At 45.8% G+C, this 230686-nt stretch carries 200 protein-coding genes and 1 pseudogene (2 of these 201 cut by a window edge); 109 read left to right on the plus strand and 92 right to left on the minus strand.

The features are described from left to right. The 4 genes from DTQ70_RS19390 to DTQ70_RS19405 form a co-directional block, all read left to right on the plus strand. Nucleotides 1-896, plus strand: partial view of a metallophosphoesterase gene (locus DTQ70_RS19390; RefSeq protein WP_122932340.1) — the 3' portion only. It extends 376 nt beyond the left edge of the window; 896 of the gene's 1272 nt are visible here — the last part of the coding sequence; its start codon lies beyond the left edge, outside the window; its stop codon occupies nucleotides 894-896. A 13-nt stretch (nucleotides 897-909) separates the two neighbouring features. Further along, nucleotides 910-1731 (plus strand): AraC family transcriptional regulator, encoded by an 822-nt coding sequence (locus tag DTQ70_RS19395; protein WP_122932341.1) that lies wholly within the window; start codon nucleotides 910-912, stop codon nucleotides 1729-1731. A 136-nt stretch (nucleotides 1732-1867) separates the two neighbouring features. Continuing rightward, a complete protein-coding gene (locus DTQ70_RS19400; protein ID WP_164490118.1) occupies nucleotides 1868-3184 on the plus strand; it encodes a S41 family peptidase in 1317 nt (438 codons plus the stop codon). Nucleotides 3185-3220: 36 nt separating this feature from the next. Continuing rightward, nucleotides 3221-4822: a sensor histidine kinase gene (locus DTQ70_RS19405; RefSeq protein ID WP_229599969.1), complete on the plus strand. Its 1602-nt coding sequence runs from the start codon at nucleotides 3221-3223 to the stop codon at nucleotides 4820-4822. A 15-nt stretch (nucleotides 4823-4837) separates the two neighbouring features. On the opposite strand, the gene DTQ70_RS19410 is transcribed toward DTQ70_RS19405, so the two are convergent. The 4 genes from DTQ70_RS19410 to corA form a co-directional block, all read right to left on the minus strand. Continuing rightward, a complete protein-coding gene (locus tag DTQ70_RS19410; protein WP_409050417.1) occupies nucleotides 4838-7297 on the minus strand; it encodes a TonB-dependent receptor domain-containing protein in 2460 nt (819 codons plus the stop codon). A 201-nt stretch (nucleotides 7298-7498) separates the two neighbouring features. Continuing rightward, nucleotides 7499-7999 (minus strand): heme-binding domain-containing protein, encoded by a 501-nt coding sequence (locus DTQ70_RS19415; RefSeq protein ID WP_122932344.1) that lies wholly within the window; start codon nucleotides 7997-7999, stop codon nucleotides 7499-7501. Beyond that, nucleotides 7996-9282, minus strand: coding sequence for a sialidase family protein (locus DTQ70_RS19420; protein WP_229599970.1), 1287 nt, complete (start codon nucleotides 9280-9282; stop codon nucleotides 7996-7998). Before DTQ70_RS19420 ends, DTQ70_RS19415 begins: the two co-directional genes overlap by 4 nt. A gap of 152 nt (nucleotides 9283-9434) precedes the next feature. Next, on the minus strand, nucleotides 9435-10379 hold the full coding sequence (gene corA / locus DTQ70_RS19425) for a magnesium/cobalt transporter CorA (RefSeq protein WP_122932346.1): 945 nt from the start codon (nucleotides 10377-10379) through the stop codon (nucleotides 9435-9437). Nucleotides 10380-10548: 169 nt separating this feature from the next. On the opposite strand from corA, the gene DTQ70_RS19430 reads away from it, so the two are divergent. Genes DTQ70_RS19430 through DTQ70_RS19440 form a run of 3 tightly spaced genes read left to right on the plus strand, consistent with a single transcriptional unit; the run spans nucleotide 10549 to nucleotide 12865 of the window. After that, nucleotides 10549-11106 (plus strand): RNA polymerase sigma factor, encoded by a 558-nt coding sequence (locus DTQ70_RS19430; RefSeq protein ID WP_122932347.1) that lies wholly within the window; start codon nucleotides 10549-10551, stop codon nucleotides 11104-11106. 60 nt (nucleotides 11107-11166) lie between these two features. Further along, nucleotides 11167-11763, plus strand: coding sequence for a hypothetical protein (locus DTQ70_RS19435; RefSeq protein WP_122932348.1), 597 nt, complete (start codon nucleotides 11167-11169; stop codon nucleotides 11761-11763). After that, the gene (locus DTQ70_RS19440) at nucleotides 11741-12865 is read left to right on the plus strand and encodes a hypothetical protein (RefSeq protein WP_229599971.1); all 1125 of its coding nucleotides are present in this window, start codon (nucleotides 11741-11743) and stop codon (nucleotides 12863-12865) included. Before DTQ70_RS19435 ends, DTQ70_RS19440 begins: the two co-directional genes overlap by 23 nt. A gap of 63 nt (nucleotides 12866-12928) precedes the next feature. On the opposite strand, the gene DTQ70_RS19445 is transcribed toward DTQ70_RS19440, so the two are convergent. The 12 genes from DTQ70_RS19445 to DTQ70_RS19505 form a co-directional block, all read right to left on the minus strand. Further along, nucleotides 12929-13198: a Txe/YoeB family addiction module toxin gene (locus DTQ70_RS19445; protein ID WP_122932350.1), complete on the minus strand. Its 270-nt coding sequence runs from the start codon at nucleotides 13196-13198 to the stop codon at nucleotides 12929-12931. After that, nucleotides 13195-13413 carry a DUF2683 family protein gene (locus DTQ70_RS19450; RefSeq protein WP_229599972.1) on the minus strand — a complete coding sequence of 73 codons (219 nt, stop codon included), beginning with the start codon at nucleotides 13411-13413 and terminating at the stop codon, nucleotides 13195-13197. The genes DTQ70_RS19445 and DTQ70_RS19450 overlap by 4 nt, the downstream gene beginning before the upstream one ends. A 51-nt stretch (nucleotides 13414-13464) precedes the next feature. Continuing rightward, nucleotides 13465-14679, minus strand: a complete 1215-nt coding sequence (locus DTQ70_RS19455; RefSeq protein WP_122932352.1) for an MFS transporter — start codon at nucleotides 14677-14679, stop codon at nucleotides 13465-13467. Between the two features lie 4 nt (nucleotides 14680-14683). Beyond that, nucleotides 14684-15976: an MFS transporter gene (locus DTQ70_RS19460; RefSeq protein ID WP_122932353.1), complete on the minus strand. Its 1293-nt coding sequence runs from the start codon at nucleotides 15974-15976 to the stop codon at nucleotides 14684-14686. Nucleotides 15977-16036: 60 nt separating this feature from the next. Continuing rightward, on the minus strand, nucleotides 16037-16738 hold the full coding sequence (locus tag DTQ70_RS19465) for a LytTR family DNA-binding domain-containing protein (RefSeq protein ID WP_122932354.1): 702 nt from the start codon (nucleotides 16736-16738) through the stop codon (nucleotides 16037-16039). A gap of 247 nt (nucleotides 16739-16985) precedes the next feature. After that, nucleotides 16986-17675, minus strand: a complete 690-nt coding sequence (locus tag DTQ70_RS19475; RefSeq protein WP_122932356.1) for a LytTR family DNA-binding domain-containing protein — start codon at nucleotides 17673-17675, stop codon at nucleotides 16986-16988. Next, entirely contained in the window at nucleotides 17665-18726 is a 1062-nt protein-coding gene (locus tag DTQ70_RS19480) for a sensor histidine kinase (RefSeq protein ID WP_122932357.1), read from the minus strand. Before DTQ70_RS19480 ends, DTQ70_RS19475 begins: the two co-directional genes overlap by 11 nt. Before the next feature lie 30 nt (nucleotides 18727-18756). Beyond that, entirely contained in the window at nucleotides 18757-19536 is a 780-nt protein-coding gene (locus DTQ70_RS19485) for an ABC transporter permease (RefSeq protein WP_122932358.1), read from the minus strand. Nucleotides 19537-19549: 13 nt separating this feature from the next. Continuing rightward, nucleotides 19550-20455: an ATP-binding cassette domain-containing protein gene (locus DTQ70_RS19490; RefSeq protein WP_122932359.1), complete on the minus strand. Its 906-nt coding sequence runs from the start codon at nucleotides 20453-20455 to the stop codon at nucleotides 19550-19552. 128 nt (nucleotides 20456-20583) lie between these two features. After that, nucleotides 20584-21099: a GtrA family protein gene (locus DTQ70_RS19495; RefSeq protein WP_122932360.1), complete on the minus strand. Its 516-nt coding sequence runs from the start codon at nucleotides 21097-21099 to the stop codon at nucleotides 20584-20586. A gap of 140 nt (nucleotides 21100-21239) precedes the next feature. Beyond that, the gene (locus DTQ70_RS19500; protein WP_122932361.1) at nucleotides 21240-23318 is read right to left on the minus strand and encodes a M56 family metallopeptidase; all 2079 of its coding nucleotides are present in this window, start codon (nucleotides 23316-23318) and stop codon (nucleotides 21240-21242) included. After that, a complete protein-coding gene (locus tag DTQ70_RS19505) occupies nucleotides 23315-23683 on the minus strand; it encodes a BlaI/MecI/CopY family transcriptional regulator (RefSeq protein WP_122932362.1) in 369 nt (122 codons plus the stop codon). Before DTQ70_RS19505 ends, DTQ70_RS19500 begins: the two co-directional genes overlap by 4 nt. Nucleotides 23684-23788: 105 nt before the next feature. On the opposite strand from DTQ70_RS19505, the gene DTQ70_RS19510 reads away from it, so the two are divergent. The 4 genes and pseudogenes from DTQ70_RS19510 to DTQ70_RS19525 all read left to right on the plus strand — a co-directional run bounded on the left by DTQ70_RS19510 (nucleotide 23789) and on the right by DTQ70_RS19525 (nucleotide 28320). Next, on the plus strand, nucleotides 23789-26257 hold the full coding sequence (locus DTQ70_RS19510) for a DUF5686 and carboxypeptidase-like regulatory domain-containing protein (RefSeq protein WP_164490119.1): 2469 nt from the start codon (nucleotides 23789-23791) through the stop codon (nucleotides 26255-26257). Nucleotides 26258-26297: 40 nt separating this feature from the next. Beyond that, the gene (locus DTQ70_RS19515) at nucleotides 26298-27551 is read left to right on the plus strand and encodes a glutamate-5-semialdehyde dehydrogenase (RefSeq protein WP_122932364.1); all 1254 of its coding nucleotides are present in this window, start codon (nucleotides 26298-26300) and stop codon (nucleotides 27549-27551) included. A gap of 11 nt (nucleotides 27552-27562) precedes the next feature. After that, nucleotides 27563-27982: pseudogene (locus DTQ70_RS31125) on the plus strand (element excision factor XisH family protein). Beyond that, on the plus strand, nucleotides 27970-28320 hold the full coding sequence (locus tag DTQ70_RS19525) for a XisI protein (protein WP_122932365.1): 351 nt from the start codon (nucleotides 27970-27972) through the stop codon (nucleotides 28318-28320). The pseudogene DTQ70_RS31125 and the gene DTQ70_RS19525 overlap by 13 nt, the downstream one beginning before the upstream one ends. A 43-nt stretch (nucleotides 28321-28363) precedes the next feature. Here DTQ70_RS19525 and DTQ70_RS19530 read toward each other — a convergent pair whose 3' ends face one another. Together DTQ70_RS19530 and DTQ70_RS19535 are read right to left on the minus strand one after the other, a co-directional pair. After that, a complete protein-coding gene (locus DTQ70_RS19530) occupies nucleotides 28364-28795 on the minus strand; it encodes a hypothetical protein (RefSeq protein WP_122932366.1) in 432 nt (143 codons plus the stop codon). Nucleotides 28796-28881: 86 nt separating this feature from the next. After that, nucleotides 28882-30270, minus strand: coding sequence for a hypothetical protein (locus DTQ70_RS19535; protein WP_164490120.1), 1389 nt, complete (start codon nucleotides 30268-30270; stop codon nucleotides 28882-28884). Between the two features lie 96 nt (nucleotides 30271-30366). Between DTQ70_RS19535 and DTQ70_RS19540 the strand changes: the two genes are divergently transcribed. The 7 genes from DTQ70_RS19540 (at nucleotide 30367) to DTQ70_RS19570 (ending at nucleotide 35953) form a co-directional block, all read left to right on the plus strand. Beyond that, on the plus strand, nucleotides 30367-31638 hold the full coding sequence (locus DTQ70_RS19540) for a M14 family zinc carboxypeptidase (protein WP_122934483.1): 1272 nt from the start codon (nucleotides 30367-30369) through the stop codon (nucleotides 31636-31638). Between the two features lie 306 nt (nucleotides 31639-31944). Then, nucleotides 31945-32304, plus strand: a complete 360-nt coding sequence (locus DTQ70_RS19545; RefSeq protein ID WP_122932368.1) for a MauE/DoxX family redox-associated membrane protein — start codon at nucleotides 31945-31947, stop codon at nucleotides 32302-32304. 9 nt (nucleotides 32305-32313) lie between these two features. Further along, on the plus strand, nucleotides 32314-33156 hold the full coding sequence (gene panC, locus DTQ70_RS19550) for a pantoate--beta-alanine ligase (protein WP_122932369.1): 843 nt from the start codon (nucleotides 32314-32316) through the stop codon (nucleotides 33154-33156). Nucleotides 33157-33190: 34 nt separating this feature from the next. Further along, a complete protein-coding gene (gene panD, locus DTQ70_RS19555) occupies nucleotides 33191-33538 on the plus strand; it encodes an aspartate 1-decarboxylase (RefSeq protein WP_122932370.1) in 348 nt (115 codons plus the stop codon). 88 nt (nucleotides 33539-33626) lie between these two features. Further along, a complete protein-coding gene (locus DTQ70_RS19560) occupies nucleotides 33627-34634 on the plus strand; it encodes a lysylphosphatidylglycerol synthase transmembrane domain-containing protein (protein WP_122932371.1) in 1008 nt (335 codons plus the stop codon). Nucleotides 34635-34735: 101 nt separating this feature from the next. After that, complete coding sequence (gene rfaE2, locus DTQ70_RS19565; RefSeq protein ID WP_028524072.1) at nucleotides 34736-35221, plus strand: D-glycero-beta-D-manno-heptose 1-phosphate adenylyltransferase; 486 nt, start codon at nucleotides 34736-34738, stop codon at nucleotides 35219-35221. Nucleotides 35222-35242: 21 nt separating this feature from the next. Next, nucleotides 35243-35953 (plus strand): zinc metallopeptidase, encoded by a 711-nt coding sequence (locus tag DTQ70_RS19570; protein ID WP_122932372.1) that lies wholly within the window; start codon nucleotides 35243-35245, stop codon nucleotides 35951-35953. A gap of 138 nt (nucleotides 35954-36091) precedes the next feature. Here DTQ70_RS19570 and DTQ70_RS19575 read toward each other — a convergent pair whose 3' ends face one another. Beyond that, nucleotides 36092-39763, minus strand: coding sequence for a gliding motility-associated C-terminal domain-containing protein (locus DTQ70_RS19575; protein WP_122932373.1), 3672 nt, complete (start codon nucleotides 39761-39763; stop codon nucleotides 36092-36094). A gap of 122 nt (nucleotides 39764-39885) precedes the next feature. Further along, nucleotides 39886-40689, minus strand: coding sequence for a pyrroline-5-carboxylate reductase (gene proC, locus DTQ70_RS19580; RefSeq protein ID WP_122932374.1), 804 nt, complete (start codon nucleotides 40687-40689; stop codon nucleotides 39886-39888). Nucleotides 40690-40788: 99 nt separating this feature from the next. On the opposite strand from proC, the gene DTQ70_RS19585 reads away from it, so the two are divergent. The 4 genes from DTQ70_RS19585 (at nucleotide 40789) to DTQ70_RS19600 (ending at nucleotide 46777) form a co-directional block, all read left to right on the plus strand. Then, on the plus strand, nucleotides 40789-42093 hold the full coding sequence (locus DTQ70_RS19585; protein WP_122932375.1) for an AAA family ATPase: 1305 nt from the start codon (nucleotides 40789-40791) through the stop codon (nucleotides 42091-42093). Next, nucleotides 42090-42842, plus strand: a complete 753-nt coding sequence (locus DTQ70_RS19590; protein WP_122932376.1) for a hypothetical protein — start codon at nucleotides 42090-42092, stop codon at nucleotides 42840-42842. Before DTQ70_RS19585 ends, DTQ70_RS19590 begins: the two co-directional genes overlap by 4 nt. A gap of 111 nt (nucleotides 42843-42953) precedes the next feature. Then, nucleotides 42954-45815, plus strand: coding sequence for a S9 family peptidase (locus DTQ70_RS19595; RefSeq protein ID WP_122932377.1), 2862 nt, complete (start codon nucleotides 42954-42956; stop codon nucleotides 45813-45815). 62 nt (nucleotides 45816-45877) lie between these two features. Beyond that, complete coding sequence (locus DTQ70_RS19600; protein WP_122932378.1) at nucleotides 45878-46777, plus strand: lysophospholipid acyltransferase family protein; 900 nt, start codon at nucleotides 45878-45880, stop codon at nucleotides 46775-46777. On the opposite strand, the gene DTQ70_RS19605 is transcribed toward DTQ70_RS19600, so the two are convergent. After that, nucleotides 46746-47702, minus strand: a complete 957-nt coding sequence (locus DTQ70_RS19605) for a MoxR family ATPase (protein WP_028524066.1) — start codon at nucleotides 47700-47702, stop codon at nucleotides 46746-46748. The genes DTQ70_RS19600 and DTQ70_RS19605 overlap by 32 nt on opposite strands. Before the next feature lie 107 nt (nucleotides 47703-47809). Between DTQ70_RS19605 and DTQ70_RS19610 the strand changes: the two genes are divergently transcribed. From DTQ70_RS19610 to DTQ70_RS19620, 3 genes are read left to right on the plus strand one after another with little or no spacing between them, the layout of a single operon-like run. Further along, nucleotides 47810-48706: a LysR family transcriptional regulator gene (locus DTQ70_RS19610; protein WP_122932379.1), complete on the plus strand. Its 897-nt coding sequence runs from the start codon at nucleotides 47810-47812 to the stop codon at nucleotides 48704-48706. 33 nt (nucleotides 48707-48739) lie between these two features. Continuing rightward, a complete protein-coding gene (locus tag DTQ70_RS19615; RefSeq protein ID WP_122932380.1) occupies nucleotides 48740-49972 on the plus strand; it encodes a sulfite oxidase in 1233 nt (410 codons plus the stop codon). 12 nt (nucleotides 49973-49984) lie between these two features. Then, nucleotides 49985-50383: a hypothetical protein gene (locus DTQ70_RS19620; protein ID WP_122932381.1), complete on the plus strand. Its 399-nt coding sequence runs from the start codon at nucleotides 49985-49987 to the stop codon at nucleotides 50381-50383. Here DTQ70_RS19620 and DTQ70_RS19625 read toward each other — a convergent pair. The 3 genes from DTQ70_RS19625 to DTQ70_RS19635 all read right to left on the minus strand — a co-directional run bounded on the left by DTQ70_RS19625 (nucleotide 50372) and on the right by DTQ70_RS19635 (nucleotide 52687). Next, nucleotides 50372-50911, minus strand: a complete 540-nt coding sequence (locus tag DTQ70_RS19625) for a hypothetical protein (protein WP_164490121.1) — start codon at nucleotides 50909-50911, stop codon at nucleotides 50372-50374. The two genes, DTQ70_RS19620 and DTQ70_RS19625, sit on opposite strands and share 12 nt — an antisense overlap. An 87-nt stretch (nucleotides 50912-50998) precedes the next feature. Beyond that, nucleotides 50999-51238 carry a hypothetical protein gene (locus DTQ70_RS19630; RefSeq protein ID WP_122932383.1) on the minus strand — a complete coding sequence of 80 codons (240 nt, stop codon included), beginning with the start codon at nucleotides 51236-51238 and terminating at the stop codon, nucleotides 50999-51001. A gap of 12 nt (nucleotides 51239-51250) precedes the next feature. Then, nucleotides 51251-52687: an NADP-dependent isocitrate dehydrogenase gene (locus DTQ70_RS19635; RefSeq protein WP_122932384.1), complete on the minus strand. Its 1437-nt coding sequence runs from the start codon at nucleotides 52685-52687 to the stop codon at nucleotides 51251-51253. A 93-nt stretch (nucleotides 52688-52780) separates the two neighbouring features. Here DTQ70_RS19635 and DTQ70_RS19640 point away from each other — a divergent pair, with 93 nt between their 5' ends. The 4 genes from DTQ70_RS19640 (at nucleotide 52781) to murB (ending at nucleotide 57467) form a co-directional block, all read left to right on the plus strand. Next, nucleotides 52781-53704: a LysR family transcriptional regulator gene (locus DTQ70_RS19640; RefSeq protein ID WP_122932385.1), complete on the plus strand. Its 924-nt coding sequence runs from the start codon at nucleotides 52781-52783 to the stop codon at nucleotides 53702-53704. Nucleotides 53705-53758: 54 nt separating this feature from the next. Then, nucleotides 53759-55096, plus strand: a complete 1338-nt coding sequence (locus DTQ70_RS19645) for a GntP family permease (protein ID WP_122932386.1) — start codon at nucleotides 53759-53761, stop codon at nucleotides 55094-55096. Nucleotides 55097-55207: 111 nt separating this feature from the next. After that, nucleotides 55208-56401 carry an RsmB/NOP family class I SAM-dependent RNA methyltransferase gene (locus tag DTQ70_RS19650; protein WP_122932387.1) on the plus strand — a complete coding sequence of 398 codons (1194 nt, stop codon included), beginning with the start codon at nucleotides 55208-55210 and terminating at the stop codon, nucleotides 56399-56401. Nucleotides 56402-56447: 46 nt separating this feature from the next. Beyond that, nucleotides 56448-57467, plus strand: a complete 1020-nt coding sequence (gene murB / locus DTQ70_RS19655; protein ID WP_122932388.1) for a UDP-N-acetylmuramate dehydrogenase — start codon at nucleotides 56448-56450, stop codon at nucleotides 57465-57467. 282 nt (nucleotides 57468-57749) lie between these two features. Here murB and DTQ70_RS19660 read toward each other — a convergent pair whose 3' ends face one another. From DTQ70_RS19660 to prmA, 3 genes are all read right to left on the minus strand, one after another. Continuing rightward, entirely contained in the window at nucleotides 57750-58262 is a 513-nt protein-coding gene (locus DTQ70_RS19660; protein ID WP_122932389.1) for an RNA polymerase sigma factor, read from the minus strand. A gap of 386 nt (nucleotides 58263-58648) precedes the next feature. Next, entirely contained in the window at nucleotides 58649-59470 is an 822-nt protein-coding gene (locus DTQ70_RS19665; RefSeq protein ID WP_122932390.1) for an NAD(P)H-binding protein, read from the minus strand. After that, the gene (prmA, locus tag DTQ70_RS19670) at nucleotides 59467-60300 is read right to left on the minus strand and encodes a 50S ribosomal protein L11 methyltransferase (protein ID WP_122934484.1); all 834 of its coding nucleotides are present in this window, start codon (nucleotides 60298-60300) and stop codon (nucleotides 59467-59469) included. Before prmA ends, DTQ70_RS19665 begins: the two co-directional genes overlap by 4 nt. An 80-nt stretch (nucleotides 60301-60380) precedes the next feature. Between prmA and DTQ70_RS19675 the strand changes: the two genes are divergently transcribed. Both DTQ70_RS19675 and DTQ70_RS19680 read left to right on the plus strand, forming a co-directional pair. Next, the gene (locus DTQ70_RS19675) at nucleotides 60381-63320 is read left to right on the plus strand and encodes an FAD-binding and (Fe-S)-binding domain-containing protein (RefSeq protein WP_122932391.1); all 2940 of its coding nucleotides are present in this window, start codon (nucleotides 60381-60383) and stop codon (nucleotides 63318-63320) included. Between the two features lie 33 nt (nucleotides 63321-63353). Continuing rightward, a complete protein-coding gene (locus DTQ70_RS19680) occupies nucleotides 63354-64346 on the plus strand; it encodes a hypothetical protein (RefSeq protein ID WP_164490122.1) in 993 nt (330 codons plus the stop codon). A 97-nt stretch (nucleotides 64347-64443) separates the two neighbouring features. Here DTQ70_RS19680 and DTQ70_RS19685 read toward each other — a convergent pair whose 3' ends face one another. Beyond that, nucleotides 64444-66864 carry an ABC transporter permease gene (locus tag DTQ70_RS19685; RefSeq protein ID WP_122932393.1) on the minus strand — a complete coding sequence of 807 codons (2421 nt, stop codon included), beginning with the start codon at nucleotides 66862-66864 and terminating at the stop codon, nucleotides 64444-64446. Between the two features lie 203 nt (nucleotides 66865-67067). After that, nucleotides 67068-68789 carry a M3 family oligoendopeptidase gene (locus DTQ70_RS19690; RefSeq protein WP_122932394.1) on the minus strand — a complete coding sequence of 574 codons (1722 nt, stop codon included), beginning with the start codon at nucleotides 68787-68789 and terminating at the stop codon, nucleotides 67068-67070. 88 nt (nucleotides 68790-68877) lie between these two features. Between DTQ70_RS19690 and DTQ70_RS19695 the strand changes: the two genes are divergently transcribed. The 3 genes from DTQ70_RS19695 to DTQ70_RS19705 all read left to right on the plus strand — a co-directional run bounded on the left by DTQ70_RS19695 (nucleotide 68878) and on the right by DTQ70_RS19705 (nucleotide 71122). Continuing rightward, nucleotides 68878-69336, plus strand: a complete 459-nt coding sequence (locus tag DTQ70_RS19695) for a sterol desaturase family protein (RefSeq protein WP_122932395.1) — start codon at nucleotides 68878-68880, stop codon at nucleotides 69334-69336. Between the two features lie 79 nt (nucleotides 69337-69415). Beyond that, nucleotides 69416-70177 (plus strand): ThuA domain-containing protein, encoded by a 762-nt coding sequence (locus DTQ70_RS19700; RefSeq protein ID WP_122932396.1) that lies wholly within the window; start codon nucleotides 69416-69418, stop codon nucleotides 70175-70177. A 210-nt stretch (nucleotides 70178-70387) separates the two neighbouring features. Beyond that, nucleotides 70388-71122: a transglutaminase family protein gene (locus tag DTQ70_RS19705; RefSeq protein ID WP_229599973.1), complete on the plus strand. Its 735-nt coding sequence runs from the start codon at nucleotides 70388-70390 to the stop codon at nucleotides 71120-71122. A gap of 52 nt (nucleotides 71123-71174) precedes the next feature. Here the strand turns inward: DTQ70_RS19705 and DTQ70_RS19710 are convergent, their stop codons facing one another. Continuing rightward, nucleotides 71175-72209 (minus strand): TlpA disulfide reductase family protein, encoded by a 1035-nt coding sequence (locus tag DTQ70_RS19710; RefSeq protein WP_122932398.1) that lies wholly within the window; start codon nucleotides 72207-72209, stop codon nucleotides 71175-71177. Nucleotides 72210-72468: 259 nt separating this feature from the next. Here DTQ70_RS19710 and DTQ70_RS19715 point away from each other — a divergent pair, with 259 nt between their 5' ends. After that, nucleotides 72469-74874 carry an ABC transporter permease gene (locus tag DTQ70_RS19715; protein ID WP_229599974.1) on the plus strand — a complete coding sequence of 802 codons (2406 nt, stop codon included), beginning with the start codon at nucleotides 72469-72471 and terminating at the stop codon, nucleotides 74872-74874. An 87-nt stretch (nucleotides 74875-74961) separates the two neighbouring features. Here the strand turns inward: DTQ70_RS19715 and msrA are convergent, their stop codons facing one another. Next, nucleotides 74962-75615 carry a peptide-methionine (S)-S-oxide reductase MsrA gene (gene msrA / locus DTQ70_RS19720; protein WP_206019551.1) on the minus strand — a complete coding sequence of 218 codons (654 nt, stop codon included), beginning with the start codon at nucleotides 75613-75615 and terminating at the stop codon, nucleotides 74962-74964. Nucleotides 75616-75780: 165 nt separating this feature from the next. Between msrA and thiL the strand changes: the two genes are divergently transcribed. Then, nucleotides 75781-76812: a thiamine-phosphate kinase gene (gene thiL / locus DTQ70_RS19725; RefSeq protein ID WP_122932399.1), complete on the plus strand. Its 1032-nt coding sequence runs from the start codon at nucleotides 75781-75783 to the stop codon at nucleotides 76810-76812. A 114-nt stretch (nucleotides 76813-76926) separates the two neighbouring features. On the opposite strand, the gene DTQ70_RS19730 is transcribed toward thiL, so the two are convergent. Together DTQ70_RS19730 and gcvT are read right to left on the minus strand one after the other, a co-directional pair. Beyond that, nucleotides 76927-77634 carry a 2-phosphosulfolactate phosphatase gene (locus tag DTQ70_RS19730; protein WP_122932400.1) on the minus strand — a complete coding sequence of 236 codons (708 nt, stop codon included), beginning with the start codon at nucleotides 77632-77634 and terminating at the stop codon, nucleotides 76927-76929. A gap of 10 nt (nucleotides 77635-77644) precedes the next feature. After that, nucleotides 77645-78745: a glycine cleavage system aminomethyltransferase GcvT gene (gcvT, locus tag DTQ70_RS19735; RefSeq protein WP_122934487.1), complete on the minus strand. Its 1101-nt coding sequence runs from the start codon at nucleotides 78743-78745 to the stop codon at nucleotides 77645-77647. A 167-nt stretch (nucleotides 78746-78912) separates the two neighbouring features. Here gcvT and DTQ70_RS19740 point away from each other — a divergent pair, with 167 nt between their 5' ends. The 11 genes from DTQ70_RS19740 (at nucleotide 78913) to DTQ70_RS19790 (ending at nucleotide 91333) form a co-directional block, all read left to right on the plus strand. Continuing rightward, on the plus strand, nucleotides 78913-79617 hold the full coding sequence (locus tag DTQ70_RS19740; protein WP_122932401.1) for a hypothetical protein: 705 nt from the start codon (nucleotides 78913-78915) through the stop codon (nucleotides 79615-79617). A 556-nt stretch (nucleotides 79618-80173) separates the two neighbouring features. Next, nucleotides 80174-81259, plus strand: a complete 1086-nt coding sequence (locus tag DTQ70_RS19745) for an HBL/NHE enterotoxin family protein (protein WP_122932402.1) — start codon at nucleotides 80174-80176, stop codon at nucleotides 81257-81259. 77 nt (nucleotides 81260-81336) lie between these two features. Next, entirely contained in the window at nucleotides 81337-82404 is a 1068-nt protein-coding gene (locus DTQ70_RS19750) for an HBL/NHE enterotoxin family protein (protein ID WP_122932403.1), read from the plus strand. Between the two features lie 38 nt (nucleotides 82405-82442). Next, nucleotides 82443-83333 (plus strand): HBL/NHE enterotoxin family protein, encoded by an 891-nt coding sequence (locus DTQ70_RS19755; protein ID WP_122932404.1) that lies wholly within the window; start codon nucleotides 82443-82445, stop codon nucleotides 83331-83333. A gap of 59 nt (nucleotides 83334-83392) precedes the next feature. Beyond that, nucleotides 83393-84160, plus strand: a complete 768-nt coding sequence (locus tag DTQ70_RS19760; RefSeq protein ID WP_164490123.1) for a hypothetical protein — start codon at nucleotides 83393-83395, stop codon at nucleotides 84158-84160. A 2-nt stretch (nucleotides 84161-84162) separates the two neighbouring features. Beyond that, nucleotides 84163-85068, plus strand: a complete 906-nt coding sequence (locus tag DTQ70_RS19765; RefSeq protein ID WP_122932406.1) for a patatin-like phospholipase family protein — start codon at nucleotides 84163-84165, stop codon at nucleotides 85066-85068. A gap of 155 nt (nucleotides 85069-85223) precedes the next feature. Continuing rightward, entirely contained in the window at nucleotides 85224-85922 is a 699-nt protein-coding gene (locus DTQ70_RS19770) for an NrtR DNA-binding winged helix domain-containing protein (RefSeq protein ID WP_122932407.1), read from the plus strand. A 36-nt stretch (nucleotides 85923-85958) separates the two neighbouring features. Next, complete coding sequence (locus DTQ70_RS19775; RefSeq protein WP_122932408.1) at nucleotides 85959-87605, plus strand: ribulokinase; 1647 nt, start codon at nucleotides 85959-85961, stop codon at nucleotides 87603-87605. 106 nt (nucleotides 87606-87711) lie between these two features. Further along, entirely contained in the window at nucleotides 87712-89196 is a 1485-nt protein-coding gene (araA, locus tag DTQ70_RS19780) for an L-arabinose isomerase (RefSeq protein ID WP_122932409.1), read from the plus strand. 32 nt (nucleotides 89197-89228) lie between these two features. Next, nucleotides 89229-89933, plus strand: a complete 705-nt coding sequence (locus DTQ70_RS19785; RefSeq protein WP_206019553.1) for an L-ribulose-5-phosphate 4-epimerase — start codon at nucleotides 89229-89231, stop codon at nucleotides 89931-89933. 236 nt (nucleotides 89934-90169) lie between these two features. Continuing rightward, nucleotides 90170-91333 (plus strand): aldose epimerase family protein, encoded by a 1164-nt coding sequence (locus tag DTQ70_RS19790; protein WP_122932410.1) that lies wholly within the window; start codon nucleotides 90170-90172, stop codon nucleotides 91331-91333. 90 nt (nucleotides 91334-91423) lie between these two features. Here DTQ70_RS19790 and DTQ70_RS19795 read toward each other — a convergent pair whose 3' ends face one another. Together DTQ70_RS19795 and DTQ70_RS19800 are read right to left on the minus strand one after the other, a co-directional pair. Beyond that, nucleotides 91424-92185 carry a geranylgeranylglyceryl/heptaprenylglyceryl phosphate synthase gene (locus tag DTQ70_RS19795; RefSeq protein ID WP_122932411.1) on the minus strand — a complete coding sequence of 254 codons (762 nt, stop codon included), beginning with the start codon at nucleotides 92183-92185 and terminating at the stop codon, nucleotides 91424-91426. Continuing rightward, nucleotides 92151-92576: a hypothetical protein gene (locus DTQ70_RS19800; protein ID WP_122932412.1), complete on the minus strand. Its 426-nt coding sequence runs from the start codon at nucleotides 92574-92576 to the stop codon at nucleotides 92151-92153. Before DTQ70_RS19800 ends, DTQ70_RS19795 begins: the two co-directional genes overlap by 35 nt. A 191-nt stretch (nucleotides 92577-92767) precedes the next feature. Between DTQ70_RS19800 and tatC the strand changes: the two genes are divergently transcribed. Together tatC and DTQ70_RS19810 are read left to right on the plus strand one after the other, a co-directional pair. Then, on the plus strand, nucleotides 92768-93670 hold the full coding sequence (gene tatC, locus DTQ70_RS19805; protein ID WP_122932413.1) for a twin-arginine translocase subunit TatC: 903 nt from the start codon (nucleotides 92768-92770) through the stop codon (nucleotides 93668-93670). 17 nt (nucleotides 93671-93687) lie between these two features. Continuing rightward, nucleotides 93688-94434 carry an ABC transporter ATP-binding protein gene (locus DTQ70_RS19810; RefSeq protein WP_122932414.1) on the plus strand — a complete coding sequence of 249 codons (747 nt, stop codon included), beginning with the start codon at nucleotides 93688-93690 and terminating at the stop codon, nucleotides 94432-94434. On the opposite strand, the gene DTQ70_RS19815 is transcribed toward DTQ70_RS19810, so the two are convergent. Next, nucleotides 94414-94869 (minus strand): hypothetical protein, encoded by a 456-nt coding sequence (locus DTQ70_RS19815; RefSeq protein ID WP_122932415.1) that lies wholly within the window; start codon nucleotides 94867-94869, stop codon nucleotides 94414-94416. The two genes, DTQ70_RS19810 and DTQ70_RS19815, sit on opposite strands and share 21 nt — an antisense overlap. A 66-nt stretch (nucleotides 94870-94935) precedes the next feature. Here DTQ70_RS19815 and DTQ70_RS19820 point away from each other — a divergent pair, with 66 nt between their 5' ends. Both DTQ70_RS19820 and wecB read left to right on the plus strand, forming a co-directional pair. After that, complete coding sequence (locus tag DTQ70_RS19820; RefSeq protein ID WP_122932416.1) at nucleotides 94936-95271, plus strand: arsenate reductase; 336 nt, start codon at nucleotides 94936-94938, stop codon at nucleotides 95269-95271. Next, nucleotides 95268-96386 carry a non-hydrolyzing UDP-N-acetylglucosamine 2-epimerase gene (gene wecB, locus DTQ70_RS19825; protein ID WP_122932417.1) on the plus strand — a complete coding sequence of 373 codons (1119 nt, stop codon included), beginning with the start codon at nucleotides 95268-95270 and terminating at the stop codon, nucleotides 96384-96386. Before DTQ70_RS19820 ends, wecB begins: the two co-directional genes overlap by 4 nt. A gap of 37 nt (nucleotides 96387-96423) precedes the next feature. Here wecB and DTQ70_RS19830 read toward each other — a convergent pair whose 3' ends face one another. Continuing rightward, on the minus strand, nucleotides 96424-97008 hold the full coding sequence (locus DTQ70_RS19830) for a 1-acyl-sn-glycerol-3-phosphate acyltransferase (RefSeq protein WP_122932418.1): 585 nt from the start codon (nucleotides 97006-97008) through the stop codon (nucleotides 96424-96426). A 145-nt stretch (nucleotides 97009-97153) separates the two neighbouring features. Between DTQ70_RS19830 and DTQ70_RS19835 the strand changes: the two genes are divergently transcribed. Next, complete coding sequence (locus DTQ70_RS19835; protein WP_122932419.1) at nucleotides 97154-98023, plus strand: YitT family protein; 870 nt, start codon at nucleotides 97154-97156, stop codon at nucleotides 98021-98023. Nucleotides 98024-98065: 42 nt separating this feature from the next. Here DTQ70_RS19835 and rfbB read toward each other — a convergent pair whose 3' ends face one another. Then, on the minus strand, nucleotides 98066-99121 hold the full coding sequence (gene rfbB / locus DTQ70_RS19840) for a dTDP-glucose 4,6-dehydratase (protein WP_122932420.1): 1056 nt from the start codon (nucleotides 99119-99121) through the stop codon (nucleotides 98066-98068). Between the two features lie 15 nt (nucleotides 99122-99136). Next, a complete protein-coding gene (gene galE, locus DTQ70_RS19845) occupies nucleotides 99137-100165 on the minus strand; it encodes a UDP-glucose 4-epimerase GalE (protein WP_122934489.1) in 1029 nt (342 codons plus the stop codon). A gap of 93 nt (nucleotides 100166-100258) precedes the next feature. On the opposite strand from galE, the gene DTQ70_RS19850 reads away from it, so the two are divergent. Then, complete coding sequence (locus tag DTQ70_RS19850) at nucleotides 100259-101107, plus strand: transglutaminase-like domain-containing protein (protein WP_122932421.1); 849 nt, start codon at nucleotides 100259-100261, stop codon at nucleotides 101105-101107. Nucleotides 101108-101119: 12 nt separating this feature from the next. Here the strand turns inward: DTQ70_RS19850 and DTQ70_RS19855 are convergent, their stop codons facing one another. Continuing rightward, on the minus strand, nucleotides 101120-101761 hold the full coding sequence (locus DTQ70_RS19855) for a 4'-phosphopantetheinyl transferase superfamily protein (RefSeq protein ID WP_122932422.1): 642 nt from the start codon (nucleotides 101759-101761) through the stop codon (nucleotides 101120-101122). 2 nt (nucleotides 101762-101763) lie between these two features. Between DTQ70_RS19855 and DTQ70_RS19860 the strand changes: the two genes are divergently transcribed. From DTQ70_RS19860 to DTQ70_RS19885, 6 genes are all read left to right on the plus strand, one after another. Next, nucleotides 101764-102723, plus strand: coding sequence for a WD40 repeat domain-containing protein (locus DTQ70_RS19860; RefSeq protein ID WP_229599975.1), 960 nt, complete (start codon nucleotides 101764-101766; stop codon nucleotides 102721-102723). Between the two features lie 6 nt (nucleotides 102724-102729). Continuing rightward, nucleotides 102730-104115: an MATE family efflux transporter gene (locus DTQ70_RS19865; protein ID WP_122932423.1), complete on the plus strand. Its 1386-nt coding sequence runs from the start codon at nucleotides 102730-102732 to the stop codon at nucleotides 104113-104115. A gap of 67 nt (nucleotides 104116-104182) precedes the next feature. After that, entirely contained in the window at nucleotides 104183-104932 is a 750-nt protein-coding gene (locus DTQ70_RS19870; RefSeq protein WP_122932424.1) for an isoprenyl transferase, read from the plus strand. 47 nt (nucleotides 104933-104979) lie between these two features. Continuing rightward, a complete protein-coding gene (gene bamA, locus DTQ70_RS19875; RefSeq protein WP_122932425.1) occupies nucleotides 104980-107622 on the plus strand; it encodes an outer membrane protein assembly factor BamA in 2643 nt (880 codons plus the stop codon). 68 nt (nucleotides 107623-107690) lie between these two features. After that, nucleotides 107691-108317 (plus strand): OmpH family outer membrane protein, encoded by a 627-nt coding sequence (locus DTQ70_RS19880; protein WP_122932426.1) that lies wholly within the window; start codon nucleotides 107691-107693, stop codon nucleotides 108315-108317. A gap of 6 nt (nucleotides 108318-108323) precedes the next feature. Further along, nucleotides 108324-109007 carry an OmpH family outer membrane protein gene (locus DTQ70_RS19885; protein WP_122932427.1) on the plus strand — a complete coding sequence of 228 codons (684 nt, stop codon included), beginning with the start codon at nucleotides 108324-108326 and terminating at the stop codon, nucleotides 109005-109007. A 230-nt stretch (nucleotides 109008-109237) separates the two neighbouring features. On the opposite strand, the gene DTQ70_RS19890 is transcribed toward DTQ70_RS19885, so the two are convergent. From DTQ70_RS19890 to DTQ70_RS19900, 3 genes are all read right to left on the minus strand, one after another. After that, nucleotides 109238-109990, minus strand: coding sequence for a GLPGLI family protein (locus DTQ70_RS19890; RefSeq protein ID WP_122932428.1), 753 nt, complete (start codon nucleotides 109988-109990; stop codon nucleotides 109238-109240). A gap of 40 nt (nucleotides 109991-110030) precedes the next feature. After that, the gene (locus DTQ70_RS19895; RefSeq protein ID WP_122932429.1) at nucleotides 110031-112895 is read right to left on the minus strand and encodes an outer membrane beta-barrel protein; all 2865 of its coding nucleotides are present in this window, start codon (nucleotides 112893-112895) and stop codon (nucleotides 110031-110033) included. A gap of 226 nt (nucleotides 112896-113121) precedes the next feature. Continuing rightward, nucleotides 113122-113571, minus strand: a complete 450-nt coding sequence (locus DTQ70_RS19900) for a hypothetical protein (protein WP_122932430.1) — start codon at nucleotides 113569-113571, stop codon at nucleotides 113122-113124. Nucleotides 113572-113738: 167 nt separating this feature from the next. On the opposite strand from DTQ70_RS19900, the gene DTQ70_RS19905 reads away from it, so the two are divergent. Next, complete coding sequence (locus DTQ70_RS19905; protein WP_122932431.1) at nucleotides 113739-115904, plus strand: M28 family peptidase; 2166 nt, start codon at nucleotides 113739-113741, stop codon at nucleotides 115902-115904. A 76-nt stretch (nucleotides 115905-115980) separates the two neighbouring features. Here the strand turns inward: DTQ70_RS19905 and DTQ70_RS19910 are convergent, their stop codons facing one another. Together DTQ70_RS19910 and DTQ70_RS19915 are read right to left on the minus strand one after the other, a co-directional pair. Further along, nucleotides 115981-116760 carry a TIGR00266 family protein gene (locus DTQ70_RS19910; RefSeq protein WP_122932432.1) on the minus strand — a complete coding sequence of 260 codons (780 nt, stop codon included), beginning with the start codon at nucleotides 116758-116760 and terminating at the stop codon, nucleotides 115981-115983. Nucleotides 116761-116804: 44 nt separating this feature from the next. Next, nucleotides 116805-117014, minus strand: a complete 210-nt coding sequence (locus DTQ70_RS19915; RefSeq protein ID WP_037300299.1) for a hypothetical protein — start codon at nucleotides 117012-117014, stop codon at nucleotides 116805-116807. Nucleotides 117015-117123: 109 nt separating this feature from the next. On the opposite strand from DTQ70_RS19915, the gene DTQ70_RS19920 reads away from it, so the two are divergent. From DTQ70_RS19920 to DTQ70_RS19935, 4 genes are read left to right on the plus strand one after another with little or no spacing between them, the layout of a single operon-like run. Continuing rightward, nucleotides 117124-118518: a hypothetical protein gene (locus DTQ70_RS19920; protein ID WP_164490124.1), complete on the plus strand. Its 1395-nt coding sequence runs from the start codon at nucleotides 117124-117126 to the stop codon at nucleotides 118516-118518. 56 nt (nucleotides 118519-118574) lie between these two features. Next, on the plus strand, nucleotides 118575-119792 hold the full coding sequence (locus DTQ70_RS19925; protein WP_122932434.1) for an NADP-dependent isocitrate dehydrogenase: 1218 nt from the start codon (nucleotides 118575-118577) through the stop codon (nucleotides 119790-119792). 55 nt (nucleotides 119793-119847) lie between these two features. Beyond that, nucleotides 119848-120759 (plus strand): hypothetical protein, encoded by a 912-nt coding sequence (locus DTQ70_RS19930; protein WP_122932435.1) that lies wholly within the window; start codon nucleotides 119848-119850, stop codon nucleotides 120757-120759. Nucleotides 120760-120761: 2 nt separating this feature from the next. Next, nucleotides 120762-121184, plus strand: a complete 423-nt coding sequence (locus DTQ70_RS19935) for a barstar family protein (protein ID WP_122932436.1) — start codon at nucleotides 120762-120764, stop codon at nucleotides 121182-121184. On the opposite strand, the gene DTQ70_RS19940 is transcribed toward DTQ70_RS19935, so the two are convergent. The 3 genes from DTQ70_RS19940 to DTQ70_RS19950 form a co-directional block, all read right to left on the minus strand. Then, the gene (locus DTQ70_RS19940; RefSeq protein WP_122932437.1) at nucleotides 121178-121531 is read right to left on the minus strand and encodes a YraN family protein; all 354 of its coding nucleotides are present in this window, start codon (nucleotides 121529-121531) and stop codon (nucleotides 121178-121180) included. The two genes, DTQ70_RS19935 and DTQ70_RS19940, sit on opposite strands and share 7 nt — an antisense overlap. Nucleotides 121532-121542: 11 nt before the next feature. Next, entirely contained in the window at nucleotides 121543-122418 is an 876-nt protein-coding gene (locus tag DTQ70_RS19945) for an AraC family transcriptional regulator (RefSeq protein ID WP_122932438.1), read from the minus strand. A gap of 86 nt (nucleotides 122419-122504) precedes the next feature. Then, nucleotides 122505-124415, minus strand: a complete 1911-nt coding sequence (locus DTQ70_RS19950; RefSeq protein WP_122932439.1) for an AAA domain-containing protein — start codon at nucleotides 124413-124415, stop codon at nucleotides 122505-122507. Between the two features lie 187 nt (nucleotides 124416-124602). On the opposite strand from DTQ70_RS19950, the gene DTQ70_RS19955 reads away from it, so the two are divergent. The 3 genes from DTQ70_RS19955 (at nucleotide 124603) to DTQ70_RS19965 (ending at nucleotide 130693) form a co-directional block, all read left to right on the plus strand. Continuing rightward, the gene (locus tag DTQ70_RS19955; protein ID WP_122932440.1) at nucleotides 124603-125433 is read left to right on the plus strand and encodes a sugar phosphate isomerase/epimerase; all 831 of its coding nucleotides are present in this window, start codon (nucleotides 124603-124605) and stop codon (nucleotides 125431-125433) included. A 58-nt stretch (nucleotides 125434-125491) separates the two neighbouring features. Next, nucleotides 125492-126613: a Gfo/Idh/MocA family protein gene (locus DTQ70_RS19960; protein WP_122932441.1), complete on the plus strand. Its 1122-nt coding sequence runs from the start codon at nucleotides 125492-125494 to the stop codon at nucleotides 126611-126613. 324 nt (nucleotides 126614-126937) lie between these two features. Continuing rightward, nucleotides 126938-130693: a PVC-type heme-binding CxxCH protein gene (locus tag DTQ70_RS19965; protein ID WP_122932442.1), complete on the plus strand. Its 3756-nt coding sequence runs from the start codon at nucleotides 126938-126940 to the stop codon at nucleotides 130691-130693. A gap of 65 nt (nucleotides 130694-130758) precedes the next feature. On the opposite strand, the gene DTQ70_RS19970 is transcribed toward DTQ70_RS19965, so the two are convergent. From DTQ70_RS19970 to DTQ70_RS19980, 3 genes are all read right to left on the minus strand, one after another. Beyond that, a complete protein-coding gene (locus DTQ70_RS19970) occupies nucleotides 130759-131850 on the minus strand; it encodes an acyltransferase family protein (RefSeq protein ID WP_122932443.1) in 1092 nt (363 codons plus the stop codon). An 82-nt stretch (nucleotides 131851-131932) separates the two neighbouring features. Further along, the gene (locus DTQ70_RS19975) at nucleotides 131933-132457 is read right to left on the minus strand and encodes a dihydrofolate reductase family protein (RefSeq protein ID WP_122932444.1); all 525 of its coding nucleotides are present in this window, start codon (nucleotides 132455-132457) and stop codon (nucleotides 131933-131935) included. A gap of 20 nt (nucleotides 132458-132477) precedes the next feature. Continuing rightward, on the minus strand, nucleotides 132478-132819 hold the full coding sequence (locus tag DTQ70_RS19980; protein ID WP_122932445.1) for an MmcQ/YjbR family DNA-binding protein: 342 nt from the start codon (nucleotides 132817-132819) through the stop codon (nucleotides 132478-132480). A gap of 293 nt (nucleotides 132820-133112) precedes the next feature. Here DTQ70_RS19980 and DTQ70_RS30805 point away from each other — a divergent pair, with 293 nt between their 5' ends. Further along, the gene (locus DTQ70_RS30805) at nucleotides 133113-133406 is read left to right on the plus strand and encodes a hypothetical protein (protein WP_164490125.1); all 294 of its coding nucleotides are present in this window, start codon (nucleotides 133113-133115) and stop codon (nucleotides 133404-133406) included. Here the strand turns inward: DTQ70_RS30805 and DTQ70_RS19985 are convergent. After that, nucleotides 133403-133906 (minus strand): YdeI/OmpD-associated family protein, encoded by a 504-nt coding sequence (locus DTQ70_RS19985; RefSeq protein ID WP_122932446.1) that lies wholly within the window; start codon nucleotides 133904-133906, stop codon nucleotides 133403-133405. The two genes, DTQ70_RS30805 and DTQ70_RS19985, sit on opposite strands and share 4 nt — an antisense overlap. A 213-nt stretch (nucleotides 133907-134119) precedes the next feature. On the opposite strand from DTQ70_RS19985, the gene DTQ70_RS19990 reads away from it, so the two are divergent. Together DTQ70_RS19990 and DTQ70_RS19995 are read left to right on the plus strand one after the other, a co-directional pair. Next, complete coding sequence (locus DTQ70_RS19990; RefSeq protein WP_122932447.1) at nucleotides 134120-134473, plus strand: YciI family protein; 354 nt, start codon at nucleotides 134120-134122, stop codon at nucleotides 134471-134473. Nucleotides 134474-134480: 7 nt separating this feature from the next. Further along, nucleotides 134481-135728: an RNA polymerase sigma factor gene (locus DTQ70_RS19995; protein WP_122932448.1), complete on the plus strand. Its 1248-nt coding sequence runs from the start codon at nucleotides 134481-134483 to the stop codon at nucleotides 135726-135728. A 40-nt stretch (nucleotides 135729-135768) separates the two neighbouring features. Here DTQ70_RS19995 and DTQ70_RS20000 read toward each other — a convergent pair whose 3' ends face one another. The 3 genes from DTQ70_RS20000 to DTQ70_RS20010 form a co-directional block, all read right to left on the minus strand. Further along, on the minus strand, nucleotides 135769-136647 hold the full coding sequence (locus tag DTQ70_RS20000) for a pirin family protein (RefSeq protein ID WP_122932449.1): 879 nt from the start codon (nucleotides 136645-136647) through the stop codon (nucleotides 135769-135771). Beyond that, nucleotides 136647-137270, minus strand: coding sequence for an alpha/beta hydrolase (locus tag DTQ70_RS20005; protein WP_122932450.1), 624 nt, complete (start codon nucleotides 137268-137270; stop codon nucleotides 136647-136649). The genes DTQ70_RS20000 and DTQ70_RS20005 overlap by 1 nt, the downstream gene beginning before the upstream one ends. A 79-nt stretch (nucleotides 137271-137349) precedes the next feature. Beyond that, nucleotides 137350-138327: a ring-cleaving dioxygenase gene (locus DTQ70_RS20010; protein WP_122932451.1), complete on the minus strand. Its 978-nt coding sequence runs from the start codon at nucleotides 138325-138327 to the stop codon at nucleotides 137350-137352. A gap of 210 nt (nucleotides 138328-138537) precedes the next feature. Here DTQ70_RS20010 and DTQ70_RS20020 point away from each other — a divergent pair, with 210 nt between their 5' ends. Then, on the plus strand, nucleotides 138538-139494 hold the full coding sequence (locus DTQ70_RS20020; RefSeq protein WP_122932453.1) for a bifunctional helix-turn-helix transcriptional regulator/GNAT family N-acetyltransferase: 957 nt from the start codon (nucleotides 138538-138540) through the stop codon (nucleotides 139492-139494). A gap of 56 nt (nucleotides 139495-139550) precedes the next feature. Then, entirely contained in the window at nucleotides 139551-141299 is a 1749-nt protein-coding gene (locus tag DTQ70_RS20025) for a hypothetical protein (protein ID WP_122932454.1), read from the plus strand. Nucleotides 141300-141346: 47 nt separating this feature from the next. On the opposite strand, the gene DTQ70_RS20030 is transcribed toward DTQ70_RS20025, so the two are convergent. From DTQ70_RS20030 to DTQ70_RS20055, 6 genes are all read right to left on the minus strand, one after another. Further along, the gene (locus DTQ70_RS20030; RefSeq protein ID WP_122932455.1) at nucleotides 141347-142207 is read right to left on the minus strand and encodes an inositol oxygenase family protein; all 861 of its coding nucleotides are present in this window, start codon (nucleotides 142205-142207) and stop codon (nucleotides 141347-141349) included. 162 nt (nucleotides 142208-142369) lie between these two features. Next, on the minus strand, nucleotides 142370-143329 hold the full coding sequence (locus tag DTQ70_RS20035) for a VOC family protein (RefSeq protein WP_122932456.1): 960 nt from the start codon (nucleotides 143327-143329) through the stop codon (nucleotides 142370-142372). A gap of 57 nt (nucleotides 143330-143386) precedes the next feature. Then, nucleotides 143387-144277, minus strand: a complete 891-nt coding sequence (locus DTQ70_RS20040; protein WP_122932457.1) for a helix-turn-helix domain-containing protein — start codon at nucleotides 144275-144277, stop codon at nucleotides 143387-143389. After that, on the minus strand, nucleotides 144258-144560 hold the full coding sequence (locus DTQ70_RS20045) for a Dabb family protein (protein ID WP_122932458.1): 303 nt from the start codon (nucleotides 144558-144560) through the stop codon (nucleotides 144258-144260). The genes DTQ70_RS20040 and DTQ70_RS20045 overlap by 20 nt, the downstream gene beginning before the upstream one ends. A gap of 76 nt (nucleotides 144561-144636) precedes the next feature. Beyond that, nucleotides 144637-146064, minus strand: a complete 1428-nt coding sequence (rpoN, locus tag DTQ70_RS20050; RefSeq protein ID WP_122932459.1) for an RNA polymerase factor sigma-54 — start codon at nucleotides 146062-146064, stop codon at nucleotides 144637-144639. Between the two features lie 34 nt (nucleotides 146065-146098). Further along, the gene (locus DTQ70_RS20055) at nucleotides 146099-148201 is read right to left on the minus strand and encodes a PQQ-binding-like beta-propeller repeat protein (RefSeq protein ID WP_122932460.1); all 2103 of its coding nucleotides are present in this window, start codon (nucleotides 148199-148201) and stop codon (nucleotides 146099-146101) included. A gap of 233 nt (nucleotides 148202-148434) precedes the next feature. On the opposite strand from DTQ70_RS20055, the gene DTQ70_RS20060 reads away from it, so the two are divergent. Beyond that, a complete protein-coding gene (locus DTQ70_RS20060; RefSeq protein WP_164490126.1) occupies nucleotides 148435-149472 on the plus strand; it encodes a type IX secretion system membrane protein PorP/SprF in 1038 nt (345 codons plus the stop codon). Between the two features lie 15 nt (nucleotides 149473-149487). Here DTQ70_RS20060 and DTQ70_RS20065 read toward each other — a convergent pair whose 3' ends face one another. Then, nucleotides 149488-150114 carry an ABC transporter ATP-binding protein gene (locus tag DTQ70_RS20065; RefSeq protein WP_122932462.1) on the minus strand — a complete coding sequence of 209 codons (627 nt, stop codon included), beginning with the start codon at nucleotides 150112-150114 and terminating at the stop codon, nucleotides 149488-149490. Between the two features lie 64 nt (nucleotides 150115-150178). After that, a complete protein-coding gene (locus DTQ70_RS20070) occupies nucleotides 150179-151369 on the minus strand; it encodes a hypothetical protein (RefSeq protein WP_122932463.1) in 1191 nt (396 codons plus the stop codon). 93 nt (nucleotides 151370-151462) lie between these two features. Here DTQ70_RS20070 and DTQ70_RS20075 point away from each other — a divergent pair, with 93 nt between their 5' ends. From DTQ70_RS20075 to DTQ70_RS20090, 4 genes are all read left to right on the plus strand, one after another. Continuing rightward, nucleotides 151463-152050, plus strand: coding sequence for a thymidine kinase (locus DTQ70_RS20075; protein WP_122932464.1), 588 nt, complete (start codon nucleotides 151463-151465; stop codon nucleotides 152048-152050). Between the two features lie 39 nt (nucleotides 152051-152089). Then, nucleotides 152090-153319, plus strand: coding sequence for a carboxypeptidase-like regulatory domain-containing protein (locus DTQ70_RS20080; protein ID WP_122932465.1), 1230 nt, complete (start codon nucleotides 152090-152092; stop codon nucleotides 153317-153319). 104 nt (nucleotides 153320-153423) lie between these two features. Beyond that, a complete protein-coding gene (locus tag DTQ70_RS20085; protein ID WP_122932466.1) occupies nucleotides 153424-155397 on the plus strand; it encodes a S9 family peptidase in 1974 nt (657 codons plus the stop codon). A gap of 39 nt (nucleotides 155398-155436) precedes the next feature. After that, nucleotides 155437-156963: a M20/M25/M40 family metallo-hydrolase gene (locus DTQ70_RS20090; protein ID WP_122932467.1), complete on the plus strand. Its 1527-nt coding sequence runs from the start codon at nucleotides 155437-155439 to the stop codon at nucleotides 156961-156963. A gap of 307 nt (nucleotides 156964-157270) precedes the next feature. On the opposite strand, the gene DTQ70_RS20095 is transcribed toward DTQ70_RS20090, so the two are convergent. Next, nucleotides 157271-159613 (minus strand): glycosyl hydrolase family 28 protein, encoded by a 2343-nt coding sequence (locus DTQ70_RS20095; RefSeq protein WP_122934491.1) that lies wholly within the window; start codon nucleotides 159611-159613, stop codon nucleotides 157271-157273. A 123-nt stretch (nucleotides 159614-159736) separates the two neighbouring features. After that, nucleotides 159737-160291: an acyltransferase gene (locus tag DTQ70_RS31240; protein WP_122932468.1), complete on the minus strand. Its 555-nt coding sequence runs from the start codon at nucleotides 160289-160291 to the stop codon at nucleotides 159737-159739. A 55-nt stretch (nucleotides 160292-160346) separates the two neighbouring features. Here DTQ70_RS31240 and lhgO point away from each other — a divergent pair, with 55 nt between their 5' ends. Then, nucleotides 160347-161552, plus strand: a complete 1206-nt coding sequence (gene lhgO / locus DTQ70_RS20105) for an L-2-hydroxyglutarate oxidase (protein WP_122932469.1) — start codon at nucleotides 160347-160349, stop codon at nucleotides 161550-161552. Between the two features lie 45 nt (nucleotides 161553-161597). Here the strand turns inward: lhgO and DTQ70_RS20110 are convergent, their stop codons facing one another. Both DTQ70_RS20110 and DTQ70_RS20115 read right to left on the minus strand, forming a co-directional pair. Beyond that, a complete protein-coding gene (locus DTQ70_RS20110) occupies nucleotides 161598-162452 on the minus strand; it encodes an FKBP-type peptidyl-prolyl cis-trans isomerase (RefSeq protein ID WP_164490127.1) in 855 nt (284 codons plus the stop codon). Between the two features lie 35 nt (nucleotides 162453-162487). Continuing rightward, complete coding sequence (locus DTQ70_RS20115; protein ID WP_122932471.1) at nucleotides 162488-163759, minus strand: pitrilysin family protein; 1272 nt, start codon at nucleotides 163757-163759, stop codon at nucleotides 162488-162490. A gap of 116 nt (nucleotides 163760-163875) precedes the next feature. On the opposite strand from DTQ70_RS20115, the gene DTQ70_RS20120 reads away from it, so the two are divergent. The 7 genes from DTQ70_RS20120 (at nucleotide 163876) to DTQ70_RS20150 (ending at nucleotide 170728) form a co-directional block, all read left to right on the plus strand. Then, entirely contained in the window at nucleotides 163876-164778 is a 903-nt protein-coding gene (locus DTQ70_RS20120; protein WP_122932472.1) for a hypothetical protein, read from the plus strand. A gap of 86 nt (nucleotides 164779-164864) precedes the next feature. Continuing rightward, complete coding sequence (locus DTQ70_RS20125) at nucleotides 164865-165446, plus strand: glutathione peroxidase (RefSeq protein ID WP_122932473.1); 582 nt, start codon at nucleotides 164865-164867, stop codon at nucleotides 165444-165446. 352 nt (nucleotides 165447-165798) lie between these two features. Beyond that, nucleotides 165799-166746: an N-acetylornithine carbamoyltransferase gene (locus DTQ70_RS20130; RefSeq protein WP_122932474.1), complete on the plus strand. Its 948-nt coding sequence runs from the start codon at nucleotides 165799-165801 to the stop codon at nucleotides 166744-166746. Between the two features lie 158 nt (nucleotides 166747-166904). After that, nucleotides 166905-167423: an RNA polymerase sigma factor gene (locus tag DTQ70_RS20135; protein WP_028523966.1), complete on the plus strand. Its 519-nt coding sequence runs from the start codon at nucleotides 166905-166907 to the stop codon at nucleotides 167421-167423. A 45-nt stretch (nucleotides 167424-167468) separates the two neighbouring features. Next, nucleotides 167469-168371, plus strand: a complete 903-nt coding sequence (locus DTQ70_RS20140; protein ID WP_122932475.1) for a HEAT repeat domain-containing protein — start codon at nucleotides 167469-167471, stop codon at nucleotides 168369-168371. A 55-nt stretch (nucleotides 168372-168426) separates the two neighbouring features. Further along, entirely contained in the window at nucleotides 168427-169446 is a 1020-nt protein-coding gene (locus DTQ70_RS20145) for a hypothetical protein (protein WP_164490128.1), read from the plus strand. An 82-nt stretch (nucleotides 169447-169528) separates the two neighbouring features. After that, nucleotides 169529-170728 (plus strand): redoxin domain-containing protein, encoded by a 1200-nt coding sequence (locus DTQ70_RS20150; RefSeq protein WP_122932477.1) that lies wholly within the window; start codon nucleotides 169529-169531, stop codon nucleotides 170726-170728. Between the two features lie 45 nt (nucleotides 170729-170773). Here DTQ70_RS20150 and DTQ70_RS20155 read toward each other — a convergent pair whose 3' ends face one another. Genes DTQ70_RS20155 through moaC form a run of 3 tightly spaced genes read right to left on the minus strand, consistent with a single transcriptional unit; the run spans nucleotide 170774 to nucleotide 171859 of the window. Then, nucleotides 170774-171142 carry a DUF5615 family PIN-like protein gene (locus tag DTQ70_RS20155; protein WP_164490129.1) on the minus strand — a complete coding sequence of 123 codons (369 nt, stop codon included), beginning with the start codon at nucleotides 171140-171142 and terminating at the stop codon, nucleotides 170774-170776. Next, nucleotides 171111-171347 carry a DUF433 domain-containing protein gene (locus tag DTQ70_RS20160; protein WP_122932479.1) on the minus strand — a complete coding sequence of 79 codons (237 nt, stop codon included), beginning with the start codon at nucleotides 171345-171347 and terminating at the stop codon, nucleotides 171111-171113. The genes DTQ70_RS20155 and DTQ70_RS20160 overlap by 32 nt, the downstream gene beginning before the upstream one ends. A gap of 41 nt (nucleotides 171348-171388) precedes the next feature. Further along, nucleotides 171389-171859 (minus strand): cyclic pyranopterin monophosphate synthase MoaC, encoded by a 471-nt coding sequence (gene moaC, locus DTQ70_RS20165; protein WP_122932480.1) that lies wholly within the window; start codon nucleotides 171857-171859, stop codon nucleotides 171389-171391. 229 nt (nucleotides 171860-172088) lie between these two features. Here moaC and DTQ70_RS20170 point away from each other — a divergent pair, with 229 nt between their 5' ends. From DTQ70_RS20170 to DTQ70_RS20195, 6 genes are read left to right on the plus strand one after another with little or no spacing between them, the layout of a single operon-like run. After that, on the plus strand, nucleotides 172089-172967 hold the full coding sequence (locus tag DTQ70_RS20170; protein ID WP_122932481.1) for an EboA domain-containing protein: 879 nt from the start codon (nucleotides 172089-172091) through the stop codon (nucleotides 172965-172967). Further along, nucleotides 172951-173973, plus strand: a complete 1023-nt coding sequence (locus DTQ70_RS20175) for a TatD family hydrolase (RefSeq protein WP_122932482.1) — start codon at nucleotides 172951-172953, stop codon at nucleotides 173971-173973. Before DTQ70_RS20170 ends, DTQ70_RS20175 begins: the two co-directional genes overlap by 17 nt. A gap of 1 nt (nucleotide 173974) precedes the next feature. Continuing rightward, nucleotides 173975-174850, plus strand: coding sequence for a UbiA-like protein EboC (gene eboC, locus DTQ70_RS20180; RefSeq protein ID WP_122932483.1), 876 nt, complete (start codon nucleotides 173975-173977; stop codon nucleotides 174848-174850). Nucleotides 174851-174863: 13 nt separating this feature from the next. Beyond that, the gene (locus DTQ70_RS20185) at nucleotides 174864-176030 is read left to right on the plus strand and encodes a 3-dehydroquinate synthase (protein ID WP_122932484.1); all 1167 of its coding nucleotides are present in this window, start codon (nucleotides 174864-174866) and stop codon (nucleotides 176028-176030) included. 15 nt (nucleotides 176031-176045) lie between these two features. Then, nucleotides 176046-177242: a metabolite traffic protein EboE gene (eboE, locus tag DTQ70_RS20190; protein ID WP_122932485.1), complete on the plus strand. Its 1197-nt coding sequence runs from the start codon at nucleotides 176046-176048 to the stop codon at nucleotides 177240-177242. Then, entirely contained in the window at nucleotides 177239-178612 is a 1374-nt protein-coding gene (locus tag DTQ70_RS20195; RefSeq protein ID WP_122932486.1) for an alkaline phosphatase family protein, read from the plus strand. The genes eboE and DTQ70_RS20195 overlap by 4 nt, the downstream gene beginning before the upstream one ends. Before the next feature lie 30 nt (nucleotides 178613-178642). Here the strand turns inward: DTQ70_RS20195 and DTQ70_RS20200 are convergent, their stop codons facing one another. Further along, on the minus strand, nucleotides 178643-179065 hold the full coding sequence (locus DTQ70_RS20200) for a hypothetical protein (protein ID WP_122932487.1): 423 nt from the start codon (nucleotides 179063-179065) through the stop codon (nucleotides 178643-178645). A 109-nt stretch (nucleotides 179066-179174) separates the two neighbouring features. Between DTQ70_RS20200 and DTQ70_RS20205 the strand changes: the two genes are divergently transcribed. The 3 genes from DTQ70_RS20205 to DTQ70_RS20215 all read left to right on the plus strand — a co-directional run bounded on the left by DTQ70_RS20205 (nucleotide 179175) and on the right by DTQ70_RS20215 (nucleotide 181703). Further along, a complete protein-coding gene (locus tag DTQ70_RS20205) occupies nucleotides 179175-179663 on the plus strand; it encodes a DUF6252 family protein (protein ID WP_122932488.1) in 489 nt (162 codons plus the stop codon). 146 nt (nucleotides 179664-179809) lie between these two features. After that, nucleotides 179810-180946 (plus strand): aspartate aminotransferase family protein, encoded by a 1137-nt coding sequence (locus tag DTQ70_RS20210; protein WP_122934492.1) that lies wholly within the window; start codon nucleotides 179810-179812, stop codon nucleotides 180944-180946. A 145-nt stretch (nucleotides 180947-181091) separates the two neighbouring features. Then, nucleotides 181092-181703, plus strand: coding sequence for a Uma2 family endonuclease (locus DTQ70_RS20215; RefSeq protein ID WP_122932489.1), 612 nt, complete (start codon nucleotides 181092-181094; stop codon nucleotides 181701-181703). Nucleotides 181704-181757: 54 nt separating this feature from the next. Here DTQ70_RS20215 and argS read toward each other — a convergent pair whose 3' ends face one another. Next, nucleotides 181758-183536, minus strand: a complete 1779-nt coding sequence (gene argS, locus DTQ70_RS20220; protein ID WP_122934493.1) for an arginine--tRNA ligase — start codon at nucleotides 183534-183536, stop codon at nucleotides 181758-181760. A gap of 147 nt (nucleotides 183537-183683) precedes the next feature. On the opposite strand from argS, the gene DTQ70_RS20225 reads away from it, so the two are divergent. Next, nucleotides 183684-185213, plus strand: a complete 1530-nt coding sequence (locus DTQ70_RS20225) for a hypothetical protein (RefSeq protein ID WP_122932490.1) — start codon at nucleotides 183684-183686, stop codon at nucleotides 185211-185213. Here the strand turns inward: DTQ70_RS20225 and DTQ70_RS20230 are convergent. From DTQ70_RS20230 to DTQ70_RS20240, 3 genes are all read right to left on the minus strand, one after another. Beyond that, nucleotides 185210-186217, minus strand: a complete 1008-nt coding sequence (locus DTQ70_RS20230; RefSeq protein WP_122932491.1) for a DNA cytosine methyltransferase — start codon at nucleotides 186215-186217, stop codon at nucleotides 185210-185212. The two genes, DTQ70_RS20225 and DTQ70_RS20230, sit on opposite strands and share 4 nt — an antisense overlap. 7 nt (nucleotides 186218-186224) lie before the next feature. Continuing rightward, on the minus strand, nucleotides 186225-186671 hold the full coding sequence (locus DTQ70_RS20235; RefSeq protein ID WP_122932492.1) for a DMT family transporter: 447 nt from the start codon (nucleotides 186669-186671) through the stop codon (nucleotides 186225-186227). Nucleotides 186672-186734: 63 nt separating this feature from the next. Continuing rightward, a complete protein-coding gene (locus DTQ70_RS20240; protein WP_122932493.1) occupies nucleotides 186735-187982 on the minus strand; it encodes an ABC transporter permease in 1248 nt (415 codons plus the stop codon). A gap of 199 nt (nucleotides 187983-188181) precedes the next feature. Here DTQ70_RS20240 and DTQ70_RS20245 point away from each other — a divergent pair, with 199 nt between their 5' ends. The 3 genes from DTQ70_RS20245 to DTQ70_RS20255 all read left to right on the plus strand — a co-directional run bounded on the left by DTQ70_RS20245 (nucleotide 188182) and on the right by DTQ70_RS20255 (nucleotide 191186). Further along, nucleotides 188182-188976: a PASTA domain-containing protein gene (locus tag DTQ70_RS20245; protein WP_122932494.1), complete on the plus strand. Its 795-nt coding sequence runs from the start codon at nucleotides 188182-188184 to the stop codon at nucleotides 188974-188976. Between the two features lie 70 nt (nucleotides 188977-189046). Continuing rightward, nucleotides 189047-190876 carry a T9SS type A sorting domain-containing protein gene (locus DTQ70_RS20250; RefSeq protein WP_164490130.1) on the plus strand — a complete coding sequence of 610 codons (1830 nt, stop codon included), beginning with the start codon at nucleotides 189047-189049 and terminating at the stop codon, nucleotides 190874-190876. Nucleotides 190877-190889: 13 nt separating this feature from the next. Further along, a complete protein-coding gene (locus DTQ70_RS20255; protein ID WP_122932496.1) occupies nucleotides 190890-191186 on the plus strand; it encodes a rhodanese-like domain-containing protein in 297 nt (98 codons plus the stop codon). 54 nt (nucleotides 191187-191240) lie between these two features. Here DTQ70_RS20255 and frr read toward each other — a convergent pair whose 3' ends face one another. Genes frr through DTQ70_RS20280 form a run of 5 tightly spaced genes read right to left on the minus strand, consistent with a single transcriptional unit; the run spans nucleotide 191241 to nucleotide 195353 of the window. Next, nucleotides 191241-191801: a ribosome recycling factor gene (frr, locus tag DTQ70_RS20260; protein ID WP_122932497.1), complete on the minus strand. Its 561-nt coding sequence runs from the start codon at nucleotides 191799-191801 to the stop codon at nucleotides 191241-191243. 41 nt (nucleotides 191802-191842) lie between these two features. Next, nucleotides 191843-192562: a UMP kinase gene (pyrH, locus tag DTQ70_RS20265; protein WP_122932498.1), complete on the minus strand. Its 720-nt coding sequence runs from the start codon at nucleotides 192560-192562 to the stop codon at nucleotides 191843-191845. Nucleotides 192563-192578: 16 nt separating this feature from the next. Beyond that, on the minus strand, nucleotides 192579-193079 hold the full coding sequence (locus DTQ70_RS20270) for an acetyl-CoA carboxylase biotin carboxyl carrier protein subunit (protein ID WP_122932499.1): 501 nt from the start codon (nucleotides 193077-193079) through the stop codon (nucleotides 192579-192581). A 36-nt stretch (nucleotides 193080-193115) separates the two neighbouring features. Continuing rightward, on the minus strand, nucleotides 193116-194018 hold the full coding sequence (locus DTQ70_RS20275; RefSeq protein WP_122932500.1) for a DMT family transporter: 903 nt from the start codon (nucleotides 194016-194018) through the stop codon (nucleotides 193116-193118). Between the two features lie 48 nt (nucleotides 194019-194066). Beyond that, nucleotides 194067-195353 (minus strand): S9 family peptidase, encoded by a 1287-nt coding sequence (locus DTQ70_RS20280; RefSeq protein ID WP_122932501.1) that lies wholly within the window; start codon nucleotides 195351-195353, stop codon nucleotides 194067-194069. 222 nt (nucleotides 195354-195575) lie between these two features. Between DTQ70_RS20280 and DTQ70_RS20285 the strand changes: the two genes are divergently transcribed. From DTQ70_RS20285 to DTQ70_RS20300, 4 genes are all read left to right on the plus strand, one after another. Further along, the gene (locus DTQ70_RS20285) at nucleotides 195576-198797 is read left to right on the plus strand and encodes a S41 family peptidase (RefSeq protein WP_229599976.1); all 3222 of its coding nucleotides are present in this window, start codon (nucleotides 195576-195578) and stop codon (nucleotides 198795-198797) included. Nucleotides 198798-199118: 321 nt separating this feature from the next. Next, nucleotides 199119-201971, plus strand: a complete 2853-nt coding sequence (uvrA, locus tag DTQ70_RS20290; protein WP_122932503.1) for an excinuclease ABC subunit UvrA — start codon at nucleotides 199119-199121, stop codon at nucleotides 201969-201971. Nucleotides 201972-202001: 30 nt separating this feature from the next. Continuing rightward, on the plus strand, nucleotides 202002-202262 hold the full coding sequence (locus tag DTQ70_RS20295) for a hypothetical protein (RefSeq protein ID WP_122932504.1): 261 nt from the start codon (nucleotides 202002-202004) through the stop codon (nucleotides 202260-202262). A 73-nt stretch (nucleotides 202263-202335) separates the two neighbouring features. Further along, a complete protein-coding gene (locus DTQ70_RS20300; RefSeq protein ID WP_122932505.1) occupies nucleotides 202336-202857 on the plus strand; it encodes a YcxB family protein in 522 nt (173 codons plus the stop codon). A gap of 481 nt (nucleotides 202858-203338) precedes the next feature. Here the strand turns inward: DTQ70_RS20300 and DTQ70_RS20305 are convergent, their stop codons facing one another. From DTQ70_RS20305 to DTQ70_RS20325, 5 genes are all read right to left on the minus strand, one after another. Next, nucleotides 203339-204436 carry an SO2930 family diheme c-type cytochrome gene (locus tag DTQ70_RS20305; RefSeq protein WP_122932506.1) on the minus strand — a complete coding sequence of 366 codons (1098 nt, stop codon included), beginning with the start codon at nucleotides 204434-204436 and terminating at the stop codon, nucleotides 203339-203341. A gap of 80 nt (nucleotides 204437-204516) precedes the next feature. Further along, complete coding sequence (locus DTQ70_RS20310; RefSeq protein WP_122932507.1) at nucleotides 204517-205803, minus strand: parallel beta-helix domain-containing protein; 1287 nt, start codon at nucleotides 205801-205803, stop codon at nucleotides 204517-204519. A gap of 78 nt (nucleotides 205804-205881) precedes the next feature. Beyond that, the gene (locus DTQ70_RS20315) at nucleotides 205882-206466 is read right to left on the minus strand and encodes a Crp/Fnr family transcriptional regulator (protein ID WP_122932508.1); all 585 of its coding nucleotides are present in this window, start codon (nucleotides 206464-206466) and stop codon (nucleotides 205882-205884) included. A 313-nt stretch (nucleotides 206467-206779) separates the two neighbouring features. Beyond that, nucleotides 206780-207580: a hypothetical protein gene (locus DTQ70_RS20320; RefSeq protein WP_122932509.1), complete on the minus strand. Its 801-nt coding sequence runs from the start codon at nucleotides 207578-207580 to the stop codon at nucleotides 206780-206782. Between the two features lie 201 nt (nucleotides 207581-207781). Continuing rightward, complete coding sequence (locus DTQ70_RS20325) at nucleotides 207782-211624, minus strand: PVC-type heme-binding CxxCH protein (protein ID WP_122932510.1); 3843 nt, start codon at nucleotides 211622-211624, stop codon at nucleotides 207782-207784. 212 nt (nucleotides 211625-211836) lie between these two features. Here DTQ70_RS20325 and DTQ70_RS20330 point away from each other — a divergent pair, with 212 nt between their 5' ends. Continuing rightward, the gene (locus DTQ70_RS20330; protein WP_122932511.1) at nucleotides 211837-214425 is read left to right on the plus strand and encodes a TonB-dependent receptor; all 2589 of its coding nucleotides are present in this window, start codon (nucleotides 211837-211839) and stop codon (nucleotides 214423-214425) included. A 46-nt stretch (nucleotides 214426-214471) separates the two neighbouring features. Here the strand turns inward: DTQ70_RS20330 and DTQ70_RS20335 are convergent, their stop codons facing one another. Continuing rightward, nucleotides 214472-215569 carry a hypothetical protein gene (locus tag DTQ70_RS20335; protein WP_122934494.1) on the minus strand — a complete coding sequence of 366 codons (1098 nt, stop codon included), beginning with the start codon at nucleotides 215567-215569 and terminating at the stop codon, nucleotides 214472-214474. Nucleotides 215570-215697: 128 nt separating this feature from the next. Between DTQ70_RS20335 and DTQ70_RS20340 the strand changes: the two genes are divergently transcribed. Then, the gene (locus tag DTQ70_RS20340; RefSeq protein ID WP_122932512.1) at nucleotides 215698-216429 is read left to right on the plus strand and encodes a hypothetical protein; all 732 of its coding nucleotides are present in this window, start codon (nucleotides 215698-215700) and stop codon (nucleotides 216427-216429) included. A gap of 78 nt (nucleotides 216430-216507) precedes the next feature. Here DTQ70_RS20340 and glgB read toward each other — a convergent pair whose 3' ends face one another. Beyond that, complete coding sequence (glgB, locus tag DTQ70_RS20345; protein WP_122932513.1) at nucleotides 216508-218541, minus strand: 1,4-alpha-glucan branching protein GlgB; 2034 nt, start codon at nucleotides 218539-218541, stop codon at nucleotides 216508-216510. Nucleotides 218542-218638: 97 nt separating this feature from the next. On the opposite strand from glgB, the gene pnuC reads away from it, so the two are divergent. Further along, nucleotides 218639-219295 (plus strand): nicotinamide riboside transporter PnuC, encoded by a 657-nt coding sequence (pnuC, locus tag DTQ70_RS20350; RefSeq protein ID WP_122932514.1) that lies wholly within the window; start codon nucleotides 218639-218641, stop codon nucleotides 219293-219295. Here the strand turns inward: pnuC and DTQ70_RS20355 are convergent, their stop codons facing one another. The 5 genes from DTQ70_RS20355 to nspC all read right to left on the minus strand — a co-directional run bounded on the left by DTQ70_RS20355 (nucleotide 219296) and on the right by nspC (nucleotide 223776). Continuing rightward, nucleotides 219296-220441 carry a M28 family metallopeptidase gene (locus DTQ70_RS20355; RefSeq protein ID WP_122932515.1) on the minus strand — a complete coding sequence of 382 codons (1146 nt, stop codon included), beginning with the start codon at nucleotides 220439-220441 and terminating at the stop codon, nucleotides 219296-219298. Between the two features lie 12 nt (nucleotides 220442-220453). Then, a complete protein-coding gene (locus DTQ70_RS20360; protein WP_122932516.1) occupies nucleotides 220454-221203 on the minus strand; it encodes a hypothetical protein in 750 nt (249 codons plus the stop codon). A gap of 374 nt (nucleotides 221204-221577) precedes the next feature. Beyond that, on the minus strand, nucleotides 221578-221991 hold the full coding sequence (locus DTQ70_RS20365) for a cytochrome B (RefSeq protein ID WP_122932517.1): 414 nt from the start codon (nucleotides 221989-221991) through the stop codon (nucleotides 221578-221580). A 71-nt stretch (nucleotides 221992-222062) separates the two neighbouring features. Continuing rightward, nucleotides 222063-222473 (minus strand): Rrf2 family transcriptional regulator, encoded by a 411-nt coding sequence (locus tag DTQ70_RS20370; protein ID WP_122932518.1) that lies wholly within the window; start codon nucleotides 222471-222473, stop codon nucleotides 222063-222065. Nucleotides 222474-222618: 145 nt separating this feature from the next. Next, entirely contained in the window at nucleotides 222619-223776 is a 1158-nt protein-coding gene (gene nspC, locus DTQ70_RS20375; RefSeq protein ID WP_122932519.1) for a carboxynorspermidine decarboxylase, read from the minus strand. An 87-nt stretch (nucleotides 223777-223863) separates the two neighbouring features. Between nspC and DTQ70_RS20380 the strand changes: the two genes are divergently transcribed. From DTQ70_RS20380 to DTQ70_RS20395, 4 genes are all read left to right on the plus strand, one after another. Continuing rightward, nucleotides 223864-224628 carry a patatin-like phospholipase family protein gene (locus DTQ70_RS20380; protein WP_122932520.1) on the plus strand — a complete coding sequence of 255 codons (765 nt, stop codon included), beginning with the start codon at nucleotides 223864-223866 and terminating at the stop codon, nucleotides 224626-224628. Nucleotides 224629-225275: 647 nt separating this feature from the next. Continuing rightward, on the plus strand, nucleotides 225276-228566 hold the full coding sequence (locus DTQ70_RS20385) for a SusC/RagA family TonB-linked outer membrane protein (protein ID WP_122932521.1): 3291 nt from the start codon (nucleotides 225276-225278) through the stop codon (nucleotides 228564-228566). Between the two features lie 40 nt (nucleotides 228567-228606). Then, nucleotides 228607-230331, plus strand: a complete 1725-nt coding sequence (locus tag DTQ70_RS20390) for a SusD/RagB family nutrient-binding outer membrane lipoprotein (protein ID WP_122932522.1) — start codon at nucleotides 228607-228609, stop codon at nucleotides 230329-230331. A 79-nt stretch (nucleotides 230332-230410) separates the two neighbouring features. Beyond that, nucleotides 230411-230686, plus strand: partial view of a hypothetical protein gene (locus DTQ70_RS20395; protein ID WP_122934495.1) — the start only. Its footprint extends 402 nt past the window's final position; only the first 276 of its 678 coding nucleotides appear in the window; its start codon is at nucleotides 230411-230413; its stop codon lies beyond the right edge, outside the window.

Raw genomic sequence — 230686 nt, forward strand, 5'->3', positions numbered from 1 at the left:
CGATTACTCGTTCGGAATTTTTGATGAAAACGGCCTTAGTTGCCGCCTCCGTTCCTGCCGCAGCCCTGACGTGGGGTATTTTGTCAGGGGCGCACGACTACCGTGTTCGTCGGGTAAAATTAGCCATCAAAAACCTGCCTCGATCGTTTGAAGGCATGGCGATAGGGCAAATCTCAGACATTCATTCAGGGTCTTTTTTTAACAAAATCGCTGTAAAAGGAGGCATAGAGCTACTGCTCAAAGAAAAGCCCGATATGGTGTTTTTTACGGGGGATTTGGTAAACGACCGCGCCACGGAAGTAAACGATTATGTACATCTCTTTGATAAAATAAAAGCCCCGCTGGGTGTTTACAGCACACTTGGCAACCACGACTACGGAGCTTATGCTGGCTGGCCAAACCCTCAAGCCAAAAAACAAAACCTAGACGACGTCAAGAAAGCCCATAAAGTACTTGGCTACGACTTGCTAACAGACGACCGTCGAATCATCAAGCTAGGGAGTGAAAGATTAGCCATCATTGGGGTAGAAAACATTTCAGCCAACGAGTCAATTTTCCCAAATAATGGTAACTTACAACGCGCAATTGTAGGCACAGAAGAGGCTTCGATCAAACTCTTACTGAGCCACGACCCTACCCACTGGGATATGGAAGTAAACACCCAATACCCCGATATTGATGTCATGTTTAGCGGCCATACGCACGGACTGCAATTGGGTGTAACGATTGGCGATAAGACCTATTCGCCCGCCCAATGGCAGTACAAACAGTGGGGCGGTTTATACAAAAAGGGCAATCAGCAGTTGTATGTCAATCGTGGATTTGGGTATTTAGGCTTTCCTGGGCGAGTAGGGATGCCTCCCGAAATCACAATCTTTGAATTAGCCAGCGCATAAAAACAGTTGAGCAATGGAACACGTATCGAAACATTTAACTCCCGAAATAAAACTCTCGTGTTACGAGGACAAGTTTTTTAAGTCTGAAATTGTCTTTGACCAACACATGCTGGTGTGGTTTATTTCGGGAGAAACCAAGATTGTGCAAGCAGAAGCCACGCATCGCTTTCAAACGGGAGATATTTTTCTCATTCCGAGAAATAAACCCGCCACCATTATCAATTACCCCAAAGACGGCTTGCCCCACAAAACGGTTGTGATGCTTTTGACTACCCAAATTCTGAGGGATTTTTACAAACACATTGACGTAAAGACCAAAATAACGGCCGTACCCAAAATTCGCAGTTTTACGCATCATCCTTTGTTGGAGAGCTGCCTAGCGTCATTGATTCCTTACTTTGAGATGAAAGAGCCCTTTCCCGACTATCTGGCGTCGTTGAAACTGACCGAAGCCATCAGTATTTTAAGAACCCTTGACCCAGAAGTAGATAGCATACTCGCCAATTTTGACGACCCGTATAAAGTCGATTTGATTGGTTTTATGGAAAAAAACTACATGTTCAACATGCCCATTGAGAAATTTGGCTACCTCACAGGCAGAAGTTTAACGACTTTCAAACGCGATTTTAAGCGAGCGTTCAACACTACTCCCCAAAAATGGCTCACGCAAAAACGGCTCGAATTGGCCCATTTTCAAATTGCTGAACGAAAATTAAAGCCGCTTGAAGCCTGTTACGAAACGGGGTTTGAAAACCTCTCGCATTTTTCGTTTGCCTTTAAAAAACACTTTGGCTACACGCCGACTGACGTATTCTCAAAATCTTTTCACGTATAAATAACAATCTAATCTGCCCTTTCTGCCCCAAATTTGACTGGATTCGTCACAGATTTTACATAGGCGTGGCTACTGATTCTACTTTTGATTAGCTTTTTTATGGCGTATCAAGCAAAGTAAACCAATGCCCCGTCAAATGAATCACCCAATCTTGACTTTATTAATTCTACCGCTACTTGGGAAAACCTTATTTGCCCAAGAAAAAGGGAAGCAACTCGACGGCTTAGTCATTCAGAAATCCCTTCAAAGTATCAGTACGGCTATCCAAGAAAAGTACGTTTACCCTGATAAGGCGTTACTAATTACCAATTTTCTAACCAGCCAATATAAGTTAGGGAAATATAGTCAACTGACGTCTCTTAAAGATTTGGCGGATAACCTTACCGAAGACATCCATTCTATCCACCATGACAAGCATTTACGCATTGAGTACGACATAAAATTGGAACAAGATATTATCCGTTTTAACAATTCACAAGAGGGCAAAAAAGAAATAACTGAACTAGACATTTCTAACGAAAAATCACAAAATTTTTTCTTTAGAAAACTTGAAATTTTACCATCAAACATCGGCTATATCGAGTTTACAAACTTCGCTTTACCAAGCGAAGAAGCCCAAAAGACCATTCGGAGTGCGATGCAGTTTCTTTCGCATACCGATGCTTTAATTATTGATTTGCGCAACAACCGTGGAGGAAGTGGCAAATCGAACAATTTGCTGGGGTATTTTTTTAAAGAAAAAACAAAAACAGGCAGAAATTTCAATCGCCTAACAAACACTTGGACAGAAAACTTTATTGCGCCTGCGGATTTTTTCCTTGATATACCTGTTTACGTCCTAACAAGTAAAAGAACGTTTTCTGCGGCAGAAGGCTTCGCTTACATCTTACAAAACCAGCACAATGCCGTTGTGGTAGGAGAATCTACAAGTGGTGGTGCCCATCTAACCCGAAGTTTTAGTTTAGGAAATGGATTGGTAGGGTTTATCCCTTATTTACGAAGTGAGAATGAAAAAACGCATACCGATTGGGAAGGCACAGGGGTTATTCCTGAGGTACGTACAGAGGCTAAAAATGCGTTACTTTTTGCTCACAACAAACTGTTGGAGAACAAACTAAAAAATGCCAACGCAAATGAGAAAAGCAAGATACAATGGCTTATCAACTACAATCAATCCAAAACTGCTACAATTGTTCTGGACAGTGCCAAACTTGCTAGGTTTACGGGGCGTTTTGCCGAATTTGAAATTACGAAACAAGGTACTAATCTCTACTTTAGGGATGTAAATCAAAGCAATAAAACACCCTTTCAAATGACTCCCATTTCGCTAACATTATTTCAGGTAGGCGAAGATTATCAGGTAGAATTTATGAATGAGTCGGGAGGGCAATTCCAATCCATTAATCTAAGTTGGAGTGATGGGTGGGCCGAAAAAATAGACAAAAAACAGTAACCAATTAACAGCCATTTTTCTTAACCAATCATCGCTATGACCATCGAACGTTTTCGCACTTTTGAGCTTTGGGGAATCAGCCTTTTAACGGCTATTTATTTGCTCATTGCTGTTTCTACCGATTACAGCCAGTATATCAACGTCTTGCGTATTATTAATGCCGACGAAGAAAACCGCATTTTTTTGAGTTATAACTGGTGGACTAACGGCTTCTTGCCCTTTCTGAATATTGGTTTAGGAGTCTGGAGTTGTTGGTTTATCCAATCTCAGTACGTCGTCAGGCTATGGCAACGAGACGAACAACTTAAAGCGCTCTTGGCATTGACTGCCGCAGGCTTTTTATTGCTGGCTGGGGTTTGGAGTTACTTGTTTTTGCACGACGAATTGGTGTTTCGTCACGATAAAAACTACAACATCATCGGGGCTAAACTCTACAACTTGTTTCGCCTGCGCAACGTGGCCATGATTTCGAGTGGTCTTTTCCTTTCTACGTCTATTTACACCGTCCTTTCGCAGCTATACCAGTGGGTGTTGCAACATCAACCCGAGGAAGAAAATGCGCTCACTTATCAAATCATAAAAGAAGGAAGCATTCTGGCATTGGTTGGATTTGTGGCTTTTGCCAGCTTTCAAATTTTGACCAACGATATGTTTATTATTCCAGGTTTTATGTGGGTGCTTGGGTCGTACTTGCACGTCTATTTGTACCACCATCATTTTATCCGTTGGAGAGGTTTTCGTTTTTACCGCTACCCCGAGAGTCGGGCGGCAATCCAAAAAGTATTACTTCTGTTTGGAGCCAGTTTGGTCGTAAGTTTTATTGGAAATCTTGTTCATATTTTATTCAAAATCTATCACCCTTACGTGGTGTTTCCTGTACAAGTAGAAGGCGTTTTTATGTTAAGTCTTGTTGCTTGGATTGGGGCGATTGTGGTCACCATTATGCGGCAGTTGATGGTAAAACCGTTGGAAACCAGCCTCAACCGCAACCAAGCGGAGTTGTCGGCGTTACGGGCGCAAATCAACCCACACTTTTTATTTAACGCCATGAATACCCTTTACGCCACGTCTATTGAAGAAAATGCCGAACGCACCTCGCAAGGAATCCAGCAACTGTCGGACATGATGCGGTTTATGATGCACGAAAACAACCAAGACCAAATCGACATTCGACAAGAGGTGCAATATTTGCGCAACTACGTTGATTTACAGCGCCTTCGCATCAGCGAATCCGACAAATTTGAGTTAAAAATTGAGCTTGACGACTCGCTTTGTTTGCGCTCAGTAGCACCCATGATGCTCATTCCTTTTGTGGAAAATGCCTTCAAACACGGCGTAAGTTTGCGCAATCATTCGTGGATTTTTGTAAAACTCCACTGTGATACCGAAAAGCTCCACTTTACGGTCAACAACAGCCTACATCCGCGCAGCGACCAAGACCCCGAGAAATACTCATCGGGCATCGGGCTCGTCAATGTTCGCAAACGCTTGGAGCTTCTTTACCCCAATCGCCATCATTTACTGATTCATCAGACGGAAAAGGAATTTTCGGTCAGCCTAGAAATTGCCATTAATTCCAAAAAAATACGTACCAAAAAGCCATCACGCATCGCAGGTCTTTTTTCTTTTTTGGCGTAGTTTCCCTCGCCTCTTCTACCCTTCCTCGCCGCTAATTAAGCTCTTTTGCTTTTTGGTGCCAGCGGCTTGGTTGAGGCGATACATAACGGTCAGGTTGATTTGGCGAGCACGCATCCCAAAAGTTCCTTCTGAGTAGAAGTTTAAGCCTTCGGTAATGGTACGCATATAGCGCGAGTTAAACACGTCGATGACGTTGCAAGTAAGCGTGCCTTTGCCTTTGAGAATTTCTTTGCTAAACGCCAAGTCAACAAATGTACGGGACTTACGGCTTCCTTGCGGAAGTTGCTGAGGTGCTTCATAATTGGCACGGACTTGCAAATCAGTGCCTTTAGCAAGCGTAAAACGTGACGTTTGGCGGGCAAACCAGCTGTAAGTATCGGCTTTGAAGGTCGCGTCGAGGTTTTGGCCGTTGGTAATGGCGCGGAAAAAGTTAAAGTTGAGGTCTAATTTCCACCACTTAAACGGCGTGTAATTGCTCGTAAATTCAGCCCCGTACGCATCTTCTGTGGCCAAGTTTTCGGGACGGGTATTTGAAACTCCCTGCGCGTCCACCCGACGAATACGGAGTACTTTTCCGTTGGTATGACGATAATACACCGACGACGTAAACGACCCTTTTTCAAAATAATAGATGTGTCCTAAATCAAACGAGTTGGTAAATTCAGGATTCAAATCGGGGTTTCCTGAGAAAAAGTTACGTTGATCCGACAAGGTCACGTACGGGCTCAAGTCGTTGTAAGTTGGCCGCCGCACCCGACGGCTATAGCTCACCTGAAAGGCGTTGTCAGGATTGAGGTTGTAAGTAAAGTGTGCACTTGGAAATAAGTTGCTGTACTTACGAGGATTGGTTTGGTTGGTTTCCCGCAAAATCGTCGTTACGTCCGTAATCTCAGCCCGCAAACCCGCTTGGTAGCTAAATTTCTTGGTTTTATTTCCCAAAATCCCGTAAACTCCGTGGATATTTTCTTTGTAAATGAAATAGTTATCCAAGCCTGGTAAGGCGTCAAAACCGCCTTGGGCGTTTTGTTGGGTTACGATATAGTCATTGACCATATCACGAAAACTAGAACGAATCCCTGTTTCAAATTTGCCATCTTTCCCAATGGGCTGCACGTAGTCTAAGGTCGCAATGAGTTGATTTTCGTACTCATCGTTTAGTGATTTTTGAAGCAACGAGCCTTGTTTATTCGGCGTTCCGTCGGCAAATCGGCTGTTTTGGGTATAAGTTTGGTCAGAACGCTCCCAATAGGTCAAATAACGCACATCTGCAATCAACTCCTGATTTTTGCGATTATACGTTTTTTTATACGTCACCGAATACTCCGAATACGGCTCGGCTTCGGTTTCGCGCTGTTGGCGGTCGGTGATGGTTCGCAGGTTCGACAAAGAATTGATATAATCTTTATACGTATTGTCGGTAATCCGCAGCACGTCCGTCCGACGGAATTGGTACGAAGCCGTCAGGATATTTTTTTCGTTGAAAAAATAATCCAAGCCACCGCGAATGGTATTGGCAATGGTTTTGACGTTTCCGCTGGTATTTTGTTGCAAAATCGCCGTGGTATCCTTGCCATACACCTCTTGGTACAACCGTCCTGCCGAAATCGGCACACGGTACGCAATGCCGTAGTTGAGGAAGAAATTAAGCTTGTTTTTGCGATAATTGATATTGGCCGCCACTCCGTAGTTGGGTCGGAAACCCGTCACTACTTCAAACGAGCCATTGATGCCCTGTTTACGCTCTTTTTTGAGGACAATATTGATAATTCCCGACAGACCTTCGGCCTCGTACCGCGCCGATGGATTGGTGATGATTTCGACACGCTCAATCTGATTACCTTGCAATTGCTGCAAACCTGCCCCGCCCTTAAAACTCACTAATCCTGACGGTTTTCCGTCAATCAAAATCCGTACGCCATCGCTTCCGCGTAGTTTCACATTTCCTTCCGTATCGACCGACACCGAGGGTACGTTGCTCAAAATATCAATCGCCGTTCCACCCGCGTTGGCAAGGTCTTTACCTACGTTGAATATTTTTTTGTCCAACGCCAATTCCATCGAGCTCTTTTCGGCTTGTACCACCACTTCGTCCAACGTTCGGGCAGAGGCGGCTATTTTCAGCGTTCCTAGGTCATGCGAAGGTTGTTCTTTGGAAAGCGTAAATGTGCTGGTTTTAAAGGACTTGTAGCCAATAAACTCGACCACCGCATAGAATTGCCCATAGGGAACATCCACGGTCAGTTGGCCTTTATCGTCGGTAATAGCCCCCGAAATGAGCGTACTGTCGGTACTTTTTAGGATTCTAATGGTCGCATACGACAACGGTGCGTTGGTTTGTGCGTCGGTGACAATGCCCTTGACTTTCGCCAATTTTTGGGCATTTTGGGCTTGTAATGAAGTAAAGCCCAACAACGAAAGGCTCACTAAAACAACAAATTTTGTAAAAAAGGGGGTGGAGATAATCGTTTTCATCATACTGTACTAAAGAAAAAGCCAAAGGTTTTGTACTCATACAAAAGCCCCGAAAAGTCATATTTTCGAGGCTTTGTAAGCTTTTTAGCTGTCGTCGGGTTGTGAGCAACCCTCTGCACGTCAGCGTCGGGGTGTGAGCACCCCTCCACACAATAGTCGGGTTGTGAGCACCCTCCACACGTAAGCAACCCTCTGCACTGCGCGTTACTTCCCTTGTGGGCGGCGCAACACAAGACTATCGGCAGGGTACTGCGCTTTGAGCGAGTCCATGTTGGTTTGTGCCCAGTTGATAAGGGTTTGTTTTTGCGCTTCGGTCAATTTAGCTCCTGAATGTAGCCCAAAATAAGTGTAAGACTCCAGCGGCATTTCTCCTTCTTTAATCATCTCGATGGTTTCTTCAAACTTATGGTTTTGGTACGCCACCGAGCGCGACGTAAAGTTTGAAAAATTGAGATGCCGCTTTCCGTCGGTGACGTGGTGATCCAAAAACCAAGCCACAGGCTGAATGTTTGAATACCACGGATATTCGGTTTTATTGCTGTGGCAATCGTCACACGCTACTTTCAAAAGGCTTTTTACGTCCGCAGGAACGGCATATTTGGTCGAAACGTCGTACGTACGGTCGTCAGAAATATTTTTCTCAGGTCGGATAAATTGGATGAGAATCAAAACCGCTCCCAAACCAATCAAAATTTTGTTTTTCATAGTGATACGTAGCTAAATTTTAAACTGTTTTTGCCGTCAGCTTGCTTTGCTTCGTAAGCTACAACCAACTGATTACCAAGAACAATCCCAGTTGAATTGGTCGCATTGGTGGCGTCTGCTATCCACGTTGTTTCTGACACTTGCCCTTCCGCAATTTTACGATACGCAATCTGAGTTGGCGTACCTTCACCTTTACTTTGTTCCCAGAGCATCACTGCCGAATTTCCATTGCTGGTCAAGGCGGGATTTTTGGCAGAAGCCTCGGTCAAGACAAAGAATTTCTTCCCCTCTCTCGTCGTTAGGCGAATCCCTTTTTCTTGGTCAGAACCCGAAAACCACGCCAAAAGCTCACTTTTGCCGTACTGCGTCGAAATCGCTCCGCTGTGAGGGCAACCCATGATTTTCCAGTTGTCATTATAAACAATCGCTGACTTTGAAAACGTAGCTGCGTTATCCGTCGAAATCAAACGTGCCATGTCGCGAATATCGTCGTTGTTGTCGCGATAAACCACCGTAAACGCTCCGTTCGCATCCACCGACAAATTGATAGGGCAACAATCGCACACCACCGCATCCAATAAACGTTCAGGCTGCATTACGCCTCCTTTTGAGACGACCAAACGCAAATCCCGTTCTTCGTGTTTGGTGCTATTGGCCACGTCTTTCAAGTACGCCACGGCGATTTCATCGTTTGGCAAAACCACTGCATCAAAGAAACCACGCACAATTCCTTGTTTAGGATCAGAATCCACCGACTGCGGCGCTGTCCACGTAGTCCCTCCGTCTTTGGAAACACAATACACAATGTTAGAAGAACGACCTCCTCCGCGTCCTGAAGCGGGTGCGGCCCCAGCTTCTCCACGGTTGGAAAACACCGCTACAAAGCTGCCATCCTTTTTAGAAAGCACTTTGGCACGCATCATACGGCTATTACCAATGCCGTTACCACTAAAAATGGTCTTCTTTTCCGCAAATGTTTTGCCTTTATCTTTTGAAAACGCTACGCAGAAAGAGGTCATTCCTGAAACATCTTTTTCAGTCCACGAAAGCATCAATTCCCCTCTGGGAGTTTCGGCCAACAAAGGCATGGAGTAGGTTTTCGTTGGGTCAAGGTCGATGGGGGAAACAGCAAAGTTGGTATTGGTAGAAACCCAAGTTGTAAATTCGGGCGTACTTTCACCGTGACAAATAACAATTTCGGAGGGCGTCGGCGTGGCTGTTGGGAAAAAACTCCCCAATACGCCTACCAACACGAGCGGAAGAAATGCGCTTACATTCATCATTTTACTAAAAGGTTTGATTAAAAAAAGAGTAAGTAGCTAACAATCACTGAAACGAAAGTATTCCTTTTCTGAGTGATTCAAAGAAGAACTATACCGATTATTGATTTTGATAGATGGCTTACCGATTTTGCTAGATAACTTCTCCTTTTTTTCTATATCCAATGTTTCCGTTTGAAGAAAAACCACATGGCGGCCATTGAAAAAATCATGAGCAATAACGAGAACCAAAATCCAAAGGGATGCGTGCTGCTTGGCAAAATGGTATAGTTCATTCCAAAAATACCCGCAATCAGCGTAGGAGGCATAAAAATGATGGTAAAGACCGTAAAAATCTTGATAATCTGGTTTTGTTCAAGATTGATAAGACCCATAAAGGTATTTTGCAAATACTCCAATCGCTCAAAATTGAAGGTACTGTATTCCAAAAGCGAGCTAATGTCTTTCAACACAATGCGTAAGCGTTCTTTTCTATCATCGGGAAAAAATTGGCTTCGTAGAATGCCCGACAAAACCCGTTGTTTATCAATAATAGTTTCGCGCAAGAGCATGGTATTTTCTTGCATCATATTGATTTTCAGCAGAATTTCTTGCTTTGCTTTTTGTTCCCGATTGAGGTCTTTGCTAATGGTACTAATGTCCCGTGAGAGTCCTTCGAGCACGTCGGCGTCGCTTTCGATGCGGGTTTCGAGCAAAAGAAGAAGAATATCAACCCCGTTTTGAAAAGTCTCTTGACTCACTTTCATTTTCCGAACCGTATCGGCAAAGGTCTTTGAGTCGCCATCACGATAGGTAAACAGCACGCCTTCCCGAATCAGGAGCGAAACGGGGTAAATCGCGTAGCCGTCCGCGTTGATTTTCAAAAAATTAGAGTTAGCATTGATGGTATCGTTTTGTTCAAAATACCGCGAACTGCTCTCAATTTCCACAATTTCTTGGGGTGTCTGGAAACTAATATCGCACTTGGTTTCGACCCATTCTTCTTCTTCTTGCGTGGGTGACTGCAAGTCTATCCACAAAATTTGCTTGATGTGTCCAATTTCGCGAACGTCGTTTTCGCGTTTGATGTGCTTTCCTTCACGATAAAAAATACGTACCATACCTCACTGCATTTGCGCCAAAGTTAGTGATTTGGTTGATGAAACCTATAAGGTTTACACTTGCAAACCTCATAGGTTTTGATGAAATTGCTTAAATACAAGATTTTTTTTTCAGCGATATGCAACATCTTTTAAATCAGATTTGTCATTACTACGAAAATACAGCCAATTGGAATCTAAACTATACATAGACAAACACGTCGAACTCGTAGAAAGATGCAGACAGGGCGAGCGCAAGGCGCAGTACGAACTCTATAAGTTGTATTCAAAGTCCATGTTCAACGTCTGTATGCGGGTGGTCAATCACATCGGAGAGGCCGAAGACGTTTTGCAGGAAGCATTTTTGGATGCTTTTTGCCACTTACATACGTTCAAAGGGCAGTCCACGTTTGGGGCGTGGCTGAAGCAGATTGTGGTCAACAAAGCCATCAATCACCTCCGACAACGTAAAATGCAACTGGTTGATATTGAGGGCTACGGCAGCGACGACCAAGACATAGCCGACGATGTTCCGTTCGACGAAGAAGGAATTCAGATGGATGTGGAAAGGGTTCGTAAGTGCATTGAGCAGCTCCCCGAAGGCTACCGTGTTGTTTTGTCGCTCTATTTGTTTGAGGGATACGACCACGAAGAAATCGGAGAAATCCTCAATATCAGCGAAACCACCTCGCGTACGCAGTACATGCGAGGAAAGAAAAAATTGTTAGAAATGTTACGCCCTCTTTGAGTTTCTTAAAAAAAGCACACCGTTTTAGAGAAAAGAGAGCCGCGATAAATACCAAAGAAGATGAAAGACAAATTGCAACGATTCGTAAGAGACAACCGAGAGGCGTTTGATACCTATGAACCTTCCGACGACCTTTGGAATCGGTTGAACCAACAACTTCCCGCCGAAGAAGCACCCAAAGTTGTGCCAGAAGTTACCCCTGCCGTGAGTACGCCTAGTCCGTTTAAACAGGCTTGGCGAAACCTCAACTGGCGCATTGCGGCCTCCATTGCTTTGGTGATGGGTCTGGGGTGGTTTGGCTACCGCATCAATCAAAATTACGGTATTACCGAAACCCCCGAAGTAGCCCTAAGCAATCCAACGTTTGCCAAACAAGTCAGTCAATACACCCAATTGATTGATACCAAACGGGATGAGCTTCGCCAAATGACCGAAAGTAACCCTAATTTGTATAAAGAATTTGCCGTAGAACTGGATCAGCTAGAGCGCTCCTACCAAAACCTGAAATCCGACCTTCCGAAGAACCCCAACCAAGAAGTGGTGATTCAGGCCATGATTCAGAACCTACAGTGGCAGATTGATTTATTAAACCAACAGCTGGACATCATCCAGCGCATTAAAAACAAGAACAACCATGCAAACGATAAAATCATGTAGTCAAGAGCTGTCGGCAATCAGCAGTTGGCAGTTAGTCATCAGCAGTCAGCGGTTAGTAAGTACCTTTTTCGCAGCTTTCTGTTTGTTTTTCGCCTTTGGAGCAACGGCCCACGAATGGGGCACCATCGAAAAGAAAAAATCGGTGATTAAGATTTACGATGCTTCGTCTAAAGACAACTTATTGCTCGACAATCAGTTTGGGCAGGTAAAAGTGAACCTTTGGGACAAAAACGAAATACGGATTGACATTCACATTGTGGCTAACTCAAGCAGCGACGACCGCGCCCAAGAATACCTCGACGGCGTGGTGATTGAGGACAAGCGCGACGGCAACCAAATCAGTGTCCGCACCATTATCAACAAATCGAACAACTCAAACAGTTGGAGTTGGAAAAATAACAACAACGAAAAGAATTTTGTGCAAATCGACTACAACGTATCAATGCCCAAAAACACGCCTTTGACGGTTAAAAATCGTTTTGGAAATACCAACATTCCTACGTTCAAAGCGCCGTTGGTAGTTGTTTCTAAATACGGCACTTTTATCGCTAACGATTTGGTAGGTAGCAAAAATGACATTGACGTGTCGTACGGTAAAGCGGAAATTCAGCAAATCGCCAACGGTAACCTCGATATTTCGTATTCGACCCTCGAACTTGAAAAAGCCGAAAATATCACGCTCAATAACAAGTTTGGCAAAATGAAAATTGGCGAAGTGGAAACCCTCGATGGCCAAATTAGCTACTCGGGTGGACGTATCGGTACGCTCAAAGGTTCGAGCAAAATTAAGCTCAGCTTCTCAGGCGGCTTCCGCATCGACCAACTGACGCAATCGGCCGACAACGTTGATATTTTGGCTAATTATTCGTCGGTGGTGATTCCGATGGAAAACAACGAATGTAATTTCGACGTCACAGTAAGCTACGGCGGCTTTAAATACCCCAACGACCGCAAAGTATCGTTCACTCAAAACGACGACGAGCGCAAAGACAACGAACACCGCGGCCCAAAAATGACCAAACAATACGTAGGCAAAATTGGCAGCGGTAAAGGCACTAGAGTCAAAATCGTCTCAAAATACGGCGAAGTAAGCCTCCGATAATTGTAAACTGTCTCAAAACAACAAACCCCCGTGCTTGGTAAGTGCGGGGGTTTGTTGTTATAATTACTCATAGTGCCCTTTGGCAGCGAGGATAATTACTACAACCTCACCGACAACTTCGTAAATGAGTCGATGTTCATGATTAATACGTCGAGACCACAATCCTGTCAAATTATGCTTTAATGGTTCAGGCTTCCCAGTTCCTGTGAATGGATGTTCTGCAATTTCTTCCAAAAGGGTTAGTAACTTTCTAAGCAATACTTTATTGCCAGACTTTTTGTGAAAGTCAATGTCAATTTGAGCTTGCTTTGTAAAATCAATACGAAAGCTCATTCGATTCCTAAAAACCCTTTAAGATTCTCTTTTTCTATGCTTACAAAGTTTCCTTCGTGATACTCCTGTCGGCTTTTCTGAATCTTCTCCACCAAGGCTGGGCTATAACTACTTTCGGATTCCTTATCAACCACTTGAACAAAACTCAAAGACTTTACCAACTGCATAAAGAAGGAATACTTACTGTCTGGGATATTGAGTGTAATCTGTTTCATAGCCATAGTTGTTACTTAATCAAAATTAGTAAAAAAGTCATTTCCCCACCCTTACTCTTCCACAAAATCCAAATTGCGGCCAAAGGTTTCATCGGTTTTATAGATGGCTAATAGGGCTAAACCATAGCACAATACTCCCAATAACGCCGCGCCGCCTAGTGCTCCAAACGAAGGTTTTAACCCTTGAAAAGCCAACGTCATCGGAATAGCCATTCCTCGCACTACGCTCGGTACCGAAGTGGTGGCCGTGGCACGGAGATTGGTGCCGTAGAGTTCGGCCACCATCATTAGGTACAGGCCAATGTAGCCCGTGCAAACTCCCGTCAAAAAGCACACTACGTAGAGCATATTGGCCGACCTAACACCTCCGAACAGGTAGATTCCGACAAAAATAACTCCAATGAAAAGCAAAAATAGAATGGCCTTCCGTCGGGATTGTAGCCAATGACTCAGCGGCCCGCTAAAAAAGTCTCCTGCGGTTAGGCCAAAATAGATAAACATTACACACTTGCCAGGCGAAATCCCTTCGTCGATGCCCAACGCTTTACCAAACTCGTTGCCGAATGTTCCCAGAATTCCCACCACAAACCAAGTCGGGACGCCAATGAGCACACAACGAAAATACTTGACCAGCCTCGGCCAACTGCTAAAAAAGTACAAATAATTACCTCGGGAAACCTTCGTTTCTTTCAGTTGCAAAAACAACCCCGACTCAAACACACTAATTCGCAAGAGCAGCAGCAACAGGCCCATGCCTCCGCCCACCATGTAGGCCGTTCGCCACGTAAACCATTCTTGGGTCAGGTACGCCGCACCCGCCCCCAAATACCCGATTCCCGCCACCAACGTCGGCCCAAGACTGCGAATCTCTTTGGGAACGATTTCGGTTACGAGGGTCATGGCCGCCCCAATTTCTCCCGACAACCCCACCCCCGCCACAAAGCGCAGCAAAGCGTACAGGTTGGGGTCTTCGACAAAACCACAGGCAATGTTGGCCAACGAATAGGTAATGATAGACCCAAACAACACCGACAAGCGGCCGCGTTTATCGCCCCAAATTCCCCATACCATTCCGCCTACCAACAAACCCGCTTGCTGACAGTTGAAGATAAACGTTCCAATTTTGGAGACTTCGGCTTCCGAATAGCCCAGTGATTGAAGGCTTGGAACGCGTACAATGCTGAAAATGAGCAAGTCATAGACATCCACAAAAAAACCAAGCGCCGACACAATGACGGGCAAGGTAAAAAGAGCACGATATTTCATCCTCTTAGATTTCTACAAAGTCAAGGTCTTTGCCGTGGGTTTCGGGAACGGTGAGCGTCGAGTAAAATCCTAAAGCATAACTCAAAATCCCTACCAACGTACCCGCTCCGATAACGCCCAATTGAGGAACGGTGAGCGAAAACCAACCAAAGACATCTAACGAGCCCGTTTTGAAACCCGCAAACAACGTGGTCATCAAAATCACCATTCCGCGTACCATGTTGGGTACGGTTGTCGCAGCCGTAGCCCGAAGGTTTGTCCCGAATTGTTCAGCACCGATGGTCACAAACATGGCCCAGTAGCCAATACCGAAGCCCATCAACAAACAAAGGGTATAAAGCATGGTCGAAGATTGTACGCCCGCAAACAAATACACAATGCTAAATACGCCCGAAAACGCCATCAGCACTGCCACAGCTTTTTTGCGCGAGTGGAAATAATGGCTAATAAATCCGCTGGCTAAGTCGCCTCCTGCCAAGCCTACGTAGCACCACATAATGGCCAACCCTGGTTTGATGGGTTCGGCAATGCCCAAGGCTTTACCAAATTCATTGCTGAAAGTTGCCAAAATACCAATCACAAACCACGTTGGAAGACCGATTCCGATACATTTCATGTAGCGTACAAAGCGTTCCCAGTTGGTAAAAAACGAAAGAAAATCGCCTTTAGCGACGTGTTTTTGGCTGGAGACTTCCGTAAACATCCCTGATTCAATGACCCCCACGCGAAGTAAGAGAAGCCCAAATCCAAGCCCACCGCCCACGAAATAAGCAATGCGCCAATCGCCAAATATCTCGACTGTAAAATAGGCCACTACCGCGCCTAAAAGGCCAATGCCCGCCACCAACGATGTTCCGATGGCACGAAGTTCTTTGGGTAAAATTTCGGACACTAGGGTGATGCCTGCGCCCAATTCTCCCGCCAATCCAATCCCCGCAATAAAGCGCAAGTATTTGTACAACTCAGTTGCTGGCAAAAACGAGGTGTCTTGGATAAATCCACAAAGTACGTTGGCAATGGAGTAAGTAATGATGGAACCAAATAACACCGAAAGGCGGCCGCGTTTGTCGCCCAATACCCCCCAAATGATTCCGCCAAGCAACAAACCTCCCATTTGCCAATTGATGATGGAAGCCCCCACCGCCGACACGTCTTGCTCACTTAAACCCAAATCTTTGAGGCTAGGTACGCGTACAATTCCAAATAATAGTAAATCATAAATATCAACGAAGTAGCCTAGTGCGGCCACAATAACAGGAAGCCCAAAAAGGGTATTTTGGTTAGAAGATTTAGGCATTGAGTGGATGTAGGTTATGGTTTTTCTGCAATAATAGCAAAAATATGCTCCTAAAACTTCTTATGCCAATTTTGCGGTGTTATAATTAGCCCCAATGGGCAATAATTGTCCTGCCACACTCACTTCATAACGGTCAAAACGCTCGACCTTACTTTTGGCCACAATGTATGACCGATGAATCCGCACAAACTGCTCGCCTGGAAGTAAGCCTTCTGCCTCGCTCATCGTCATGCGAGAAGCAATTTTTTGGGTTTTAGTAACAAAAACAACATAGTTGCCTCCCGCTTCCAAATACAAAATATCATCGAGCATCACCCGCACTTGCTCGTAGCCATTTTTTACAAAAATGCTCTCGGTGGGCGCGACCGTCACTGGGCGGACTTTGGCTTCTTCCGAGGCCAATTCGCGCATTTTTAGCGTTTCGTGGGCTTTGTTGCACGCCTTCAAAAAACGGCTCAACGCAAAGGGTTTCAACAGATAATCAACTGCATCAAAGTCGTAGCTCTGGACAGCATGTTCGGCGTAAGCAGTAGTAAAAATCACGAGCGGTGGGCTCGGAAGAGCTCGCAAAAACTCCAACCCCGAAATATCGGGCATTTTTATGTCCAAGAAAATCAAGTCCACCGATTGTTTTTGCAGAAAATCCAACGCCTCAAACGCATCCTGAAAAGTAGCTTGTAGCTCCAAATAGGGCACTTTTTGGGCAAAAACGCGCACTATGTCTAGCGCTTTGGGCTCGTCGTCGATGGCAATGGCAATCATGGGTTTTGAATTTGAGTGACTCGGTCTTCGGTCAGGTTGTGAGCAACCTGACTCACAGTGGTTGGGGTTGCTCACAACCAACAAGCATACGCACAACTTTTGTATTTCTCAGGCGTCGGTCAGGTTGTGAGCAACCTGACCGACGGTGGTTGGGGTTGCTCACAACCCCAACTTTTGACGCAAAAATCAGCTTTTTACGCGGATGTTCTAAAAATATGGGACGAACCTCCTTACAAATGGGATAAACTCAGCTTTGCCCGATGAGCGAAAAAAACGTTTGTCGGTAACTATCCGAAATCGGAATGATGGTTTCTCCCATCCGAATACGGTCTTTTTCAATCGAATCAATCTTCGCAATCGCTACCATGTACGACTTATGCACCCGACACAAAAAGCTCGGTGGCAGCTCTTGTTCAAACTCAGCGAAGGTCTGCAACGTCATGATTTTCTGGGTGGCCGTATGAATCCTTCGGTAATTGCCCATGCCTTCGATAAACAGGATTTCATCGAGCATGAGCTTTTCGAGGCGGTATTCGGTTTTGACAAAAATAAACGGTCTCGAATTTTGAGGCTCAGATTTAGGCAATAAACTTTGCGCTCGGTCAACGGCCTGAACAAAACGCTCAAAGGTGTAAGGTTTGAGTAAATAATCGGCGATTTTGAGATCAAATCCTTTGAGGGCATACTCATGGTAGGCAGTCGTCAGAATAACTTGCCCTTTCAACGACACACTTTCTAGGAGCTGAATGCCCGAAAAATCGCCCAAATGAATATCCAAAAAGACAATATCAATCGGGTTGTTTTTCAAGTAACTCAATGCCTCCAACGCGCTCTCAAACGTTGTTTTTAGGCTCAGGAAAGGGAGTTTTTGTACGTAACCTTGGGCACGTTCGAGCGCCAAAGGCTCGTCTTCGACAATAATACAGCTATGCTTCATGACGACTGATTCGTAACCTTACCCGATAATCTTCTTCAGAACTGACAATGTCTAATTGGTGGCGGTTGGGGTACAGCAAAGATAACCGTCTTTTGATAAGTTCGTTGCCCAAACCGCCGTATTCGGTCGTACTAGGCTGTAATCGACGTTTGTTAACACATTCAAATACAATGGCTTCGGGTGATACCTCCACCGAAACGTCGATGACATTGCCTTGCTTTCGCGCATCGGCGTGTTTAAAGGCATTTTCCACAAAAGGAATCAACACCATCGGCGCAATGGTGGCCTCGCCTACCGCTCCATCTACTCGAAAACGAGCAAAATCAGGATTAGATGTTCTGATTTTTTGCAGGGCTATGTATTTTTCCAAATAGCTCAACTCGCGGCTCAATTGTATTTCTTCCGATTTGGTTTCGTACAACATAAACCGCATGATGTCAGACAGTTGATTGAGGTAAGCCGATGCCTGCGAGGCATTTTTGACAATAAGTACGTCAATATTGTTGAGGGTATTGAACAAAAAATGTGGGCTAATTTGTGATTTGACCAAAGCCAGTTCCATCTCAAAATTCTTCTGCATCAATTCTTCTTTCAGTTTAATTTCGGCGTACCAGCGCATAAACCCCCGCATAATCAGCGCCACCGCTCCGTTTAGCACGGCAATAATGGTAATGACCAACAACAACGCCAACGTAGTTCTCGCCCCTTCATGAAACACCCCTGGCCCCACTTTAAACGTGTACATCACTGACATAACTACCTCACTGATAAGCCCACAGCCCGTAGCCGTGAGCAATCCTACCACAAACAACAACACGATTTTGCGACGCATCAAAAAGAGGTCGAACAGCAGAAAATAAAAACTATAAAACCCCAATAGCGCGGGCAAAATGGCAAAAGTGCTGAAGAAAACGTGAAACCGCCACTGGTAAAAAAAAGGCTGCCCTTTGATGGGCGAGCCCAATTGAAGACACACCAATATCAACGACAGCAACAAGAAGTACAGCACCCAGTACCCAAAATGCAATGAAATCACTACGCCTCGCTTCATGTGTTGTACGTCGGTTTTGAAAATATACCTTTAACTCTTGTCTTTCTTTAGGACATAAAAGAAGTAACTCAAAAGCGTAAATCCAACGAAATACCCCAATGCCCATTTGGAAAAGTCATCGACGGTCAGCGTTCCCATTTTTGCCCCGCGAAGACTGAAAAAATAATACGGACAATAACTATACGGCAGCCAATGCCCATGCTCCCACTCCAGTCCTATCAACGACGCCAGCAACAATCCGATACCCGCTCCGAGCGGCACCAAAAAATTGCGAAACTGAAGACTAACTAAGTATTGGAACCCTATAATAGGCAAACAATTTACCAAAAAATGTCCGCTTGTTTTTAGATACACTTCCCACGGAAACGCTTGTTTGGGCAGCGAAATCCCCCGCACTAAGGGCGGAAGTATGCCCGACAAATACATGCCAAGGTTAAACAACACAAAAAATTGAAAAAGCATGGTGAGCAAAACCCCTAACTTTGCCACAAAAATGGTCGTGTAGCCTTGCGGAGTTGTGTGGAGTTGCTTCCACGTATTGTTGCGGAACTCCATTTGGGTAAGTAAGCTCGTGGCCAGTACGAGTCCCATTGGCAGCATAAAAATAGCCATAAACTGCCAACTTTGCCCCAAAATCCCTTCCCAATAAGTCGGGGAAACAACCTCTTTGCGGAGTTTGTCGGGGTATAATACCCGCGCCCAAAAAAGAATAAACGGAATAAAAAAACCACCGAGAACCACTAGCCAAGCCGCCAAACTTCGCTTGGTTTTGAGCCATTCGCTCTGATAACTAGCTACAAACGTTGTCATGTTTTGAGGAAGATTAGAGGTGAGTTAAAGTCATAAAAATGCTTTCCAAATCGCTTTCGACGGTGCTGATTTCATATACATCGAGCTCATGCTGTACCAGTTCGCGGTTCAGTTGGGCAATTTCCGAACGCGCCAACAACGGCAGCACAATTTTGCCCTGCTCGTGCCTTGCGTCCAGTCCTTGGGCTATCAGCCGCTCAATGGCAGCTGCATTATTGTTGGTATCGAGCCGAATTCCTCCCGCACTCCGTTGCCGCTGCATCAATTCACCCAGCGACCCCTCAAACAGCATTTTGCCTTGGTTGATGATGCCTACCTCCGTCACCAACTTTTCAATTTCGGACAGCAAGTGACTCGAAATCAAAATCGTAATTCCGTGTTCTTTGTTGAGGCGTTTGAGCAACTCCCGCATTTCGACAATTCCGCTTGGGTCCAAACCATTGGTAGGTTCGTCAAGAATCAGCAGCGACGGGCTGTGCAGCAAAGCGGTGGCAATACCTAGTCGCTGTTTCATCCCGAGCGAAAATTGTCCTGCTTTTTTGGCACCAGTTTGCCCCAATCCCACCAACTCCAATACTTCCTGAATACGTGTTTTTGGACAAGAATAGAGTTTTTGCCAAACGCTGAGGTTTTCCGTAGCCGAGAGTTGGCTGTAAAGCGAAGGCGACTCAATCAACGAGCCAATTTTGGACAAAACAGACAGTCGGTGAGGGTCAAAATCCTCTCCGAAGACCTTAATCTGACCTTGTTGTTTTTTTAATAAGCCCAAAATGAGCTTGAGTGTAGTGGTTTTTCCCGCGCCGTTGGGGCCTAAAAACCCGTAGATGCTCCCTTCTTTCACCCGAAGGTTGACCCGATTAAGCTCTTGCCCCTGCTTGGAGTACTGGTACGACAATTCGCTGGTTTCGATACAATACATGGCTGTTGATAGATAAACGTTTTGAATTTCGATGTCAAAAATCGAAGTTCAAGTGCTTTCCATCAATTCTATTACGTGAATCAGCCCAATTTGTACGTGAATGGGGGAAACAGTTGGGTCAGTGCGGCTTAGTTTCTGCCTAAATTCAATGCAGCCTTGGCGCGGTCGTAGAAACCTGTACTGCGAAAAGTAAAGGTTTTGTGCAAAATGAAGTTGCTCACAAAGCTAAAGCCCATTCCTACCAAGGTAGAAGTAGCTTCGGTCACGTTGATTTCTCTTGACTTAGCAGGTATAAAATCAAACGGGATTTGGTAAATAAAATCTGTGGGACTTGATGCGTGGAAAAGCTCCAACGATAAAGCTGACAAACCAACGGTTATTCCAAAGGACAAACATGCTACGATGCCAAATTTGACCATTTCACGGCGGGTTTGGTTGGTGTTTCGGGCGTCAAAAGCAAAAAGTTTTGTTAATACAAACCCGACAAAAAACGATACGATATAACCCAACGAAACCGAAGTGTAAAAATCGACGTAATTACGGAAAAAACTCCCAGAAGCAAGCTGAACAACGGCCCCAGTACCTGCAATCAAAAAATATACGACGAGGTCTTTTATGTTAAATAGAGTAGTTTTCTTCTTCACAAGTGTGCGTAGTAAGTGAGCAAAATAAACGCATTTTTAACAGCCTCCCAAAAATAAACTAGGGTTTTTATCAAATATCCTCTTACAAAGAAAGCGCTCGGCAACAAACCGAGCGCTTTCAAGGGTGTTTTTAAGGCCAATTACTTCTTCTTTTTGGCGGGTGGTGGTGGCGGAGGTGGCGTTCCTACCGCTTTGGGAGCTGCCACAGCTTTCACCGCAGATGCTGGCGTACGAACTGCCCGTGGAGCGCGAGGAGTGCGGGCCGCTTTCGCTCGAAACTCAACTGGCGGTGGAGGCGGAGGTGGGAATAAATTATTCAACTCATCTGAGTACCGTTCCATTTCCTGCGAAAACTTCTCGTTTACGGCCTCCAGCTTACGTTGTTGTTCTTCCAATTCCTCGATGGGCTTGCGGGCGGCCTTTTCTTGCTCCGACAATTCGGCCATCTGCTTGTTGAACTGTTGCATCTGGCTTTCAAATTGTTTCACCTGCTCTTCGTACTGCGCCAATGCCTTTTCAATCTGGTCGTCTGACAGCTTTTTGGCCGCATTTTCTTGGTGAAGCAACTGACTACGTTTGTCCAAAATTTGGCTACGTTCGTTGGAAGCTTTGTTCTTTTTCCATTCGAGCACTTCTCGCTTACGCTCCACCTCATTCACCTGAAACTCGTACTGCTCCATCTTTAGGCGCAATTCGTTCATTTTCTGCATCTGAGGCTCCATCAATCGGTGAAGGCTGTCGATTTGGCGGTGGTAATACGCCATTTTTGCCTCGTCTATTTTGGCTTCAAATGCACTACCTACCTCTACCCATTTTCCATTGACTAGAATGGAATCTGCTATTTCAACTTCTGCCAATGCTTCAATAGGCTCAATCACATCTTCTACTGCTTCCATAATCTCTATGTTGTCCAGCGCAATGTTGCCCAAAGCAGATAAACCCGTTGACAATCCATCTTCAACCTCCGTAATGCGAGATAATATAGCCTTAAAATCAGCCTGTTTAATATCGCTGAGCGCTACCGTTCCCTCTGCCAATTGTTCTTTTAGGCGTTGTAGCTCTGCCACTTGCTTTGACGACAAAAACCGATTTTTCCATTTTACTTTGGTCAGTTTTCCTTGCTCATCCATTACAAATTGCATGTCTTTTAAGGTGTGGCTGGTATTCCTAAGTTTAGCGTCTTTTTTGGGTTTATCCTGTGGCTGAAAAGCATACACAGAAACGCCTACTACCAAGAGTAAAACCAACAATAAACCGCTCGCGTTTAACCGTTGCTGCGGCTTTTCAGTCACGCCCAATACTCTTTTGACGCGGTGCAGCATCGCTCCTTTTTTGTTGGCAAACGCCATTGCTAACGCGGGGGTGGAACGGTAAGCGGCGACTTCGGCCAAGGCTTTGGCCATAGCCATCTTGTCGCCACAAACGGCTACGGCAATATCGTCGCAGCAGTGTTCTCGCTCTTGACGTACGCGCCCCGACAACCACCACAAGGCTGGATGAAAGAAATACACCACTTCTACCAACGATTGGAGTAAGTTCACCAAATAATCGTAACGCTTCACGTGGGCTAGTTCGTGGGCCAAAACTGCCTCAATTTGTTTGGGGCTCAAACCCGTAACCAAACCAACGGGCAAAAGCACGACGGGTTTTACAAATCCAATCACCATAGGCGTAGTTACGCGCACCGACTCAAACAAATGTACGTTTTGACGAATACGCAGCGTACCCAACACCCGACGAAACAACGACTGTACGCTAGGTTCGGTCAGTTGAATGCCTTCGGCTTTGAGTTGTTGCACATATACCCAACTGCCCACCAAACGCACCAATAGTACCGAAGCACCAATGCCCCAAAATAGCACGATGGTGTCCAAATGAAGTTGGAGAAACAAAAGCACTTCTTTGTACCAGGGCAAGGCCACTTTGGCATAGGTCATACCCGAGGCCCAGTAACGTTGCGTTTGAAGCGTTGTCAATGAAGACGTAGCAACGGCGCTTACTGGCTGATAATAAAGCACAAAGGTCACTACCGAAGCAAGCACTTGGGCGACCAAGCCGCTGATACCTACCCAGTACCGCGCAACGCTTGAGCGTTTACGCAACGCAAACAGTGCAACTGCGGCAAAGAGTACTACCACTCCCCCTTGCCAAAGAGAGTGAAGCAATGTCCATCCCAAAGCCGAGGTGATGGGTTCGGAGAAAAAAGTCGTCGTTTTCATGGCTGTTGTTCGATTTGGTCTAAGAGTTTACGAATTTCATCCAGTTCAGCAGGGGTGGTTTTGTGCGAACCAAGGGCTTGCATGACCAGCTTGCTGGCCGACCCCCGAAAGGCCGTACCCACAAATCGCTCAAGCAGCGTGGCTTGGGTTTCTTCTTCGCTCACGTTGGCTTCATATACGTGCGAACGGGCATCTTCCATCCGCGTCAGTAGCCCTTTTTCGTACATGATTTGCATTAGTTTTAGGGTGGTGGTGTAACCCACGTCGCGGTTTTCGGTCAAACGCTCATTGACCTGCCGCACAGTACAAGGGCCTTCTTGCCAAAGCACTTGTAAGATTTCAAGTTCGGAGTCTGTTGGTTTCATGGTCTAAGTACGAATAATTTCGTAGCAAACATATACGAAGCGTTTCGTATTACCAAATTTTTTATACGAAATATTTCGTAGGACGTGATTAAAATCTATTTCCCCTTGAAACGTTTAGTAGAAAATCTTCTTTTGGCCATGATAAAACAGCTGTTACTTTTTTTCTTTGTATGCCAAATTGTAATTGCTCAAGAAATCCGAATCAAAGGCATTGTCATTGACGCCAAAGACAATACTCCCCTCCCTCTGGCCAGTGTACGCCTCAAAGGCCAAACCTCAGGTGCCCTCACCGACATGGAAGGTCGGTTTTTGCTACGACTCAAATCGCCTTCCGATACCTTGCTAGTGAGCATGATTGGCTATGAAACGCTTCAAATTGCTCCCAAAGGCACAAATCTTACCATCAAACTCCGTCAAAAAGTCAATGAGTTGGCCGAAGTTCGTGTGCGTCCTGGGGAAAATCCTGCGTGGGCCATTATCCGAAAAGCATTAGCCAATCGCCCCCAAAACGACCCCAATCAACTTGATACCTACAAAGCAAGTGCTTACACCAAAATCTTGGTCGTGGTCGATAGCGTCAATCGAGTATTGAAAGATTCGACCAAGAAGGTTATTGGTTCTAAAAAAATAACGGCGCCCATCTACATCGTAGAAAATATCAGCGAACTGATTCACAAAAAACCTAATAAAAACAAGGAGACGGTCGTGGCATCGGTCAATAACATCGCGCAGGTGTACAGTCAGATGCTCAACTACCTTCCGCTCGATTTGCACAAAATTGATTTCTATTCCGAACTCTACAACTTTCCCCTCCTCAAGCGGTTTTATGTCAATCCGCTCAATTCCAAAACATTCTCCCAATACGATTTTACACTTGAAGACACCCTCTCTCACGAACGGGACAGTACGTTCATCATTAGTTTTCGCCCCTACCCCAAAACCAATTTTGATGCTTTAAAAGGCGTGATGCACATCAACACCGACGGCTATGCCCTTGAATACATCAACGTCGCGCCCGTTGATACCTTGCAAAATTTTGGCTTTCGAATCCAACAACGCTACCAACGGATTTCGGGACGTTGGTTTCCACAAACCGCTACCACGCGGCTTTTGGCAGGGTATTCGTCCAGCGGGTACACAGGGGCTTTTCAGGTGAAGTTTACGACGCAACTCCACGACGTAGCACTGAACATTCCGCTTGATGACCAACTGTTTGACGAAGTCCAACGCGCCATGCGTCCTTCCGCTACGCGCCATACGTACGAGACGTTTAAAGCCCTCCGCCCCGATACGCTGGCCGATTGGGAACGGAAAATGTACTTTAATTTCAAAAAACCCAATGGACTAGCAAGCCGCCTCGACTCTACGTATGGGCATATTTTAGGCAGCCTTCTGTCCAATGTCTTCGAAATAGGCCCTATTGAGTTTCAGCCCAGTGATTTATTGATGGGTAATTCGGCGGAGTTTTTACGACTTGGGGTAGGCCTTCAAAATAACCAAGGCAACCGCCCGAGGTTTCGGCTATACGGATATGCTGGCTACGGATTGAAAGACCACCGTTGGAAATACAAAGCATTAGCTAGTTGGCACATCACCCGCGACCGTTACAACCGACTTAGCGTGTATCACCAACGCGACCTTGTCCAACCAGGTACCACCGAGTTTTTAGGGCCCAATTACCTCATCGACCCCAAACCGTCGCTCCCTTTTTTCTCCCAAAAAGACTCCATTCCTTTTCAGGCCGACTACTACCAGCGGTACGGTGTATCGCTGCATTTTAAGCCTTTCCCGTGGAATTGGTTTCGGTTAGACCTCCATCACGAACAGCGGACACCCAGTTATCGGTATTTTTATCAGGACAACAACACTTTTGAAATCACCGAACTTACCCTCGACTGGCGTTTTGCTTTTCGGGAAGCCGTCTATCGCACGGGTCGCATGGAGTCGGTGGTGAATCGTTATTTTCCCATTATCAACGTTCAGGTTTCTAAAGGGCTGCCCGCCTTGGGAAGTCAGTTTGACTATTGGCGATTGGCGATGCAGCTTTATTTTCAATTCAGAACTAAACGCCTTGGGTTTAGTAACGTAAAACTGGCGGGTGGCTACACCAGTGGTAATTTACCTTATCCTTACTTGTTTGGGTCGCTGGGAAGTACGGGACTGGTCAATATTTCGGGACTCAATGCGTCGAGTTTTCCACTGGCTACTTTCCGTACCTTGCCTTCGTATGCGTTTATTGCTGACCGATACGCGGCCTTGTATTACAGCCACGATTTTAGCCGCACTTTGCTTCGCCTCAAAAATAAATACAGCCAACCTCGGTTATTGGTCTATAACAATGTATTGGTCGGGGGCTTACGAACGCCCGAAAAACATTCGTTTTCGTGGAACTACCAATCCAATCCTTTCCACGCCGAAGCAGGCTTAGAAGTGCGAGACCTTTTGCGAATTCCGATTCGAAGCATTTTTCTGGGTACGGGCATGGGAGTTGCTTATCAATACGCACCTGCGCCCACAGGACTTTGGCAAAACAACGCAAAAGCGTACTGGTTGGGCATAAATTTGAGCCGATAACCCCTCAAAGTTGCTATCTTTGCGGCTCAATTTATTCATTATGACAACTACCATCGTACCCCAACTTCAAGCCACGCAACAAGCCGCTGCGCAAGTGCGTCGCTTGACTAGCGAGCAAAAAACGGCCTTGCTCAATCGCCTCGCCGATTTGCTGCTAGCGCACCAAGCGCTGATTATGGCCGAAAACCAGAAAGACATGGAGCGAATGCCCGATGGCGACCCTAAAAAAGACCGTTTGTTTTTGAACGAAAAGCGGATTCAGGGATTAGCCGACAGCCTTCGCGACGTAGCGCTGTTGCCCGACCCGTCGGGGCAGGTGTTGTTGGAACGAGAGATTGAACAAGGGCTTAAATTGAAAAAAATTGCGGTTCCCCTTGGCGTCGTTGGCGCCATCTACGAATCACGCCCCAACGTGACGGTGGACGTGGCCTCGTTGTGTTTGCGTTCGGGCAATGCCTGTGTATTGAAGGGCGGCAAAGAAGCCGATTTTTCTAACCGCTGTTTGGTAGGGTTGATTCACCAAGCGCTGCAAGAAGCAGGAGTGGACACCAACGCCGTGATGCTGCTTCCTACCGACCGTCAGTTTGTGACCGAATTGCTCACCGCCACTCGCTATGTCGATATTATCATTCCACGCGGTTCGGAGTCGTTGATTCAGTTTGTACGGAAAAATTCACTCATCCCAACCATTGAAACAGGAGCAGGAGTTTGTCATGGCTACATTGAGGCTACCGCCGATTTGGCCAAAGCCCGTGACATTGTGGTGAATGCGCGCGTTTCGCGGCCGTCGGTCTGCAACTCCATGGACTGCGTGATTGTTGACCGTGCCATTGCGGCCGAGTTTTTACCCATGCTCAATGACGATTTTATCAAGTGGAACGTAGAAGTATATGCCGATGAAGCATCGTATCCAATTTTTGAAGGCATCTCTTACCCAAAACTTCAACACGCTCAACCCCAAGATTTTGGGCGTGAGTTTTTGGATTATAAACTAGCCGTAAAAGTAGTTGACGGCCTCGACGAAGCACTTTCGCACATTCAAAATTATTCGTCGCGCCACTCCGAAGCTATTGTTTCCCAAAACCAATCCCTCATTGACCGTTTCTTGGCCGAAGTAGATGCGGCGGCGGTGTATGCCAATACTTCCACGCGTTTTACCGACGGAGGGGTGTTTGGACTTGGCGCTGAAATCGGCATTTCTACCCAAAAACTCCACGCCCGTGGCCCCTTTGCCCTCGAAAAACTCGTGACGGAGAAGTGGGTAGTGGTGGGTGATGGGCAAGTTCGTTGGTAAATTTAGTACTTATGGCAGCAAAAGATATTTTTCATGACTTAGTCAAACAAGCGCTACAAAATGAGGGTTGGAGTGTGACGCATGACCCATTCAAAATTATGCTTGGAAGAAGACGTGGTTACATTGATCTGGGGGCAGAAAGAGAAATTATCGCTGCTCAGAAAGGAAATGAAAAAATTGCCGTTGAGATTAAAAGTTTTATTGGCCACTCTGACTTAAACGATTTCGAAGACGCACTGGGGTAATTTTTGCTTTATTGGAAAGCATTGAAAAACACAGATTTGGAACGAACACTCTATTTAGCCGTCCCCTATGGTTTTTATCAACGTTTTTTCGATGACCCTTTTTTTCTAGATGTGGCTGCTACTTTTGATGTTAAAATGCTGATTTTTGATGAAACAAAACCTCATATCAAGCAATGGATAAACTAGTTTTTCACAAACAAGTCGCTCGTCGAATCATAGAAGAAGTGGCCCATTTATCCCCACGCATTGAGGGTGGTATAGAAAATCAAATTATCACAGATGATGAACATGGTCACTACCTTTATTTTGGCGTAGGCTGGGAAAAAGAAAATAGCGGATGGATATACGCCTCGTTTGTTCACATTGATGTCAAAGCCGATGGCAAAGTTTGGCTTCAACACGATGGAACCGATCTAAGTATTGCAGAAAAACTTCAAACCTATGGTATCTCCAAAAGCGACATCGTCATTGGTTTCCAAGCTCCTGCGGTCCGAAAATACATGGATGGCTACGCTGCCGCGTAATTAACCTTCCCGAAAGTTCTAGAACTTTCGGGAAGGTATAAATTTACAAAAACTGGGTATTTTTCCCATTTCCCTTAAGGTACTCAGAAAACGAAATCCGTACTTTTAAATACCCTTTTTTTGCCGTGCAAGGTAAATAATAGAGATAGGGCTTTTCACCAGATTTATAAGAACCACTACGATTGAAAATAACATCAACCTTACCCTTTTTCATTTTTGTCTCATCATAGGGCGTACAACTTCTTAGTTTGTGAATATCGGCATTGGGTGACAACACATAGATTTCGGCATCACCGTCTAAAGTACCCTCAACATGAATGGAGTAGCTGTCAGTTCTGTCAGTTAAAAATAGCTCCCTAATCTCTGGTCTAAAAATTTGTTTCTTTGATACATCGTGTATTTCGTAAGTGTCAATTCCCAAGTCACAACCACTCACTATCACAAAAAGAATGAAAGCATATATTGTTTTTTTCATTTTATTGTCAATTTATAAAGCTACCATTCCTCAACTACCTTCCCGAAAGTTTGGAACTTTCGGGAAGGTGTAAACGAGTCTTAGATTTACCGTTTCAGCCACCTATCCAGTCGCTCTTTCTCAAACGGCGAAAAATGCTCTATGTAGTTGGCTTGGGCGTCCATCACTACTACCAGCGGGCGTTTTGCGCCAAACATTGCTTCCAGTATTTCGGTCTCCGCATGACGGGCATACCAATGAGTTCCTGTTTTTGAAGTAGCCCAGTTTTTTTTCAGCGCTTCTTTCCAACTATCAAAATGATTCCGAACTCCTACAGTAGCGAAGCTGAGGTGCGGAGAGGTATATTTTTGTGCCAAAGTCGCCCAAGTAGTCAGCGCAAGTTCGCAGCTATCTTCCCACGTATTCCAAATCAGCAGCAGCGAATGGGTGGTTTTGGCAAGGGTTGGTAAAAAAACTTGGTTGCTGTCCACCGTCAAAAGGGGTAACGAAGGCACGGAGATTCCAGAAACAGGCTTCTGATTTTTCCAAAACTCGTACTTCAACTCTTTGAGACGCTTCGAATTTGGGAAATCCCGTTCAAAGCGGGTGATAATCTCGTATTTGCGGGGATAATCTCTTTTCCACAGCAACAACGACGTTAAGAGCGTTTCGCGCGTAACTGGCAAATGAGACAATTGGCGGTCGAGTACGTTGTAAAACTCCGTCATTACCTCGTACAAATCTGGTAGAGGTGTAATATCTTTTTGAATATGCTCTAACAAACACTGTTGGTATTCCAACGACAGCACCGCGTCCTCAAAGGGTAAAATACGCAACGGCGGATGATATACCTCCGACGACGTAAAAGAGGGTTCATGCCCTCTACGGTACTCCTCAAACATGGCCTCCGTCCAATTTTTGGTGGCGACAAAAAACTTAGTACGCTCGTAATACTGCGCTTCTAAGGCTGCTCTTACAAAAGCATTTTGACCCGTGTCGGAGGTATCTTGCGTTGCCTTGTAGCGCTCCCAACCTTCCTCGGCCAAATCTTGCATTAATTTGGTATAAATGTCGGTAGAAACTTTTTGCATCAACGGCCGCTGCATCAAAGAATCCCCACCAAATACCCCCTGCTGGTACAAAAAGCGGTTGATGGTCGCTGCTTTGTTTTGGCCTTCAAATACAAACTTTCCTTTAACTTCCTGTCCTTTGAGTGTATCGCCTTTGGGCAAGAAAAAACGGTAGATGTAGGTGCGGTTGGTGGTATCCATGTAATGAACATACACCACTTGCGAGCGCTCGATGGGTACGACCACGCGCAAAAAATGCTGGCTATCAATGGGGACATCGCGGGCCGTAAATTGGTAATTTTCCCAGTCTATCAGAGGAGTGTACTTGAGGTTGGGCGTTTCAAATTTAAGTTCAAGAAAGCTGGTGGGGCGTTGGCTTCGGAGTTCAAGCCCTATCAACAGCAGTGCGATGATTAACAATTTCATTTTCATGGGCTGATGGCTGATTTAGCGTTCATACTTGCGAACCTGCGCGAAAGTTCTGAACTTTCGCGGAGTTTTCACAATATCTCCTTTAAGATCATGAAACACCTGTTATTGGTGGTTTCTTTTTTTTGTATGTCTGAAACCATTATTGCCCAAAGTAACCTCGCTCAGCGCCTTTTCGACGCGCACGATTTATTTCGAGAAAAAAGCGTAAACGTACGTCGCGAATTTAAGCATCGCCACTTGGTGCCGCTTATCGAACGCCTCAAAACGAGCCCTAATTTTGCGGTAAGCGAAGCAGGAAAATCGTTTGAAGGACGTGGCATTTATCAAATCAAATACGGGAAAGGCGCGCCTCCTGTGCTTCTTTGGTCGCAAATGCACGGCGATGAAGCTACCGCGACGATGGCTTTGCTTGACATCTTTAACTTCTTGAATGCCAGCGGCGATGGTTTTGACGACCTTCGTAAAAAGCTTTTGGAAAAAAGTACGTTGTATTTTGTGCCCATGCTCAACCCCGACGGCGTCGAACGTTGGCAGCGCCGCACAGCCCAAGAAATCGACATGAACCGCGATGCTGTGCGTCTTCAATGCCCTGAGTCGAAGCTACTTAAAAACCTTCAACAAACTCTTAAACCACTCGTTGGCTTCAATCTCCACGACCAAAGTCCTCGATACAGCGTAGGAAATAGCAAAGAAGTAGCCGCGATTTCGTTTTTGGCAACGGCTTACAACGAAGAACGTACCATCAACTCCGTCCGCGAGCGAGCCATGCAGCTCATTGTGGGCATGAACCGCGATTTACAGAAATATATTCCCAATCAGGTCGCTCGGTATTCGGACGAGTTTGAGCCCCGAGCCTTCGGCGATAACATTGCCAAATGGGGAACTAGCCTCGTACTCATCGAGTCGGGGGGCTACAAAAACGACCCCGAAAAGCAGTATTTACGCAAGATGAATTTCATCGCTATTTTGACCGCACTTGAAGCCATCGCCGACGGAACCTACACGCGTCAGAATCGGAACGACTACGAAAAAATCCCGCAAAACGAGAAAAATCACTTCGACCTTATCATCCGCAACGCCCGTACGGAACTCAACGGGGTGAGCTATACCGTTGACGTGGCCATTAACCGCAACGAGTCCAATAATGCCGACGCAACGGGCTTTAGCTACCGCAGTAGTGTCGAAGATTTTGGTGATTTGTCGGTGTTTTATGGCATCGAAGAAATCGACGCCCAAGGAGCGCAACTGCTTGACCCTAAGAGCGGCAAACCTGTGGTACTAAAACTTGGCGACCGTGCCAATTTCGAGTTGCGTTCGGACAAGAAAAACTGGAAAGTTGACAACGGATTTTTAAAAAATTAACTTTCTATGTGCTAGTCCAGATTATTTGTAGAAAAAGTGAAATATGTCACCCCGATGGGGCTTTTGGAGAATCCGACATTTCGTTCTACGAAGATTTGGCTCCTCTGGAGCAATAAATAGGCAAAACAATACAGCGTTAGTTAGATTTGTTCAACGTTTTTACCCACAGATTAGCACAGATTGAGAACCGCAGATGAATAGCCTCATTAAGTCCTTTTTCAGCGAAAATCTGCGTTTGTATTATTCAGCGGGCTTCTGCGGGCGAAATAACTGAAAGTACTTAGTTAACAATAAACTTACAAGTCAATGAAAAAAGCAAAGCTGGTTTTAACATTTCTCTTCGGAGCTGTAATGATTTTTGCAGGCGTTAGTCATTTTTTAAAGCCAGCGATGTTTTTTCCGTTCATTCCTAATTTTCTCCCCCAAGCTACGATTAATTACTTGGCAGGACTGTTAGAAATTGCGGTAGGAATCGGCACGTTTATACCCCGTTTTCGCCCACTTGCCGTACTTGGCATCTTCGTCATGATGCTGGTATTTTTGCCTTTGCACGTTATTGATGTTTTCAAAGAAAACCCTGCCATCGGTAGCCACCAAGTCGCCTTGGTACGTTTACCCATTCAATTTGTTTTGATTGCTTGGGCTTGGTTTATTTATAAGAAATAGAAACCTAAAATGCTCATTTTCCCCACCATAGCCGATTTGCGGGCCTACTTACGTACGCAACGCGCACAAGGCAAATCTGTCGGATTTGTCCCTACCATGGGGGCGCTTCACGAAGGACATTTGTCGCTCATTGAGGCATCCAACGCCCAAAACGACCTGACGGTTTGCAGTATTTTTGTCAACCCGATTCAGTTTAACAACCCCGACGACCTTGCTCGGTATCCTCGTACCTTGGAAGCTGACTGTGAACTGCTCCAAACCGTTGGTTGCGACGCCGTTTTTGCGCCGTCCGTTCAAGAAATGTATCCCGAAAAGTCCCTTTTAACCTTCGATTTTGGCGATTTAGAACGTGTTATGGAGGGCAAATTTCGCCCTGGGCACTTCAACGGCGTGGGCGTTGTTGTCTCGAAATTATTCAACATCGTTCAGCCCGACCGTACCTATTTTGGCCAAAAAGACTTGCAGCAAGTGGGGGTTGTGCGACGCATGATGATTGATTTAGGATTTCAAATAGAACTCCACCCCCGCCCCACCCTTCGCGAAGCGGACGGACTAGCAATGTCGTCGCGCAATCGAAACCTTACGCCTGACGAACGCTCCCTTGCGCCTCACATTTACGCGGGGCTAAGTGCCGCCAAAGCTTCCCTTTTAGAGGGTCGTTTCCCCGCCGAAGTAAAAGGTTGGATGAAAACACACTTTGCCCAACAACCCGCTTTTCGTTTAGAATATTTTGAGATTGTGAATGCTTTCAGTCTGCAAGATGTTACTGAGCTACAACCTCAAGGACAAACTGCGCTGTGTATTGCAGCCCACCTTGGAAAAGTACGGTTGATTGATAATATAGTTTTTTAGACTGAAATTTGCCGCGAAAACAATCCAAACAACAATGTTTGTTACCCTTTTTAAGTCAAAAATCCACCGCGTTAAAGTAACGCAAGCCGAGCTCAATTACGTAGGAAGCATCACCATCGACGAAGCCCTCATGGAAGCGGCGGGTATCTTGGAAAATGAACAAGTACACGTAGTTAACAACAACAACGGCGAACGGCTCATTACGTATGTCATTAAAGGAGAGCGCAATACGGGCATTATTTGCCTCAATGGTGCCGCTGCCCGCAAAGCCCAAGTGGGCGACGTGGTCATTATCATTTCGTACGGCATGATGACCGAAGAAGAAGCCAAAACCTTCAAACCAAAAATCGTTTTCCCCGACGAAAATAACAGAGTTTTATAGGTAATAGTCCATAGTTAATGGTCCATAGAAAATAACGAATCTACTATGGACTATCGACCGTGGACTATGGACTAAAAAAAACATACAGATGAAAAATATTCTCAAATACTGCCTTTCGCTTGCCGTAGCGGGTGGGTTGATGTGGTACGTTTTTAAAGACATGGACTTGGCTTCCATGTGGGCAAAATTCCAACACGCCAACCATAGCTGGCTCATTTTGGTTACCATTTTTACCATCGTTGCCGCTTGGAGCCGTGCCTACCGTTGGAATATGCTCCTCGAACCACTTGGGTACCGTCCATCTGCCTTCGACTCGACCGTAGCCGTTTTTACGGGATATTTTGCCAACCAGCTCATTCCACGCGCAGGTGAAGTGACCCGCTGCGGTACGCTCAATCGCCTCGACAAAGTACCCGTCAACGTAGGCTTTGGTACCGTGGTAGCCGAGCGTGTGTTTGACGTTGTGACGCTTCTGTTCTTGATTGGCCTTGCGTTTGTGCTCGAATTTGGGCGTTTGAGCAATTTTTTCATGGAGTTATTTGGCGAAAAATTGGGGATTGGCCAAGGGAGTGGTAGCAATCGAATAGCCCTTTTGGGAGGTTTGGCGGTACTAGGAATAGGCTTTTTAGGAGCTGCGTGGTGGTTTTACCGAAAAAATGCCGAGCGTTTGCGTCAAAATTCGCTTTTTGCCAAAATCGAAGGATTTGTATTAGGGCTAATTGATGGTTTGTTGAGCGTCCGAAAACTACGGAATCCGTGGCTGTTTTTGTTCCATACCATTCTCATCTGGACCATGTACTTGCTCAGTTCGTACGTATGTTTTTTTGTACTGCCTGAGTCATCACACCTTACTCTTTTGGCAGGACTAACCATTCTTATCATGAGTGGTTTGGGAATGTCGGCACCCGTGCAAGGAGGTATTGGCCCTTATCATATTTTGGTAAGTAGCGCATTGGTACTTTACGGATTATCAAAAGAAGATGGCCTTGCCCTCGCGACGTACATCCACGGTACCCAAATGATTCTGATGCTGATTCTAGGCGGAATTTCGTTTATCATCACCCTCGTAAAAAGCCCAAAAACCGCAGTGGGATAACGTTATGTGTATAACTGTTAACTGTTAATCGTGATTGATAACGGATAACTTATTCTTCGGTTACAATTTCAACTTTTGTGTCATTTTTACGTAACAATCTCATGTTTAACTCCGCCGCTAAAATTTTATCTTGGGAAGAAGGTGCGCAAGCCGCCCGCGCTTGGCAAGCAGAAGGTCAAAAAATTGTATTTACCAACGGATGTTTCGACATCGTTCATTTGGGGCACATCGACTATCTCGAAAAAGCCCGTAACTTAGGCGACAGAATGGTGCTTGGTCTCAATACCGACGCCTCAGTGAGCAGCATCAAAGGCCCGCTTCGCCCTGTCGTCAACGAATACGCCCGCGCCCGTTTGATGGCCTCGTTGGGGTTTGTGGATGCTGTCATTTTGTTCGGAGAACCTACGCCGTTGGAGCTAATTCAGACAATTTGTCCTGATATTTTGGTCAAAGGCGACGATTATTCAGTAGATAACATCGTTGGTGCGGATTTTGTCGTTAATAGAGGAGGAGCCGTGAAAACCATTCCGTTAGTGAAAGGTTATTCGACGACTTCGCTTATCGAGAAGATTAAAAATAGTTATTGACAGCGCAAAATTTAAACAAACATGGGTGGTTTAATTCTCATTGGAATTGTCTTTATGGTCATTGGTATGATTGTCCAATGGCGGTTAAAAAGCAAATTTACCGAGTATTCACAGGTAGGATTAATGAACGGCATGAGTGGTGCAGAAATTGCCTCACAAATGCTTCGCGATAATGGCATCTACGACGTGCGCATCACGCAAGTAGAAGGAATGCTTACGGACCACTATAATCCCGCGGATAAAACCGTTAACCTAAGCGCCGATGTGTATCACGGACGCAGTGTGTCGGCGGCGGCCGTGGCTGCGCACGAATGCGGGCACGCCGTACAACATAAAGTAGCTTATGGCCCCCTGAAGATGCGTTCGGCATTGGTGCCTGTGGTGCAGGTGTGTAGCAACATCCTGAACTTTTTCAACATGGCGATGATGTTCATTGGTGGGTTTATTTTCTACAACCAAGGTCTGGTTAGTACCACCATTCTAACCGTTTTGGTAGCTGCCAACTTAGGGGTAACCTTGTTTGCCATGATTACCCTTCCTGTCGAATTTGACGCAAGCCGCCGCGCCTTAGCGTGGGTTGAACAACGTGGCGTTGTCAATCGTAACGAATACGGAATGGCCAAAGATGCACTCCAATGGGCTGCCCTCACCTACGTAGTAGCTGCGTTGGGAGCGTTAGCTAACTTACTATATTACGCAAGCTTATTGCTCGGTCGTCGTAGCGATGACTAAAGATGCGTGTTGAGGTTGCTCACAACCTCTAAAGTACCGTTGAGGTTGTGAGCAACCTCAACCACACAAATAAACAAAAAAGCGGCCGAAAGCCGCTTTTTTGTTGCAATATCGTTATTCAAAATTCGTCATTCGTTCCTATTCAATTACTTGAATCCAGCCTTTACAGATTGAATTCCCTGGCAGTGTGAGTTGGTAGTAATACGTGCCGTTTAGCACTTCTTTTCCCCAATCATCAGCGTAGTTGTCACTGGCGAAAACGCGTTTTCCCCAACGGTTAAAAATCTCAATACGCGTACTTGGAGCGCCTACCACAAAGGTGTCATTTTTACCGTCGCCATTGGGGGTGATGACGTTCGGAATTTTGTCTAAGTTCAGCACCGACACCGACTGCGTCACGGTACTTGCACACCCGCGCGGCGAATACGCTTTGAGTGTTACTTGGTACGTTCCGTTTTGGGTATAATCCAAGGCCGCAGGTGCCGCTACGCCCGACTTCGTTCCATTACCAAAATCCCACTCATAACGCGATGCTCCCGTTGTTTTATTCACGTATTGCACCATCGTCGGTTTTCCGCAAGCGTAGGTCGGTGCTACATCAAAACTGGTGTTTTGTGGGCCACTTTCCACGTTTACCGTTACCGTTTTACTTGGTTTGCAGCCATCAGGATAGGTGGCCGTCACGGTGTAGGTAGTAGTTTGCAAAGGGTTCGCAACGGGGTTTTTGGTTGTTGTATCCGACAAAGTTGGTGAAGCTTTCCAGCGAATTGTCCCTGCGCCTTGCGCCAACAACATGGCCGTTTGTCCCGCACACACCGTCGTATCGGGCGTTACTCTAAAATCAGGTTTGTTGTTATCAATGCGAACAGTAATGGTTTTTTGTGGCAAACAACCATCGGCATATTGCCCTGTCACGGTATAGACGGTTGTCACCAATGGTTTGGCCGTTACCCGCGTTCCGACCGAATCACTCAACGTCAAGGAAGGAGTCCAGCGATAACGAGTGGCGCTACCTTGGGCGCTCAAAACGGCACTTTGTCCTACGCAAATCGTGGTATCTCTAAAAGCCGCAAAGTCAGGCTTATCGTTGTTGATTTTGACCGTTACGGTACGCGTCACAACACAAGCCGAATCCGTAATGGTGCAGATAAAATTGGTCGTGGCATTTACTTTGGCGATGGGATTAGCAATATTCGGATTGCTCAAACCCGCCGCAGGCGTCCACGAATATTTCAATCCACCTGTTGCTTGGAGTGGCACACCTACGTTGCTACAAACCGTGGTATCTCCACTGGCAGCCGCTTTGCTTACGCCTACTTTGATAATTTTTGTCACGACATCTTGTCCACGACAAACCAATGGATTAAATGCCCGCAACGTCACGCGGTATTCACCTGGTTGATTAAAAGTATAAGTCGCTTTCAGCGGGTCACGCGAGATGTTGTTTCCTTGCACGTCCCACGTATAAGTCTTTCCACCTTCACTGGTGTTTAAGAAATCCAACGTCATAGGCGCACAACCCGACAGCACATTTTTGGTTGTACCTTGATAAACATCAAAATCGGCCTTGAGGCGGTCAATGTCAAACTTAAAAGCTGCGTTATTACAATCTCCACTGTTACGGTTTACCGCCCACACGTTGGGCGTAGAAGGAAAATTGGCTTGGCGACACACACACGTGGCCTGGTAAATCACGCCATTTTTGGCAAAACGGCTCGTCCCACCATCCACGTGATCACCGTCAGTACTTGGCGATGATGTACTTCCAATAAATGTACCGTAGAGCAGCGATTTTGCCCCTTTTTCTAAAATAGCAATGTAAAAATTGCTTCCTGTGGTCGTCGTCCGAAACGCATCGGGCGTTGTTGGCAAGCCAATGGTACTACTGGTGGGGTTATAGCCATTTCGTGAATTAACGACTCCTCCCCAACCCGACAAATAAATATTCCCACATTCATTGACCAAAAAAGCGGTCGGTGCAATATCTGGCCTTGCTCTGGATGAACCAATGGTAGTAGAAAATATCGTTCGAGAAAGTGTTTTATCTAAAGCATGAATAAACTGCCCAGCATTGGTATTGCTATAAACTCCTGTGGTAGTGGGATAACGGCCACGCGTTAGTCCGAAAACGTGGACATTTTCTTCGGCATCCACATCCAGCAAATACGCCACGTCTGAGCTATCAGTCCCAAGGTAAGTCAATTGTTCCAATTTATCGTTGACAAATTTGGCCACAAAACCATCTTCTTCCCCGCTTTTGGTGCTCTTAAATGCGGTTGTTTTGGCGGGCAAATTTGAGCTTCGGGTCAACCCTGCGACGTACAAAGCACCCGACGGGGCCCATTTTACGCCGTATGCTCCATCCGCAGCTGTTCCTCCCAAGTACGTACTCATGAGCATTGTTCTGAGGTCCGAACTCAACTTAAACACCACCGCATCTTGACGACCACCGCCGTACTGCGCCGTGGTGGGATTGACCGTCGGAAAATTGGTCGAGTTGGTCGAAGTAGCCACATAGATGTTGTCTTTGTCGTCCACAACTACTTCTCCCCTAAATTCGTCGCTATAATTAATCAAGTTAAAATCAAAGGTGCGGCAGATTCCGTCATTTCCGTTTCCACCCACCAGCGTACTTGCTGCCAACGTTGACCCATCGGCACTCAGCTTCATCACAAAAATGTCGCTACCATAGGTATATCCAAATCCTCCGACAGGTTCAACGGCCGTTCCGCCGCCAAAACGCGTTTGATAGGCACCAGCTGACAGCGGAAAATTTTGCGATGATGTTGTTCCAAAAATAACCAGTTCTCCTTTGTTGTTCACAATCATACTGTGAGGTACGTCAGTATCTGTGCCCCCGATGTAAGTTCCATAGAGAAGACGAGTACCATCAGGGCTAAATTTTAACAAACCCATATCCACACTCTGCGTTGCTTGGCGCTGAAAAGCTCCAGCAGTGGCTGGGAAAGGCCCTGTTGAGTGCAATGTACCAATCGAATACAAGTTTCCTTGTTCGTCGTAAGTCGCAGCGTGTCCAAAGTTGTTGGCAAACGAACCCGAAAAAGTCGAAAACACCAGCTCTGGGTCAATCGTCAGTGCTTGGCTGCGGTCGTATCCTTTGGGAAAATTAAACGATAACTGATTTCCATCTAACTGATAATGAGCCGCTACTTCGCGGGTACGGTTGTTGATTTCTTGGTAGGTATAAGGTTTTAATTCCCGAAATGTATTGATGGAAGTTTCAACCGCTAGTTGATTATCCTCCAATTTCAACGACTTACTACCCTCGTAACGAAGTTTAATTTTAGAGGCATCAGCCTGAGGATCCACCAAAAACTCATACTTGAGGGTTTGACGGAAGGCATACATTTTAAAGTCGATGCCAGGATAGACATCTTCATAGACAATCTCGCCAAACGAAGGCACATCTTTCGCCCACTTGCTGGGGTCATTACCCAAAAAGTAGTTAAACTTGGCGGCGTTTGAATGGTCTTCTTTTACTTTGATGGCCGACGACGCCCCGTCAAACATCACTTCCACCGCATGCCCGTTTACCAGCGGACTTATGCGGGCGTTGGATAAACGCTCTCCCGTAGCATGAGCACTACGAAGAGGATTTCCCTCAAAAAAAACGTACATCAACGATTTTTCTTTCAGGAGCAAATAGCCTCCTGGAATATCGGCGCGATAACGTACGTCGGCGTCCCATTGACCTTGGTTACGCACAAAACGAACCGCCGAGGGGGTTTGCGCACGCCCCTCTCCCCACACCAAAAACAATACAACTAAAATGCGTACAAAATGCTTCATACTAAAACAAACGAAAACAATTCGTTGAAATTATGCAACCTATAAAAGCAAGACTTTCCAAACCGCTGGAACGTTGGAAAGCCTCGTTATTTTCTTTAAAAATCAGCGTTCAGCCTCTCCTATTACCCTTTTGAGAGTTCTTTGGCACGGCGTTCGGCGGCCAAAATCCCCGTTTGGAGCGTCTGAGCCAAGCCCCCACCTTCAAACTCGCGAAGAGCGGCTTCGGTCGTTCCTCCTTTGGAAGCAACGGCCTTAATCAAATCATCGAGGCTTTTATCGGCGTTATTAATCAAGTGAAAAGACCCCAACATGGTTTGTTTTACCAACAAGGTTGCCATCGACTCCTCAAAACCCATTTGCTTACCTGCTTCCACCATCGCTTTGACCAAATAATAGAAATAGGCAGGGCCGCTACCGCTCAAGGCCGTTACGGCGTCGAGCATCGATTCGTCTTCCAAAAACACCGAACGACCCGTGGCATTGATGAGATTATCAACTTTTAGCAATTGGGCAAAACTCAACTCTTTCGCGGCCGAAAAGCCCGTAATACCCATTCCCAACATGGCGGGGGTATTGGGCATGGCCCTGATGACCAAACGGTGATTTAGGGTTTCTTGAATGGTAGAAATCGGAATCCCCGCCATGATTGACAAGACCACTTGCTGCGGTTGAAGTACCTCCCGCAAGGCGTCCTGCACCATCCCGAAATCTTGCGGCTTCACCGACAAAATCACGACGTCGTACTCGCCCACGTGCGCGCTGATGGTTTCGACCACCACGCCCGTGTTTTCAGTTCGCAGGTTTTCGGCGCGATTGGCGCTTTTTTCAATCAAAAGAAGGTTTTCTTTTTTTACTAAATCATATTGCAAAAACGACTTGGCAAAGGCCATTCCCATGTTTCCGCAACCTACAATGGCAATTTTCATCAGTTTCGACTAAGAAGTTGGTGGTTAAAATGCAAAATTGCTGATATTTTGGTAATAAATCTTGTTTTTGAGTAAGTTTACAAAAAACAAGTAGGCAAGATGAACCAAGAAATCGCAGGCGTTTATTTAAGTAAAGTGACCATTTCAGACTTTCACTGTTTCAAAGGAGAGAATGAAATCAACTTCACTCGCCCTAACGGACGTTATCAGCAGTGGAATGTAATTTTAGGAAATAATAATACGGGAAAGACAACGATTTTGAGATTGTTGAGTGGGTTGAGTGCTACAAGGATAGTTGGCAACCGTAATACACTAAATCTAGTCCCTGGTTTTCTTAAACACTTCAGGGCAATGTGGGATTTATCTTTAGTCTCTCCAATATTTGGGGTAAAGTCAGCGCTTCAACAAACTAAGGATAATTCGTTTACGGCATTTTCCTCTCCTTGGTTATATCGTAAAAATGATACAGGAAATATTATTACTGATCGCATAGAGTTAAATCATGATGACTATAAATTACTTGAAAAATTAAAATTTTACGGATATGGCACTTTTAGGAAGATGTCAGAAACTTATAGGGGTGAAATAGATAACATTTATGAAGATGAAGTTACGGGTCTTTTTTATGATAATTATGAACTTGATAACGCAGAAATATGGCTCTTACAGCTAGATTATGCGGCAAAAAGTGGAGTAGCAAACGCAGCTGCTATTTTAGAAAAACTGAAAACAGTGCTCACCAGTGGGCTTTTACCCGATGTCAAATCCATCGAATTAAAATCAGAACTTGACGAAAAAACCAATAGCGTTAAAAACTACGCCCTCTTTGACACCGATTATGGTAAAGTTCGGTTAGCAGGACTAGGGTACGGTTATCAATCAACCATGGCGTGGGTCGTGGATTTGGCCAAAAAGTTATTTGAACGCTATCCTCAGCTTGATAATCCCCTCACTGGCCCTGCCATCGTTTTGGTCGATGAAATAGACTTGCACCTACACCCCGACTGGCAGCGTAAAATCATTAAGCATTTAAGCGGCATTTTCCCAAATACCCAATTTATCGTCACCGCGCATAGTCCGTTAGTGGTACAATCGGCGGAAGATATTAACCTGATTATTTTAGAAAAAGGGGAAAACGGTCAGACCCATATTCGTCAGGAGTTTGGCACGTACCAAGGCTGGACCATCGAAGAGATTTTACAGGATTTAATGGGCTTAGGAGAAAAAACACTGTCCGACAAATACTTACACTTCTTGAATGAGTTTGATGCAGGTCTCGACTCGGATGATTATCCTAGAGCTAAAGCAGCCTATGAAGAGCTCATCCGACTTTTACATCCTACCAGTAGCCAACGAAAACTTCTCAAATTGCAGTTAGGAGCCATTGCCCCCGCCACCGTATGATTGGATTAAACGATGTACCTCGTCCCGACGAATTGACGGACGAGTTGGTGATTCAATTAACCCAAAAATTCAAAACCACAGGTGAGGCGGTTTGGAAAAAGGCATTTATCATGGATAAATTGTTAGAAGTGACGCACAAGAAATGTGCATTTTCTGAATGTCTATTGCTAGAAGAGGGCAAATATCCCGAAGTCGAACATTTTCACCCAAAATCATTGTACCCCGACGAGGTTGTCGATTGGAGTAATTTACTGCCCATCAGCAGTGCTTGCAACAAAGCCAAAGGTGACCACGACACCAAAAATGAGCCTATCATTAACCCTCGTTACGACACCCCAAAAGAGCATTTGTATTTTCAAGGCTACCGATTTAAGGCCAAAAGCGAGCAAGGGCAACGTACCATTGATGTTTTTGATTTAAATAATCGCAAACAATGGGCTGAAAAACGGAGCGACATTGGAATGAAAGCGGTAGAAATACTGGAAGAAATTAGAAATAGGCTCAAAGAATACGATACAAGCTTCTCCAAAACAACCCTAGCCCGTAATACCATCGTGAGACAGTTACGTAATCTTTTTCATGCAGGTATCCCAAACGCGGAGTACAGCGCGGTAGTGGCATCTTACCTTCTTCATGATGATGATTTTATCGTTGTTAAACATCTTATGCAAAAAAATGCGCTTTGGGACAGCGCATTTGAGTTACTCGAAACCCAAATGCGCTTTTGCGCTTTGGACGTAAAAGAGTAAAAGTCATAGTCAAACTTTTGCCGTTCGTCGCAAAGTCCGTTCTAAGTTCGTTTGACTTCCATCAATCTTGCCAAATTTGGAGTAACAAACTAAAAAACAGCTTTTTTACGTATGAGAAAGTATTTACTTCTTCTCTTTTGCGGAATAATCAGTTCGTCATTATTCGCCCAAAAGAAACCCAAAAAAACAACGCCGCCCCCCGCGCCGATTGAAAAAAAAGCCCTTACTCACGATGTGTACGACTTTTGGAAAGACATCCCTGAGCGCGTCGTCAGCAACAATGGGCAATGGTTTGGCTATGCCCTCAACCCGCAAGAAGGCGACGGGAAAGTCATTTTTCAAAATTTTGTCACCAACCAAATCGACTCGGTGGCACGAGGCGGCGAATTGCGTTTTTCCAACGATTCGGAAATTGCCGTTTTTAAAATCAAGCCCCAATTGAGCGCGACCAAAGCGGCCAAACGGGCAAAAAAGAAAAAGGACGAAATGCCAAAGGATTCGCTGGGAATCTATGCACTTTCGACCAAAAAACTCAGCAAATTTCCTGCCATTCAGTCGTTTAAATTACCCGAAAAAGGCAGCGAGTGGGTTGCGTACCTAGGCGAAAGCCCCAAAGTAAAGCCTGACACCACCAAAAAAGCCCCCACAAGACGCGCCAAACGCGAATCGGACGAAAATGGTTACCGCTTGGTGATGCGTATGCTTAAAACCAATACCGAACGAGCTTTCGGGTTCGTGACCGATTATGAAGTAAGCAAAAACGGCAAACGTTTGGCATTTGCAACCTCAGGCAGTGATTCTACCAAAGCGGGGGTTTATGTCTTTGAAACTGCTTCTAACCAACTCCAACAGGTCTATGAAGGGCATTCAAAACACAAGTTTAAAAAGCTTTCTTTTGACGAAAATGGCGAACAATTGGCTTTCATTGCTGATTTGGATACCAACAGCAAAGCCCAAATTCGTTTGCCCAAATTATTCTACTGGAAAGCGGGTCAAGCTACTGCCGCTCGCCTCGCCGATGAGGCAAACCAACCTGCGGCGCAAGGATGGCTCGTGAGTGGCGAATACACCCCTCGTTTTGCCAAAGATGGTTCTAAGTTGTTTTTTGGTACCAACCCCAAGCCCATCGTACAAGACACCACCTTGCTTACCGAAGAAATTGTCAACGTAGAAGTATGGCATTGGCAAGACGAACGCCTTCAAACCCAACAAAAAGTGAGCCTCGAACGCGACAAAAAACAGTCGTATTTAGCAGTTGCTCACCTCAACGACCTAAAATTGACGCAGTTGGGTACGTTAGAAGTTCCTGATGTTACACTTGTCAACGAAGGTAATGCTGATTTTGCCGTTGGTAAATCCGACCGTCGCTACTCGCACCAGCACTGGGATTGGAATCCCGTAGAGGATGCCTATATCATTAGCTTGCGCGATGGTTCTAAAAAAATGGCTAAAGAAAAGATAGAAGGGAGTACTCGTACCTCGCCAGAAGGTAAGTATTTGTACTGGTTTTCTAACCCTGACACCGCTTGGTTTGCGCACGACATTGCGGCCAATCAAACCATTCAGTTGACCAATAATAAAACCGTTAAATACGCCGACGAAGAAGATGATCACCCCGATTTCCCCAATCCGTACGGCATAGCGGGCTGGACTAAAAACGACCAGTATTTGTTGATATATGACCGTTTTGATATTTGGCAAATTGACCCTAAAAAGCCTACGTCGCTCGTAAAATTAACCGATGGACGCGCGGCCAAAAACCAGTATCGCTACGTACGGTTGGATGCCGAAGAGCGCAACATCGACCTTGGCAAGCCGCTTTTGTTGCGTACGGTCAACGAAACTACTCGCCAAGAAGGTTTCAGTCAGCTAACAGGCAGTACTATCCAACGTTTGTACGAAGGCGATTTTAAAGTGGGAATGGCCGTGTTGAAGGCCAAAGACGCCGACCGCGTTCTTTTCACCAAAGAAACGTTCAAAGAATATCCCGATTGGTACGCAACAGATTTGAGTTTCAAAAACGTAAAACGCGTTACCGAAGCCAATGCCCAACAAGCCAACTACTGGTGGGGAAGCGTCGAAATCGTCAATTGGCGCGCGGGTGATGGTACGCCATTGCAAGGATTACTTTACAAACCTGAGAATTTTGACCCAACCAAGAAATACCCAATGATGACGTATTTCTACGAGAAAAATTCCGAAAATATCCATACCCACTACGCCCCTCGCCCGATTCGTTCGTACATCAACTTCTCGTACTTTACCAGCAATGGGTACGTGGTTTTTGTACCTGATATTGTCTATAAAGACGGTTACCCTGGCCAAAGTGCGTACAATTGCATCGTGCCTGGCGTGTTGAGTATGATTGACAAAGGGTTTGTGGATAAAGACAAAATTGGTATCTCAGGCCACAGCTGGGGCGGCTACCAAACGGCTTACCTTGTGACCCAAACCAATTTGTTCAGAGCGGCCGAAGCAGGCGCTCCCGTCTCAAACATGACGAGTGCCTATGGCGGAATTCGCTGGGATTCAGGGATGTCGCGCCAAGCGCAGTACGAGCGTACCCAAAGCCGCATTGGTGGCACACTTTGGGAAAAGCCCATGCAATACCTCGAAAACTCGCCGCTTTTCCACGCCCCCAAAATCGCAACACCTGTGTTGATGATGCACAACGACGATGACGGCGCCGTGCCTTGGTACCAAGGGATCGAGTTTTACATGGCACTCAAGCGCCTCAACAAGCCCGTTTGGATGCTTAATTACAACGGAGAAAAACACGGATTGACAAAACGACAAAATATGAAAGATTTTGCCGTACGTTTGTACCAATATTTTGATCACTACCTCAAAGATGCACCTGCTCCCGAGTGGATGTCGGAGGGCCTTCCGATGGTCGAAAAGGGAATCCGTCAAGGACTTAGCCCTATTTCTTCTCAGAAGGCTTCGCAGCTTGGTAGTGGCTCGCAAAAATAGACATTATTAGCTCTGGAAGGTTTTTGAAACCTTCCAGAGCTGTCTTTAACGGTGCCAATCGAATGTATTATTTATCAGCTTTCTTCTACTACTTTCTACTCATTCCCATCTCTCGCCTTCCGTTTGGCGTTTTATATTCCATTGCTGATGGCCTAAGCTGGCTTTTTTTCAACGTCGTGGGTTACCGCAAACAAGTAGTTGTGGAAAATATTCGCAACTCTTTCCCCGAAAAATCAGAAGCAGAAGTACAGCAAATTGCCCGCGACTTTTACACTCATTTGTGTACACTTATCATAGAGACGGTTAAGGCATTTAGCATGACCCGTGCGGAGTTTATGCAGCGCGTTTCGTTTACGGGCTTAGACCTGCTCGACCATTATGCAAAACAAGGCAAAAGTATTATCATAGCCGCAGGGCACTGCCACAATTACGAATGGCTCGTGACGGGCATCGACCCACTCGTAAAACACAAAGTAATGGCACTGTATCGGCCATTGAACAATCGTTTTTTTGACGAAAAAATCAAGCAGAGCCGTAGCAAATTGGGATTAAACTTAGCATCGATTTACGAAATCAAATCGCAGTTTGGGGAGCAAGTGGTCGGACAGCCCGTGGCGGCGGCCTTTGCCATGGATCAATCGCCGTCCAACCCAGAGAGCGCCTACTGGATGCAGTTTTTAAACCAAGATACCCCCATTCTATTTGGCACCGAAAAATACGCCAAAGAATACGACCTTCCCGTTATTTTTGGGCACATTCACGCCCAGAAGCGCGGTTATTACTTCGCCAATTTTGAATTACTCACCGATACTCCACGCGAAACGGCCTACGGAGAAATCACCGAGAAAATGATGAAGTGGCTCGAAGCCGACATCCGCCAAGAACCTGCGAGTTGGCTCTGGAGCCACAAACGATGGAAACACAAACGCACTACCGCCCAATCGCCACTTTCCGAAGGATAGAATCAATCACAAAACGGGTCGTGATGCCGTCGGCTTCGGCTTCGTAGTTGAGCATGATACGGTGGTTGAACACGTCGGGAGCTACTTCTTTGATGTCTTCGGGCAGTACGTAGTCGCGCCCGTCCATGTAAGCCAAGGCTTTGGCAGCGAGATTGAGTTTGATAGTTCCACGCGGCGACACCCCAAACTGAATATAACGTGCTTCTTCGCGAAGGGCATAATCCAACGGGCGGCGCGTGGCAAACACCAACTCTACAATGTAATTTTCGAGGGTTTCGGACAACGTAATTTGGTTGATTTCCTGACGGATTTGAGCAATGTCTTTTTTCGACAAAATAGGCTTAGGCTCGTAATTATAATCCAAGTTCGACATCCGACGCATGACCTCCAATTCTTGCGGCTTGGTAGGATAATCCACAAACACCTTCATCATAAAACGGTCTAATTGCGCCTCGGGAAGCGGATACGTACCTTCTTGTTCTACGGGGTTTTGGGTCGCCAACACAAAAAACGGCTGATCCAATTGGAACGTTTCTTCTCCAATGGTTACTTGTTTTTCTTGCATGGCTTCGAGCAACGCTGACTGCACTTTAGCAGGCGAACGGTTGACCTCATCGGCCAAAATCAAGTTGGCAAAAATCGGCCCTTTTTTTACTTCGTAATCACCCAATTTGGGTCTGTAAATCATTGTCCCGACGATGTCCGCAGGCAACAAGTCGGGCGTAAATTGGATGCGTTGAAAATCGAGGCTTAGCACACGAGCTAAGGTATTCACTGTCAGCGTTTTGGCCAACCCAGGCACTCCTTCCAACAAAATATGGCCTCCCGTAAAAAGCCCCACTAAAAGGCGGTTGATGAGGGTTTCTTGCCCTACCACTACCTTACCCATTTCTTCAAAAACCGCTTTTATTTTTTTTTGTGACATCTTGGTTTGTCGCTTTTTTTCAAAATCTCAAAGCGTAAAGTTAGACATTTAGGACATTATTTTCACAATTCTATTTACTTTGTATATCAACCGAATTTATAAGCACTGTGTCCGATTTTCGATTACGAGTTTTCTGTAGTGTAGCCCAACACCTTAGCTTTACCAAGGCCGCAAGCGAATTGTTTGTTTCTCAACCCGCCGTCACCAAGCACATTCGAGAACTCGAACAGCAGTACGGCACACGCCTTTTTGAGCGCAAAGGCAATTCGGTCGTATTGACCGAAGCGGGCGAAATTTTGAAACGCTATTCGTCGCAGATTTTGCATTTGTACCAAGAAGCCGCGTTCGAACTAGGGACACTGCAAGACAAGCACAACGGCGTTCTTCGGCTTGGGGCGAGTACGACCATAGGTCAGTATTTGATTGCGCCCCTTTTGGCCAAGTATTACGAAAAATTCCCGCAAGTGGAGCTTTCTTTGCTCAACGGCAACACCGAAATGATTGAAAATGCCGTACTTTCTCACCACATTGACTTGGGGGTAGTGGAAGGTAAAAAGCACCAATCGGGTATTAAATACGTTGATTTTATGGACGATGAGCTCGTAGCGGTGGTGCATGTTAAAAGTAAGTTAGCGACCCTCAACGAGATTTCAGTACAAGAGTTGGTAAAAATTCCACTGGTACTGCGTGAACGAGGTTCAGGGACATTGGAAGTGATTGAAAGCGCCCTCAAAGAGCACAACCTCAAACTGTCATCGCTTCAAATTGTGATGCACTTGGGGGGTACTGAAAGCATTAAATCATTTTTGGAACATTCAAACTGCATGGCTTTTTTGTCCATTCGTTCTATCCAAAAAGAACTAACAACAGGCCAGTTGAAAACAATCAAAATCAACGAATTACAATTATTACGAAAGTTTTGGCTCATTCACCTCCAAGGTCAACCTGAACCGATGTCAGAGTCATTTATGCGGTTTGCCTTTCGTGAATACCCTAAAAAATAACAACGTATCCATCTAACCTATTTCGATTTCTCTATGAACTCACACATTCACAATCGCCGAGGTTTTCTCAAGAAAAGTGCCCTCACTACCCTTGCGGGCATGGTGGGAACGGAGATTGTTTTTGCCAAAAACATGCCTCCCCACCACGTTCCATTGGTTTTCGACGAAGGATTGGCGGGGAAACATCCCGACATGGTTGTCTTGAGTGACAAACCGTGGAATGTCGAAACCCCGCCTCATTTGTTGGACGATGCCATTACGCCCGTCGAACGGATGTTTATTCGTAACAACGGCCTTGTTCCCGAGGACAAAATAGACCCTTCGACTTGGACACTCACCATCAAAGGCGAATCGGTCAAGCAAACCAAAACCTACAAAATCAGCGATTTAAAGGCCAAGTTTAAAACTTACACCTACCAGCTGGTGTTGGAATGTGGTGGTAATGGTCGTTCGGGTTATGTTCCTCAAACTTCTGGAAATCAGTGGGACCAAGGTGCGGTGAGCTGTGCCGAGTGGACGGGGGTTCGCCTCAAAGATATTTTGAACGACGTGGGTCTCAAAGACGATGCCGTTTACATTGGGTATTATGGCAAAGACCTCCACCCAAGCCGCGACCCGAGCAAAGTAGTGATTTCGCGCGGGGTTCCTATCAAGAAAGCCTTGGAAGACGAAACCCTCATTGCGTGGAATCTCAACGGTAAAGAGTTACCGCTCATGCACGGTTTTCCGCTGCGCCTTGTAGTAGGAGGCTGGCCTGCGTCGGTGTCGGGCAAATGGCTCCATACCATTGCAGTACGCAACAAAGAACACGACGGTGCCAAAATGGACGGACACAGCTACCGAGTACCGCGCCAAGCCGTAATGCCAGGAGAAAAACTAGCCGAAACGCCCGAGAATTTCCGCATCATTGAGTCAATGCCCGTCAAATCGCTGATTACTTACCCCAAAACGGGCGCAATGATTGACGTTGGGAAGTCGCTATCTCTTCGCGGCCATGCTTGGGCGGGAGATTTAGCCGTCAAAGAAGTGTTTACGTCCATTGACTACGGAGCCACTTGGCAAAAAACCACGCTTCAAGCCCCCAAAAATCGTTTGGCGTGGCAGCAGTGGGGCGCTCAAATTCAGTTTCCTCAAAAAGGGTACTACGAAGTGTGGGTACGCGCTGTAGATTCGCAGGGGGTATCGCAGCCGATGGTGATTCCTGCGTGGAACCCTGGCGGTTACCTCAACAACGCTTGTCACCGTATTGCTGTCAAAGTCGTTTAACCCGATATACCAATGAAAACGAACATCATATTTCTCTGTGCGGCTGCGGTGGCATTTTGTTTGGCGGCCATTCGCCGCGAACCGTCCGCCCATCCGTCAGCGACGCTGACCGCCGCCGTTGCCGACAGTGTCGATAAAGAAACAGGATTGGCCCTCGACCCTAACTTCATGATTGTGAAGGCGCAATGTACGAGTTGTCATTCCCCAAAACTCATTCTTCAACACCGTTTTACCCGCGACGAGTGGTTGAGCAAGATTCGCTGGATGCAGCGCAATCATAAATTGTGGGATTTGGGGGAATCAGAAAAGACCGTCCTCGATTACCTAGCCAAACACTACGCACCTAGCCAAAGCGCCTACTCGCGACGCGAAGCATTGCGTAATGTAAAATGGTATAAATTAGAGAATTAACTCCAAAGACGGCACGTGTTCAAGGCGCGTGCCGTTAGCTTTTTTTTCAATACCTAGCTGCATTCGTTGTAAGAACTCACAATACACGGGAGAAATCAAATTCTCCGCCTTGGAAGTCATCAATGCGTGTAATTGTAGTTCTCCTTTTTCTAGTTCGCTACCGAATATACGTTCAGCACTTAGTTCATACAGCTGTTTCTTCAGCAATTTCTCGGTCAAAGACACTGGAGTATCAGTTTCTGAACGTAGTTCACCAATAAATTGCTCACAAGCGCAAAAACCTAACTCTCTAGAAATCAAGGCATTTCTCACAAACTGACAAGAAACGTCTCCTACCAAGTAAATGTCCTGAATATTTTCGTTGTAAATCGTTTTTTTTACCTCTTTCAAATACGCATCATCCTCAAAATCAAACACCGAAGCGGGTGAGGTTAGAAAAAATACGTTGCCAAAATGCTTACGAATGAACCCTTCCATTTGGCAGAAAGGACATACCAAAAATAACTGATTTGAAAAAATGGAATTCATAGCATTTAGTTGTTGATGAAGGTGGGTTGTCCCAATCGCTGGAACAACCCTTTGGGTAATGGTACTTCTCTCAAAGTACAGTGTAGGTTAGTTGATTTTTATCTCTGCATTCAGCCCAGTAGTTGGTTGCTTCAAGAGCTGTTGTTTGGCTTCAAAAAAATCCTGCTGAAGTTGTTTGATGCGCTTTTCGCGCATTTTTATATCTTCTTCATTTTGGCTTTTTTCAATTTTATTTTCGTGAAACCGCACTTTCACCTGTACAAACTGCGCCAAGAGGTCGATTGCCTCCGAGGACGAAAAATGACCATTCAAAAGTTGTATATTCATCTTTTCAGAAAGTTATTGTCCTTGTCCCAATGAAAAAGCAGGTATGCCATCAAAAGCGTACAAATTTTCGGTCTTGATGATGTCGATGTTGTGCTCACTTGCGGCCTCCAACAACCCTACGATTTGTTGCTTATCTAACTCGGTTGTTCCGACAGGTTTAAAGCGGCAACGCCAGTGGTCCGTGCAGAATGTTTCGGGAAAACCTTCTGGCCATACTTTGATACCACGGTTGGTAATCATGCTCAATGCAGCATCTGAGGTATTGATTTTCTGCACCATCGCTGCCAACTCATCGGCACTTTCTCCGTCCCAATGCACAAACAAATCGACCCCTAGCAGTTCTTTTTTCTTGGGCGCTTTGCGTTGGTATTTTGGCAAGTTAAACGAAGTGTCTGCCGAGTAACTTACCGCGTTCAGTTGACTCGGTTTTTCACCCAGATTTTTGATAACTGCCTCAGCAAACTCCTTCGTCCCTACTTTCTGCTTGCTAACCCCTTCCTTGTAAATATCGTAGGTATGGATGCCTTCTTCGATGGTTTTGAGCCAAGCATTTTGTACTTTTTCGGCTACGTCGGTTTGGCCAAGGTGGTTAAGCATCAGCACCGCTCCTTGCAATAAACCCGACGGGTTGGCCATATTTTGGCCTGCTCTACGAGGAGCTGAACCGTGAATCGCCTCAAACATAGCACACTCTTCGCCGATATTGGCCGAACCCGCCAAACCTACCGACCCCGCAATCTGAGCTGCTACGTCGCTAAGCACGTCACCGTACAAATTTGGCATCACAATGACGTCAAAGGCTTCGGGTGTATCCGCCATTTTAGCGGCTCCAATGTCAATAATCCAGTGCTCGTTTTCGATGGTAGGATATTCTTTGGCAATTTCATCAAAGACTTGGTGAAACAGTCCGTCGGTTTGTTTCATGATGTTGTCTTTGGTAAAACACGTCACTTTTTTACGGCCGTAATTTTTGGCGTACTCAAACGCATAGCGAACGATTTTTTCGCAGCCTGGGCGGCTAATCAGTTTCAAACATTGCACCACCTCGTCGGTTTGTTGGTGTTCGATACCTGCGTACAAATCTTCTTCGTTTTCGCGCACAATCACGATGTCCATTTGCGGGTGTTTTGTCTTCACAAAAGGGTGTAAACTAATGCACGGACGGATGTTGGCATACAAACCCAAAAACTTACGCGTGGTTACGTTCAAACTTTTGTAACCACCACCTTGGGGAGTCGTGATGGGGGCTTTCAAGAACACTTTGTTGCGGCGGATAATATCCCACGATTCTTTGGCAATCCCTGAGGTATTACCTGCTAAATACACTTTTTCACCCACCTCGATTTCATCTACTTCAATTTGCGCCCCTGCGGCTTTGATAATGGAAAGAGTGGCATCCATGATTTCGGGACCGATGCCGTCGCCCTTTGCTACCGTAATTCTTTTCATTAATGGATTTGTTTTTGATTGACGGTGCAAAGGTCTGTAGTTGTATTTATAAATTTTTATTTAACTTTACAATAGTTATCATAAATATTTTTTATGAATTATACGCTTAACCAATTACGAATATTCCTCAAAGTGGCACAAACACGCAGCATTACCAAAGCTGCTGAAGAGCTGCATTTGACGCAGCCTGCGGTTTCGATTCAGCTCAAAAACTTCCAAGAGCAGTTTGATATTCCATTAATTGAAGTGCTCAACAAAAAAATTTATGTCACTGATTTTGGCCAAGAAATCGCCGAAGCTGCCGACAAGATTTTGGCCGAAGTGTATGCCATCAATTATAAAATGCACGCCCATAAAGGCCAACTTACGGGTAAACTCAAGTTTTCGGTGGTCTCGACGGGCAAGTACATCGCCCCTTACTTCATTGCCGATTTTATCAGGCAACACCCTGGTATTGAACTTCAAATGGACGTAACAAATAAAGTCCAAGTAGTAACGAGTCTTGAAAAAAACGAAGTTGATTTTTCGTGGGTAAGTGTCTTGCCAGAGACCCTGAAAATTGAAAAAATTGAGCTCATGCAAAACAAGCTGTTTCTGGTAGGAAATACTGAAACTCAGTACAAAGACACACTATATGACAAATCTATTTTTGAAAATATTCCGCTTATTTACCGAGAACAAGGGTCAGGGACGCGGCACGTAATGGAAAGATTTATTCTTCAAAATAACCTTCCCGTCCGCAAAAAAATGGAATTGACCTCCAACGAAGCCGTCAAACAGGCCGTCATTGCGGGGCTTGGGTATTCAATCATGCCACTGATTGGCATCAAAAACGAACTGGTCAATCATCAACTGCACATTATTCCTGTCGAAGGTTTTCCCATTACTTCTACTTGGACGTTGATTTGGTTGAAAGACAAAAAACTTTCGCCCGTTGCTCAAGCGTACTTAGACTACGTGACCCAAGAGAAACAAAACCTAATTCATGAAAAATTTGCTTGGTTTGAAAGTTATTAAGTAAAAAAAGGGTCTAGCTGAGTTTCAATGATAATGTACTAACCTCTGTTCACAATGCTTAGTCCTTTCTTCGTCAGCGTTCTACTGTTTATCAGTATTTTAGCCATCATCATTTTAAGCTCACGGTACAAGTTCAACACCTTTTTTGTGCTGGTACTCGTAGCAATGGGTGTAGGATTTGCCGCAGGCATGGACGGAGAAAATGTGCTCAAAGCCCTCAAAACTGGCTTTGGAGGTACACTTGAAAAAATAGGTTTACTCATTATTTTGGGTGCTACGCTGGGCGTTATTTTAGATAAAACCAACGCGACCCTCAGTCTTGCTCATTTTGTTTTGGCTAAAACAGGCGAACGTTACGCACCGTTGGCCGTGAGTATCATTGGATTTTTGATTGGACTACCGATTTTTTGCGACTCAGGCTTTGTCGTCTTGAGCGGGCTTGTCGTTTCGTTGGGGCTTCAATTGCCCCAAAAGCGCATATCGCTGATAGGCTGTTTGGCAACTTCGCTTTATGCGGTGCATTGCTTGGTACCGCCTCACCCTGGCATTACTGCCGCTGCTGGTGTGTTAAATGTCGATTTGGGAAAAGCCATGTTATTAGGCGTAGTGGTCGCATTACCCGCTGCCACTGTAGGATATCTGTACAGCCTTTCCCAACCAACTCCCATCCTTGAAACCAACGATAAAGATACCTTACCTACAGCCGCAATCCCAACCGAAAATCTACCGTCGCCATTGCTTTCTTTCCTACCGATTATCGTCCCCATTGCCCTTATTTCGCTCAAATCGGTCGTGTTGCTTAGCCCCGAAGCTTTACCTCCCGTTTTGCTTACAATGGTCAAATTTTTGGGTGAGCCTATTCCTGCCCTTATTGTTGGATTAATACTGACCCTTCCTTTGTTTCGTCCTTTACGAAATGACCAACTCAACGCCCTTTTCGACGATGCCATTACCAAAGCAGGACCAATTTTGATTGTAACGGCGGCGGGAGGAGCTTTTGGAGAAATCATCAAAGGGCTTGAACTTGGAAAAGTCTATGGTTCAGCCATTGCTTCGGGTGGCTGGGGTCTGCTTATACCGTTTGGATTAGCCGCTATTTTCAAAACTGCCCAAGGGTCTTCGACGGTTGCCGTTGTTTCTACAGCTTCATTAATTGCGCCTTTGTTAGATTCATTAGGTTTTGCTTCCGAAACAGGCACTTTATTAGCCCTACTTGCTACGGGGGCGGGCTCAATGGTGACTTCACACGCCAACGATTCTTACTTCTGGGTCATTTCTCGCTTTGGGAATCTGAGTGTTTCACAAACCTTGCGCCTCTTCTCGCCAGCCTCTACCCTGATGGGACTGGTCGCACTGGGCATGGTGTATCTCCTGAAATTCTTACTTCTGTAAATACTCTGGTGATGAGCACCCCTAGGCAGAATTATTCGACACTCTGCACTCTACCTTCGACATTCGCGGAATTCCTTGTACTTTTGAGGAATATTTGTCCATCTTCCCCGAATGAGATACCACCGTGTGTTGGTCGAAGCGATTGTTTTTTCGCTCGGCGAAATTTTTGAAAAAGGCCGTCAAGCCGATAAAGTCATTGAACAAGTTCTCAAGTCAAACCGCAAGTGGGGTGCCCGCGACCGCGGTTTTATTGCCGAAAATACCTACGAAATCGTCCGCTGGTGGCGGTTGTTATTATTTGTAAGTCAAGAAGAACGACCCGCTTACAGCGATATTTTTGCCATTTGGCAGACACTCAAAGGCAACGAACTTCCCGCCTGGACCGAATTTGACCACATTCAGCCGCAGCGTATTCGTCAAGCCTACGAAGAAGCCAAGAAAATCCGAAAAGTACGCGAATCCATTCCTGATTGGCTCGACGAAGTAGGAGCTTCGGAATTAGGAGAGAAGTGGGATGATGAGCTGCACGCGCTCAATCAAACGGCCCCCGTTGTTTTACGCGTCAATACCCTCAAAACCAACCGTGAAGCACTTCAAAAGGAGTTGGCTAAAGATGGCATCCAAACGAATCCACTTCCTTCGTTACCATCTGCATTGGCATTGACAGAGAAGAAAAATGTTTTCCAAACCGAAGCATTTAAAAACGGTTTTTTTGAGGTTCAAGACGCGGGTTCGCAGGTAATTGCCCCCACGCTCGACGTACAACCTGGAATGCGCGTCATTGATGCTTGCGCAGGCGCGGGCGGAAAAACCCTGCATTTGGCAGCCTTGATGCAAAACCAAGGGCGATTGATTGCCATGGACGTAGAGAACTGGAAACTAGACGAACTTCGCCGCCGCGCACGTCGCAATGGGGTAAGCAACGTAGAAACGCGCCTCATAGAAGCCAAAACCATCAAGCGTCTCCGCGAAACTGCCGATCGCGTTTTGTTAGATGTGCCTTGTTCGGGTTTGGGAGTGCTTCGACGAAATCCAGATTCTAAATGGAAGATTATGCCCGAATTTTTGGCGCAAATTCGCCAAACTCAGTACGACATTCTGAGTCATTACTCCCAAATGGTCAAACCTGGCGGCAAATTAGTTTATGCTACTTGCAGCATTTTACCCTCCGAAAGCGAAAATCAGGTACAGCGCTTTTTGAAAGAGCAAGGCCAACAATGGACGCTTGAAACCGAAACGCGCACCTCTCCCGCCCGCGACGGATTCGACGGGTTTTATATGGCATCGTTGGTAAAACCTTGTTAAAAACCACCTTTTTTACGTTATTTGTCCAAGGAACCACTCACCCATAATGCTTACCATTCAAAGCAACGTTTCACTCAAGTCGTATAATACCTTCGGTATCGATGCCACCGCACGCTACTTGGTAGAAGTAGAAAACGAAGAAGACATTCAGACACTCCTTCAACTTCCCGATGCACACACGTCCCCAATGCTTATTTTGGGCGGGGGCAGTAACCTTCTCCTCACGCAAGACTTCAATGGGTTGGCGGTCAAAATCAATCTCAAAGGCATTCAAGTTGTGAAAGAAGACCAAGAACACGTCTGGGTACGGGCGGGTGCTGGTGAAAGCTGGCACGGTTTTGTCATGCACTGCGTCGAAAAAGGCTGGGCTGGCCTCGAAAATTTATCTTTGATACCTGGTACCGTCGGAGCTGCTCCCATGCAAAATATTGGCGCGTACGGTGTCGAAATCAAAGACACCTTCGACCGCCTCGAAGCAGTACAATTATCTACGGGCGAGAAGCACATTTTTACCAATGCTGATTGCCGTTTTGGCTACCGCGATAGTGTGTTTAAAAACGAAGCCAAAGGCCAATATATCATCAGCAGTGTTCAGTTTAAGCTGGCCAAACAGCCCACTTTTCAGGTGTCGTACGGCGACATCCAAACGACCCTTACACAAATGGGCGTGAAAGAATTGAGCATTCGGGCAATAAGTGAGGCCGTCATCAAAATTAGACGTAGCAAACTCCCCGACCCCGCCGAAATCGGAAACGCGGGTAGTTTTTTCAAAAACCCCGAAATCCCTGCTTCGCAGTACGAAGCACTTAAAATCCAATACCCAGCCATTCCAGGCTATATCATCAACGACACTACCGTGAAAGTGCCCGCGGGATGGTTAATTGAACAAAACGGTTGGAAAGGAAAGCGTTTTGGCAGCATTGGAGTCCATACCCGACAAGCGCTCGTACTGGTCAACTATGGTGGAGGAAAAGGCGCTGATATACAGCAACTTGCCTACAAAATTCAGAACTCAGTCGAAGAGCAATTTGGTATTCGGTTACATACAGAGGTGAACTTCGTATAAAAAAAAGTTGGCCAGAAACTAGCCAACTTTTCGGAACCTTCCTCTTTTTTAACCAAAAATTAAAATTTTTGATGTTTCCTTAAAAAACAAACCTCTATATCTTTTTACTCTCCTTTTTTCGTCTTTTTGGTTTATATTTATTGGAGAGTTGTCAAAATCTATTTATTGCAGCTTAATTCACTCACTGCGCTTTTTATAACATAAAATCTTCGCCAAATCGTTCTAAAGACAAGCGAAAAGCTGTCTTTAAACGGCCAACTGCCCAAATCTGTCTATTCTCCCCTAAAATGCGTGTTCGTACACGTACAATTTGTCTTTCAATTCTTTTCGGGCAATGTGAATCCTGTTTTTGACTGTTCCAATCGGAATATGAAGGCGCTCCGCAATTTCGTGGTATTTGAACCCTCGGTAGTGCATCATAAACGGCGTACGGAACGACTCTTCTAATGAATCGACAGCACGATTGATGTCATTCATTATAAACGTTGAAGGTGCATCGTTATTGGTACTATTTTCAAGCGAATTAATGTAATGCAAATTTTCCGATTCGTCGATGAAAGTGTTTTTTCTCACCATGCGCTGATAATTGGTGATGAAGGTATTTTTCATAATCGTATAGAGCCACGCTTTGAGGTTAGTTCCATCGGCATATTTTTCTCGGTTGGTAAACGCCTTCAGCAAGGTATCTTGAAGCAAATCATTGGCATCATCATGGTCTTTGGTGAGGCGCATTGCAAATGGTTTCAGTGATTTTGAAACCTTTGAGATGTTGTAGGTGAATTCTATGGCGGTCATGGTCTTTGGATTGTTGAATATTTGTTTAATCTTTATGAAGCAAAGTTAAACAATAACATTTTACAATACCAAACCTATTTTAGAAATTATAGAACAAAATCCTACTAATTTTATTCTAAGCATCAAATTTTAATGTCTTTTATAATACCTTTTTTCCAAAAAAATAGCTTTCAAAATACCTAATAAAAGGGTTTTAGCACAAAAAAGTACAATTTTTGATTCTGTTTAATTTATAGAAAAAAAAGTTAAACAAAATCAAAAATTCTAATGTCTGTTTAATATTAGAAGCAATATATTAAACAAAATCACCCCTGTTTACCAAAAAAAGCGCCACTTTCGATGGCGCTTTTTTTGGTATATCTACCTACCTAAAAGTAAGAGTCCTTCTAGAGTGCGTAATAAAAATCTAAAGGGTTGGGGTACAAAAACGAATAGGAAAGGGTCGTTTGCAGACGCTCCGACGAAATCAATTTGTAAGGCGCTGAAATATCATCCTCAAACGTTGGAGGAATATACCCAAACGGTTCACAACTCCCTAAATAAACCTCGCGACGAGTGGGATGTTGGGGCGCGACCACATTATAGGTTTGATTCCATGCTTCGTTAGGTAAAGATAAAAACGTTTCAATGATTCCAATGGCGTCGTCGCGATGAAGGTAATTGACGGGTAAATGCCCAGTTGTCAGATTTTTTTTACCCGATACGTATTTTGCAGGAATACGCTCGTAGCCCATCAAGCCACCGCAACGAAGCACTAGCCACGTTTTTCCTACCTCCTGAATGATACGCTCGGCTTCGACCAAGGCAGGTGCTGCCGATTGCTCGGGCGTTGTTACGTCGTCTTCTACCGCCGTCCGATTGTCATCGGCATAGACCGACGTTGAACTTACGTAAATCACGCGCTGCACCGAGCTATTTTTCAGCAAATTAGCCAGGTGCTCGATTTGGGCAGGATGAAAGGCCGCCCCCGTATGCGCCAATCGCGGCGGAATATTGACGACCAATACTTCGGTATCCAACAAATAATCCCAGCCTATTCCTTTCGGTTCGGGCGACAATTGCAGCCAAAGCGGTTCAATCCCTGCCTGACGCAGTTCGCTCAGTTTTTCGGCACGGGTTGTTGAGCCTCTTACTACCTGTCCTTGTTCTATGAGTTTTTTGGCCAAAGGCAAGCCCAGCCAGCCACAGCCTAAAATGCTTACTTTCATGGTTTTTCAAAACGTAAAGTGGCCCATTGGTTGAGCGTTTTTTGAGCTACCAACTTTAGTCCAACCTCCTCAGCTTTTTGCGTAATATCTTCAATATCAAACTCGTAAAAACCGCTCACCATCATCGTACCACCCGCTTTCAAAAACGTTTCATAGATAGGTATTTCACGAAGCAAAATATTGCGGTTGATATTAGCCAATACAATGTCATAGGTATCGTGTGGACAGTCTTCGATGGTTCCTTGAAAAACGGTCATGTGTTTACAGCCGTTCATCTCAGCGTTTTCGACGGCGTTGAGGTACGCCCATTCTTCGATGTCGAATGCGGTGAGTTTAGTCGCGCCCAGCATTTCCCCCAAAATCGCCAAAATACCCGTGCCACTTCCTACGTCGAGCAACGATTTTCCTTGGTGGTCTAGCGAAAGTTGTTGTTCCATGACCAACGTGGTAGTTTCGTGGTGCCCCGTTCCAAAAGACATTTTGGGGTCAATTACAATTTCGTACTGAAACGCAGGATTCGGTTCGTGATACGACGCACGCACGCGAATTTTCCCTGCCACTTCAATCGGCTGGTAGTTTTTCTCCCATTCTTCGTTCCAGTTTTTGGGTTCGAGTTGTTGATATTCTACTGCAATCGGCGTCATCGACTGGTAGTCATCAACCAATTGCTGAAGTTGGGCAGCGTCAAATTGTTCTTCTACAATATAGGCCAAAAGCCCTTCGTCGGTTTCGACAAACGACTCGTAGCCAATTTGGCCTAATTCGGCCATGACGATTTCGTTAAAATCAGGATTGAGCGTCAAGCGCGCTTCATAATACGTAGCAGGCATAGTTTCATAAATTACCGTTTCGCTGCAAAGGTACGCCCAATCTGATTTTAAACTACATTTGCACAAACCATTCATGTCTGATGTTTTACGTTTCCACTACCCAACTTCCTTTTGAACAACTCACCTCTGATTTTGAGGGAGAATTGTATTTTGATACCACCACACCCCACCAAGCGATTCGTAAACTGTACGCCACCGACGCTTCGGTTTACCAAGAAATGCCCTTGGCCGTGGCCTTGCCACGCAGTAGTAAGGACATTCAACAATTGATTGCGTTTGCTACCCGCCACCAACTGACGCTGATTCCAAGGGCCGCGGGTACATCGCTCGCGGGGCAAGTGGTGGGCAATGGCATTGTCGTCGATATTTCTAAATATTTTGATAAAATTCTGGAAGTCAACCCACAAGAACGTTGGGTTCGGGTTCAGCCTGGCGTTATTCGCGACGACCTCAACGCCTTTTTGAGACCTTACGGTTTGATGTTTGGCCCCGAAACGTCCACGGCGAGCCGCGCGATGGTGGGCGGAATGATTGGCAACAATTCCTGCGGGCTTCATTCCATCAGTTGGGGCACCACCCGCGACCATTTGTTGGAAGTAAAAGCCCTGCTTTCCGACGGTAGCGAAGTTCACTTTGGCCCCGAAGTTTCAAAAGCTAATTCACCAAAAAATACCGAAGGTGATTTGAGGCAAAAAATCGACAACGAGATTTTTGCGCTACTTTCAACGCCTTCGTACCAAGAAGAAATTCATAAAAATTTTCCCAAGAAAACCGTCACTCGACGCAACACAGGCTACGCCCTCGACGCCCTGCTGGATACCGCGCCTTTTGGAGGAACGGAAGCCTTTAACCTGTGCCGACTCATTGCAGGCTCGGAAGGAACGCTCTGTTTTGTGACCGAAGCCAAATTGAATTTATTGCCGCTGCCGCCTGCTGAGTTGGGTTTGTTGTGCATTCATTGCACGTCGCTGCACGAGTCGTTGCTGGCCAACGGCCTCGCCATGCGTCATCAGCCATTGGCGTCGGAGCTGGTCGATAAATACATCATGGATTTTACCAAAGGCCACAACGAATACCGCCACAACCGCTTTTTCATCGAAGGCGACCCCGCGGCCATGCTCATGGTGGAATTTGGCGCTGCGACCCGCCCCGAAGTAGAAGCCATGGCGAGCCGCTTGGTGGCTGAGCTAAAAGCCGCCAATTTGGGCTATGCTTACCCGCTTTTGTTTGGCGACGAATCAAAAAAAGCGTGGGATGTTCGTAAAGCAGGTTTGGGTCTTATCCGAAACCTCCCTGGCGACACCCAGCCCGTGAACCTCATTGAAGACTGTGCGGTGGCGGTAGAAGACCTCCCCGATTACATTCAGGACCTTGGTGAAGTGCTTCAAAAACACGGGGTTCATGCCTCATACTATGCGCACGCGGGTGCGGGTGAGTTGCACGTAGAGCCAATGGTAAACTTAAAAACTTCCGAAGGAAAAGCTACGTTTCGGGCGATTTTGGCCGATACGGCCGTATTGCTCAAAAAATACAACGGCTCGCTCTCGGGTGAGCACGGCGACGGACGTCTACGCGGCGAGTTTATTCCTTTTATGATGGGCGAGCAGGTGTATGAGCTGTTTAGAAAAGTGAAAGCCATTTTTGACCCGAACGGCGTATTTAACCGTGGTAAAATCGTGGATACGCCGCCCATGAACGAATTTCTGCGCTACCAACCCGACCAAGTTGCGCCCAAAACCGAAACCGTTTTTGATTTTAGTCACCAAGAAAGCATTCTTCGGTTGGCCGAAAAATGCAGCGGTTCGGGCGATTGCCGCAAAACCCAAATCACGGGCGGTACGATGTGCCCTAGCTATATGGCCAGTCGCCGCGAACGCGACACTACCCGCGCCCGCGCCAATATGCTTCGTCACTTTTATACCGAGGCCGTGCCTACGCCTACCAGCGCCGAAGAAACCAAAGAAATTCTTGATTTGTGCTTGTCGTGCAAAGGCTGTAAGTCAGAATGCCCGTCGAGCGTGGACATTGCCAAAATGAAGGCCGAGTTCTTGCAAAGCTATTATGACAAAAATGGCGTTCCGTTTCGTGCGCGTTTGATTGCCAACTTTACGCAACAGATGAAGCTCGCGAGCCTCGTCCCATGGGCGTACAACGCCGTTTTTGGTACCGAAAGTTTACGCAAAATAGCCAACCGCATCGTCGGTTTTCACCCCGACCGCACCATGCCGATGCTGAGTAGCACGACGTTGAAGCAGTGGGCAAAGAGCAAAGGGCAAGAGGCAAAGAGCAAGGGGCAGGTTTATCTTTTTTGCGATGAGTTTACGAATTTTAATGACGTTGAAATTGGGCAAAAAGCCATTCAGCTTTTGGAGAAATTAGGATACGAAGTAACCATTCCTAATCACCTCGAAAGCGGACGAACGTACCTCTCTAAGGGATTGGTCAAAGAAGCCAAAAAGATAGCCATTCAAAACGTAACGTTGCTGAAAGACTTGATTTCGAGCGAGACGCCGTTGGTGGGTATCGAACCTTCGGCTTTGTTGACCTTCCGCGACGAATACCTCGACTTGGTACCTGCCTCGCTTCGCGAAGAGGCACAAAAACTAGCCCAAAATGCCCTGTTGTTTGATGAATTTATCGCTCGCGAAATCGACGCCAAAAACATCCGTAGTAACCAATTTACGGAAGACCGTCAGCTCATAAAACTACACGGACACTGTCACCAAAAAGCCCTTGGTTCGCTGACTCCTACGAAGAAAATGTTGTCATTGCCGCAAAACTATCAGGTACAGCTGATTCCGTCGGGGTGCTGCGGAATGGCGGGGTCATTTGGATATGAAACAGAACATTACGAACTTTCGATGCAAGTAGGCGAATTGGTGCTTTTCCCTACGGTTCGACAACAGCCCGACGATGTGCTTATCGCCGCACCAGGCACCAGTTGCCGTCACCAAATCAAAGACGGTACGGGCAAAAAAGCCCTTCATCCGATTGAAATTTTGTGGAATGCGTTGCGTTAAAATTGACCCTTAATCACTATTTATTTACACCAAATGAAGATGCGATTTTTGTGTACGTTGTTATTGGGAGCAATGCAGTGCCTTGCGCAACCCAATGTTCACATTCGGGGACATTTTGAGGGGTTTCCGTCCTCAAGCTACCAAATTTCGATAAAGCTCTCGAACTCCTTCTATTCGTCGAGTTCGATTGCGAAAGGGTACACTGATAGTCATGGCAACTTTGAAACCGATATTCGCTTAGAGACGCCCCAAAAAGTTTCCATTGATTGCCTCGGCTATCGGGTTGATTTTATTTTATCTCCCAACGACACCCTCGTTTTCTGTAATCCAAGCCGTACGCAGTCGCCACAAGTGCAGGGGCGTACGGCCGCACTGCATCAGTTTTTGTACGAAAGTATGCTTCTTGGGAAAGATTCTTTGGCCGAAAAACCGCTGGTGAGGCACATGTCTTTGGATAACTACAGTACGATTATTAATGACCTCGCCGATCAGTATTGGGACCGCTTTCAACGAACTTGTGACACTACCCATTCGTTTATGAAAACCTACGTAATGGCGTCCATCGAAGGACAAAAATTTATTCGTAAACAAGCCCACCTTCGGTCGCAGGGAGAATTGTACATCAACGAAAAGCTCCCTTTTAAACTACTTTCGGACGATGCCCGAATCTCTGACTCATATATCTCGTCTGTTCAGCAGCATTTTTTGGGAACGAGTTTAGATATGGGTATAGTACGAGGAGCATTTGTCATTCCAGACAGTACTCAATGGGAAAAGGCTTACAATACGCTTTCGGAAGGGCTACAACACCTCCCGCAAACGCGCGAGTTGACCCTAGCCCAACTCACACATCGGTCGCTTTTTACCCGAGGTCGTATAGGTTCCAACGGAAGGATAAAAAATTTCCAAGGGCTTTTCGAGCGCTTTCAACGTGATTTTCCAAACTCCCCGTATTTGGGAGCCATCAACGAAGCCATTATTTCGACCGACATACGCCTCAAACCCATTGAAAAACCTAAAAATTAATTAAAGTGTCGAATGCAGAGTGCGGAGTGTCGAGTAAGTGGATTTCATTCGACATTCTGCACTCTGCATTCGACATTATTTATTATCGACCTTCGTCTTATTCGTTTTTCAACACTTCTGCGGGGTTACTTCTTGCTGCTTTGAGCGTTTGCGAGCCAATCATCAGAAAGGCAATCAACAATACTACCAATAAACCCGCCAACAACTCAACCACCTGCACAGGTGTATGATAAGGAAAATTGGTGAGTACAAAGCGTTCAAAGAAAAGATACGTCACGGGCAAAGCAATACCCGCTGAGAGCAGTAACTGAAAGAGAAACCCACGGCTAAGCACATAAATAAGATGGCTCGACGTAGCCCCCATCACTTTTCGGATACTTACCTCTTTCAATCTTGTTTCGGTGGTGTAGGCCACCATGCCAAACAATCCCATGGAGGCGATTGAAATAGCCAAAAATGCAAGGAAGCCAATGATTTTGAGCAGTGTAGAAAATTCGCTGTAAGCCTCTTCGATTTCTTCGTCATAAAATTTTGCGTTTAGAGGGTGTACTCGGTCAATTCCCTTCCAAGCTGCCTCTATTTTGGCCCTTGTTGCCAGCAAATCGGTGCTTTTTATTTTTACATTCACCACGGCCCTATCGTTGGGCGTCCAGTGCATAAAAGCAACGGGTTCAATCAGATTATCGACTTTGCCATAGTGAAAGTCTTTCATTACCCCCACAATTTCTACTTGGCGAGTCCCTTGAAAATTGGTAAATGTCACTACCTCACCAATTGCTTTTTCGGGGGTATTGGCGGCAAGATTAAACCGTTTTAAGAATTGCTGGTTTACAATCATTTCGGTGGCAGCCATTGAGGTAGTGGGGTGCGTCTTAAAACTCCCCCCCGCAATAAGTTGGTACTCATGCAAGGTAAGGTAGTTTTCATCCACGTTATTGGTCATTACCAAGGCCGAGTCGAGGGAGTTTTTATATTTAACAAAACCTCCCCAGGCATTCCCTACGCTCGTCACAATAACCGACCGCGACAAGGCCGTCACTTCAGGCATTTCGCTCAGTTGTTTTACAAAGGCATCGGGTCGGTTTCCCTGCATGTCAATGTTGAGAATGTTTTCGGTGCTAAACCCCAAATCAAAGGAGAGGATGTTTTTGTACTGCACATACCCAACCGCCGTAGTCGTAATAAAAATGAGGGTAAGAGTGTACTGAACCACCACCAAGGCTCGCCTTAGGGTAAGGTGCTTGAATACCTTCACAGTTGATACGTTCCGAAGTGCACTCATCGCACTGACTTTTGAAAAGAACAACGCAGGCATAAAACCTGCCAAAGCGCCCACCGTTACCGAAAAAACGACAAAAGCTAGTATCATCCACGGCGTGAGTTCAAGTTGTACCGTTTGCTGCATTTCGGGAGCTAAGCTTATCAGTATCGGTCGCAAAATGAGAAACAGCACAAAAGACAACACCAGTGCAGCCAGTGAAATCATAATGGCTTCTACCAAAAACTGTTGCCGTACTTCACTTTTTCCTGCCCCAATCGCTTTGCGAAGCCCTACCTCTTTGAAGCGGCGCATGGCACGAGCAATCGAAAGGTTGGTATAATTGAAACAGGCCGACAAAATCACCACCAAAGCAAGCCCCACAAGTATCCACAAGACCATTGGTGGCATATGAGGGCCCGCCGCACCAGGCCCACCTTCGGTTCGGCGGAGCGTTTCACCCACCACAATATTGTACAAAGGCAGAAGCTCAAGCTTTATCTTTGTACTGTGATTGGTGAGATTTTCTTCTCTTGCTACTGTTTCTAACTGCGATTCAACCGTCGCAACATCGCCGTTTTCGGGAAGTAACAGGTAAACGGAATTAGCCCATTTGCTGAGCCATTGATCCCAATTTTTGCCCTTGTTGAGTTGTTCAGCCGTTGATAAAGACACCAACGCCTCAAAATGAATGTGTGAAAAAAACGGAACATCCTTCATGACTCCCGTCACTCGGTAATTGAGCGTATCAAACTGAACCGCTTTCCCAAGCACATCTTCTCGGCCAAAAAGCTTTCGGGCAGCGGTTTCGGTCAACACAATCGAGTAAGGTTCTTTCAGGGCAGTGGTGACACTTCCTTCCCGCATCGAGAAGCTAAATACGTTGAAAAACGAAGGAGTTGCCCAAACACCCTTGATTGGAAGTACATTATCTCCTACTTTGGCATCTTGTGAAAAATCATTACCAACAATCGCCACCTCTTCAGCCCCCGCCACTTTTTCCTTAATGAGTTTGCCCACCTTTATTGAGGTAGCAGCGTATTTACCACTTTGTTCTCCATTGACGGTCGCCATGTTGGTGAGGCGGTAGATTCTGTCACCCTTATCGTGAAACTTGTCGTAGGAATAAAGATCCAGCACAAAAGCAATCAACAGTAACCCCACTGACATGCTGATGGCAAGGCCAACAATGTTGATGAAGGAGAATAATTTATTGCGCAGCAAATTGCGTCGTGATGTTTTAATGTAGCTTCCAATCATGGCCCAAGGTTTAGTTAGTTCTGTACTAATTTCTTATCGCAAGAGTACTGAACGATTGAAAGTTAAATACAAAAATGGGGTAAATTGGGCTAAAAATGGGATGAATCTCCGTGACACAATGTCAAATGCAGAGTGCAGAGTGTCGAGTAAGTGGCTTTCATTCGACATTCTGCACTCTGCATTCGACACTCTAAATATCAGTTTTATTTCAACTTCGTCAATTCTTCTTTTACAAAATTCATCAGCTCAGTGATGTAGCCTTTTGAAAAATCGAAAGGAATGTTGGCTGCTGCATAAATTTGGCTAATCGGCACGGTGTAACCCAATTTTAGGGCGTTCAAATACCCTTCGAGTCCCTTTTGTGGGTTTTGTTTGTAATTGCGCCACACACCTACGGCTCCTAGCTGCGCCATGCCGTATTCGATGTAGTAAAACGGCACTTCGTAAATATGGAGCTGTTTTTGCCAAATGTATTTTTTTGCGTCTTCGAGCCCGTTCCAGTCGGTTATGGAGTCGCTAAATTGTTCATAAACTGCCACCCACGCTGCTTGCCGCTGCTCAATGGTATGCGTAGGATTTTCGTACAACCAATGTTGAAACTTGTCGATGGTAGCTACCCAAGGCAGAGTTTCGATAATCGACTCCAAATGCTGGATTTTGGCGCGGCGTAGGTCATCTTCATTGTCGAAGAACACATCCCAGTAGTCCATCGTCAACAACTCCATGCTCATCGAGGCCAATTCCGCCACTTCGGCAGGAGGGTTTTTGAAGGCATTGAGCATCAAATCGCGCGTTACAAAATTGTGTACGGCGTGGCCTCCTTCGTGTAGCAGCGTCACCAAATCGCGCAGGTTGGAGGTTGCATTCATAAAAATGAACGGTACTCCAATTTCTTCCAACGGATAATTATACCCCCCTGGCGCTTTCCCCTTTCTCGATTCGAGGTCGAGGTGACCCATTTCTTTCATAATCCGTAGATAATCACCCAATTGAGGGTCAAGGTTAGTAAAGCAAGTGATTGTTTTTTCCAACAATTCTTCTCCCGTACTAAACGGTTTTAGCGGCGGGCGGTTTTGGGGATCTACTTTAAAATCCCACGGGCGAAGCGCTTCCAACGCCAACGCTTCTTTACGCTCTTTAGCCATGTCACTGAGCATCGGCACGACTGCTTCCGCCACCGATTCGTGAAAATTGAAACAATCTTGTGGCGTGTAATCAAAGCGCCCCAACGCGGCAAACATATAATCGCGGAAGTTGGCAAAACCTGCATTGGTGGCTACTTCGTGACGCAAATCACGAAGGGAATTGAGTAATTGGTCTAGCGTATCTTTATCGGCCAAGCGGCGTGATTGAATTTTTTTCCACGCTTCTTCACGCACCGTACGGTCGGTTGATTGTAATATATCCGACGCTTTTTGAAGCGTCATTTCTTCCCCGTTTATCGTCACCGTCATCGCCCCGATAATCGCGCCGTATTTGGCTTGTTCGGTTTGGATTTGGGTTTGTAACGGAATATTTTCTTCCCTAAAAATCTCAATCGCTTTCTTCATTCCGCGCAGTGCCACTTCAAAACCTTGGTCTTTGAGTTCGCTCAAAAAAGGGCTGGCCAAGGCTTTCTTATCCAACTCATTTCCGTAGGTACTGAGCTGTGGCTGAAAGTTTTCCACAAAATCGTTGAACTCCTGTTGATATTGTTCGCTGCTGGTATCGCAGGTCATGCGGATGTATCGCCAAGCAAAGTTTTCGGATAAATACGACTCCAATTCGCTCTTATCCAAAAACCACTGACGAAGTTCGTCTGCTGATTCAATAGCGCGATTTTTTAGGTTTTCGTAAAAAGGTTGAAGTTGCTCCCAAGTCGTTAAAGAAAACTCCTCGCCCAAAAACGGACGGGGCGGGCGCTGCGGTATGGTAAGTGCTGACATAAAGCTAAATTTGCAATGTTTTGGTTTTGTTGTCTAACAAAAGAACCTAAAAATTGGTTTTTCTGAAAACATCGGACATTTATTTCCCATGCTACTCAATTTTCTCCTTGTGCTCGGCACGTTTGTTTTTATGGAAGGCTTTGCCTGGTTCACGCACAAATACATCATGCACGGCATTATGTGGAACTGGCACGAATCGCACCACGTACACCACAAAGGCTGGTGGGAAACCAATGACCTCTTTGGAATTATTTTTGGCGCGTCGGCCACGGGTCTCATCGTAGTGGGCTCAGAAGTAGAATCGCTTCGTTGGTTGATGTACGTTGGGTTTGGCATTACCCTGTACGGCGTCGGGTATTTTCTTTTTCACGACGTGATTGTTCACCGTCGGGTAAAAATCAAATTTAAAACCAGCAATCGCTACCTCAACCGCATCATTCGGGCGCATTATATTCACCACAAAGTCCACGAGCGCGACGGTGCCGAGGCGTTTGGTTTTTTGTACGCCCCAAAAAAATATGAGAAGGCATCCGTGAAAGGCGAATAATAACTCTCAACTACTTCTCAGTTTTTATAGTAGTTTTCATTTGGGTGCGTCTTTTTTCCCAAAATACCAGATTAAGATTATGACAAGATTGTTTTACTGCTGCGCTTTCTTGTTGGCGCTCACGGTAAGTTCGTTTGCCCAGAAAAAGAAAAAAGCCGCATCAACGACCAAAGATGCCATCTTAGTTTTTTCTAAAACCAAGGGATTCCGCCACGCTTCTATTCCCAAAGGGAAGGCTGCGTTGATGTTGCTTGGTGAACAAAACAAATTCGCCGTAGATACGACCGAAGATGCCAGCGCATTTACGTCCGAAAACTTAAAAAAATACAAAGCAGTGGTATTTTTGAGTACCACGGGTGACGTCCTCAACGATGCCCAACAAACTGCTTTTGAACAATACATCCGCGGAGGCGGCGGTTACGTAGGAATCCATGCGGCGGCCGATACTGAATACGATTGGCCTTGGTACAATCAGTTGGTAGGGGCGTATTTTCTAAGCCATCCCAAGCAGCAAAGCGTGGACGTAGTGGTACACAGCCAAAATCACCCTTCTACCTCAATGCTTCCCGACCGCTGGAAGCGTTTTGACGAATTGTATAACTATAAAAAAATTGTGTTGGGGATTAAAGTCCTCGCCACGCTCGATGAAAGCACCTACAAAGGGGGCGCAAACGGGGTAAATCACCCGTTTATATGGTATCGTGAATTTGACGGAGGGCGCTCGTTTTACACAGGTGGCGGCCACACCGACGAATCGTTTGTAGAACCATTGTTTGTCCAACACCTTTTAGGCGGCATCGAATACGCCATGGGACGCAAGTCCGTAAAGAAACCAATGTAAGGGGTTACGTTGGCACCTGAGTACAATCACGAAAAAGGCAGGCCCGAAAGGAACCTGCCTTTTTTATACACCAAAAATCAGCGAAAATGATGCTAAAACTGCGTTTTTTTTGGTACTTTACACAAAATTCTATTTCGCCGTTCCTTACCCATGAAGATAAGAGGTAAAAGTGTATTTAAGTACCAAATACACACCCCTACAACCGTTCAAATGCTTCTTAGTCCCCGACGCCAAGAGGGACAAATTGTCCTCAAAGAAGAATTTAGCACCGACCCTTTTGTTCCTTTTAGCAACTACAACGACTCTTACGAAAACCATTGTGTACGCGCCGTTCTCCCCGTCGGGCAGCTCACCATTACTACCGAAATAGAAGTGCTGGTCGAAGAAGAAGAGGCGCCAAGCGCTCCTTTTCCCCCCTATATTTTGGTGGAAAATTTGCCTACGGAAACGTTGGTATATCTTTCGCCCAGTCGTTATTGCCAGTCGGATTTGTACGAACTTCAAAACTTAGCAAGCCAAATAGTTGGCGATGCCTCTTGGGGTTACGAACAAGTAGAAGCTATCAGGCGTTGGATTTACCACCATGTTCGCTACGAATACAACACCACTTATTCGACCACCACGGCCTTAGACGTAGTTTATCAGCGAGTAGGTGTTTGTCGCGATTTTACGCATTTGGGCATTGCCTTGTGCCGCACGCTGTCTATCCCCGCCCGCATGACCGTTGGCTACCTCGACAAGCTCAATTTCATGGATTTACATGCTTGGTTTGAAGCCTACGTAGGCGACCGATGGTACACTTTCGACGCCGTTCAGTCAGAAACCCACGGCTACCGCGTTGTGCTTGGCTATGGCCGCGACGCCGCCGACGTAGCCATGGTAACGCAATTTGGCAATGCAACCCTCGATTCGCTGGAAGTAGAGACGGAGCTGTTGGAGGAATGAGAGTTAGAATTCACTCTTCAGAATTAAAAGCTACATAAAATTGAACTAGGAGCTAGTTCTTTACTATTGACAAAATATCTTGAAAGTTCGTAGAGATAATTTTCAAATTCTCATCCACTAATAACGTGTATGGGATGCCTGTAATTTTAAGCTTTTGCGCAAGTTCACTATTAAAGCCCCCCTTTAATTCAGAAAGTTGAGGCCAGTTCAGCTTATCTTTTTGAATCGCTTTCAACCAATCTCCTTTATCTTCATCTAAGGATACACTTATTATCGCTATCGATTTTTTTTCCAGCAATTTTTGATGCTCTATAAGTATCTTATTCTCATGCCTGCAAGGAGCACACCATGAAGCCCAAAAATTCAGTATTGTTTTTCCTTTAATCATTGTACTTAATTGCTTCATTTGCCCTTGCGTGTCTGGAACAGTAAAGTCTTCCACTTTTTTTCCAATGTCATTTTGCTCTGTTTTTTCGATTTCTTTTTGAAAATCGCGTCCTTCCTCACTATATTGTAACTCCTTCGAAAGCGAAAAAAACTGCTTTTTAGTCCTTTGTACTCCGCAGTAATACATTGCTTGATTTACTAAAAAGAGAGATAAATAGGAATTATTATGAGCATTAATATACTTTTCGATTTCGTCACCAATCAATGTATTCCTCTTTAGTATATTTTTTTCCGATTGCACAATTTTATTTTGCAAGTTCATTTGTAAAATAAAATCCTTTGATTCTTGCTCTCCCTCAATGGATAATGTTTGTAATCTATGCTCCGTTTGTCCTTCATATTTATATGGAGCTAAGTTTACTTTAATTATTCCATTTGTCAACCATACCCCCAATCCTCCCTTTACCTTATCTGAATTTATTATCGCAAGACAGGGGTGTTCTACATAGCCTTCAAAAACAAACTTACCACCTCTCACTTTTGAGACTGGTTCGCTTATTTCATTATTACCTATAACCATAATGGTGATTGTAGAAATACTATCTGCATTACTAACTTCCCCCTCTAATCGAAACGATTGCTTTTGGGCGTATAATTCTAAATTAATACCTATAAAAAACAAAAAAATAAAGTTTCTCATAACAGTCCACAGTTTTAATTGAAAAGAATAAAATTTACTTATTAATTCTTTTAACGTATTAATTAAAATTATATTATTTCAACACGTGAACGTATTAAAAACCCCTTCATAGAAGCGCCACACCCTTTTTCATAAATGAGACATCGCTTCCCTGTTAGCCTTTTTCAAATCTTGCAAAATAAATTTTGTTTTTATATAAAGTATATTTATATATAAATAATACTTTTAATACAGTAACATTTGTTCATCCAGAAAATCTATGCTTATGTACTGGCACTACCTCACCTTTGCTTGGCGCCGCATTCGGCGTGAGAAAAAAATCAACCTAATCCGCATTGCCAATTTAAGTATCGGACTGGCAAGTGGCTTGGTCATTTTTCTTGTCGTCAACTACATGTTGACCTTCGACCGTTATCACCCTGAGGTAGAACGCTCGTATTGGGTAGTAACTGACCTAAAAAAAGAAACAACGCTCCAAACCGATGCGGCTCCTCGCCCTCTGGCCGAAGTACTCCGCCGCGATTATGCGTTTGTAGAAAGCGCGGTTAAATTAGAGACCTTTTTTGGGCGCACCATCAGCATTCCCAATGGCCAAGGAGGCTGGGAAAAGAAGTTCAATGAGTCGCGAAATATGTGCTTCACCGAATCTCAGTATTTTGATTTGTTTGGGGTGGAATGGCTCAGTGGCGACCCTCACAAAGCCTTGGCAACGCCCAATGCCATCGTCATCAGCGAGCGATACGCCGAGAAATATTTTCAAACCACACTCGCCCTTGGAAAAACTGTGCGTCTGGACAATCGGGTCAATCTGACCGTTACGGGTATCATTAAAAATCCGCCGTCAAACACCCAACTTCGTTACGACGGGCTGGTTTCTTACGCAACCCTCGCAAACTTAGAACCGCCCACCGCCCTCAACGATTGGTTAGGGCTTCAAAGCATGTGTTTTGTTCGGCTACGCAAGGGAATTTCACCCAACCAACTAACCACTGCCTTGGCAGCCGTTCAGAAGAAGCATTTGCCAGCGGCTCAACTTCGCAACTTTTCTTACCACGTCCTTCCGCTGACGGAGCTCAATCACGCTCGGAGCGGCATGGCACCTCGCCCTATATTGTTTGCTTTGATGGCCGTTGGGTTGTTGCTTGTGATGGCTGCTTGTATCAATTACGTCAACTTGGCTACAGCCCAAGCCTTGCAACGCGCCCACGAAACGGGCGTTCGTAAAGTGGTGGGTAGCAATCGCTGGCAATTGATAAAGCAGTTTATGACCGAAACCGCCCTGCTGACTTTCGCCGCCGTGCTTTTGGCCTTAATTTTGACCCAACTGGCCCTTCCCGTGGTCAATGACACCCTCACTCAGCAAGATGAGACGCTTCATCCCAACATTTCTGTTTTGGATGTATTTACTCCCAATGCCCTCCTTTGGTTTGTTCCACTGGTACTTGGCGTAGTTTTTTTGGCAGGTTTTTACCCTTCTTGGGTGTTATCGGGTTTTAATCCTATCAAAGCCCTCGCGGGGCGATTGACCCGAGCCAAAGGTGGACTGACCATTCGGAGAACGCTCATAACGGGACAATTTTTGCTCACTCAGCTCTTTTTGATTGTTGTATTGGTCATTACTAGCCAACTTCGACACATGCAAAAAGCCGATTGGGGTTTTAGAACCGACAACAAGTTGGTGGTTTGGCTACCCAAACAAGGCGCTATTCCTTACGAACGGTTGCGCAAAAGCTGGTTGGATACGCCTGGGGTACAATCAGTCACTTTTGCCAACGAACCACCCGTTTCTCCCTATAACCGTCCCAGTCCGTTCAGTTACCATACCTCTACAGAACCCGAATCGTTTGAAATCCTCGTCCGCACCGCCGACGAACACTACCTGTCGGCTTTTGGGCTTTCTCTCCTCAAAGGGCGGAATTTTAGCAAAAAGGATACCTCTCGCCACGAAGTACTGGTGAATGAAACTTTTGTAAAACAGCTCGGCATCGCTTCCTCCAAAGAAGTGATTGGAAAACCCATTCGTATCAAAGGTACGGAGCACGTTATTGCGGGTGTTGTCAAAGATTTTCGCACGGGAAATTTGCACGAGCCCATCCGCCCAATCGCGCTGGTACATGACTTATCTCACAGCTCGATGGCGGTTCTTACCTTTGCGCCCTCGGCAGTGTCCTCGGCCAGTAACGCGGTTGAGGCAATTTGGAACAACACTTTTCCAGAAGATATTTATAGAAGGAGCTATTTGAATGAACTGCTCGACTCTTTCACAAAAATGGAGCAACTTTTGGCTGGTTTTGTTCAGATTTTCGCCTTTATTGCCATCGCCATGAACTGCCTCGGACTATACGGCCTGGTGACGTTTATGGCCGAAAAACGGGCGAAGGAAATAGGCGTTCGGCGGATGCTTGGCGCGCGAACCGAACAACTGCTGTGGGTTTTTGGGCGAGAATTTAGTCGCTTATTGTTGGTTGGGTTTGCCGTTGCCGCCCCTCTAGGTTGGTGGCTTACGTCGGGCTGGTTACAGCAATACGCCTATCGCATCCAAATGAGCGGCTGGTTTTTGGTGGCTACGCTTGGGCTCATGGTTGCCATTACCGCCGCCACCATCATAGGCCACGCCATGAAAGCCGTCGCAACCAATCCAGTGAAGCACTTGCGCGCAGAGTAGATAGTACGATTTAAAACCAACAAAGTACCGCTTAAAACAAAGCCCCACGCTCAATGATGAACGTGGGGCTTTTAACTTGATGCTTCACTAATTCTTCTTCAATTTCTCCTTAAACACCTTGCGGAATTTATCCACTTTGGGTGCTACTACGAAGGCACAATAGCCTTGGTTTGGGTTGTTGGCAAAATAATTTTGGTGGTATGCTTCAGCCACGTAAAACTTTTCCGCTTTCGCCACTTCCGTTACGATGGCCTTACTGTAAGCACCTGAAGCATTGAGTTCTTTGATGGCTTTTTCGGCTAATTGTTTTTGCTCATCGTTGTGGTAAAAAATCACCGAGCGGTACTGCGGCCCCACGTCGTTGCCTTGGCGGTCTTTGGTCGTTGGGTCATGGACGCGGAAAAATACTTCCAACAATTCTACGTAGCTCACTTTCTTAGGGTCATACTTGATTTCTACGCATTCGGCATGACCCGTTACTTTGCTACATACTTGTTCGTAAGTGGGATTTTCGATAAATCCACCCGAGTACCCCGACACCACCGACTCTACGCCCTCCATTTCTTGATAGACGGCTTCGGTGCACCAAAAACAGCCAGTACCAAAAGTCGCTGTTTGCAATCCTGTCAGCGTTTTTGCTTTGTCTTCCATTTGTTCGATTTTTTTTGCCGACTGTCCACACGACGAAAGTGCCGTCAACGTCAGCGTTCCGAGAATCAATTTTTTGAGGAATGTTTTCATAATTAATCAACAAAAAAGGGGTTGTGAAAGTGCCTTGGCGTGTTTCCCGCAAATACATACGAGAAAAGACATAATTTTAACGAACTTTGCATCGAAAAGTTTTGTGATACAATTATCTGACTTTTAATTCAAAGCGAATGTCAGCCATCTGACACTTTTTCCAAAATGACGAGAACCGAGCTTTCCACTTTAGGCGAATTTGGGCTAATTGAGCGCATCAATCAGCAATTTACTCCTACTTTGCCCCAAACCATCAAGGGAATTGGTGACGACGCTGCCGTCATCGACACGGGCAGTGATGAATATACTTTAGTTTCGACCGATATGCTCATCGAGGGTGTTCATTTCGATTTGAGCTACGCCCCACTCAAACATTTAGGCTATAAGGCCGTGGCCGTCAACGTTTCGGACATTGCCGCCATGAACGGCACCCCTCGCCAAATTACGGTAAGCATTGGGTTAAGCAATCGTTTTTCGGTGGAGGCCATTGACGAACTCTATGCGGGTATTCAAACGGCTTGCGAAGCCTACAAAGTTGACTTGGTAGGTGGCGACACGAGTGCGTCGCGTTCAGGGCTAGTGCTTTCGGTGACAGCCATCGGAACGGTCAAAAAAGATAAAATCGCGTACCGAAGCGGTGCCCAACCCAACGACGTTATCTGCGTGACGGGCGATTTAGGCGCGGCGTATTTGGGCCTTCAATTGCTAGAACGCGAAAAAAGGGAGTTTTTGGAAAACCCCAACATGCAACCCCAACTTGAAGATAAGGCTTACTTGGTAGGCCGTCAGCTCAAGCCCGAAGCGCGCACCAACATCATTTATGAGTTGAACGATGCTGGTTTGGTCCCTACTTCAATGATTGACGTATCCGACGGATTGGCGTCCGAAATTTTGCATTTGTGCAAGCAATCGGGAACGGGTGCCCAGATTTTTGAAGAACATATACCTGTCGCCGACGAGACATTCCTCACCGCCGATGAGTTTAAATTGAGCCCTTTAACGGCGGCGTTGAACGGTGGTGAAGATTACGAGTTGTTGTTTACGATTAAACAAACCGACTACGAAAAAATCAAAAACTCACCGCACATTAGTTTCATTGGCTTTATGACCAATGACCCCTCTGCCGTAGAAATTGTGACCAAAGGAGGCGGCCGCTTCCCCGTGCAGGCGCAAGGTTGGCAGCATTTGACGCGGTAGTGAGTGTGGATTGAGTGTTGGGGTTGTGAGCTGCGTGTTCGGGTTGCTCACAACCCGAGTTATGGCGTGTGGGTTGTGAGCAACCCACACCACGACATAACCCACACCACGATATTACATATTCACTAATGTGCTTCCGCGAAGTACGGGCACAACGTCGTACAAGTCGCGCTGCAAGCAATACGCAATGTCTTTATGAATACCCAATCGCTGCAAACGTCGCACGTGCGACGAGTTGGCGACGTATCCTAACAAGTCATTTTGAGCCTGCTGGTACGCTCTCATTGCGAGCAACGCACTGTCTTCGCCAATGATATATTCGTCTTTGAGGGCATCGACCAACGCTCCCGCAAACAAGGTATCTTCCAAATTGACCCGTCCTTTCCAGCCCGCACACAACACAAGCACGTCGTAAGGCTGCGATTTAAGGTGATTGACAATCGCGCCTAAATTCAAAAATGCGCCCACCAATACTTTCACCGCCGAGGTTTTGGCTTTAGTAATGGATAACGTACCGTTGGTGGTCGTCATCGCAATGTTTGCCCCCACTAGGTCTTCGTCCATGTAGCTAAAGGGCGAATTATCGAGGTCAAACCCTTCGACTTTCATGGCATTCCGTTCGGCGGCGGCGATGTAGCCTTTTTGTTGAAGTTCAAAACATTCTTCCACCGTGGCTACGGGCGTGATACTTCCTACGCCATAAGCCAGGCCCGTCACCATGCAGGAAGTAGCCCGAAAAATATCCGTCACGACAACAATCGTATTATCAATATTATGAAGGTGAAGCAAATCGGGGGTTAAACAAACATCAATTGATTTCATACAAAAAATATTAGACCGTTGGTTTTACAAAAGGCAATTTCACCACTTGGGCTTTGAGCAAACGCTCACGTACTTTCACAAAAATTTCGCTTCCTACTTTACTGTTTGCCAACGGAACATAGCCAAGTCCAATTCCTTTTGACAACGTCGGCGACTGCGTTCCTGAGGTTACGTGTCCAATCACGTTTCCTTCGGCATCGCACAATTCGTAGTGCCCACGTGGGATTCCACGGTCAATCATTTCAAAACCCACCAATTTGTTGGCAAGACCCGCTTGTTTTTGGGCAAGAAGCACGTCTGAGTCAATGAAGTTTTTGGTAAACTTAGTAACCCAACCCAGTCCCGCCTCCAACGGCGAAGTGGTATCGTCAATATCGTTTCCGTACAAACAGTAACCCATTTCTAAACGAAGGGTATCGCGTGCACCAAGGCCAATTGGCTTAATGCCCAACTCTTTGCCTGCCTCAAAAATCGCATTCCAGACTTCAACTGCTGATTCTTTTGGAATATACAACTCAAAACCACCCGCACCTGTATAACCAGTGGCAGAGATGATGATGTCAGGCAAACCCGCAAACGTACCTTTCACAAAGGTGTAATAGTCCATTTCTGCCAAGTTTACTTCCGTCAATGACTGAAGTGCTTCGGCAGCTTTGGGGCCTTGAACGGCAAACAAGCAAAGGTCGTCCGAGATGTTGTGCATTTCAACACCTTCGGTATTTTGGCCCTGAATCCAGTTCCAATCTTTTTCGATGTTAGAAGCATTGACGACCAAAAAGTATTCATCCGCACTCACTCGATACACCAACAAATCGTCAACTACTCCGCCTTTTCCGTTGGGAAGGTAACTGTATTGAATTTTCCCGTCAAAGAGAACCGAAGCGTCGTTGGCCGACACACGCTGAATCAAGTCCAAAGCTTTAGGGCCTTTGACAATAAACTCACCCATGTGCGACACATCAAACACACCCACGCCGTTGCGAACGCAGTGATGTTCTTCGAGGTCAGACGAATAACGAACAGGCATTACGTAGCCCGCAAATGGTACCATTTTTGCCCCCAACTGTTGGTGTAGGTCGTTAAGAGGAACTGTTTTTAGTTGCTCAGTCATGTTCTTGGCTTGTTGAAATTTTGGGTGCAAAGCTACCTTTCTAAATTGACAATCAGAAAAGTGCAGGTTTTGAAAAACGAGTTATTTCAAAAAAATGAACAAGACGCTTTAGGGGCATTTATAAATTCCGCGTACTTTTGTCTAGGAATCAAGCTTTTAAGAAAGCCATGGGAAAGAAAAAGCCACCTATCAACCAAGTAGCCATTGATTTTCATTTGCCCAACCGCACGGTGCTGCACTTGGGACAAATCGCGGCACAACGGGAAGGAGAGCGCCTTTTCCAAACTCTTTTGGCGGAAGAGTGGCTACTAGAACCCGCTGGAGAAGCCGCTGATGTGTCGTCGGGACAAGAGATTATTCGGCAAATTGGGCGGCGATTAGCCTATCCCGAAGAAGTAAAAGTAGCCCAACTCCACCACGTCGAAAACGATTTTGTAGGCTTCTCGGCCTTGTATCAAAACAAAGGATGGGTTTTTATCAATGCCAAAGCCTCTGATTACGAACGCCACTACTACACCTGCTTTTTGGTCACTTCGTTGGGGTTATACATGAACTACCCCGCCGCTGAGCTTAGCGCCCGCGCCGAGCAGTTGGTGTTTGAAACTTTCTTACCCGAGGCAGACGTGCGTAGTTTTTTTCACCGAGGTATTTCCAAACTTTCGCCGTCGTTGGCGATGGATATTGCTGATTTTTTTCAGATGCCTTTTACGGTGATTCTCAAACGTGCTCTTTTACTTGAAATCATTTCGGACGAGCAGTACCGCAACTTCCGAACTGTCAAGCCCGAACGCCCCGTTAAATCACGGCCTTTGTTTGTTTCCAAATCAAGCGAAAGCGACCAGAGTGAGTACGCCGATGAACAATGGGGCTAAAGCTTTACATCTTTCAGTTAATTTGCTGAAAAATATATTTTTCTATACCAAAAATAATAATGTTAGTAATTGACATTTTTAACTGATTTGCGTAAATTTGCTTCGTGACTGTTTAAAGGCTTCCTAGGTGCCAACTACGCTCACATTTTTTTTGTATTACTCAACGTCAATGTTAATCATGAAAAATCAACAACTCTTCTCGCTAGTACCATCTACAGCTTAGTTTGCCCAAGCCTTATCGGCTATCAACTTTTCATGGCGCTTTTAGCAACGTGATTCTATGTACTGTTTTGCTTCTGTTTTCTTTTGAAAACAAACGAGAGTTACCAATCTATTCTGGTAAATAGCTTTCTATTGTCGGTCATTTTACTTTCCTCTAGGAGGTAGGTGCGTTTTTTTGGCCAAAATATGCGCGTTTTTTCGTCCTTTAGTTGGGGTTCACTCCCCAAATGGCTACTGCTATGCGCTTACAGGTGGTAGTTATTGAAAAACTGTAAGCAAACAATTTCAACGTTATTTCATTTTACTCAACCTTTTTTTAAAACAACAAACAATCATGGCACTTGCATCAGATGTAAACATCGGCAGTTCAGACGTACAAACAGGAATGAGCAATAGTATGTCAGCTTCTATTATGCTCCAAACGTACACCAACACGGTATTACAAACTCCTGACATAAAACTTCCGTCCCAAGTTGATACCGATTCCAAAAGTACCGTAGTTGAAGATTTGCCCGCTCACCAAGCCCTTGCCCGTACCAACGCCACTTATTACCTAAACACCCTCAACCCACTCATTGTCAATACGATTGCCGATGTTATTGGGTTTGGCAATCTATGGTCGGCCGAATATAGTCTTTTGTATTCGTTAGCTGAAAGCATTGACCAAGGGGACAATGCCAATACGTTTACCCAAGGAATGAATAATCTGATCAATAAAACGCAAAAAGCCGAAGCAAGCACGCAGCCTGTTATTGATGCGCTTAATGCCTTTTTGCCGTTGATTCAGACGGATGAGCGCAACTTTAATCAAGATGCCACCAATGTAAACAATGCCTTGGGGGGCGAGCAGGGTGAAATTGCCCAATTGCAAAAAGAGATTGCTGCGTACAATACCGCCATGAACAAAGACCTCGCCATCATTGGTGCTGGTGCTACCGCCGACGTGGTGGGTGGATTGATGATTGTGGTAGGGATTTTAGGTGAAATCGAAACCGCTGGCGTAAGTACAGCCCTAATTGTTGGAGGTCTTGCCGTAGTCGCAGGTGGAACCACCGCAATGGGGGTAGCAGGGGCCGACTACACTAAAACCAAAAAAGCCTACGCAGATGCCACCGCCCAATTGGCCCAAGACCAACAAGTGATGACGGCTACCCAACAAGCCGCTGCTACGATTTCGACCCTCGTCAATGCCGTTGCCCAAGGAATTTCAGCCGTTGAAAGCTTACAAAAAGGATGGAACTCATTGCAAGCAGATTTCAATCAAGTGATTCAAGCTTTGGAACAAGCCGATGATCCAAGTTTAGGGGCTTGGTTGACAAGTTTACTTTCTGCCGCAAACGCCGACTGGACAACGACGCTCGAACTTGCCAAGAGCATCCAACAGTACGGAACACTGCCAGTTCAGAAATCAACAAACTAATTGTTTCTGCTAGGCAGGGCGAGTGCGCCCTGCCTACACTTATTTCTGATTATCCCTTTCACTCAATTTTCAACGTTATGACCAACGCATTTTCAGCGGCTCCGATTGCAGTAGCTACTGCAAACATTGCCACCTCCTCCATCCTGCTTCAGAATTACAGTCAAGCCATTTCTAATCAGCCAGAAGTCACGCTTGAATCAGTCCCTGAATTTACGGAAGATCAAAAAAGTGTTCAGCAAAACGCGCTTTTCTGCCTAAACAAAATCACGCCAGAATTAGTCGCTTTGTCGGCTCAGGACATCGGCTTTGCAAACGAATTTCTCCAAATGTACCCTCGTTTGCTCAGTGATGCCCAGCTTATTGACGATGCTACCGCCGATGCCAATGCCCGCACCAATGCCACCCATGATTTTTGTGCGGGGGTAAATCAGCTCATCATTACCATCAACAACGGTACGGCTACCCGAAACAGCATGGCTAGGGATTTAACCCAGTTCATCGACTTATCAGCGAGCAATCAAACCGACTTAGATGCCGACCTCGAAGTAGCTCAAAAACAACTTCTAGGTAACGATATCACTAAGCTTCAGGCCCAACTTGCGACGATTCAACAAGCGATTGATTCCGACAACCAAATTGTAGCCTCTGGGGGAGTGTATGGAGTTGTTGCAGGGTTAAAAATTGGCGTAGCCATTCTAGTAGGCTGGTACAAAGACCCTGCAAAGGGCTTTAATACGATTTTGGGCGAAATTCAGGGAATTGTGCAAGAATCTGATAAACACAGCGCCGCATTGGCCGACCTGACTACCCAAAATCAGGCTTACATGGATACAATTACGCAGTTGCTTTACGATGAGGCCGTGTATGCCGTTGTTCAAAACCTTGCCTTCAATACCGACTTGCTGGCAGCCCATGCCAAAGGCGCGGCGTTGGCGGTTCAGGCGTACGCCGACGGCTGGAACTCACTAGCAGGAAGCCTAGCAGATATCTACAATCGACTCCAAAAAGGCCCTACCGTCACCCTCAATTTAGCCCAATCGCTTCAAGGTGCTCAACCCGAATGGACCAGTTTATTGGCACAAGCACTCGCCTTCCAGCAAATGGGCATCATCCCCATTGATGTTAAAGACATCAGCAACTCCTAACTCATTTTATCCTAATTCTCGACGTAGCATCTTTTACTATGATAAATGCCCAATTATCTCCGCCGCCTGGTTTTACGGCCAGTGTCCAGACCACAGGGACATCCATTGGCAGCATTAACGCTGCTTGCCAGAATGTTCAAATCATGCCCACCTACAGTTCTCCGTATGCACCTAGCTTACAACAGGACATATCAAACGCCAAAGCAGTAGCCAATCAATGGACGAGTGACATCCTTCGGCAAGTGATGGCCTCACTAGAAGGTATCGTTGGCTTTAATGACTTATTTCAGAGCGTATTCAATGGGCTTTACAACATCGCAGAAGCCATAGCGAAAGGAGACACTACTCAAATCGCCCAATTTCAATTTTTTCTGTCGGCGCTACAACAAGCTACTCAAGCCCAAGAAACCCAAGTAAACTCAACACAAACCGCCCTCACCAATTATTTGATTCAGGTGGATAATACGATGCGAGCGCTCAACAACGACAATTTGCAATTACAAAATGCAGTCAACAGTCTGAATGCTCAAATGCGAAGCCTCGAACAGCAAATGAGTGATGTTCAAAGGAAAATTAACGAAGAAAGTAGCAATCCATTTTCAGAGTTATGGTATAAACTCACGGGCCAGCTTGATAGCCTAAAAAACGAGCAGGCCCAACTCAACAATGAATTAAATAACATCAATCAGCAGTCTTATCAAGCCCAAAATGCGTTGCACGTCGTCACTTCTTACCAAAATTCGTTTGGACAAATTCAAGGAGGAATCAACGGACTCGCTACTGGCTGGGAATCCCTCAATGCTGACTTAAAGGAGACAATTTCTGACGAGAACATCAGTGATTACAACGCCTTTACGCCCGCATTGGTACAGGCGGCCTCCTCCGATTGGCAGCAAGTCGCCAACCTAGCCAATTCATTTATGCGCTAATCAACTCCCCTCGCATGGGGGGAGTTTTACTGTATTAACTCACCTAAACCTCTACAACCGTGCATCGCCTTTACCCACTTCAAACGGTTTTAAGATACGCCTTGAGTGTTCTACTACTGCTCCCCTTCTATTCATGTCGGCGCATCGTAACAGGAACCATTAATTGCAAGGACATTGCCACTTACACGTCGCCCTATGGCCTGTTAAACTCCATTCAGGCGACCGTCGGCGACGTGTATTACATCAATCAAAAGGACAAGTTTGTGGGGTATATGTTCCATCAACAACCCGATTCGAGCCATATTTTGGTGGATAATTCCATCAATTCTTTGATGATTTCGGCGGACATCAATTTATCGACTTCGCTTGATTCGGAGACGCCAAAAATCAAACTTCTCTCGGCCAAAGTGGAAGAAAGTTTGGAGCGAAATACCCAACTCAAGCTCAAAAATGCCACCCGTGTACGGCTGAATCGACCGTACTTTTTTCTCCAAAAAATCGAAACCGAACAAAACGAAACCTTTGCCAAGCTCAACCAAGACAACGTGTTGTTTATGGTCATTACGAGCGTCGTCTATTCCGATTCTCTGTCGCTCGAAACCAAAAACAACAGCACCAACCAGAGCGGGATTCAGACCCTAAAAATTGAAGGCATCACGTTTCAGTTGACGTCCAATTGCAACGATTTAATCAACGTCGAAGGCAAAAAAACGGGGGTGTTTTTTAAGGCATTGTTTTTCAACTACGACAAAAACACCAAAAAGCTCGTTCCTTATACCCAACTTTTTGAATTTAAAAATTACGTCGTCAATACTGTAAATCAATAAAAATGAGCACATTTCCATTTCAACATCTTGTATTTAAGGGAGGCGGCGTCAAAGGCATTGCCTACGTAGGCGCCATGAAAGCCCTCGAAGAAGCTAACATCAGTTCTCAAATCAGCGGCTTTGCGGGCACATCGGCAGGCTCCATTGTGGCGGCCTTGGGAGCTTGCCGCATTTCTTCCGATACCCTCAATACGTTTTTGGCCTCTACCAACTACGAAAACTTCAAAGACAAAGGAAACATCCTTAATTTCCTGACCGACCTTGCTAAGAAATTTGGACTGTATGAAGGGGAGTATTTTTTGGATAGTTGGTTTAAAGTTTTTCTCCAACAACAAGGCATCAACCCTGCCATCACTTTTCAAGAAGTATATGCTAAGTTTGGTACAACCTTGAAAGTTTTTTCAACCGACTTAAACACCCAAAAAATCCAAGAATTTTCCATAACTACCACTCCGAATGTCCAAATCGCAATGGCTGTACGGGCTTCGATGTCCATTCCCTTGTTTTTTAGAGCTTGGCAATTTCCCGACTCAATTCCCAACAACCATATCTTCGTTGACGGTGGCGTCATGTATAATTACCCCATTGATTGCTTTGACAGCCCGACAACTTCTCCCCAATCGACCTTGGGCTTTTTTCTAACCGATTTACACAATGTCTCTCCACCAAATGGTTTAACCTACGGCATTGACTATCTGGAAACCTACATCAAATCGTTGTTTGAAGCCCTTTTAAATTCACAAGATTTGATGATTCAAAAAAACCTTTACGAAGACAAAAGAACCATTCAAATTGACGACTTAGGAATTTCGGCCACCGATTTTAACATTACACCGCAGCAAGTACAAGCTTTGTACCATTCGGGATATACCTCTACCCAAACCTTTTTACAAGCTTTTCTGGGCTAATTTTACCCCCAACTTAGCACCTATTTTTTGTCCTAACCTTTTTGGAAAGTATTCCCAAAAGGGTTAGGCATTTTTAAATCAATAAATTCAAAAAAATAATTTGAAAAATAATAGAAAAGCGGGTAATATTGTGTCCAAACGACACATTCAGAGGAATGAACCAATACCCTCATTCAACCCGCTTACTGGTTGCCATCGACTGTATCATCTTCGGTTTTGACGGAGACGAGATAAAACTGCTAGTTATCAAACGTAATTTTGAACCAGAACGCGGCAAGTGGTCGCTGATGGGCGGATTTGTAAACCAAGAAGAAGACCTGGAAGTAGGAGCTGAACGGATTTTGTATGAGCTAACAGGACTAAACAATATTTATGTCGAACAATTACTAACGTTTGGCAAGGTCAATCGTGATCCTGTAGAGCGCACCATTTCAGTTGTTTTTTTTGCGCTTATCAACATCCACAGCCACGACGAAGAGTCTGTTCGGGCACACAATGCCCATTGGGTAAGTTTGAAAAATATGCCCCAACTCATTTTTGACCACGAAAAAATGGTTCAAAATGCCCTTGAGCGCCTACGCTATAAAGCCGCCCTTCACCCCATTGGTTTTGAACTCCTACCCGAAACATTTACCATTCCCCAATTACACAAACTTTACGAAGCCATTTACGGAATGCAGTTGGACAGACGCAACTTCAGTCGTAAGATTTTGTCCACGGGCTTGCTAGTAGATACGGGGGAAAAAAATGAAAACTCAGCCACAAAAAAAGCCATTTTGTACCGCTTAGACAAAGAAAAATACGAAGACAAATTTCACTCATTTTGGTATTTTATGCCAGAACCTTCCGCCTAAACATCTAACATTCAACGAAATAGAATAAAACATATCATGCAACATCAATACACTATTGGGCTAGACTACGGCACCGATTCGGTCCGCGCCTTGGTGGTGAATACCCAAACGGGTGAAGCGGTGGGTACAGCCGTACATTACTACGAGCGTTGGAAAAAAGGACTCTACTGCCAACCTGAATTATCGCAGTTTCGCCAGCATCCGCTCGACTACGTTGAAGGGCTTGAGGCGTCTATCAAAGGGGCATTACAAGGGCTTTCAAGCGAAGTGGCAGCCAATATCGTAGGAATTTCGATTGACACGACAGGCTCTACCCCCGTGGCCGTCGATGCCCAAGGAACACCGCTGTCGTTGCTTCCCGAATTTGCCGAAAACCCCAACGGCATGTTTATTCTTTGGAAAGACCATACGGCCAACGCCGAAGCCGAGGAAATCAACGAAGTAGCCCACCGCTGGCCCATTGATTACACCAAATACGTTGGGGGCATTTATTCTTCCGAATGGTTTTGGGCAAAAATTTTACGTACCCTCCGCGTCGATGAGCAGGTGCGTGCCCATGCTTTTTCGTGGGTAGAACACTGCGACTGGATTTCGGCGGTGCTAACGGGCAATACCCATCCGTTAGAAATGAAACGCTCACGCTGCGCCGCAGGGCACAAAGCCATGTGGCACAACGAGTTTGATGGCCTACCTGCCGAAGATTTTTTGGTGGCCATTGACCCGCTGTTAGAAGGATTACGCGCTCGTTTATTCCAAGACTCCCATACTTCAGACCAAGCCATGGGCGTCATTTCGGAAGAATGGGCTACTCGTCTTGGTTTGGCCAACAACGTCGTGATTGGCGTTGGAGCTTTCGACTGCCACATGGGCGCCGTTGGAGCCGAAATTCAGCCCTACGATTTTGTACGCGTCATGGGTACATCTACCTGCGATATGCTCATTGCCCCCAATGAAGAAATCGGCCACTTGTTGATTCGCGGTATTTGTGGGCAAGTGGATGGCTCAATTATCCCTGGAATGCTCGGAATGGAGGCAGGTCAGTCGGCTTACGGCGATTACTACGCGTGGTTTCAGCGGGTCATTACCGAGCCTGTTCGCGCATTGCTAGGGGAAGCTGCCGCCGAAGAACTCGCCCAAAAACTAATTCCATACCTTTCGGAAGAGGCCGCCAAACTGCCCGTAACGGACAAAGACCCCGTTGCGCTCGACTGGGTCAATGGCCGACGTACCCCCGACGCAAACCATTCGCTCAAGGCCGCAATTGCTGGACTTAACCTCGGTACCGACGCCATCAAACTATTTAAGGCCATTGTAGAAGCTACGGCATTTGGTTCCAAAGCCATTGTGGACCGCTTCATCAACGAAGGTGTTCCCATCAAACAAGTAATTGCAATTGGTGGCGTGGCAAAAAAATCACCCTTTGTGATGCAAACACTCAGCGACGTCTTAAACATGCCCATCAAAGTGGCTAGTTCGGACCAAGCCTGTGCCTTGGGCGCAGCCATGAATGCCGCAGTTGCCGCAGGAGTGCACGCAACGCTATTCGACGCTCAAAAAGCGATGGGCTCGGGTTTTGATGCACTTTACGAACCAAATACGAGCAACGTTCCTGTTTATCAAAGACTTTACCAGAAATACATCCAACTTGGCGGATTTGTTGAAAAGGGCATTTTAGTGAATTAACCTTGCAAATCTTACATCGGGATGTAAGATTTGCAAGGTTAATGGAGAATATGTAGTGTCCTCGAAATCATCGACCATTTAACAACATTAAATTTAATTACCTAATATGCTAAAACAGTTTGAAGTCTGGTTTGTCACAGGAAGCCAGCATTTATACGGAGAAGAAACCCTCCGTCAAGTTGACGAACACTCTCAAATCATTGCCGATTTTTTCAACGACTCTCCTACCATCCCCGTACGAGTTGTTTTTAAGCCCGTTGTCAAAACACCCGACGAGATTTTGACCATTTGCAAAGAAGCCAACAGCACTCCCAACTGTGTGGGTATTATCACGTGGATGCACACATTTTCGCCCGCTAAAATGTGGATCAATGGCCTCAATGCACTTCAACTTCCGTTGCTCCATTTACATACCCAATTTAACCGTGACATTCCATTCAACGACATTGACATGGATTTCATGAACCTCAACCAATCGGCGCACGGCGACCGTGAGTTTGGGTTTATCATGACTCGGATGCGCCTCAACCGCAAAGTGGTCGTAGGGCACTGGCAGTCAGAGAATGTTCTCGAAAAAATCAACATTTGGAGCCGCGTGGCCGCCGCTAAATACACCATGCAAACCATGAAAGTGGTACGTTTTGGGGATAACATGCGCCAAGTAGCCGTAACAGACGGCGACAAAGTAGCGGCTGAAATGAAGTTTGGATTTTCGGTCAATACCCACGGGGTAGGCGATTTGGTGAAGTACATCAATCAGATTTCGGAAGCCGATATTTTTACCCTTCTCCAAGAATACGAAGACACCTACGAGATGATGCCTTCGTTGCTCAACGGCGGATTGATGCGTCAGTCGGTCTTTGAAGCAGCACGTATCGAATTGGGTATCAAAGCCTTTTTGGAAGAAGGTGGTTTCTCGGCTTATACCAATACTTTTGAAGACCTCCACGGAATGCGTCAACTTCCAGGCATTGGCTCTCAGCGCATGATGGCCGCAGGCTACGGCTACGGTGGCGAAGGCGACTGGAAAACCTCGGCCATGGTACGGGTCATGAAAGTAATGGCCAGCGGCTTGAAGGGCGGAAACTCATTTATGGAAGATTACACCTACCACTTCGACCCTGCAAATCCGATGGTACTCGGCTCGCACATGCTCGAAATTTGCCCAAGCATTGCCGCCAATAAAGTCAAATGCGAAGTACATCCGTTGGGCATTGGTGGCAAAGAAGACCCCGTTCGTTTGGTTTTCAACGCTGCCGCAGGGCCTGCCCTCAACGTTTCTTTGATTGACTTAGGCAACCGTTTTCGTTTGTTAGTCAACGAAGTAGAGGCTGTAGAAGTAACCGAAACTTTCCCGAAACTTCCAACGGCTCGTGCCCTGTGGAAGCCTCAGCCAAGCATGGAAGTCGGCCTGCAAGCGTGGATTTTGGCGGGGGGGGCTCACCACACAGTGTATAGCCAAAACCTCACGACCGAGTACATCGAGGATTTTGCCGAAATGCTGGGGGTAGAGCTTGTGGTCATCGACAAAAATACGACCATTCGTGGGCTCAAAAACGACCTGCGTTTCAGTGAAGTAGCGTACAAATAGTTTTTGTGTTAGAATTTTAGCCACCACTTAGTATGAGTATCTATCAATCGCTGAAAGAAGAGTGCTTTGAAGCCAACATGCAACTTCCCAAGCTTGGGCTAGTGCTTTTTACCTTTGGTAATGTAAGTGCTGTTGACCACTCGAAGGGCGTGTTTGCCATCAAACCAAGCGGAGTTCCGTACGAAAACCTACGTCCAGAGGACATCGTTATCATGGATTACGATGCCAAGGTGGTCGAAGGTAGTATGCGCCCATCGTCTGACACAAAAACGCACGCGTTGTTATACAAAACCTGGGAAGACATCGGCGGAATCACCCATACACACAGCACCTATGCCGTGGCTTGGGCCCAAGCGGGGCTCGACATTCCCATTTTTGGAACGACCCACGCTGACCATACCCATCAAGACATTCCTTGTGCACCCGTCCTTACCGACGCGATGATTGAGGGCGATTATGAGCACGAAACGGGTAACCAGATTTTTGATGTTTTTAAAGCCAAAGGGCTTTCACACAAGGAAGTTGAAATGGTTTTATTACAAAATCATGGGCCATTTACGTGGGGGAAAACGGCGGAGAAGTCTGTGTACAATGCCGCAGTATTGGAAGAAGTGGCACGAATGGCCTACCTCACGCTACAAATAAACCCCAACACTCCGCGTATTAAAGATACGCTCCGTATGAAACACTACGAACGTAAACACGGTAAAAACGCCTACTACGGACAAGGATATTAGGGAGTAAGTCTCTCAAGACAGAATGTCGAATCATTACCTACCCGAAAGTTCTGAAACTTTCGGGTAGGTCTCCGTGGGCAAGGATGTTTGGAGGTTCCAAGGGCTGAACTTCCCGAGAGTTGTACAACTTTCGGGAAGTTGTTAGCAACCCTCACCACAAACCCTTGAACAATTGAGTATATTTTTCCAAAAGAATGGTTTAGTTTATTTAAACATTCAACCCAACCAATTATTCCATGAAATCTACCTTTTTCCCTCTCCTTTTGGCAGGGCTAGTCATTTTCCAAAGTTGCTCCAACAAATCCTCAGAAAGCAGCGAGTCAACCACCGAAACGCAAGCGCTCAAAATTGAAAAAACCGATTTTGGAAAACTTCCTGACGGACAAGCTGCCGAGCTTTATACCCTCAAAAATGCCAGTGGTATGGAGGCAAAGATTACCAATTACGGTGGCATTATTACCCATCTTACTGCTCCTGATTCTAGCGGTGTGTTCGACGATGTGGTTTTGGGGTACGACTCCTTGGCGGGATACCTCAAATCAAGCCCCTATTTTGGCGCCATTGTAGGCCGATACGGAAACCGCATAGCCAAAGGAAAATTTACACTTGATGGTAAAACCTATACGTTGGCTGTCAACAACATGGTCAATCACCTTCATGGTGGTACAGTAGGCTTCGATAAAGTTCTTTGGAAAGCCGAACCGATTGAAGGCGAAGAACCTGCGCTTAAACTTTCGTATGTGAGCAAAGACGGCGAAGAAGGCTACCCAGGCAATCTGAACGTAACGGTGACTTATACGCTTCAAAAAAACAATTCGCTTAAAATTGATTACACTGCCACTACCGACAAAGCAACGGTCATTAACTTAACTAACCACACGTATTTTAACCTAACGGGAGCAAAACGTGACATTCTTGATCATCAGCTGACTTTGAACGCTGACCGCTTTTTGCCAGTCAACGAAACATTGATTCCAACGGGAGAATTAAAGCCTGTAGCAGGAAATGTATTTGATTTTACCAAAGCGACGGCCATTGGTGCACGTATCAATGATGCTAAAGACCAACAAATCAAGTACGGTGGTGGCTACGACCACTGCTGGGTGTTGAACAAAAAAGACAAGGAGCTTAGCCTAGCTGCTACGGTGTATGAGCCTACAACGGGCCGTATCATGGAGGTTCAGACAACCGAACCTGCAATTCAGTTTTATACAGGTAATTTCTTGGACGGCAGCATCACGGGAAAGAAAGGGACAAACTATCCAAAGCGCTTTGCGCTCTGCCTCGAAACCGAGCACTATCCAGATTCACCTAACCAATCAGCATTTCCAACAGTGGTGCTAAAACCAGGTGAAACATACCAAACAACAACGATTTATACGTTTTCTGCGAAGAAATAGCGAAATGAAAAGGGCAAGTGTGCAAAGGGCATAAAAGGCAAGAGGCAAGTTTTGCCCTTTGCACACTTGCTAACTTGCCCCTTCCTTCTTTCAGACGGTTACTTTATCATTAAAAGCCCTGACAAGTTGGGCAATTTCGGGAAGTAAATCGGGATTTTGTTCAATGCCGTTTCCTACCACAATCACGTCGGCACCTGCTTCGAGAGCGGCTTGTGCTTTGGCAGAAGAATTGATTCCTCCTCCCACAACGATAGGTGTGTCCACCGCTTTGCGGACAGCTGCAATCATTTCGGGCGAAACGGGTTTTTGAGCCCCGCTTCCTGCATCCAAGTACATCACTTGAAGTCCTAGCAATTCGCCAGCCATGGCCGTACAAGCGGCTACGCTAGGTTTATCGTGTGGAATGGGTGTGGTGTTACTAATATAAGAAACCGTGGTAGCACGGCCACTTTCCACCAACATATAACCCGTAGGTAATATTTCCAGTTGACTACGTTTCAACAAAGGAGCTGCCACCACGTGTTGGCCAATAAGAAGTTCAGGATTACGTCCCGAAATCAGCGACAACAACAAAATAGCGTCGGCGGAAGGCTCAATGTGAAGGCTATTGCCAGGAAATAAAATGGCAGGAATGGATGTATGCTCGTGAATGGCCTTGATGATGTCGTCGGCGGCATAGCGTGTAATGAGGCTTCCTCCCACAAAGAAGAAATCAACCCCGTGACGTACACTCTCGGCCAATAAAAAAGGGAATGACGAAAACTCGACCTTATCGGGATCGAGCAAAACGGCAAATGCCTTACGTCTTTCTTGAAGATTATCCTGGAGTATCGTTCGTATTCTTGACCTCATTCGTATGTTGCTGTGTAGCCAAAAAATCCATTAATTTTTGACGTGCTATATCCAACGCCCACGTCATCGCCAACGAAGTCGCCGTTTTTACTAACCACGACGGTTGGTTGTTGGTTCGTTCGGGCAATGCAAAAGATGCTTGTTGTTTGGTTTTGACTTCGGGTTCATCGTCTGGTAACAGTAGCTCTAGCACTAAATAAACCGCCGCAATTGCCCCGCCTATCACCAAAGCCTGCTTACCAACACGCGCCGCGTCATCTTTCAAATCCGTCATTTTTTCTTCCAAGAGTTTACGGTACCCTTCCGATACCTCCTTCAGCTCCGTTTTGCGGCTGTTGGTATCTCCGAAAGGCTCTTCAAACGAAAGGATATTTTTAGGAAGTGATGCCATTGGGTGGTTATTTTATCGTTAAGCATTAAAATCTGCTTAAAAAAATCAGCTAATTCTTTCTCAAAAGTCGTAAAAACCTCTTAGATGCCCAAAACAGAACCTTATTTTTAAAGAAATTGTAATGCAAACACGTCTAAGCGCGTACCTTTGTAGTTCCTATACATTACCAATCATTCCTTATTTGAAACAAAATGCCACTCGATCAAGAATTTGACAACCCCACCCACGAAGAATCAGAAATGACGTTCATTGAGCACCTCGAAGAACTACGCTGGCACGTTATCCGAGCTGTAGGTGCAATTATTGTTTTTACCATTGGGGCATTCATCTTTATTGAAGAGATATACGATAAAATTATTTTGGCCCCCTCTCGTTCGGATTTCTGGACCTACCGAATGTTGTGTAAAATCGCCGATTTCACGGGGGCTCAGGGGCTTTGCATCGACCAGCTTGATTTTGAACTTCAAAGCCGCGAAATGGCTGGGCAATTTACGATGGCGCTCATGTCAGCGCTTATCATTGGCCTTCTCTTTGCTTTTCCTTACGCGTTTTGGGAAGTTTGGCGTTTCATCAAACCTGGCTTGAAACCTTCTGAGCGCAAAATGTCGCGCGGGGCGGTATTTTACGTTACGTTTTTGTTTATGTCAGGGGTGCTTTTTGGTTATTACGTCGTTGCTCCATTGGCCATCAACTTCCTTGCCAATTTTAAGCTTGACCCGCGCATCAAAAACCAATTCGATATTACGTCGTACGTAGGATTAATTTCAATCTTGACGCTCGCTTGCGGTCTTACGTTCCAATTGCCTGTTGTGGCGTTTGTTCTTTCTAAAATTGGTTTTCTCAATCCACGCTTCATGCGGGAATACCGTCGTCACGCCTTTGTGGTCATTCTTATCTTAGCCGCAATCATCACGCCTTCGCCTGATGTACTTAGCCAAGTATTGGTGGCTTTGCCGCTTTCGTTGCTTTACGAAATCAGTATTTTTGTATCGGCCTGGGTAGAACGCAACAAAAAAGCAGACGCTGAATTGGAAGCCAAACAAGAGGAAGACGATGCTTTTAACAACCCTTGGACACCCGACGCCGACGTCTAATGAAAATCATAGCATAAATGATTCAGTTTATTGATATACAAAAATCGTTTGAAGGGCGAATCGTATTGGGAGGTGTCTCAGGCACATTTAAGCCTGGTGACACCAGCCTCATCATTGGCGGTAGTGGTACAGGAAAAAGCGTTTTGCTCAAATGCTTGATTGGTCTTATTCGCCCCGACAACGGCCAAGTACTTTACAACGGTCGCGATTTTTGGAACAGCGACGAAGAAGTACGAAAGCAAGTTCGCCGCGAAATGGGGGTTTTGTTTCAGGGTGGGGCATTATTTGACTCTAAAACCGTAGCCCAAAACGTACGTTTTCCGCTTGATATGCTCACCGACATGAGCGAGAGCGAAAAAAACGACCGTGTCATGGTTTGTCTCACGCGGGTGGGGCTTGACCATGCCGTCAATCGGATGCCTTCTGAAATTAGCGGGGGGATGAAAAAACGCGTCGGTATTGCTCGGGCAATTGTAATGAACCCCAAGTATTTGTTTTGCGACGAACCCAACTCGGGCCTCGATCCACTTACTTCGATTAAAATTGATGAACTAATCAAAGAAATTACGGACGAGTATAACATCACCACCGTCGTCATTACGCACGACATGAACTCTGTACTCGAAATTGGGGAGAAAGTAATGTTTCTTTACAAAGGCTATAAACTCTGGGAAGGCGACAACAACACCATTCTCCAAGCCGATGTTAAAGAGCTCAACGAGTTTGTCTTTGCCAGCAAGCGCCTACGAGAGATGGGAAGATAACGCAAACGCTTTCTTATAAATGGGTTTTCGGTAGGCAAACTGCGCCCACAACAACGGGTACATCAAATAGTCGGTTACCCAAAGAGGTGTTTTAAATTCGATTTCGTCCGCAATGATTGTACCGCCTGCTTCTTGGCGAACGATTCGGTGACGATGTCGCCAAAAGCGCAAGAAAAAAGGCAGTTTTGTTCCCTCATCAACAAAATAAATCTCCGATTCGGACGACTGCTGTTCCCTGATGTAGCTTATCCATTGCTGTTTAAAAAGCAAAAAATTAAGCTCCAATACCACCGTATTGCCCGCTAAGCAACCATCAAACCGTACTACGCGCACAGGAGGAAAGGGTGGGCTAAGCTTGCGAAACAATTCCTCATTGAACCCTTGCCAAACCACTTGGTAAGGCTGACTTACATGCGTTTGAATACGTAATTTCATGCAATATAAACTTCCTGCTCTGCAAAAAGTTTTCTACTTTTGGGCTTTTCGACCATCTTTTATTCTATGCTTACAGTTTACGGTATCTCCAACTGCGACACCATCAAAAAAACGCTCAATTGGCTCAAATCCAACCAAATGGAATTCTTATTCCATGACTATAAAAAGCAAGGAATTTCGCGCGAAACGATTGAAAATTGGCTCTCTCAAACCGATTGGACGAAGTTAGTAAATAAAGCAGGCACTACCTTTAAAGCACTTTCTGACGAGCAAAAAGCAGCGATTGTAGATTCGCAAAGTGCCCTTGAATTGATGCTCGAAAAACCTTCTTTGATTAAGCGCCCTGTGATTGAAAACAGTGGGAAAATCGTAAAAATTGGTTGGAAACCCGAAGGATTATGAAAATCCTTACTGTTTTTGGCACTCGCCCCGAGGCCATCAAAATGGCCATGCTGGTGCGTCAGCTCCGCCACCACCCACATTTTGAGCATAAGTTATGCGTAACGGGTCAGCACCGCCACATGCTCGACCAAGTGCTCGAATTATTTGAGCTGACGCCTGATTTTGACCTCAACATCATGCAAGCAGGGCAAGATTTGACCGACGTCACGTGTCGAATCCTCACGGGGTTGCGTACCCTTTTCCAGTCGTATCGCCCCGACCTCGTGCTTGTACACGGCGATACCACTACTTGCATGGCTACGTCGTTGGCGGCTTTTTACGCTGGCATTAAAATAGGCCACGTTGAGGCAGGACTACGCACGGGAAACCTGCAATCGCCTTTTCCTGAAGAAGCCAATCGCCTCATCACCGACCGCCTTGCCAACTATTATTTCGCCCCTACCGACCGCAATGTGGAAGCTTTGTTGCGTGAAGGTGTTGCCCCAAATGTGATTGTCAAAACAGGGAATACCGTCATAGACGCGCTCCTGCACGTAAGCAAGCAAGTAGAAGGTTTCTCAGAACGGGTATCGGGGGACTTGAAGCAGCTTTTTTCTACCAATCGTAAGATTTTATTGGTCACAGGGCATCGTCGCGAAAACTTCGGCGACGGTTTTATTCAAATATGCGAAGCCCTGCACGACCTCGCCCAACAGCATCCCGCGTTAGAAATTGTCTATCCAGTACACCTCAACCCGAACGTCCAAAAGCCTGTTTATGAACATTTGGGTGGCCTGCCCAACGTACACCTTCCTAATCCAATGGATTACGCTGATTTTGTGTATGCGATGAAAAACAGTTGGGCTATTCTCACTGATTCGGGCGGCGTACAAGAAGAAGCTCCGAGTTTGGGCAAACCCGTACTTGTGATGCGCGACACCACCGAGCGACCCGAGGCCGTCGAAGCTGGCACCGTTCGGCTCGTGGGAGCCAATCGCGCTACCATCACCCAAGCCGTTACTGAACTTTGGACACAAGCACCTGTCTATCAAGCAATGTCAGAAGCCAATAACCCCTATGGCGATGGTTTGGCGAGTCAACGAATTATTGATTTTTTAGAAAGTATTGTCGGTTAGGAGTAAACGACGACACAAATAGTAACCGATAAGACGGCTAACGCCCTTCTTTGGGTAAAGGAATTTCTCCCGTTTGGGCGTAGTTGACCAGCCATTCTTTTTTAGGGCCTTGAATTGTAAGAAAAAAATCATAGATAGGCTTCATATCCTTTACAAAATCGCCCGTGGGGTAAATAATGTCGCCAAAAACCACGGCTTTTCGTGGATAATCAAAGCCTACCAAAATAATGGGCACTTTGGCTTTTAGGGCCATGTAATAAAAACCCGTTTTGAGTTTTGACACGTTGCTACGCGTACCCTCAGGAGCAATGGCAATGTGAATTGTTTCGTTTTCCTGAAACGTAGCCGCAACCGCCTCTACCAAGTTATTGTTTTTTGTGCGATCGACAGGATACCCGCCAAGTCCGCGAAACAACCAGCCAGAATACCACTTAAACAATGCACTTTTTCCAAGATAGCCAATTTTAAGGTTTATATACGCTCTCACGCCTACCCCCACAAAAAAATCCCAATTGTACCAATGCGGACATACAAGCCAAATTCCTTTTTTTAGTTCGGTGGGTGCATGTCCTATTGTGCGCCAGCCAACTAGCCGATATAGTAGTCCAAAAAGCCAATTCATGAAGTGTAAAAGGTTAGGTTTTTCTCAAATGTAACGACCACTTCCATTATCAGCAACATTTCTCATCTTTTTTGAGAAAAGGAAACGATATTGTATTTTATGCGTTACAATAAGTAATGAACCACTCTTTTCTATTTTGATGAATATGCAAGGAATTACCAAACGTTCTTTACTAAAAGATGCGATTTTAATTACAGCGGGTATTTTTAGCGCGGGACTTGGCCTAAAGGGTTTTTTACTTTCAAGCCACTTTATTGATGGCGGTGTTACGGGCATTTCTATGCTTCTTTCGTCCATCTTAAAAGTACCCTTGGCTGTACTTATTCCTATCCTCAACCTACCATTTATTTTAATGGGCTACCGTCAAATCGGTTTAGCATTTGCCATCAAAAGCACCTTTGCCATTACGGGTTTATCCATCTGTTTAGCTTTTGTTCACTTCCCTGATGTAACCCCAGACTTGTTATTAACCTCCGTATTTGGTGGGTTTTTTATTGGGGCTGGTATTGGATTAGCCATGCGAGGTGGCGCTGTTTTGGACGGCACAGAAGTGGCTGCATTGCTCGTTAGCCGCCGAAATTCTACGGTTCGCGTTGGTGACGTGATTTTGGGCATGAACATTCTCATTTTTGCCACGGCTGCCTATTTTTTGGGGGTTGACATTGCCCTTTATTCGATGTTAACTTACTTCACCGCCTCCAAAACTGTCGATTATTTGATTCATGGTATCGAAGAATATACGGCCGTCTGGATTGTTTCTGACCATCATGAAGCCATCCGCGAAATGATTACGAACAAACTCCATAAAGGTGTCACGGTCTTAAATAGCGAAAAAGGTTTTGGCAAGCGTGGACTTCAAAACCAAGAAACTAAAGTACTCTACTCGGTCGTGACTCGCCTAGAAGTTAGCCGTTTACGGGACGCCATTTCAGAAATAGACCCCCATGCTTTTGTGGTACAACACGGCATTGACGATGCGCGTGGAGGGATTGTAAAAGAAAGGGCGTTGCACTAATGTGCAACGCCCTTTCTTTTATAGTCAATAAGTATCTATTTCTTAGCGGTCTTCGTACATTCCTTCGTAGTACTTTTGATAATTACCCGACGTCACATTGTCGAGCCATTCTTGGTTATCTAAATACCACTGTACCGTTTTTTCAAGCCCTTGCTCAAACGTCACCGACGGCTTCCAGCCCAGCTCATTCATTAACTTTGCGGGGTCAATGGCGTATCTCAAATCGTGGCCAGCGCGGTCGGTTACGTACGTAATCAATTGCGCTGATGTACCTTCTTCACGGCCTAGTTTTTGATCCATGATGGTACACAGCAGATGCACCAAATCAATATTTTTCCACTCGTTGCAACCGCCAATGTTATACGTTTCACCGTTGACACCCTGATGAAAAATGGCATCAATCGCCCGCGCATGGTCTTCTACGTACAACCAATCACGCACATTTTCGCCTTTTCCATACACTGGAAGCGGTTTGTGGTGGCGAATGTTGTTAATCATCAACGGAATCAATTTCTCTGGAAAGTGATTAGGGCCGTAGTTATTTGAGCAGTTTGAAATTACTACTGGAAGTTTGTACGTATTCTGGTACGCTCTTACAAAGTGGTCAGACGAGGCTTTTGAAGCCGAATAAGGCGAACGTGGGTCGTACTTGGTCGTTTCCACAAAAAACTCGTTGGGGTCATGAAGTTCTCCATAAACCTCATCAGTCGAAACGTGGTAAAAGCGGCGTCCTTCCTCTTTTCCTTTCCAACTCTGACGGGCCGCGTTTAGCAAGTTGACCGTTCCGATGACATTGGTCACCACAAATGCCATCGGATCAGAAATTGACCTGTCCACGTGCGACTCCGCCGCCAAGTGAATCACCCCCGTGAAATCATTGTCTTTGAATAATTTATCAATAAATGCCGCATCGGTAATGTCGCCTTTGACAAAACGGTAATTGGGGGCATTTTCAATGTCGGTAAGATTGGCGAGGTTCCCCGCGTACGTCAGTGCATCGAGATTCACAATCTGATACGCTGGGTATTCGGTCACAAAACGGCGCACTACGTGTGAGCCAATAAAACCTGCGCCACCTGTAATAAGTATAGTTTGCATAAAATGTGTTTACCGTTAAACAGTTGCGTTATCTGCTGCCAACGCTTGTTGCCAGCGCCAAGCATCCCGAAGTGATTCTTCGAGCGTTTTTTCAGCTTTCCAGCCCATCACATTGTGCGACTTATCTACCTGAGCGTAAATTTGCTCAATATCACCCGCACGACGAGGCCCGATTGCATAATTTAGCTTGATGTTATTTACTTGCTCAAACGTCTGAATCAAACGAAGCACCGTTACGCCTTCGCCCGTTCCTACGTTGAACACGTCATAAAAGTTATCTTCTTCGGTTTTGGCCAATAGCTCAAGTGCTTTTACGTGTGCTTTCGCCAAGTCCACCACATGGATAAAGTCACGAATACAAGTGCCATCGGGCGTGTTGTAGTCGTCCCCAAATACCGTTAATTTTTCACGTAAACCCGCCGCAGCTTGCGTCAAATAAGGCACCAAATTGCTTGGTACGCCGCGTGGCAGCTCCCCGATTTGCGCCGATTCATGCGCGCCTACTGGATTAAAATAACGCAACGAAATGGCTTTAAGGCCCGTTTTTGAGATGACCACGTCACGAATAATGTCTTCACAAATACGCTTGGTATTTCCGTACGGGGAAGCCGCTTCTTGACGAGGTGTTTCTTCGGTCACAGGTAGCACGTCAGGTTGTCCATACACCGTGCACGACGAAGAAAATACAAAGCTTTTTACGCCAAACTCCTGCATTACTTTCAACATCGCAAGCGTAGAGCCTAAGTTGTTTTGGTAATACATCAATGGCTTTTCCACCGACTCTCCTACGGCTTTACTTGCCGCAAAATGAATCACGCCATCGAAATTTTCTTTTTCAAATATTTGCCGCAACGCTGTCTCATCATTGCAATCGGCGCTGTATGACACAACAGCCCTCCCAATAATGGATTCTAGCCTGCTAAGTACTTTTTCTTCTGAGTTACTGAAGTCATCAATGATAACTGGCTCAAAACCTGACTGATGCAGTTCAACAACCGTATGAGAGCCAATAAAACCAGCTCCTCCTGTGACCAATATTTTCATGTAAAGTGTAGAAAATTGAATGACAAAACTATAAAATTTGGGCACTGAAAAAAAAATGTTTTTCTTTAACGCAAACTTCACTGACATTGCTCCATGACAGAACAAGAAATCAAAGCGCTGGTTTCGCTTCTCGACGACGACGACAAAGAGGTGTTGCAGTTGGTTGAAAAAGAAATTAGACAGCAAAGAGAGATTATCATTCCCTATTTAGAGAATGAGTGGGAAGGTGCGGGCTTTAATCCAAAAATTCAGCGGCGCATCGAAGAATTAGTGCACGATCTTCAGTTTGAAGTCTTGCTTGAACGCCTGTCCAATTGGCACCACGGCGGCGCAATTGACTTACTGGAAGGACTCTGGGTGATTGCCACCTATCAATATCCTGATTTGTCGCTGGAAAGCCTCCGAAGCGACTTCGAACAGTTTTATTACGAAACATGGCTTGAGTTTAAAGAAGACATGCACCCGATTGATCAAATTCGAGCCTTGAATCACGTCTTTTTTTCAAAGCTAAAGTTTGGTTCAAACACCAAAAATTTCCACGCGGCAAGCAACTCGATGATCAACATCGTGTTGGAGTCTCGCAAGGGGAATCCCATTACCCTGTGTTGTATTTACATGATTGTGGCCCAACGCCTCAATATGCCCGTTTACGGGGTTAATTTACCCAACCTTTTTGTCCTTACTTACAAAAAAGACGCAGTGCAGTTTTATATCAATGTCTTTAACAAAGGTTTGGTATTTATGCGCTCCGACATTGACCATTACATTGCGCAACTCAATCTCAAGTCCAACGACTCGTTTTATCAGCCTTGTTCTAACCTCGACATCTTGCGTCGGGTTCTTCGGAACCTTACGCTTGCATTTGAAAAAACGGGCGATAGCGATAAAGTAAAAGAAATTGAGCGGATGTCGGCAGTGTTGCAGGAACCGATTGAGGAATAAAGGAACGGCTTATTACACCGCCAACACCCCCAAAAAATCGTCCACCCGAAAACGGTACAGGCGGTGTTGTTGGCGCGGCAGTGGGGTATGAATGGGGAAAATTTCGCCCGTAAAAAAGTCGTTTTCGTTGGTAAAAGGGTGAACAAAAATCTCCTCTTTAAAACTCAAATTTCGGGTACCGTGCAGTTTATACAATGCTTCCTTGGCACACCAGTACGTGCAAAGGCGCTCTAGTTGCTCGCCCGCGTGGGTTGTTTCTGAATCCGAAAGGAATTTGGGCGCCACGCGGGCTAGCTTGGGCGCTACTCGTTCTAAGTCCACGCCAATGGATACCGACGGGTGCAAGGCCACCACCACAAACTTCGCCGTGTGCGTAAGCGAAATTTCCGCTACGGCATTGTTCAAAAACGGTTTTCCAAAATTGTCTTTCCGCATCCCTGTATAAATACGCCCACTGGCTTCTACAATCGACTGCGTCGCTCGTCTGCCTGTTATCCATTCCAATCTTTTTTGTGGATGAGAAATAGTCTCGTATTCGGTCCATTCTTCGGCAGTGGCCACAAGTCCTTTTTGCAATTCTTCGATAGGCTCAAAAATCTCCCAAATCAGGAGCAAACATTCCTCAAAAACAGTCCACTGGCGAACGATAGGCATAGATGCAATCTTTTGGTGTAACTTTGCACAAAAATACGGGCGTTTGGAATTTTATGCTTCAAGTAACTAAAATAGACACATTTTCTGGTCACCGCGACTGCGTGTATGCGCTTCAACCTTCGGCAGAAGGCAAGCATTTTTATTCAGCTGGTGGCGACGGCATGATTGTCAAGTGGGACCTAACCCGTCCCGACTGGGGAGATGTAGTGGCACAAGTACCTGCCTCCGTCTATGCTTTAGCATTTGACACTACCCAAAACCAACTTTGGGTAGGACAAAACTACGAAGGGATTCAGGTCATTGACCCGCTCGAAAAACGCGTTGTCGCTTCGGCACAACTGACCACAGCCGCTATTTTTGACATTGTTTTTTTTGAAAACCAAGCGTTTCTAGCCCTTTCAGACGGCGTTGTGATTGTAATGGACCGTCAGGCGTTTGCCGTTCGTAAGCATATCAAAGCCAGTCAGCAGTCAGCGCGGTGTATCTCCATTAATGCCCTCACCCGCGAAATAGCCATCGGTTATAGCGATAACTGCATCCGCGTGTTTGGTATCGACGAGCTAGACTTACGACACACGTGGGAAGCCCATACCAATTCCGTTTTCTCAGTTTGTTTCTCGCCCGACGGCCGTTATTTACTATCGGGAAGCCGCGACGCACACTTAAAGATTTGGGACGTAACCAATGGCTACGCACTTCATCAAGACGTTGTCGCTCACCTTTTCGCCATCAATCACCTTACTTACAGCCCCGACCAACGGTTGTTTGCCTCGTGTAGCATGGACAAATCAATCAAGCTATGGGACGCAACCACTTTCCGACTTCTCAAAGTGATTGACCGTGCGCGACATGCAGGCCACGGTACATCCATCAATAAACTCCTTTGGACATCCTTTCACAATCAACTCATTTCAGCCAGCGACGACCGTCGAATTTCGGTCTGGGACATAAAGACCAACTAAACAGCCATGCGTAAATTTTTTGATTTATTTTTACAAGCCCTCAAAGGCGAAGAGCACGAATACACTTCGGGCAGTATCAATCGCGCCATTTTTTTACTATCAGTACCCATGATTTTAGAAATGGTCATGGAATCGCTCTTTGCAGTTGTCGATATTTTCTTTGTTTCTAAAGTCAACACCGACGCCGTGGCAACGGTAGGACTTACCGAGTCTGTCTTAACGCTTGTTTACTCAGTGGCCATTGGCCTTAGCACGGCTGCTACCGCCATTGTATCGCGACGTATTGGCGAAAAACAGCACGCCGAAGCAGGCCATGCCGCAGCGCAGGTTATTTTGGTATCAGTTGTGCTAGGCATCGCGATTGGGCTTGGTGGCTTTTTTGGGGCAGAAACCATCCTACGCGCCATGGGTGGCAGCGAAAACCTCATTGCCTCGGGTTCTAACTTTACCCGAATTATCTTTGCCAGTAGCCCCGCTATTATTTTGCTTTACACCCTCAGCGGCGTTTTACGCGGAGGCGGAGATGCCGCCGTGGCAATGCGTTCGCTCTGGATTGCCAACGGCGTCAATATGCTTCTTTGTCCGCTTTTTATCTTTGGCTGGGGGCCTGTACCTGCATTTGGAGTAGCAGGCTCGGCCATGGCCACAACCATAGGTCGCAGTCTTGGCGTTCTGTACCAACTATATGCCTTAACCAAGGGGAACGGAGCGGTCAAAGTGCTTGCATCGCAGCTCAAGGCCGATTTTGGCATTATTCGTAACCTTATCAGTGTTTCGGCGGGTGGTACAGGGCAATTCCTTATTGCTTCCGCGAGTTGGGTATTCCTGACGCGTATTTTGTCAGATTTTGGCCCTCAAATTGTGGCTGGCTATACCATCGCTATTCGCGTTATTGTATTTACCATTTTACCTTCGTGGGGCATGGCCAATGCCGCCGCCACTTTGGTAGGGCAAAACCTTGGCGCAAACAAGCCCGAACGCGCCGAAACCTCGGTTTGGCGAGCAGCCTTTTTCAATTTTGTATTTTTGGCCGTTGTTGCTGTCATATTTTTTGTCTTTTCGGCCAATATTATTAGCTGGTTCAACGACGACCCCGCCACGGTTGCCACGGGCGTCAACTGCCTCCGAATCATTTGTTTTGGATATTTATTTTTTGCTTATGGGATGGTTATCAGTCAATCGTTCAACGGCGCAGGAGATACCCTGACCCCAACTCTCATGAACTTGGTTTGCTTTTGGGCTATCGAAATACCCCTTGCTTATTTCTTAGCAAAATACCTCGACTTAGGCCCCAACGGCGTGTATATTTCCGTCGCATTCAGCGAGTCAATGCTAGCTGTGGTAGGTATTCTCCTTTTTAGACGCGGAAAGTGGAAAACCAAGAAGGTATAGCCTCAAGGTTTATCCTTTTGATTACCTGATAATTTCCTCTAACTTTGCAGGCCATTTTTAAGTGCGAATGAAAGAACAGATAGACCGTACTAGACTTCCTCAACATATCGCCATCGTAATGGATGGTAACGGCCGCTGGGCCAAGCAGCGCGGCGCCATGCGGGTGTTTGGGCACAGAAACGCTATTAAAGCCGTGCGCGAAGCCACCGAAGGCTGCGCCGAGCTGGGCGTTAAGTACCTGACATTGTATGCGTTTTCGACCGAAAACTGGGGACGACCTGAGGCCGAAGTAAGGGCCTTGATGGAACTACTGGTACATACAATCGGCGATGAGCTTCCCACATTGCAAAAAAATAACGTAAGGCTTGACACCATTGGCGACACAGCTAGTTTGCCTAAATCTTGCCAGAAAGAGTTATTGGACGCCATAGATAAAACGAAGGGTAACACAGGACTTAATCTGATTTTGGCCTTAGGATATAGTGGCAAATGGGATATTATCCAAGCAACCCAACGTTTAGCGCAGCAAGTGAAAGACGGTTCGTTGAAGTCGGAAGACATTACCGAAGACTTACTTAACCAAACGCTCTCGACCTATCCCCGCCCCGATGTTGACCTGATGCTACGCACAGGAGGCGACCACCGCATCAGTAATTTCTTGTTGTGGCAGTTGGCCTATGCCGAGCTTTACTTCTACGACGAGGTCTTTTGGCCAGACTTCCGCCGAGAGCATTTACATGAGGCCATTTTGTCGTTTCAACAACGAGAAAGACGTTTTGGTAAAACCAGTGAACAGATTGTGACCGAAGCGAAATAAACCCCTTCTTTTGCCGTTATAAGAAAATGGGAAAGAACAGTGTATCTATGAAAAAATTCAACCAACTTATCCGTCTCGTTAGCTTTTTTAGTGTTTTCTTCATGACCGCCGTATGCCTTCATGCGCAGCAGCTGGGCCTTGGACGAAACACCCCTGCAACTACGTCTGCCCCGAAAGACGAAGCTATCAACTATGCGGAACCTAAAGACTATGTCGTTGCCGAAATTATTGTAACTGGCAACCAATTTTTGGATCCTAACTCCATGATTTCAATGTCGGGATTGAGAGTAGGCGACAAAATCAAAGTTCCTGGCGATGCCATCAATGGAGCTATTAAAAAATTGATGGATCAAAAAATCTTGGAAGATGTCGAAATTTTAGCTCGCAAAATCGAAGGCGAACAAATCTGGTTGGAGATTCGCATCAAAGAGCAATCACGTCTTTTCAAAGTCGAGTTTGACGGCATTCGGAAGGGAGAAAAAGAGTCTCTTAATGATAAAATCAAGCTTCCTAAAGGGCGTATCATCTCTAACACGATGATTAAAAACACCCAATTGGCCGTAAAACGCTATTTTATCGACAAAGGCTTCATGAACGTGAAGGTCAGAATTAACCAGATTTCAGACTCCACGCGCGGCAATGCAACGCTCAAAATCCTAGTTACCAAAGGCGCAAAAGTGAAGATTCGTCAAATTGTGTTCAATGGTCGTCAAGAAATATTGGAAGGAAAACTTAGGAATAAATTGAAGGGGACAAAACAAATGCGTTTTGGCCGTCTTTTTACGCCTTCAAAATTCATTCCTAAGAAATACGAAGAAGACAAAGAGAAAATCATTGAACTCTACAACAAAAATGGGTTCCGTGATGCGACCATAATCTCCGACTCCATTATTCAGAACCCAGGGGAGAAAACCATTGATGTGGTGTTGAACATCGAAGAAGGACCGCGCTACTACATCCGTGATATTACTTGGCAAGGTAACTACCTTCGTACCACCGAACAACTCAACAAGGTATTTGGCCTTAAAAAAGGAGATATTTACAACCCTGAAGAAATTCAGAAACGCCTTGAAGCCAACCCAGGCCAAGACGTAAGCTCGCTGTACATGGACGACGGTTATTTGTACTACAACTGCCGCGCCATCGAAAAATCCGTTGAAGGGGATTCTATCGACCTTGAGATGCGCATTTTTGAAGGAAAACAAGCGACCATCAACAAGATTATTTTGAATGGTAATACCAAGACCAGCGACCACGTGGTGCTGCGCGAGTTATTTACGCTGCCAGGCCAAAAATTTAGCAAAACAGAAATTATCAACACCCAACGTCAATTGTCGCAGTTAGGGTATTTTGATGCTGAAAAAATTGGAATTAACCCTATTCCTCACCCAGAAGATGGGACAGTGGACATTGAATATACCGTAGAAGAAAAGCCAAGTGACCAAATTGAGCTTTCTGGTGGTTGGGGTGGATACATCGGTTTTGTAGGTACGTTAGGACTTGTCTTCAACAACTTCTCTACCAAAAACATCACAAACCTCAAAGCATGGAAACCTCTTCCGTCGGGCGATGGGCAGAAATTGGCCATACGTTTCCAAGCAAGTGGCCGTCAGTTTCAGACATATACGCTTAGTTTCTCGGAACCGTGGTTGGGTGGTAAAAAACCTGTCAACTTTGGAATCAACCTGAGTCATACAGTATATCGTACGGTTGATTACAACAACCTCTACACTCGTTCTACAAGCGGGCTAACATTTTTAGGCTCTTACAAAAACACAGGAGTTACCATTTCACTAGGCAAGCGCCTCAAAATACCTGATCGTTACTTTGTATTAAGTACCGCACTTTCATACCAAAGATATAGAATGGACAGCCTTGACTTGTTTGGTATTGGCTATCCAAACGGGGTTTCAAACAACGTAACCTTGAACTTAACATTGTCACGGAATACGATTGATAATCCTCAGTTCCCGCGTGGCGGTTCATCATTCTCATTGAGTGGCACTTTTACTCCGCCTTATTCTGCCATCACAGGAAATACGTCTTTCTCGACAAAAGAAGCACAGTACAAATGGGTAGAGTACCACAAGTGGATGTTTGATGCGACATGGTACCAAACCGTAGCAGGCAAGCTGGTATTAAGTACCCGCGCTCACCTTGGTTTCTTGGGTAGATACAACCAAAACTTATCTATCAGTCCATTTGAACGCTTTGTACTAGGAGGCTCGGGATTGGCAGGTTATGGTATGTTTGCTTTGGCCCAAGACATCATCGGTTTGAGGGGATATACCGACCGCTCGCTTGTACCTATCTACAACCGACTTAGTACTGTGGATGCCTCACAAAGTACCAGCACAACCGCAAGCAGTGTAAGTAGTCTTGGAGGGGTTGCTTATAGCAAGTACGTGATGGAATTACGTTATCCACTTTCGCTTAACCCATCAGCAACCATCTTTGGTTTGGTGTTTGCAGAAGCAGGAAACAACTGGGGTACCGATCAACCTCAAAAGAAATACAAAGACTACAACCCGTTTGACTTGAAACGTTCGGCTGGGGTTGGAGCGCGTATCTTCATGCCAGCCTTCGGTTTGATTGGTATCGACTGGGCGTATGGATTCGACCCGCTACCTGGGCAAACAAACCGAAGTGGACCACAATTCCACTTTACGATTGGACAACAAATTCGCTAGAAAAGACATAGACCGAATGGAGTAGGTAAATTATAGCCTACTCCACCAACAAAATCCAAGCATCTACAATGAAAACCCGTGGGCTTTTACTAATTTTGCAATTCGTCTTGGTAACCTACTCATTATCAGCCCAAAAATGGGGATATATGGATATGGAGTACGTGACGAGCAAAATGCCAGAATACCAAAAAGCGCAAACTGAGCTTGATAAGTTTTCGGAACGTTGGGCAAAAGAAATTCAAGATAAATATACCGAAATAGACCGCCTACAGCGGCTTTACCAAGCAGAAGAAGTACTTTTGACCGACGAAATGAAACGCAAGCGTCAGCAGGAAATCGCTGATAAAGAGCGTGAAGCCAAAGATTACAACAATAAAATTTTCGGATTTGAAGGGATGTTGTTTCAAAAGAAAAAAGAAATCATCAAACCCATCACCGATCAGGTTTATAAAGCAGTAGAACGCGTGTGTCGTCAGCGGAGATTAGATATACTACTTGACAAATCAAGTGATTTTGTCATTATCTATTCCAATCCAGTACATGACTATACTGATTATGTTATCGAAGAGCTTGGTTTAGGTACCGAAGAAAAAGAAAAAAATACTAAACCAGCGACTAATAGCGTTAATACGCCAACAACAAAAACACCAGCAACAAATACCCCAGCTAATAAAGTAACCAAACCAAAACAGTAGATAAAAATGAAACGTACATTGACTGTAGCCTTCCTTGCGATTATTGCTTTAGTGAGTTTTGAAAGCAAAGCACAACAGGCTACGACCAAAATCGGTTGGACCAACGTGGACTACGTGATGACGTTGTTGCCCGACTATAAGAAAATTGAGAACGAGCTTACGATTCAGCAGCAGCAAATTGAAAAAGCGATGCAAGAGAAATCGAAAGAGTTCGAAGACAAGTACAAGGCTTTCCAACAAAATGCTGCTAAATGGTCTGATATCATTCGTGCAGATAAAGAAAAAGAATTGAACCGCCTTCAAACGGACTTTCAGGATTTCCAGCGCTCTTCACAAGAGTCATTACAGAAAAAGCAACAACAATTGCTTCAACCTGTGATGGTGAAAATCCAAGGAGCTATCGACGCTGTTGGCAAAGAAAACGGCTATACCTACATCTTTAACATGGATGCAGGAGCTAACACAACTCCTATCATCTTGTTTGCAGGTTCGGAAGAATTGAACGTTAGCAACTTGATTTTGAAAAAATTGGGTGTTGACCCTGCGGAAGTTGAAAAACAACAAAAAGCCGCAGCAGAAGCAGCTGTTCAACAATTGCAGCAAAAAGCAGGTGGCGCAACGCCCCCTGCCACGCAGCCTGCAACCAAGCCAGCGACTCAAACGCCTGCAACTCCAGCAAAGAAAAACTAACACATTCCTGTCTGACCACAAAAAAGGGAACCGCATGATGCGGTTCCCTTTTTGTTTGGGCTACTCTACAAAGGTTGCGCTTCGCCGAAGCGATATAAATTACTAATACGCTAAAATTTATGCTCAACTACTATTAAAAAACAAAAAAACGGAGTAGTTCATACCCCGTTTTTTTTGTTTGTATTGGCTTGCACATTAAACCAGTTGGGTTCTAAACACCCCGTCCTGACTCAATAACGCATCGACCAGAAAGGGTTTCGCTGCGCTTTCATGCTTTCCGCAATGTGCTTTTGAATCATTTGATTGTAATCGGCTACTTTGATTTTCTTTCCTTTCATTTTGGGTAAAGCAAGTTCTTTCTGCACGTTTTTAAGCTCCACTTTCTGGGCCGATACCACTACGTCGCCGTCGTTGATATCTAGTTCCAAGATCAAGCCTGGTAAGCCAAAATAACGCTCAGGGCCCGCCGCCACAGGAATGTCTTGCGCAAACCATGCCGTAATCTTTTGATTTTTAACAGGGTCAAATGTCTCCGCTTTCATACAAATGTAACCCGCCACGTCTTTGATTTGGTTTTGTACCCGCCAATTGTAAGTTACCAAGGAATCTTCCATCAGGTACGTTTTTCCCAACATTTCGTGGTGCTCAATAAGCTTATTGGCGTCAAAATTACGGTGAATCAGGTAATCGTCTTGCCGCCACGACCATTGGCCATCTTCGCTTTGACCTTGGTCACTGAAATACGTATAAAGACTTTGCTTTTCGTCAAAATACAATTTCATTTTTACGCCGTACCCGTCCTCATTTCCCCAGGTCAGTTTCATACGGTCTTTTTCTTCTTTGCTTAAGAAAGTAAGCCTAGCGTTGATTTTTGTCCAGTAGCTTTTATGCTCGTACGTGACCATTCCTTCCGTCGATTGGGCATACACACTGTTGGCTATCCACAACAGACCCACTATCAAAAAGTTCAATCTATTTTTCATGTTTATAGCGATTATCTTGTTTGGTTGGATTAACGATTGACTAGAAGAAACCTCCGCGGCGTTTGAGGGTCGTGTTCATACCGCGCATGTTGTAAGTAAAGGTAAGCATTCCGTAGCGAGCCAAGGTCTGCACTTTTTCTTGTGATACAAAGTTTTGGTTGGCAAACTGACTGATACCCAAGTTTTTGTTAAACACATCATACACCGACAAGCGAAGTTCTGCTTTCTTTGCTTTGCCCAAAATCTTATAAATCGACGCATTCATAATCGGCAAACGTTGGTCAAGATTGAAACGGTTGTTGACATAAATACGATAATCAAGATTTGAGTTAATAAAGAAATCTTTTGGTAATTTGATGTTCATCGTACCACCATAGGTATGGTTGATGATTTTCATGTTTTGCGACGTATTTACCGAGAAACGAGAGTTAGTAACACCCCAGTTGGCATTGGCAAAAAACGTAAAGTTGTCGCTAGGCGTTAGGTCTAAACGCATTCCAAAACGGTAGCTGTCGTTGTTGGTTTCGTTAAGAACCCCATTGATATAAGTCAGGTTACGGCTAAAATTAGGGTTCGCATTTACGCTCAAGTTACTTTTTGTTTTCTTCAACGGGAAGCCAAAGTTCATCCATGCCCCAATGCTCTGGCCACCCGAAATGTTGGTAGGCGTAGTCACTGTCACCAACGTTCTTGGGTCAACTTGCTGATTGTAAATAATTTGATTGACATTATATGAATAAAACAAGTTTAGACCCAAGTTGGTAAAACTTGCTGGGTTAAACATATTGTACCCAAAATTAACGCTGTGGTTAACAGAAGGAAGCAAATCGGGGTTTCCTTGACGGATGTACAACGGATTGCTATTGTCAATAACTGGCTGTAAGTCACGAACATTTGGCTGATTCACACTTACATCGTAACCTGACCAAAGGTAACGGTTGTTTTTGAGATCATAATTCACCGAGACGTTAGGTATCCACGCTACAAATGTGCGATTAACGTTGATAAAGGAAGTTGGGTTTTGACCCAAGGCAAATTTGCCATCCAAACCAAAGCGCTGCACGGCCATTCCTCCCGAAACATTAAATCCTTTGTAAGAATAACGTACTGCCGAACCAATCCGCGCGTAAGTAATGTCATTTTTGAAATAGCTACTCAAGGTATCAACGGGGATTCTTCTGCCACTTTCTTGAGCCAAATCAAAGGCATCGCGATCAACAAAGTTGCCACGGCGGCTCAAGTTTATGAAGCTCTCCCAAAATACCCGCTTCGATACAGGCTCCACAAACAACAAGCTTGATTTTAGCTCATTTACTTGGCTATTGGTATTGTTGGTCAAATCAAGGGCTCTCCGAATTACATCATTGGCTGAGTTAGCAGAGTAAAATAAATTCAGTGAATTTTGATCCGCAATTCCGTCATTTTGAACGTATCCGTACGAAGCACTAGCTGCGAAGTTCCGTCCTTTTTTATTTTTAGCCTTCCAGCGATAAATAAGCGTATTAGCCGTTTCCATTTTGTCAACGTCCGTAGCGTTTTTAATGGTCGTTTCGTTAGACTTAAAGTTACCTGCTTGAAAATACTGCTGAAGACTATTGAGGCTGGTGTTTCCACCATTAAGACGGCTGTTGTTCGTAAAAATAATGGTATTGGTCGAGTCAATCATTTGTTCATAACGGAAAGACAAACGGTGGTTTCCGATGAAGTTGATTTGGCTGCTTTCTTCTTGTGATTTGAACGAACCGTTGGTCAAGAAATTTTCACGACTACGAAGCGCATCCAACACTTGGCGCGTAGAATTATAATAATAACTCGAATTTACTTTGGTTTTTTTGCCGTTGTAATTGTAGTTAATCCCTGCGGCAACGTTGTTGGAATAACCTTGTCCTCTACCTCCACCAACGGGAATATTGAGTCCGCCGTCGTCATCTCCACCAATCACGAAGAAGCGCCCGCCGCCGCCACCAAAACCAAAGTCACCGTTGTCGTTCCAGCTATTAAACGAACCACTTCCTCTAAAATCTTGGTAGTCGTCCCACGACATCCCCGTTTGGTTCGTATTGTTGGTGAGGCCAATAAGCGAAAACTGGTTTTTATCATCAAACTTATTGTAATTTCCTTTGATTTCCCCGCGCGCTCCTCTCGAATTGTTTCCATCAGCACCTAGCCCAGCAGTGACCTTTCCGAAACCGCCTTTTTTGAATCCGTCTTTTAATTCAAGGTTTACCGTTTTTTCTTTTTTCCCGTCGTCCACACCTGTCACTTTTGCCTGTTCCGATTTATCGTTAAAAATCTGAACTTTTGTGATGGCTTCCGCTGGAAGATTCTTGGTGGCCATTTTAGGATCATCTCCGAAGAAACGCTTTCCATCGACAGTTACTTTTCGAACTTGCTGGCCTTGGGCTACGATGTTACCGTCTTGGTCAATCTGAACCCCAGGCAATTTTCGTAGTAAATCTTCTACCGTTGACCCAGGCGGGACCTTAAACGAAGCGGCGTTGTACTCAATCGTATCCCCTTTGATACTGAGTGGTGCACGGGCGGTTTTTACTACTACTTCAAACAATTCTTTGGTGATTGCTTTCATTTGCAATGTTCCAAGGTCAATGAGCTCTTTGTCACCAAACTCAATGTCTTTTTGAAAAGGAATGTACCCTACAAATGAAATTTTGAGCAAATAATCGCCTTTTTTGACGTTACGAAGTACAAACGCCCCTTTATCATTAGAGCGCGTGAAGTTGACCAAAGATGAGTCTTTTCGCTGCAACAACATGACTGTTGCCGACCCTAGTGGTCCTGAGGATGTATCAGCAGTGATACCTTGGATTTGGAAACGTGTGGGAGCTTGGGCGCACGCAAACAACGCACTAAGGCACATCAGTGCCCCGAGGAGAAGTTTCTTCATGGCTGTTTAGGTTATAATTGTGTTTAAAAATGGTTAGAAAATGGCTATTACACTACAAACGTACTATCCGATTAGTTTATTACCTAACAATACAAAGAAAATTTTATATTAAAGTTTGTTAAATCTAATGGAGGAGCCTCATTAAAGTGTACTCGGCCTTGGTCAAAAGGTTACGCTTAGCGCAAAAAAAAACAGCGGGTCGAAATTTCGACCCGCTGTTCTGTAATCACCATCCTCTGTTACGCTGCCCGTTCCGACCGTAGTCGTCGTAGGTTGAGCGTTCATTGTCTCGCTTTTCGTGGGTAATCTCACGATTAAGTGCGTATAAGTCGTCATATAGCTCACGACGTTCACGTGGGTCAAGCACGCGGTCGCGCCAGAAAATTTGTTCTTTACGTTCTATACGTTCTACATCCCTTAACAATCCTTTCGCCTCGCGTGACGAGATAGAGCCTTGGGCAATTCCATCCGCAATTCGGCGACGGGCTTCGCGTTGAAAATCATCAATACGGTCGCCCAAATTCCCCCTTCCTCCCCGATTGTCATATCCACGGTCATCGCGGCGGTTATCGTAACGGTCGTCATAACGACGGTCGCGGTTGTTGTTGTTTCCCCATTGTGCATTGGCACCGATAGAAACTAAAATCATGGCTGCGGCAAACACTAACTTTTTCATGGCTTTTATTTGGTTTATGTGAACGTTTATTTTTCGTTATTTTACTCTTAGAACGCTAAAAAGGGCAAAGGTTTATAACACCTTGGTTAATGATTGTTAACAGCATTTTTAAAAGATTTTAGTAACTTGCTACGGGCTTTTTTTACCATCATCAACCAAACATTTCCATGCAAAAAACTTTCCTCATTGGCGGGCTACTCTGTGCCTCCACCCTCTCCTTTGCACAAAAAAACATTTCGGGTTTTTCGGCTTCTAACCAGTCGAAACAAGAAAAAATCGAACAAGAGTACCGCACCAAGCAGTCGGCCGAACGTTTTAAAACTCACTTACAAAAACTGACCAGTGTACCACACTTGGCAGGGACTCCTGAAAATGAAAAAGTCCGCGACTACATCGCCGACATCATGCGCAAGGCTGGCTTGCAAGTGGAAATTTTTCCGCACGATATTTATTTATCAAAAAGCCCAGGTGAAAGTCTGGTAGAAGTGGTAGAGCCCGTCCGCCTTCCACTCAACAATCGCGAGTATATTGTAAAGGAAGACAAGTATTCAAGCGACCCTCGCCTTACGCCTGGCTGGAATTCGTATTCGGGTTCTGGCGACGTCACAACTGAGGTTGTGTATGCCAACTATGGCCGCAAAGAAGATTTTGAACAACTCAAAGCCATGGGCGTTTCGGTCAAAGGGAAAATTGTACTGGCGCGTTATGGTGGCAACTTCCGTGGCTACAAAGCCAAGCACGCCGAAGCCGCAGGTGCAGCGGGCGTGATTATCTATACCGACCCTGCGGATAATGGCTATACCAAAGGCATTACGTTTCCCGAAGGTTCACAGTCGAACGATAACACCATCCAACGAGGGTCGCTCTTGACCGTCGATTATACAGGCGACCCACTCACTCCTTTTGAACCTGCCCTCCCACTCGATGGCCCTAAAAAAGTAAAGCGCCTTGACCCCAAAGACGCCGCTTTCCATAAAATCCCCGTGACACCATTGCCTTGGGGCTCGGCCGTTGAAATTCTCAAAAGAATGACGGGCAAAGGTGTCCCTGCGGGTTGGCAGGGTGGTTTACCGCTGGCGTATCGCTTAGAGGGTGGCCCAGAACTCAAAGTGCGACTCAAGGTAAAACAAGACAAAGAGTTTGTCAGAATTTATCAGGTAGTTGGTACGCTCACAGGTAGCGAGTTTCCCGACGAGTGGATCATAGCGGGTTGTCACTACGATGCTTGGTCTTTTGGCTCCACCGACCCCAACAGCGGTACTGCCATGCTTTTGACCCTCGCCGAGTCGTTGGGTAAAATGCCTCAAAAGCCAAAACGTACCATTAAGATTTGTCACTGGGATGCCGAAGAACACGGCGTTATTGGTTCGGCAGAATGGGTAGAGCAAATGCGCGACGAACTGAGCGCCAAAGCGGTTGCCTACATGAACTATGACGCGGCGGTATCGGGAAAAATTTTCGGAGGAAGTGCTTCCCCTTCGCTCAAAAAACTACTTATTGAGGCTTCGCAGGCCGTAGAATACCCCGATTCTAACAAAACTGTTTACGAACATTGGATGGCTCAAAAAGGTGGACGCCGTGGTAGCACGGGTTCGGCTCCCGTATTAGCCGATAGCGAACCTAGTATTGGCAACCTAGGCGGCGGCTCCGACCACATTGCGTTTTATATGCACGCAGGTATCCCCTCAATGAGCGCGGGCGTAGGCGGGCCAACTTTGTACCATTCTCAGTACGATGACCTATTTTTCTACAACAAATTTGTGGACTCAACCTATAAAATGGGACCAATGGTAGAACAAGTGGTAGGAACAATGTCCTTGCGTTTGGCCAATGCCGATATTTTGCCTTACGATGTTTCGCGTTATGCCACCGACTTGGCCACGCACCTCAAAACCGCCGAGAAAGCCATCAAAGCTTACGCTCCCACTTATTCAATGGACAAGTTATTGGCACAGGTAGAAACATTGAAGCAAAACGCTCAAAACTACGAAAGCCGCATCAAAACACTTTTAGCCGCCGACCAAATCGACAAAGCCAAAGTTGTAGCTATCAACAAAGAATTACGGGATTTGGAAAAAGCCTTTATCGATCCTAAAGGCATGGCGTATGGTTCGTGGTACCGTTCGTTGTATGCCTCTTCTGACCCTTACAGTGGGTATGCTTCGTGGATGCTGCCCGCTTTTCAGTACGAAGCATCGTTAAAGTCAACGGCCCATTTGCCTGATTTGGAAGCGCGCCATGCCAAAGCGATTGATACGCTCAACACCAAAATTGTGGCTATCAACCAACAATTAGGCGGTGCAAGTGGCTCTTTGGGCGGAGGGAAGAATTAGGACTAGAATACAAAAGAACATGAATGTGGAGGTTGTGAGCGTGTGTGGAGGTTGCTCACAACCTCCACACACATTATTAATCTTCAAACAAATTGCCCAATCCGCCCAAAACCGAACCACTTTCTTTGCGCGATTGTGGGCCATAAATTGAAAGGCGATCCACTAATTTTGAGATTGGCATTGACTGAATCCAGCATTTGCCTGTTCCTTGAAGCGTAGCCAAGAAAATACCTTCTCCCCCAAATACCATTGATTTAAGACTACCCGAGCGCTGAACGCTGAAATTTACAGAAGGCTCAAATGCCACAACGCAACCCGTATCCACTCGGAGGGTTTCGTTGTTGAGTTGGCGCTCAATAACCACCCCACCTGCGTGTACAAACGCCAAGCCGTCGCCTTGAAGTTTTTGAAGAATAAAACCTTCTCCCCCAAACAAACCACTTCCCAAACGCTGGTTGAAGTGAATACTTAGTTTGGTACCCATGGCAGCACACAAGAAGCCATCTTTTTGAACAATCAAGGTATTGCCATAGATATTTCTCAAGTCGATAGGCATGACCGTACCAGGATAGGGTGCGGCAAAAGCTACTTTGCGTTTGCCATAACCACGGTTGGTAAAATGGGTCATAAACAACGACTCGCCCGTCAGTAAGCGCGTTCCTGCTTGGAAGATTTTGCCCATGATGCTTTGGTTTGGATTTGTACCGTCGCCCATCTTGGTTTCAAACTGAATGCCGTCTTCCATAAAAAGCATCGAGCCTGCTTCGGCAATCACTGTTTCGTTGGGGTCTAACTCAATTTCGACGATTTGAATGTCTTCGCCAATGATTTTGTAGTCAATTTCGTGAGAATACATGGTTTACTGTTTGTTAAGGTTATTTGGAATGTATGTGTTGTCAATTACTCATCTTCTCCCCCTTCGTTGAGGTCGTCGCGGTGGCGTAGTTTTTTATCGTCCACGTGTTTGTTCAAAAACTGATTGATTTTATCAATGTCAATTGTTGACGTAATTTCCCCAAATGAATTGATACGAATGTCGAAGCCATCGAGGTCTTTATGAACCCGAGGTTTCTCGGTGCCTTCGGGCGGGGTTGCTTTTTTCTTGCTCATTGTGGTTGAATTTTTCACGAAGTTAGAAACCGATTACCCTATTCGCAATAGGCTTTGACTAAACGGTGACTTTTTTCCGATTTATGGTCAAAAACGCAGGCTCAATGGTTTGCTTATGCTATTTGTGCGTCGTCCGTTACTCGCAGCAGGCTGGTGGGCGCTGTTTGTGGTAGTTTTGATAGGTATTGCGTGTTTACACAACCCTATCTTTAATCCTTGCACCTCTGCTTTTCTTTTCCTGTTAATTTTGGGGTGGAAATGTACGCTTGTGACATTTCCCAGCCTCGATGATGATGCCCCATTGATGACCCCAAAAAATGGCGTTCTTTTTATTTGGTTGTGCAAATTGGTGATCATTCCCACTGAAATTCTGTGGGTAGGCAACCACATTTCTTTCAGCAACACTGTTTCATCCATCGCGCTCGAATGTAGCATTATCCTGACTTCTTTCGTATTTTTTGCCTTAGGTTGGCACCATAGCCCGCTTTTTCCTTCTCAAACCTTATGGCGTCCGTTTTCTCACCCAGCCCGTTATGGTTGCCTTTACCTCGCCATTGGTCTTATTTCTATCTTCTTGTTTTATGGTTCGTTTTCTAGCTACTGGACGGGGGCATTGTTTACCTACACCACCCACGAGGCCATTGAAAACCTCAAAGGAAATTTTATTGGTGTACTGGCTAATATTGGTCAGCGATTTGGTTTTTGGGGAATAATATTGCTTTGGTACTGCTACAACGTTCGCCAGTCACGGCGTTTAAAATGGTTTGAGCACCTTGTTTTTCTATTGCTGGCTTTTACCCTCACCTTTAGTAGCAATCGGGCCAATATGGCCTTTCCTGTGCTCGCCTTTCTGGGCGTTATTCTTGTTCATTTTCAACCCAAACGCAAATGGCTATTTAAGGTTTTTGGCATTGGTCTTATCTTTTTGGTGCTGTTTTACGGGCATTTACGGGTTCAACCGTCGCTCGACACCGAACAAGTCGCGCTGTTATTTGACCATTACACCGATGCCGACAACAACTATCTCGAATACGCTTCACAGCTTTACCTTGGCAGCCCTTACCAGTTATCCCCCTTGCTATCGGTCGAGAATCCGCCTTTTACGCTTGTTGCCTCACTGCTAGAACCCGTTCCCGTACTTGGCAAAGCATTTCGCGAAGAAAGTGGCCCTTTTTTGTACAATTCCCTCATAAACAACCTTATGGCACAAGATAAAGTCATCCCAGTAGCGGGCGAACTATACCTCAACGGTGGGATGCTACTTGTAGCCATCGGACATTTTCTAATTGGCATTATTTATCGCTGGCTCGATCGCCTTTTTCAAAAGTATCGTTTTGCTAATCCACCGCTTGCGGCGGCTTATTTCTACCTTTCTACGCTTTTTGCGGCCACCTTGCTGCTCAGTCTGACGGTACTATCACAGTTTGTTTTGTTCAACGCCGCGCCTGCATTATTGATAATCACCATAAATTGGTGGCAAATGCGTAAGGGTTACTCAACATAGTTGGTTATATTTGCACCTTTATTTAACTCATCATCCCCCAATTTTAAGTTGCGCACATGGAAAAAATAAAAGTGGCTAACCCTGTCGTCGAACTTGACGGCGATGAAATGACCCGAATCATCTGGCGTTTTATCAAAGATAAACTTATCCTGCCATACTTAGACGTTGATATTAAATACTACGACCTTGGCATCGAATACCGTGACGAAACAAATGACCAAGTAACGGTTGACGCCGCAAATGCCATTCGTCAATACGGTGTGGGTATCAAATGTGCTACTATCACTCCTGACGAGCAACGTGTGGAAGAGTTTGGATTGAAGCAAATGTGGAAATCACCTAACGGAACTATCCGTAACATTTTGGATGGTACTGTATTCCGTGAGCCAATCGTTTGCCAAAATGTACCTCGTTTAGTTACTAACTGGAATGCGCCAATCATCGTTGGACGTCACGCGTTTGGTGACCAATACCGCGCTACTGACTTTGTTACAAAAGGCAAAGGAAAGTTGACTATCAAGTTTGAAGGCGAAGACGGAACGGTTATCGAACACGAAGTTTACAATTTCAAGAGCGATGGTGTAGCCATGGCTATGTACAACACCGACGAGTCAATCCGTGGATTTGCCCGTGCTTGTCTCCAAGTAGGTTTGCAAAAAGGATGGCCAGTATATCTTTCGACAAAAAACACCATTTTGAAGAAATACGATGGTCGTTTCAAAGATATTTTCCAAGAAATCTACGAAACCGAATTCAAAGACAAAGGCGTTCACTATGAGCACCGTCTGATTGACGACATGGTGGCTTCGGCCTTGAAATGGAACGGTAACTTCGTTTGGGCTTGTAAAAACTACGACGGAGACGTTCAGTCGGATACCGTTGCTCAAGGTTTTGGTTCATTGGGCTTGATGACTTCGGTTCTTTTGACACCAGACGGTCAAGTAATGGAAGCAGAAGCTGCCCACGGAACGGTAACTCGCCACTACCGCGAACACCAAAAAGGAAACCGTACATCGACCAACCCAATCGCTTCTATCTTTGCATGGACGCGTGGTTTGGCTTTCCGCGGTAAATTGGACGGAAACCAACCGCTCGTTGATTTCTGTAACGCACTCGAAGCCGTTTGTATCGAGACGGTTGAAAGCGGAAAAATGACAAAAGATTTGGCAGTGTGTATCTACGGTAACAAAGTGAACCACGGAGAGCACTACCTTTATACTGAAGAGTTTTTGGATGCTATTGACGCCAACTTACAGGCTAAAATAGCAAAATAAATTGTTCTTCTTCCCCTCTCTCAATACTGGGAGAGGGGAATTTCTTTTTCTACCAGTGCGTCGCCTCGTTTTACTTCTTTTCTTTTTTTGTTCGCTTTCTACCGTTTATCCTCAACAACGCCCCAACGGCCACTTTTTGACCGATAGCATTGAGGTAGGAAAGCCTTTTAAGTACGCACTAAGTTTTCGACATTCTCCTCGGATTGAGGTTTTTTTCCCCGATACCAGCACTGCTTTCCGCCCCTTTGAGGTCATCAAGCTCGACTATTTTCCGACCGAAACCAACGCAAAAGGAAGTTTGGACAGTGCAGTCTATACCCTTCTTTCGTTTGAACTCGCCAAAAACCAATCGCTTTCGGTACCAGTTTGGGTAAAAGAAGACCGCGATTGTACGGCCATTTACTCCGAAGTCGATGCTATTAAATTGCGTGAACTCATCAAAGGAAATGTCGCCGATTCGCTTCACTTACAGGCTGATACATTGGTTGTGGCGTTAAAAAGCCAAACCAACTACCCGTATTTGGTGCTCATTGGGTTACTCATCAGTTTGATTGGAACGGGCGTTTATTTACTCTTTGGAGAAGCCTTGACCCGCCAGTGGGAGTTGTATCAGATGTTTTTGAGAAATCGGGAATTTAAACGAAGTTTTACCCGCCTTACCCGCGACATCAACGGCCCCAAAGGCATCGAAAATGCCGAAAAAGTGGTGGTACTCTGGAAAATTTACTTGCAACGCCTCGAACGTAAACCTTACGTGACTTATACCACCAAGGAGATTATGGATAACTTGCCCGATGAACAATTGGCCGAAGCCTTACGGTCGATTGACGGGGTAATTTATGGCGGAGTATCGTCGAGAAATACCGCTGATTCTCTCAATATTTTGCGGGATATTGCCGACCAGACCTACCGTAACAAACGCATTGAACTCCTCCAAAAAGGACGAACAAAAGCCAAACAATCTTAATCATGGCCAATTTTATTCTTCTATCCACGCCTATGCTTGGCAGTAGTTTTTCTGCTTATCGCGTAGCCATTATTGACGGGGCAAAAACTCCCACCCTCGCCGCATTTTATCAAGCCATCGAAAAAGGCTTGGGCTTCCCCGAAGATTTTGAACATAACTTAGAATCGCTTGACGAATTTTTGAACGATTTGGAATGGATTTCGGCGTCGGACGTAGCCATTTTTATCAAAAACTCGGACGACTTTTTAGCGCAGGAAAAACCCAAGAAGATTTTTGAACTCCTCAATTTACTCGATGCCACTGCCGAAGACTGGAAATGGGTGGACGATGATATGGAACCCAAAAACGTCAAAATCGTTTTTCAAACCAGCGAACGCATTGCTTCATTGCTCGACGAAGAAGGAATCGCTTACGTGGCTCAATAAAACGCGTCTTCGATGTGGTGAATCCGAATAGCACCTGGGTTAATAATGACTGAAACAACGTCAAAGCGAATGTCACCGTGCCAATCGCGGTCAAAAATGTAGTTTTCGGCGGCCTTCATAATGAGTCGGCGCTTGGTGGCATCCACAAACTCCTCGGGCATTCCGTAGCTGAGGTTCGTACGGGTTTTTACCTCCACAAATACCAAAATTTTGTTCTTTTTGGCAATAATGTCTATTTCAGCGTGGCGGTAGCGGTAGTTTCTGACAATGATTTCATAGCCTTTGTCGGCCAAAAATTCGGTGGCTTTGTCTTCGCCTTGTTTTCCAGTGTCCAAATGTTCTGCCATGAGCGTGTGCGTTAGCCGCCCGCGCGTCTGTACTCTTTTTGGTACTGCAAGGGCGATTTTCCAGTGAGGTTTTTAAATTGTCTGTTGAAGTTTGAGACGGTGTTGAAGCCGCTTTCGTAACAGATTTGGGTCACTGAAAATTTTTCTTCTATCAACAACTTGCACGCATAGCCCACCCGAATCTCGCTCACAAAGTCGGAAAAGGTCTTATTGGTACGGCTTTTAAAATACCGACAAAAAGCCGCTTCGGTCATATTGGTGAGCGCTGCTACTTCGTTGAGGCGGAGTTCTTCTTTGAAGTGTTTCATCACGTATTCGTGCACCTTCTGCATTCGCTCTGTTTCCGAAACTTTGTGGGTATTGACGTACCCAACGCTCGTAATATAGGTAGTTTCGGTAGAATGCGACAAGTAATTCAGCATGGTCAAAAGCTGAAGAATTGCCTCAAAACCATCAGTTTTCGACAAGCCACTCAAGCTTTGCCGTACGTATTCGCGGGCACCACCCACAATGTCTAGCCCGCGGTGGCTTTTTTGCAAAAGTTGCCTCAAAGCGTGCATTTCTGGTTTTTGAAAAAACGTTTCTCCCAAAAAATCTTCCGTAAAATACACCACAACTCCGTGCGTTTTCAGGTCGGTATTTCCCTCAAAATAAGTTCGGTCGCTACGCCAAAGGTGGGGAACGTTGGGTCCTAAAAAAACGGTATCACCAGCTTCAAAATGTCGAATATCGTCCCCAATAAACCGCGTCCCTGACCCTTCGAGTACCGTAAAAATCTGGTAATGGGGGTGAAAATGCCAATTAGGATCAAAATGAGCTTCAACTAGCTCAAGCGCCATAAACGAAGACGTGGGCGCACTTAGCTCTTTACGTAAAGGTATTCTCATCTTGCGTGTGGGTTAGCTATTATTTAACAATAATAACCAAAAAATGTTCCCTTTTTGGTTAAAATACAGCTAGAAACTAGGATGGCTTACATCCACTCCCACGCGCTTTGATAGGCGTCTATCGACTCCGCGTAGGTAATAAAATCGGCATAAAACGGAAGCTGAGCAAGCGTCGCGCTGTCACCTACAATGACCAATTTTTTACGCGCTCTCGTCATTGCCACGTTCATGCGTCGGATGTCTGATAAGAAACCTATCACCCCTTCAGCATTGCTTCTGGTCATGCTGATATAGACAATATCTCGTTCTTGCCCCTGAAAACTATCTACGGTATTTACGGCAATAGAAGGCAAAAAAGATTGCAAATCAGCGACCTGCGCCAGTTGTTCGCTAAGAACCTGGATTTGTTGTTTATAAGGCGAAATAATGGCCACACTTGGCACTTCGTTGGGCGTTTTGGTTTTGGAAGCCCATTCGGCCATAAACTGACTGAGGTGTTTGAGCAAAAGACCCGCTTCTTCGGGGTTGGTTGCGCTCGTGCCTTCTATTTTTTCGTCGAAACCACAGCCTGCAGTATCAATAAACAGCAAAGGTTTATCTTCCGCAAAAAGGCGTCGTTTGGCCACTGATACGTGGGCTTTCAACAGATTTTTGTAAAACACCTGCGACGAATAACCCATAATTTGCTCGTTCATGCGGTATTGTTCTTCCAACAACGTCACGGCTTGCGGATGTAACTCAACGCATTTTTCGAGCAACGTCTTACTCAATCCACTTTTAGCCGCTGTCTCTGATTTAATGGTAGGAGGGAGTTGGCAATGGTCTCCTGCCAATACCACTTTTTGCGCCTTGAGTATCGGAATCCAGCACGCAGGTTCTAGCGCCTGTCCTGCCTCGTCAATAATCACGGTTTGGTACTTTCCCTCTCGTACAGTATAATGATTAGAACCCACCAGCGTAGCCGTCACGACTTGCGTTTTGGTCATCAAATCATCAATGATGTACTGCTCCGTGTTTCCTACTTCTTTCATGATTTTGTGGGCTTCTTCAAAAAGCAGTTTGCGTTGGTCACGTTCCGATTTCCCAAAACTTCGCTTGTACTTGTGCGCCATGTTCTTGAACTCTTGCGCTTGTTTTTTGAGACGCTTGGCTTCTTTCATTTGAGGGTGCTCGGACATCTTACCGTCGAGTGTCAGTGACATGAGTCGCTCGGTCACACGGGCAGGGTTACCGACTCGTAACACATTAATACCCTCTAAATGAAGCTTCTCACTTAACAAGTCCACCGCTGTATTGCTTGGCGCTACCACGAGTACTTTTTGATTATCGCGGCGAACCAGCGCTTTTATTGCTTGTACCAGCGTGGTCGTTTTTCCCGTCCCAGGGGGCCCGTGAACAATCGCTAATTCGTTGGCTTTCAGAATAGTATGCACAGCACGCTGCTGCGATTCGTTGAGGCGTGGAAGCGCTATTTCGGGCTCATATTCTTTAAAAGTCGGGGTTTTATTTCCTGCCAAAACCTGTACCAGCTCTCTGGTTGGCGTAGCTACCCCTTCTGCTACCACCATCGCTTGCTTGAGGGCCGATTGCATTTCTTCGTAACTATTATCATCAAAAAGCACTTCCACGCCTAGTTTCCCGTCGCGGGTCCAGTCGGGCAGTTCGTCGGTTTTAAGCGTTATTCTCAGGCGATTACCACTTTGGTGGGCAATCGTGCCTTCTACTCGGTCATTTTTAGGGTCGTGGTTGCCAAAGAAAACGGCAGGAATCCCAAAACGAAATTGGTGTGGAATGTCTTGGTGCGTTGTGCGTTCGAGTTCGACCGACAAATAATCACCTCTACTCATTTCCGAACCACGTATCGCCACGGGATACCACGTGAGGCCATTGGCACGGCGCTCGGCTACCGAAGCTTGTTCTGTCAATCGTTGGTATTGGCGGAGATCTTCTTCACGCTCCACCTTCAGTAATTCCTGTAAGTTTTTGAAATAATTCATGCACAAAAGTAGGCTATATTCTTCAAAACCTTGTCTTTTAAGAACAGGCTAGGTTTCTTCTAACGCCCCTTACAATAACATTTTTTTAACCAAAATTTATTCAAAATAAAACTTTTCAATCAAAATATAGTCGAAACCTGCAAATAAACAATAGGTTTTTAGCACTATTTCTCCATAAAATTGCATTATGAAATACAGTATGAATTTGTTGCTTTGGGGCACTCAAATCGACGAGAGCCTCTTCCCGACACTTGAGTTGATTCGGGAAATCGGATTTGAAGGGGTAGAAGTACCTATTTTCAATACCAACCCTGACGCTTGGCATCAGTGGCGTAAAAAATTGGACGAATTGGGGCTGCACCGCGAATGCGACACTTTTTGTGGTCCAGCCGAAAATCTTATCAGCTCCGACCCTGCCATTCGTGCCTATGCGCTCGAAAACCTCAAGCGGGTTGTTGACTGTGGGGCGGTACTTGGAGCTACCAAGCTTATGGGGCCGTACCACTCGGCCTTGGGCGTTTTTACGGGACAACCTGCCACAACCGATGAGTGGAAATGGGGAGTAGAAGGAATTTACCAATTGGCCGACTACGCCCAGCAGCAAGGCATTTTATTGGGATTAGAATATCTCAATCGCTTTGAATTATACCTCACCAGTTGCGGCGACGAACTCACTCGCTTTGTGGATGACGTCAACCACCCCAACTGCAAAATCATGTTTGATACCTTCCATGCCAACATCGAAGAGAAAAACATTGGGGATTGCATCCGCAGCATGGGCGACCGTATCGCGTTTATTCAGCTTTCAGAAAACGACCGCAGTACGCCTGGCAAAGGCAACGTGGACTGGAAAGGCACGTTCCAAGCCATCAAAGACATCAATTATGACGGTTGGTTGAGCATCGAAGCTTTCAGTCCGAAACTCCCTGCGGCTAATATTTGGCGCAAAATGTTTGATTCGGAAGAACAACTCATGCGCGATGGTTTGGCTTTTATCAAAAATTCTGTTCTAGCTTAACGACTCATATTCACACTGTTGTTTAATTCTAACAACACCCAATCAACACTTTTTTCCCATGAAAAAAATTAACATTGCCATTGTAGGTCTTGGTTTTGGTGCCGAATTTATTCCGATTTATCAGCGTCACCCACACGCCAATATGTACGCCATTTGCCAACGTAACGTCGAAAAACTCAACGCCATCGGCGATGCTTTTGGTATTGACGTGCGCTATTCTGATTACGACGAGTTACTCAAAGACCCAAATATCGACGCGGTTCACATCAACTCCCCCATTCCTAACCATGCCGAACAAAGCTTAAAAGCGCTTCGCGCAGGGAAACACGTCGCTTGTACCGTTCCGATGGCTACCAGTGTAGAAGAGTGCATGGAAATCGTGAAAACAGTCAAAGAAACGGGCAAAAAATACATGATGATGGAAACCGTGGTGTATGCCCGCGAGTTTTTGTTTGTCAAAGAATTATACGAAAAAGGCGAACTCGGAAAAGTTCAGTTCTTGAAAGCATCGCACCAACAAGACATGGATGGATGGCCTGACTACTGGCCAGGTTTGCCTCCAATGCACTACGCGACGCACTGCGTAGGACCCGTGGCTGGTTTGCTCAAATTAGAAGCCGAGTATGTATCGTGTTTTGGTTCGGGCACGATTCGTGAAGAGTTAGCCAAAATCCACAACTCGCCTTTCGCGGTTGAGTCAGCACATATCAAGTTCAAAGACAGCGACTTGAGTGCGTACGTTTATCGTTCGTTGTTTGATGTAGCACGCCAGTACCGCGAGAGCTTCGAAGTGTATGGTTCTAAGAAATCGTTTGAATGGCCACTCATCGAAGGCGAAGAGGCGGTGATTCACACGGCGAAAAAAGAAGAGCACGAAATTCCAGAGCGAGTAGCTACCCCAGATTACGCGCACCTTTTGCCCGCCGAAATTCAAGATTTTACCACCAAAGGCGTTTATGACATTGCCGAAAACACGCACCTTTCATTTACCCAAGGCGCAGGACACGGTGGCTCTCACCCGCACTTGGTTCATGAGTTTTTGATGGCTTTGGTGGATGACCGCGACCCATTCCCAAATGCTGCTCAGTCGGCCAACTGGACGTCAGTGGGTATTCTTGCGCACGAATCGGCCATGCAAGGCGGCAAACTTTTGCAATTGCCAGATTTCTTTAACGCATAAAATGCGATAATTTCTACAAACGTGATTGGTTCGGAAAACCAGTCACGTTTGTAGAAAATCATATTACAAAAACCGCAAATGGTTCGGAGAACCAAAAACGTTTGTAGCCAAAAACGTTTATAGAAAATAACAATCACACCAAAAACCACAAATGGTTCGGAGAACCAAAAACGTTTGTAGCCAAAAACGTTTGTAGAAATTAACAATCACACCAAAAACCACAAATGGTTCGGAGAACCAAAACGTTTGTAGAAAATAACGTTTATAAAAAATCATATCATAAAATCTATTTCCCTTAGTAACAAATAATTTTCTAACCATACAATGAAACGCTTTCTAACCATTGTTTTGTCGGCGATTTTGTTGTGGCAGTGTGCCACTCAAAAAACAACGCAAACGACCCAAACCCAACAAGCGACCAAGCCCCGCCGCATTGAAATCCTATTTTTGGGTGACAACGGCCACCACCGCCCCATCGAACGGGTGCCGTCTATCATGTCGGCATTGGGAGCAAAAGGCATCAATTTCACCTATTCGGATGACCTCAATGACCTCAATGCGACCAACCTAGCCAAGTACGACGGAGTACTTTTGTATGCCAACTGGGACACCATCAGCAAACCCCAAGAGCGCGCGTTGGTGGACTACATCGCCAGCGGTAAAGGCTTTATTCCAGTTCACTGCGCTTCGTATTGTTTCCGCAATTCGGACGAATTGGTAAAAATCATGGGGGGACAATTTTGGCGCCATACGTGGGATACCATTCGCCCCGTTTGGACTAATCCCAACCACCCTGCTATTATGGGTGCGAAGATGTTCAAAACGTTGGACGAAACTTACCTTCACACTAAACTGCAACCCGACAACCTCGTGTTGACCGAGCGTGAAATTCAGCCCGACCAGTACAAAGACAAGCCCAATACCAAAACTGAACCTTATACGTGGGTTCGGACGCACGGCAAAGGCCGCATTTTCTACACGGCATACGGCCACGACGACCGTACGTGGAGCCAGCCCGAATTTATGACTTTGTTGGAAAAAGGAATTCGCTGGGCCGTAGGCGACCAAGCCGTCAAAGATTTAGCCGCCCTCGACCCACTTCCGTTTACGTACAAAGAATCAAAACTTCCTAACTACGAAAAACGCCCAGGGCCACAACTCCAACAAAATGCAGTTTCGCCGCAAGAGTCGATGAAGCATATCCAAGTTCCGACGGATTTTACATTGGATTTGTTTGCTTCAGAACCCAACGTGATGCACCCCATTGCGATGAGCTGGGACGAGCGTGGGCGTTTGTATGTGCTTATTACCAAAGATTACCCCAACGAACGTAAAGACACAGGCGGTACGGACTATATCTTGATTTGTGAAGATACCGACAAAGACGGTAAAGCAGATAAGTTCACTCGTTTTGCCGAAGGATTAAGCATTCCAACAGGGATGGTGTTTGCCAACGGTGGGCTTATCGTAAGCCAAGCGCCTCACATGTTGTTTTTGAAAGATAACGATGGTGACGACAAAGCGGACGAAAGAAAAATCTTGTTCTCAGGCTTCGGAACGGGCGATACCCACGCGGGGCCGAGCAACTTGCACTACGGTTTCGACAACTGGATTTGGGGATGCGTAGGTTATTCGGGTTTTGAAGGTAAGTTGAAAGAAAACGCCGATACCCTCAAGTTTGGCCAAGCACTTTTCCGTTTCAAGCCTGATGGCTCAAAAATGGAGTGGATGACCAGTACTTCTAACAATACGTGGGGCATGGGCTTCAACGAGGCTGGGGATGTATTTGGCTCAACCGCCAACAACTCGCACGGCTGGTACATGGCCATTCCTCACCGCTACTTTACGGGTAGCCTCGGTATGGGACGCGACAACGGTAGCCGTGGCACGGACACGCACAAAGACATGAAGCCTATCACGCCACGCATTCGTCAAGTGGACGTATTCGGTGGATTTACGGCCGCTGCAGGGCATAATTTCTACACGGCACGTGCTTTTCCTAAAAAATATTGGAATCAAATTGCGTTTGTAGCCGAACCAACGGGTCACGTATTGCACCAAAACCAGCTCGTTAAACGTGGAACCGACTACGAAGATAAAGAAGCCTTCAACCTCATGGCGGGTGCCGACGAATGGTTCTCACCCGTATTTGCCGAAGTAGGCCCAGACGGTGCCGTTTGGGTAGCCGACTGGTATAGTTTCATCATTCAGCACAACCCTACTCCACAGGGTTTTGGCAATGGTAAAGGAAATGCCTACGAAACCGACCTTCGCGATTATACCCACGGACGTATCTACCGCGTGGGCTACAAAGAAGCGCCTGCTTATACGCCAATGGCACTTAGCAAAGACCGTCCGCAAGAATTGGTGGCGGCGCTCAAAAACACCAATATGTTTTGGCGTAACCATGCCCAGCGTATGTTGGTAGAGCGCGGCAACAAAGACGTTGTTCCACAGCTAATTGCGTTGGTCAATGACATGTCGGTGGACGAAATTGGCCTTAACCCTGCCGCTATCCACGCTTTGTGGGCATTGCAAGGATTAGGAGCTATGTCGGACGATAACGTTCTTAAAGCGGTGGTAGGTGCGCTCAAGCATCCAAGTGCTGCCGTGCGTAAAAATGCAGTGCAAGTATTGCCTTCAACAAATGCAACTGCACAAGCGTTGTTAAACAACAATACCCTCAATGATTCAGAGCCGTTGGTGGTATTGAATACCTTGTTGAAATTTACCGAAACTCCCCTAACGTCTGACGTTGAGAAAACGGTTTTGGCTCGTTTTGAGAGTTCAAACGAAGCCGACGACCGTTGGTTGCCCGATGCTTTCTCGGTTATTTTGAATGCGCATGGTGGTAAACTTATGCAAACTTACCTTGCTAAACGCACGGTAGGTCAACGTACCGAAACGAAGAGCAGCGAACCCAAAGCGGCCATGAATCACGACCACCACGCCATGAATCACGGCGCTGGCAATCAAGCGTCTGCTGGTGCAACAAAACCAGATTTGGCCATTACCAATATCACCATCAATCCTGCGGTGCCGTCGGTACGGGAGTCGGCAAGTATTACCATTGAGATTACCAACAAAGGCGTAGCCATTCCGAAAGAAACGGTTCCTGTCGTAAAGGTAGCCATCGAAGGTTTAGGGCTTAAAATCAACTACGTAAGCTACCAGCTTAAAAACGGTATTGGTGCGGGCGAAACCATTCAGTTGGTTGAAAGCAACAACGGTCCGTGGGTAGGTCGTATGGGCTTCACGGCCGAACAAGCAGGGAAATTGCGCATCAGCGCCACCATCGACGGCGACAATGCCATTCCCGAAGAGGACGATGTTAAAAACAACTCGTTGAGCAAAACCTTTGACGTAAAACGCCCTGCCAAACTCTCAGACTTTGCCTTAGAACGCGCCGCTCGTAGCCAGGCTTCTTCTACCTCATTGAGTCCAGAGTCGTTATTAGAATTGATTACCAAAGCCAATACGCTAGACGACGACGCTCGTTATGCGGTGTTAAAGGGAGTGGTTAACGGCTGGAATCCGCGTCGTAAAGTAAACACCAGCGATGCCAACAAACTATTGCTTGTCAGCGCAAAAGACGGTATTCCAGAGGATTTGAAGGGCAAATTTACGGGCATCATCGAGTCGTTTGGTGCCAATGCACTTGTGCCTGTTGACCCTAATTTACAGGTCATCAAAATCAAGTCGGTGAAAGAAGCGATGAAGTTTGACCTCAAAGAATTTACGGTAATTGCAGGAAAACCCGTAGAATTGGTATTCGACAACCCAGACGCGATGCAGCACAACCTCGTGATTGTGAAGCCTAAGGCCATGGACATCGTCGGAAACGCCGCTGATAAAATGATTACGCAAAAAGACGCAGTGGAGAAAAACTACATTCCCAACTTACCTCAGGTAGTCGCTTTTACGCCTTTGGTCAACCCTGATCAGTCGTATCGCCTCACGTTCACAGCTCCTACTGAGCCTGGTAACTACCCGTACATCTGTACGTTCCCAGGTCACTGGCGCATTATGAACGGAGTGATGAAAGTAGTGAAAGAAGAAGCAAAGCCTGCAACGAAGTAGAGTACTGTTATCCGTTAATGGTTTAGCCCTGCCAAGTTTTTGAAACTTGGCAGGGCTTTTTATTGCTACACTTTAATGATAATCCCCTTTTTATACATCACGTACAAAATCACAAACCAGATGGCTAAAAAGGTCAGTGCTCCTGCCAGAGAAGCGTTGTATTCGTTGACAAACCAAACCCCTATCAAGTTTTTCTGCATCCACAATTGCGAACTTATCGGCCCGTCGGGAGTATCAATTTTTATCAGTGCCAACGTCCGAGGAATAATACCCGACAAGAAAAAAACCGTAATGGCATTCACGCCAAAAGCGACCACAGGCGTCGTCCACTTGCGATACCCTTGAACGTCGATGAGCCAATAGCACAGCGCCAACCCCACCATTGCCCAACCTCCCGCGTACAACACGTACGAACTCGTCCACAACGATTTGTTGATTGGGAAAAACAAGTCTGCAATAAGTCCTGCAACAACCAATCCATTCCCCGCGGCAAATAACCACGCAATCCGCTCGGCCACAGGTTTATCGGTACGTAACCACTGCCCCGTCAATACCCCCAACAGACCCGTCCCGACGGCGGGAATGGTGCTAAAGATTCCTTCAGGATCCCATACTTTAGCGGCTTTCCACAAGTGATTGGTGCCTAAAATGGCACGATCGACCCAAGCACCCAAGTTAGTTTCTGGTTCTAAATTCGCATAGCCAACCCCAGGAACAGGCACAAACGTCATCAGCACGTAATAAGCCAGCAGCACCAACGCCAGCAACCCGATTTGGGTCTTGCGGGTTGTTTTTATGTAAAGAAGCGAACAAACAAAATACACAATAGCGATGCGTTGGAGCACCCCAGGGATTCGAACCGTTTCAAAATTAAACTTTGGATACAAGCTCAAAAATAATCCCAAGCCAAACAGGGTCGCGCTTCGCCGTGCGATTCTGAGTACCGTGGGCGGATTTTTCCCCATTGCAAACGCGATAGAAACGCCAACAATGAACAAAAAGAAAGGAAAAACAAGGTCGGTGGGCGTGCAGCCGTTCCAGTGAGCATGGAGCAACGGAGGATAGACGTGTCCCCAATCGCCTGGGTTATTCACCAAAATCATGGCGGCCACGGTCAGACCGCGAAACACGTCTAACGAGAGTAATCGGTTTTGCATAGGGTTGGTCAATGAAGGGTTTTACCTACGCAAGATAGCCGTTTCAGTTAAGATTCCCACTGACCTTGCCCTCGCAGTGAGCTTAGTCCCAACTCATTTTATAACGAAGCGACACCAAGCCACTGCCATAAACTTTAGAATCAACAAGGGTCAACCATTTACGTTCTCTCAACTCTTTAAATAGCGGTTTTCCTGCGCCCAACACAATGGGGTGAATAGAAAGCCAAACCTCGTCCACCAATCCCAGGTTCATGAGACTACTGGCCAGTTCTGCTCCGCCAAAAAGCCATATATCTTTTCCAGGCAGCGATTTAATGGTACGTACTTGCCGTTCGATGTCGCCTTTGATAAGTTTTTTGCGTTCAAGTTTAAAGTCAGGGAGCGTATTCGAGAACACGTATTCGGTTAATTTAGGCATCCAAGCGGTTTCACCTTCGTTGGTCAACGCCATTTGGTAGGTTTTACGACCCACAAACACCGCATCAATCCGTTTAAAAAATTCATTCAGTCCATAGTCCTGGTCTGTAAAGCACCAATCGTACTCACCGTTGGGGCCTTCGATATACCCATCCAAACTCATGGCAAGACCTAAAATAACTTTTCTCATATCGTTAGGGTTTTTCTGCTTTACTGAGTGGGTTTTTCCACTCGTTTCTTTGTTTTCATTGCTACTATATTTTCATAAGAGGTGTTCACACCTTCCTCAAAAGCGATGAGTCTTACTTTGTCCAAACTCACGTGTGTCCATCCTAGCTGCCCCCATTTATTAGGGACGGGATAAAAGGCTTCATCTTCACAAAAGATTGTTTGTTGTTCAGGAGTAAACTTCAACGTTACCCATTTGTTTTCGATATTAAAGGTCGCAAAAATCTTTCCTTTTATTTTATACGCAGGTTTGTCAAAGTGCGCTTCTTCTTTTGCATTTGGCATATTGACCAATACTTCATGCGCTTTTTCTACATCTATCATTTTATCAACTTTAACTTTCGGGAAGTTCCATTATCGTTGACAACCTTCCCGAAAGTTAGTCGTCGTTTGTCAACTTTCGGGAAGTTCCATTATCGCTGCCGACCTTCCCGAAAGTTAGTCGTCGTTTGTCAACTTTCGGGAAGTTCCATTATCGTTGACAACCTTCCCGAAAGTTAGTCGTCGTTTGTCAACTTTCGGGAAGTTCCATTATCCCTGCCAACTTCCCGAAAGTTAGTCGTCGTTTGTCAACTTTCGGGAAGTTCCATTATCCCTGCCAACTTCCCGAAAGTTAGTTGTCGTTTGTCAACTTTCGGGAAGTTCTATTATCACTGCCAACCTTCCCGAAAGTTCGTCGTCGTTTGTCAACTTTCGGGAAGGTCTATTATCCCTGCCAACCTTCCCGAAAGTTAGTTGTCGTTTGTCAACTTTCGGGAAGGTCTATTATCACTGCCAACCTTCCCGAAAGTTCGTCGTCGTTTGTCAACTTTCGGGAAGTTCTATTATCGCCGCCAACTTCCCGAAAGTTCGTCGTCGTTTGTCAACTTTCGAGAAGTGCCATTATCGTTGCCAACCTTCCCGAAAGTTAGTTGTCGCGAAAATAACGCAGGGTTTGCCCATAATCCAAACCCATCGCCATGCCTCTTACCGCCATCGTAATCCGTTTAGTTTTGGTCTCAATGGTTTTTGCCGATTCTATCCACTTTGTGTAATAGTTTTGGTGACTGAGCGGCAATTTGTTAAAATACGCCAACGCCTTGGGCTCATCTTCCAAACAAGCCAGTAAATCAGCCGATTGCGGCAATTCATCCGTATCAATCTCCAGCTCCACGCTCACCACGGCTCCTTCTTTTTTACGCAAGCCACGACGCATTTCTGCGTTGATTGGGATAATAAACCCTCCGTCACCCATCGGTAGCATGGCCACGAGTTTGATGACATAATCGTCCAACTTTCCTTTTACTCGGTACGATGCTTTTACGTTTGGGTTTAACGCATGGGCTATTTCAGGCAAAATTTCGATGTACGTCCAGCCCGTTTTTTCGCCTTTTTTGTCAAACTTGCGTAGTTCTGCGGTAAATGAAACCATTGCTTTTTGTATTTCGAGACATTTATCAAAACTTGGAAAGTCTGAGATGACACAACAAATTTAGTACCCTCCACTGACAACCCTATGTCAGTATTGTGAATCGACTTTCAAAAATATATAAAAATTTTTTGTCACTTGTGTCCAGTTTCCGTTTGGTCGTTCGTCATTCGTACAAATTCAATTATTTCGTATCACTAAAACACATTTACAACCATGAACAAGTACCTATTTTCATTCTGGAACTCCATTCCTTCGGAAGACGCTTTTGCTAACCTTTCTCCTGAAGACATTCAAGCCGAAATCCAAAAATGGAACAACTGGATAGGTGGCATTGCGGCACAAGGCAAGTTAATTGCCACCGAAGCGCTTCATCCAACGGGCAAAACAGTTTCAGGTTCCAACCACGTCATTACCGACGGGCCATTCACGGAAGGCAAAGAAATCATTGGGGGCTTTATGCTGCTCGCGGCCGATAGCATCGACGAAGCCGTTGAGTTATCGAAAGGTTGCCCCATCTATGAATCAGAAGGGCGCGTGGAAATCCGTCAAATTCAAAACTTTGCGTAGTTTCTGAATGACAGAGGTTCACCAACTGGCGGAGCATCTTTTTCGGCACGAGTCGGGAAAGATGCTCGCCGTCCTGACACGTTTGTTTGGTTTTCCCAATTACGACACCGCCCGCGATGTCGTGCAAGATACCCTATTGGCAGCCATGCAACACTGGAAAGTTCACGGCATTCCCGACAACCCCACGGGCTGGTTGTACGCAACGGCCAAAAACAAAGTGCTTGACCGCCTCCGTCGCGAACGCCTGCACGATGAACTCAGTGTGCATTTATCTCATCAACTTCAATCGGAACAAGCCATGCAACAGCATATCGACCAGCTTTTTTTGGAGCACGAAATCGAAGACAGTCAGCTTCGAATGATGTTTGCTTGCTGTCATCCTAGCTTACCTCCCGAAGCGCAAATCACACTTATTTTAAGAACCTTGTGCGGCCTGAGCATTCCCGAAATCGCCAAAGCCTTTTTGTCGAACGACGAAACCATCAACAAACGACTGTATCGGATCAAAGACAAAATTCGTAGTACGCCCATTGACTTGGACGTCCCGACGGGCAACGAACTTCTACCGCGTTTGGACGCTATTTTAAAGGCTATTTATCTACTTTTCAACGAAGGATATACTTCTCAATCGCCCGACCTACTCATCCGAAAAGACCTGTGCGAAGAAGCCCTGCGTTTGGGGACGTTGTTGTACCAACATCGTTACACGGCTTTACCCAAAACGGCGGCGTTGTTGTCGCTGATGTATTTTCAAGCCTCCCGCTTTGAGGCGCGCCAGGATGAAGAAGGAAATATTGTGCTGCTGGCGCACCAAAATCGCCAAAAATGGCATCCTCAGCTTATTAAACAGGGTATTTACTACCTTGATGAAGCCTCGCGCGGCGACGAAATCAGTTCGTATCACCTCGAAGCGGCCATTGCCAGCTACCACGCCCGCGCCGAGACGTTTGAAAAAACCAATTGGCAAGCCATTACGTATTTGTATCGGTTGCTGGAACAAATCAACCCCAGCAGTATGGTGCAGTTTAACAAGGCCATCGCGATTGGGTTCGCCGACGGCCCGCAGCGCGGTATTGATGCCTTATTACCACTGACAAATTTGGCCAAAAACCAGTACTACCAAGTAGCTTTGGGGGATTTTTACGCCCAACTTTCCCAAAAAGCCACCGCCAAAGCCCATTACGAAACCGCCATCCAACTCACGACCTCGAAAGCTGAATGGCAGTTGATTTGGAAAAAGATAGAAGCACTGTGAGTCGCAGTGAGCGGGGTTGCTCACAACCCCGCCGCTCACTTTAATAATCCACAGGCTCTAAAAAGCCCATCTTACCCGATTGATAATCTTGCAAGGTCTGCATGATTTCGGCTTGGGTGTTCATCACAAACGGGCCATAACTTACAATCGGTTCGTTGATGGGTTCTCCTCCTAAAATCAACAAGCGAGTTTCATCGCCCTGTGCTGTGATGGTCACCCACTCCCCTTTTTGGCTCAATTTGGCAATGTTTTTCGCAGGAAGTTGTTTTTCGTTATTAAAACTCGCACTTCCCCGCGCTACGTGTACGGCTACGTTGAAACCTTCGGGCAATTGCAGGTCAAATTCAGTATTTCCTTTTACAATTACCTCCACCAAAAGAACGGGCGAGTAGGTCAATGCAGGGCCTTTTACCCCCGCTATTTCCCCCGAAATCACCCGCAACTGCGTTTGGTCGTTAAGCTGCACCGTTGGGATCTGTGCCGAGGTGAGTTCCTGATAACGCGGCTTTTCCATTTTGTGGGCGCGCGGCAGGTTGACCCACAACTGCACAAAATCAAGCACACCACCTTGACGCGAGAAATTGATTTCGTGTTTTTCCTCGTGTACCAACCCCGAAGCCGCCGACATCCACTGCACGTCGCCCGCAAAAATCACCCCTTTGTTTCCTGCCGAGTCGCGGTGCTGCAATGCCCCGTCAAACACCACCGTTACGGTTTCAATGCCACGGTGTGGGTGTTCGTCCACCCCTTTGGGAATGGGGGAAGGTTTCACCTGCATAGGCCCGTGGTGGTCAAGCATCAAAAAAGGACTAAAATCGCTGAAACGCTGCGAAGGAATCATGCTTTGTCCCACAAAACCGTCGCCTACTTGCTGCGGACGGCCTACCCACGTATAGTCGATACTTTTGAATGATTTCATTATTTGGTCGTTAAAATGTGATTGATGTGGTCGATTTCGTCCTGAAAAATACTGTGCGGTGCATTGGGATAAATTCTTTCGGTGACAGTTGCCCCCAAATTCCTAAACACTTCGCTGCTGTCTTGTACGCGGTCTTTGGGAACGTGCGCGTCCACGTCCGAACAACCCAAGAAAATCGGCGTTCCTGCAAAATTTCCCGTGTAGCGTTCGGTTTTTACGCTGTCTCCAATGACGCCGCCGCTCAAAATAAACACGCCCCCAAAAGGCTGTGCATGGCGGGCGACAAATTCCGACGTCAAACACGCCCCTTGGGAAAAGCCCAAGAAATACACGTTTTCCGACGAAATACCCGCCGCTTTCACCGTATCAAGCAACTCTTTCAACACGGCCAACCCCGACGACAAACCAGGTTCGTTTTGGGCTTCGGGAGCCAAAAAACTGTACGGATACCACGTATTTCCCGTCGCTTGGGGAGCGACTAGTGCAAAACCATCGACGGCCAATTCCGCCGCAAGGCTCAAAATACTCTGAGCGCTTGCGCCCCGACCGTGGGTCATAATGAGTACGCGTTTGGCTTGGTCAAGGGGTACACCCGCCCAAACCGTATTTTTTATCGTGTGCATTTTAGTTGTCAGTTAATAGTTATTTTTCCGAAAGGGAAACAAAGTCCCTCTCCTTTTAGGAGAGGGATTTAGGGTGAGGTTACTCAATCCCGTATTTTTTATAAACCGCTTCGATTGAAATAGGTTGCAACAACTGCTCAATTTTCTCACGATTGCGTTCTTGCCAAGGGGGAAGTTTTAAGGCTTGTCCCAATTTAGCTTTTTCTTCGTCCAACAAAAAGCCTGGAGGCGTGGTAGCTACTTCAAACAATACTCCGCCAGGTTCGCGGAAGTAAATCGAATGAAAATACTGACGATCAAGCACGTTGGTAGGCATAAATCCAGCCGACATCACGGCTTCTCTCACTTCCAACTGCGAAGCGTCGGTAGGCGTATCAAAGGCAATGTGGTGAACGGTACCCGCTCCGCCAAGTCCCCAGCGGTTGTTGCTATCCCAAACGATGTCCACGTACTGCCCCGCTCCCGTGTTACCTTTGGCCGCGTAACGACGTCTTGGGCCTGATTCGGCAATAAACTCGTAATTGAGCGAGTTGGCCAACAAAGCTTCGGTGCGTTCGTAGCTCGTTTCCCAAAGTTCTACGCCCCAAAATCCACGAATCGAATACTCAAGCGGAATGTGACCGTAAGTAAATCCTTGGCGAAAATCTGTATCGTTGGCAATCAACTCCAACCCTAAGCCATCGGGGTCTTCAAAATACACCACCACTTCGTTGAAGCGTTGTTGGGGTGCTTTGTAAAGAATCCCGTATTGGTCAAAACGTTTCAACCAATAATCGAGAGCAGCAGTCGGAATCGAAAACGCGGTGGTAGCGGCTTGGCCTTTTCCGTGGCGGCCTTTTTGCGACCCAGCTCCGAACGGGAAGAAGGTCAAAATGCTACCTGCGTTGCCTGTTTCGTCCCCGTAGTAAAAGTGATAAACGTCGGGAGCATCAAAATTGACCGTTTTTTTCACCAAACGTAATCCCAAAAGACCTACGTAAAAATCAACATTTTGTTGAGGGTCAGCGGCAATGGCTGTTACGTGGTGTATTCCTTTTATTAATTGTGTCGTTTCCATGTTCTTATTTGTTTATTGTTATTCGGGTTGTTTTTGATGCTACAAAGGTCATGCAAAACCCCACGCCGTTCAATGGCGAAACACAGGAATACGTTGTCAAAATCAAGGAAGCTATTTTTTTCTCAAAATTCTGCTCGACGCTTGCGTTTATTTTTGCAATTTATTTTATTTACGTAATTAATTACGTAAATATTTAAACACAATAGTCGCATGGATTTTTATCGTACCTTAGGCTACGTAGCGCTTGGGAGCTACATGCGCCGCCTCGGAGAAGTGAGCCTACAAGCATCGGCCCAAGTGTATCAGATGTACGGCATGGAAATGGAGGTTAAATGGTTTCCCGTTTTTTTGTCAGTAGCGCAAAACGAGGCCGAAACGGTTTCTAAAATTGCCGAATACATCGGTCAATCGCACGTTGGGGTAAGTTTGATGGTCAAAGAAATGACCAAAGCAGGTTTGTTTGAAACCCAAAAAGGCCCAACCGACAAACGTGAAACGCTCGTAAAACTCACCGAAAAAGGGCAAGAAATGAACCTTCGCATGAACGAACTGCTGGAGGATTTGCAGGATACGATGAATGAAGTGCGCAACGAATGCGAAACTGACGTGCTGCGGTCGTTGATGGAATACGAACAAGTCATTCTGAAAAAACCACTGCCCGAACGCATCAAGTCACGCTTGAAACAGCGCGAGCGCAACAAAGTGACAATTGTGCACTTCAACCCCACCAACGAACTTCACCGCGAAGGTTTTAAACGCATTAATTACGAATGGATTGAGCGCTATTTTAAAGTAGAACCCCTCGACATGGAATCGCTCGAACATCCAGACAAATTCTACATCCAAAAAGGCGGCATCGTGCTATTGGCCGAGTACCAAGGGCAAATTGTGGGTACATCGGCCCTCAAACCCATGACCGACGATTGCATGGAATTGTCTAAAATGGGCGTGGATAACAACGCCAAAGGTTTGGGCATTGGTGAATTGTTGGGACAGTCTATCATTGATGAAGCGCGCCGAATGGGTTTAAAACGCTTGTATTTGGAAACCAATTCGCGCCTGCTTCCCGCCCTCAACCTTTACCAAAAATTAGGCTTCAAAACCGTCAAAGACTTCAGCTCGCCCTACTCCCGCGCCGACGTGGCGATGGAGCTGTGGTTGGGGTAAAATTATTGCGTTTGGCGCTTTGTACTTAATCAATACAGGATTCTCGTAAAAGCTCCATGAACCGTAAGACATTTATAAAGCAGCTTTCCGTGGTGGGATGCGCCGCCCCTTTTCTGCAAAATTCGCCTTTTTTAAAGCACGATTCGGAAGACGATTTCTACAAAAAAGTGGTAGAAGCCAATGCGAAAGAACTCGCCAGGCTTACGCTTTCTCTAAACCAACCCATCAAACAACTTCGGCGGAGTTTAGGGTTTGACTTGGCCAATTTATCCGCGGGGTACGTCGAGCCTACTTCTCGTCATTTTCGTCAACCAGAGGTGCTGGGAATGATGGAAAAAATCATGTCCTTTTTGGAGAAAGAACAAAAACCCGACGGTACGCTCGACTTTGGCAATCTTTCGTCGCCGCCCGATACGGCTTTTATCATTGACCCACTTTGTGCGGCGGCCCGTATTATCAAAAATGAGCCCTCACTCCAGTCGATTTTTAGACAGCTGCAACGTTTTATTCAAAAAGCCTGTAATCAACTAACCGTCGGTGGGGTGCATACGCCCAACCACCGCTGGGTAGTAAGTGCCGCCCTCGCCAAAGCCAACAGTTTGTTTCCCAACCCTGTGTATGTCAATCGGATGAACGAATGGCTTTCGGAGGTGGTGTTTCAGGACAAAGATGGGGTCTATCTTGAACGAAGCGTTACGTACGCCGAAGTGGTCAACCGCTCGTTGATTTTTATGTCGCACTACGGCGGTAAAACCCAACTGCTCGAAAAAGTGAAGAAAAACCTCACTTGGCTTTATTACTGCATGGAACCCAACGGCGACATGGTAACGGTACAATCGCGCCGCCAAGACGCCTTTATGCTACGCCTCATCACCGAGTTTTATGTGCACTATCGGTACATGGCGATTCAGCAAAACGACCCGCTTTTTGGCGCTATGGTGCAGTTTATTGAGACAATGCCCAATTTTCAAGAAACGGTGGAAAAAGATTTGCTTTACTATGTCCTTGAAAATCCGCTGTTGAAGAAAACCCCTATCAGCGGTTCTTTGCCTTTGGTTTATGAGAAAAAGTTTGACGGGATTTCGCTCTTGCGCAAACGCAAAAACAACGAAAGCCTTTACCTTTTTGCGGGTGCCGATTGGCCGATTCAAGTAGCTTCGGGACGCTCGACTAACCCCAACTTTTTTGCTTATCGCAAAGGTCAAGCCATCCTAAAACACGTTCGGCTTTCTACGTCTTTTTTCAGTACAGGTTATTTTCGGGGAAAGGGGATTGAAAAAACGACGAAAGGGTATCGAATTGGGCAAACGATTGAGGCACCTTATTACCAGCCTTTGCCCAATAAATACAAAAAAGCCGACGGCGATTATCAGTTATCCCAAAGTACCGATGGCCGTTTTTGGAACAAAATGGACTTTGAACACCGCCCCGTCAGCAACGTTCAAGTCTTAAAAACGGAAATTATTTACGAAGAAAAAGACCAAAAACAACTCCTCCACTTGACGGTAAACGGACCAGAAGGCGTACGGGTCGTAGTGGAATTGTGTTTTCACGAACAAGGGGAATTAGCGCGTTGTGTTCCTTCCTCTGCCAACCCTACCGACCACTTTTTACCCGAAGGTTACGGCCAATTTAAAGCAGGAAATGACACCATTACGTTTGGCCCTGGCGTCAAAAAACACGAATCCATCCGAGGCTTGGAGGGCGAGTTGTACAGTACCCATTTTGGAACATTACGCACCAGCGGGCGCTACGTATTCCTAACGGCCATTTGTCCGTTTCAGCACACACTAGAAATTTACTGATACAAAAAAGGCTGCTTTCGTTGGAAAGCAGCCCTCAAATACCTGTATTAGAACTTCAAAGTACTTGGTAAATATTTGGCTACCAAGTCTTCGTAGTATGGTTTCAACTCTTGTACGTTTGGCGGATAAGGCACTTTTGAGTACAAATCGTACGGATTAAATTTGTTTACCCACTCAAACATTTTGTGGTCGTGCTTACTCATCAAGTGGTCGTAAGCGCCCTCACGGTGCTGTGAGTAAAACGAGTGATAACGGAGCATGTACAATCCTTCTTCAGGAATGTAGTTTTTCATGATTTGGTAGATGTACTCATCATGTCCCCAGCTCAATTTTACGTTGTCCAAACCGCAGTTTGGCTCATAAATACCATATTTTGTATTAAAACGTGGGTCTGTGCTATCGGGATTCAAATCAAAAAACTCAGGATAAACGATGCGATCCGAGTGTTTGCAACCTACAGGGAAAGTATCACCAACTACCGCCCATTGTGGCTCACCAAAAAGGCAAAGAACTTTACCCAAATCGTGCAAAAAGCCCGTCAAAACAAACCAATCAGGGTGACCATCTTGGCGAATCGCTTCTGACGTTTGGAGCAAGTGTTGAAGCTGATCCAAATCAGTGTCTGGATCCGAGTCGTCCACCAAGGTATTCAAAAACGCAACCGCATCCCAAATAGACATTTCGCGTTTGTTGAACGCCAAAAATTCGCGTTCTTTCTCCACCACAAAATCGTAGGTTTGATAGGTGTGGTTCAGGCGATAGAACTCTCTAACGGTGTTTACCCGCTCAGAATCCTCATAGTTTCGATAATCATCCTTGGCTTTTGTGCCAGGTTCTGGGTAGCGTTCGAGTACGTCGTCTTCCCAATCTTCCAAGCTTTGAAGCGGTGTTGGATTTACATTTTCCATTTTTATGTTGTTAAGAATATTTGATGCGACATGACAAACCAAGCGGTTCTTTCATTGCAAGTATAAAATATAATTTTTCTACAAAATAATGGCACTGAGTTATTTTTCAATGCAAACGTTTGTAATTATTTAAAACAAACGCGTACCATGTTAAACGGTGCGCTACGCTCCCTGAATCACGGGCAAAACTGCCTCAATCGCCGCGCGGTTTGCTTCTTTGTCGTCGGGCAGCATGAGGTGCGTTCCAAGTTCTTCTTCCGACTCATCCACCGCAAATCCTGGCGGAATGGTGGCCACCTCAAACAGCTGATGCGAAGGCACGCGGAAGTAAATCGAACGGAAATATTTGCGGTCGCGGACTTCGGTCACTTGCATTCCCAATTCCTCCACCAACCGATGACGCAAAGCCAATAACGCTTCAAACGTTTCGACTTTCCAAGCCACGTGATGAACCGTTCCTAAGCCGTTTTTGCCGCGTGGCGCATCGGCCGCTGCCCGAACAAGCTCAAGGCAACTCCCTGCTCCTCCTTCGTTGACTTTCAGACGAATACGCTCGCCTTCCTGCCCGATTTCAGCCATGTTCATTTCGGAAGTCAAAAACGCGCGAAGGACGTCCCAGTCGCTCGCCGCAACCCACAAAGTGACGTGGTGAATGCCTCGAATCCCTACCTCAGCCGACACCTCGTCCGTGACGTAAGGAGTGCGGGTATCCGAATCGTCGGCAATGAGTTCCAACTGCAAGCCCGACGGGTCGCGAAACCAACGCACCTCTTGCCCAAACCGCTGCGAAGTGGTAATGTCAAACCCATTTTCAGTCAAACGTTCTGACCAAAATGCCAATGCCGTACTTGGCACCGAGAAAGCGGTGGAAATAATCAAACCCGTTCCTTCTTCACCCGCCCGCACGCCTTGGCCTTTGTACGGAAAAGTGGTAAAAACGGTACCAGGCGTACCTACTTGGTCGGCGTAGTAAAAATGATACACCGAATTATTATCAAAATTGACGGTCTTTTTGACCAAACGAAGTCCAAGAATTTTGGTATAAAAATCATAGTCCTCCTGCGCATCATTGACGGTCGCTGTGACGTGGTGAAGTCCTTTGAGTAATTGCTGTGTGTTCATAAGAAAATGGGGGTTAAAAAACATCTCGAAAGTTCTGAAACTTTCGAGATGTTAGCACTAGACATTTGGAAGATTAGTTCTAAACTCAGTAAAAGCGACGTTCTCTGCTTTTTTAAAGACTTTGCTAAAGTGCGCCACATCTTCGTAACCAAGCTGGTACGCTATTTCTTTGGCGCTTAACTCGGAATAACGCGCCAAACGCTTTGCTTCTAGTATTAAGCGGTTTTGGATAAAATCCTTGGCCGACGTCCCCGTTTCGGCTTTGATAACGTCGTTGAGGTGATTGGCCGTCAGCAGTTGTCGATCGGCGTAATCGCCCACTTTGTGAAACTGCTTAAACAACTGCTCCACATCGTTTTTAAACTGCTTCACAATCTCCGACTTACGCTTGTCGAGGGGTTTATTGGGCAAATAATTAGCGGCTTTGAAGCGTTTGCATTGCACTAAAAACAGTTTTAACCACGCCCCCACGGCCTCCCATTTTTGCAGATTTGACTCCGCCACTTCGTTGGCAATGGCCGACAAAAACGGTTGAAGTTGACTCATTTCGGCGGCCGTCAGTTCGATAGGGCGAGATTCGTCGCAGTTAAAAAACAAATCCATGTCGTACAACTGCGCGGGAGCAATGCTATAATTTTGAAGAAAATCGGGGCGAAACAACACCACGTGACCGCGCGGCGAGGGCTGCGTCAGGGTCACGTGGTGGATTTGCTCAGGCGACACAAAATAAACGGTGTTGGGCCGTAGCGGATAATTGGTAAAATCAATTTGGTGCGTTCCTTCGGCTTCTTCCACCACCAATACCGTAAAGTAATCGTGGCGGTGAGGCAAATCAGGCGTTTGGTTGCGGCGTTCTTCCACCTCCTGCATCGTCCGATACACAAACGGAACCGAAAGGTGCGCCTGCCGAATGTGAACGGGCTCTTTCTCAGACATCATCCGAATCATAGACAATGACCTTTTCCCACAAGTGCGCGCAGGTTTCCACAAATTTATGGTGAACAGGGTGGTCTTGGTAAATGTCTTGTGCCTCTTTGGTATCAAAAAGCATCAACCACGACACCGAATACGAACGGTCGATCACCCCACGGTGTGTATCGGCAACTTTGCCAATGTGGGCCAATTTTACGCCTTCAATCGACGTCAAGGTTTGCAAACCTGCCACAAGCACCTCACGGTCAGCGGCACTATCAGGGTTGTTTAAGAAAAAGAATACGTGGTGAACAAACATGCGTTTGGGAATTATTAGTTGGGTTATGATACAATTGGCAATAGAAGGCTAAAAATACATTTTTTTACCTTTTTTTCTACAAAGTTCGGCGCAAAGTAGCCGTCGGAATATCAAGTTGTTCGCGGTATTTTGCCACGGTTCGGCGGGCGACGGGATACCCTTTTTCGGCCAACAATTCGGCCAATTGAAAATCGTTCAGTGGGCTTTGTTTGTCTTCCTGCGCCACCAACTCCGCCAAAGCCAGCTGAATCTGCCGATTCGACACTTCTTCACCCGAGTCAGTTTTAACACCTTCCGTAAACAAATCTTTGAGGTGAATGACGCCAAAAGGCGTTTGGGCGTATTTACCGCTGGTCACCCTCGAAATCGTCGAAACATCCATCTGAATGCGTTCGGCTACGTCGCGAAGTACCATCGGTTTGAGCATCCGTACATCGCCCGTTCGGAAATAGTCTTCCTGCAATTTCACGATCGTACGCATCGACTTCAACATCGTATTCTGACGCTGCTGAATGGCGTCGATGAGCCAGTTAGCGGCATTAATTTTGGAATTAACGTAGGTATTGGCCGCTCGTGATTTCCCCAAGTCATGGGTATATGATTTGTTGATTTTCAGCGGTGGGATACGTCGATTGTTCAGTTCTACGTCTATCAAATCACCATCAACCGTGACGATATAATCGGGAATCACATTGTCTTTTACGCCCAACACTTCCGCTTGGTTGCTTGTACTAACAGGCTGAGGGTTGAGTGTTCCGACAAACGCCAATACATCTTTGAGTTGGTTAGCACTGATTCCAAGCCCTTTCATGAGCTTTTCGTAACTACGCCCCGCCAAATCCTCAAAATGTTTTTTGACCAGTTCTTTGGCCAACGCAGCTTCGGGTTCCTGACGTCGCTCCAACTGCAACAAAAGGCAATCTTGCAGGTTTTTGGCACCTAAACCCGCTGGTTCCATGTGGCGTAGCAGTTCAATCAACTCCACCATTTCACTGACTTCTACGTAAATCCCACTCGTAAACGAGACATCATCTGCCAGCGCCTCAGCGGTATAAGTCAGGTACCCTTCATCGGTCAGAGAATCTACCAAAAAATCGGCTAAAATCTGTTGCCGCTCCGTCAGCAAGAGCAAGTGAAACTGTTCCTTCAACTCTTGTCGCCAAGAAACATTTTCAACTACAGCAGGGGTGTAAGTCGTATCGTCGTCAGAATAATTATTGATACGTGTTTTGTAATCAGGCACATCGTCGTCTCTAAACTCATCCCAATCCATGTAATCTTGCGTACGGTCATCGCCACGGTCACTGACACCACCTTCGGCGGCATTATCCCAGTCGTCGTCCGATGATTCTTCGTTTCCTTCGTCCAAAAAAGGATTTTCCTCCAGCTCGTTTTTGATATGTTGCTCCAACTCAAGGGTATTGAGTTGCAAAAAATTGAGCAGCTGTATCTGCGCTGGGGATATTTTGAGCGATTGTTTTTGTGTCTGAACTAAATTTAACATAGCTGGCTGTTGGTGACCAAAACATTCTTATACATTATGGTAACGTAAAAGCAACGTATTGATTACCTTTTTTTGTTCCAAGTTTCGTTCCTCCACAGGCCATCACAATGTACTGTTTACCATTGACCTGATAGGTTGCAGGCGTTGCAAAGGCCGCCGCGGGGAGTTTGGTTTCCCAAAGCAATTTACCTGTTTTTTTGTCAAATGCCCTAAACATTCCATCTTTCGTGGCGGCAATAAACAGCAGTCCACTGGCCGTAATCACGGGGCCACCGTAGTTTTCTACCCCCGTATTTTTTATTCCTTTTTCGAGTAATGCAGGTTCATATCCAAAAGGAATTTTCCAACGGTATTCCCCCGTATTGAGGTCAATGGCGTTGAGTGTTCCCCAAGGCGGCGTAATGGCAGGAAGCCCTTTACTGTCCAAAAACTTATTGTAACCCGTACTTGTGTAAGGCAAGTAAGGCATTTTTGAATTACCGCCGCCGCTGGCTTCTTTTTTCTCTTCACCAAACAAAAATGCCACCAACGCCTGCTTGTCGGCCGCGCTGAGGGTCGTAAAACCTGGCATCATGCCTTTGCCCGACGTAATGAGGTTGGACACAAACGCTTTGTCGCGTTTGGTCGAAATATCCACCAACGACGGATACCCACTTTTGGTATTTCCCTTCCGTTCGGGGCCATGGCACGAGGTACAAAGCGTGGCATAAGTACGTTCGCCCAGTGGCAAATGCGCCAAAGCGTCTTGCTTAGGCGTGTCTTTCATGGTCAAAATCCACGCCATTTCGTTGCTGTTTACGTACATGACGCCCTCAGGATCCACGGCAGCCCCGCCCCATTCGGCCCCACCGTCAAAGCCAGGAAAAATCACCGTTCCTTCTTTTGAAGGCGCGGCAAAGAGCGCATTCTTGTATTTTTTCACGTTCGCAATTAGCTCTTCGCGGTTTTCGGCATAGGGACTGATTTCTTTCTCCGTCACCGTAGGCGACTGACGCGCAAAAGGTGCAGGTTTGGTCGGGACGGGCTGGGTAGGCCACGTTTGTTCGCCCACCAAATTGGATTTGTGTGCAGGTACTTCTTTGATGGGAAAAAGCGGCTTTCCCGTCACGCGGTCAAACACAAACACATAGCCTTGCTTGGTCACTTGGGCTACGGCGTCGATGTTCTTACCATTTTGCTTTACAGTCACCAAATTAGGCGGAGCGGGCAAATCGCGGTCCCAGACGTCGTGGTGCATGGTTTGGAAATGCCATAGTCGCTTTCCTGTACGCGCATCCAAGGCCAGTAAACAGTTGGAAAACAAGTTTTGTCCTTTGCGGTTTCCCGCGTAGAAATCATAGGCCGCCGAGCCCGTCGGCACGTACAAAATGCCTCGCTTCCGATCCACCGACATTCCCGACCAGTTGTTGGCCGCCCCTACGTCAGTATTTTTATAGGCATTTTTGGGAAAGGTTTCGTACCCAAACTCTCCAGGATACGGAATGGTGTGGAAAGTCCACGCCAATTTCCCCGTTTTGACATTAAACGCCCGAATATCGCCTGGCGCAGCATCTGCTCCTTCCGACAACCGAACGGGCATCACAATCAGGTCTTCAAAAATTGTCCCAGGGGTGTTCGACACCATAAATTTATCTTTGGCCGATTCGGGCAGCCCCGTGTGCAAGTCCACCCGCCCATTTTCTCCAAAAGAAGGAATCGTTTTACCCGTTTTTGCGTCGATGGCATACAAATACGGCCCCATCGTGTGCAAAATTCGCTCGTCGTTTCCTTCCCGCCAATACGCCACACCACGGCTGGTACTCGCCCAGTTCTTGAGCGGGTCGCCAAACCGCCACAGCTCTTTTCCCGTAGCAGCATCCAACGCAAACGCCTGCACCGAGGCCGTTACGCCGTACAAAACGCCGTTGACCACAATCGGATTTACCTGCATTTGTCCCGAATCAGGCGTGGCGTAGCTCCACGCGACTTTCAAGTTTTGCACGTTTTCGGGCGTAATCTGCGTAAGGGTAGAATAGTGATTCCGCTCAGGGCCGCCGAGGTATTCTGGCCATTCTTCCGAAGAAGTTTGGATTTTATTTCCCCAAGGAAACTGAGCAGCCACGAGGGCGATAAGCGCAACGGGAAGGAGACGTTTCATACGTAACAAAAATGAAGTTAATGCTTTCTTTTAAAGTCAGCTTTTGGGGGTCAGTTACTCACAAAGACAATAGGCAATACACATATCTTCTTTGCATTTGGGCGGTTTTGCTTTAAAATCAAATAAAAATGTGTTGATTTGAACCCTTGAATAACATTTACTAGAAAAAACCGTTACTTTCTCGGAGATTTAGTGATTATTTTGGCAAAATGTTTGCGGTAGCGTTTGGTATTATGATGAGACGATTAGCTTTCACCTTCTTATTGGGACTCTGTTTGCGAGTAGGTTACGCCCAAGACCCGCAGTTTTCGCAATTTTATGCGAACCCCTTGTACCTTAACCCTGCTTTTGCAGGAGGAGATTTGGCGCCTCGTGTCATGATGAACTACCGTAACCAATGGCCTGGGTTATCGGCCAACTACGTTACTACCTCTTTTGCCGTTGATCATTATTTTTCCAATGTCAACAGCGGGGTTGGGTTGATGTTTGTCAATGATTCGCAAGGAACGGGAAGCCTTCGTAGTTCGGAAGTTTCAGGACAATATTCGTATCAGTTGCGGTTCAATGAAAGCACCGCTTTGCGCATGGGCTTACAAGGTACGTACGGGAATCGCCGCGCTAATTTATCGGATTTGACGTTTGGCGACCAATATACCAACCGTGGCTTTACAGGAAATGCTACCGCTGACCCGATTGCACTTAACGGCTCACCTTCAACACATTATTTAAGCTTTTCAACGGGGCTTTTACTTTACTCCGACAAATATTGGATAGGCGTAGCAGCGCACCACATCAATCGCCCTGAACAAGGGTTTTTCCAAGTGGCTGACGGTACGCGCCTTCCCCTCAAAGGGAGTTTGCACGCAGGTTTACGTATTCCGTTTGGGGGATACACGGGCTTGGGCGATGAATTAGACCGCGAAATGAGCATTTCGCCCGCCATCAATTATAAGTTTCAAGGAAAATACGACCAACTTGATTTGGGCGTCTATGTCACCTACTCACCCATTGTCCTTGGGCTTTGGTACCGTGGCTTGCCCATCAAAAAATACGTTGCCAATATCTCTAACCGCGAGTCGCTCATTGCCTTGGTAGGTTACCGCCACGACCGTTTTTCGTTTGGGTATAGCTACGACATTACTGTGTCGTCGTTGGGGCTGCCTAGCGGCGGTTCGCACGAGATTTCGCTCGCTTACACCTTCGACTACGAGCCTTCACCCCGCAAACGCCGCGTGAAGAAAGACAAGCAATTGTCTTGTCCGAAATTCTAGGGGGAACTGAGCACACTACAACTTCACCTGATTCGCTACTACGTCTTTGAGGCGCTGGTCGTGGGTTACAACGACAAGGCTTGCGCCAATTTGCTCTGATTGATTTTTGAGAAGCGTAATTACTTTGTCACAATTATCATCGTCCAAGCTCGAAGTAGGTTCGTCGGCCAAAATCACCGCAGGATTGTTCATCAAAGCACGGGCGATGCTCACGCGCTGCTGCTCCCCCTGGCTCAATTGGTGCGTTTTTTTGGATAAATGTTCGGCAAAACCCAACTCTTCGGCCAGCGCGCGAGCACGGTTTTTATCCTGAAATTTTTGGGCTAAATAATTGGGCAAAAGCACATTTTCCAACACGCTCAATGAGCTTACAAAGTGGGGTTTTTGATAAACAATCCCGATTTGACTTGCCCGAACTGCTGCCGCTTCTGCTACCGACAGTGGCGTTATGTCTTTGTCGCCAATCATGACGCTCCCCCCTTCGGGACGCAACAAAAGTGCCATTAAGTGAAGCAAAGTAGTTTTTCCTCGCCCCGACTGCCCCAAAATCAACAGGGCTTCACGGTCGGCGCAAGTTATGTCTGGAAACGTAAAACGTTTTTGTGGACTATACGAAAACGTAAGGTTCTGGCAAGAAATCATCGATCTTTATGAGTTAGGAAATTCGGGAAGGTTATTCTCCCGAATCACATCTTTTGTATCACTTTTATTGTCGAAAACGGCGTTTCACGATTTCAAGCAAATCGCCAACGACATCTCCTGTCATGTCCCAAAGGTACTGCGACGCAAATTTATAAGTTATCAACGAACGAGCCGTATCATAATCGGGAGCTTGTTCCAATTCCGAAATGGCCGTTTCGTAGGCGCTATTGCTTCCGCTGAACAAATGGTGAATAAACATAAACTTCTGGTTCAGTGGAATGCTCTGCGAAATGCTCGTAATCGCCTGTTTCTGATAGACATCCGAAATACTCGATTGCTCTACCCGCAAACGGTCATTGAGTGACTCTTTTACCCCATTTTCACTTCCGCCAACCACCTGATTGAGGGTTGCGGGCGTAGGGTTCGCAGGAGCAGGCGGCGTATAGCTTACGGGCTCTTGCTTCCAGGCAGGCTCACTTGCTTTTGCTGGAATTGGCTCGGGCGTAGGAATAGCCGCAGGTGTAAATTCAGGTTCGGGTTCTTCTTCTGGCTCAGGTTCAGGAGTGAGTGTATCAAAAAAGGAGCGATTGGGCTCATCGACTACCTTTGGTGATTCAATGCGCGTTATTTTTTTGACAATATGGGTAAGGTCTAATGGTACTTTTGCCGAAAAATGCCCTACCCATTGCTCAATGTTATCCAATTCATCGGCGTGTTTTTGCAAGGCTTGCTCCGACCATTCAATCGCCTGATTCACGTAAACGAAGCTGCGATCTTTCATTCCTTTGGCCAGCTCTTGCGGAATAAATTTATTAAACCGAATGTACTTACAAAGCTGCTGCACCAAATCGGCCGTCACCGAAAAATTAGCTTGGTCGCGAAAAAGCTCATTAAAATACGAGTTGGGATCAATCAATAATATCAAAGTATTTTTGGTTGCCTCCGATAAAATAGGCTCTAGTGCTTCTCGCTTGACCGAAATGTTGCGCGAGACAACATTCATAAATTGCTTCAAAGCTTCCTTAACCTCGCCCTGCTCAAAGTCAAAGTAAGGACTACGGAAGGTCTCCGCATCGGCTCGCCATCTTTCGTATAAACTACTGATAACAAACAGATTTATCTGTGGAATCGCTGTCAAATTCAGAATTTGCTGACCCGACGCCGTAGTGTTCTGGGCAAAGAAATCATCGCATACTTTCCGCGCAAACCGCTGGCTATAGTCGTTGAGTGCGCTGAGATTAAACTTGTGGAGCATCCTAAAATTTGTTTGTTTTGTAAAGGTAATCGGCGAAAATCAGTTATCCGAATTATTTTAGTTCATAAGTTACAAGAACGTCAACCCTACCGTATGTTTATTGAACCCAATCATCATTCCCAACCTAAACAAACAAGCCTTGGCTGGATAGAAGTCGTCTGTGGTTCGATGTTCTCTGGCAAAACCGAAGAGCTTATTCGTCGCCTCAATCGTGCTAAAATTGCGCGTCAAAAAGTTGAAATTTTTAAACCCGCCATTGATAAACGTTATCATGACGAGGACATTGTCTCACACAACGAAAATTCGATTCGCTCTACTCCCGTCAACACTTCCGAAGAAATACTCCTTTTCGCTGGTGATTGTGATGTGGTCGGCATTGATGAAGCGCAATTTTTAGACCAAAATCTAGTCGAAGTTTGTAATAAACTTGCCAGCAGCGGAAAGCGCGTCATCGTCGCGGGACTTGACATGGATTTTTCGGGAAAGCCTTTTGGCCCCATGCCACTCTTAATGGCTGTGGCAGAATACGTTACCAAAGTCCACGCTATTTGCGTCACCTGTGGCTCCGTGGCTCAATATTCCTACCGAAAGGTAACATCTCAAGATAAAATTTTATTGGGCGAAACCGACTCTTACGAGGCGCGTTGCCGAAGATGCTACCATTTGGGCGATTTGGCCTGATTCTTGTTAGCAATTTATATCGAATAAAAAACGCTATCTATGCGAAATCTGGTTTCAACGTTGTGCTTTTTTCTGGTGTCGTGCGCGCTTTATGCTCAAGGAGGTTACTTATTGCTTTCGGGTAAAGTCATTGATAAAATATCCCAAAGACCTATTCCTCATGCGTACATTGGCATGATGAGCAAAGGCACAGGAACACTCACCAACGAAGACGGGCAGTTTTTCTACCGTTTCCCGCGTATTGCGTCGGACTCAGCTTTGGTAGTTTCAGTTTTTGGCTACCAGCCTTTCCAACAAAAAGCCTCGTCGTTTCAACCCAACCAAAAAGATGTCGTCATTGAGCTTCAACCAGCCCAGCTACGGGTCGTGGACAGTTCGTACATCAAGTCGTTTGAAGCCCGAAATTGGGTATCGGAGGCTTTGCGTAAAATCAAGAAAAACAGTTCACCTAATCCGTATTTGTTGACAGGTTTTTACCGAGAATCGCTCCAGCAAAATGGCGAATTCGTGGACATTCGCGAAGCGGTTTTGCAAGCCGAAAAAGACCCGCGCCCCAAAATTTTGGTTCCTCAGAAGGTAAAGGCCCTTCGCGGGCGCAACTTTGCCAGTCAAAATCGCTCAAAAGTAATGGAAGGTTACGCTTTCCCGAACGGTGCCAGCATCGTGACCAACTCCATTGATATTTCTATCCCCGAATACCTCGACGGCAAAAATTTGTACGATTACGCCTACGAACTCGACGATACCATTACCACGTACCTCGACAAACAAGTGTATCGGATTTTGTTCCGCCCCGTAAGCACGGGTATCAAAGCGGCGCGCAACGGAATTATGTACATCAATTCTTCAGATACGGCCATTGTTCGCATCGAATATGACTTTACCCCCGAAGGCGTCAAAGACGTTTTGAAAACCAGTGCGTCCGACAAGATGTTTGGCAAAACCAAACGCGACGCCAAGCGCCTCTACACCTGCATTAGCTACAAACCTTTTGGTGGGAAATGGTATTTACAAGATTATCGAATGCTGTTGGATACCCAATTTGAACAAAAAAATACCCAAACATTAGGTACCATTAAGCTACAATTTGTCACCACCGACATCCAAAAAAGCAACGGTATGCGGATTCCAGAAACGGATGTTTTGATAGACACCGAAAGTTTTACCCAGCAAACCGTTCCCAAATACGACGAGCTGATTTGGGGTAACTTCAACTTTGTCATTCCCTCCGAAGCCATGCGGCAAATCGTAAACGGCTTAGGGAAATAGCACAAATCGCAGTTTGAGAAAAGTGTTTTGAGCCAAGTGCCCCGCAGTGTATTGTTCCTGAAAGTAAATTTTCTAACTTTAAGGGCAATCCTTCATTTACTTCAATGAAAACACTTCTTCAACCATTATTTGTACTTTTTTGGGTCGGAGCCCTTGCCCAAGTACCCACCATTTCCCAATCTCTTTCGATGAAAAGCGTCGGGAATCCGCAAATTTCTCCCGACGGCAAATGGGTAGCTTACGTTTTAACGGAAACCAATTGGGACGAAAACGCCTACGAAACCGAAATTTGGCTTGCCAACGTTACCTCAGGTGAAAAATTTCAGTTAACCAACTCCAAAAAATCCAACAGCAGCCCCGTTTGGTCGCCCGACGGAAAAGTGCTGGCGTTTCTTTCCACCCGCGACGATAAAAGTCAGATTTATTGGATTCGACCGCAAGGAGGCGAAGCCAAAGCATTGACAAAATTTGAAACGGGTGTCTCCTCCTTCGATTTTGCTCCTGATGGTAAAAGCATCGTTTTTTCAGCCACGACACCCGATACCAAAGCCTTCAAAGAACGGGTAGAAAAATACAGCGATTACGAGGTAGTCCACGAAGACTACAAAATGACGCATTTATACACGCTTCCGTTTGCCGATACCCTTGGCAAACTTCCTACGCCCAAAGCGTTGACCAAAGGCACTGACTTTTCAGTGGGTGGTTTTTCATTTTCTCCCGATGGCAAAAAAATCGCTTTTGACGCGGCCAAAAATCCCGATTTAATCAATTCGCACACTTCAGATATTTACGTGTTGACGTTGGCGGATAGCTCGTTGGTTAAAATTGTTTCCCTCAAAGGTCCCGATTCTAACCCCGTTTGGTCGCCCGACGGCAGCCAAATCGCGTTTAGCACTACCAACGAAGACGAGTTCTTTTTCTACGCCAACCGCTACATTGCCATCGTTCCCGAAAAAGGAGGTACTCCCGTGGTAGTTAGCCAAAGTTTTGACGAAAACGCCAGCCTTTTAAAATGGTCGGCGAATGGGATTTGGTTTAGCGGACTTCAAAAAACAACCGCCCACTTGTTTTTGCTCAACCCCAGCACGAAGAAATTCACCAAAATCACCCAACCTGCGGATGCGTTGGCCACTCAATTTTCGTTTTCCAACGACTTCCAACAACTTGCCTGCGTTTTGGCTTCCCCCAATCGCCTCGCGGAAATCGTCGTTTCATCCACCAATGCCTTTGCCCCCAAACCGCTTACCCAAATGGGTGAACAATTAAAACCATTTGCGACGGCCACTCGCGAGGTAGTGAGTTGGAAATCAAAAGACGGAACCACCATCGAAGGCGTATTGATCAAACCTGCCAACTTTGACCCTGCCAAAAAATACCCGTTGTTGGTGGTGATTCACGGCGGGCCTACGGGCATCGACCTTCCAAGCATTGCTGCCGATCGCTACTACCCCATCGAATTGTTTGCGGCCAAGGGAGCAGTTATTCTCCGCCCCAACTACCGTGGCTCGGCGGGCTACGGCAAGGCATTTCGGGCGCTCAACGTCCGCAACTTGGGCGTCGGTGACTACGATGATGTCATCTCGGGCGTTGATTTTTTGATTGGGAAAGGAATGGTGGATAGAGACAAAGTGGGCGCTATGGGCTGGAGCCAAGGAGGGTATATTTCGGCATTTATCACTACGTTCAGCGACCGATTTAAAGCCACGTCGGTAGGTGCAGGGATTTCCAACTGGGCCACGTATTACCAAAACACCGACATCACTCCTTTTACCCGCCAATACCTCAAAGGAACGCCTTGGAGCGACCCCGAGATTTACCGCAAAACCTCGCCCATTTCGTACATCAAAACCGCTAAAACGCCGACGCTCATACAGCACGGCGAGCTAGACAGGCGCGTTCCGATTGCCAATGCGTATGAACTTCGTTTGGCGCTGGAAGACTTCAGCGTTCCCGTTAAAATGGTCGTTTACAAAGGTTTTGGCCACGGCATTACCAAACCCAAACAAATGCGGCAGGTCATGGAAGAAAATTTATCGTGGTTTGGCCAATGGGTTTTTGGTGAAAATGCCGCTAAATAACCTACTCTTCTTTTTCTTAAATAAATACTCTTTACCTTAATGAAAAAATTACTGTCTCTTTTGTTCTTCACTGCCGTGATTGCTCACGCTCAGTCTCAAACAGACTTAGAAACAACCGTTAAAAAACACGTTAAAAACTACTACGGCAACCTCTACGATTTTATGAGTTTGCCGAGCAATGCGCACATCAAAGAGCAAATCCAGCCCAACCTCGATTGGCTTAAAAAAGCGTTTGAAAAACAAGGATTCACTACTGAGTTTTTACCAACGGCAGGTCATCCCGTCTTTTTTGCGGAAAAAAAATCGGCCAAACCTGCCCCTGGCCCACTCAAAACCCTGCTCTTTTACATGCACTTCGACGGGCAGCCCGTAGAGCCTGAAAAATGGCAGCAAGAATCGCCCTATAAACCCGTTTTGAAGAAAAAAAGCCCCAACGGACAATGGGAAACGATTTCTTGGGATAACCTTCAGACGGGCTACGACCCCGAATGGCGGATTTTTGCTCGCGCCGTCTCGGACGATAAGGGGCCAATTTTGATGTTATTGGCAGCGTTGGACATGATGCAGAAAGAAAACGTGCAGTCGCCTTACCACCTCAAGGTGATTTTGGACAGTGAAGAAGAAATTGGTGCGCCACATTTGGCCGAAATGGTCAAAACGCACAAGGGAAAATTAGGCGCTGATTTTCTGATGGTGATGGATGGCGGACGACATTTGTCAAATGAACCTACCCTTACCTACGGCTGTCGCGGCATTGCGTCGATTACGCTGACTACTTATGGGCCAAAAATCTCGCAACACAGTGGCCACTACGGCAATTATGCCCCCAATCCTGCGCTTAGGATGGCGCAATTGTTGGCCTCCATGAAAGACGAAGACGGCCGCGTGACGATTCCTGGATACTACGACGGTATCACGATTGACGCCAGTGCGCGTAAAATTCTGGCTGCCGTTCCCGATGACCCTGAGTTGATTCGTCAAAAATTGGTATTTACCCAACCTGACAAAGTAGGTGCTAATTACCAAGAATCCTTGCAATACCCTTCGCTCAACATCCGTGGGTTGGTTTCTGCCAATATTGGAGAAAAAGCCAATACGATTGTCCCCGACGAAGCCACGGCCGAAATCGACATCCGTTTAGTGCCTGAGTCAAGTCCAGAACGCTTGATTGGCTTGGTTAGAAAACACATCGAAGGCAAAGGGTATGTGATTTTGGATCGTAAACCAACCGATGCTGAACGCTTAAAATACCCCAAAATCGTCACTTTACTCGAACGCGAAGCGCGGATGTTGCCTTTCCGTACTGATTTTGGGATTTATCCTGACCGCTGGCTCACGGCAGTTATTGTTCGTACGTTTGGCAAAGAGCCGATTAAGATTCGGATGACGGGCGGCTCAGTACCGATTGTACCCTTTTTGCGGGAATTGAATTTACCCGCCATTCATGTTCCGATGGTCAACTCGGACAACAATCAGCACGCCGCCAACGAAAACCTCCGCCTCGGCAATTACGTAGAAGGAATAAAAACGTGGATGGCCATTTTGACCCAACCAGAAGTCAAATAAGTGTGCATAAATTTTAGTGTATTAGTAGTTTATTTCGCTTCGGCGAAGCGTAACCTTTGTAGTATAGAAATTCACCTATAAAGTTAGAATCCTTATGCTTCGGAGAAGCATAACAAAAGCCAAAGAGTTATGCTTCTCCGAAGCATAAATTAGAAAAATCTCCTGCTGCTACTACAAATGTTGCGCCTCTACCGAGGCTACTTTGAATTACTCTAAAACTTTCGCTCAACTATTTAAATGGTTTTTTGTGTCGAATGGGCTTATTCGACATTCTGCATCGCTCGGGCGCCCCGTCTGCACTCAACATTTATTTCTTGATTACAACTTTGCTCTTTACTCCTACGCCAAGTTCTACTTCTTTTTTGGCGCCAGCCGCATCGGTGCGGAGCAGTTTGATGGACTCCGAACGGTCGCCCATTACTTTGAGCAATACGTCCTTGTCTTTTCCGTACGTAATGCCGTCGAGCGTGATGTTTTTGCTGTTTTGCACTTGCATCACCGTTTTGTCGCTGGTCAACATCGTGACGTTTTTGAGGTTAATATTTTCACCTTCTACGCATACCAAGCCCTTGTTGGCCTCGATGTAGGCATTGTCAATGTTAATATTTTTGATGCTCATTTCGGGCAAGCCTCGTACCATAATCGCCGTTTCTGCGCCTTTGCATACAATATTTTTGATGTAAAAGTTTTTAAACTGCGGCGTTCCTTCATTCAACGGCTCGGCTTTAATGACAGGCAACTCGTTGGATTCGCCTACCAACGCCACGGGATCTTTGGCCGCATAATACATGTCAAAAATGACGGCTTCGCCTGGGATTTCGGTCATGTTGATGTCGGTGACGTAAATGTCTTCTACTACGCCTCCCCGACCGCGGGCTGTCTTAAATCGAAGCCCCACGTCCGAGCCCATAAACGTACAGTTGGAAACAAACATATTACGCACGCCACCCGACATTTCGGATCCAATCACAAAACCACCGTGGGCGTGATATACCTTGCAATCTCTGACGATAAAGTTTTCGGTAGGCACACCACGTTTGCGGCCTTGCTCGTCGCGCCCCGACTTAATCGTAATTCCATCGTCACCCGTATCAAAAGTACATCCTTCCAAAATTCCGTTACGGCACGATTCCAAGTCGATGGCATCACTGTTTTGGGCGTACCAATAATTGCGCACATTTACGTTGCGAACGCTGATGTGGTCGCACAACAACGGGTGAAGCGTCCAAGCGGGGGAATTTTGAAACGTAACTCCCTCAATCAAAACACTTTTGCAACGGGTTAGACTTACCATATTGGGGCGGAGAAAATCTTTGTACGACGCCAATTCGGCTTGGGTTGGATGCACTCCGTTCAAAATACGACCCGCGTTGGGCGTGTTATTTCCCTTTTTCGACTGCTCCGACGGGTACCACATATCGCCTTTTTCGCTTATGACTCCTCCCGATTTTTGAAGAGCAATCCACTGCGAAGTCGTTTGTTTTTCGCGTTTGATGGCGCGCCAAACGTCACCACCTCCGTCGATAACGCCTTCGCCCGTAATACCGATATTGGTCAAGTCCACGCCCCAAATCGGTGCCTGACAACGGTACGATTCTTGACCCTCCCAGGTCGTAACCACAATTGGATAATCGTCGTGGTTGCGGCTGTACTGCAACAATGCGTTTTTGGCCAAGTGAAGATTCACGTTTTTTTTCAGCACAATCGGCCCCGTTACCCACAAGCCTGCGGGAATCAGGACGGTTCCGCCACCTGCCTCGTTGCACACATCAATCGCCTGTTGAATCGCCTTGGTGTTGACGGTATAACCATCGGCTTTGGCGCCGTAACGAACGATGTTAAACGTATCTTTACGAAACGCGGGCGTAGCATACTTGGGGAGCTCAAACGCGTATTTATTCGTGAACTCCGATTTTTTTACAAAACTTTTCAAATCAATCGGCAATTCCATAATACCTTCCATCACCAAACTCGCCATGACAGCAGCCCCGTATTTTGAGAAGTGGGTATCGTCGGTCAATCCTTTTGGATTTTTGGGGAAAACATTGGCTCCGTAGTGCAAAAACAACAACTTTGACGCCTCTACTCCGTGTTTTTCAATCACTTTTTGGCTTTTGGCGTGCAAGTCTATCATCGGCACTTTCAATTCTTTAGCCACCTCTTTCACTACTTGCGGATACTCGCCGTGCTGGTCCACAAACGCCCCATTTTCGTCAAATTTACGACGCATAACGGGCGTAATCAGCAACGGATTTCCACCTTTTGCACGGGTTTCGTTCACAAAACGAATCAAATTTTGGCGGTATAAAGTCTGTGCAGGAGCTGAGCGAGTGGTATCGGCCACTTTTTGGTCGTTGTGCCCAAACTGAATAAACACCCAGTCGCCCTTTTTCACCTGAGACACCACTTTTTGCCAACGGCCTTCGGTGATGAAGCTTTTGGTGCTACGACCATTCACGGCGTGATTCTGTACTTTTACCGCCTCGTTGAAATACGACGGCAGCACCATGCCCCATCCTGTTTCGGGCGCGTCGGCGGGGAGTTTATCGGCCAAAGTTGAGTCACCGCACAAAAAAATCGTCAATTTATCGTCGGCAGGGTGAAAGGCCGTCAGGGAAAGTAGCAGGAAAATACGAAGCAGTAGTTTCATTGGGTTGGTTTGAATAGCCATAATTTTCTACGAGATTAGCCCATAGAGTAGTACAAAACAACCTATTAATTGGATTTTTTTATGCAATCGTTATCGGTAACGTTGCCAAAAGCCCTGGTTTCTTTACTTAAACCACGGTTCCCAATCCAGACGGTACTTCAAACCGCTTTTTCGTTCGCCCACCACTTTGGCAGGCACGCCCGCCACCATCGCCATCGGAGCCACATCTTTGGTAACGATGCTTCCTGCTGCCACGACGGCTCCTCGACCAACCCGCACGCCTGGCATGATGGTCACACGGGAGGCAATCCAAGCGTAATCTTCAATGACGACGTCTTTGCCCCAAACACGATGAAAATCGTCGTGGGGGTCGTGCGAGAGTGTCCAAATGTTTACTTCTTGGGCAATATCCACGTGGTTTCCAATCACCAATCGCCCACCTCGACCATCCAATAACGTACGTTTATTGATAAAGCAGCCGTCGCCGATTTCGATGTTCTTTCCATTCCGAAACTCCACTTTCATCATCACAAACCCTTTTTTCCCCAGTTTGCTTACAGTTTGGTGAATGAAAAAACGCCGAACAACATGAAAGGGAATCGACATGACCCATTCTCGAAAGAGGTAATCTTTGAAGGCTAAAAAAGCCGAATAGAGCGCAATGATGGTTTTCTTCATGCTTCAAATGTAAGCAGATTCGCCTAACTTTGCAGCACACAAAACGCACACTCACTTGGAAAAAACATACGACATCATCATTGTAGGAGGCGGTATCGTTGGTTTGGCAACGGCGCTTAAACTCAAGCAACAACGTCCCAAGACTCGGTTGTTGGTGATTGAAAAAGAAGATGAAGTAGCCATGCACCAAACAGGCCACAACAGCGGTGTGATTCACTCGGGCTTGTATTACAAACCTGGTAGCCTCAAAGCAACCAATTGCATTCGTGGGTATCAGATGCTCATTGACTTTGCCGAGCAAGAAGGCATTCCGTATGACCTTTGTGGGAAAATTGTGGTGGCAACCCGCCCCGAACAAGTGCCAATTTTGGAAGGACTTTACGAACGTGGCTACCAAAACGGCCTGAAAGGCTTTAAGATGCTTGACTTGGCGGGTATGCGCGAATATGAGCCTCACGTACAAGGCATTAAAGGTTTTTTTGTCCCCCAAACGGGCATTATTAATTACAAGGCCGTTTGCGAAAAATACGCCGAAAAAGTGCGCGAATTGGGCGGAGAAATTATTTTTGGACAACGCGTTACGAGCATCCAGCAAGGGGAGAAATTCTCCAACGTCATTACGGAACAAAGTTACCACCAAACCAAACTCGTGATTAACTGCGCGGGGTTGTACTCCGACAAAGTAGCCCAGTTTACCCAGCAAGACCCGATTCACTTGCGTATTATTCCGTTCAGAGGAGAGTACTACGAAATTAAACCCGAGAAACAGCATTTGGTCAAAAACCTCATTTATCCCGTTCCCGACCCGAACTTCCCGTTTTTGGGCGTTCACTTTACGCGGATGATTGGCGGGGGCGTCGAAGCAGGACCAAATGCGGTGTTGGCTTTCCGCCGCGAAGGGTATAAAAAATTGGACATTCACGCCAAAGAACTTTGGCAAACGCTTACCTGGCCAGGTTTTCAGAAAGTAGCCGCAAAATATTGGCAAACGGGTTTGGGAGAAATGTACCGCTCGTTTTCAAAAGCGGCTTTTACCAAAGCCTTGCAAGAATTAATTCCCGAAATTAAAGAAAGCGACTTGGTGCCAGGCGGTGCAGGCGTGCGAGCCCAAGCGTGCGACCGCGACGGCGGCTTACTCGATGACTTCAGCATCATCGAACGCCCCAATGCCATCAACGTTTGCAATGCCCCTTCTCCCGCCGCGACTTCGTCGTTGTCGATTGGCCAAACGGTGGCAGAATTGGCCTTGAAGCGGTTTTAGTTTTATACGTGTTTGCGGTTACTCACAACCGCAAACACACTTTTCTTATTTATTCACAATCTCTACTTCAAAAAGCAGTGGAGCGTAAGGGCGAATCACAGAACCCGAACCAGTGGTGCCATATCCCAACGATGAGGGGAAGATGAGGGTGGCTTTTTCGCCGAGACGCATCTTGCTAATTCCTTCCTCAAAACCTTTGATTACACCGCCAGAACCAATTCTCACTGATATTTCTCCCGTATCAAACTGCTTGTCGGTCAGCAGTTTTCCTGTGTATTTCACCGAAACCACATCGCCTGATTTTACTTGGGCATTGGTAGTAGTAGTGGTTTGAATAAAGCGCAAACCAGAGGATGCTTTCTCAGTAACGGTTAAGCTTTTAGCCGCAATATAATCGTCGATTTGTTGTTCTTCGTTACGGACATTGACAATCTCTACCTCTGCCCCTACGGCCGAATAAGCAGGTAACTGCGCATCCGATTGGCTCCCAAAAGCAAGCGTATGGTTCATCAAAAACAGCCCTTGCTCACCTTTGCGCATCATAGAAATGCCTTCGTCCATACCAAGAATGAGGCGATTTACGCCGTAGATATACGAAAAAGGAACATTTTTAGAACGCTCGGTACTGTCAAATTTCACCCCCGACATTTTGAACAATGTATAGTGAATCGACACCTCATCCCCTTCGTTTGGTTTTTGACCCGTGGGATTGGTTTTCAAAATATTGTAATACAAGCCCGATGTACTTTTTTGCATCGTAAGTTGCTTCGACGAGATATAATTTTGAATCTCCAACTCGTTCTGTTCGTACTGTTTTTGTGCATCGTTTTCGAGCATGGTTTGACAAGAAACAATGCTCAGGGCGGATACTACCGCGATTACTAAGTGAATCTTCTTCATTTGTTTGTTGAGAGTGATTGGTATCAACTCTATTTTTATCCTACAATTACTTGTTGCAAATCTTCCCATTGCCAGTACTGATTTGCTATTTTTTGAATATCCTCTGCCGTAACGACGCGCAATCGTTGGATATAGTTGGAATAAAATTCAACATCTAGTCCTTCTAGTACCATCAGTCGCACGCGATCAGCAATTTCAAAAGGCGTATTGAGTGATCCCGCAAACTCTCCCGCTAAGTAATTTTTGACGGTTTCAAGCTCACTTTCTGGGACAAGCTCGGTCTGCAATCGGTGGATTTCTTTTTGGATTTCGTCCAAGGTCGCTTGGGCAAATTCTTTTTTAACATCAGTTCCAATCGCCCAATAACCCGCTTGACGCATCGGGACGATACTCGACGAAATGCCATAGGTAAAGCCTTTTTCTTCCCGAATATTACGCATCAATCGCGAACCAAAATAGCCGCCCAAAATTTCGTTGGCCACAATCATTCGGTAAAAATCAGGGTGTTGGCGTTTGAACAACATCCGCCCTACCCTTACCGACGACTGTACAGCGTCTGCTTTGTCAACCCACAAAGGTTCGGTCTGCGAAACAATTTCTAGCGACTTATTCACTTCGGGCGAAGGCACCACCAAATGTTGTCCCAAATACTGGTTGACCAAAGCCACCTCAGCGTCACCCACCTGTCCAGAAAGGAATACGCGAAAAGGACGCGCTTTGATGCGATTCGTATAAAAATTTTGTAAATCAGCTACCGAAAGGGCTTTAATTGATTTTTCGTTTTGGCTTTTTCCGTACGGGTGCGTCGCGCCAAATAAGCGTTCTTTGAAGGTAGTTGTGGCTACGTACGCATTTTTTTCGAGGTTAATCCGCAGGTTTTGAAGGCTGATATTGCGCAGGTCATTGAACTCTTTTTCGGGATAAGTTGCCTCGTGGATAAGTTCCGACACCATTTCGAGAATTGCCCCGAGGTGTTTGGTTAGGCCATACACCATAATATTGGCGCGGTCGGGCGTGTGGCTCAAATCGACAAAAGCCCCAATTTGGTCAAAATGCCCGCTAATTTGAGCGGATGTCCGTTTTTGGGTACCTTCTGTTAACATTTTTACTCCAAAAAACGACGCCCCATCGACGTCTTCGTGCCACGTTCCTGCCTCAAACAGTACTTCTATTCGCACAACGGGTTGCTCGCCAACGTTGGCCACAAATAGCGGCTGACCGTTGTCAAGCACAACGCTCTGATGCGAAGGAAACTGTACGGTTTGAATGGTGCGGAAAGCGGGCGGTATCGTTCTATCTAATTGCATATTGGTTGGAGTTCAAAATGAGGGTTTCAAAATTACGGACTGTTTTGGTTTGATAGGTATTTTTAAGTAAATCGCAGTACGCCACAATTTGTTCCCTGTTCAACCCCCATTCGATTATGTTAAACTTTCTACTGGCTGTTGTTTTCACGGTGTCGTTGTACTTGATTATGCGAGCGTTTCCTAAGTACAAAGTACAGCCTTTTCACGCGGTTTTTTTCAATTATTATTCGTGCGTGCTCATGGGGCTGCTTTTGATGCCCAACCGTCAGCAGTATTTTGGTACCGACTGGGGCTCTACGCCAACCTTATTGACACTGGCACTGGGGGCGATGTTTGTCGTGGTTTTTGCCCTTATTGGCATCACTACCACCAAAGTGGGCGTTACAGCAGCTTCGTTGGCAGGAAATATGTCGTTGGTGATTCCTGTATTGTTCGGACTATTTGTCTTCAAAAACAACAACAAAGACTTTACTTTTCTCAACTACCTTGGTTTATTACTGGCCCTTGTAGCGTTGGCCTTGAGTACGTTGAAAAAAAACAGCAACGCCGAATCTGTCAAAAAAGGAGCCGTGTTATTCTTACCCGTCATTCTCTTTTTGGCAAGTGGCACCAACAATACGCTTATTAATTACACCAGTTCTACTTCTTACCAGCCCAACGAATCATCGCTCTTTACGGCCATTGCCTGCACGGGCGCAATTCTGATTGGGAACAGTTATTTGCTCATTCGAGTCTTGTTTTTTGGGGAAAAGGTGCAGTGGCAAAGCATCGTCGGAGGGTTGATTTTGGGCTTTCCCAACTTTCTATCTTTTTATTTTTTATTGGGTGCATTGAGTGACTTTGGCAACAGCGCGGCCTTTGTTTTTCCGATTTACAACGTTTTAAGTATGCTAACGTCGGCTTTTATGGCGTGGCTTTTGTTCAAAGAAACCTTAGAGCCGCTCAACAAAGTGGGTTTAGCCATCGCTGTGTTGGCCATTTTTTTGATTTCTTACCAAGAAATTTTGAGTGTTTTGTAAGAAGAGAAAGTAAAATATTCCCTTTGCTCGAACATTCTAGGCAATAAGTTCGTTTTTAAAGCGCAACCATTAACACAAACTCACAAATGGCAACGATTAAATCTTTGTTTCTCATGCTATTATCGCTTTTATCAGGCATTTTTGCCAACAAAAAAGAAATTCAAACGAACACTGCCAACGTTAAACCTACCTCTTCTGTGTACGATTATAAAATGAAAGCCCTCATGGGCAGCGAACAAATCTCTTTGAGTAAGTACAAAGGCAAAAAAATTGTGTTGCTTAACGTCGCTTCAGCTTGTGGCTATACTCCTCAATACGCTGATTGGCAAAAATTCCACGAGCAATACGGCGATAAAGTGGTGGTTTTGGGCTTCCCTGCCAACAACTTCGGGTCGCAAGAATCAGGCAGTAACGACGAAATCGCTACTTTTTGCAAGAAAAACTACGGCGTAACGTTCCAAATGTTCTCAAAAATCGACGTGGTAGGCGAAAATCAGCATCCACTCTACAAGTGGTTGTCCAACAAATCGCTTAATGGCTGGAACGATAAAGCTCCTACTTGGAACTTCTGCAAATATGTAGTGGACGAAAACGGAAAATTGACGCATTTCTTTGCTTCAAAAATTAAACCTACTGACGAAGAATTCAAAAAAGCCGTAGGCATCTAATCAGAATGTCAAAAGGCAAATAAACGAATTACGAGTTTTCTTTTATAACGGTTGAGTGCAGCTTACTTAGGTGGTTGCGCTCAACCGTTTTTTGTTAACGAGGTTTTGAGAAACCTCGGCGTGGGTTATAGTAACCCACGTCACCGATATGAGTAGCCCACGTCACATCACCAGCAACCTGCGCCACTGATATGAATGTTATAATATACTTTTTATGGCAAAAATAAAGTCAATTTAACTTTAAAAAAGCGTTATTTTATAAATATATCTTAAAAGAGGGCGATATTAAAACAATTTTTCAAATTTTGTTTCTTTATAACTCCACCGCATCGACGATTCGATTTCTTTAACAATGCAACACTTTCTTTCTGTACACGACGTAACCAACATTGATACCCTTGTAAATGAAGGGCTTCAACTTAAAAAATCACCTTTTGCCCACAAGCACCTCGGCGAAAACAAGACCATTGGTTTGCTGTTTTTTAACCAAAGTCTTCGCACGCGCCTGAGTACGCAGCGCGCCGCTCAAAACCTTGGTATGAATACCATGGTGATGACCGTAGGGCAAGATAGCTGGGGCTTGGAATTGGAAGAAGGCGTAATCATGGACGGTGGAAATGCCGAACACGTGAAAGAAGCCGCCGCCGTGATGGGCAAATATTGCGATATTTTGGCCGTTCGGGCGTTTGCAGGGCTGCAAGACCGCGAGAAAGATTATGCAGAGTTAGTAATGACGCAATTCAAAAAATATGCAGGGGTTCCTATCGTCAACCTTGAGTCGGCGACGCGCCACCCGCTTCAATCTTTGGCCGATTGCATTACAATCGAAGAATACAAAACCACGGCACGCCCCAAAGTTGTGCTCACGTGGGCACCTCACTTTAAGTCACTTCCGCAAGCGGTGGCCAACTCGTTTTGCGAATGGATGACCCGCCGCGACGTGGAGTTTGTGGTAACTTACCCCGAAGGCTACGAATTGAATCCCGACTATCTGAACAACGCCAAAGTGGTCTATAACCAAGACGAAGCGTTTGCGGGTGCTGATTTTATTTACGCCAAAAACTGGTCATCGTACGAGCAATACGGCAAGGTGCTCACCAAAGACCCGTCGTGGATGATTACCCAACAAAAAATGGACTTGACCAACAACGGGAAATTTATGCACTGCTTGCCCGTTCGTCGCAACGTCAAAGTAACCGACGAAGTCATTGACGGGCCACAGTCTATCGTGGTGGAGCAGGCAGGTAATCGCCTCTGGTCAGCGCAGGCGGTATTGAAGCAGATTTTAGAAACGCTATAACGCTATTTTTCAACAAGTTACAACAAAAGCCTTTTGGTGAAATAGATTCATCGAAAGGCTTTTTTTATTTTTGGCAAAAAGTTTTGAAGATTTTTTTTGTTCCAGTGTAACCTTTGACCCCTCCTCTAGTAATCTCTTCATGAAAACCCAAACAGCGCATGACCGACGAACAGGCTATGTATGCGGTAAGTCAAGGAGATTTGGACAAAGCGGCCATTTTGTACGAACGCTACAAAAAATCGCTCCTTAATTTCTTTCTCTACCGCCAAAACGACCGCGAAAACGCCCGTGATCTTACCCAACAGGTATTTTTACGGATGCTACGCTATCGGCATACCTACCGCGAAGGGGCGTCGTTTAGGACTTGGATTTTGGAAATTGCGCGCAATGTGTTCTTTGATTACCTCAAAAAAAATCCAACCCATACAGACCTAAATGAAATAGCGGACATCGGCGATAGCTACGACGAAACCGAAGAACAACATCAGTTTTTGCACCGTGCGCTGGCTCAATTGCCTGACCAATACCGCGAAGTGCTTTTGCTGAGTCGGTTCCAAAACATGAGTTACGAAGAAATCGGCCAAAGTCTGGGGTTATCAGTGCCAAACGTAAAAGTGCGGGTCTTCCGAGCCATGCAAAAGCTCCGAGACTTATACATGAATGTTAGTAATCAATAAACAACAAAGGTTGGATTTGAGAATCCAACTCCACCAAGGAACAACATGCTAAACGAACAAATCATAACCGATTACTTATTAGGGCTTTTGCCAGAAGCCGAGCGGGTTGTGTTTGAACAACGCTTGGCCGTTGACCCGCTTTTACGAAAAGAAGTGGAAGAGCTGCAAGCAGTTTGGCAAGCACTGCAACGCACCGAAGCCGATACAGATAAAGACATGGACGATGCGTTTTACAAAGCCCTACAAGGAGAAAAAATGCTCGAAAGTACGGTAATTGCCTTTAAACCCACGCCGTGGAAAAGTTATTTACGGTACGCGGCCGCAGTCGCAGGGCTAGGGCTTACGTTTTGGGTAGGTCGTCAAACCGCCCCCGTCGAAATTCAGTACCGCACCGTGGCCGTACAAACGCCGTCGGAAGTTCCACAAAAAACAAAAGCAGAAACCCAAACTTCTACTGAACTGCCGATGGAGTTGGCCAACGTTTCAAAATCATCCAATCCGAATATGATGCAAGAAATTGCGTCGCTTCGGAAAGAAATGAAAATGACGCAGGAATTGGTTATTTTGGGATTATTGAAAGACCATTCAGCCTCTGAGCGCCTCAAAGGCATTAACTACGCCGCCGCGCTCAACGACCCCAAACCCGCCGTGATTCAAGCGCTTATCAACACCTTGCGGGACGACGAAAGTCTGAACGTTCGCCTATCGACCATCGAAACGTTGGAACGGTTTAAACCTACCGACGAGGTCAAAAAAGTACTCGTAAGTCAACTTACCCAAACCAGTGAGCCTACCGAGCAAACAACCTTAATCGAAACCTTAGTGCGCATGAGGGTTCGTGAAAGTTTGCCTGTCTTTGATAAATTACAAAAAGACACAAACGTGGACGAATCGGTAAGGGCATTGGCCAAAAGCAGTATGAATGAGCTTACTATGCTTACCGAGTAAGCAAACAATTAACACATTATCAACTCTTTTCATTAACACATTTATGTACAATCCCATGAAAACAGCCTCTTTTTTCATAGCCCTTTTCGTCGTTGCAACCACTGTAGTAGCGCAAGAAGCCAAAGTATTCAAGACCAAGTTTAGCGGGCCAGGCAAAAGCCTCGTCATGAACATCGATGCCAAACAACTCGACATGGAAGGCTACAACGGCGACGAGGTTATCATCGAAGCCAAAGATGTCCCTTCTGTACCCAAAGACGCCGAAGGACTCCGCCCTTTGTCGGCCACGGGCGTTGACAATACCAACATTGGGCTATCAGTCAATGCCAATGGCAACACGCTTACCATTACAACCGTGATGAAAGGTAAAACGATGTACAAAATTCGGGTTCCAAAAGAATTGGGCATTACAGTCAAAAAACGCCATTCCTGCTCTTGCAACGAAAACGGTATGAGTATTGCTGGCATGGAAGGCCCACTCGAAATCAACACCAATTACGAAGCCATTACGCTCACCGACGTATCGGGGCCGATTGTTGCCAATTCGCAGCAGGGAAAAATCAAGGTAATTTTTAACGATAAAATGCCTGACAAACCTTCGTCGATTGTCACGTATGGCAATGATGTGGACGTAACCGTCCCTGATAAAGCCAAGGTTTTATTCAGTATTTCATCGGCCAACGGCAATATGTTTACTGACCTTGATTTGAAATCTTATACGACGCCGACCAAAACCGAAGGTTCGGTAGAAGAAAAACGCGCGCTTGATGCTGTCATTGCCCAGCGAGATGCTGACCGTACCGTGACCGTAAACGGATATGCCTCTTCTTCGGGCTGGGGGCAGTCTAGGACTTTTTCTGGCTCAGCGGCGAGTGCTTCCGCGCCTGCCCCAAGTAGCGTCTATGTATGGGATGGCAATGAATGGAATGCGAATAATATCATCTCGACCAATGGCTTGTCTTATGCGTGGCTTGACTCCGACAAATCATTCCCCAAATACGTACTAAACGAACCACAAACCAAAATCATGCTTCGCACTACGCAGGGTAATGTTTATTTGAGAAAGAAAAAGTAACCCCCACAATTGAGGCTGGCCCAAAAAGCCAGCCTCAATACTAAAACAGCCATCCCACCTTATTAACATAACATCAAACCGCGTGAAGCATTTAGTCATCTTTGTATTGTTGGCCGTTTCTTTTCAGGCATTTACCCAAACGGAATCCTTACTGGGCAAAAAATCCCCCGAACTGAAGTTTGAAACCATTGTCAATTTTGAGAAAACCAACGCCACGCTCAGCGACTTCAAAGGCAAGATTGTCATCCTTGATTTTTGGGCTACTTGGTGCGGGCCTTGTATTCAATCGTTTCCAGAATTAGAAAAACTTCAAGCCAAATTCCGCAACGACCTTCAGGTCATTACCATCACAGACGACCCCGAAATGCGGATAAAACGTTTTTTGGAAAAGCGAAAAACAACCCTTCCCGTTGTGATTGATGAAAAAAGAGCGCTGGCGAAAATTTTCCCTCACCGCACCATTCCCCACACGGTCTTGATTGATAAAATGGGAACCGTACAGGCCATCACGACTTCGTCCGAGTTATCCGAAGCATTAATTAAGAACCTTCTTGCGGGGAAGGCTGTGAGTGTAAAGGAGAAAAAAGATGTCATTGATTTTGACCCTTCTTTGCCACTTTCTGGCAATGGCGACTTTACTTTTCAGCTTACCATTACCCCTTTTAAGGAAGGTTATCCCTCTTTTTGTAACCCAAAAGGAGGTGGTAGCATCTACGAAGGGCGGCGAATCGTTGCGACCAACCTTTCTCCCAAAACGTTATTTGAAGTTGCGCATCAATTTCCGCCAGGCATCCGAACAGTACTGGACGTATCTGACCCTTCAAAATTTTCTTGGAACGAGCAAAATTGTGTCTGTTTTGACTTAATCGTTCCCGAACACCTTGGCGAAAAACGGTTCGACATCATGAAGCAGCAATTAGAAATCTATTTTGGCTATCAATCATTGATTGAAGAGCGAGTACGCCCCGTAAAAGTTCTTCAAAGAATCAAGGACACCGCCGCCAAACTCACGGAGTCAAAACCAGAAACCACCCCTGCCTCAAGCTACAGTGGAAAAGGATTATCCATGAAAGCGTCGGGCGTGGCAACCCTTGCAGATTTTTTGGAAAATCAAATTAACAAAACCGTCATCGACGAAACAGGTCTAACAGGCTTGTACGATTTGGACATTCCTTGGTACAACGAAACGCCCAAACAAATTCACGAAGAATTAAGGAAAATAGGATTGCAGCTAGTTGAGGCCGAGCGAAAAATAAAAGTACTGGTTATCAAAGACAAATAGCCTCACAAACGTCAATGGGCTGGCCTTATCGACCAGCCCATTTTTTTATAAATCAACAGTTGTCAGTGTCACTGGAAATCCTTCATTCTCAATGTCATGATATAGCTTAATAAGCACCTCTTGGATTTTCGGCACTTGAGGAAGTATATCGTCGTAGCGATTTGAAAACAGATTCAGCTGAAGAATGAATAGCGGTATATTGTACGTATTCTGCTGATAACGAATACTTTTATCATTGGTCACAAGCACATGGAAGCCGTTATCTAACATTAGCCTTAGTAACTCTCCATTCTTTTTCCCCAGCCAATTTTGATCACGAATAGTAGTTACAGCTAAGGTTGTTGACTCAAAGCGATATTTGAGTTTAGTAGGCAGGTTTTCATCAAGCAGCACTCGCAAAGGCAGACGTATCATGAGAAGTAAAATTACGTTTGGCAAAATCTAGCACTGCCTGTATTTGTTCTTCTGAGATATAATCAAAGTCAGACAAAAAGGCGTGATACGAATCTCCATGATGCAAATAGTCAAACAAGTTTTTGACAGGGACTCGCGTTCCCCTAAATACAGGTGTTCCTCCCAAAATTTCGGGGTCTGACACAACAGCTTCTTCCAAAGTCATGATAATGGACGTTTTTCCTAACCAAAAATACTTTTTTTTCGCTACAATCTAAAATCTCTTTTACCTCCTGTTTTGGCAATAAGGCGGGTTTCTTTGATGACAATATGCTGGCTCATGGCTTTACACATGTCGTAAATAGTCAGCGCAGCTACGCTTGCTCCAGTCAACGCTTCCATTTCAATGCCTGTTTTCCCCGTCACGCTGGCGGTACATTCAATCACGACCTCGCGGGCTTCGTTGACCGATATTTCTACTTGACAGTTTTCGAGCCCCAACGGGTGGCAAAGTGGAATTAGCTCCCCCGTGCGCTTGGCCGCCATCACTCCTGCAATAATCGCGGTCTGAAAAACGGGGCCTTTTTTTGTATTAATTTCGTCGTTTTGGAGCAAATCCATGATTTCATCGCCCAATACCACAATAGTCCGCGCTTTGGCGACGCGTTTCGTGACTGCTTTTTCCGACACATCAACCATGCTGGGATTTCCGTCGGCATTCAAATGAGTAAGAGACATTCCCTTCTTGTTTTTATATGCAAAGTAACAGGGTTTGATTCTCTTTTTAACCACATAAACCACTTAGTTTTTTATGATTCCTATTGTGAAAACTTCTATGTTCCCTATGTGGTTATCTAAGAAAGTCTAAACACGTCGATTTCCTAATTTTTATCATTGTATTGTCTGCGCTCATTGACTACCATTGTACCTTTGTCATGGGTCTTTGAACAAAGAACGACTGAATGCTATGTATGAACCAATAAAGAGCTTGTTGTGGGAGATTTTGACCACCCACCTTACTACAGCCGAGTCGGAATGGCTCGAAAAACAGGGCGTCGCTCACCCGCTCGAATTGATGACCGCTTTTGTGGCCGCCCCGCGGTTTTTGTCCAAACGATTCGTTCAACCCAGCCCCGAACAAGCCGCCGAGCTTGATAACCTCATCGAAGGTTTTTCGGTAGAAGGCTGGAGTTTTGTGCGCCTAAGCCGCGTGTGGCTGTTGAGCTGCTTGGATGCCTCCAACAAAGAAGCGTATTGCCGCCACATCGAAACCCTCTTTGATACGGCCGAAATGAACGAGTTGGTGGCGCTTTATTCGGCGTTGCCTCTTCTGGCCTATCCCGAACAATGGCTGTTTAGGGCGACCGATGCCGTTCGTTCCAACATGGGCGTGGTTTATGAAGCCATTGCCTTGGGCAACCCGTACCCTTATCATCATTTTTCCGAATTGGCCTGGAATCAATTGGTTTTGAAGGGAATTTTTAACGACAAACCGCTTCACCTGATTTATGGATTGGAAGAACGTAGCAACGAAAAACTCGTGCTGACGCTATCTGATTTCGCGCACGAACGCTGGGCCGCAGGACGGTGGGTAGCGCCTCAAGTATGGCGACTGACCTCCAAGTTTTTGAACGAAACGTTGTTGGAAGATATGAAACATTTGTTTCAGTCAGACGTTGAATACGACCAACAAGCCGCAGCCTTGGCTTGTTATCATTCCAATTACGAGCCTGCTTTACAATTACTGGCGAGTTATCCACATTTAGAAAAAATTGTTAACAATCACCACATTACGTGGACAAATCTTGAATTTTCTGACCTGAATACCTATGTGTCAAAACCATAAAGAACTTGAACAAAACCCCTCTCACTTTGAAGAGTCGGAGGAGGTAGTCGCCCACACTGACTTGAGTTGGGAATCGCACCGTGACCTGATTCGTGGAATGCGTTTTTTTGACCCGCACATCCACATGGTATCCCGTACTACCGACGACTACGAGGCCATGCGCGACGCGGGCATTGTGGCGCTGATTGAACCCGCGTTTTGGGTAGGGCAGCCGCGCACGGGGCTTTCCACCTTCAAAGACTATTTTAGCAGCTTGGTCGGTTGGGAGCGTTTTCGTTCGTCTCAGTTTGGCATCAAACATTATTGCACGATTGGCCTCAATTCCCGCGAAGCCAACAACGAGCCTTTGGCCGAGCAGGTAATGGAAATATTGCCGTTGTACCTGTACAAAGAAGGCGTAGTAGGGGTGGGAGAAATTGGGTTTGACGACCAAACGGCTGCCGAAGAAAAATACTACCGTTTACAGTTGGAACTGGCAAAAAAAGCCAAGTTGCCCGTGCAAATTCACACCCCCCACCGCGATAAAAAACGCGGCACCGAGCGCAGCATGGCCATCGCATTGGAGCACGGTATCGACCCGTCGTGGGTGATTGTGGACCATAACAACGAAGAGACGGTAAAAAGTGTGCTCGACCAAGGTTTTTGGGCAGCATTTACGATTTATCCTTTCACCAAAATGAGCAACGAACGAATGGTGAAAATTGTGGAGCAATACGGCCCCGAACGCATCATGGTCAACTCCGCTGCCGACTGGGGAATTTCTGACCCGTTGGCAATTCCAAAAACGGCGGTTTTGATGAAACTCAACGGCATTTCGGACGAGGCCATTCGGTTGGTTACGTACCAAAATGCCATCGATGCTTTTGCCAAAAGTGGTCAAATTGACGTCAGCGATTTTGAAAATGGCCTGACCATTGACCAAAGCCAAAAATTTAATGGAAATACCATTTTGCGCGGAGGCCAGGAACCTGGCGCAAAAAAAACAAACACGCTGATTATCAAGTAACGTGAGTAGCCTCAAACCCTATTTTCAACTCGCTCGTCCTGCCAACATTGTCACGGCAATCGCCGATATTTTGGCGGGGATGACCATTGCCCAGTTCGTTTTTGAACCCACTCCCAACAACGCCTATTGGCTGATTCCAGCCACGATAGGCTTGTACGGCGGCGGCGTGGTGATGAACGACGTTTTTGACGCCAAACTCGACGCCATCGAGCGCCCCGAACGCCCCATCCCAAGCGGCAAAGTATCGGTGCAGGCCGCTGCCATTTTGGGGGTTGGTTTACTACTTTTGGGCGTGTTAGCCGCCGCACAGTTCAGCATTCTAAGCGCCGAAATTGCCATTACAGTAGCTATTTTAGCCGTCATTTACGACCGTTTTGCCAAACATAGTGCTTTTTGGGGGCCGTTGACCATGGGGCTTTGTCGGGGAGGAAATTTGCTTCTTGGCATGAGTGCCGTTGAGCCTTCTTTGTCGGAATGGGGCTGGGTGGCGTTGGTGCCTATTGCTTACATTGGCGCTATTACGCTTATTAGTCAAGACGAAGTTCACGGAGGAAAACGGCGCTCGTTGTACATCGCTGCTTCCTTATATACTACCGTCCATGCAGTGCAATTTCTGGTAGCACACCAACAAGGAAATGCGCCATTGGCATTCCTTCTCATTGCTCTTCATGCGTGGTTGGTAGGGCGTCCTTTGTGGACAGCCATACAAAATCCTATTGGCCCCAACATCGGCAAAGCGGTAAAATCTGGCGTTTTATCGCTTATTGTGATGGATGCGTCTTGGTGCGTAGTATTTGGGAACTGGCCTCTAGCCCTTGGTGTTCTGCTACTACTTCCGTTATCCATACGATTGGCCCGTATTTTTGCGGTGACTTAGCGAGTTTAAACTTATGCAAATCTTACAACAAACGTTTCAGGTACCTTATACCTATTCTATTTTTTTCACCAAACGACTATTCGACGTTGCCAATGATACGTTGCGTTCGTTCTTTGGTTCGTTTGGCCAAGCTGGCTTTCAACGTAAAGTATTGATAGCCATTGATGGAGGTTTTCTAGCTCATCATCCACAACTTCAAGAAGAGATTAACCTTTATTTTTCTTCCCTTGAAGACCTGGTGAAACTTGTGCCTCAGCTACTTGTTTTGCCTGGCGGAGAAGCGGCAAAAAACGACCCTAGCTTGTTCGACGAACTCGTAGAAGCCATTGATAATTACGGCATTGACCGCCATTCGTTTGTCATTGGCATCGGCGGAGGAGCCATTTTAGACTTGGTCGGATACGCCGCAGCCGTATCGCACCGTGGTGTGAAGCACATTCGGATTCCGACGACGGTATTGTCCCAAAACGATTCGGGCGTAGGAGTGAAAAATGGCATCAACTACCGTGGAAAGAAAAACTTTTTGGGGACGTTTGCTCCGCCCGTAGCGGTGTTTAACGACTTGACGTTTCTCCAAACCCTCGACGACCGCGACTGGCGCGGGGGCATTGCAGAAGCCATCAAAGTTGCACTCATCAAAGACCAATCGTTTTTTGAGTGGATTGAAGTCAACGCCGAAGCCCTTGCCCAGCGCAATGAAGAGGTGATGGCTTACTTGATTCATCGCTGCGCCGAAATGCACGTTGAACACATCCGCAGCGGCGACCCCTTTGAATTTGGTTCTTCGCGACCGCTGGATTTTGGCCACTGGGCGGCTCACAAGCTCGAATACCTCACCGATTTTCAGGTGCGCCACGGCGAAGCAGTTGCCATTGGCATTGCCCTCGACTGTGTGTATTCGGTCAAAGTAGGAAAACTCACCAACACCGAATTGCAGCGTATTTTAACGGTTATCCAAAAATTAGGTTTTGACCTTTACCACCCCAAACTCGCCGAAAACGACAAAATCAACCTTCGCAACGGCCTACAAGAATTTAGAGAACACTTGGGCGGCCGCCTGACCATCATGCTCCTCGACCGCATCGGAAAGGGCGTTGAAGTCCACGAAATGGACGCCGACCTCATTGCTGAGTCAGTGGATTATTTGGAAGGGAATTATGCGAATTTGCTGGTCGGTTAAAAAACGTTTATTACCATGAAAACTCCCTACGGACACCTCACTTATTGTAGCAACATTCACCCTGGCGAACGATGGGAGGATCATTTTAAAACCCTGCGCGACAACCTGCCGTACATCCAATCGCAGCTTTCGCCTAATGCTCCTTTTGCATTGGGGCTTCGTCTAGCCAACGACGCATCTATCGAGTTGGCGGAGCCTGAAAAATTGGCTGAATTTAAGGCATGGTTGAGCGCCAATAATATCTACGTTTTTACCATGAACGGCTTCCCGTACGGCGGTTTTCATGCTACCCGCGTGAAAGACGATGTACACACGCCTGACTGGACCACCGACGACCGCACGGCTTATACGCAGCGTTTGTTTGGGATTTTGGCCCAGTTACTACCCGAAGGAATGGAAGGCGGGATTTCTACTTCTCCCCTTTCGTACCGCTATTGGTGGGAAACCGAAGAAGATAAACAACAAGCCATCAAAACGGCGACCGAAAATATTTTGCAGGTGGTCGAAACGCTAATGGAATTGCGGAAATCGACGGACAAACTCATGCACCTTGACATTGAGCCTGAACCCGACGGCATTTTGGAAAACGGGCAGGAGTTTATCGAGTGGTACAGTGAATATTTTTTACCAAAAGGCACTGCTTTTCTAGTCGAAAAACACGGTCTTTCTCCCGAAATCGCCCAAGAAACCTTGCTGACCCACGTACAACTTTGCTACGATGTTTGTCACTTTGCGGTCAGTTATGAAGAGCCACAAGTCATTGTTGACCAGCTCAAAGAGGTAGGAATCCGAGTTGGAAAAATTCAGATTAGTTCAGCCGTAAAGATGACATTGAACGACCAACGCGCTGAAAAATTAGACGCCATTAGAAGCTTCGACGAACCCGTGTATTTGCACCAAGTCGTCGCAAAAACCGAAGAAGGCACGTTCCAAAAATTCCCCGATTTGGCAGAAGCCCTCCAAGCCGACGCTAGTACCCACAACGAATGGCGGATTCACTTCCACGTGCCGCTGTTTATTGATTCGTACGGCTTACTTGACTCGACACAGGCTGAAATTGTGAAGACGCTCAATGTACATAAGGCTACGCCGTTTACCCAACACCTTGAAGTCGAAACTTATACCTGGGGCGTGTTGCCTACCGATATGCAAAAACCCATCGGCGAGTCTATTGTCCGCGAAATGCAATGGGTACAAGAACAACTCAAATGAACAAAACCGTTGTCATAGATATTGTTGGCCTGAGTGCCAATTTGATTGGAGAACATACTCCTTTTTTGAGCGAGTACGTTAAATCACGCCACACAACGCCGATTAAGCCCGTGCTGCCTGCCGTAACGACCACTTCGCAGAGTTGTTATGTAACGGGTAAATGGCCCTCGGAACACGGGATTGTGGCCAACGGCTGGTACGACCGCGAAGACGCCGAAATGAAGTTTTGGAAGCAATCCAACAAGTTGGTGAAAGCCGAAAAAATCTGGGATGCCGCCAAACGTCAAGACCCGTCGTTCACCTGTTCCAAGATGTTTTGGTGGTACAACATGTACTCTACCGCCGACTTTTCGGTCACACCCCGCCCCCAATACCACGCCGACGGGGTGAAAGCACCCGATTGCTACGCCTACCCTGCATCGTTGCGCGACGAACTTCAGCAAGATTTGGGACAATTTCCGCTGTTTAATTTTTGGGGACCCAATGCCAATATCAAATCGACAAAATGGATTGCCGATGCATCGCTGTGGGTTGACCGCAAACATGACCCTACGCTGACGCTCATTTATTTGCCGCATTTGGATTATTGTTTACAAAAATTCGGCCCTGATTTTTCAAAGATTAGCAAAGAACTCAATGAAATCGACCAAGTCGTGGCCGATTTGGTGCGGCATTACGAAGCCAAAAACACCCGCATTGTTTTACTTTCCGAATACGGCATTAACCCCGTTCATCGTCCCGTTCACATCAATCGTATTTTGCGCGAAGAAGGTCTGATTTCAGTACGTAACGAGCGTTGGTATGAGCTTTTGGACGCGGGTGCTTCTAAAGCATTTGCTGCTGCCGACCACCAAATTGCCCACATTTATATCAATGACCCTGCCGTAAAAGCGCAGGTAAAAAAACGCCTCGAACAAACCGAAGGAATCGAACTCGTACTGGACGAAGATGGCAAAAAAGCGCATCACATCGACCACGAGCGGGCGGGCGACTTGGTCGCGGTAGCCAAGCCCGACAGTTGGTTTACGTACTATTATTGGCTCGACGACGCCAAAGCGCCCGATTACGCGCATTTGGTTGACATCCACCGCAAACCAGGCTACGACCCCGTTGAGATGTTTATGGATCCCAAAAATCCGTTTATCAAACTTCGAGCGGGCTATAAATTAGCGCGTAAGCTGCTCGGTTTCCGTTATTTGATGGACGTTATTCCGCTGGATGCTACGCTCATCAAAGGTTCACACGGAGGCATCAGCGCTTCACCCGAATTTTATCCCATTTGTATTACAGACACTCCCCTCACGCAGGCCGAACTCCAAGCTACGGATGTCTATGAAGTGATTTGGGGGCATTTGTTTGAGAAAGCATAGGTTGGGTTTTTATCCGAGGAAAATAGGCTATCATTTCTTTTTTCTCGGATAAACAACCTCATTGGGAAAACTAGCCTGAACAGGTATCATGTAAACAGTCAGCGTCCATTTACCTCTACTATTCCCCCTAAAAACTCGATCAATTTTGGCGTGATGGTATCCCAAACTTTTGATTGTTACTGCCCTTAATTTCTCAGCCAAGCTAATTTTTACCATTCCCAACGAATCCGTCACATACCTTCCCGTGGCCTCTCCAGCTTTATGTTTGTTTAACCAAATAAACGCACTCGGCATTGGCCTATTATCCTGAGCATCTTTTACATACACGACGAGACTATCCTTTTCCGTGGGAGTATATCTAGCCTCGTACCCTCTTTCTCCAAAGAGTTTTTCTTGGGCATTTGCGCTACTACACAAAAAGCAAAAAAGATAAATGAAGATGCGTTTTTTCATTGGTTAATTCTTAGCCGTAGAATCCAAAGAGACTTACAAAGCTATTTGATGAATATAACTACTATTTCCACAATTTCTTATGAAGAATTTCCCTCTAACACTACTACTCTTGAGCCTACTAATCATCAATAGCTGCCAACCCAAAGATGATGCCTTACCCGCTCCTACGACTGAGGGGCTCAATACTTTTGGTTGTAAAATCAATGGAAAAGTATGGATTGCAGACGGCATTCGGAACGACCAAGGCCCCGCCGCCAAAGCCATTGAGGTAGAGTTTAAGCGGTTGAATGCTACTACTTTTTATTTGTTTATCCATACCAATGCCAGCACCAAAGACCGCGTTCAGCTAACGCTGCCCAAAGGAGTCGTGGGTACTAATCTATTGGAAGATTTGTACGACAAACCTTTCGGGATTTATTACGACAACAATTTCAAGATTTTCAAGACAAAATCATCAAACCCAGGACAAGTCGTCATCTCCCGATTGGACACCGTGAACCGAATCGTCTCAGGCAGATTTGCGTTTGATGCCGAATTCGTTGTTTCCAAAGAAACAGTAAAAGTTACCGAAGGACGTTTTGATGTTAAGTATGAGTGAGGAGAATGAGCAAATCCATTCACCTATTCCACCACATTCTCCGCCAGATTCGGTATCTTTGCGGAGTTTTTTTATTTTAAGTTAGTTTGATAACGTGTTTGTTGTACGACTAACTAATAACAATTAACGGTGGCTTGCCACTTAGTATCATGAACCTGTTTAACGTTTATCCGATTTACGACATCGAACCCGTCCAAGCGCAAGGCTCTTGGCTCTGGGACAGCAAAGGCGAGAAGTACCTCGACCTTTACGGCGGTCACGCCGTGATTTCGGTGGGTCATTGTCACCCCCATTACGTCGAAAAAATGACGGAACAGTTGCGACGAATTAACTTCTACTCCAACTCTGTCAGGATACCGTTACAGGATGAATTGGCCCAAAAACTAGGCGACCTCGCGGGCTATCCCGATTATACCCTCTTTTTGTGCAACTCTGGTGCTGAAGCCAACGAAAACGCCATTAAGTTGGCCTCTTTTTACAACGGCGGTAGCAAAATAGTCGCCTTTACGAAGTCGTTTCACGGCCGTACGGCAGGAGCAGTTGCGATGACCGACAACCCGTCGATTGTTGCGCCTGTCAACTACAACAAACACGTCACGTTTTTGCCGTTCAACGACGCCGAAGCCATTCGTCAGCATGACATGACCGACGTGTGTGCCATCATCGTTGAAGGCATCCAAGGCGTGGGTGGTATCCAAGTAGCATCAGAAGAGTTTTTGCGGGCCATCCGTCAGAAATGTGATGAAAGCAACGCTACCTTTATTTTGGACAGCGTACAGTGCGGTTATGGTCGTTCGGGCAAATTTTTCTCAAACCAACACTACACCGACCTTCACGCCGACCTATACACCACGGCCAAAGGCATGGGCAACGGTTTCCCCATTGCAGGGGTTTTGATTTCGCCCAAGTTCCAAGCCAAATACGGCATGTTGGGAACTACCTTCGGCGGAAATCACTTGGCGTGTGCGGCGGGTATTGCTGTACTCGACATCATGAAGGAAGAAAACCTCATGGCCAACGCCGTAGAAATCGGGGATTATTTGATGAAAGGCATTGCCGAAATCGGTGGCTACAAAGAGCTTCGCGGACGTGGGTTGATGATTGGCATCGAATACGATTTCGCCATTGAAGACCTCCGCAACAAGCTGTTGTTCGACTATAAATTATTCACGGGCGTAGCAGGCAAAAACACCATTCGTTTGTTGCCGTCGCTCGCACTCAAAAAAGAAGAAGCTGATTTGTTTTTAGAAGCGTTGAGCAAAGAAGTTCGCGTTTTGGCCTAATTAAAAGCTAGTCCCAAGATGTAATTCGGGACGCTCATGGTATCACGTTTCTGACGTTATAATTGGAAAAACCCTGAAAAAGTAACCTATCTTTTTCAGGGTTTTTATTTATCTTTACCAAAGATACTTTTTAAATCAACTGACCATGTTAACGAAAACCTCTCGTCGAAAAGCACTACTGCCTCCCCAAAAGGTGTCTATTGAAGAATATTTCAGGGCAGAAGACAAATCCATTTATAAACATGAATACCATGACGGCATTATCAAAAAAATGGCAGGAGGACAATTAACTCATAATCGATTGGCTCAAAAAGCAGCCAATCTCATTGATTCTTTTTTGGAAAGTAATGATGTAAATCTTGTGGTAAGTAACAGCGACACTAAAATCCGAATTGAGCAATACAACAAGTTTGTGTATCCCGATGCAGTAGTGATTTGTGAAAAGCCAGCGTTTTACCAAAACCGAAAAGATACAATTACCAACCCTCTTGTCGTCGTAGAAGTACTGTCCGACTCCACCAAAGAGTACGACCGAACCCTCAAATACGAGTATTACCGTACCATTCCAAGTTTCAAAGAATACGTATTGGTACATCAAGACCGCAAACACGTATCGGTCTATACCAAACAACCCGATGCCACTTGGATTGTCCGCGACTACGACGGCGACGATGCCACCGCTATTTTGTACGCCATTCAGCAATGTCCACTGTCTCTCAAACGTCTTTACAGGGGACTAGAAATCATAAACCCATAAAAAAACCGCAAAGCACATACGGCCTTGCGGTTTTGAGAGACATTCGACATTCTCCTACATTCTATCGGGTACTTCAATGCCCAAAAGCTCCATTGCTTTACGAATCGAATCAGCAATGGCTTGGGTCAGTAGCAAGCGCACGTGTTGTGCCGCCGCGTTTGGCTCTTGTAAAATCGAAACTTCAGCGTAAAACGTATTATATACCTTCGCCAATTCGTACGCATACTGCGAAATCAACGCGGGTGAGTAGTTACGACCCGCATCCGCTACGCGGTCAGGGAATTGCGTAAGGGCAAAAATCACTTCTTGTTCAGAAGCCGTTAGCGCTACCGTCGAGGCAGGTTTGTTCCAGTCAATGCCTAACTGCACCGCTTTGCGCAACACCGAACGCGTACGGGCGTGGGTGTATTGAATAAACGGCCCCGTATGTCCGTGCAACTCCACCGATTCGGCAGGGTTGAACAACATCCGTTTTTGCGGATCTACTTTCAACAAATAATACTTCAACGCCCCCAACCCAAGCATCGAGAACAGCTTTTGCTTTTCGGCCTCCGTAAAATCGTCGATTTTGCCTTTGGCGTTGCCTTCTTCGGCAGCGGCGGCGGTTACTTCTGCTACGAGTTCGTCGGCGTCCACCACCGTTCCTTCCCGCGACTTCATTTTTCCTGATGGCAAGTCCACCATTCCATAACTCAAGTGATAACAACCTTCGGCGTAAGTGCGACCGAGGCGTTTGAGAATGGCAAAAAGCACTTGGAAGTGATAATCCTGCTCATTTCCAACGACCCAAATCGACTTATTGGTAGAAAAATCGGTAAACTTCAAATCCGTTGTGCCTAAGTCTTGGGTAATGTACACCGAGGTACCATCGCCGCGCAGCACTAGCTTTTCGTCTAGCCCCTCTTCGGTCAAATCAATCCATACTGAATTATCGGGCTTTTTGAAAAACACACCTTTGGCCAAACCTTCTTCTACGGCATCTTTCCCGAGCAAGTACGTATTTGACTCGTAGTAGGTTTTGTCAAAACTCACCCCAATTTTCTGATACGTATCGTTAAAGCCCGCATACACCCACTCGTTCATGGTTTTCCAAAGCGTAACGGTGACCTCATCGCCCTGCTCCCATTTACGGAGCAATTCTTGGGCTTCGAGCATCCACGGCGCTTTTTTCTCGGCTTCTTCTTTGGTCATTCCCTCCGCTACAAGGGTTTGGATTTGCTGTTTGTATTCTTTGTCAAACAACACGTAATATTTTCCAATCAAGTGATCACCTTTCATTTCCGCCGACTCAGGCGTTTCGCCGTTACCCAGTTTGGCATAGGCCAGCATCGACTTACAAATGTGAATCCCACGGTCGTTGACAAGGCAAGTTTTGATAACGTCGTAGCCGTTGGCTTTCAAAATACGGGCGACCGAATCCCCCAAAAAGTTATTCCGTAAGTGCCCCAAGTGCAGCGGTTTGTTGGTATTAGGCGAAGAAAACTCCACCATCACCGACTGTCCATTGGGAGCGGCAAAGCCAAAGTTTTCGTCGAGAGCCAAGGCATTAAGGGCGCCCACCCAGGCTGATTCGTCAATACTAAGGTTCAAAAACCCTTGTACAACGTTGAAGTTGCTCACTACTCCCGACTTTTCCAACACGTATGCCCCGAGCGCATTCCCGATTTCGACGGGAGGCTTGCGGAGGCTTTTGGTGTACGGGAACGTTACGAATGTATAAAAACCTTCAAAATCTTTTTTGGTAGGTTGAAGTGCGATTGTTGACTCTTCAACATTATAAATCTCCTTTAATGCACTTTGGAGAGAAGTTTTGATAATGGCTTCGATTTGCATAAGACGTGGTTCGTTGGTCTGCCTTCTAGTGTTAGTTGGCAACTTAAATAAGCCGCAAAAGTACGGCAAATTCGACAAGCAAATACTTGTATTCCCAAAAATTGGTTCTATTTTCGTATCATTCTCCACATTTAGCTTTGCCATGAAATGAAAAATAAGGTAGTTACCCTCCTATTATTGGTCATCAGTTGGCTAACACTCCCTGCATCGGCGCAGTTGGAACAGTCAGTGCGTTTAGAATTTAAAGTAAACCAAAGCCTCGAAGAATACTTCGACGTCACTCCTTTGGACGAAGATGGGCTGCTGGTAACCCAGCGTAAAGAAGAATATTTTAAAAAAGAAAAATGGACTTTCTACCGATTCGACAACTTACTCAAACAGCGGTGGATGTCAGAATTTACGTTAGAAGACCAGCTTCACCCGATTAAGTCATACCACAATCAGCACTTTTTGTATTGGTTGCTTCAAGAAACCGATACCGACAAGGTAATGGTACTGCGTCTTGACCTTCAAAATGGCGAAACCGAAACCTTCAAAGGAGATTTGCACACCCGCGCCGACATTGTTCACTTCAAAGTGCTTGGTAATGTGGCTTTTATTGGTGGTTACCACAACAGCCGCCCCATGGTAATGGCTTTTTCATTTTTTGACAAAAGTGTGAAAGCACTGCCGTTTTTGTACACCACCAATACCGAAATCAGCAACCTCGAACTTGACGAACAGCAAAATCAGCTTCATGTGTTGCTTTACACAACCAAACGCGGCGATTGCCATTTTTCCATCAAAACTTACTCGTACGAAGGCAAACTCGTCAAAACCACCGCCATGCCTTTTGAAAATGATAACGGACTGATTACGGGAAAAATCTTACCACTCGACGAATCGTCGTCGCTTATTGTTGGCAATTATGCCCAAGGTTGTACACAATATTCGCAAGGATTGTATTTTTCTAGAATCAAAGATGCCGAACCAGAAGGTTTTCAGTGGGTTGATTTTTCTAAACTAGAAAACTTCTTTAACTACCTCAAACCCAAGCGCAAACAACGTGTAGTCGAAAAAATTTCTAAACAGAAAGAAGAAGGAAAAGAGCCCAAGTTCCGTTACCGAATGCTGGTACACGACATCATTAAAAATGGGGAGGAATTTATCCTAGTCGCCGAAGTTTACTATCCTGTTTATAAAAGTGGGAATATGTATTATGGCGGGGGGCGGTCAAATATTCACCGCGAATATGATGCTTTTCGATACACCCACGCCATCGTTTGTGGGTTCGATAAATCAGGAAAGCTGCTCTGGGACAACTGCTTTGCCCTCGAAAACGTCGAGAATATTGAGCTTTTGCCAATGGTACAAGTCACCCGACGCGATGGGCTGCTGGTCTTGGCCTATCCCAAAGAAGAAAAAATTCATACGGAGGTCATCGAGCGCAGTCGCGTAGTACGAGAAAAAGAAATCCACGAACTAAAAACCGCCGTTGAAGGTGAAAAAATTGTTGACAGTGAGCAAGGCGTATTAGCAGCTTGGTACGACCGTTTTTTTGTGGCGTACGGATACCAGAAAGTGGGCGGAGAAAAGTGGGCAAGCGGTTCTCGCGACGTTTTTTATGTTAACAAACTCTCATACGACCCCAACGCTCCCCGCCCCGACGCCAAAGAAGAAGCTAAAAAAGAGAATTAACGTAACCTCAGCTTTTCCAGCACTTTTTCGGCCGTTGCCTGAATGGCAGGGATAGCTACTGAGTTGCCAAACTGTTTATAAGCCGAAATATCGGCCACTACAATTTGGAAATCTTCAGGGAAACCCTGTAAACGTGCCCATTCGCGCGGAGTCATTTTTCGGATTCCCTCCCGATTTATTTCGCTTTTGATGCGCGTTTGGGGCGTAAAATCTGTGAGCCGATGATCATGCACGAGGTTTCGTTCACGCCCCATGCCACCCACCACGATGGCATTGGCCACGCCCTCGTCTGAGATAATTTCGTAACCAAAACCGTTCCCTTTGCTCTCGTGGCGTTTTCTATGGTTAATCAACGTTTGTAAATACTGAGTCGATAAGTAATATTTTGCCGAAACAGGCTGTGGCTCTTTTACGTCTCCAAACACGGCTGCTGAGTTGGTAGGCGCGGGATAACCAAACGAATCCACGCCCAAATCACCACGAAATCCCACAATAAAAATACGTTCCCGATTTTGAGGCACGCCAAAATCACGCGCATTGATTACGCGAGGTTCGGGCACAAAATAGCCTAAGTCATCGCGCAGTGTCGTAAGAATTGTGGCCAGGGTCTTTCCTTTGTCGTGCGTTCGTAACCCTTTGACATTTTCTAAAAAAAACGCTTTTGGTCGTTTTCGTTGAATGACATCGGCTACGTCAAAAAACAACGTTCCTCGCGTATCTTCAAAACCACCTCGCCGCCCCGCAATCGAAAATGCCTGACACGGAAACCCCGCACACAACACATCAAAGCCGTCGGGAATATGCGCTTTGGTCGCTTCGAGCGTGATGTCGCCGTAGGGACATTCGCCAAAATTAGCCTCGTACGTTTTTTGGGCTTGTACATCCCATTCACTACTAAATACACAGCGTCCACCCAAGCTTTGTAGGGCAATACGAAAACCACCAATTCCCGCAAATAAGTCGATAAAAGTAAACCAAGGTGTTTCGGAAGCATCCAGTCGCATAAAAAAGTTAATTTTTGAGCACCAGCCACACGCCGCCCATGATCAGCGCAATGCCCAGTACTCGCCACGCATTGATGGGATGCACCGCAAAGCCCACCCACCCAAAGTGGTCTATAAGTACACCTGCCACCAGCTGCCCCGCAATAATCAGGCACAGCAAATTGGCAGGACCAATGTCTTTGACAATAAAAATAACCGTGAGTACATAAAACGCCCCGCAAGCCCCTCCTAGCCATTTCCACCAAGCAATACTGCGTAGGGTATCCCACGAGGGCATGGGGGCTTTGTTGAACAAAGCATAGCAAACCAGCAAGCCAACCAGCCCCGTCACAAACGAGATGATGGATGAAAGAATGGGGTTTTGAGTCGCCAACCGAAGCTGAGAGTTCACTCCCGACTGAAAGGTGTTGGTCACGCCAATCAAAAAAGCTAAAAGCAGAAAAAAGTAATACATGGGAAGCTGTCGTTGAATCTCACGTACAAACTTCCCAAAAATATGTTGGAATAAAAAGCGCGGCTATTTTGAACGGATGGCCTCTACGGGGTCCATTCGAGCAGCTCCAAGGGCAGGAACGATGCCTGCTACTACCCCAATGATGCTCGACACACTGAGCCCGAGAATGATATTTTGGGGGGAAAGAATAATATCCAAACTTCCTAACGAAATGAAAGACAGCAAATACACCAGTCCAATGCCCACCAAACCACCAATTAAGCTCAAGAAAATGGCTTCAAACAAAAATTGGAACAAGATAAAATAGTTCTTTGCGCCCAATGATTTCTGAATCCCGATGAGGTTGGTACGTTCTTTGACCGATACAAACATGATATTGGCGATGCCAAAACCACCTACCAAAATCGAGAAGCTACCAATGACCCATCCAGCAATGGTAATCACCCCAAATACCCCCGATACAGCTTTGGTTGCTGCTTCGGGGCGGTTGATGGAAAAATTGGTAGTTTGGGTAGGTTTAAGCCCTCTTTTGGTACGCAACAATCCTATAATCTCCGCTTCTAGCTCCACTTGCCCTTCATCTTCAGGTTTTCCTTTCACCACAATATCGACGCTGTTTTCAACCCGATTTTGAAACGACTTGGCAAAGGTCAAATACGGCAACAACACCTTGGTATCGGGATTACCCGCAATATCGAACAGGCTTTTTCCTTTTTTCTTCTGAACCCCCACAATCATGTACTTTAAACCCTTGATTTTAAAGCTTTTTCCCGTCGGGTCAGGGTCACTTGGGAAGAGATTTTCGGCGATTTCTGCCCCGATAATGGCCACACTGCGCCCTGCATCCACTTCTTGTGGGGTAAAGTAGCGGCCTTTTTCTACAGTTACTTCCGAAACTTTGTTGTATTCGTACGACACCCCTTGAAGAAGCGCATCCATGCTATTATTGCCATTTTTTGCCGTCAATCCCCCTTTAAAATCCATCACAACGGTAGCTTCTGCTCCTTCGATACGTTCGGCCAAAAATTTAAAATCGCTGTAGGAAGTTTCTGGCCATTGAAAATATTTCCACCACTGGTATTCGCCCCCAAAACCCCAAGGCCATTTTTGGACATAAAGTACGTCGGTACCGATTTCGGCCAAGCTCTGACGGATATTTTTTTCCAACGAATCAACGATGGTAAATACGCCCACAATCGCAAAAATCCCTACGGTTACTCCCAACAAAGAAAGGGTAGTACGAAGAATATTTGAGCGAAGTGCTTGCCAAGCAAAACGCAAACTCTCAAAGGTTTGTCGAAAAAACTTCATGGCCGCTAATAGTTAAGTTGTTACGGAATTTTCGGTACAGAAAACAAAATTCGATTTATGACGCTTTTTTCGCAAACATTTTACACAAGTGGCAATCCCGTAGTTTAATTGGTGACGATAAAAGTGGCGTTGGATGTAGTACCAATTCAGAAATTTAGATTTTCTTTGCAGGAAACTCATAGTTAGCACAGTCTATTGTATGAAAATCAGTACCAATTCGCGCACAGACCTTTATGTACATATTGCTCTGGTAGTAGCTCTGGTTGTGGCATTATTTTTGGGGTTCTTTTTCGTGTATTTACCTTTTACAACCAATCACGGACAAAGTATCACGGTGCCTGACCTCAAAGGCATGACCTTAGACCAAATTGAAGACTATCTCGATGAGCGTAATCTTCGGTATGAAGTGGCCGATTGTACGTTTGTCGTTGGGCAGAAGCCGCTCAGTGTCATCCGACAACATCCCAAAGCAGGAATGCGGGTAAAAGAAGGGCGGAAGTTGTATTTGTACATTACGACCCTCAATGCGCCTAATGTAAAAATGTCGCAGCTAGTGGATCGCACCAAAAACAGCGCCATCGCCGAGCTAAAACGTCTTGGGTTAATGTTAGGTCGTATCAATTACATACCTGACCCCGCCCACGATGCTGTGCTAGAACAATTGTACAACGGCAAGCCCATTTTGCCAGGAACATTGATTCCGCAGGGTTCTAAAATAGATCTTAACCTAGGAGATGGCATCGGGAATACTGAATTTGATGTTCCTGACGTTGTAGGTAAAACACTCGAAGATGCCCTTTTTGTCTTAAAAGGCTCCAACTTAGGAAAACCACTTATTCAATACGTGGATGACCCAAGTCAACCGCCTGGGACTGTCGTACGACAAAACCCTGAGGCGGGAGCAGGCAACAAAATCCACGTCGGCGATATCATCGACTTGTGGGTAGTCGGGTCGCCAGATACGCAACAGCAACCACAGAATGAACAACTTTAGAAGTAACGTAACAGTGCAGAAAGGTAGCCATCGCGGCAAGTCATTTATTACGAGAGATAGGGTATTAAACATGTCCCTATCTCTTCTCTTTTTCATTGGGATGCTCCCAACCGTAGCCGCTCAGTGGGTCGTCGTACCAGTTGGGTCGTCGGTTTCTACAAGCCCCCAAAAAGCAGCGCGTACCCAAGCGCTTACATTGCCTTTTTTTGACGATTTTTCATTATCAACCAATGGCCACCCTGACCCTACTTTGTGGCAAAACGGTGGCACCTATGTAAACAACACCTTGACAATAGGGCAGCCTACTCTCAATGTCGTTACCTTCGATGGCGCAGACGCCACAGGTCGCCCTTATAACTTGACGAGCCCCTTCGCGCAAGGCTATGGTGATACGCTTACTTCTCAGCCCATTGATTTATCTTCGATTAAAGATACATCTACTTATTTAAGTTTTTATGCACAGTTGCGCGGCCTAGGCGAACTTCCAGACTCGACCGATTTTCTTCATTTGTATTTTCTAAATCAGCAAGGCGAATGGAAAAATGTGTGGAAAAAAGAAGGAGGAAAGCCTAACAATAATTTTAACTACACCAAACTAGCCCTTCAGGCTGAATACCTACATTCCAACTTCCAGTTTCGCTTTATTTCTTACGGCCGTCTATCGGGGCAGTTTGACATGTGGCACTTGGATTATGTTTATCTCAACAACAATCGTCAGCTCCCTGATCAATTCATCAAAGACGTTGCGTATCGGCTTCCCGTCAATTCATTCTTAAAGCGCTATACAGCCATGCCAATCAAACAATACTTGGCCCGCTCCATTGCCGAAACCACAGACTCCCTAAAGAGCGACCTCAATAACCTCTTTAATAGTTTTAACCCAATTACCGTTTCATATACAGTTCGAGATATTGCCAACAATCGTTTGTACATAGATTTTACCCAATCGCCCGAAAACATTTCTTCATTGTCTCAAAGACCCGTTATTTTTAAGCCTACACCCATCTCTTTCTCGGATACCCTTAAAAGAGTGGTCTTGAAAACACAGTTTAAAGTACTGACAACGGACAACCAAAACTCGTCCATTCCAGGCATTGACTTACGCCGCAATGATAGTATTTCGAGCATAACAGAGCTTTCTGATTACTATGCCTACGACGATGGCAGTGCCGAAAGTGCGGTTTATTTCAACCGTTCGTTGGGGCGTACTGCGGTTCGGTTTACGGTCAATACCCCTGATAACCTTTCGGGAGTTCGTATGAATATCGTACCAATTGTAAAAGATGTTTCGGGACAATCCATCACAATTCAAGTGTGGAGCAGTGAAAGTGGGCGTCCTAAAAGTATTTTGTACCAAAAAGCCTATAAAGTATCATATCCTGCCCACTTTAATGAGTTCATTGAATTCCCGTTCGATTATGGCGTGGCCGTGCGTGATACATTTTACGTTGGCTGGCTTCAAATTGGGCAAGATGGCATTCCCGTTGGCCTCGACCGCAACAATGCTAACGAGGACAAAATATTTATCAATTCTGGACAAGAGTGGGTTCCTTATACGAGTTTCAAAAACGACGCGAGTTTGGCCTATTTTCAAGGAAGTCTGATGCTACGCCCTGTGTTAGGAACCGTAAAATCATCTGACCCATTAACCTCTGTCGAACCCACCGAAGAAGCCGAATGGGAGGTATATCCGAACCCTACGCGAGGCAGTGTAAGTTGGAATTCGGGGGATGTAAAATACATTGAAGTATATCAACTCAACGGTACACGATTGCGTTCTCAGCCTGTTCAGCCCGCCGAGCGCAGCATTGATTTGACACCGTTAGGCGATGGAATTTATTTTTTACGGCTTTCCAACGAAAAGAAAACTGTCGTGAAGAAAATTTTGTTGAGCAAATAAATTAAGAACAACGATGGATATTACAGTAGAAGAACTAAAACAACGCATCGAAAGCGGCGAAGAAATCAACCTCATTGATGTCCGCGAAGATTACGAATACGAAGCCGATAACATTGGAGGCTTGTTGATTCCATTGGGAGACCTTCCGCATCGCCTCTCAGAAATCGACCACCTCAAGGAGCAAGAGGTATTGGTACACTGCCGCTCAGGCAAGCGTAGCGAAACCGCCCAACGTTTTATGCAAAGCCAAGGCTTTACGAATGTTCGTAACGTCATTGGTGGCATTCTTGCTTACAACGAACTTGACTAAGCTTGGCTTTATGCCATAACAAAAACGGGGAGCTTTACACTCCCCGTTTTTGTTTTATACCGACATTACGTCTTGTTCTTTTGCGGTGTAAATCGTTTCAATTTTAGCGACAAAACTATCCGTTAGTTTTTGTACGCGTTCTTCGGCACGTTTTACTTCGTCCTCCGAAACCCCTTCTTTGGTTAGTTTGCGGAGTTCGTTATTCGTACTTTGGCGAATATTCCGAACGTTCACTTTTGCCGTTTCGATTTCTTGTTTTACTCGCTTCATCAAATCACGGCGGCGTTCTTCAGTGAGCATTGGAATACTCAAACGGATGTTTTCACCATCGTTGTTGGGCGACAACCCGAGCGAGCTATTACGAATCGCTTTTTCAATTTCTCCAATTATCTTTTTCTCGAAAGGCTTTATCGCAATCGTACGTGCGTCGGGGGTGGTTATCGAAGCTACGTTTTGGATAGGCGACATCACTCCGTAGTATTCTACTTGGATTCCGTCTAGCATGTTAGGGGAAGCTTTCCCCGCACGAATTTTCGACAACTCAATCGTCAAGTGCTTGATGGCTCTGTCCATCGTATCTTTCGCATCGTCGAGATACAATTCGATTTCTTCCATTGGTTGATTTACGTTATTCTATTGATAATTATGCTCTAAAGTTAATTCGACACCAGCGTCCCGACCGAATCACCATTGACCAATCTCAAGAGGTTGCCTGGCTTATTCATGTCAAAAACAATGATTGGCAAGTTGTTTTCTTTGCAAAGGGCAAAAGCCGTCAAATCCATGATTTTTAGGTTTTCTGTCAAGGCTTGATCGTACGTAATTTTTTCGTAACGCGTCGCTGTTGGATCTTTTTCAGGATCTGCCGTGTAAATACCATCCACGCGCGTTCCTTTCAACACCGCATCGGCATTAATTTCGATGGCGCGAAGCGCCCCTGCTGAGTCAGTTGTAAAGTAAGGGTTTCCAGTACCTGCTCCAAAAATCACTACCCGACCTTTTTCTAGGTGGCGTACCGCCCGACGGCGAATCATGGGCTCGGCGACCTGTTCCATTTTAATGGCCGACATCAAACGGGTGTACATGCCGTGTTTTTCGAGCGAACTCTGAATCGCCATGCTGTTGATGACGGTTGCAAGCATCCCCATGTAATCTCCTTGGACGCGGTCAATGCCCGATTTTTCGACCGAGGCACCGCGAAAAATGTTTCCTCCCCCAATCACAATCGCTACTTGCACTCCCGCATCTACGACCGTTTTGACCTCCTGAGCAAACTGCTGCAGAATGTCAAAATCTATAACTTGTTTTTTGTCGGGGCCACTTAGCGCTTCACCACTGAGCTTTAGGAGAATACGTTTGTATCTAGGTTGTTGCATAATATATGAAATCGGTTTATTCAAATTCTATAAGTACTTGGTTCTTGTCAACACTATCGCCTTTGTTGACCTTAATGCTTTTTACCACGCCATCGCCCGACGATTTGAGGGCGTTCTCCATTTTCATCGCCACCAATACCAACACTACATCGCCCGCTTTTACGACATCGCCTACTTGCACTTTGATGTCCCAAATTAATCCTGGCATCGGCGCTTTGATATTGTTCACTTTGTTTTTGGCGCTGCTATTCATTCCCATTTGTTCCAGCAACAGGTCAAAACGGTCTTTGGCAGCTACGTTATAAATGGTTTCGTTTACCTTCAATTTGAAACTCTTATCGGCGTAGTTGGCTTCAACTACTTCGGCATTAAACGAGCGGTCGTCTTTAATAATGTGAAAATGACCGTTGTCTAAGGCTACCAAATCCCACGCAAACGGTTGTCCGTTGAGTGTCGTAGTTTCATTTTTTGTTTCTACTTCAAAAGCTTGTTGTTCGTTGATGATTACTTTTAACATGGTACTAGGTAGTTTATAAATTGAGAGATTGAATGCCTACGACTCTACCGCCGAAGGTTTCGCTCGGCGATTTACTAAATAAATACCCGTTAAAATGACCCCCATTCCGAGGTATTGCTGAAAGCTAATACGCTCGCCATCCATAATTCCCCAACCAATTGCCACAATCGGAATCAAGTACGTCACCGACGATGCAAATAACCCAGACGCCAACTGAACCACCCGATTAAACAGCACCGACGCCAACCCTGACCCTACCACTCCCAACGCCAACAAATAGAGCGAAGGTTGGAGATTTTCGGGAGTTGTTACTTTGGCAAAAAAATCAGTGGTAAACAGCGCAATTAGTGAAATAGGACCGATGAACACAAACGTCCAAGCCGTCATGGTCAAGGCTGGTAAGTGGCTCAGTCGAAACGCAATGGTATTGATATTAATGCCATACATCAGCGTAGCACTCAAAATCAGGAACGCGTAAGGGTCAGCCACGTTAATAGTCCCCGTCAGATTTGACAAAATCAGTAACAAAGACCCCAATAGCCCCAAGATAATACCCGCAATTTGCATAGGGCGGCGCGGTTGGGCAAAAAATACGACGCCTAACACCAGCGTACAAAGTGGGCTCAACGAATTGAGCATCCCCGACAACGAGCTATTGAGGCGCGTACCTGCTTTGGCAAACAAAAAAGCAGGAATCACGTAGCCCATCAAAGCCGATACCAATATAAATGGGAAACGGTCGAGCGGAATTTGGTTACGGGTTTTGAGCATAATGGGCACAAAAAAAAGCGAAGCCAAAAACAATCGCCCCGCTGCCACTTCCGTAACGCTAAATGTGCCTAAGCTCTTTTTAATTAAAATGAAGGACGTCCCCCACGTAAGGGCTACCAGAATCAGTAAAATCCACGCTTGCAAAGGATTTTTAGAAGAATCGTCCACGACAAACTGAGCTTATTTTGATATTTTTATTTTGCAAAAATAGTGGGTTTATTGGATTTTAATGTGCTTGTCGATAAAGTTCATGTATTGTTCCCAGTCATAAAGCAAAATATCGTGCCCTCCGTCGCGTAAATGATAACCGATTGACTGCCCTACAGACGTATTTACCGCAGGCATTTCGGAGGTACCTAAACCCGTTTTTTTGTACAATTGATACACTTTTCCTGCTTCCACGGCGCTCAAGAACTCCCCTTTCGGGTCGGCCCACGTATCCTTGGAAGCACTTGCCACGTAAAGCGGTCGGGGAGCAATCAATGACAATAACTCGTGCTGATCGACGGGCAGTTGCGCCACAGCTTTGTTATATTTTTTGTAGTTGGCACAAAACCAATGGGGAAATTGCGTGTTAAGGTGCTCGACGGTTTCGCCAATCCATCGGCGAGCCAATGCCGCCCCTCCTTCACCCGAATCGTTGGAAATCACCACCGCAAAACGCGGGTCTTCCGCTCCCGCCCAGAGCGTTGCTTTTCCGATGCGCGAATGTCCAACGCCGATGATTTTTTTGGCGTCAATCTGACCTTCGTGCTCAATCAAGTAATCGACCATGCGGCTCATGCTCCACGCCCATACGCCAAGAGCGCTCCATTTTTCGCGCTGCTCAGGGGTCAGCACGGAGCGTATTCCCGTTTTCCAGCCTTCGGCGTGGTCAGGTTCAAGGTCACCGTAATAGGCCGTCGCGACGGCGTATCCACGGGCAACAATCGCTTCGTAAGGCCAACGTCGTTCGGCAATTCCCCGTGAGGTTTCGGTGGCTCGGTTGTTGACAAAGCTTTTATCAAAACCTGAATTTACCCAGTTTTCCGTCACCAGCACCTCTTTTTCGTGGGTAGTACTGTGGTTTCCAGTAAAATTGAGACTCACAAACGCGGGGGCTTTCTTTGCATTTTTGGGCAAATACAACAAAATATTCAGCGCCGCAGTAGGCGAAATCGTTGGAAAACGTAGGGTAATTTGTTTGGAAATAGCTTTTCCGCCCAACGCATTTTCGTTGACGGTTTTGACCTCCACCGTACTTTTGATAGTACTCGGAAAAGGATTTACGCCATAGACTTCTTCGGCAAACAGCTTGCGTAATTCGGGACGACGTGTTTTTTCCCATACCGAAACGGACGTCACGGGTTTTCCATTGGAAAGCACCAATGGGTTGGGCAACGTATAAGCTGGCATTTGGCTTTCGTCATAGTTGACGGGGATTTTTTGCGCAACTGCCGTAAAAACAGTACATACACTTGCTAAAACCCATAAGACACCTCTATAATTAGGCAAAAATAGCATGATACTAATCGTTTATAACTTTATGATACGTTTGTTGAGTTTATTCTAAAACACATAGAGCACAATAGAATTAACACATAGGAAATAGAGACAACGGCTTTGTTTGAAGTGATAGATTACTTTATCTCAAAGGCATTTGTTGTACCGTTCTATCGTTTTTCAATAACTTTGAACACATTTTTATCAACACTCTATCAACCATTTTCCCAAACTACTTTACTTGTGAAAAAAAATATTCTACTTCTGACGATTTTCTTTCTTACTTCTGCCCTCAGTCAGGCTCTTTTTGCCCAAACGTGGCTCCGCTATCCTAGTATTTCGCCCGATGGCAAAACCATTGTTTTTACGTACAAAGGAGACATTTGGAAAGTCGCGGCTTCGGGCGGGGCTGCTGTGCCCCTCACCCTCCACGAAGCCCACGACTACATGCCCGTCTGGTCGCACGATGGCAAACGAATCGCTTTTGCCTCCGACCGCCACGGCAACTTCGACGTCTTTACTATTCCTGCCGAAGGAGGTGAAGCCAAGCGCATTACGTTTCATTCGGCCAATGAACTTCCCTATGATTTCAGCACCGACAATCAGAACGTTGTTTTTGGAAGTGCGCGGCAAGATTTGGCCACCAACCGTCAGTACCCCGCAGGTTACATGACGGAGCTTTACAGCGTGTCAATCAATGGTGGACGCGTCAAACAACTCTTGACCACTCCTGCCGAAGACGTTAAGTACAACCGCGACGGCAGCAAGTTCGTCTATCACGACCGCAAAGGAGGCGAAAATGCTTGGCGCAAACATCATACATCAGCCATCGCAAGAGACCTTTGGGTGTATGACACCAAAACCCAAAAACATACCAAGCTCACCAATTTTGCAGGAGAAGACCGCAACGCCGTTTGGAGCGATGACAAGACGCTTTTTTACCTGAGTGAAACCAGTGGTTCGTTCAATGTTCACAAACTTTCTTTGGACAATACGGCTCAGTCACAAGCCATTACTTCGTTCAAAAAACACCCTGTTCGCTTCCTAAGTCGCGCCAACGACGGGGTTCTTTGCTTTGGGTACAATGGCGAAATTTTTACCCTTAATCCCACCGAAGGAGGAAATCCAAAGAAAGTCAACATCAGCATTGCGGCAGATACCCGCGCCAACAACGACCGCGTACTTTCGGTCAACGGTGGCGTAAGCAGCATGGCCGTTTCGCCCAATGGAAAAGAAGTAGCGTACATTTTTCGCGGTGAAGTGTTTGTCAGTTCGGTAGAAGGCGGTATCACCAAGCGCATCACCAACAGCGCAGGCCAAGAGCGGAGCGTAAGTTTTTCACCCGATGGCAAAGCCTTGGTGTATTCATCGGAACGGGGCAATCGTTGGAAAATCTTCGAAACGCGCATCAGCCGCAAAGAAGAACCGTACTTCTATGCCTCTACTCTGTTAAAAGAAAGCGAACTCATTGCGAATGAGAAAGAAAATTACCTACCAAAATATTCTCCCGACGGCAAAGAAATCGCCTTTGTGGAAGACCGCGCGACGCTCAAAATCCTTACGTTGGCGACCAAACAAACCCGTACGATTCTGACCAACCAAGACTTGTTTTCATGGGGCGACCACGACCAGTATTTTCAATGGAGCCCCGACGGAAAATGGTTTTTGTTTGATTACAAAATCCCCAACCTCCGCGAAGGTGAAGTGGGCCTAATTTCTACCGACGGCAAAGGTAAAATCACCAACCTTACCCAAAGTGGTTTTGAAGACGAAAGTCCCAAGTGGGTACAAGGTGGAAAAGCCATGTTGTGGTTTAGCAACCGCGAAGGTTTGAAAAGCCTTTCGCAAAGCGGGAACACCCAATCAGACGTTTATGCGATGTTTTTCACGCAAGCAGCTTTCGACAAGTTTAAATTGAGCAAAGAAGAAGCTGCTTTGGCCAAAGAAGTAGAAGAAAAAGCGGCAAAAGCCGATACCACCAAAAAGAAAGATGCAAAAAAAGACTCGACGGTAGTGATTGAACTCGACGGGTTGGAGTTGCGCAAAGCCCGTTTGACCATTCATTCATCCAACTTATCGGATGCCCTTATCAACAAAGACGGCGATATGCTTTATTATCTTTCACGTTTTGAAAAAGGCTATAACCTGTGGAGCACCAACCTACGCACCCGCGAAACCAAACAGCTCGTGGCACTCAACGCCAACGGCGGTGGTAGCATGGTGTGGGACAAAGAACAGAAATCTATTTTCTTAAACTCCGACGGGCGAATTTCTAAAATTGACCCTACTTCTGGCAAACAAGAAAGCATTGGCATCAGCGGCGAAATGAACCTCGACGTGGCCGCCGAACGGGCGTTTATGTTTGAGCACGTATGGCGCCGTACCAAAACTACCTTTTACACGGCTACTTTCCACGGCGTTGATTGGGATAGCTACAAACCCGATTATGAAAAACACCTGCCACACATCGGAAACAATTACGAATTCTCGGAACTACTTTCGGAATTACTGGGCGAGCTGAACGTCTCACACTCAGGTGCTTCGTATTTTGGCGGAGGAACTGCGGGAGCCGATGCTACAGCTGCGTTGGGTGTTTTTTACGATCAAAGTTTTACAGGAACAGGAATGCGCGTAGAAGAAGTGATAAAAGATGGCCCGCTCGACAAAGCAGGCTTAAACATCAAAGCAGGAACCATCATCGAAGCCATCGACGGTGAAACCCTTACGCCCGACCGTGACTATGCGCAGTTTTTGAATCGCAAGTCGGGTAAAAACGTTTTATTGACCTTGCTTGAAGGCACAGCACGTCGTGAAGTTGTGGTAAAACCCATTTCAGTAGGTGAAGAAAGCCAATTATTGTACAAACGTTGGGTACGTCGTAACCAAGACGAAGTAGAAAAACAGAGCAACGGAACACTAGGCTACATTCACATTCCTGGCATGGCCGATGGGCCTTTCCGCGTCACGTACGACGAAGTAATGGGTAAATATGCGCTCAAAAAAGGTATTGTGGTCGATACCCGCAACAACGGCGGCGGCGACTTGGTATCCGATTTGGCCACTTTCTTTTCGGGTAAAACCTACATGTACAACTCTACCGACAAGCGCGTTATTTATTCGGAGCCAAGCTATCGTTGGAGTAAGCCGAGCATTTCGTTGGCCAACGAAGCTAACTATTCCGACGGCCACTGTTATGCCCACATGACCCAAGCGGCTTCGCTCAATAAGCTGGTCGGGATGCCCGTACCAGGAACTTGTACGTTTGCTGGTTGGGAAACCTTACAAGACCCAAGCATCCGTTGGGGCGTGCCGCCTGTGGGAGTGAAAAGCATGGCGGGTACGTACCTAGAAAACGCCCAAACAGAACCCAATATCAAGATTTCTAACGACTACGACATAGTAGGCAAAGGCAAAGACCAACAGCTAGAACGTGCCGTAGAGGAATTGGTGAAAGAGGTGAAGTAGAGGAAGCAGCTACAAAAACCTCATTGATAGCTCTAATTTTAAAACACATAGAACACAAGTAGAATAAACACATAGTAAACAAAGAAATCGGCCCGACGCAACGGCCTTTAAATTTGTGTACTATGTGAAAATTCTATGTGACCTATGTGTTTTATTTTGCCCAGTCACCTGCAAACTGAAAACGACGAACAATACTTAAAAACTATTCCAGAGTGGCGTTTGCACAAAAAATTTCAATCTTCGTTCGAAACAGAGCTGCTCCCTAATACGCCCTCCCAATAGAATTGGTAACTTTACGGTTTCGTTTTGCGTTACCAATTCATGGAGAACAATCAGCCTATTTTAACAGACATCGAACTCACAGGCCACGACCGCATTGAGGTTATGGGCGCCCGAGAACACAATCTAAAAAACATCGACGTTACCATTCCGCGCAATAAACTCGTGGTAGTAACGGGTATCAGTGGCAGTGGCAAATCATCGCTTGCCTTTGATACCATTTACGCCGAAGGCCAACGCCGCTACATGGAGAGCTTTTCGGCCTACGCGCGCGGTTTTTTGGGCGACATGGAGCGCCCCGACGTGGACAAAATCGAAGGACTCAGTCCTGTCATCAGCATTGAACAAAAAACCACCTCGCGCAACCCCCGCTCTACGGTCGGGACGGTAACCGAAATCTACGACTTTTTGCGCCTTTTGTACGCCCGCGCAGGTGATGCTTACAGCTACGCCACGGGGCGACCAATGATTAAGCAGTCGCAAGACCAAATCATCGACCAAATTCTCGGTCAGTTTGAGAATCAAAAAGCGATACTCCTCGCCCCTGTCGTGAAAGGACGGAAAGGGCACTACCGCGAATTGTTTGTTCAAATTGCCAAACTAGGCTACACCAAAGTACGGGTGGACGGTGAAGTGCAGGACATTACGCCCAAAATGCAGCTCGACCGTTACAAAATCCACGACATCGAAATTGTTATTGATAGGTTAATTCCAAAAACCGAAGACCGTTTTCGATTGAGCCAATCGGTCGGAACTACTCTCAAGCAAGGAAAAGGGGTAATGATGCTTTTGGATGCGAAAAATCAAGTGCATTATTTCTCCCAAAACCTCATGGATCCTGAGTCGGGAATCAGTTACGACGACCCTGCTCCCAACAGTTTCTCCTTCAACTCCCCTTACGGCTGGTGCCCTACTTGCCAAGGATTGGGCGTGATTGAGGAAATTACGGAAGAAAGTATCATTCCCGATAAAACCCTCAGTCTCAGCAAAGGCGCCATTGCTCCCATCGGCGAGTACCGCGACTTATGGATTTTCAAACAACTTGAAGTATTACTCAAACCTTACAAAGTAAACCTCAATACTCCGATTGAGAAGTTTCCAGCCGAGGCCATTGACATTATGCTCAACGGCACCGACGAGCCTGTGCCTGTACCTTCCAAAAAGTATGAAGGGACTGAATGGAACACCAAATACGAGGGCATCATTCCGTTTTTACGCCGTCAGCAAGAAAACGGAACGGAGAAAATTCAGGAATGGCTCAAGGATTTTATGCACATCAATACCTGCCCCGATTGCAAGGGGGCTCGTTTGAAAAAAGAAGCGCTTTGGTTTAAAATTGGGGATAAAAACATTGCCGAATTAGCCGAAGCTGATATTAGCGAATTGAGCCGCTGGATCAACGACGGACTGGAAGAGCGTATCACCGAACGTCAGCGGTTGATTGGCCGTGAAGTGCTCAAGGAAATTAGAAAACGAATTGGTTTCTTGCTAGACGTTGGCTTGGATTACCTTACCCTCAACCGTCCCTTAAAAACCCTTTCGGGGGGCGAAGCGCAACGCATTCGTCTGGCCACGCAAATCGGGACGCAGCTTACGGGCGTGCTTTACATCATGGACGAACCCAGCATTGGATTGCACCAACGCGACAACGTTCGTCTGATTGATTCGCTAAAAAAACTACGGGATTTGGGCAACACCGTCCTCGTCGTTGAGCACGACAAAGACATGATGCTCGAATCCGATTATATCCTCGACATCGGCCCTGGCGCGGGACGCCACGGCGGACAAGTAGTAGGCCACGGAACTCCCGCTGAGTTTCTGGAAAACGGCTCTCTGACCTCCGACTTTTTGAGTGGCCGCCGCGCCATCGAAATTCCTAAAAAACGCCGCGCAGGAAACGGTAATGCCATTGTGTTGAAAGGCGCAACGGGGCATAACCTCAAAAACGTAACGCTCAAACTTCCGCTTGGTAAAATGGTGAGCGTAACGGGCGTGAGCGGCAGCGGGAAATCTTCCCTCATCCACGAGACGTTGTTCCCGATTCTCAACCGCCATTTTTACAATTCAAAACGCGAACCGTTACCGTTTAAAAGCATCGAGGGTCTAGAGCATATCGACAAAGTAATTGAGGTGGATCAGTCACCGATTGGCCGCACACCTCGCTCTAACCCTGCGACCTACACCAACTTATTTTCGGAAATCCGTACGTTGTTTGCCGAACTTCCCGAGGCCAAAATTCGTGGTTACAAACCTGGACGTTTTTCGTTCAACGTAAAAGGCGGTCGTTGTGAGGATTGCGAAGGCGCGGGAATGAAAAAAATCGAAATGGAGTTTTTGCCCGACGTTTACGTTGATTGTGATACCTGCAAAGGCAAACGCTTCAACCGAGAAACCTTGGAAGTACGCTACAAGGGAAAATCCGTGGCCGATGTCCTCGACATGACGGTAGAGCAAGCGCTGGAGTTTTTTGAAAGTATCCCAAAAATTCACCGTAAAGTTCAGACCCTCAACGACGTGGGCTTAGGATACATTACCCTTGGTCAACACGCCACTACCCTTTCGGGTGGCGAAGCGCAACGTGTAAAGCTGGCTGAAGAACTTTCTAAAAAAGATACAGGCAAAACGCTCTATATTTTGGACGAACCTACGACGGGGCTTCATTTTCAGGACATTAAACATCTGCTTCACGTCTTGGATAAACTCGCCGACAAGGGAAATACGGTACTGATTATTGAGCACAACTTGGATGTCATCAAGGTATCAGATCACGTCATTGACCTTGGCCCTGAAGGTGGAAACGGCGGCGGGCGCATCATCGGCGAAGGCACGCCAGAGCAAGTAGCAAAGGTAAAGGAAAGCTTTACTGGGAAGTTTTTGAAGATGGAGTTGGAGTAATGTGTAATTTTGAAGAAAACCAATAAAGTTATGGAATCAACCTTTGTGTTACGCCGCGACGAACTGAATACCGAATTTATTGAAGTAATCAAAACGCTGTTTAAAAATCAACAGGAATTACAAATTACGGTTACCGCCTCGCACGATTTTGGGCTTAATGAACCTGAAAGTGCAGATGCTTATTGGGCACGATTAAAAAAGGCCGCCGCCAATGTAGAGTCAAGGACTCAGGTCGTAGAAGTTACAGAGGATGAGCTAGATGATATGACTAAGCGACTATTACAAAAATGAGAAGGTTGAAAACACCATTGTAATCCAATTCATTAGCCAAACTTTATTACTAACTAAATAGCAACAAACGTAAATGCAGCCATTTACAATAAATTCAGTGTTAACCGAAAAAGATGCCATAGTAATAGGCGAAAAGTTATTTAGAAAACGTAACAGATACGTCTTTTGGGGAGGCCGCATTATTGCTTATCTATCGTTATTTACTTCGTTTTTTTTAGTTCAATTAGAGTTTGAGCGTAAGGCTAATGAGCCTAGTAATTTTCTTGAAACCATCTGTTTAATAATCATCTCTCTATTGCTATTACTACTTCCTAAGCTAAGGGCATACCAATTTCGTAAAAACTTCATGTCAAATGCCTCAGTTAAAAATGGCTTAGTATCCCGTTTTAGTGATGATAAAATAGAAATTTTAGCGGGAGAGTCTACTTCCCAAGCTCCATGGGTCACTGTGTATGATTTCGTCCAAATTTCAAACTGGCACCTTCTCATGTTCAATGAGGTTAATTACATACCTATTTCTAAAAATCAGATAACAGAAGAACAGGTTTTGTGGATTGAATCTAAAATTGAGAAACAAAAACTATTGAGTAAATAGACTGTATTAAAATCAGTGTAATCAATGCTTATTTTAAGCTAGTCTCAAGCCCTACACCGCAGCGGCAGTAATTTTTAAGTAATAAAGCAAAAGTTTTAGAGTAATTCAAAGCAGCCTCGGTAGAGGCGCAACATTTGTAGTAACAGCAGGTGATTTTTTAATTTTTGCTTCGGAGAAGCATAACAAAGCAACAAGTTATGCTTCCGCTCGGGCGGCCCCGTCCGAAGCAAAAGGGTTTTATGGATGCCCCTCTACTACTACAAAGGTTGTGCTTCCGCACAGGCGGCCCTGTCCGAAGCGATATAAACTACAAATACACTAAAATTTATGCTCAACTACTTAACACTTCAACTTCTGAAAATCAGGGCTAAAGCCCCATTATATTCTCATACTTCATCCCCCAGCCTAAAGGCATGGGGTTAAAGTAGAAGCAACTTTATGTCCACTTACCTTTGCTTATCTGTTTACAAAGTCCCAGCCACTATTTCCTCTTCTGCAACCCATCAATCCACTGCGTAATCAGCGCTACGCCTTCTTTGTGGATGCTCACTCGACCGATTTCGGGCATCATTACCCCTGGATGCACCGAATCCATGCGGTAAGTAAGAATCGATTCTTTCCCTTTTCCTGGGTTAATGTCAAATCGGTAAGGCCCCGCCCCCATCCCCGCTGCTACGGGCGACTTCAACACTCCCCAATGAAACGGGTCTTTTTCTTCGTAATTTAGGTACAAACCCGACGTAGAAGCGGGGCCATTGGCGTGGTGACAATGCCCGCAGTTCACGTCCAAATACGAACGTGCACGGTCATTGAGCGATGCCTTCGCTTCGTTCATACTTACCAACGGAATTACTTTCGCAATGTCTTCTGCTTTGGCTTTCAGATACCCCACTTTTTGCCAACGAGCCAACTGGTTTTCTTTTCCATCTTGGTAGGCAAGCTCATGGTTTAGTTGCTTGATTTTTGGCCCAATAGGCATAAAAACGTCCTTCCGATTGTGGCAGCTTTTACACTGATTTTTGTTGGGAATGGCATAATTTATCTGGTGCGTTTGCCCTCCTTCGTCTTTCCAGCTTACAGGAATCGTTTCACCCGTTATTTTATAATCGGCTTCGGTTTGGTCATCCTTCCAGCGGTAGGGATAGGCTTTCCACGTTCCTTGGTCTTTTACTAACAGGCGCGTTTCAAGAATACGACGCTCGCCCGTTGGTTTGGAGAAATCTTGGGGATAGTAGAAATTTTTGACCAAAATTGTTTTATCAGGAAAATCCAACGGTTCGTTGGGCTGGTTTACATCAAACGTCGCCGAAGTACCTTCGGGCATCCAAACAAACCGTTTTTTAAAGGCATAGTCGGTAAACAATGTCGCGGCAGGTTCGTATTCCAGCACGTTGTCGTTGGGTAACAATTGCTTTAATTCTCCTTTGTAAAAACCGTATTCTGAGAGCTTTTTAAGGGGAAATTCGCTAAAATTCAGTTGAGAAGGGTGCGACGTTGAGCTGTTTTGAACCCTGCAACTGTATAGCCAACCGAGTGTTATCGTTACCGCAGCTAAGTATAAGAATTTTGATTTGAACATACTTTTAGTATTTTATTGGGTAACCACTACGTGGCAATTAACGAAATAACATAAGCCATGCCGTGTAACGGCTACCCTTATTATTGCCCCACCGACGCCACGTCCGTTTTTACCTCTACGTTACACATCGCAAACGGCTTGACATCATTAAAGACCTCAATTTCGGTGACTGCACCGCTGGCAGGGATTAGGAAGCGCGAGAAACGAAAATCTTTCTGGTTTTCTTTGATGCAAATATTCATCGGATTTTGCTCCGCCGATTTTCCTTTTTTCTCGTCGATGATGCCATCATAAATCACATCTTGCGATTTAAAGCACTTCGCCGCCACCAATTTCCCCATTTCTTTGGTCAAGTCAGGTACTCCGAACGTCCGCTCAAAGGTATTGTCATGCACCGAAACGTTGGTGGTAAACGGCGACCAACCAGGGTGGTTAGGAATGGGCAACTCGGTGATGTGATAACTTGCAATGGCAATCGAGTACGTCTTGTGATTCAAAATTTTATTGTTAAAAATCTCCACCTCATTTCCTGCCAGCACGATAATGCCGCTGCCTGGAGGAATCATCGTTACGGCATTGCCATTTTGACCATTGCTCACTTCGGCAAAGTTTTCGTGGTTGTTTTCTTTCAATGTGTTGTTATACACTTTTGTACGCGAACCAAAAGCCTTGGGCAAACCTGGTAAATTAAAAATCAAAATTCCTCCCGTGTTGTTTTCGGCAAGGTTGTTATACACTTCGGCATTGTCCGAGTTTTCGATTTCGATACCCGCTACGTTTTCAAACACATAATTGTCACGAACAATGATGTTTTCCGATTGCCCCACGTAAATGCCCGCGTCGCGCGAGTGAGAAACTTCGCATTTTTCTACCAATACATTTTTGCATTGAACGGGATAAATGCCGTAAGTACCGTTTTTAGAATTTTTATCGTTGGTCCAAGTAGTGTTCACCGCGCGGAACGTGATGTTGTTGCAGTGTTGCGTTTTGATGCAATCCCCAGGCGCATCCATGACAGTAAAATCTTGCAGCGTAATGCCATCGCCCGCAATTTTCACCCCTTCGCCTCCCGTTTTGATGTTTTTAAAAGACAATACCGTGTTGTACATTCCCGCTCCTTTGATGGTTACTTTGTTGACTTTATCCAAAATCAACTGGGTATTCATTTCGTAAAAGCCTTCGGGAATTTCAATTGTCTCGCCTTCTTTTGCTTCAATAAACTTTGCAACCAGCGCCTCCATTTGCTCGGGCGTAGCCTTTGGCAAAGTGACAATGTCTAGCTTACTTTTTTTAGTTTCTTTGGAACCACAGGCGGTCATCAAGACGGCTACCATGACAGCCCCGACGAAGGTTGTTAATAATTTCATGTACAGGAATGAGGTTTATGGTTGTTGGACAAAAGTATAGTCTTATTGGCAGACTGTTTCTTGACATTTGTCAAAAAATCAACGACTTACTCGTTTGGCGCGGATTCGGCTGAGGGTTTCGCCGCTGATTCCCAAGAAAGAAGCAATCATCGACAGCGGTACTCGTTGTAAAATTTGGGGTTTTTGTTCCATCAGGTGCTGATAGCGTTCAGCGGCGTTTTGAGTTTGTAGCTCTTTGATATAGGAATCGCTATTCATCAAATAATGTTCCGCGATGATGCGCCCCAAACGTTCAATCTCGTGAAATTGGTCGTACAGCTGGTACAAATCTTCGCGACTTACTTGTATCACTTTGGTAGGTTCAATGGCCTGAATCGCCGTGTGACTCGGTTTTTGGGAAATGAAACTTGGCAACGACACTGCAATGTCTTTTTCGAGCCCAAACCACACCACTACTTCCTCGGTTTGTTCATTGAGATAATATTCTCGAACGCACCCCTTTACCACAAACGAAATCAGATCGTTGACGCCATTCAACGGCACAATATACTCACGTTTAGCGTATTGTCGCACTTTCAAAACGCCCGACAAAGCCGTTTTCGCCTCCACCGACAGCGGAATAAATGCTTCTAAATACGTAATAAAATCAACTTCCGACTGCATAGATATGGCCTCTCCTAAATCCTCCCCTGTTAGGGAGGACTTCCGTTTAAAAATCAAATCTCAATATGTTGGTTTGGGTCTGCGCCACTATACCAAAACGGTGGCTCAGTATCGATAAACAAGCTAGAAGATAGTGGTTTCGCATAGGGTTTAGGGGGTGAATTGGCGTAAAATACGCATAGCGTATTGACAAATTATTGTTTTTGTCAATATACTACAAAAATAATTTTATGTAAAAACCCTGAAAAGCTTGTTATTATGACGTAGGAGGCTATTTTCCCCATTTATGGAGGGCTGAATAGAATAAAGTGGGCTACTTTTTGTCTGATAGTTTTTGCTTCACACTTTGAACAAAATCAACGGAAACACCTGCTAAGTCTGCAATTTGCTCTAATGTCAGATTCAATTTTTGAAGCAAATTCTCTACAAACTTTCTTTTTGCTTTGACTACAAAATAGTCATTTTCTTCATTTAGGTATTTTGCGATGCTTTCCATTATTTCATCAATTTTTAAATCTAATTTACGTAACTCTGCCAAGATACGCAACTGGTTGATGTATTTCTTTAACGATAAATCTGTTTCAGCAGTTTCTTCGAGCCTGCTAATTATTTTTTCAATTGCATTTTTAGGATTATCTGCACCAAAATTGCTCAAAACGGCAAAAACAATTTCTTCAGGTTTAGACGACTTTAGAAATAATTGGTAGTCAATCATTTTGAGAAACCGTAGATTATACTCAAAATTTAAACCCTTGGTTTGCAAATTTGTTACCATTTGCGGCGTTCCTTTACCAAGAAAAACCACGAATTGTTCCACAGGCTCTTTGTACTTTCTCAAAAGCATCGCTTTGTATTCTAGCATGCGATACACCATTTCTGGTTCATCTGCAACTTGAAACTCTATTTGAAGCACAAAACTATTACCCTCACTATCAACAACTTTCTTTAATACATCAGGCTTGCGTTCTTTGGTATGCTGCACATCATCAGGTAATTCTTCCGTAGAGACTGCCAAAATACCCAGTACATTTTTCATAAGGCTTGGTATGACAGCCTCTATATTTTCTTTAAAAATCTTATCGTACTGATTGGTTTGTTTCTTATTTTGTTTCATTATGTAAAATGACCTCTAAGCAACTATTTATGAAAAATTCAAGTCTCTCGAAACCGAGATAATACGAAAGTTAATTTTTATTGGGTCTCCATACAACCGAAGGGAAGCAACCGAAGTACAATTTAAATTCAAAAATATCAGTAAGTACTTAATTACTTTCCCCGCTGCCGAAAGCTCAAACTTTCGGCAGCGCGAATCTTTTTACTTCTTCGCTTGCTTATCACCTTTTACCGAGCGCAGGTACTTGACCAAATCCAGCACTTCCTGATCTGATAGGTTATCGAACAAACCGACGGGCATTAGCGATGTCGGCATTACTTCCCGCGACTGAATGGCGGATTTGTTGACAACCACAGCATCTTGCCCGACGACGCGCATCGTTAGCTGACGCTCATTTTCGGCAATGACGTTGCCTGAGTACGTGCGTCCGTCACGGGTAGTGACGACGACGAGTTTGTAATCATCCTGAATTTCACCGCTGGGGTTCAGGACATTGAACAACAAATAGTCGAGACTGGCGCGGTTGGAGCCTGTCAAATCGGGGCCAATGTTGCCGCCTTTACCGTACATTTTGTGGCAGCTTCCGCACGTCCGCTGAAACACCGCCTCGCCCTTCACGGGATTGGCCGTCGCAACGGCTTTTTCGGTAATCATGCGCTGGTATTTGGCATATGATTTTTCCAGCGATGGCTCCTGCTCAATCGGCCCCCACACTTCGATGAACCCGCTACCGACCACCCGCAGCAACTGCCGCGCAGCATACGGCGGCACGTCCCGCTTGGGGATCGTCTGGTTTTTAAGGGCTTGCGTCAACTGCCAGCCGTATTTTGGCCGCGACGAAAGGGTCTGAATGGCTTGTTGTTTCTCAGCCGCCGTAAAGTCTTTGTAATTCGCAATCAGCAACTTCGCCAGTGGTTCTTTGTCATAATCGGCAATGGCCCGAATCACGTCCAGACGCAGTTTTGGCTCGTTGAGCAAGGCAGGAATTTCGGCCACCAGTTCCTCGCGCTTGCGAACGGCAATGGCCTGTAACGCCTGCTGACGCTGTACCAACGGCGCATTTTTGTTTTTGAGCGCCACCATCGACTTCTGCGTGGCTTCGGTATCGCCAAAACGCTGGGCAATCTGTAACGCCAGTTGGGCGGTTTCACCCCCGCTTTGTTTGAGTTTGGCGTACAACCCCGACCAGTTGGCAGGGGCTTTGAGGTCAAAACGGCCTTCCAGCCCATCGCGCATCCCTTCCAGCATACTGACAACATTTAGCTTTGGCAAAGTCTGGAACTTTGCCAAAGCTTCCACTACGCTTTCTGGTGCATTGGCATCAATCAACCGACGGGCTACGTACTTCGATACCAGTGGAATCTGCGCCTGAGCGGCCAAGTCCAACGCCCGTTGCGGATTGGTTTTTACCAGTGGTTCCAGTCCGAACCAAATCATTTTAGGCAAATTGTGGTCTTCGTTGTCTTCGCCGTGACGCGACAATTGCTCCGCGATTTTCCACGCCGTTTCAGTATCCACCCGCTGTATGGCCGATGCCAGATACAACCGAACGACGGGCGAAGGGTCGTCTTTGGTCATTTTTACGAATGCGGCCAATGCCGCCGAGTTAGGGGCTTTGTCTTCACACAACAACTGAATCGCCCACGCCCGCACGTATTCATCCTTGTCCGCCAGCGATGCCTGTAAATCATTGGCTGACAAGTGGTTGGTCACGTACAACGCCCACATCCCCCGAAGGCGAAAATCAGGATTGGTATGTTGTTGAAAAATCGTCTGGAGTTCCGTCACCGCATCGGCAGCAATGCTTCCTTTGACGGCGCGTGCCTGAAGAATCACCCGTGCACGGCGCGCGTGCCAGTCACTCGGGCTGGTTTGCAGGGCGGCGAGTTGTTTATCCGTTAGTTTTGACAAATCATCGTAGCGGCCATCCCAGTTCTTGGCCAGTGATTCTTTCGGCATAATGCGAAAAATTCGCCCCGTTTCGCTGTTCACCACTTCCTTACCACAAATGTCAGCATCGTGCCAGTCGAGCACATACAGCCCGCCGTCAGGCCCCACTTCCATGCTGAACCCTACCCACTGGGCGTTGTTTGCCATCAGGAGTTCATCGCCGTGTTTGGCCACAAACCCCGACCCGCGCGGCACCAGCACATCCGATAAAACGGCGTGTTCGTGGATGTTAGCCATAAAAATACGCCCCTTGTGCTCCTCAGGAAACGCATCCGACTGATACACCCGCGCCCCACCGTGGGCCGAGCGGTGGCTGTGGTCGGCAATGGTTCGTATATCGCTGTAAATGTAGGGGTTAAAGTGCTGCCCGCCCTGACGGTGGTAAATCCCGCCCAAAATAATATGCCACATGTGCGGAATCACGCAGGCGCTGATAAATAGCTGCCCTTTGGCATTATAGTCAATTCCCCACGGGTTACTGAACCCGTGCGCTACTACTTCAAACTTATCTTTAGTCGGGTGATAACGCCACACCCCGCCGTTGATGTCCACGCCTTCGCCTTGCAAAATATCTTCGGGGAACGGGTCTTTGTGGCGATACAGTTTGCCTTTGCCCTGTGGTTTACGCACCTTCGACGGCGTCGCAAATCCCTGACAGCCGTACAACCAGCCATCGGGTCCCCAATGCAGGCTGTTCAGCGTTTCGTGGCGGTCGCGAATGCCCCAGCCCGTCAAACGTACTTCAATATCGTTCATGTCGGCCACGTCGTCGTGGTTGCGGTCGGGCACAAAAAGCAGGTTCGGCGGAGCACCCAGATACAGCCCGTCGAAACCCACCGCCATGGCTGCAGGAAAGGCAATGCCTTCTAAAAACACCTTTTTGGTATCAGCCACGCCGTCGTGGTTGGTATCTTCCAGAATCAGGATACGGCTATTACCTGCGTTTGAGAAACCACTTCCCCGCGATTCATAATCACGGTTTTCGGCCACCCACAGGCGACCACGGTCGTCCCAGCAAAAGGCCATTGGCTGTGTCATCATCGGTTCCGATGCCCACGTATTTACCTTAAAGCCTTCCTTTAACGTCATGTTGGCGATGGCTTCTTCGGGCGTCAGAAACTTAGCGTCGCGGCCTTCCTGCTGCGCAATTCCCCACAACGAATACATCATTTCCTGCCCGCTGTAGTCGCTCCACGTGTTGTTCATTTTCACGTCGTTGAGCTCGCCCGTATAAATCACTAACTGGTGTTTAATTACTTCCACTTTTCCCTTCGGAATCTGCCAGTCGCTCAGGCGTGCCTTGGCGGGGCCAATTCCCAGCTGACCGTCCACCCGCCAATGTTGCGGGAAACCTTTGTTTTCGGGGTGGTCGAGCACCGCGATGTGCGCCCAATCGGAACGGCCTTCCACCTGCATACCTACATCAACCCAGCCCGCACGCTGCCCCTCTGCCTTCTCGTTTTTCTGGCGGGCCGCATTGACAACTTCTCCTTTGATGCCCTGCTTCCACGGCATCCGTACAAACAGCCCGCCGTAGTCGTACTTACCGATGGTGACGTCGGTTTGGGCTTCACCTGCCCATTCCAAATCCAGCAAATAGCGGCCATCCTGCTCCCGCATTACCCACGTTTGGGTTTCGGTCAGTACGGCGTTGCCCTTTTCGTCGAGCAGGTCATACACCGTTTCCCATTTCACTTCCGTACCCTGTGCTTTGATGACTTTGGCTGAGACTTTACGCCAATAATCGCCTTCGGGATGATGGAAATAATCGCGGCCGTTGACTCGTGTAAATCCCCAGTAAATACCCGTTTGGTGTTTGTGATGACCTGGGCTATACTCCGTTAGAATCCCCTTCCCATCAGGTGCCACGATGGGGTGCAGATAAGGTCGGTGGTCGGGTTTTACATTTTGTACCAAAATCGGTTGTTTTATACCTAAACGAAGCACCGAAATAGTCGAATTTTTTGAGTCATAAACAGCATGTAACACCGACTTTTTTGGCGGGGCTTTCAGCTGTTGTTTTTCCTTTGGAACGAATGCCATTCCTACTAATAAACATAAAATGAATCCCAAAAACGCAGATAATCTCTTCATATCTATTGAATTAAGCCTATTTATTCTTAAAAGCATTCAAATACAAAATGTTCCTTTTACAAATCATTGTTATTTTCAAACAATTGATTTAATATAACGCTACTTTTTAGGTGGCTCAAAAATGAGGCATATACCAAAGTCAAGAAATAACTCATAAAAACACCACTTTAACAAAGTAGAAATTATTGACCTCAACACTACTCTAATCCATCATGCTGCTATTCTCTACCAGAAAAGTTATTACAACTTTACTCTTGCTCGTTATTGCCTACTCTACCGTCATTGCCCAACAACTCACAGGGCGCGTGTACGAAAATCAAACAGGAAAACCCCTCATCGGAGCCCAGGTCACAGTCGAAGGGCTTGATGTCTCAGCCCCCACAAGGCGCGACGGCAGGTACAGTATCCCCGTCAGTCGAGGCGAGTATTTTGTCCGAGTTACAATGCCAGGTTATGTCACCTACCGCACCCTTATTCGTTTTGGCGTTGTTGACTATCAACTCAACATCTCCATGCGCGTTTCTAGTGACCTTACGCAGGAAGAAACCGAAGTCGGCACGCGCGACGCCAATACCCGTACCTACACCGATACCCCCGTGGCCATCGATAACATCAAGATTGAACAGTTTGCTGATGCTTTTGGACAGTTGGATTTGAGCCAACTGCTCCATTTTGTACTCCCTTCGTTCAACTCCAACCGCCAGTCGGGTTCGGATGGTGCCGACCACGTTGACCCGTCGGTATTGCGGGGGCTTGGACAAGACCAAGTTTTGGTACTTATCAATGGTAAACGTAAGCACCAAGCGTCACTTATTTACTTATTTGGAACCACAGGCCGTGGCAACACCCCTACCGACCTCAATACCATTCCAGTTGCAGCGATTGACCGCGTCGAAATATTACGCGATGGCGCCAGTGCTCAATACGGTTCGGATGCCATTGCGGGTGTTATTAACATTGTACTGAAATCTAGCACCAATGGACTAAAGCTAAATACCAACCACAGCATTACCGACCAAGGAGACGGCTTTGTTCAAAACTACAGTTTGCACTACGGGAAAGCACTTAAAAACGACGGTTTTTTTGATATAACTGCCGATTATATAGGCCGTGGGCGTTTGTATCGGCCTTCGAGCAGTGCTTATAGCGAGGTGCCACGTGCCAAATTTGGCGACGCCAAAGTGAACAGTTATAGCGTGTATTTTAACACTGAAGCGCCTTTTAACCGTCAGAAAAAACTGTTTTTCTATGCTTTTGGCGGTATTCAATCACGTGGTACTGACGCGAATTCTTGGACGTATGAGGCCGACAACGAACGGAACATCAAAGCAATTTATCCCAATGGTTTTGAACCCCGTATTTTATCACAAATTTGGGACGGGACGTTTTCCGTGGGCGTCAAAACCAAAACCAACAATGCTTGGAACTTCGACATTAACAATACCTTTGGCCAAAATCAAATGCGTTATAACGTAGCTAATACCCTCAACGCTTCATTGGGAGCAAACTCCCCTCGTTCATTTGATGCAGGCGGATTTGGGTTATTGCAAAACGTGACTGGAGCGCACCTAACGCGCAAATTTCGAAATGGCCTGCGTACGACCCACGTAGCGCTAGGTACCGAATTACGGGTTGAAGACTACTATGTGTTTGCTGGTGAAGAAGCTTCTTGGAAAAAGTACCCCAACGCCGCCGATTTGCCTGGCGGCGCTCAGACATTCCCAGGCTATCGGCCCGACAACGAAGTGAATGCTGTTCGTACCAATTTGGGCGCTTATGCTGACCTAGAAACCGACCTTACGCGCTCGCTGTTGGCCACTTTTGCGACTCGTTTTGAGCGTTATAGCGATTTTGGAAACGCCCTCAATGCCAAAGTTTCGTTTCGACTAAAAGTAAATGAAACCTTCGCCCTCAGAGGATCAGCCAGTACGGGATTCCGCGCGCCTTCGTTGGCCCAGTCACATTTTAGCTCTATCTTCAACGACGTTGTAGATGGAGTCCCTTTTGAAAAAGTACTGGCCGCCAACAATAGCTCCATTACGCGCGCCCTTGGGGTCCAACCTCTCAAGCAAGAAACCGCCATCAACGCCAGCGCAGGTGCTGTTTTTAAGCCCAATACCAACTTTAGCCTAACTGTGGATGGTTATTATGTATCGGTCAAAAACCGTATTTTGTTGACAGGAGATTTTAGCGAAGACGACCCCGACCTTGCCAAATACCTCAAACCTTTGGACGTAAAATCGGCCTTATTTTTTACTAATGCCCTGAGTACGCAAAGTTATGGAGTGGACATTGTAGGAACGGCTTTTTCAGAAATTGGTGAAAAAGGAAAACTTGAAACGATGTTTTCCATGAATTACAACCACCTTTCTTTGGGCAAAATCAACACAACCGCGTCTTTGGCAGGAAAAGAAGAGTACTATTTTTCGGAACGTGACCAGTCTTACGTTTTATACGCTGCGCCAAAATATAAATTCAACCTAACTTTTGCGCTTCAACAACCTAAGTTTAATGCGAACCTTCGTTTTATCGGTTTCTCCAAAATTGACATCAAAAGCCACGGCCAAGACGACCAAGGCAATTACATCTCAAACATCTACAACGCCCGTGTTATTTCTGATGCCTCCGTCGGCTTTTTGCTCAAAAAAGGTGCTCGGTTAATTGTCGGCTGCTCCAACCTACTTGGCACTTATACCAACAACCATAACCCCAACGAAAGCGAAACGGGAGGCATGTACGAATCAGTACAGATGGGTTACGTGGGGCGCTCTTTCTTTGGTAAACTTCGGTTTAATTTCTAATTCTGACAACGGTACTTCAAGTCATTTTTCGCTGCTTGGAGTACCGTTACAAGCTTTGTGATAAGGCCACGTACTCGGCAATGAGCGTCCAACAGTGCGCTTCACACTCCCAACGCATTTGTACCAGTGGAGAATTAGCCCATCGGTACAGCCAAGGGTGTTCGTAGGCGGTCAACAAACCCGCAATAAAAAAGTAAAACCCTTCAAAGTCCGCCTTCGTCAAGGTGGAGATGTCGCGACTCACGGTTGTGCCTGTCGTTACGCCTAAGCGCATTAATGATGTTTTTAGCACGATTTCGTCCAAAATCGGTTGTTTTTGGGTCAACAACTGCTGCGTATCTGCAATCAATTTTGCCCGAATCGGCTCTAGTGCTGGAATCACAAAAGCACCCATCAAACGGGCCACGTGATAAATAATCGGAACCGTTCTTGGGTATTCGTGGGCACAGCGAAACGGCTCCTCAAGGTATCGATTCGTTTCAATAACCGACCGAATGTAAGTCAAGCTATCCTCGTCGTGTCGATTAAGCGGAAGTTGGTATTCATAAATACAATACATCAAATTAGCCAATACACAAGCGTCAAATTCGATGTACATATTTTTTCCAAACCAAGTGGAATACGCCCGTAAATTCCGATAATCGGCGTACGTATTCTTCACCTGTAGCTTCGTGAGGTTCGCGTGTAAAATCAGCTTCTCTTTTAGCCATTTTACCTCTTCGTTAGTAGGCGATGAAGTCAGATAAATCATGGCCGTATCGTCCACGTCATCGGGAATCCGAAAATGTTCGAATCGGCGAAATAAATAGCCATTTGGAAAATGATTGGACGGCCGTGTTTTCCAAAAATTATACGTTTTCAAACCATCTTTGTTCCGAAAAAGCGGGTACGTTTTTAACGCCTTTTCTTCGATTACCTCCACGAGTTGCTGGGCTTTCGCCGAAAGTATTGGCTTTATTTTCTGTAACGTAAATACAACCACAGCCGTAAAAAACACCGTCGTATCTGGCCTTACGTACCCAATCGAGCGGTTGACGCGCTGGGCGGGAAAAAGCCCCGAATCAAAACACCCTTCCCCTTTCGACTGCAAAGCCGCAATTTTTCCGACGATTCTCTCCAGTAGTTCTGCGCTAGTTAAATCCATGTACGAATATCGCAAAATCTTTTTCACCAAAAACATTGGCACCAAATCCGAACTGTAAATCAGCGATTTAAAAGTTTGGCACGGAGTTTGATAGACCCTAATCAAGTAACCTTAATCCATACAATAAAATGAAAAAAGTATATACATCGGTTGTTGCTATGCTCATCGCAGGTATGAGTTTTGGCCAGCAAACTTTTATTTTATCACACATCGACCACCGTGGGTTTATCAACCTTTCAGGGGGTATCAGTATGCCTGTAAAGTCGCTCATGAAAGGCGACCCCACGGCACCTTCGGACGTTTCGGCCCTGCGTGGTACTTCTATGCAAATCACAGGAGGCTATCGTCTTACGCGTCGTTTGGGGGTAGTAGGTTCATTTACCAATTGCTTAAATGAATCAAGTACCCAAAAGCTAGTTCAAAATATCCAAACAAGTCACTCTGGAGGAAGTTGGAGTGTCACAGGAGGTACTTGGAACTGCTCGCACTTCATGGTAGGGCCTTACCTGACGTTATCCAAAGGGCTTTTGATGTTTGATGCCCGCGTCACAGGGGGTTATTCTTGGATTGAACGCCCATCGACAGAACTCAAAGGGCAGTTTTATGATGTGCCTTTGACCATCAAAACCTCCCAAACCAAAAGCGGTTCATTTTCTGTAGGTGCTGGCAGCAGCATTCGCGTGAAAGTAACCCGCAATTTTGCCCTCGCCGTCCATGCCGATTACATCAGCACGCGTGCGTCGTACAACAACCTCACCAGCACCCTCACCATCGGTGAAGATAAAGTAGATGACAAAATCAGAGAAGTACATCCAATAGGTTTATTGAGCTTTGGAGGAGGTTTAAGTTTGCTCTTCTAATGTTGGATTTTACACAACCATAAAAAAACTCCCTCAGGCATGTACCGAGGGAGTTTTTTTATGCGTAGGTCTAACCAGTTATCCTTTGCGCTTCAACACGATACCCGCCAACGGTGGAATCGTAATCAATATCGACTGTTCCCGCCCATGCCACTTGATAGGCTCGGCTGCAATCGGCACTGTATTGCCCACGCCACTACCAAAATACGTGGTCGAATCACTATTAAACACCTCTTCCCAGCTACCCACCGCAGGAACACCTATGCGGTATTGATACTGTGGCGTTGGCGTCATGTTGAGCACCACCACTATCGTGTCGCTTGGGTTAATGCCTTTGCGCATATACACCACAATTGAGTTGTCACGGTCTTGGGCATCTATCCATTCAAACCCTTCGGGTGAGAAGTTGTAATCGTGTAAAGCTGGCTGAGTACGCAGTGTTTGGTTTAGGGCTTTCATGCAGGCTTTCATGCCTTGATGCGAGCCATGGTTGAGCAAATGCCAGTCGAGCGACTGCTGGAAATTCCATTCGCGTTCTTGCCCAAACTCCCCACCCATAAATACCAGCTTCGTTCCAGGGTGCGTGTACATGTAGGTAAACAACAATCGGAGGTTGGCAAAACGTTGCCATTCATCACCTGGCATTTTTCCAATCAGCGAGCCCTTTCCATACACCACTTCATCGTGTGAAAGTGGCAACATAAAGTTTTCGGAGAAGGCATAAACCAAACTAAAGGTGATTTGGTCTTGGTGCCAACGACGATACATGGGGTCTTTTTCAAAATACTTCAAGGTATCGTTCATCCAGCCCATCATCCACTTCATTCCAAAGCCCAGCCCACCTAAATACACGGGACGCGAGACCCCAGGGAAGGCCGTCGATTCCTCGGCAATGGTTTGAACGTCAGGAAATTCTTTATAAACTGCTTCGTTCATTTCGCGCAAAAGCGAAATTGCTTCTAAGTTTTCACGGCCTCCAAATTCATTAGGAATCCATTCTCCGTGTTTGCGTGAGTAGTCGAGGTACAGCATCGACGCCACCGCATCCACCCGCAAACCATCGGCATGGTAGCGTTCCAACCAAAACAAAGCATTAGAAATCAAAAACGAGCGCACTTCATTGCGGCCGTAGTTAAAGATATAGCTCTTCCAGTCGGGATGATAGCCTTTGCGAGGGTCGGCGTGTTCGTAGAGGTGCGTTCCGTCAAAATTGTATAAACCGTACGCATCTCCAGGGAAGTGAGAAGGCACCCAGTCCATCAACACCCCAACGCCCGCTTCGTGAAGTTTTTCAATCAGGTACATCAAATCTTGCGGTGTTCCCATTCGCGAAGCACACGAGAAATACCCAGTGATTTGGTACCCCCACGACGGCGGATAGGGCGCTTCCATGATAGGCATGAACTCTACGTGAGTAAATCCCATTTCCTTGACGTAAGGCACCATGGCATCGGCAATCTCGCGGTAATTAAGAAAACGTTCAGGATCAGAGGGGTCGCGCATCCACGAGCCCAAATGCACTTCATACACCGACATAGGGGCATTAAGTGCATTGTTTTTTCGGCGGTCGCGCATCCATGCGTCGTCTTGCCATTCGTACCACGTATCCCAAACCACCGAAGCCGTCTTGGGCGCAACTTCGCACCACAAGGCAAACGGGTCGGCTTTTTCGAGGTCTTGGCCGTGGTTATTGGAGTGAATAAAATATTTATAAACTTCGCCACGACCAATATTCGGGATAAACCCTTCCCAAATACCTGAGCCATCCCAGCGAGCGCTTAGTGGATGACTTCCACGGTTCCAGCCGTTAAAATTTCCAATCACCGAGACGAAACGCGCATTGGGAGCCCATACTGCAAAGTAAGTACCAATGACACCTTTAAACTCGACGACGTGCGAACCGAGTTTTTCGTACAGTTTGTAATGCTTTCCTGATTTAAAAAGGTAAATATCAAATTCGGAAAACAGGGAATATTCTTCAACATTTTTCAACTCCACCGCGATTTCGGCAGTTTCTGCTGCTTCTACAACGGGTTCGGCTTTCTTGCGCGTTTTTTTAGGGACAGAGGGTTCGGCTACAACTTCTTTTTTTGTTTTGGTTGATTTTGCCATAATATTGAGCTTAGAGTTGGTTCACTATAGGTTATATGGCGCAAAATAGATTTTTTCGAGCCATAATTGTACTATTAAGTTTAAAAAATCTTTTTCAATGACTTTTTTTGACATCAATAACATCTTTTTTGAGGCATTGGGTTATAAAATGAGCCACCTCGAATTTTGGGCAACAGTCACTGGCGGCGTGGCGGTTTGGCTCTCAGCCCGTGAAAATGTGTGGAGCTGGATCATCGGCTTGGTCAATGTCGTACTCGCTTTTGTGTTGTTTTATCAGATACAATTATATCCCGATATGTTTTTGCAGGTATTCTTTTTCATTACCAACCTCATTGGATGGTGGCAATGGAAATACCCAAAGGCAGCGGAAGCCAACCTCAAGAACGAACTTAGAATTAGCAAATTATCGGTACAACAATGGCTTTTACTGGGTGTCGGTGGGCTTATCTGTACGGCATTATTAGGGACTTTTGCCAAAAACTTACACGGATTACTTCCTAGCTTATTTAGTCAGCCCAGCGCGTTTCCTTACATGGATTCTTTCACCACGGTGATGAGCATTGTTGCTACTTTTATGCTCATTCGCAAAAAAATTGAAGCATGGTACGTGTGGCTCTTGGTCGATGCCATTTCTACCTACATGTATTCGCTCAAAGACGTAAAGCTGTATGCTTTGCTTTACTTTGTTTTCTGTTTTATCGCCGCTTTTGGGGCTTATAACTGGACCAAAGAATACCGAAGTTATTCCAAATAATTACTGGGAAATTTTTTGTGCAATAGCCACCGCAAAATCTATCGCTTGGTGCATGGGAGCTTCATCCACATGGTCAATAGTATCTTCTGGGCGGTGAATATTAGGCATGGTTCCCTCGGCGTCTAAGGCCGAAAGCGTCATGCAAGGAATCCCTGCCCTAACAAACCAAACGGAGTCAAAATCAGCCGTGTGCCAATCTCCTATGGCTATTTCTTTAAATTGGGGCTCAGTTTCAATCAAGGCCAGCGCCGCTTTTGTTAGGTCATTGTTGTATTCAATCAACGACAAACTGCCCGTTTTTGTAATGACATTCAACTGGCCATTGCCCAATGTATCGAAGTTGATAAGGTAATTTTGGCGACTTTTATCAAACTTTTTCTGAAAGTAATGATAGGCGCCTATCATGCCTGCTTCTTCAGCATTGGTCAGTACGACTTCTATCTCAGTATCTTTCAGTAACGCCTTCAACTTTTCCGCAGTCGCTAGCGCAGCTACTACGCCCGTGGCATTGTCACTTGCACCGTTGGTAAAGCCTTTTTGCCAAAAGCCTATTGTTCCCAAAATGGCTTGCCCCAGAAAATAAGTAACCAACAACACCCGAATCACCAGCAAGTACTGGTTTTGGGGCAAATGATAACTCAGCCCTACCACAGGAACAGCCAAAGCCATCAAGACCATACTTGCCCGAATAGAATTACGGAAGCCTTCTTTGGTCTGGCGTCGATACAAAAACGATACGGGGGCGGAGTCGAAATGCGCCATCAAAATCACTTTTCGGCCGTTATTTTTTTTTCCATAACGACCAATCACATTCTCAGCACGCACCAAAGGCGGGGCGTACAACAACCAAGAGGGACGCCAATCGAAGTAAAGGACACCATTGACCGCTGATATGGCTACCAACAACACAGAAACCAACCCCCACCACTGCACACTTAACAGCCCAAATGCCAAAACCCCAATCAGCCAATACATTATCGGGACGTAAGTAGCTGGGGTTTGAAATGTTTGTTTTTCGACGGTAAAGCCGTTTTTCTGAAGAGTTTCGGCAATCAGGGTCACCGTTTTTGTGTTTGAGCTACTTCCAACACCACGGTGCGAAAAAGCAGTGAGTTGTCGTAAAAGTGAGGATGTTTGTAAAGCCATTCGTACTGGGTGCTAGTTGAAACGTCGTTTAGGGGCAAGGTTATATCGGATACCTACACCAGTGGTAAAGCCTGCGCCTTTGGATACAAACCTTGCGTTATCGGTGGGTTCTTGGTTGTTTTTGATTGACACTTCCATCTGAGCTATGTTCATCATCCCGACCATTTGGCGAGCATACATGTTCAATGTCCAGCGGCGTGACAATGCCCAATGAATACCTGCATTGAGTTCGGCATTTATTGAATGTTGGCGAACGACCCCAACCGAACCTGAATATGCCAACGAATCAGTCCATGTATGCCCACGCGACGTGATTAGGCCACTAAACTTAGTAAAATTATAGGGTGTATTAGAACGAACGTATTGTAAACCTGCGCCGAGGTGTGCTTCTAGCTTATCATGAAAAACCCGTACTCGCCAGTTGGCACGAATTGGAATGCTTAAAAAACGAAAGGAATTGGTTCCAATGACCCGATCTGTTTGGTATAGATAAACAAGATTGAGCGGTAAAGCATACGCTCCCGTTTCTACCGAGAAATAAGGGTTCAAGATTTTTCCAATTTTGAGGCCATAGATGGGCATGATACCTGAGCCTCCTGAGCTATATTTTTGGAGTTCTCCCGCCACCATACGGGTTTGGCTACTAAAGATACCAAAATCGGCCCCGACGTACCAGTGACCTTTAAAAAGGCGGTTTTGGCAAAATCCTGACGACAACGAAAACCACCACAACAATCCAGCAAGCGCGTAACCGTGTTTCATGGGCAGGGAGGGTTAAAATTCTGAATCTGTGGCTAATATACGAAAATGAATGATACGTTGCTCGGTTGTCCGTAACTTTGTTTTCGTTTATTCTTTTTGGATATTTTTTAAACAGAAATCGGTCAAATAAAGGAAGTGAACACCTTTATTTGACCGATTTCTGTTTTACCTAAGTCAGACGATAGTCAGACTGCACGTTAAAATCGTAGGGTCGGTCTGACTGACGTCTGACCAAGTCCCAGTCAGACGATAGTCAGACTGTAAGTTAAAATCGCAGGTTCGGGCTGACTATCGTTTGACCGAGTTCCAGTCAGACGATAGTCAGACTGTATGTTAAAATCGTAGGTTCGGTCTGACTATCGTCTGACCGAGTATTAGAACCAACCTGCGCCTAGATTACGGAAAGGCCAAGGAATAGATAAGAAAATAACGACCAATGCGATTAAGTAAAACGTAAACACTTTTGCGTGGTTTCCTTTTTTCCCTTGGGCGTTGCCGACCGTAATAAGAGCTACGGCAATAAGCATCCCCACGAGGTGTTCAACGGCATAGAAGCGATAAAACTTATCGCTCATCATATCAAATCGTACTTTCACACCAATGTTCATAAAGTACAAAATCAAACCGATAAGTAATTGCGTATGCGTCGCAATCATGGCAAACAAATATACTTTAGAATATGGGGCATTACTTTCACTTTTCTTACCGAATGCCGTAAAAATAGCCGCTATCAAAAGCCCTAATACGACATATCGCAAACCTGAGTGCGCACGAACGAGAATTTCCATTTGGGATTGGGTTGTTTAAAGTGGCGAGCCACTGTTATTTGTTAATTGTTGACTAAATACCAGGCTTTCAACTATTTCACAAAAATCGAAAGGGTTGTTGACTCATATACGCCCAAGTTTGCATCCCGAACATTTTCCATGATAGGTCTTAAAGCACAAGTAGCTTCGTCGATGCAGTCATCGCATTTCACATAAAAATGCAAAGACACACATGGTGTTGGAGCAATGGGACCATCAATAACCCGAATCACTTGCGCAAAATTGACACGTTCTGGATCCACTCTCAGCATGTATCCTCCGCCTTTGCCTTTTTGGCTTGATAAAATACCGTGATTACGCAATTCCAACAGAATAGCCTCCAAAAACTTCTTAGGTATATTTTCGCGCTCAGCAATATGAGAAATAAGCACAGGGCCTTTGCCATGCTCTTCGGTCAAAACTTTCAAAGCTTTGAGGGCGTATTTGGCTTTTTTAGAAATCATGAGTTAATCATTATGGTTGAGGGTTATTAACAAAAAAGACTTTTTTGCAAATTTAGTCGATTTGAACAATAGATTATCATGTTCAACTCATATTTTTTACAACTTTTTTCTATAGTCTATTAAATTTGAGTACATTACACTTGACCTAACTCAAGCGGTCTTTAAAACTATCGTAGCCATATTCTTTGACAAGTTTAAAAGTACCATTTTGCTGAAATATACCAATTGAAGGTAAATTTACCCCGTTAAAGGTCGTCGTTTTAACCATTGTGTAGTGAATCATGTCATCAAAGACCAGCGTTTGCCCGATTTCCAGCGGCTGGTCAAAGGAATAATCTCCCATAAAATCACCTGCCAAACAAGTCATTCCGCCAAGGCGATAAGTTGGTTTTCCTGCCTGTGGCTCATGGTAAGCCCCCAAAATACGTGGCTTGTACGGCATTTCGAGGGTATCGGGCATATGCGCAGCAAATGATGTATCCAAAATTGCGACCTCAATTCCTTGGCTATTGATAATATCCAAAACCGTAGAAGTCAAATACCCCGTTCGCCAAGCAATTGCCGAGCCTGGTTCTAAAATAACATCTAATTTATACTTTTCTTTCAGCCTTTTTACCAACTGAACGAGTTTTGGAATATCGTACCCTTCGCGCGTCATGAGATGGCCTCCACCCATATTTAGCCACTTTGCTTGGTGCAATAAATCTCCAAACCGCGCTTCCAAAGCTTCCAGTGTTCGCTCAAGCACATCCGAACCATTTTCGCATAACGTATGAAAATGAATCCCTTCAATTCCTTCGGGAAGTTCCGACCCAAAATGATCCCGTGTTACTCCTAGGCGCGAACCAGGCACACACGGATTGTACATATCAGTATCTACTTCCGAATACTGCGGATTGACCCGAATTCCACACGAGACACTTGCCGCTGGGTGAGTGGCATTATAAGCACTTACTTTGTCTTTGAAGCGATTCCATTGAGAAAGCGAATTGAAGGTAATGTGGCTACTACGCTCCAAGACTTCATCAAACTCATTGTCTTTGTAGGCAGGAATGTACGTATGCGATGGGTGTCCTAGATACTCATTGATCAATTTAATTTCATTGAGTGAACTAGCTGTAGCCCCAGGTAAATATTCTCTTACAATCGGGAAAGCACTGAACATCGAAAAACCTTTCAAAGCCAAGATGATTTGGCAGCCAGCCTCGTCCATCACTCCTTTGATAAGTTGTAGATTCTGGCGCAATAAGCGCTCTTCCAATACAAAACAAGGCGACGGAAGGGTTGTAAAATCAATAGACATGTTATTTATATTGTCGAGTGACGGATGATTGAATCTTTATTTTATACAAATTTGTTGCGATACAGACGACAAATATAAAACTATAATATGAAAATCGGACTTGTACTATCGGGAGGAGGCGCCCGTGGCATCATGCACTTAGGCGTTATTAAAGCATTAAACGAACAAGGTATTGTCCCCGATTTTATTGCTGGCACAAGCGCAGGAGCCATCGCAGGTGCTTTGGTCGCTCATGGATACAGCCCCGACGAGGTATTGCAAATCCTGTTAAAGACCAATTTTCTCAAATACTTACGTCCTTCATTTTCAGCACCAGGGTTACTGAAAATGGACAAAGTAGAAGATTTATACCTCCAATTACTTCCCCATAATTCGTTTGCTCAGCTCAAAACACCACTCATTGTGGCGGCTACAGACATCGAACAAGGCGAAATTGTTTATTTTGATCAGGGCGAGCTCATTCGGCCGCTGATGGCTTCAAGCTGCCTACCAGGTATTTTTTCCCCCGTTAACTTTCAAAAAAGGATGTTAGTCGATGGGGCAGTTCTCAACAACCTTCCCATTGAGCCCCTGCTCGACCGCCAGGCTGATTTTCTCATCGCTTCCAATTGCAACCCACATTCCTTAGACAAGCCCCTCAACTCAACGCGTACCATCATTGAACGCAGTTTGCTTTTAGCTGTTCGTAACAAAACCCAAGAAAGACTCCAACGCTGTGATATTGTGCTAGAACCCAAAGAGGTAGGCCGTTACGACATTTTCGACGTTCGCAAAGCACGTGAGATTTTTCAGATAGGATATCGTTGTGCGCTCAAGCAACCCATGCTTCTTTCCTCTCTCGCCAAAAAGTAGGGCTACCACTCCGTCAAAATTAGCATACTAAATAGACGAAATACCTTTTTTTAAAGACGAAAACCTCAATGACACACCTTAGTGTCAATAAAATTTAACATTCTTTTTTTACTTTTTTATTGTACTTTTTAAAGAATTTTATTTTAAATTTGCATCGAAAAAAAAACGTTGCGCTGGGATTAACATGGCTTATCATTCGCCTAAAATACCTAGAATATTCGCTTAAAAACGCTTATAATAGCAAATTTTTCTTTCCAAAGTACCCATTTTTCATAGATGATTTTTGGTAAATCGACACTTTTACCGAATTTACTTCCTATTTGATTTCTTGGATTATTTGATTTACTTTACGAACGGAATTTTCTTAACCTAACTAAATCTTGATATGACAAAAAACTCTACTTTCTCAATTTCTTCGTATTTCTTATAGCGCTGCTATTTTTCATTCCAGACAGATAGACATACATTGAATAATATCTAGGCAACACATTTGATGCAATGCCTTTATATAGTTGTTCTATGGTATGGATTCTATTGCAGTTCTGCGATGATTATATAGCCGTTTTTGCTTTTGCGCTCACGCGTTTTTCTTAACCATAACTAATGTTTCACTTATCTAACCAAACTAAATCAAATCAAACATCCCTATGAGGAAAATTCTATTTCTGAGCTTCCTGTTGATATGCGCAGGTTGTGTCACAGTAGTGGCTCAAGATCGCAAGATTACAGGAAAAGTGACCTCGGCAGAGGACGGGAGTGCCCTGCCAGGTGTGTCGGTAGTAGTAAAGGGTACGTCGAAAGGTGTGAATACCGACGGGAATGGAAGCTATTCAATAGATGCTTCTAACAGCTCTACATTAGTGTTTAGCTTTGTTGGTACGGTTTCTCAAGAAATTGCTGTAGGTAACCGCACCCAAATCAACGTTACCTTGGCAGCTGACACCAAGCAATTGTCGGAAGTGGTAGTAACGGCGGTTGGTATCCAGCGCGACAAGAAGGCATTGGCTTTTGCCGTTTCTAACGTAAAAGGGTCTGATTTACAACAACGTTCTGAGCCTGACCCACTTCGTGCATTGAGTGGTAAAGTGCCAGGGGTTAACATCACAGCAGGTAACGGTGCCCCAGGTGCGGGTACTCGTATCACCATTCGTGGTAACAACTCATTTACAGGTAATAACCAACCTCTTTTTGTTGTGGACGGTATTCCTTTTGATAACGGTGTAAACTCGACCCAAGGTTACAACCAAAACACCGTAACCTCAAACCGTGCGTATGACATCGACCCTAACAACATTGAGTCAATGACGGTATTGAAAGGTGCAGCGGCTTCGGCGCTTTACGGTTCACGTGCTGCCAATGGGGTAATCGTTATCACCACAAAAGCAGGTAGCAAATCGGCCCGCAAAGGATTGGAAGTAACCTACAATTCTTCTTATTCGGTTGAAAAAATATCTTCATTACCTGAGTACCAAGATAGCTATTCTCAAGGTTCAAATCAAACGTATAATGGTGGTTTTATCGGAAACTGGGGAACTGCCATGCCAGATGCAGTAGATCGTATCAACGCGGCTTTGGGCTTTGAGCGTTATTCTAAAATCATTGACCCTGATTATCCTGCAGGTACAATTCCTCACCCATTGGTAGATGCTACTGTTCCATACGGTGCCGCGCGTTACAAAACAGCTTTCCCTGAGCTATTGCAAGCAAATGGCCGTGGTATTGCAGTACCTTTGAAAGCATACGATATTGTAGGTGGATTTTTCCGTACAGGAAAAGTATTGGAAAACGGTATCCAAATTAACTCTACGGGTGACAAAACATCTATCAATGCGTCAATGTCACGTACAAAAAATGATGGGATTGTTCCTAACTCATCAACAGAGCGTACTACATTGAGTTTCGGTGGAAATGCTACCTTGGTCAATGGCCTAAATGTGAGCGGTAGCGTAGCCTATACCCGTACCAACCAAACAAGCCCACAATCAGGTGCTGGTTATTATGCTGATTACGGCGGCTTGGCTTCAGCTGGATCTATCTATAGTCGTTTATTTTATTTGCCACGTAACTATGATTTGAACGGCTATCCTTTTGAAAACCCAGTGGATGGTTCAAACGTATTCTACCGTGCACTTGACAATCCACTTTGGACGTCTAAGTACAATCTTTATACCTCAAGTGTAAACCGTGTTTACGGAAACATGGCATTGAGTTACGACGTAACACCTTGGTTAAACCTAACGGCTCGGGGTGGTTTGAATACGTACTCAGAAATTCGCCGCAACCAAGTTCGTCCAGGTGGTACTTTCCAGCCACTTGGGTCTGTATTACGCCAAGATTTGACCAATTCAGAGGTTGACTTTACGTTTTTGGCCACCGCACAGCATGACTTTACTGAAAAATTCAACGCAAAATTATTGCTTGGATTTAACCCTAACGAACGTAGTTACAGTGAGTCAGGCGTAGCTGGATCTCCTGTAATTGATCCAAACGTAATGACAACTGCAGCAACTTTGACCCAAACTGCGTACGAATATTCTCGCAAGCGCCGTTTGTATGGTATTTTCTCTGAATTAACCTTGGGTTATGGCAACTATGCGTTCATTACGGCATCAGTTCGTCAAGACCATTCTTCTACCTTACCTGCGGCTAACAATAGCTATATCTATCCTGCTATTTCAGGTTCGCTTATCTTCACTGACATCTTTGCTCTTCCTAAAAACATTATCAACTTTGGTAAAATCAGAGCTAACTATGCTAAGGTAGGTAAAGATGCAGATCCATACCAAGTAAATACGGCTTACAACTTGAGTCGTACTTTCTACAATGCAACGGCCATTTCAACCGCTTCTTTACCAAGCCAGTTGAACAACGCCTCTCTAAGACCAGAATTTACGTCTGAGGTAGAATTAGGTGCCGAACTTCAATTCTTAAACAACCGTATCGGTGTTGATATTGCTAACTTTAATCGTGTTTCTACAGATTTGATTGTAACGCGTCAGTTGCCAAACACTACTGGTTTTAACACAGAAATCACCAACGCAGGTAAAATCTCAAACAAAGGATGGGAATTGGGCTTAACGCTTGTGCCAGTAAAACTACGTAATGGCTTTACTTGGACTTCGTTTGTAGCTTATACACGTATCCGCTCTAAAGTAGAAGATGCAGGCCCTGGTGGAGAAATCTTCATCGGTGGAACTGGTCTTTCGTCATTGGGAACTATCTTCCGTAACGGATTGCCTTATGGCCAAATTTACGGATCAGTAAATGCACGCGACGAAAATGGCAACTTGTTGATTAACCCTAACACTGGTTTGCCAATCCGCGCGGCTAGTGCGTCCATCATCGGAGATCCTAACACAAGATACACTTTGGGTTGGACAAACACAGTGTCTTTCAAAGGATTTAATTTGAATATCTTGCTTGATTACAAAGCGGGTGGAAGCTTGTTCTCATCTACGGCAGCGTCGTTGTTGTTGCGTGGTCAGTTGAAAACTTCAGAAGATCGTGAAGGAATGCGCGTAATTCCAGGTGTCTTGGGTGATCCAGCTACGTACAAGCCATTGTTGGGTGACGACGGTAAGCCTATCAAAAACACGATTGCCATGTCTGCCTTCCAGTACCACTTCACAGATGGCTATGGTGCATACGGTGCTGATGAAGTAAACATCTACGATGCTACAGTTATCCGCTTGCGTGAAATTTCTTTGGGTTATGAAGTTCCAAAAACATTCCTAAAAAAATACACGAAAGTATTTGGTGGGCTTCGCCTCTCTGCTTCGGGTCGTAACTTGTGGTTCTACGCTCCAAACATGTTGCCTGGCTTGAACTTTGACCCAGAGATTTTATCAAACTTCTCTGATTCAAACATCCAAGGATTTGATTTAGGGGCTTCACCATCGACTCGTCGTTTTGGTCTGAACATAACGGCAACGTTCTAATCAGTAGCCCAATTCATTCATCATTCAAAAGAGACATACAATGAATTACAAAAACATAGTTAAAACCCTGTCGCTAGGAGGACTTATTGCCATTGCAAGTTCTTGCCAACTGACAGAATTGGATATTAACACTGACCCTAACCGACCAGCGACGGGCTCGTTAGCGCTTTTGTTACCTGTTGCAGAAAACGCAGCCGTTAATGCACACCTTGCTGTTAACGACGCTGCAATGGGTTTTGCTGGCCTTAGCACGAGTTCAGATTCTTACAACTTGAGTAATACGTCTTTTCAGGGGACTTGGAATGCTAACTATCGATCATTGCAGACCATTGAAGAGATGTTAAAGGCCTCAGCAGATGGAAAAAATCCCGTTTATCGTGGAATCGCTTTGACTTTGAAAGCATTTTCGGTAGGTCACATGGTGGATATGTTTGGTGATATTCCTTACACTGAGGCGTGGAAAGGAAATGCCGCAGAGCCTAATAAAACACCGAAGTTTGATAAAGACTCGGAGATTTATGAAGACTTGCTCAAATTGTGCGACCAAGCGATTGCAGAATTGGCAAAACCACAGGCGGTAGCCGTAGCCAACGATTATTTCGGTGGTGGGAGTGCTGCTACTTGGACGCGCATTGCAAAAACAGTGAAGCTACGCTTATTGCTTACTTCTCGTAAAGGCCGCGCCAACGGAAATGCAGAATTAAAAGCCGCTTTTGATGCGGGTGGTTATATTACTACTGCTGCCCAAAACTGGACTTATTTGTACTCTAAGCAAGTAGCGCCTGAGAGAAATACCCACCCCTGGTACGGAACATACGCAGGTCTTGGTGACCCAGGTTATATCAACCACCAGTTGATGGGTGAGATGATCCTAAACAAAGATCCACGCTTGCCTTTCTACTTTTATCGTCAGACAAGCCGCGTCCTAGACCAAAACAACCCGACTGACCGCGGTACAACCCCATTTGGAGGTTCTTATTTGCCATTACGTGCCACTTTCTTGGAAGAATATAAAAGAGTTTTTGGATTCACAGGAGACTTGCCAGCTAGTGAGATAGCCTACATCGCTGGCTTCTTTGGTCGCGACCGTGGTGATGTTTCAGGAGCAGCAGCCGATGGACCGTTGCGGACTGCTCCAGGATGTTATCCCGCTGGTGGTGTTTATTCTGATAAAACCACTGCTGCAGTAGCATTGACTGGACAAGCTGCCCTTAACACGGGTGGTGATGGTCAATGGCCTATCATCCACAGCTGGAACACAAAGTACTACCAAATTGAGGCAATTTTGGATAATACTGGTGTAACAGGCGACGCAAAAGCGTTATTTGAAGCAGCCATGCGTGAGCAAATTGCAGTAGTAGTAGCACAAGGACTAAAGTCTGACCCAACCCGCGCCAAAGCACCTGCTGCGGCTGATATTACTGCTTACGTAAATGAATGGTTGAAGCTTTACGATGCTGCTGCTACAAATTCTGCTAAACTCAATGTAGTAGCTAAGCAGATTTGGTTCTGCTCTTGGGGGCAAGGGATGGATTTGTGGAATTTCCAACGCCGCACAGGTTATCCTATCCAAAGTCAATTTAAGCAGTTTTCGGTAGGTATCATGACTCCAATCTCAAAACCACCACGTCAATACGCGTTGCGTTTGCCTTATCCTCAGTCGGAAGGTGCACTGAACCCTAACGCTTCTAAATATATCACAGATGTGATTTTTGACCGCGACCCAATCTTCTGGGACAAAGTGAAAGTGAAGTGGGAGTTTTAATATAGTGACGAATTTAGAATGAAGAATGTCGAATTTTAGCTTTGGCATTCTTCATTCTCCAAACCTAAAGAATGAAAAAATGAAAAAAACACTTATATATTCACTATCTCTGGCGATTTTCCTTTTGGTAGGATGCCGTGATGAATCGTTGAACCCAAACAAACCTTGGGAACCAGGTGTACATGGCTGGGGCGTTTTTGACGGAGTAGCCGAAGCTTCAAAAGCTAATATTGCAGCAAATGCAAAAACTTTCCCTCTTACAGGCCAAGACGCTTCTAAAATTGATTTTAAAATCCGCTGGGTGTCTCTTGACAATCAACTAACAGTCAATAAAATTGTTATCAAAGTTGATATG

It is taken from the genome of Runella sp. SP2 (assembly GCF_003711225.1).
Taxonomy (GTDB): domain Bacteria; phylum Bacteroidota; class Bacteroidia; order Cytophagales; family Spirosomataceae; genus Runella.

Coding starts and splice junctions, on each gene's coding strand:
- DTQ70_RS20010 (WP_122932451.1), bottom strand. CDS start 138,327: ATGGAAACGACACAATTAATAAAAGGAATACACCACGTAACAGCCATT.
- DTQ70_RS19600 (WP_122932378.1), top strand. CDS start 45,878: ATGTATTATTTATCAGCTTTCTTCTACTACTTTCTACTCATTCCCATC.
- gcvT (WP_122934487.1), bottom strand. CDS start 78,745: ATGACTGAGCAACTAAAAACAGTTCCTCTTAACGACCTACACCAACAG.
- uvrA (WP_122932503.1), top strand. CDS start 199,119: ATGGAGAACAATCAGCCTATTTTAACAGACATCGAACTCACAGGCCAC.
- DTQ70_RS19950 (WP_122932439.1), bottom strand. CDS start 124,415: ATGAATTATTTCAAAAACTTACAGGAATTACTGAAGGTGGAGCGTGAA.
- DTQ70_RS20330 (WP_122932511.1), top strand. CDS start 211,837: ATGCTGCTATTCTCTACCAGAAAAGTTATTACAACTTTACTCTTGCTC.
- DTQ70_RS19705 (WP_229599973.1), top strand. CDS start 70,388: ATGCTTCTTAGTCCCCGACGCCAAGAGGGACAAATTGTCCTCAAAGAA.
- DTQ70_RS20055 (WP_122932460.1), bottom strand. CDS start 148,201: ATGAAACGTCTCCTTCCCGTTGCGCTTATCGCCCTCGTGGCTGCTCAG.
- DTQ70_RS20240 (WP_122932493.1), bottom strand. CDS start 187,982: ATGAAGTTTTTTCGACAAACCTTTGAGAGTTTGCGTTTTGCTTGGCAA.
- DTQ70_RS19765 (WP_122932406.1), top strand. CDS start 84,163: ATGAGCACATTTCCATTTCAACATCTTGTATTTAAGGGAGGCGGCGTC.
- DTQ70_RS19965 (WP_122932442.1), top strand. CDS start 126,938: ATGAAACGCTTTCTAACCATTGTTTTGTCGGCGATTTTGTTGTGGCAG.
- DTQ70_RS19490 (WP_122932359.1), bottom strand. CDS start 20,455: ATGTATTGTATCGAAACCAGCGAATTGTCGTACCAGTACTCCAAGCAG.
- DTQ70_RS20020 (WP_122932453.1), top strand. CDS start 138,538: ATGGATTTTTATCGTACCTTAGGCTACGTAGCGCTTGGGAGCTACATG.
- rfbB (WP_122932420.1), bottom strand. CDS start 99,121: ATGCAAACTATACTTATTACAGGTGGCGCAGGTTTTATTGGCTCACAC.
- DTQ70_RS20310 (WP_122932507.1), bottom strand. CDS start 205,803: ATGAAATTATTAACAACCTTCGTCGGGGCTGTCATGGTAGCCGTCTTG.
- DTQ70_RS20090 (WP_122932467.1), top strand. CDS start 155,437: ATGAAAAAATTACTGTCTCTTTTGTTCTTCACTGCCGTGATTGCTCAC.
- DTQ70_RS20005 (WP_122932450.1), bottom strand. CDS start 137,270: ATGCACACGATAAAAAATACGGTTTGGGCGGGTGTACCCCTTGACCAA.
- DTQ70_RS19465 (WP_122932354.1), bottom strand. CDS start 16,738: ATGATTGCCATTGCCATCGACGACGAGCCCAAAGCGCTAGACATAGTG.
- DTQ70_RS19945 (WP_122932438.1), bottom strand. CDS start 122,418: ATGAGAATACCTTTACGTAAAGAGCTAAGTGCGCCCACGTCTTCGTTT.
- DTQ70_RS20270 (WP_122932499.1), bottom strand. CDS start 193,079: ATGTTAAAAGTAATCATCAACGAACAACAAGCTTTTGAAGTAGAAACA.
- DTQ70_RS20230 (WP_122932491.1), bottom strand. CDS start 186,217: ATGCGACTGGATGCTTCCGAAACACCTTGGTTTACTTTTATCGACTTA.
- DTQ70_RS19590 (WP_122932376.1), top strand. CDS start 42,090: ATGATTGGATTAAACGATGTACCTCGTCCCGACGAATTGACGGACGAG.
- DTQ70_RS20225 (WP_122932490.1), top strand. CDS start 183,684: ATGAAAAATAAGGTAGTTACCCTCCTATTATTGGTCATCAGTTGGCTA.
- DTQ70_RS20305 (WP_122932506.1), bottom strand. CDS start 204,436: ATGTTCAAATCAAAATTCTTATACTTAGCTGCGGTAACGATAACACTC.
- murB (WP_122932388.1), top strand. CDS start 56,448: ATGCTTACCATTCAAAGCAACGTTTCACTCAAGTCGTATAATACCTTC.
- DTQ70_RS19885 (WP_122932427.1), top strand. CDS start 108,324: ATGAAACGTACATTGACTGTAGCCTTCCTTGCGATTATTGCTTTAGTG.
- DTQ70_RS19570 (WP_122932372.1), top strand. CDS start 35,243: ATGGGTGGTTTAATTCTCATTGGAATTGTCTTTATGGTCATTGGTATG.
- frr (WP_122932497.1), bottom strand. CDS start 191,801: ATGGAAGAAATCGAATTGTATCTCGACGATGCGAAAGATACGATGGAC.
- corA (WP_122932346.1), bottom strand. CDS start 10,379: ATGGTACGTATTTTTTATCGTGAAGGAAAGCACATCAAACGCGAAAAC.
- DTQ70_RS20325 (WP_122932510.1), bottom strand. CDS start 211,624: ATGAAGAGATTATCTGCGTTTTTGGGATTCATTTTATGTTTATTAGTA.
- DTQ70_RS19935 (WP_122932436.1), top strand. CDS start 120,762: ATGGCCAATTTTATTCTTCTATCCACGCCTATGCTTGGCAGTAGTTTT.
- DTQ70_RS19925 (WP_122932434.1), top strand. CDS start 118,575: ATGGAAAAAATAAAAGTGGCTAACCCTGTCGTCGAACTTGACGGCGAT.
- DTQ70_RS19970 (WP_122932443.1), bottom strand. CDS start 131,850: ATGCAAAACCGATTACTCTCGTTAGACGTGTTTCGCGGTCTGACCGTG.
- DTQ70_RS20035 (WP_122932456.1), bottom strand. CDS start 143,329: ATGAACACACAGCAATTACTCAAAGGACTTCACCACGTCACAGCGACC.
- DTQ70_RS19660 (WP_122932389.1), bottom strand. CDS start 58,262: ATGACCGCCATAGAATTCACCTACAACATCTCAAAGGTTTCAAAATCA.
- DTQ70_RS19750 (WP_122932403.1), top strand. CDS start 81,337: ATGACCAACGCATTTTCAGCGGCTCCGATTGCAGTAGCTACTGCAAAC.
- DTQ70_RS19585 (WP_122932375.1), top strand. CDS start 40,789: ATGAACCAAGAAATCGCAGGCGTTTATTTAAGTAAAGTGACCATTTCA.
- DTQ70_RS19755 (WP_122932404.1), top strand. CDS start 82,443: ATGATAAATGCCCAATTATCTCCGCCGCCTGGTTTTACGGCCAGTGTC.
- DTQ70_RS20110 (WP_164490127.1), bottom strand. CDS start 162,452: ATGAAGAAGATTCACTTAGTAATCGCGGTAGTATCCGCCCTGAGCATT.
- DTQ70_RS19440 (WP_229599971.1), top strand. CDS start 11,741: ATGCAAACGATAAAATCATGTAGTCAAGAGCTGTCGGCAATCAGCAGT.
- DTQ70_RS19475 (WP_122932356.1), bottom strand. CDS start 17,675: ATGAAGCATAGCTGTATTATTGTCGAAGACGAGCCTTTGGCGCTCGAA.
- DTQ70_RS20135 (WP_028523966.1), top strand. CDS start 166,905: ATGACCGACGAACAGGCTATGTATGCGGTAAGTCAAGGAGATTTGGAC.
- DTQ70_RS19910 (WP_122932432.1), bottom strand. CDS start 116,760: ATGTATTCTCACGAAATTGACTACAAAATCATTGGCGAAGACATTCAA.
- DTQ70_RS19605 (WP_028524066.1), bottom strand. CDS start 47,702: ATGTCACAAAAAAAAATAAAAGCGGTTTTTGAAGAAATGGGTAAGGTA.
- pyrH (WP_122932498.1), bottom strand. CDS start 192,562: ATGCAACAACCTAGATACAAACGTATTCTCCTAAAGCTCAGTGGTGAA.
- DTQ70_RS19800 (WP_122932412.1), bottom strand. CDS start 92,576: ATGGCATCACTTCCTAAAAATATCCTTTCGTTTGAAGAGCCTTTCGGA.
- DTQ70_RS19830 (WP_122932418.1), bottom strand. CDS start 97,008: ATGAATTGGCTTTTTGGACTACTATATCGGCTAGTTGGCTGGCGCACA.
- DTQ70_RS19900 (WP_122932430.1), bottom strand. CDS start 113,571: ATGAAAAAGTTAGTGTTTGCCGCAGCCATGATTTTAGTTTCTATCGGT.
- DTQ70_RS19790 (WP_122932410.1), top strand. CDS start 90,170: ATGAAATCTACCTTTTTCCCTCTCCTTTTGGCAGGGCTAGTCATTTTC.
- DTQ70_RS19700 (WP_122932396.1), top strand. CDS start 69,416: ATGACAAGATTGTTTTACTGCTGCGCTTTCTTGTTGGCGCTCACGGTA.
- DTQ70_RS20250 (WP_164490130.1), top strand. CDS start 189,047: ATGTCCCTATCTCTTCTCTTTTTCATTGGGATGCTCCCAACCGTAGCC.
- DTQ70_RS19450 (WP_229599972.1), bottom strand. CDS start 13,413: ATGAAACAGATTACACTCAATATCCCAGACAGTAAGTATTCCTTCTTT.
- DTQ70_RS20115 (WP_122932471.1), bottom strand. CDS start 163,759: ATGCAATTAGATAGAACGATACCGCCCGCTTTCCGCACCATTCAAACC.
- DTQ70_RS19485 (WP_122932358.1), bottom strand. CDS start 19,536: ATGACAACGTTTGTAGCTAGTTATCAGAGCGAATGGCTCAAAACCAAG.
- galE (WP_122934489.1), bottom strand. CDS start 100,165: ATGAAAATATTGGTCACAGGAGGAGCTGGTTTTATTGGCTCTCATACG.
- DTQ70_RS19865 (WP_122932423.1), top strand. CDS start 102,730: ATGCGTAAATTTTTTGATTTATTTTTACAAGCCCTCAAAGGCGAAGAG.
- DTQ70_RS19895 (WP_122932429.1), bottom strand. CDS start 112,895: ATGAAGAAACTTCTCCTCGGGGCACTGATGTGCCTTAGTGCGTTGTTT.
- DTQ70_RS19980 (WP_122932445.1), bottom strand. CDS start 132,819: ATGATAGATGTAGAAAAAGCGCATGAAGTATTGGTCAATATGCCAAAT.
- pnuC (WP_122932514.1), top strand. CDS start 218,639: ATGACTTTTTTTGACATCAATAACATCTTTTTTGAGGCATTGGGTTAT.
- moaC (WP_122932480.1), bottom strand. CDS start 171,859: ATGTCTCTTACTCATTTGAATGCCGACGGAAATCCCAGCATGGTTGAT.
- rpoN (WP_122932459.1), bottom strand. CDS start 146,064: ATGTTAAATTTAGTTCAGACACAAAAACAATCGCTCAAAATATCCCCA.
- DTQ70_RS20140 (WP_122932475.1), top strand. CDS start 167,469: ATGCTAAACGAACAAATCATAACCGATTACTTATTAGGGCTTTTGCCA.
- DTQ70_RS20175 (WP_122932482.1), top strand. CDS start 172,951: ATGTGTCAAAACCATAAAGAACTTGAACAAAACCCCTCTCACTTTGAA.
- DTQ70_RS19415 (WP_122932344.1), bottom strand. CDS start 7,999: ATGAAAAACAAAATTTTGATTGGTTTGGGAGCGGTTTTGATTCTCATC.
- DTQ70_RS19870 (WP_122932424.1), top strand. CDS start 104,183: ATGAAAGAACAGATAGACCGTACTAGACTTCCTCAACATATCGCCATC.
- DTQ70_RS19500 (WP_122932361.1), bottom strand. CDS start 23,318: ATGAAAACGACGACTTTTTTCTCCGAACCCATCACCTCGGCTTTGGGA.
- DTQ70_RS19625 (WP_164490121.1), bottom strand. CDS start 50,911: ATGAATTCCATTTTTTCAAATCAGTTATTTTTGGTATGTCCTTTCTGC.
- DTQ70_RS20245 (WP_122932494.1), top strand. CDS start 188,182: ATGAAAATCAGTACCAATTCGCGCACAGACCTTTATGTACATATTGCT.
- DTQ70_RS19515 (WP_122932364.1), top strand. CDS start 26,298: ATGACAACTACCATCGTACCCCAACTTCAAGCCACGCAACAAGCCGCT.
- bamA (WP_122932425.1), top strand. CDS start 104,980: ATGAAAAAATTCAACCAACTTATCCGTCTCGTTAGCTTTTTTAGTGTT.
- DTQ70_RS19680 (WP_164490122.1), top strand. CDS start 63,354: ATGAAGATGCGATTTTTGTGTACGTTGTTATTGGGAGCAATGCAGTGC.
- DTQ70_RS19575 (WP_122932373.1), bottom strand. CDS start 39,763: ATGAAGCATTTTGTACGCATTTTAGTTGTATTGTTTTTGGTGTGGGGA.
- DTQ70_RS19460 (WP_122932353.1), bottom strand. CDS start 15,976: ATGCCTAAATCTTCTAACCAAAATACCCTTTTTGGGCTTCCTGTTATT.
- DTQ70_RS19785 (WP_206019553.1), top strand. CDS start 89,229: ATGAGTATCTATCAATCGCTGAAAGAAGAGTGCTTTGAAGCCAACATG.
- DTQ70_RS20385 (WP_122932521.1), top strand. CDS start 225,276: ATGAGGAAAATTCTATTTCTGAGCTTCCTGTTGATATGCGCAGGTTGT.
- DTQ70_RS31240 (WP_122932468.1), bottom strand. CDS start 160,291: ATGAAGAAAACCATCATTGCGCTCTATTCGGCTTTTTTAGCCTTCAAA.
- DTQ70_RS20025 (WP_122932454.1), top strand. CDS start 139,551: ATGAACCGTAAGACATTTATAAAGCAGCTTTCCGTGGTGGGATGCGCC.
- DTQ70_RS20340 (WP_122932512.1), top strand. CDS start 215,698: ATGAAAAAAGTATATACATCGGTTGTTGCTATGCTCATCGCAGGTATG.
- DTQ70_RS19835 (WP_122932419.1), top strand. CDS start 97,154: ATGCAAGGAATTACCAAACGTTCTTTACTAAAAGATGCGATTTTAATT.
- DTQ70_RS20095 (WP_122934491.1), bottom strand. CDS start 159,613: ATGAAACTACTGCTTCGTATTTTCCTGCTACTTTCCCTGACGGCCTTT.
- DTQ70_RS20235 (WP_122932492.1), bottom strand. CDS start 186,671: ATGTATTACTTTTTTCTGCTTTTAGCTTTTTTGATTGGCGTGACCAAC.
- tatC (WP_122932413.1), top strand. CDS start 92,768: ATGCCACTCGATCAAGAATTTGACAACCCCACCCACGAAGAATCAGAA.
- DTQ70_RS20185 (WP_122932484.1), top strand. CDS start 174,864: ATGCAAATCTTACAACAAACGTTTCAGGTACCTTATACCTATTCTATT.
- DTQ70_RS19400 (WP_164490118.1), top strand. CDS start 1,868: ATGAATCACCCAATCTTGACTTTATTAATTCTACCGCTACTTGGGAAA.
- DTQ70_RS20040 (WP_122932457.1), bottom strand. CDS start 144,277: ATGATTCGGATGATGTCTGAGAAAGAGCCCGTTCACATTCGGCAGGCG.
- DTQ70_RS19810 (WP_122932414.1), top strand. CDS start 93,688: ATGATTCAGTTTATTGATATACAAAAATCGTTTGAAGGGCGAATCGTA.
- DTQ70_RS20280 (WP_122932501.1), bottom strand. CDS start 195,353: ATGCTATTTTTGCCTAATTATAGAGGTGTCTTATGGGTTTTAGCAAGT.
- argS (WP_122934493.1), bottom strand. CDS start 183,536: ATGCAAATCGAAGCCATTATCAAAACTTCTCTCCAAAGTGCATTAAAG.
- DTQ70_RS19985 (WP_122932446.1), bottom strand. CDS start 133,906: ATGGTTTCATTTACCGCAGAACTACGCAAGTTTGACAAAAAAGGCGAA.
- wecB (WP_122932417.1), top strand. CDS start 95,268: ATGAAAATCCTTACTGTTTTTGGCACTCGCCCCGAGGCCATCAAAATG.
- DTQ70_RS19405 (WP_229599969.1), top strand. CDS start 3,221: ATGACCATCGAACGTTTTCGCACTTTTGAGCTTTGGGGAATCAGCCTT.
- DTQ70_RS19795 (WP_122932411.1), bottom strand. CDS start 92,185: ATGAGGTCAAGAATACGAACGATACTCCAGGATAATCTTCAAGAAAGA.
- araA (WP_122932409.1), top strand. CDS start 87,712: ATGCTAAAACAGTTTGAAGTCTGGTTTGTCACAGGAAGCCAGCATTTA.
- DTQ70_RS20200 (WP_122932487.1), bottom strand. CDS start 179,065: ATGAAAAAACGCATCTTCATTTATCTTTTTTGCTTTTTGTGTAGTAGC.
- DTQ70_RS19740 (WP_122932401.1), top strand. CDS start 78,913: ATGGGAAAGAAAAAGCCACCTATCAACCAAGTAGCCATTGATTTTCAT.
- thiL (WP_122932399.1), top strand. CDS start 75,781: ATGACGAGAACCGAGCTTTCCACTTTAGGCGAATTTGGGCTAATTGAG.
- DTQ70_RS20130 (WP_122932474.1), top strand. CDS start 165,799: ATGCAACACTTTCTTTCTGTACACGACGTAACCAACATTGATACCCTT.
- DTQ70_RS20320 (WP_122932509.1), bottom strand. CDS start 207,580: ATGAAACAAAATAAGAAACAAACCAATCAGTACGATAAGATTTTTAAA.
- glgB (WP_122932513.1), bottom strand. CDS start 218,541: ATGGCAAAATCAACCAAAACAAAAAAAGAAGTTGTAGCCGAACCCTCT.
- DTQ70_RS19905 (WP_122932431.1), top strand. CDS start 113,739: ATGCAAAAAACTTTCCTCATTGGCGGGCTACTCTGTGCCTCCACCCTC.
- DTQ70_RS20145 (WP_164490128.1), top strand. CDS start 168,427: ATGAAAACAGCCTCTTTTTTCATAGCCCTTTTCGTCGTTGCAACCACT.
- DTQ70_RS19640 (WP_122932385.1), top strand. CDS start 52,781: ATGAATTATACGCTTAACCAATTACGAATATTCCTCAAAGTGGCACAA.
- DTQ70_RS20255 (WP_122932496.1), top strand. CDS start 190,890: ATGGATATTACAGTAGAAGAACTAAAACAACGCATCGAAAGCGGCGAA.
- DTQ70_RS19995 (WP_122932448.1), top strand. CDS start 134,481: ATGACAGAGGTTCACCAACTGGCGGAGCATCTTTTTCGGCACGAGTCG.
- DTQ70_RS19650 (WP_122932387.1), top strand. CDS start 55,208: ATGAGATACCACCGTGTGTTGGTCGAAGCGATTGTTTTTTCGCTCGGC.
- DTQ70_RS20085 (WP_122932466.1), top strand. CDS start 153,424: ATGAAAACACTTCTTCAACCATTATTTGTACTTTTTTGGGTCGGAGCC.
- DTQ70_RS20370 (WP_122932518.1), bottom strand. CDS start 222,473: ATGATTTCTAAAAAAGCCAAATACGCCCTCAAAGCTTTGAAAGTTTTG.
- DTQ70_RS20125 (WP_122932473.1), top strand. CDS start 164,865: ATGGCAACGATTAAATCTTTGTTTCTCATGCTATTATCGCTTTTATCA.
- DTQ70_RS19665 (WP_122932390.1), bottom strand. CDS start 59,470: ATGAAAGTAAGCATTTTAGGCTGTGGCTGGCTGGGCTTGCCTTTGGCC.
- DTQ70_RS20170 (WP_122932481.1), top strand. CDS start 172,089: ATGTATGAACCAATAAAGAGCTTGTTGTGGGAGATTTTGACCACCCAC.
- DTQ70_RS20000 (WP_122932449.1), bottom strand. CDS start 136,647: ATGAAATCATTCAAAAGTATCGACTATACGTGGGTAGGCCGTCCGCAG.
- DTQ70_RS19535 (WP_164490120.1), bottom strand. CDS start 30,270: ATGAAATTGTTAATCATCGCACTGCTGTTGATAGGGCTTGAACTCCGA.
- DTQ70_RS19855 (WP_122932422.1), bottom strand. CDS start 101,761: ATGCCTATCGTTCGCCAGTGGACTGTTTTTGAGGAATGTTTGCTCCTG.
- DTQ70_RS20080 (WP_122932465.1), top strand. CDS start 152,090: ATGCGAAATCTGGTTTCAACGTTGTGCTTTTTTCTGGTGTCGTGCGCG.
- DTQ70_RS19960 (WP_122932441.1), top strand. CDS start 125,492: ATGAAAAAAATTAACATTGCCATTGTAGGTCTTGGTTTTGGTGCCGAA.
- DTQ70_RS19820 (WP_122932416.1), top strand. CDS start 94,936: ATGCTTACAGTTTACGGTATCTCCAACTGCGACACCATCAAAAAAACG.
- DTQ70_RS19635 (WP_122932384.1), bottom strand. CDS start 52,687: ATGAAAAGAATTACGGTAGCAAAGGGCGACGGCATCGGTCCCGAAATC.
- panC (WP_122932369.1), top strand. CDS start 32,314: ATGCTCATTTTCCCCACCATAGCCGATTTGCGGGCCTACTTACGTACG.
- panD (WP_122932370.1), top strand. CDS start 33,191: ATGTTTGTTACCCTTTTTAAGTCAAAAATCCACCGCGTTAAAGTAACG.
- DTQ70_RS20360 (WP_122932516.1), bottom strand. CDS start 221,203: ATGAAACACGGTTACGCGCTTGCTGGATTGTTGTGGTGGTTTTCGTTG.
- DTQ70_RS19940 (WP_122932437.1), bottom strand. CDS start 121,531: ATGGCAGAACATTTGGACACTGGAAAACAAGGCGAAGACAAAGCCACC.
- DTQ70_RS19395 (WP_122932341.1), top strand. CDS start 910: ATGGAACACGTATCGAAACATTTAACTCCCGAAATAAAACTCTCGTGT.
- DTQ70_RS19695 (WP_122932395.1), top strand. CDS start 68,878: ATGCTACTCAATTTTCTCCTTGTGCTCGGCACGTTTGTTTTTATGGAA.
- DTQ70_RS19505 (WP_122932362.1), bottom strand. CDS start 23,683: ATGAAACCAACAGACTCCGAACTTGAAATCTTACAAGTGCTTTGGCAA.
- DTQ70_RS19560 (WP_122932371.1), top strand. CDS start 33,627: ATGAAAAATATTCTCAAATACTGCCTTTCGCTTGCCGTAGCGGGTGGG.
- DTQ70_RS19420 (WP_229599970.1), bottom strand. CDS start 9,282: ATGATGAATGTAAGCGCATTTCTTCCGCTCGTGTTGGTAGGCGTATTG.
- DTQ70_RS19530 (WP_122932366.1), bottom strand. CDS start 28,795: ATGAAAAAAACAATATATGCTTTCATTCTTTTTGTGATAGTGAGTGGT.
- nspC (WP_122932519.1), bottom strand. CDS start 223,776: ATGTCTATTGATTTTACAACCCTTCCGTCGCCTTGTTTTGTATTGGAA.
- DTQ70_RS19595 (WP_122932377.1), top strand. CDS start 42,954: ATGAGAAAGTATTTACTTCTTCTCTTTTGCGGAATAATCAGTTCGTCA.
- DTQ70_RS19880 (WP_122932426.1), top strand. CDS start 107,691: ATGAAAACCCGTGGGCTTTTACTAATTTTGCAATTCGTCTTGGTAACC.
- DTQ70_RS20390 (WP_122932522.1), top strand. CDS start 228,607: ATGAATTACAAAAACATAGTTAAAACCCTGTCGCTAGGAGGACTTATT.
- proC (WP_122932374.1), bottom strand. CDS start 40,689: ATGAAAATTGCCATTGTAGGTTGCGGAAACATGGGAATGGCCTTTGCC.
- DTQ70_RS19690 (WP_122932394.1), bottom strand. CDS start 68,789: ATGTCAGCACTTACCATACCGCAGCGCCCGCCCCGTCCGTTTTTGGGC.
- DTQ70_RS20160 (WP_122932479.1), bottom strand. CDS start 171,347: ATGACTTTGGAAGAAGCTGTTGTGTCAGACCCCGAAATTTTGGGAGGA.
- DTQ70_RS19710 (WP_122932398.1), bottom strand. CDS start 72,209: ATGAGAAACTTTATTTTTTTGTTTTTTATAGGTATTAATTTAGAATTA.
- DTQ70_RS20315 (WP_122932508.1), bottom strand. CDS start 206,466: ATGCAGTCGGAAGTTGATTTTATTACGTATTTAGAAGCATTTATTCCG.
- eboE (WP_122932485.1), top strand. CDS start 176,046: ATGAAAACTCCCTACGGACACCTCACTTATTGTAGCAACATTCACCCT.
- DTQ70_RS19685 (WP_122932393.1), bottom strand. CDS start 66,864: ATGATTGGAAGCTACATTAAAACATCACGACGCAATTTGCTGCGCAAT.
- DTQ70_RS19615 (WP_122932380.1), top strand. CDS start 48,740: ATGAACTCACACATTCACAATCGCCGAGGTTTTCTCAAGAAAAGTGCC.
- DTQ70_RS19545 (WP_122932368.1), top strand. CDS start 31,945: ATGAAAAAAGCAAAGCTGGTTTTAACATTTCTCTTCGGAGCTGTAATG.
- DTQ70_RS19990 (WP_122932447.1), top strand. CDS start 134,120: ATGAACAAGTACCTATTTTCATTCTGGAACTCCATTCCTTCGGAAGAC.
- DTQ70_RS20155 (WP_164490129.1), bottom strand. CDS start 171,142: ATGATACGTCTGCCTTTGCGAGTGCTGCTTGATGAAAACCTGCCTACT.
- DTQ70_RS20365 (WP_122932517.1), bottom strand. CDS start 221,991: ATGGAAATTCTCGTTCGTGCGCACTCAGGTTTGCGATATGTCGTATTA.
- DTQ70_RS19890 (WP_122932428.1), bottom strand. CDS start 109,990: ATGAAAAATAGATTGAACTTTTTGATAGTGGGTCTGTTGTGGATAGCC.
- DTQ70_RS19815 (WP_122932415.1), bottom strand. CDS start 94,869: ATGAAATTACGTATTCAAACGCATGTAAGTCAGCCTTACCAAGTGGTT.
- DTQ70_RS19675 (WP_122932391.1), top strand. CDS start 60,381: ATGTTTTACGTTTCCACTACCCAACTTCCTTTTGAACAACTCACCTCT.
- DTQ70_RS19850 (WP_122932421.1), top strand. CDS start 100,259: ATGACAGAACAAGAAATCAAAGCGCTGGTTTCGCTTCTCGACGACGAC.
- DTQ70_RS19480 (WP_122932357.1), bottom strand. CDS start 18,726: ATGAAGCGAGGCGTAGTGATTTCATTGCATTTTGGGTACTGGGTGCTG.
- DTQ70_RS19860 (WP_229599975.1), top strand. CDS start 101,764: ATGCAATCTTTTGGTGTAACTTTGCACAAAAATACGGGCGTTTGGAAT.
- DTQ70_RS19915 (WP_037300299.1), bottom strand. CDS start 117,014: ATGAGCAAGAAAAAAGCAACCCCGCCCGAAGGCACCGAGAAACCTCGG.
- DTQ70_RS20045 (WP_122932458.1), bottom strand. CDS start 144,560: ATGTTTGTTCACCACGTATTCTTTTTCTTAAACAACCCTGATAGTGCC.
- DTQ70_RS20075 (WP_122932464.1), top strand. CDS start 151,463: ATGTTTATTGAACCCAATCATCATTCCCAACCTAAACAAACAAGCCTT.
- DTQ70_RS19410 (WP_409050417.1), bottom strand. CDS start 7,297: ATGATGAAAACGATTATCTCCACCCCCTTTTTTACAAAATTTGTTGTT.
- DTQ70_RS19455 (WP_122932352.1), bottom strand. CDS start 14,679: ATGAAATATCGTGCTCTTTTTACCTTGCCCGTCATTGTGTCGGCGCTT.
- DTQ70_RS20195 (WP_122932486.1), top strand. CDS start 177,239: ATGAACAAAACCGTTGTCATAGATATTGTTGGCCTGAGTGCCAATTTG.
- rfaE2 (WP_028524072.1), top strand. CDS start 34,736: ATGTTTAACTCCGCCGCTAAAATTTTATCTTGGGAAGAAGGTGCGCAA.
- DTQ70_RS20295 (WP_122932504.1), top strand. CDS start 202,002: ATGGAATCAACCTTTGTGTTACGCCGCGACGAACTGAATACCGAATTT.
- DTQ70_RS19435 (WP_122932348.1), top strand. CDS start 11,167: ATGAAAGACAAATTGCAACGATTCGTAAGAGACAACCGAGAGGCGTTT.
- DTQ70_RS20215 (WP_122932489.1), top strand. CDS start 181,092: ATGTTAACGAAAACCTCTCGTCGAAAAGCACTACTGCCTCCCCAAAAG.
- DTQ70_RS20380 (WP_122932520.1), top strand. CDS start 223,864: ATGAAAATCGGACTTGTACTATCGGGAGGAGGCGCCCGTGGCATCATG.
- DTQ70_RS19645 (WP_122932386.1), top strand. CDS start 53,759: ATGCTTAGTCCTTTCTTCGTCAGCGTTCTACTGTTTATCAGTATTTTA.
- DTQ70_RS19630 (WP_122932383.1), bottom strand. CDS start 51,238: ATGAATATACAACTTTTGAATGGTCATTTTTCGTCCTCGGAGGCAATC.
- DTQ70_RS20300 (WP_122932505.1), top strand. CDS start 202,336: ATGCAGCCATTTACAATAAATTCAGTGTTAACCGAAAAAGATGCCATA.
- DTQ70_RS19715 (WP_229599974.1), top strand. CDS start 72,469: ATGCTTATGTACTGGCACTACCTCACCTTTGCTTGGCGCCGCATTCGG.
- DTQ70_RS19445 (WP_122932350.1), bottom strand. CDS start 13,198: ATGAGCTTTCGTATTGATTTTACAAAGCAAGCTCAAATTGACATTGAC.
- DTQ70_RS20030 (WP_122932455.1), bottom strand. CDS start 142,207: ATGGAAAATGTAAATCCAACACCGCTTCAAAGCTTGGAAGATTGGGAA.
- prmA (WP_122934484.1), bottom strand. CDS start 60,300: ATGCCTGCTACGTATTATGAAGCGCGCTTGACGCTCAATCCTGATTTT.
- DTQ70_RS20060 (WP_164490126.1), top strand. CDS start 148,435: ATGATGAGACGATTAGCTTTCACCTTCTTATTGGGACTCTGTTTGCGA.
- DTQ70_RS20355 (WP_122932515.1), bottom strand. CDS start 220,441: ATGGCTTTACAAACATCCTCACTTTTACGACAACTCACTGCTTTTTCG.
- DTQ70_RS20070 (WP_122932463.1), bottom strand. CDS start 151,369: ATGCTCCACAAGTTTAATCTCAGCGCACTCAACGACTATAGCCAGCGG.
- DTQ70_RS19745 (WP_122932402.1), top strand. CDS start 80,174: ATGGCACTTGCATCAGATGTAAACATCGGCAGTTCAGACGTACAAACA.
- DTQ70_RS19620 (WP_122932381.1), top strand. CDS start 49,985: ATGAAAACGAACATCATATTTCTCTGTGCGGCTGCGGTGGCATTTTGT.
- msrA (WP_206019551.1), bottom strand. CDS start 75,615: ATGAAAACATTCCTCAAAAAATTGATTCTCGGAACGCTGACGTTGACG.
- DTQ70_RS20335 (WP_122934494.1), bottom strand. CDS start 215,569: ATGGATTTAACTAGCGCAGAACTACTGGAGAGAATCGTCGGAAAAATT.
- DTQ70_RS19975 (WP_122932444.1), bottom strand. CDS start 132,457: ATGAGAAAAGTTATTTTAGGTCTTGCCATGAGTTTGGATGGGTATATC.
- DTQ70_RS20120 (WP_122932472.1), top strand. CDS start 163,876: ATGTTAAACTTTCTACTGGCTGTTGTTTTCACGGTGTCGTTGTACTTG.
- DTQ70_RS19525 (WP_122932365.1), top strand. CDS start 27,970: ATGGATAAACTAGTTTTTCACAAACAAGTCGCTCGTCGAATCATAGAA.
- DTQ70_RS19955 (WP_122932440.1), top strand. CDS start 124,603: ATGAAATACAGTATGAATTTGTTGCTTTGGGGCACTCAAATCGACGAG.
- DTQ70_RS19730 (WP_122932400.1), bottom strand. CDS start 77,634: ATGAAATCAATTGATGTTTGTTTAACCCCCGATTTGCTTCACCTTCAT.
- DTQ70_RS19770 (WP_122932407.1), top strand. CDS start 85,224: ATGAACCAATACCCTCATTCAACCCGCTTACTGGTTGCCATCGACTGT.
- DTQ70_RS19775 (WP_122932408.1), top strand. CDS start 85,959: ATGCAACATCAATACACTATTGGGCTAGACTACGGCACCGATTCGGTC.
- DTQ70_RS19540 (WP_122934483.1), top strand. CDS start 30,367: ATGAAACACCTGTTATTGGTGGTTTCTTTTTTTTGTATGTCTGAAACC.
- DTQ70_RS20065 (WP_122932462.1), bottom strand. CDS start 150,114: ATGATTTCTTGCCAGAACCTTACGTTTTCGTATAGTCCACAAAAACGT.